The organism is Enterobacter cloacae complex sp. P6RS (assembly GCF_014982245.1).
Classification (GTDB): domain Bacteria; phylum Pseudomonadota; class Gammaproteobacteria; order Enterobacterales; family Enterobacteriaceae; genus Enterobacter; species Enterobacter bugandensis.
Map to the genome: position 1 here is coordinate 1 of NZ_JADCLB010000011.1, position 169049 is coordinate 169049.

Genomic DNA, 169049 nt, shown 5'->3' on the forward strand with positions numbered 1-169049 from the left:
CCACGAGCTTTTTCTTCTGGCGCGTTATCGATCTGGTCGAATGCACGAGCAGAACCACCGTAGGTTTTAGCCAGAACGGTAGTGATTGCAGCGGTCAGGGTAGTTTTACCATGGTCAACGTGGCCGATAGTACCAACGTTGACGTGCGGTTTTGTACGTTCAAATTTTTCTTTAGACACGGCTATATTCCTTACTATAGTGCTCTCCCCTCTGGAGAGAGCACGGGACTTAGGTTTTAATCCTGTGGATTACTTACCACGGGCTTCAATAACGGCCTGAGCAACGTTGTTAGGCGCATCATCATACTTCAGGAATTCCATGGTGTATGATGCACGACCTTTGGTCAGAGAACGCAGCTGAGTTGCATATCCGAACATTTCAGACAGCGGAACTTCAGCGTGGATCTTAACGCCAGTTACTTCGGATTCCTGACCACGCAGCATACCGCGACGACGGCTCAAGTCACCGATAACGTCACCGGTGTTCTCTTCAGGAGTTTCAACTTCAACCTTCATGATTGGCTCAAGCAGAACTGGTTTTGCTTTCTTAAAGCCTTCTTTAAAGGCAATAGACGCAGCCAGTTTAAACGCCAGTTCAGAGGAGTCAACGTCGTGGTAAGAACCGAAGTGCAGACGGATACCCATGTCAACAACCGGATAGCCAGCCAGAGGGCCCGCTTTCAGCTGTTCCTGGATGCCTTTATCAACGGCTGGGATGTATTCGCCAGGAATTACACCACCTTTGATGTCGTTGATGAACTCGTAACCTTTCGGGTTAGAGCCCGGCTCCAGTGGGTACATGTCGATCACAACGTGACCGTACTGACCGCGACCACCAGACTGCTTAGCGTGTTTACCTTCAACATCGGTAACTTTCGCGCGAATCGCTTCGCGGTAAGCAACCTGAGGTTTACCCACGTTCGCTTCAACGTTGAATTCACGCTTCATACGGTCAACGATGATGTCCAGGTGGAGTTCACCCATACCAGCGATGATGGTCTGGTTAGATTCTTCATCAGTCCATACGCGGAATGATGGGTCTTCTTTCGCCAGACGGCCCAGAGCCAGACCCATTTTTTCCTGGTCAGCTTTGGTTTTTGGTTCAACCGCGATGGAGATTACCGGCTCAGGGAATTCCATACGCTCCAGAATGATCGGGTGATCCGGGTCACACAGGGTGTCACCAGTGGTCACGTCTTTCAGACCGATAGCTGCAGCGATGTCGCCCGCACGAACTTCTTTGATCTCTTCACGTTTGTTAGCGTGCATCTGTACGATACGGCCAAAACGTTCACGCGCCGCTTTCACGGAGTTCAGGATGGTGTCACCAGAGTTAACCACACCAGAGTAAACGCGGAAGAAGGTCAGGTTACCCACGAATGGGTCGGTAGCAATTTTGAACGCCAGTGCAGAGAACGGCTCGTCATCACTTGCGTGACGCTCAGCCGGAGTATCTTTACCGTCGTCCAGGATGCCGTTGATCGCAGGAACGTCAACCGGGGATGGCAGGTAGTCAACTACCGCATCCAGCATCGCCTGAACACCTTTGTTCTTGAACGCAGAACCACAGGTTACCAGGATGATTTCGTTGTTCAGAACGCGCTGACGCAGAGCTTTTTTGATCTCTTCTTCAGACAGTTCTTCACCACCCAGGTATTTCTCCATCAGCTCTTCAGAAGCTTCAGCAGCGGATTCGATCAGGTTCTGGTGCCATTCGTCAGCCAGGTCCTGCATCTCAGCCGGGATATCTTCGTATTCGAAGGTAACGCCCTGGTCTGCATCGTTCCAGTTGATGGCTTTCATTTTCACCAGGTCGATAACGCCGGTGAAGCCTTCTTCAGCACCAATTGCCAGCTGCAGCGGAACAGGGTTCGCGCCCAGACGGGTTTTGATCTGGCCAACAACTTTCAGGAAGTTAGCACCCATACGGTCCATTTTGTTAACGAACGCGATGCGTGGAACTTTATATTTGTTCGCCTGACGCCATACGGTTTCAGACTGTGGCTGAACACCACCAACTGCGCAATAAACCATTACCGCGCCGTCAAGAACACGCATGGAACGTTCTACTTCGATGGTGAAGTCAACGTGGCCCGGGGTGTCGATGATGTTTACGCGATGCGGTTCGTACTGCTTAGCCATACCTGACCAGAATGCAGTAGTCGCTGCGGAGGTGATGGTAATACCACGCTCCTGCTCCTGTTCCATCCAGTCCATGGTGGCTGCGCCGTCATGAACTTCACCGATTTTATGGTTTACACCGGTGTAGAACAGAATACGTTCGGTAGTAGTGGTCTTACCGGCGTCGATGTGCGCACTGATACCGATGTTACGGTAGCGTGCGATGGGTGTTGTACGAGCCATTTGATTCCTCGTTTGTTTCTTTAGGCGTTCAGTTAAGTTACCCAGAGCGGGCAGCTTCTCTGAAGCGCCCGCCTGGTGACTAATACTCCGAAGGGATTACCAACGGTAGTGTGCGAACGCCTTGTTGGCTTCTGCCATACGGTGAACGTCTTCACGTTTCTTAACTGCAGTACCTTTGTTTTCTGCAGCATCAGAAAGTTCGTTCGCCAGACGCAGAGCCATGGATTTATCACCGCGTTTACGAGCAGCTTCAACGATCCAACGCATTGCCAGGGCATTACGACGAACCGGACGAACTTCAACTGGAACCTGATAAGTAGAACCACCAACGCGGCGGGACTTAACTTCTACAGTTGGGCGAACGTTGTCGAGAGCGACTTCGAAAGCTTCCAGTTCATTTTTACCAGAACGCTGAGCCAGGGTCTCCAGCGCGCTGTATACGATTGCTTCTGCAGTAGATTTTTTACCATCTACCATCAGGATATTTACAAATTTTGCCAGCAGTTCTGATCCGAACTTCGGATCTGGAAGAATTTTACGCTGACCAATGACGCGACGACGTGGCATGGGAATACTCCGTTGTTAATTCAGGATTGTCCAAAACTCTACGAGTTTAGTTTGACATTAAGATAAATCAGTTTGGCCTTACTTAACGGAGAACCATTAAGCCTTAGGACGCTTCACGCCGTACTTGGAGCGAGCCTGCTTACGGTCTTTAACACCTGAGCAGTCCAGCGCACCACGAACGGTGTGGTAACGAACACCCGGAAGGTCTTTAACACGACCGCCACGGATCAGGATCACGGAGTGCTCCTGCAGGTTGTGACCTTCACCACCGATGTAGGAAGTCACTTCGAAACCGTTAGTCAAACGCACACGGCATACTTTACGCAGTGCGGAGTTTGGTTTTTTAGGAGTGGTGGTATATACACGAGTACATACGCCACGTTTCTGCGGGCAGGCTTCCAGCGCAGGCACGTTGCTTTTTGCAACTTTGCGTGCACGTGGTTTGCGTACCAGCTGGTTAACTGTTGCCATTAAATAGCTCCTGGTTTTAGCTTTTGCTTCGTAAACACGTAATAAAACGACCTCATACAATATGAGGACGCGAAATTTTAGGGCTACGTCGAAAAGGTGTCAAGAAATATACAGCGATCTCAAATCACCAGTTCATTTGACTGGCGTGCGTCACAGTAAGATTGACGAAATCAGTATAGCCAACCACGTCAATTTTGGCTGAAATTTGACCAGAAAGACCCCGCGCATCCAGATCGTCCTTCAGCGCAGAGACCGTTATGGGGGCATTCGTGAGAATTTCAACGAAACGTCCACCTTCAAGTGCAGCGAGCACGCCATCCTGAATCAGCAGCAGATCGTCACCTTCGCGCAGCATGCTCAACAGCGTGTCGATATCACATTGCCATGGTGAATGGCTGAGAATATGGAGCATGGAAGCCTCAGAAAGTCAGAATGGTGTCGTAGTGGGAGAGTTGTTCACGCAGTGCTGCGGCAGGTAAGGTCGTCACATCCAGCACAAAAGGCGTCTTATCGCTTAAACCTCGCGCCGTTAAAGAGTCGGCACAGACATAGCAGGTTTCGATATCGTAAAGCGGCAGCACTTTGAAGGTGGCGATGTAGTCGCGCGCCAGAATGGCCTGCGGCTGTTGGCCCGCCAGAAGCTGAAGCACGCCGTCCCCCAGAAAGAAGACACCGATATCTTCTGTTAACGCCGATGTTGCAAGCAGCGCATCCAGGCCTTCGCGACCAGAGGTGCTGCCGTGCGGCGCAGAAGTAAAAACAAATGCCACACGCTTCATCAGAATTGCACCACTCTGTCGCAGGTTAACGCCGCCTGAGCCAATGCGCCCAGACCACTCAACGAAAAACCAGGCTGCAGGTTAGCGCCTGATAATCCCAGGCGCTCGGCTTCGGCTGCATCCGTCAGGCCGCGACGCAGCGCCGCCGCCACGCAGATATGCAGCTCAACGCCCTGCTTTTCATTTAACGCCTGCCAGGCGCGGACCAGATCAAACTCGTCGCTCGCCGGCGACGTAAACTGGTTCGCGTTATACACCCCTTCCCGATAGAAGAAGACGCTCGCCAGTTCGTGTCCGGCCGCCAGCAGCGCATGCGCAAACTGCAGCGCGCTGCTGGCCTGTTGAGTCCCATACGCCGGGCCAGTCACCATTAATGCAAAACGCATTACTTATCTTGCCCCACGAAATCGCCGCTTTTGAACTGACGGATGTAGAGGTAAACCGTATGCTTGGAGATGTTCAGACGATCGGCCACCTGGTTGATGGCATCTTTAATGTCGAAAATCCCTTTCTCGTAGAGATTGAGTACGATCTGGCGATTCTTGGCGTTGTTCGATACGTTGCGGTCAGCATTGACCTCTTCAATGGTGAACTCAAGCGTCTGCGTGACGAGATCTTCAACGGAGGAGGCAAAGTTAACAGAAGAGCCAACGTCTGGCGTTTCTGGCGGAATAAAGGTGCTCATGATCTGCGAGAATGGCACATCAAGGTTCATGTTGATGCACAGCAGCCCAATCACACGATGCTCGCGATTTCGAATCGCGATGGTTTCTGATTTCATCAGCACGCCGCTTTTGGCGCGGGTGAAATAACATTTTGAGACGCTGCTGTCCGCGCCGGTCATGTCATGCAACATACGCAATGCAAGGTCGGTAATTGGCGAACCAATTTTACGGCCGGTATGCTCACCATTAGCAATGCGGATGGCGGAACACTTCAGATCTTGCAGGGAGTGCAATACGATTTCGCAGTGGGAACCAATGAGCATCGCTAACCCGTCCACTACCGCTTCATAGGATTTCAGAATATCGAAGTCGGTCTGGTCAAAAGGACGTTGATCCAGCAAATCAAGTTCACTGGTTTCGTTGGTTAAAAGCGACCTGGACATGAAAAAAACACTCCTTTTCAGGAGCCTGTCGTTAGGTTTTCAGGGCAGGCTCATTATCTACACGGACAACTAAATTAATACAGCGTGCCTAACGCTTTCCAGTGTTAATTATATCTGCCCCACAATAAAAAACCGCCGCCTTAAAAGGCGGCGGTTTGCATCACATTACTTCTTAGCGTCTGTCGCAGCTTTCTGATCTGCCTGCGCTTCCGGTTTCGCATCCGCTTTCGGCGCTGGTTTGATGTCCAGCAGCTCTACGTCGAAGACCAGCGTGGAGTTAGCCGGGATACCCGGAACGCCAGTTTTGCCATAGGCCAGATCCGGTGGGATAACCAGCTTGATTTTGCCGCCTTTTTTGATGTTTTTCAGGCCTTCAGTCCAGCCTGGGATCACACCGTCCAGACGGAAAGAAAGAGGTTCACCACGGGTGTAAGAGTTATCGAACTCTTTACCGTCGATCAGCGTACCTTTGTAGTTCACCACAACGGTGTCGCTGTCTTTAGGCGCATCACCGGTACCTTCTTTCTCAACTTTGTACACCAGACCAGTAGAAGAGGTTTTCACACCCTTCTCTTTAGCAAAGGTGTCGCGGTAGGCTTTGCCTTTCGCTTCGTTGTCTTTAGCGTCCGCTTCCATCTTGGTCTGAGCGGCACCCTTCACGCGCGCTTCGAACGCCTGCAGAGTCTGTTCGATTTCCTGGTCAGACAGTTTGCTCTTATCAGCAAAAGCGTCCTGAACACCCGCGATCAGCTGGGCTTTGTCCAGTTTGATGCCCAGTTTCTCTTGTTCTTTCAGAGAGTTTTCCATGTAGCGGCCCAGAGATGCGCCCAGTGCGTAGGCGGATTTCTGGTCGTCATTTTTGAACGCCGCTTTGCTGTCTGCAGTGGCAGCAGGCTTCGCAGCAGTATCAGCAGCGAATGACAGCGGCGCGTTCAGTGCAACAGCCATCGTCGTCGCCAGCAGCGTTACTTTAAACAGTGATTTCATCCATATCTCCAGGGCCTGGGGACTCTCACCCCAGCGTTAAACGTAAATGAGTGACGTACTATAAAACGTTGCGGAAGAAATCTACAGACAGACACTTCCAATTCTCGCCACTTTTCAGACTATTTTTGTTTAAATAAGTTTCTTGCCAACGGGATAGAGACTGCACTTAAGGATAAACTCAGTTAAACTGCGCCGCCGCTGGGCCAATATGGCGTATCAGATATAAACGAGGTGAATGATGAAGGACACAATGATAGAAGCGAGAATGGCTGAGCTGGAAAGCCGCCTGGCTTTTCAGGACATCACCATCGAAGAGCTTAACCAGACCGTGACCGCGCACGAACTCGAAATGGCGAAACTGCGGGATCATATGCGCCTGCTGACGGAAAAGCTGAAGGCGACGCAGCCGTCAAATATTGCCTCTCAGTCGGAAGAGACGCCACCACCTCATTATTGAGGCGTAAAAAAAGCGGGATTATCCCGCTTTTTTATTTTCCGCATGACGGAATTAGTGGCAACCGCAGCCGCCGTTGCCGCAACCACCTTTACCGTGGCCGTGGTCATGACCATGGTCGTGGCCGTGACCACCGCAGCAGCCGTCGTGGCCGTGATCGTGATCATGGTCGTGACCATGCGCACCGTGAACGTGGCCATGGGCCAGCTCTTCTTCGGTCGCTTCACGGATCGCAACAACTTCTACGTTGAACTTCAGGTTCTGGCCAGCCAGCATGTGGTTGCCGTCAACTACAACGTGGTCGTCTTCAACTTCAGTGATTTCAACAGGAACCGGACCTTGGTCAGTTTCAGCCAGGAAGCGCATGCCAACCTGCAGCTCGTCAACGCCCATGAACACGTCTTTAGGAACGCGCTGAACCAGGTTGTCGTCATACTGACCGTAAGCGTCGTTCGCGCCTACAGCAACGTCGAATTTATCGCCAACTTCATGACCTTCCAGCGCAGTTTCCAGGCCGGAAATCAGGGAACCGTGACCATGCAGGTAGTCCAGCGGCGCACTCACCGGAGACTCATCAACCAACACACCGTCTTCTGTACGTACCTGATAGGCCAGGCTGACCACCAGGTCTTTTGCTACTTTCATGATATCTCCTGAGCGTGGGAAAATTGCTGGCGCAGATTGTAGCGGAAATCTGCACCCGTGTACCCTTAAGCTTAAAAAAACTCAGAGCATATCGCTAGTCTGGATGAAAAATGCCGATCACTTGCTCTTCTTTGCGAACGTGATCGCGTGCTTCTTTGTCGGCCTCACGCATCTGGTGACCGCACTTAACGCACTCAACTATATCAATATTATTTTCGCGCCACATGGCCAGCGTATCTTGAGCCTGGCAAGACGGGCACTTTGCACCCGCGATAAAGCGTTTACGTACAGCCATCTTTCGTTACCTTTTATTCAAATTCATCCCAGCCGTCGAGCTGGCGTCGTTCCTGCTGCATCTCTCGCTGAAAGATCTCCTCCAGCTCGCGCCGCGCTTCCCGCACGCGGGAGATCTGCGCCGTATCGCTATGTACAGGCATTAATTCGCGCAGCATGCGCATATCCAGCCGGCGGAAGTGCATCTGGGCGCGCTGCGCCTGGTGAGGATGCATCCCCAGGGAGATTAACGCCTTGCGCCCCAGTTCCAGCGCACTGGAGAACGTCTCACGGGAGAAGTGTTTCACACCTGCCTGCAACAATTCGTGAGCTTCAACACGCCCCCGGGCACGCGCCAGAATATTCAGGTGCGGGAAATGCTGCTGACATAGCTCCACCAGCTTCATCGTATCTTCCGGATCGTTGCAGGTGATGACGATAGACTCCGCGGCTTCCGCCCCGGCCGAGCGCAGAAGCTCAAGCTGAGTGGCATCGCCGTAATAGACCTTGTAGCCATATTTGCGCATCAGGTTGACCGCGCTGATATCGCGCTCCAGCACCGTAATGCGCATTTTGTTCGCCATCAACAGGCGGCCAATCACCTGCCCGAAGCGGCCGAAGCCCACGACGATCACCTGCGGCTTATCGTCTTCTACCCACGGCGCTTCATCTTCATCGTCTGCCGGATTCAGGCGGCGCGACAGGAGTTTATCCACCATCTTCATCAGCAGAGGCGTGGTCATCATCGACAGCGTTACCGTCACCAGCAGCAGCGCCATCTGGTCATCTTTAAACAGCTTCTGAGAGGAGGCGGTGGAGAACAGCACAAACGCAAACTCGCCACCCTGGCTCAACACGCTGGCAAACTGCATGCGTTCCGAACTGCGCAACCCGTAGATACGCGCCATGACGTACAGCACCAGCATTTTCACCGCCACCAGGATCGCAACACTCACCGCAACCCAGAGCAGATGGGTATAAAGCACGCCAAGATTGAGCGCCATTCCCACCGAAATAAAGAACAGGCCTAACAGCAGCCCTTTGAAGGGATCGATGGCAATTTCCAGTTCGTGCCGATATTCACTCTCCGCCAGCAGCACGCCGGCAATAAAGGTGCCCAGCGCCATCGACAGCCCCAGCGCGTCCATAAACAGCGCCGAGCCGAGCACCAGCAGCAGCGTCGCGGCGGTAAACACCTCGCGCACGCCCGAGGCGGCAATAAAGCGGAACACCGGACGTAACAGGAAACGTCCGCCAATCAGCATGCCCGCGAAGGCCAGCACCTTCATGGAAATTTTTGCCCAGTCGAAGTGATCGTCGCCCGAGCCCGCCAGCAGCGGCACCAGCGCCAGCGCCGGGATCACCGCTAAATCCTGGAACAGCAGCACCGAAAAGCCCAGCTGTCCGGCCTCATTGCGGTTCATCCCCTTGTCGCGCATCAGCTGCAGCGCCATCGCCGTCGACGACATTGCGAGACCAATCCCGCCAATTACCGCCGCCTGCCAGGAAAAGTTGGTCAGCATTAACAGGCCAGCCAGAATCGCGGCGCTAAACAGCACCTGCGCGGCGCCCACGCCAAAGATAGAGCGTCGAAGCTGCCACAGCTTCGAGGGGTTCAGTTCGAGGCCGATGATGAACATCAGGAACACCACGCCGAGCTCCGAGAAGTGAAGAATTTCATCCACGTCGCTGATGAAACCCAGTCCCCATGGGCCAATGGCGATCCCCGCGAGCAAATACCCCAGCACCGCCCCGATGCCGATACGGGCGGCAAACGGCACCGCGACGACGGCGGCAAATAAAAACAGCACCCCGGCGAGGAGTAAATTCGATCCTTCCATTAACGACCTCCTGCCGGAATCGGTGATGCCAGCCATTCGCCGTAGGCTCTGGCGTGGCTTGCGAGCGCTTTCGGGTCCTGACGCCGCGCCCAGTAAACAATAATCGGGCTCATCCAGTGCATGTGGCACATGGCCGCCGTCAGCTCGAACGGCCTCAGGATGTCGCTCATTGGATAGCGGTTCAGCCCGTCGTGACGGTAAGCGCTTTCGGGTTCACCGGTGGTGATCACACTGCGCCAGTACTTTCCCGCCAGCTGGTTGCCCCCCACCCCACTGGAGAAGCCCCGGCTCAGCACGCGGTCCAGCCACTCTTTCAGCAGCGCCGGACAGCTGTAGGTATAGAGCGGATGCTGAAATACAATCACGTCATGCTGACGCAGCAGTTCCTGCTCGTAAGGAATATCGATAAAGAAATCAGGATAGTGCGCGTAGAGATCGTGCACCGTGACGTTACTGAGCTGTGTGGCCGGCTTAAGCAGGACCCGGTTCGCCACCGAGTCCTGAGATTCCGGATGGGCATACAGCAGCAGCACTTTCGCTGTCTGAGACATCACTCCCCTCCCGGTTCTGTTTTTGTGTATTGTTGTCGTTTTGGGCTACCATGGCGGCCCGGTGGGGAAAATGGCCCACACCTTACATTATCATAATGACAAATTAACATAGTCGGAACATACGGCGCTTCTATGATTGTTTTCTCCTCGTTACAAATTCGTCGCGGCGTGCGCGTCCTGCTGGATAACGCCACAGCTACCATCAACCCGGGCCAGAAAGTGGGTCTGGTCGGCAAAAACGGCTGCGGTAAATCCACCCTGCTGGCGCTGCTGAAAAACGAGATTAGCGCGGATGGCGGTAACTTTACCTTCCCGGGGAACTGGCAGCTCGCGTGGGTAAACCAGGAGACGCCAGCCCTGAGCGAACCGGCGCTCGACTATGTTATCGACGGCGATCGCGAATACCGTAAGCTCGAAGCGGAACTCAACGCGGCCAACGAGCGCAACGACGGTCACGCCATCGCTACCGTTCACGGCAAGCTGGACGCCATCGACGCGTGGACCATTCGCTCCCGCGCCTCCAGCCTGCTGCACGGCCTGGGCTTCAGCAATGAACAGCTTGAACGCCCGGTAAGCGACTTCTCCGGCGGCTGGCGCATGCGCCTCAACCTGGCGCAGGCGCTGATCTGCCGCTCAGACCTGCTCCTGCTCGATGAACCGACCAACCACCTCGATCTCGATGCGGTTATTTGGCTCGAGAAGTGGCTCAAAAGCTATCAGGGCACTCTGATTCTCATCTCCCACGACCGCGACTTCCTCGACCCGGTGGTGGATAAAATCATTCATATCGAACAGCAAACCATGTTCGAGTACACCGGTAACTACAGCTCCTTTGAGCGCCAGCGCGCGACGCGCCTTGCCCAGCAGCAGTCGATGTATGAAAGCCAACAGCAGCGCGTGGCGCACCTGCAGAGCTTCGTGGATCGCTTCAAAGCTAAAGCGTCAAAAGCCAAGCAGGCCCAGAGCCGCATTAAAATGCTGGAACGCATGGAGATGATCGCCCCGGCACACGTGGATAACCCGTTCCACTTCAGCTTCCGCGCGCCGGAAAGCCTGCCGAACCCGCTTCTGAAGATGGAAAAGGTCAGCGCGGGTTATGGGGATCGCATCATCCTCGACTCTATCAAGCTTAACCTGGTGCCGGGTTCGCGCATTGGCCTGCTGGGGCGCAACGGCGCCGGTAAATCAACGTTAATTAAGCTGCTCGCGGGCGAGCTTAACCCAACCAGCGGTGAAATCGGCCTGGCGAAGGGCATTAAGCTTGGCTATTTCGCCCAGCATCAGCTGGAATTTTTACGCGCGGATGAATCCCCGATTCAGCATCTGGCGCGTCTTGCGCCGCAGGAAATGGAGCAGAAACTGCGCGACTACCTCGGCGGCTTCGGCTTCCAGGGCGATAAGGTGACCGAAAACACCGGGCGTTTCTCGGGCGGCGAAAAAGCCCGTCTGGTGCTGGCGCTGATTGTCTGGCAGAGACCCAACCTGCTGCTGCTCGATGAACCGACCAACCACCTGGATCTCGACATGCGTCAGGCGCTGACCGAAGCGCTGATTGAGTTCGAAGGCGCACTGGTTGTCGTGTCGCACGATCGCCACCTGATCCGCTCCACCACCGACGATCTCTACCTGGTACACGGCGGCAAAGTCGAACCGTTCGACGGCGATCTGGAAGACTACCAGCAGTGGCTGACGGACGTACAAAAGCAGGAAAACCAGCCGGAAGAGTCAGCGAAAGACAACGTCAACAGCGCACAGTCGCGTAAAGACCAGAAGCGCCGCGAAGCGGAACTGCGCACCCAGACCCAGCCGCTGCGTAAAGAGATTGCCCGTCTTGAAAAAGAGATGGAAAAGCTCAACGCCACGCTTGCCGCCGTCGAAGAGAAGCTGGGCGACAGCGACCTGTACGATCAGAGCCGTAAAGCGGAGCTAACGGATTGTCTGCAAACGCAGGCGAAAGCTAAATCCAGTCTCGAAGAGTGCGAAATGGCATGGCTGGATGCCCAGGAACAGCTGGAAGCGATGCTGCAGGCAGACTGAATTTTTACCCCGTTGTGCGAACGGAATCTATCTCTGGTTCGGAAATCCAGGCTAAACGGGGTACAATTCGGAAAGTATAGTGAATTTCTGACAAGAATCAGCATCGTCCTTATGACCCAAATCATTCCATCAGACTTCGACATTACAGCCGAAGACAGCACCGAGTTCGTGCCCATGCGCGGCGTGGCCAACTGCCATTTGCAGACCATGCTGCCGCGGCTGATCCGCCGCAAGGTCCAGTTCACTCCGCACTGGCAACGGCTCGATCTGCCGGACGGTGATTTTCTGGATCTCGCCTGGAGCGAAGCGCCGGAACAGGCTCTTCATAAGCCGCGTCTGGTGGTTTTTCACGGTTTAGAAGGCAGCCTGCACAGTCCGTATGCGCATGGGTTAATTGAGGCCGCCAAAGCGCGCGGCTGGCTCGGCGTGGTGATGCATTTTCGCGGCTGTAGCGGCGAGCCGAATCGTCAGAAACGCATTTATCACTCGGGTGAAACCGAAGATGGCACGTGGTTTCTACACTGGCTGCGGGAAAATTATGGCGCCGCGCCAACGGCCGCCGTGGGCTACTCGCTGGGCGGTAATATGCTCGCCTGTCTGCTGGCCAAAGAGGGCGACAGCGTACCGCTGAATGCAGCAGTGATTGTCTCCGCACCGTTTATGCTGGAGCAGTGCAGCTACCACATGGAAAAAGGCTTTTCTCGCGTCTATCAGCGCTATCTGCTCAACCTGCTGAAAGCCAACGCGGCGCGAAAGCTGAAGGCCTATCCGGATACCCTGCCGGTAAGCCTGCGCCAGCTGAAAAAGGTACGCTGCATCCGCGAATTCGACGATCTGATCACCGCCAAAATTCACGGCTTCGCCGATGCTATCGACTATTACCGACGGTGCAGCGCCATGCCGTTGCTCAGCAAAATCACGCAGCCGACGCTGATTATTCATGCCAAAGATGACCCGTTCATGGATCATCACTCAATTCCCGCGCAGGAATTCCTGCCTGACAACGTTCACTACCAGCTGACCGAACATGGTGGCCACGTGGGGTTCATCGGCGGCACGCTGCGCAGGCCGAAAATGTGGCTGGAAGCGCGCATTCCTGACTGGCTGACTCCTTATCTGGATGGTGCAAAATGATCATTCCCTGGCAGGATCTGGCTCCCGAAACGCTCGATAATCTGATTGAAAGCTTTGTATTACGCGAAGGCACCGATTATGGTGAACATGAGCGTTCGCTTGAGCAAAAGGTCAACGATGTAAAACGCCAGCTGAAAAGCGGCGACGTGGTGCTGGTGTGGTCAGAACTGCATGAGACGGTCAATATCATGCCCCGCAACGCGTTTCACGGCTGATCTTCCAACCTTTTCCGTCAGGGAGTTGCTATGTCTGCCAGACATCCCATTATTGCCGTTACGGGGTCGAGTGGTGCGGGAACCACCACCACCAGCCTCGCTTTTCGCAAGATTTTCGCCCAGCTGAATCTCCGTTCGGCGGAGGTCGAAGGCGACAGCTTTCACCGCTATACGCGGCCTGAGATGGACATGGCGATCCGCAAGGCACGCGATTTGGGTAAACACATCAGCTACTTTGGCCCGGAAGCCAATGATTTCGGCCTGCTGGAGCAAACCTTCCGCGAATACGGTCAGAGCGGTACCGGGCAGTCCCGTAAGTATCTGCACACCTACGACGAGGCCGTACCCTGGAATCAGGTGCCGGGCACCTTTACCCCCTGGCAACCGCTGCCGGAACCCACCGACGTGCTGTTTTATGAAGGATTGCACGGCGGCGTTGTCACACCTCAGCACGACGTGGCGCGCCATGTGGATCTGCTGGTCGGGGTGGTGCCGATCGTTAATCTGGAGTGGATCCAGAAGCTGACGCGCGACATGAGCGAGCGCGGCCATTCGCGCGAGGCGGTAATGGACTCGGTGGTGCGCTCCATGGAAGATTACATCAACTATCTCACGCCGCAGTTCTCCCGCACGCACATTAACTTCCAGCGCGTGCCGACGGTGGACACTTCCAATCCGTTCGCGGCGAAAAGCATCCCGTCGTTGGATGAGAGCTTTGTGGTGATCCACTTCCGCAATCTTGAAGGCATTGATTACCCCTGGCTGCTGGCGATGCTGCAGGGCTCGTTTATTTCCCACATGAATACGTTAGTGGTTCCCGGTGGAAAAATGGGGCTGGCAATGGAGCTGATCATGACGCCGCTGGTGGAGCGACTGATGGAAGGGAAGCAGATCGCGTGAACATGTTCCCTCTCCCCGTGGGAGAGGGTTAGGGTGAGGGCATCAACACGCACGATGCCCCAATAATTAAGCCTCGATCACTTCATACGAATGGGTGATTTTTACCGCTTTCTCCAGCATTAACGCCACAGAGCAGTATTTCTCCGCAGAGAGATCCACCGCGCGTGAAACCGCCGCGTCTTTCAGTTCTTTCCCGGTGACAACAAAGTGCAGATTAATGTGGGTGAACAGGCGTGGCGCCTCTTCGCGACGTTCTGAGGTGAGTTTAACCTCGCAATCCGTCACGTCATGACGGCCTTTTTGCAGAATCGACACCACGTCGATCGCGCTGCATCCGCCTGCCGCCATCAGCACCATTTCCATTGGGCTTGGAGCTTTATCGCCGGAGTTACCATCCATCAAAATCTGGTGTCCTGATGCGGACTCGCCCAGGAACGTTAAACCTTCAACCCACTTCACGCGCGCTTGCATATTCATTAACTCCAACGTTGCATTTTTGGTGACAGATTACGCGTGCGTTACATTTCTCGCAATGGAAGGCGACCTGCATCATGCTGAAGCGAGACACCAGGAGACACGCGGCAAAAGCTATGCTAAAACACTCAGGATGCTACAGTAATACATTGACGTTACACATGTATGCAGAGGACATCAAACTTTACTGGCTGCGAAACGTTACGACAGCCGACTTCCCAGGGTATGGGTAAGAATTCGATTGCAACCCCAGAGTCCGGATGCATCTGATGACTCTGGTGACAGCTTATAACAGAGGATAACAGCGCATGGTGCTTGGCAAACCGCAAACAGACCCGACTCTCGAATGGTTCTTGTCTCATTGCCACATTCATAAGTACCCATCGAAGAGCACGCTGATTCACCAGGGTGAAAAAGCGGAAACGTTGTATTACATCGTCAAAGGCTCGGTGGCAGTGCTGATCAAAGATGAGGAAGGCAAAGAGATGATCCTTTCCTATCTGAACCAGGGCGATTTTATCGGTGAACTGGGCCTGTTTGAAGAAGGCCAGGAACGTAGCGCCTGGGTTCGTGCAAAGACAGCATGTGAAGTGGCTGAAATTTCTTATAAGAAATTCCGTCAGCTGATTCAGGTTAACCCTGACATCCTGATGCGTCTTTCTTCCCAGATGGCGCGCCGTCTGCAGGTGACGTCAGAGAAAGTGGGTAACCTCGCCTTCCTGGACGTGACTGGCCGTATCGCGCAGACTCTGCTGAACCTGGCGAAACAGCCAGACGCGATGACCCACCCGGACGGCATGCAAATTAAAATTACCCGTCAGGAAATCGGTCAGATCGTCGGTTGCTCCCGCGAAACAGTGGGCCGTATTCTGAAAATGCTGGAAGATCAAAACCTGATCTCCGCCCACGGTAAAACCATCGTGGTTTACGGAACCCGTTAATCCTGCCTAAACGGCGTGCCATCGCAAGGTGTCACGCCGTTTTTGTCTCTATTCCCCATGTGGCGCAGGCTGATCTATCACCCGGAAGTTAACTACGCACTACGACAAACGCTGGTGCTGTGTCTTCCCGTGGCCGTGGGCCTGATCCTGGGACATCTTCAGCAGGGCCTGCTGTTTTCTCTCGTCCCCGCCTGCTGCAACATTGCCGGTCTGGACACGCCCCATAAACGCTTTTTCAAACGTCTGATAATTGGCGGCTCGCTGTTTGCTGGCTGTAGCCTCGCGGTGCAGCTTCTGCTGGCTCGCGATATTCCCCTGCCGCTGATCCTGACCGTGCTGGCGATGACCCTCGGCGTCACCGCCGAAATCAGCTCGCTCCATGCCCGTCTGCTTCCCGCGTCACTCATTGCGGCCATCTTCACCCTGAGCCTCGCCGGTAATATGCCTGTGTGGGAGCCGCTGCTGATCTACGCCCTCGGCACGCTGTGGTACGGGCTGTTTAACTGGTTCTGGTTCTGGCTGTGGCGGGAGCAGCCGCTGCGCGAATCTCTGAGCCTGCTCTACGTGCAGCTTGCGGATTACTGTGAAGCCAAATACACCCTGCTCACCCAGCATACGGATCCGGAAAAATCCTTACCGCCGTTGCTGACGCGCCAGCAAAAGGTGGTAGACCTGATAAGCCAATGCTATCAGCAGCTGCATATGCTCGCCGCCAACAAGAACCACGAATATAAACGGCTGTTGCGCACCTTTCAGGTGGGGCTGGATCTTCAGGAGCATATCTCCGTTAGCCTTCACCACCCGCAGGAGGTGCAAAAGCTGGTTGAGCGCAGCCATGCCGAAGCGGTGATCCGCTGGAACGCACAAACCGTCTCCGCGCGCCTGCGGGTGCTGGCCGATGATATTCTCTACCACCGCTACCCCACGCGCTTTAACATGGACAAACAGCTCGGCGCGCTGGAGAAAATCGCCCGTCAGCACCCGGATAACCCGGTCGGCCAGTTTGCCGCCTGGCACTTCAGCCGCATCGCCCGCGTGCTGCGCACCCAGCGCCCGCTTTATTCCCGTGACCTGATGGCGGATAAACAGAAACGTCTGCCGCTGCTGCCGGCGCTGAGAAGCTACCTGTCTCTGAAATCTTCCGCTCTGCGCAACGCTGCAAGGATTAGCGTCATGCTCAGTATCGCCAGCCTGATGGGCATGGCGCTCCACCTGCCGAAACCGTACTGGATCTTAATGACCGTGCTGTTTGTTACCCAGAACGGCTATGGCGCCACGCGGGTGCGCATTCTGCACCGGGCAGGCGGCACGATGGCGGGGCTGATTATTGCGGGCGTGACGCTGCATTTTCACGTGCCCGAGGGCTATACCCTGGCAGGGATGCTGGTGGTCACCCTGGTAAGCTATCTAATCATTCGCAAAAACTACGGCTGGGCGATGGTGGGCTTTACGGTGACGGCGGTATATACCCTGCAGCTGCTGACGCTTAACGGCGAACAGTTCATCGTTGCCCGCCTGATCGACACGCTGTTCGGCTGCCTGATCGCCTTTGGGGGCATGGTCTGGCTGTGGCCGCAGTGGCAGAGCGGGCTGCTGAGGCAGAACGCCCACGACGCGCTGGAGGCCGATCAGCAGGCCATTCGTCTGATCCTGAGCGACGATCCGCAGCCCTCCCCGCTGGCGTATCAGCGGATGAAGGTCAACCAGGCGCACAACGCTCTGTTTAACTCGCTCAACCAGGCGATGCAGGAGCCGGGCTTTAACTCACACTATCTTGCCGATATGAAGCTGTGGGTCACGCACAGCCAGTTTATCGTTGAGCACATTAACGCCATGACCACGCTGGCGCGCGAGCACACCATGCTGACGCCGGATCTGGCGCAGCGCTATTTGCAGTCGTGTGAAATTGCGTTGCAGCGGTGTCAGCAGCGTCTGGAGTATGACGCGCCGGGCGAGTCGGGGGATTCGAACATTCTGGAGGCACCGGAGACGCTGACCCACGGGCCGATGAGCACCCTGGAGCAGCATTTGCAGCGCGTGCTGGGACATCTGAACACCATGCACACCATTTCGTCGGTGGCATGGCGTCAGCGCCCGCATCACGGCATTTGGTTAACCCGGCGGTTAAAGCGAACCGAGTATTAGCCTTTTACGATCTTCTCGACCGCCGCGGCAAAGCGGGTTAACCCGTCGTCAATATCTTTCTCTTCCACCACCAGCGATGGCGCAAAGCGCATCACGTCCGGCCCGGCATTTAGCACCATGACGCCTTCATGCGCAGCAGCGTGCAGAAAATCACGCGCACGGCCTTTGTACTGCGGCTTAAGTTCCGCACCAATCAGCAGCCCCATGCCGCGGATCTCGCTGAAGACGTCGTACTTATTGTTAATCTGCTGGAGATGCTGCACAAACAGCTCGCGCTTCGCGCTAACGCCGTTCAGCACCTCAGGGGTGTTGATGATGTCGAACGCGGCACCTGCCACGGCGCTCGCCAGCGGGTTACCGCCGTAGGTCGAGCCGTGAGACCCGACGTGGAACGCAGAGGCAATCTCCTGCGTCGTCAGTACTGCACTCACCGGAAAACCGCCGCCGAGCGCTTTCGCGCTGGTCAGAATATCCGGCGTCACGCCGTAGTGCATGTAGGCAAACAGCTCTCCGGTACGCCCCATCCCGCACTGCACTTCATCAAACACCAGTAGCGCCTGATGTTCGTCGCACAGTTCGCGCAGCCCTTTCAGGAATTCCGGGGTTGCCGCGGTCACGCCGCCTTCGCCCTGAATCGGCTCCACCACCACCGCGCAGGTGTGGTCGTCCATCACCGCTTTCACCGCGTGCAGATCGTTAAACGGCACGTGGATAATGTCGGCTGGTTTCGGACCGAAGCCGTCGGAATACTTCGGCTGGCCGCCAACGGAGACGGTAAAGAAAGAGCGTCCGTGGAAGGCGTTATGGAAGGCGATGATTTTAGTTTTGTACGGGCTATGGCGCGTGGTGGCGTAGTAACGCGCCAGCTTAAAGGCGGTTTCGTTGGCTTCGGTGCCGGAGTTCATAAACAGCACGCGCTCGGCAAAGGTCGCATCAATGATCTTGCGGCCCAGGCGCAGCGCAGGTTCGTTGGTGAACACGTTGCTGGTGTGCCACAGGGTTTCGCCCTGGGTTTTCAGCGCGTCCACCAGCGCAGGATGGCAGTGGCCCAGCGCCGTGACCGCAATACCGCCCGCGAAATCCACATACTCCTTGCCCTGCTGATCCCAGACGCGGCTGCCTTTCCCCTTCACCGGGATAAACTCAGCCGGTGCATAAATCGGCAGAATCACTTCATCGAATGTCGCGCGGGTAATTGCTGGTTGTTCAGTTGCCATGTCATGCCCATCCATTTTATGTCACATTCATTGTGAAAATATAATCACAAAATATGCATAAAAACTCACAACAAGGCAACAGATATTCAGCGATTGAGGAAATTTGCCAGCAGTGCGTGCCCCTGCTCGCTGAGGATACTTTCAGGGTGGAACTGCACGCCTTCGAGATCCCACTCGTGGTGGCGAATCCCCATGATCTCCTGCGTATCGCTCCAGGCGGTCACGTCAAAGCAGTCGGGCAGCGTCGGTGGGTCAATCACCAGCGAATGGTAGCGCGTCACGGTTAGCGGGTTATTGAGCCCTGTGAATACGCCCGTGCCGGTGTGGGTGACCGGCGAGGTTTTGCCGTGCATCACTTTCGCGGCACGCACGATGGTAGCCCCAAATGCCTGGGCAATCGCCTGATGACCGAGACAGACGCCCAGGATCGGCAGCCTGCCGGCATAGTGGTGAATAACCTCCAGAGAAATGCCCGATTCCGACGGCGTACACGGCCCCGGCGAAATGACGATTTTCTGCGGAGCCAGCGTCTCAATATCAGACAGGCTGAGTTCGTCGTTGCGGCGGACAACCACCTCTGCACCCAGTTCACAAAAATACTGGTAAAGGTTCCAGGTGAAGGAATCGTAGTTATCAATCAGCAGAATCATGGCGGCTCCCGAAAAAAATGCCGCCCTATTCTACTCAGATTCCCGCGCTTCGCTCACTACTTTGGCAAAGATAGCGCTCAGCGCGGTCAAATCGCCCGTGGCACCGCTTCGGTTCGCCGCCACCCACTGCTCGGGATCAATATCCCGCCAGTCCAGCGCGTAATTCGCGTGGATGGCCAGCTGCTCAAAGAAGACGCGCTGAGCAATGCCATTACCGCGCATAAAGGGATGCAGCATATTGATTTCACAGTAGTAATGGCTCACTTTTTCAACAAACGCCGCTTTTTCAAGACCCACAAGATACTTATCACTTTCCAGCGCTGCCATCAGTTCGTTACCCATCGTCTCGATGTACTCAAAATGGCAGAAGGGAATGTCACCCTTAAAAATATCGTCGGTACGGAATTCGCCTGCCTGCTTCATCTCTCTGTGATACAGATGGCGATGAATGAGGCACAGATGCGGTAGCCCGGGCGCTGAAGGCCCAAGCTCCAGCGTCTCAATGCCGGGCTCTGAAGGACCATTACCTTTTTCAAGGAGACAACTGGCCTGAAAATTGACGTTACGCTGTTGCTCCCAGAGACGGGATTTTTGCTTATCGGTGAGTTTTTTCACTTAACGCCTCCCTGAATAGTCCGTTTGCCACAAGTATAAGCAGCAAAACGCGCTTTCGCAGGGAGGGGTCACAACACGGGCGAGGATCGCCCGTGTCAGAGAGGATTACGGCAGAACTTTTGCGGAGAGGATAACGACAGGTTTAGACGGCACATTCTGGTATGGACCGACATCGTGAGTCTGAACCTGAGAGATTTTGTCCGCCACGTCCATCCCTTTCACAATTTTACCGAAGACCGCATAGCCGAAGTCGCGCTGGCCGTGGTCGAGGAAAGCGTTATCCGCCACGTTGAGGAAGAACTGGCTGGTGGCGCTGTCTTTATCCGCCGTGCGCGCCATGGAGATGGTGCCGCGCTTGTTCAGCAGGCCGTTGTCCGCTTCGTTTTTGATGGGTGGGTTAGGCTGTTTCTGCTGCATCTGCTCGTTGAAGCCGCCGCCCTGAATCATGAAGCCAGGGATCACGCGGTGGAAGGTGGTGTTGTTATAGAAACCACTGTTCACATAGTCGAGGAAGTTTTTTACAGAAACCGGAGCTTTCTGGCTATTCAGTTCCAGCTCAATGTTCCCGGCAGAGGTGGTCAGCAGAACGTGAGGGTCCCCTTTGGCTGCCAGCGCAGCAGGGGAAACGGCAGAAAGAGCAAACACAGCTGCGACAGCCGCCAGTGTTGATTTGAGCATGAGAATTCCTTAACAAAGCGCAGTATAAAAAGCGAATGGCTTGATTCTAAAGAGCAGTATGAACCGAGACCAGCCTTTTACCTAATTTTACGAAATTGAAACAATTATTACTGCGCAAACGATTGGTTATACCGCCATTTAGTGTGACTTAGATCACACTAAAACCTGCAATGGCATATTCATTTCCCTTAAAAGATAGGAATAGATCACTTTAGCGACTAAAATCTGCCCGCTCTCAGCGCCCTTCCGGCGCTTTTCTTTTTCTGAACAGGCCAGACATGACTAACAGCAATCGCATCAAGCTCACATGGATAAGCTTCTTCTCCTACGCCCTGACCGGCGCGTTGGTGATCGTCACCGGGATGGTGATGGGAAATATCGCAGACTACTTCCAGCTGCCCGTTTCCAGCATGAGTAACACCTTCACCTTCCTCAACGCGGGGATCCTGATCTCAATCTTCCTGAATGCCTGGCTGATGGAAATCGTCCCGCTGAAAACCCAGCTGCGCTTCGGCTTCGTGCTGATGGTTGCCGCCGTGGCGGGCCTGATGTTGAGCCACAGCATCGCCCTGTTCTCCGCCGCCATGTTCGTGCTGGGCCTGGTCAGCGGGATCACGATGTCGATCGGTACGTTCCTTATTACGCACATGTATGAAGGCCGCCAGCGCGGCGCGCGCCTGCTGTTTACCGACTCCTTCTTCAGCATGGCCGGGATGATTTTCCCGATGGTCGCCGCGTATCTGCTCGCGCGCAGTATTGAATGGTACTGGGTATACGCCTGTATCGGTCTGGTCTATGTCGCGATCTTCATTCTGACCTTCGGCTGTGACTTCCCGGTGCTCGGCAAAAAAGCGCAGACCACCTCAGAGCCGGTGGCGAAAGAAAAATGGGGTATCGGCGTGCTGTTCCTCTCCATTGCCGCCCTATGCTACATCCTCGGTCAGTTGGGCTTTATCTCGTGGGTACCTGAATACGCCAAAGGTCTGGGCATGAGCCTGAACGACGCGGGCAAACTGGTGAGCGATTTCTGGATGTCTTACATGTTCGGCATGTGGGCCTTTAGCTTCATCCTGCGCTTCTTCGACCTGCAACGTATTCTGACCGTCCTGGCGGGTCTGGCGACCGTGCTGATGTATCTGTTCATCAACGGTTCCCCGGAGCATATGCCATGGTTCATCCTGACCCTGGGCTTCTTCTCCAGCGCGATTTACACCTCAATCATCACCCTGGGCTCCCTGCAGACCAAAGTGGCTTCGCCAAAACTGGTGAACTTCGTGCTGACCTGCGGCACCATCGGCACTATGCTGACCTTCGTGGTCACGGGCCCGATTGTGGCGCACAGCGGCCCGCTGGCCGCGCTGCACACCGCTAACGGTCTGTATGCCGTGGTGTTTATCATGTGTTTCATTCTGGGCTTCGTGACCCGTCACCGCCAGCACAATACGACAACGGCTACCCACTAATCGTCAAAACCCCTTTGCGTTCTGCAAAGGGGTTTTACCCTGCTTACCCGCTCTGACTGCCGATTCGTAAAAAACCCCGTCAAATTTGTGCGAAAAACAAGCAAGCACAAAAATCAAACAATATCCGTTACTTATAAAAAACCTGACAAATCATACATATACCCACTAAGGGGTAGGTGAAGGCGTATTTGATTTGCATCAATAAGTGCCCCTGCTGAATCGTTAAGGTAGGCAGTAATAGAAAAGAAATCGAGGCAAAAATGAGCAAAGTCAGACTCGCTATCATCGGTAACGGCATGGTCGGCCACCGCTTTATTGAGGATCTTCTCGATAAAGCCGATGCTGACCAGTTCGATATTACCGTGTTCTGTGAAGAACCCCGCAAGGCGTACGACCGTGTGCACTTGTCTTCCTACTTCTCTCACCATACCGCCGAAGAGCTCTCTCTGGTGCGCGAAGGTTTCTACGAGAAGCATGGCGTAAAAGTGCTGGTGGGCGAACGCGCTATCACCATCAACCGTCAGGAGAAAGTGATCCACTCCAGCGCCGGGCGTACGGTTTTTTACGATAAGCTGATCATGGCGACTGGCTCGTATCCGTGGATCCCGCCGATTAAAGGGTCGGAAACCCAGGATTGCTTCGTTTACCGTACCATTGAAGACCTCAACGCCATTGAATCCTGCGCACGTCGAAGCAAACGCGGTGCGGTTGTTGGCGGTGGCCTGCTGGGCCTGGAAGCGGCAGGCGCGCTGAAAAACCTCGGCGTTGAAACCCACGTTATCGAATTTGCCCCGATGCTGATGGCGGAACAGCTGGACCACATGGGTGGCGACCAGCTGCGTCGTAAAATCGAAAGCATGGGCGTGAAGGTTCACACCAGCAAGAACACCAAAGAGATCGTGCAGGAAGGCACAGAGGCGCGTAAAACCATGCGCTTTGCCGACGGCAGCGAGCTGGAAGTGGACTTCATCGTCTTCTCCACCGGTATTCGTCCGCGCGACAAGCTCGCCACGCAGTGCGGCCTGGCGGTAGCGCAGCGCGGCGGGATCATGATTAACGATACCTGCCAGACCTCCGATCCGGATATCTACGCCATTGGCGAGTGCGCCAGCTGGAATAACCGGGTATACGGTCTGGTGGCACCAGGATACAAAATGGCGCAGGTCGCCGTGGACCATATCCTCGGCAGCGAAAACGCCTTCACCGGCGCAGACATGAGCGCCAAGCTGAAGCTGCTGGGCGTGGACGTAGGCGGTATCGGCGATGCGCATGGCCGCACCCCGAACTCCCGCAGCTACGTCTATCTGGACGAAAGCAAAGAGGTCTACAAACGCCTTATCGTCAGCCAGGACAACAAAACCCTGCTCGGTGCGGTGCTGGTGGGCGATACCAGCGACTTCGGTAACCTGCTCCAGCTGGTGCTGAACGCGATTGAACTGCCGGAAAACCCGGACGCGCTGATCCTGCCGGCGCACGCCTCCAGCGGTAAACCATCTATCGGCGTAGATAAACTGCCGGACAGCGCGCAGATTTGCTCCTGCTTCGACGTCACCAAAGGCATGCTGATCTCCGCCATCAACAAAGGCTGCCACACCGTTGCGGCGCTGAAGGCCGAAACCAAAGCCGGTACCGGCTGCGGCGGCTGTATTCCACTGGTGACTCAGGTACTGAACGCTGAACTGGCGAAACAGGGCATCGAAGTGAACAACAACCTGTGCGAACACTTCGCTTACTCTCGCCAGGAGCTGTACCATCTGATCCGCGTGGAAGGCATCAAGTCCTTCGACGAACTGCTGGAGAAACACGGCCAGGGTTACGGATGTGAAGTGTGTAAACCGACCGTCGGCTCCCTGCTGGCGTCCTGCTGGAATGAGTACGTGCTCAAACCAGAACACACGCCGCTGCAGGACACCAACGATAACTTCCTGGCGAACATCCAGAAAGACGGTACTTACTCCGTCATTCCGCGTTCCGCCGGTGGCGAAATCACCCCGGAAGGGCTGGTCGCCGTGGGCCGTATCGCACGTGGGTTTAACCTGTACACCAAAATCACCGGTTCCCAGCGTATCGGCCTGTTTGGTGCGCAGAAAGACGATCTCCCGGAAATCTGGCGTCAGCTGATTGAGGCGGGCTTCGAAACCGGTCACGCGTATGCCAAAGCGCTGCGCATGGCGAAAACCTGCGTGGGCAGCACCTGGTGCCGCTACGGCGTGGGCGACAGCGTGGGATTCGGCGTCGAGCTGGAAAACCGCTACAAAGGCATCCGTACCCCGCACAAAATGAAGTTCGGCGTCTCCGGCTGTACCCGTGAATGTGCGGAAGCGCAGGGTAAAGACGTAGGGATCATCGCCACCGAGAAAGGCTGGAACCTGTACGTGTGCGGCAATGGCGGGATGAAACCACGCCACGCGGACCTGCTGGCGGCGGATCTCGATCGCGACACACTGATCCAGTATCTCGACCGCTTCATGATGTTCTACATTCGTACCGCCGATAAGCTGACCCGTACCGCTTCCTGGCTCGATAACCTGGAAGGCGGTATCGACTACCTGAAGTCGGTCATCATTGATGACAAGCTGGGTCTGAACGAACAGCTGGAATCCGAGATGGCTCGCCTGCGCGAGGCGGTGATCTGCGAGTGGACCGAAACCGTCAACACCCCGGCGGCGCAGACGCGCTTCAAACACTTTATCAACAGCACCCAGCGCGACCCGAACGTGCAGGTAGTGCCGGAGCGCGAACAGCATCGTCCTGCAACCCCGTATGAACGCATTCCGGTGATGCTGGTGGAGGAAAACGCATGAGCCAGTGGGTAAACATCTGCAACATTAACGACATTCTGCCATCAACCGGCGTCTGTGCTTTGCTGGGTAACGAGCAGGTAGCTATTTTCCGCCCTCGCCACGATGAACAGGTCTTTGCCATCAGCAATATCGATCCGTTCTTTGAGGCCAGCGTGCTCTCCCGCGGTCTGATTGCTGAACACCAGGGTGAGCTGTGGGTCGCCAGCCCGCTGAAAAAGCAGCGTTTCCGCTTAACCGACGGGCACTGCATGGAAGATGAAAGCTTCTCCGTGAAGCACTACGACGCCCGCGTGAAGGACGGCAAGGTGCAGCTCAAAGCGTAACCCTCCGCCTTTCCAATAGGAAAGGCTTATGACCCCTTATGGGTAACGGCAGGAAAAACCGTATGTTCTGTACGATTCCTGCTGTTATCCTGACGTCAATTCTTACCCCCTCCTTGAATGCTGTGAGGTAACGTCGTGGACCACCTGCCGATTTTCTGTCAATTACGCCATCGCGACTGCCTGCTTGTGGGCGGCGGCGATGTGGCTGAACGCAAAGCGCGCCTGTTGCTGGATGCTGGAGCCCGACTGACCGTCAATGCCCTCACCTTCGCTCCGCAGTTTGACGTCTGGGCGCAGGAAGGGATGCTCACGCTGGTGCAGGGGGAGTTTGATGAGTCCCTGCTGGATACCTGCTGGCTGACCATTGCCGCGACGGATGACGATGAAGTGAACCAGCGCGTCAGCGACGCCTGCGAAGCGCGCCGGATCTTCTGTAACGTGGTGGATGCGCCGAAAGAGGCCAGCTTTATCATGCCGTCGATTATCGACCGTTCACCGCTGATGATCGCGGTGTCTTCCGGCGGCCGCTCGCCCGTACTTGCCCGCCTGCTGCGGGAAAAACTGGAAGCTATTTTGCCGCAGCATCTCGGCCAGATAGCCCACTACGCCGGGCAGCTTCGCTCCCGCGTGAAGCAAACCTTCTCAACCGTGGGTGAGCGTCGTCGCTTCTGGGAGAAATTTTTCGTTAACGACAGGCTGGCGCAGTCGCTGGCGAATCAGGACGCGAAAGCGGTTGAAGAGACGACCGAGCAGCTGCTGAGCGAGCCACTGGATCACCGTGGTGAAGTGGTGCTGGTCGGGGCTGGTCCGGGAGATGCGGGTTTACTGACCCTGAAAGGGCTCCAGCAGATCCAGCAGGCGGATATCGTGGTGTATGACCGCCTGGTCTCCGATGACATCATGAACCTGGTGCGCCGCGACGCCGACCGCGTCTTCGTCGGTAAACGGGCAGGCTACCACTGCGTGCCGCAGGAGGAGATTAATCAGATCCTGCTGCGTGAAGCGCAAAAGGGAAAACGCGTGGTGCGCCTTAAGGGCGGCGATCCGTTTATCTTTGGTCGCGGCGGCGAGGAGCTGGAAACCCTGTGCAATGCAGGCATTCCGTTCTCCGTGGTGCCGGGCATAACGGCGGCGTCCGGCTGTTCAGCCTACTCAGGCATTCCGTTGACCCATCGCGACTACGCCCAGAGCGTGCGTCTGGTCACGGGCCACCTGAAAACCGGCAGCGAGCTGGACTGGCATAACCTGGCCGCTGAAAAGCAGACGCTGGTGTTCTACATGGGGCTGAACCAGGCCGCCACTATCCAGGCGAAACTGCTGGAGCACGGCATGGAGGCTGATATGCCCGTTGCACTGGTGGAAAACGGGACGTCAATCAAGCAGCGCGTGGTGAATGGCGCGCTGACGCAGCTCGGTGAGCTGGCGCAGCAGGTCGAAAGCCCGGCACTGATTGTGGTGGGTCGCGTGGTTGAGCTGCGCGATAAGCTGAACTGGTTCTCGAATCACTAACGCATATTCTCCCTTCCTGGAGTAGTCCTTAAGCGGACTACTCCCCTCTTACTCCTACCGATAACATACCGCCCCGAAGTGGAGCTTTTCCCTTTATTCCCTCGTATTACATCCAATTTTTAGACAAGGAATGCATATGTTCAAACTGGCAAAAGCCGCCGTTCTGGTTGGCCTGTTATCGACGCTGACCGCCTGCACCGGTCACGTTCAAAATACTAAAAATAACTGCAGCTACGATTACCTGCTGCACCCGGCGATCTCCATTTCGAAGATCATCGGCGGTTGCGGCCCGGCGGCACAGCAGTAAGCGTTTTTCAGGCGTAAAAAAAACCGGGGATTTCCCGGTTTTTTATTGAGCCCGTATTTGTCGGGTGGCGGCTTAAGGTTTCGCCACAAACCCAATCGCCTCGTACACCGCTTTCAGGGTTTCGGACGCGCGCGCGCTGGCTTTTTCCGCGCCGTCTTTCATCACCTTCTGCAGGAAAGCTTCGTCGTTACGGTAGCGGTTGTAGCGCTCCTGCAGCTCGGTCAGCATGCCGGAAACGGCCTCTGCCACTTCACCCTTCAGGTGGCCGTACATCTTGCCTTCGAAGTGTTTTTCCAGCTCGGGAATGCTCTGGCCGGTCACGCCGGAGAGAATGTCCAGCAGGTTGGAGACGCCCGCTTTGTTCTGCACGTCGTAGCGCACCACAGGCGGCTCGTCGGAGTCGGTGACCGCGCGCTTGAGCTTTTTCACCACCGATTTCGGATCTTCCAGCAGGCCGATAACGTTGTTGCGGTTATCGTCAGACTTGGACATCTTCTTGGTTGGCTCCAGCAGCGACATCACGCGCGCGCCGGATTTCGGAATAAACGGCTCTGGCACTTTGAATACGTCACCGTAAAGCGCGTTAAAGCGCTGGGCGATATCACGGCTCAGCTCCAGGTGCTGCTTCTGGTCTTCACCCACCGGCACCTGGTTGGTCTGGTACAGCAGGATGTCGGCCGCCATCAGCACCGGATAGTCGAACAGGCCAGCGTTGATGTTTTCAGAGTAGCGGGCAGACTTATCCTTGAACTGGGTCATGCGGCTCAGCTCGCCGAAATAGGTATAGCAGTTCAGCGCCCAGCCCAGCTGCGCATGCTCCGGCACGTGAGACTGAACGAAAATGGTGCTCTTTTCAGGATCGATACCGCAGGCCAGATAGAGGGCCAGGGTGTCCAGGGTGGCTTTGCGCAGCTTCTCAGGATCCTGACGCGCGGTGATAGCATGCAAATCTACGATGCAGTAAATGCAATGGTAGTCATCCTGCATGCTGACCCACTGACGCAACGCACCCATGTAGTTACCAATGGTCAATTCACCTGAAGGCTGTGCGCCACTAAAAACGATGGGCTTAGTCATTATTCAATTCCTGATGTTCACTGTGCGAAAGCCCGAGTGCGGGCAACAAATCTTTGAAGTGGTCGAACACAACATCCGGCTCACTCAGCGTAATGGCCTCACCGTAGTTGTAGCCATAGGTTAAACCGACGGAAGGACACCCCGCCGCTCGGGCAGCCAGAATATCATTACGCGAATCCCCGACAAAGAGCAGCTCCGCAGGCGTTAAGGATAATTTTCCTGCCACCAGCAACAGCGGCTCCGGATGCGGCTTTTTGTTCTGCACGTCATCCCCGCCTACAATCACGGAGAAATATTTCGCGATATCCAGCGCCTCCAGCAGCGGCGCAACAAACGGCGACGGCTTGTTGGTCACCAGCCCCAGCGGGATGCCTTTTGCGTGCAGCGCGCTCAGGGTTTCCTGGACGTCCGGGAACAGGAAGCTACCCTCCTCGACGGCCTCTTCGTAGAAGCGATCGAACAGCTTGCGCAGAATACGCAGCTGCTCATCCTGCGGGATATCGGCGTGATCGACGCTTGGTTTCCCCTGCGCGGAACGCTGCGACGCGCGTTCCTGACGAGCCCACGTCAACGCGCGCTCCATCAGGACATCGGCACCGTTGCCAATCCACGTAATCACACGATCTTCGCCCGCAACGGGCAGTTCCAGTGCATACAGCGCCCGATCGACGGCGCTCGTTAAGCCCGGCGCGCTGTCCACCAGCGTGCCGTCGAGGTCGAATGCCACACCCCGAATTGCCTGCAATTTATCCATGACTTACCTTCGCCAGCTCGCGGCGCATTTCATCAATGACTTTTTTGTAATCCGGTTGGTCGAAAATTGCCGAACCTGCAACGAACATATCCGCGCCCGCTGCCGCAATTTCGCCAATATTATTCACTTTCACACCGCCGTCCACTTCCAGACGAATATCATAGCCAGACTCGTCAATGCGACGGCGCACTTCGCGCAGCTTATCCAGCGTGTGAGGGATGAACGACTGGCCGCCAAAGCCCGGGTTGACGGACATCAGCAAAATCACGTCCAGCTTGTCCATCACGTAATCGAGATAGCTCAACGGTGTTGCCGGGTTAAACACCAGCCCCGCCTTACAGCCGTTCTCTTTGATCAGCTGCAGCGTGCGGTCAACGTGCTCGGAGGCTTCCGGATGGAAAGTGATAATGCTGGCGCCCGCTGCGGCAAAGTCAGGCACGATGCGGTCGACAGGCTTCACCATCAGGTGAACGTCGATCGGTGCGGTAATGCCGTAGTTACGCAGGGCCTTGAGCACCATCGGACCGATGGTCAGATTGGGAACGTAGTGGTTATCCATAACGTCGAAATGGACGACATCTGCGCCAGCTGCGAGAGCTTCCGCCGTGTCTTCACCCAGGCGGGCAAAATCGGCCGACAGAATTGAGGGGGCAATCAAAAACTGTTTCATCCGCATCTCCTTGAAATGTGTTTACCGGCGGGCAAAACGGCTCAGGGGCGATAAAGAGCCAGGAGTTCGTCCACCTTTTTACGTGTGCCGCCGTTGCTGCTAATGCTACGCCGCACCTTAACCTGAAAATGCTTCGCGGCTTTGTACCATTCGCGCGTATCAGGGGTATCGTGATTTGAAATTAACACCGGAATTCTTTTGCTGACCAGTTTTTCCGCCATCTCCGCCAGGCGGGCCTGTTCGGCCGGGCTGAAGCTATTGGTGTGGTAGGCGGTGAAGTTCGCCGTCGCAGACAGCGGCGCATAAGGCGGATCGCAGTAAACCACCGAGTTTACGCCTGCCAGTTCCATGCACTCTTCATAGGAGAGGCAGTGGAACTCTGCATTCTGCGCTTTCTTCGCAAAATGATATAGTTCGTCCTGCGGGAAGTACGGGCGCTTATAACGACCAAACGGCACGTTAAATTCGCCGCGCAGATTATACCGGCACAGGCCGTTGTAACCATGACGGTTGAGGTAAAGGAACAGCAGCGCGCGGCGGAACGGATCCTGGCTCTGATTAAATTCCGTGCGGAACTGATAGTAAACGTCAGGGCTGTTGTTCTCTGGCGTAAACAGCTTGCGCGCCTCTTCCACATACTCATCGGTACGCAGCTTAACGATGTTATAGAGGCTGATAAGGTCGCTGTTGATATCCGCCAGGATATAACGAGAAAAATCGGTGTTCAGGAACACCGATCCCGCACCCACGAAGGGCTCGATAAGACACTCGCCTTTTGGCAGGTGCTTTTTAATATCATCGAGCAGGGGGTATTTCCCCCCTGCCCATTTCAGAAAAGCGCGATTTTTTTTCATGCTGACTAACTGATTACACCTTCTCCGGCTGTGGAGAAAGCTCCGACAGCATCCTGCGCTTTAAACATTACTTCAGATCGGCCTGCACCTGATGAATCGGCTTCGCCCACGGGTTTTTCGCCTGAACGTCTGCTGGCAGTGTCGCCACGGCGCGCTTCGCTTCATCTTTGGAAGCATACACACCGCTCACCAGCACGTACCACGGCTGTCCGTTACGGGTTGTCTGATAAACCACGTAGTTTTTCAGATTCGATTTCTTCGCCCAGCCGTTGAGGTTGTCATAGTTAGATGAACTGCTCAACTGCAGCGTGTAGTTGCTGGACGGTGCAGATTTCAGCGAACCGACGTTGCCAGCTGTTTTACCTGCTGCAGCACTGGAAGCCGTCGCCGTTGCGGCAGGAGCAGCGGTGGCAGCAGGTGCCGTTGTGGTTGCCGTCGCTTTCGGCGCAGTCTGCGTGACTGGCGCTTTGGCCGGCTCGCTCACGGCAGCCGTTTCAGTGCGTTTCGGCTGTGCCGGTGCGGCTTTCACTTCAGGCGCTTTTACCACGGCCTGAGGCTTGGTTTCACGCTTCGGCTCAATGACCGCCTGCTTACGTTCAGGACGCGTCGCAGTTTGCGTCTGGCGCGGTTTAGTTTCCGTTGCTGCCGTCTGCGGCTGCGCGGTAGCACCGTGGATCGGCGCGACGGTTGCAGGTTCAGTTGGCAGCGTAGAGTTAACCACAACGTTATCAACCTGCTGCTGGTTTTGCGGCTGCATCAGCGCATTGTTCAGGTCTCCCTGAACTTCAACACGCTGCTGGCCTTCGGGCGTGACAGGTGCCTGGCCCTGAGCAGGCGTTGATGAAACGGGCGGCAGAGAAACATCCTGCGGCGTCGTTGTGTTGCTGGCAGTCTGCTCAGCGGAAGTGGTGCCCGGCGCTGGCTGTGCACCATTCGCCTGATCCGTCGCATCATTACCGGAGAGGTTGATGCTCTTCTCTGCGGAGGCGGTTTGTTCGGTTGAGTTGGTGGACGGTGCTTTCAGCGCGGAGCCAATGCCAACAATCAGCAGCACAAGCACCAGAACGCCAAGTCCCATCATGATGTACTGACGGGAGGCCGGTTTCTGCGCAGCGGCTTTTTTTCGTTTACGCGGGCGACGCTCTACAGGCTGTTCGTCCATTGAATCTTCTTCGGACTCATAATCCTCTTCTTCTCGCTCATCACGCGCGTTGCGGCTGCGCGAAGGGCGACGATCGTCTGCATCCAGATCAACATCGTCAAAGTTGATCTGCGGCTCGTTATCACGTTCTGAAGATTGACGAGAACGACCAGTACGACGATCGCTGGGATCGGGTTTCAGCTCGTCTTCTGGTTTGAATTCATCCATTTAACACCCCACTCAAAGGCTTATGCCTACGTCTTTGCATTTCGCCTGAAGCTAAACGACCACCGATAACAGTGGCCTGACCTTTCTAGTTGTTACGCCTGCTGGCAATCAGCAATGGCGCCAAGAACGACATCGTGCGACACTCCGCCGCGCACTTCACTCTTCCCTATTGCAAGCGGGAGTACAAGACGCATCTCACCTGCCAATACTTTTTTATCGCGCATCATGTGGGGTAAATACGCCTGCGCCGACATCTCCTGCGGCCCGGTTACCGGCAAACCTGCACGTTCAAGTAGCGCAATGATACGTGCCGTCTCTTCCGGTTTAAACTGCCCAAGACGTTCAGAGGTGCGGGCTGCCATGACCATGCCAGCCGCGACGGCTTCACCGTGCAGCCAGTTGCCGTAACCCATTTCGGCTTCAATGGCGTGGCCAAACGTATGCCCAAGATTCAGTAAAGCACGTAAGCCGGTTTCACGCTCGTCTGCCGCGACAACTTCTGCTTTCAGCTCACAACAACGACGAATGCAGTATGCCAGTTTCGCCTCATCCAGGCGCAGCAGCGCATCCATATTCTCTTCAAGCCAGTTAAAGAACTCGCCATCCAGAATAATGCCGTATTTAATCACTTCAGCCAGGCCAGAGGCCAGCTCGCGTTTCGGCAGGGTTTTCAGGCAGTCGAGATCCACCACCACCGACGCAGGCTGGTAGAACGCGCCAATCATGTTTTTGCCGAGGGGATGGTTGACTGCCGTTTTGCCACCGACAGAGGAGTCGACCTGAGACAGCAACGTGGTCGGGATTTGAATAAAACGGACGCCACGCTGATAGCTTGCGGCCGCAAAGCCGGTCAGATCGCCCACAACACCGCCGCCCAGGGCAAGCAGTGTTGTATCGCGACCGTGCGGTTTTTGCAGCAATGCGGTAAAGACGGTATCGAGTACCGTCAGGCTTTTATACTGCTCGCCATCGGGCAGAATCACATTGTCGACTTTTACGCCTGCCTGCTCAAGCAGGTGGCGCACTCGGTCGAGATAAAGCGGAGCCAGCGTCTCATTGGTGACCAGCATCGCCTGATCACCCGCTTTTAGTGGTAAAAAGGAAGCTGGGTCGTTAAACAAACCAGCCGCGATGGTGATAGGGTAACTACGTTCCCCGAGAGTAACTGTAATCCTCTCCATGACGCGACATCCACCTTTAATGCTTTTACCCGCAGGCGAGTGTATATAAAGCCAGAATCAGTTGCTTTCCAGCATATGAATAATCTGGTTTGCAACCACTTTAGCGCTCTGATCGTCAGTACGAATGGTCACATCGGCAATCTCTTCATACAGGGGATTGCGTTCGTCGGCCAACGCTTCCAGAACTTCGCGTGGTGGCGTTTCAACCTGCAGCAGCGGGCGCTTTTTATCGCGCTGCGTACGTGCCAGCTGTTTCTCAATGGTCGTCTCAAGATAGACCACTACGCCACGGGCGGAGAGACGGTTGCGGGTTTCGCGAGATTTCACAGAGCCGCCGCCTGTTGCCAGTACGATGCCCTGTTTTTCCGTGAGTTCGTTGATCACTTTTTCTTCTCGGTCACGGAAACCTTCTTCGCCTTCTACATCGAAAACCCAGCCCACATCAGCTCCGGTTCGTTTCTCAATCTCTTGATCAGAATCGTAAAATTCCATATTGAGTTGTTGAGCTAACTGACGCCCAATAGTGCTTTTGCCGGCACCCATAGGCCCAACCAGAAAGATATTGCGTTTCTCTGCCATTTTATCGGTACTACTAAGACTATTCGTTAATGGTAATCCCCGCTTCGCAGACACCCGGCGTAGCAGGACATGAACTGAAACCTCATATGCAATAGAGCGAGAGTCAGACTAAAAATTATCTCAATACTCCGGCTTGTTTGGCAACTGATTAAATCACCGCGCCGGACGCATAAGGTAATAAGACGTAAGTCCAACTCAAATCGGTACTCCTTGTATGCTAATTCATGCCCCACGTCAAACATCTGCAACAAACTGAATGCAAAATCATTGCGGGGATCGTTACCCGTTAGTGAATACCGACCAGACGTGGCGTAATAAACACCACTAACTCACGCCGCTCATTATCTTTTCCATCATGGCGAAAAAGCTGTCCCAGCCAGGGGATGCTCCCAAGCCCGGGCACGCTGTCACTGCCGGTTTTGTTCTTTTGCGAGAAAATTCCCCCCAGCGCCAGCGTTTCTCCACTTTTTACCTCCACCTGGGTTTCTATCTCCTGCTTATCGATGGCAAGCGTTTCGCCATCGGCCTGCTGCAGCACCTGTCCCGGCATGTTTTCACTGATGTGTAGCTTCAGGCGCACGCGCCCACCGGGCAATACTACCGGCGTGACCTCCATTCCGAGTACCGCCTCTTTGAACTCCACCGAGGTCGCCCCGCTTTCACCGCTTGAAACCTGATACGGGATCTCACTCCCCTGCTTAATGCTGGCCGGTTGCATGTGCGAGGCCAGCAGCCGCGGGCTGGCAATGATATCGACCTGCTGTTTTTGCTCCAGCGCAGAGAGCTCCAGATCCAGCAGCCTGCCGTTAATCCGCCCGATGTTAAACCCCACATGCGTGGTAGCACTGGCTACAGAAAGATCGCTGCCAAGCGTCGTTAGCTGTCCAACCTTGCCCGCCTCAGTGGCCTCGGCAAGATTCCACTTCACCCCCAACTCTCGCAGGCTTTTTTCATTAATGGTGACAATGTGCGCCGCCAGTTCGACCTGCTCGACGGGAATATCCATCTGAGCCGCCCACTGCTGCAGCGCCTCCAGCACCACCTGGTTATCCCTGATGAGCAGACGGTTGGTGCGTTTGTCGACAGATAAACTCCCTTTTGGGCTCAGGAGCTTTTCAGCCGCTTTTTGCAGTTCTCCGGCATCCGCATAAGAAAATGGGATGCTGTGCGAGACCAGCGGAGCATCAAGCTGTCGACGCGCTCGCTCCTGCTCTAAACGTTCCCGCTGTTCACGCTGCCAGGCCGCGGTATGGACATAATAAATACCGCCCTCCTCTCGTAAAACGAGTCCGGCGCTGGTGACTACCGTCTGTAGCGCCTGCCGCCAGGGAACGCGCGTCAGGTTAAGCGAGAGCGTGCCGCCGACATCCGGCGATACCACCAGATTACGCTTCTCCTGCGCAACCAGCGCCTGTAGCACCTGAACCACCGGCGCGTCATCCACCACCAGCGTGACCGGCTTTGGCGCGACTGCCCACAGCGGGCGGCTGAACGCCAGCAGCAACAGCACTATCCTTAACTTCATTTTTATCCTTTCCTTCTCGTTGCCACGCCCATTCTTCGGGATCGCATGAGTCACCCACATCAACAACCAGTTCCGTTTCATTGATGGCCGTTATCCGCCAGCCCGCCGGGAAACGATCGTGCTCTTTCAGACGATGCCAGCGCCGTTGCCCATCCAGCAAAATACCAACGCGCTGCTGCCCTCCCACCATCCCGCGGTAGTGCCACTGTGCCAGTTCGGCTGTGGCGCAGGGGTCGTCCGGTGGGCGAAACGGATCGCGCATGCCGGTCAACAGCAGCGCCGAGCAAACCAGCAGGTATCTCGCGCTATTTCGCATGTTCCAGCTCCAGCCTCAGGCGTAACGCCGTACTTTGTGGCGCAAGCGTGAAAGCAGCGACCCGCACATCCCGCTGCGCCAGCCGGGAAAAAAGAGGCGGGATCGCCTGCCACTCCGCCTCCAGCGCCAGTTCACCGCCGTTTTGCAACGGCTTCCAGTGAAGGAGCCTTGTACCCTCCCCCTGAAAATCGAGCGGTGAAAAGGGCTTTATCTCCAGTGCCGTCCGGGTTTGCGGGCTAAACGGCACCTGACTGGCGGTGGGCCACAGCGACGCGTTAGTCCGCGCCGCCTGGCTCAACTGCTGCCGCTGATCCGCACACTGCCTCTCAGTTGGCCGGAGCAATACACCCCATGCTGTCAGGCCCATCAGGAGAATACCCAGCCCCCCGCAGACCAGCCGACACCAGGGACGACTTTCACACCAGCGTTCTAGCAAGGTCTCCACGCGTTACCCCTCGCTTTTCAGGTGCAGAGTGAACATCCAGCGCCCCTGGCTATCCTGCCGGAGTTCCCCCTCAGAACCGGGCGTAAAGCCGTCTATGTGCTCCAGCCCATTACGCAAGGCAGAAAGTGCCTGCAGGGTAGTGGCATATCCGATCAACATCAGAGCAGGAGGCTGATAACGCAGCTCTGTCAGCCATACCTGCGCAGGCATGGCCTCAGAAAGTGACTCCAGCACCGGTTGCCATGCGCGGCGTTGCGGCGTGCCCGCAGGGTTCTGCACCTCTGCGGTGGGTCGCTGGCGAGACACAAGACCACGCTGCACGGACTGCGTACCCGCCAGTTGAGCCTGCAGCGCGCGCAGCGTTACCAGATGATTCATCCTTACGCTAAAAACGGCCATCAGCATGAGCAGCAATGCGCCGACAAATACGTCGCCCCAGAAACGCAGACATCGCGCGCGCCGCTGCTGACGCCAGGGCAGGAAGTTGGTCACGTTCATTCAGGCACCTCGCTCATGGCCAGCGCCAGCGCGACGGTATAGTCAGCCCCGCATTCGGGAAGAGGCGCATGCCAGCGCTGCAGCGTTTCCCATGGGGTTCGTTCGGCATCAAAGAGCGCGATGTCATTCTGGTTGAGGGCCAGCAGCGCCGCCAGCTCAGTGACGTTTTCTGCTTCAGTGGTATAACGACGCCCCCACTGATGGCGCATAGCCCACAGCCAGTGGTGCGCATCCCGCCAGGCGACGCACTGCGTCGGCGCTAACGCAGGCAGCAGGTTCGCCAGCGCGCTGGCATCCGGGGTGATGGTCGCCAGCCGCAAACGTAGCGTTTTCGCCAGATCAAGAAGCGTTTCAACCTCTTTGTTTTGTGCGGCAGTCACGTGAAACGTATTGCTGAAGGTGTCCTGGGTGTAGTCGAAACAGAGGGACTCTGTCGACATCTCCAGTTCGCGCGAAAGCGCCGCCCCCATCCACGAGAGCTGCTCGCTGTCGCGCAATGCAAGAGCCGGTCGGGGCAACGTTTTTTGCAGAGTCCGTGCAGCAGGAAAGGAGAGAAATACCCGGTGGTAGTGCGGGAGCGCTTTTCGCCAGTCGCGTAAGGCATCGGCCAGCGCTTCTGGCTGACAAATTTTGCCGTCACGAATGATGCCTTCGGCCAGAGAAATGGCCCACCAGTGGCGTAAGCACCAGCCGCCTCTCTCCCGGACCAGTGCCGTAATCAGCACCTTATCCTGTTGAATATGAACGCCCGTTTGCCATGTTTTGAAAGCCATGCTTCACGATCTCCTTATCGCCCGTCGCCTTGACGGCTATATCAATGAATCAGGCTTGCCTTTATACTACCGCGCGATTGTTTAGAAACTGCCCAAGTGAAACCAAATGGGAAATCTCCGGTGAAGTTCGTAAAGTATTTATTCATCCTTGCAGTCTGTTGCATTCTGCTGGGAGCAGGCTCGATTTACGGTTTGTACAAATATATTGAGCCACAGCTACCTGATGTCGCCACGCTCCGCGATGTGCGTCTCCAGATCCCAATGCAGGTCTATAGCGCCGATGGCGAGCTGATGGCGCAGTATGGCGAGAAGCGTCGTATCCCGCTGACCTTAAACCAAATTCCCCCCGTGATGGTGAAAGCTTTTATCGCCACGGAGGACAGCCGTTTCTACGAGCACCACGGTGTCGATCCGGTCGGGATTTTCCGTGCCGCAAGCATTGCGTTGTTCTCCGGTCACGCCTCCCAGGGGGCGAGCACCATTACGCAACAGCTGGCGCGTAACTTCTTCCTCAGCCCTGAAAAGACGCTGACGCGTAAGATCAAAGAGGTGTTCCTGGCGATCCGTATTGAGCAACTGCTGAACAAGGACGAGATCCTTGAGCTGTACCTCAATAAAATCTATCTGGGCTACCGTGCCTATGGCGTGGGGGCAGCCGCGCAGGTGTACTTCGGTAAGCCTGTTGAACAGCTCACCCTAAGCGAAATGGCAACCATTGCCGGTCTGCCAAAAGCGCCGTCCACGTTTAACCCGCTTTACTCGCTCGATCGCGCTACCTCACGTCGTAATGTCGTCCTGTCACGTATGCTGAGCGAAGGCTATATCAGCCAGAGCGAGTACGACCAGGCGCGTAACGACGTCATTGACGCCAATTATCACGCCCCTGAGATCGCCTTCTCTGCCCCTTATTTGACCGAAATGGTGCGCCAGGAGATGGTGAGTCGTTATGGCGACAAGGCCTATGAAGATGGCTATCGCGTGTACACCACCGTTACCCGTAAAGTGCAGCAGGCGGCTCAGGACGCGGTGCGCAATAACGTGATGGACTACGATATGCGTCACGGCTATCGCGGACCGTCGAACGTGCTCTGGAAAGTGGGCGAAAGCGCATGGGACAGCAAAAAAATCACCAGCACGCTGAAAGCGCTGCCAACCTATGGTCCGCTCCTTCCAGCCGTAGTGACGCAGGCTGATCCTCAGGAAGCCGTTGCGACGCTGGCGGACGGCACGTCCGTCTCCCTGCGCATGGACGGTATTCGCTGGGCGCGTCCATACCGTTCGGACACCCTGCAGGGGCCAACGCCGCGCAAGGTGACCGACGTGGTACAGGCCGGGCAGCAGATTTGGGTGCGCAAGTCAGGCGATGCCTGGTGGCTGGCGCAGGTACCGGATGTGAACTCGGCTCTGGTCTCCATCAACCCACAGAACGGGGCGGTAATGGCGCTGGTCGGCGGGTTCGATTTCAACCAGAGCAAATTTAACCGCGCCACGCAGGCGCTGCGTCAGGTGGGTTCCAACATCAAGCCGTTCCTCTACACGGCAGCGATGGATAAGGGACTAACGCTTGCCAGCATCCTAAACGACGTGCCGATCTCCCGCTGGGATGCCGGTGCCGGTTCCGACTGGCAGCCGAAGAACTCTCCTGCGGAGTATGCCGGTCCTATTCGTCTTCGCCAGGGTCTGGGGCAGTCGAAAAACGTGGTGATGGTGCGTGCCATGCGCGCGATGGGCGTCGACTATGCGGCAGAGTACCTGCAGCGCTTCGGCTTCCCGGCGCAGAACATCGTTCGCACCGAGTCGCTGGCGCTGGGCTCAGCCTCCTTTACGCCGCTTCAGGTCGCCCGCGGATACTCGGTGATGGCCAACGGCGGCTTCCTGGTTGACCCGTACTTCATCAGCAAAATCGAGAACGACCAGGGCGGCGTGCTGTTTGAAGCGAAGCCGAAAATTGCCTGCCCTGAATGTGATATTCCGGTCATTTACGGCAATACGCCGAAATCCGAGGTGCTCGAAAACAAGGACATGGAAGACCCTGCCGTTTCTCAGGAGCAGCCAAATATCGTCTTGCCGCAGCCGCAGCTGGAGCAGGCTAACCAGTCGCTGGTGGCGCAAACCGGCGCGCAGGAGTACGCCCCGCATGTGATCAACACGCCGCTGGCGTTCCTGATCAAGAGCGCGCTGAACACCAACATCTTCGGTGAACCCGGCTGGCAGGGTACCGGCTGGCGAGCAGGGCGCGATCTGCAGCGCCATGATATCGGCGGTAAAACCGGGACAACTAACAGCTCGAAGGATGCGTGGTTCTCCGGCTATGGGCCGGGCGTGGTGACGTCAGTCTGGATCGGTTTCGACGATCATCGCCGTGATTTAGGCCGTACCACGGCATCCGGCGCGATTAAAGATCAGATTTCCGGCTACGAAGGCGGCGCCAAAAGCGCGCAGCCGGCCTGGGATGCCTACATGAAATCCGTTCTTGAAGGCGTGCCGGAGCAGCCGCTGACGCCGCCACCGGGCGTGGTGACGGTCAATATTGACCGCAGCACCGGCCAGCTCGCTAACGGCGGTAATAGCCGTGCCGAGTATTTCATCGAAGGTACGCAGCCAACCACACAGGCGGTGCATGAGGTGGGTACAGAGATTATTGATAACGGCGAAACGCACGAGCTGTTTTAAGCATAAAAATGCCCGGTAAAAACCGGGCAAAGAATTGCAGGCAGGGTAAGGCGAAGCCGCCACCCGGCTTTTTTATGGCCTACAGCCGCCCTTGCCCCTTCAGCCACTCGCGAACCAGGAACAGCGCGCTCACGTTGCGAGCCTCGTTAAAGTCAGGGTCTTCAAGCAGATCCATCAGATGCGCCAGCGGCCAGCGAACCTGCGGCAGCGGCTCTGGTTCATCTCCCTCCAGCGATTCAGGATAGAGATCTTCAGCCACCACAATGTTCATTTTGCTGGAAAAATAGGACGGCGCCATGCTCAGCTTTTTCAGGAACGACAGTTCGTTCGCGCCAAAACCCACCTCTTCTTTCAGCTCGCGGTTTGCTGCTTCAAAGACCGTTTCACCCGGATCGATGAGCCCTTTCGAGAACCCAAGCTCGTAAGATTCCGTCCCCACGGCGTATTCGCGGATCAAAATCAGATGATCGTCGACGATAGGGACAATCATCACCGCTTCGCGCGAAGAGGGGCGCATACGCTCATAAACACGACGCACACCGTTGCTGAACTCCAGATCCACACTCTCGACGTTAAACAGGCGCGATTTGGCGACAGTTTCAACGTGCAGAATGGTGGGTTTTTGTAGTGGTTTGCTCATCTTGATGGGGTCTTAGCAGTGTGAACTGGCGTTATTGTGCGATATGCCGCACGGTTTCGGCAATGTCAATTGTTCTTTATTTACATTTATGCAACGCAGCAGGGATCAATCCTCAATTCAAAACAAATGTCAAGAGGTTGAAATGTTTCCAGGAATTTGCTGATATCGCGCCATGACAGGCTTTGCTATCATCACCGGTCACTGGGATGCGCTTTAGAATGCTCAAGTTCGACTCCATACTTGCCGATAGCCAGCCACAGACTCTCATTCAATGTAAAGGTGCTACTGACTACACCTGTAAGATAAGTAAGATGGGGAAAGCATGAGCACCATTTTGATTGTTCTCGCTGCTATGCTGGTCAGCGCATTGATTGCAGGGTGGCTGTACAGGCGACGCATACAGCGCCGTTACCGGCTGCCCTTTTTAAATGCCTTCGCGGGTGCGACAACGCGTAAACTCACGCAAGACGAGCGCGATGCAGTTGAAAACTATCTCGAAACGCTGAACCGTTCTCAGTTAACGCCTGGGCCGACGGGAGCCACGACTGCACCTGTCGCGCTTAAGCTTAACGCGCAAAGTGACACCGTGCTCTGCGTGACGCGCTCCATCACGCGCTACGGCATTACGACTGACGACCCCAACAAGTGGCGCTACTACCTGGATTCGGTTGAGGTGCATCTGCCTCCGTCCTGGGAGCAGTACATTAACGACGAAAACAGCGTTGAGCTGATTCATACCGATTCGCTGCCGCTGGTAATCTCGCTCAACGGCCATACCCTGAATGACTATCTTCACGAAGCCCCGCGCTTTGCGCTGGAACGCGCGAGTTCAACGCAGGCCTCTATTCGTGGTGAAGAGACCGAGCAGATTGAGCTGCTGAATATTCGTCAGGAGACGCATGAAGAGTATGCCCTGAGCCGTCCGGACGGTATTCGTGAAGCCATCCTGATCGTTGCCGCTTTCCTGCTCTTTTTTGTCTGCCTGCTGACGCCAGACGTCTTTGTCCCATGGCTGGCGGGTGGCGCGGTGTTGCTTCTTGCGGCCGGGCTGTGGGGGCTCTTTGCCCCGCCGGCCAAAACCTCGCTGCGGGAGATCCACTGCCTGCGCGGCACGCCAAAGCGCTGGGGCCTGTTCGGTGAGAACGATCAGGAGCATCTCAACAATATCTCACTCGGGATTATTGACCTGATCTACCCGCGCCACTGGCAACCGTGGATTGCGCAGGATTTAGGGCAGAAAACCGATATTGATATCTATCTCGACCGCCACGTTGTGCGACAGGGGCGCTTCCTGTCTCTGCATGATGAAGTGAAAAATTTCCCGCTTCAGCACTGGCTCCGCAGCACGGTCATCGCCGCCGGCGCCGGGCTGGTGTTTATCATGCTGCTGCTTTTCGTGCCGCTGGATATGCCCATCAAATTTACCCTGTCGTGGATCAAAGGCGCGCAGACCATCGAGGCGACCAGCGTCAACCAGCTCGATGAAGCGGGTGTACGGGTGGGCGATACGCTGCGCCTGAAAGGCACCGGAATGTGTAATATCCATACCCCGGGGGCGTGGAACACGCGCCAGAATTCACCGTTCACGCCGTTCGACTGTTCGCAAATTATCTGGAACGACGCCCCGCCGCTGCCGCTACCAGAATCCGAAGTGGTGAATAAAGCCACGGCGCTGACCCAGACGGTCAACCGCCAGCTGCACCCGAAACCGGACGATGATTCACGCGTCAGCCCCGCGCTGCGTTCCGCCATCCAGAAATCAGGCATGATTCTGCTGGATGATTTTGGCGACATTGTCCTGAAAACCCAGGACTTATGCTCCTCGCAGGATGAGTGCATACGCCTCAAGAACGCGCTGGTTAACCTCGGGAACAGTAAAGACTGGGACTCGCTGGTGAAACGCGCCGAGGCGGGACGACTGGATGGCGTCAACGTGCTGCTGCGTCCGGTCAGCGCGGAATCGCTTGATAACCTGGTCGCCACCTCGACATCGCCGTTTATGATGCGCGAAACCACCCGGGCGGCTCAGGCGCTCAACAGTCCGGCACCGGGCGGCTTTGTGATTGCCAGCGATGAAGGCAGCGACCTGGTCGATCAGCCTTACCCGCAGGTAGCGCTTTATGACTACCCGGCCCAGGAGCAGTGGAGCCAGTTCCAGCGTCTGGCGCAGATGCTGATGCAAACGCCGTTCAGTGCCGAAGGGATTGTCACAAGCATCTACACCGACGCCAACGGCACGCGCCATATCGGCCTGCACCGGATGCCGGACAGCGCAGGATTGTGGCGTTACATTGGCACCTCTCTGCTGATGATCGCCATGCTGATCGCCATTTTCTGGAACGGTTTTATGGCCCTGCGCCGCTACCAGCGCTCCCGCACGCGTCTGGCTGAGATCCAGCAATATTATGAGAATTGCCTCAATCCTAAGCTGATCCCCTCCTCTGAGAGCCTGATCTGATAACGTCGTTGCGCGACAAGATGTGCTACCCTGTCGCGCACGTTTCTTCTGGCTGGAGTTCCCCCCTATGCATCTTGATATCGACTGGCAGCAGGTCGACACCGTTCTGCTGGATATGGACGGCACGCTGCTCGATCTCGCCTTTGATAACTATTTCTGGCAAAAGCTGGTGCCGGAAACCTATGGTGAGCAGCAGGGTATCTCTCCGGCAGAAGCGCAGGCGTTCATTCGTTCGCAATATAGCGCGGTGCAACATACGCTAAACTGGTACTGTCTGGACTACTGGAGCGAGCGCCTCGGTTTGGATATTTGTGCCATGACCACTGCCCAGGGACCACGCGCCGTGCTGCGCGAAGATACGGTTCCCTTCCTGGACGCGCTGAAAGCAAGCGGCAAGCGCCGTATTTTGCTGACTAACGCGCATCCACATAACCTGGCCGTGAAGCTGGAGCATACGGGGCTGGCGTCGCACCTTGATTTATTACTTTCCACCCACACATTTGGTTATCCGAAAGAGGATCAGCGGTTGTGGCATGCGGTGAAGGAAGAGACCGGCCTGCAGCCGGAGCGCACGCTGTTCATTGACGACAGCGAGCCTATTCTGGATTCTGCGGCAACGTTTGGCATTCGCTACTGTCTGGGTGTCACTAATCCTGACTCTGGCCTGGCTGAAAAAAGCTATCTGCGCCATCCGGGACTGAACGACTACCGCCAGATGATCCCCTCACTGACCGTGAAGGAGACGCCATGAAAGAAAAGCCCTCAGATGGGGTAAGACTGGATAAATGGCTGTGGGCAGCCCGTTTTTATAAAACGCGCGCCCTTGCCCGTGAAATGGTTGACGGCGGTAAAGTGCATTACAACGGCCAGCGCAGCAAGCCGAGCAAGCTGGTTGAGCTGAACGCCACCTTAACGCTGCGCCAGGGCAACGACGAACGTACGGTAGTGATTAAAGCCATTACCGAACAGCGGCGGCCCGCATCGGAAGCCGTACTGCTTTACGAAGAGACGGCTGAAAGCGTTGAAAAGCGCGAGAAGACCGCGCTGGCGCGCAAAATGAATGCGCTGACCATGCCCCACCCGGACCGGCGACCGGATAAAAAAGAGCGCCGCGATCTGATGAAATTTAAACACGGTGAGAGCGAGTAACCCTCACCCGCACGAGAGATGAAAATGGCCCAACACGACCAATTACACCGCTATCTGTTTGAACAATTCGCCGTGCGCGGCGAGCTGGTCACCGTATCCGAAACCTGGAAACAGATTCTGGAAAACCACAACTACCCGCTGCCGGTGAAGACCCTGTTGGGCGAACTGCTGGTTGCCACCAGCCTGCTGACCGCAACGCTGAAGTTTGCCGGTGATATCACCGTGCAGCTGCAGGGTGACGGCCCGATGACGCTGGCGGTGATCAACGGCAATAACCAGCAGCAGATGCGCGGCGTAGCGCGCGTTCAGGGCGACGTTCCTGAAAATGCTGATCTCAAAACGCTGGTGGGCAATGGCTACCTGGTGATCACCATCTCCCCGGAGGAAGGTGAACGCTATCAGGGCGTGGTCGGTCTGGAAGGCGATACCCTGGCAGCCTGCCTGGAAGATTACTTCATGCGCTCCGAACAGCTGCCGACGCGTCTGTTCATCCGTACCGGTGAAGTGGACGGCCAGCCTGCTGCGGGCGGCATGCTGCTGCAGGTTCTGCCAGCGCAGGACGCACAGACCAATGACTTTGAGCATCTGGCGACGCTGACCGAAACCATCAAGGCGGAAGAACTGTTCAACCTGTCGGCGACCGACGTGCTGTGGCGTCTGTACCACGAAGAAGAAGTGACCGTGTACGATCCGCAGTCCGTGGAGTTTAAGTGCACCTGCTCGCGCGAGCGCTGCGCTGGCGCACTGAAAACTCTGCCGGATGAAGAGATCGACAGCATCATGGCTGAAGATGGCGAAATTGATATGCACTGTGACTACTGCGGTACGCACTACGTGTTCAATTCAATGGATATCGCTGAAATCCGCAATAACGCCTCTCCGGCGGATCCGCAGGTTCATTAATACGCTACCCCTCACCCTGCCCTTTCCCCTTTGCGGAGAGGGTTAGGGTGAGGGGCAAAAATCCCCCAAAAGCTGAATCGTTTTCCCTATGTAACTCTTACGTAATTTTCTTACATGTATGCGATTACATTCACATTCTCTCCGATAAAATCACCACCTCTTAACCTTTTCGGAACATTTTCCCCAACCAAAAAGCGATTCCTGCGATAATCCGCCTGCACTGTGACTGGAGTCGCAGCGTTTTCCGTTAGTAAGGGTTTTATCCAGATGCACAAATCTATGAGCCCCGTCGCGGTTAACATCCCCAGAAAAACCCTACAATTTCAGGCAGTACATATTGGCTAAGGAGCAGTGATATGCGTGTTACTGGTTTAACCCCGCAAGATCTCAAGGCTTATGGTATTCACGACGTCCAGGAAGTGGTCTACAACCCCGATTACGATACGCTGTATCAGGAAGAGCTCAATCCAGCACTGGAAGGATACGAGCGCGGTGTGTTGACGAACCTTGGTGCTATCGCCGTCGATACCGGTATCTTTACCGGTCGTTCGCCGAAAGATAAGTATATCGTCCGAGACGAAACTACCCGCGATACGCTGTGGTGGGCTGACAAGGGCAAAGGGAAGAACGACAACAAACCGCTCTCCCCGGAAACCTGGCAGCATCTGAAAGGGCTCGTCACCCATCAACTTTCCGGCAAGCGTCTGTTCATTGTCGACGCTTTCTGCGGCGCTAACGCCGATACCCGCCTTTCCGTGCGTTTCATTACCGAAGTGGCCTGGCAGGCGCATTTCGTTAAGAATATGTTTATTCGTCCGACCGACGAAGAGCTGCAGGACTTCACACCTGACTTCATCGTGATGAACGGTGCGAAATGCACTAACCCACAGTGGAAAGAGCAGGGTCTGAACTCCGAAAACTTCATTGCCTTCAACCTGACCGAACGTATTCAGCTGATCGGCGGTACCTGGTATGGCGGCGAAATGAAGAAAGGGATGTTCTCGGTCATGAACTACCTGCTGCCGCTGCGCGGTATTGCCTCTATGCACTGCTCGGCGAACGTCGGCGAGAAAGGCGACGTAGCGGTGTTCTTCGGTCTTTCCGGCACCGGGAAAACCACGCTCTCCACCGATCCAAAACGCCGTCTGATTGGCGATGACGAACACGGCTGGGACGATGACGGGGTGTTTAACTTCGAAGGCGGTTGCTACGCGAAGACCATTCGCCTGTCTGAAGAGGCCGAGCCGGATATCTTCCACGCGATCCGCCGCGACGCGCTGCTGGAAAACGTCACCGTACGTGCCGACGGCTCTATCGACTTCGACGATGCGTCAAAAACCGAAAACACCCGCGTCTCTTACCCGATCTACCACATCGACAACATCGTGAAGCCGGTGTCAAAAGCGGGCCATGCCACGAAGGTGATTTTCCTGACGGCGGATGCGTTCGGCGTGCTGCCACCGGTGTCTCGCCTGACCGCCAGCCAGACGCAGTACCATTTCCTCTCTGGCTTTACCGCCAAGCTGGCGGGTACCGAGCGTGGCGTCACGGAGCCAACCCCAACCTTCTCCGCCTGCTTCGGTGCGGCATTCCTGTCGCTGCACCCGACGCAATACGCTGAGGTGCTGGTGAAACGCATGCAGGCATCCGGCGCGCAGGCCTACCTGGTGAATACCGGCTGGAACGGTACCGGCAAACGTATCTCCATCAAAGATACCCGCGCCATTATCGACGCCATTCTGGATGGTTCTCTGGATAACGCCGAAACCTTCACGCTGCCGATGTTCGATCTGGCCATTCCGACGGAACTGCCGGGTGTGGACACGCGTATCCTCGACCCGCGCAATACCTACGGATCGCCGGAACAGTGGCGCGAGAAGGCGGAATCGCTGGCGAAGCTGTTTATCGAGAACTTCGAGAAGTACACCGATACCCCGGCGGGCGCTGCGCTGGTGAGCGCGGGTCCGAAGCTGTAGGTAAAAGCAAAAAGGCAACGAAAGTTGCCTTTTTTAATGTTTTCTCCCTCTCCCCGTGGGAGAGGGCCGGGGTGAGGGCATCAGACCGCACTATCCCTCTTTCACCTGCCCCCGCGTCACCGGAACCGGCAACCAGGCGCGAATGCTCAACCCGCCCCGCTCGCTGGTACCAATCTCCAGCAATCCGTTATGGTTATCCACAATACGCTGCACAATCGCCAGGCCTAAGCCCGTACCGCTGGTGCTGCGCGCGCTGTCGCCGCGCACAAATGGCTGGAACAGATGCTTACGCTGCTCGGGCTTAATGCCCGGGCCGTCGTCTTCCACCTGGAACCAGGCGCGGTTGAGTTCAGACCCGCTGCTAACCTTAATCCAGCCGTTACCGTAGCGCGCCGCGTTAACCACCATATTGGCCACCGCACGCTTAATGGAAAGCGGGTGCATACGAACCTGAATTTCACCGTCCTGAAGGTCAGTATCAATTTCACGCTCATAACCACTTTCTGCGGCCACCACTTCGCCCAGCACCGCGTTCAGATCGGCCATTTCCATCGGCATCTCCTGACCGGTGCGCAGGTAGTCGATGAACTGCTCGATGATGGCGTTACACTCTTCGATGTCCTTGTTAATAGACTCGGCGAGATAACCGTCCTCTTCACCCATCATCTCCGTCGCCAGACGAATACGCGTTAGCGGGGTGCGCAGGTCATGACTGACGCCGGCCATCAGCAGCGTACGGTCATCCGCCAGCTGCTTAACGCCTGCCGCCATATGATTGAACGCGCGCGTTACTGAACGCACTTCAGAGGCACCATATTCACGCAGTGGAGGAGGAATAATGCCTTTACCGACCTGCAGCGCCGCGTGCTCCAGGTCGACCAGCGGTCGGTTCTGGATACGGATAAACAGCCACGCGCCGCCTATCGCCAGCAGCATAATGGCAAGGGTGTAGCGGAACAGCGGCGAGAAATCGCCCTGATGGATTTCAGTCAGCGGAACGCGTACCCAGATGTTGGGTGACAGCCAGGTTTTCAGCCAGACGACGGGCGAGCTTTTGTTGACCTCAACGCGCACTTCCGTCGGGCCACCCAGCTGCTGCGCCATCTGCTGGCTGAGGAATTCATAGTGCTGCGCCCAGCGCAGGCCAGCATCTTCCGCCGCTTCATTGGAGTAAAGCGAAATGCCCAGTTCACGGTAGATTTCACGGCGAAATGCCGGGGGAACAACCAGCTGCGTGCCGTCCTCCAGCTGCAGCTTATCGGTCATCAGCATACGCACTTCGTAGGCCAGGACCTTATTAAACTGCTGGAGGCTCGGCAGAATCGCAAAGTTCAACACCACCAGGTAGGTCGTCACCAGGCTGACGAACAGCAGGGTGACGATCAGTAAGAGGGTGCGGGCAAACGAGCTTCGCGGCGAGAAGCGCATTCGCCTCATGCTTTAGAGCCGTCCGGAACGAACACGTAGCCCAGACCCCATACGGTCTGAATATAACGAGGATGCGCCGGATCTTCTTCCACCATGCGGCGCAGGCGGGAGATCTGCACGTCGATGGAGCGTTCCATTGCGGAGTATTCGCGACCGCGCGCCAGGTTCATCAGCTTGTCGCGGGAAAGCGGCTCGCGCGGATGGCTGACCAGCGCTTTCAGTACGGCAAACTCGCCGCTGGTGAGCGGCATTGGCTCATCTTCACGGAACATCTCGCGCGTGCCGAGGTTCAGCTTGAACTTGCCGAAGGCAATGACGGCTTCTTCCTGGGACGGCGCGCCCGGCAGTTCATTCGCCTGACGGCGCAGCACGGCACGAATACGCGCCAGCAGCTCGCGCGGGTTAAACGGTTTTGGAATGTAGTCGTCCGCGCCGATTTCGAGGCCCACGATACGGTCAACTTCTTCGCCCTTCGCCGTCACCATGATGATCGGCATCGGGTTGCTCTGGCTGCGCAGACGGCGGCAGATAGAAAGCCCGTCTTCACCCGGCAGCATCAGGTCGAGAACCATCAGATGGAAAGATTCGCGGGTCAGCAGACGGTCCATCTGCTCAGCGTTCGCGACGCTACGAACCTGGAAGCCCTGCTCGGTCAGATAACGCTCAAGCAGCGCGCGCAGGCGCATGTCGTCATCCACGACCAGAATTTTGTAGTTTTCTTGCATTGTGTGTACTCCCAAAGGTTCGGATAGTCTTTGTAACAGCGTATTCTAAAAAAGTGCACGTATTCGACCAGTTAATTCTGGTATAAATTCTAGTCGAAATTGTTACAAAGCATATTTAACAGCAGCTTATCTGTTCATTTCATCACATAAATCATTATTAATCCTGTCTGTTACACTGTGTGGTACGTATTGTGCGCAAAATAGAGAACCGGCAGCAAAGGCAGCACCATGAAAACGCCCCTGATCACCCGCGAAGGGTACGAAAAGCTCAAAAAAGAGATGGATTACCTGTGGCGCGAAGAGCGTCCTGAAGTAACCAAAAAGGTGACCTGGGCGGCAAGCCTGGGCGATCGCAGCGAAAATGCTGATTATCAGTACAACAAGAAGCGGCTGCGCGAAATTGACCGCCGGGTACGCTATCTGACGAAGTGTCTCGAAAATCTTAAAATTGTCGATTACTCCCCGCAGCAGGAGGGCAAAGTGTTCTTCGGCGCGTGGGTGGAGATTGAAAACGACGATGGTGACACCCTGCGTTTTCGCATCGTCGGTTACGATGAAATTTTTGGTCGTAAAGATTACATCTCCATCGACTCTCCGATGGCCCGCGCGCTGCTGAAAAAGGAAGTGGGCGATTTAGCCGTCGTGCAGACCCCAGCCGGTGAAGCCAGCTGGTACGTCAATGAGATCGTCTACGTAAAATAGTCCGAGAGCGCCCTCCCCGGCTGGCATTTTGCCGTGTCAGCCCGTATAACTATCCCCTGATTTTTGACCCACAAGATGATTAAGCCATGATGAAAGATTCGCTCTGCCGCATTATTGCGGGTGAACTTCAGGCCAGAGCCGAACAGGTAGAAGCTGCCGTTCGCCTGCTTGATGAAGGGAACACCGTGCCGTTTATTGCACGTTATCGTAAGGAAGTCACAGGCGGTCTGGATGACACGCAGCTGCGTAACCTGGAGACCCGCCTGGGCTATCTGCGCGAGCTGGAAGAACGTCGTCAGGCGATCCTCAAATCCATCGGCGAACAGGGCAAGCTGACCAGCGAGCTGGAAAGCGCCATTAACGGCACCCTGAGCAAAACCGAACTCGAAGATCTCTATCTGCCGTACAAACCGAAGCGCCGTACCCGCGGGCAGATTGCGATTGAGGCGGGCCTTGAGCCGCTGGCAGAGCTGCTGTGGAATGAGCCATCTCACGACCCGGAAACCGAAGCGGCGAAATTCGTCGACGCCGACAAAGGTATCGCTGACACCAAGGCCGCTCTGGACGGCGCGCGCTACATCCTGATGGAGCGCTTCGCGGAAGACGCCGCCCTGCTGGCCAAAGTGCGTGATTACCTGTGGAAGAACGCCCACATCGTCTCTACCGTCGTCGCGGGCAAAGAGGAAGAAGGCGCGAAGTTCCGCGACTACTTCGATCACCACGAACCGATTTCGACCACCCCGTCTCACCGCGCGCTGGCGATGTTCCGCGGCCGCAACGAAGGCGTGCTCCAGCTCTCCCTGAACGCCGACCCGCAGTTTGACGAGCCGCCGAAAGAGAGCCACTGCGAGCAGATTATCATCGACCATCTCGGCCTGCGCCTGAACAACGCCCCGGCGGACAGCTGGCGCAAAGGCGTGGTGAGCTGGACCTGGCGCATCAAGGTGCTGATGCACCTGGAAACCGAGCTGATGGGCACCGTGCGCGAGCGAGCGGAAGACGAAGCGATCAACGTCTTCGCCCGTAACCTGCATGACCTGCTGATGGCCGCTCCTGCGGGCCTGCGCGCCACCATGGGGCTCGATCCGGGCCTGCGTACCGGCGTGAAGGTGGCGGTCGTTGACGGCACCGGCAAGCTGGTCGCCACCGATACCATTTACCCGCACACCGGCCAGGCAGCGAAAGCCGCCGTCGTGGTGGCGGCGCTGTGCGAGAAGTACAACGTGGAGCTGGTTGCCATCGGTAACGGCACCGCATCACGCGAAACCGAGCGTTTCTACCTCGACGTGCAAAAGCAGTTCCCGAAAGTGACGGCACAGAAAGTGATCGTCAGCGAAGCGGGCGCATCGGTCTATTCCGCCTCTGAGCTGGCGGCGCAGGAATTCCCTGACCTGGACGTTTCCCTGCGCGGCGCGGTCTCCATCGCCCGTCGTCTGCAGGATCCGCTGGCGGAGCTGGTGAAGATCGATCCGAAATCCATCGGCGTGGGCCAGTATCAGCACGACGTGAGCCAGACGCAGCTGGCGCGCAAGCTGGACGCGGTCGTGGAAGACTGCGTAAACGCCGTCGGCGTGGACCTGAACACCGCCTCCGTTCCCCTGTTGACCCGCGTGGCGGGCTTAACCCGCATGATGGCACAGAACATCGTCGCCTGGCGCGATGAGAACGGCCAGTTCCAGAACCGTCAGCAGCTGCTGAAAGTGAGCCGCCTGGGGCCGAAAGCGTTTGAGCAGTGCGCGGGCTTCCTGCGCATCAACCACGGCGATAACCCGCTGGATGCCTCTACCGTTCACCCGGAAGCGTACCCGGTTGTTGAGCGCATCCTGGCCGCGACTCAGCAGGCGCTTAAAGACCTGATGGGCGACAGCAGCGCTCTGCGTAACCTGAAAGCCGTTGATTTCACCGACGACAAATTTGGCGTGCCAACCGTCACCGATATCATCAAAGAGCTGGAAAAACCGGGCCGCGATCCGCGTCCTGAATTCAAAACGGCGACCTTTGCTGACGGCATCGAGACCATGAACGATCTCCTGCCGGGCATGGTGCTGGAAGGCGCGGTGACCAACGTCACCAACTTCGGCGCGTTTGTGGATATCGGCGTGCACCAGGACGGTCTGGTGCATATCTCTTCCCTTGCCGACAAGTTCGTTGAAGACCCGCACACCGTGGTCAAAGCGGGCGACATCGTGAAGGTGAAAGTGCTGGAGGTGGATCTGCAGCGCAAGCGTATCGCCCTGACCATGCGTCTGGATGAGCAGCCGGGCGACACCAGCGCGCGCCGTGGCGGCAACGGCGGAGGCCGCGAGCAGCAGCGTCCGGCCACGAAAGCCACAAAACCGCGCGGGCGTGACGCGCAGCCTGCGGGCAACAGCGCGATGATGGACGCGCTGGCGGCAGCGATGGGTAAGAAACGCTAAGGTAACCCCCCCTCACCCTAACCCTCTCCCCAAAAGGGAGAGGGCCGGGATGAGGGGAATAAAATTCTCTCGAAATATATGAAACCGATTGCACACCCATATTTAAACCGCTATTTATCACTCCATTAACAAATACGCTTTTTATTCCTTCCCGGGTAATTCTGCAAATATTGAGCAAGGTCAATCAGACCGCAAATTAATACGATTAACAACATCCCGTCACATTTTTATTATTGCTGATAAAAACTATTCTCATTATCATCGCAGTGTAGATTATTTAACCTCTCGTGGAATCAGGCATTATGCAATTCACTCCAGACAGTGCATGGAAAATTACCGGTTTTACCCGCGAAATTAGCCCGGCCTATCGGCAGAAGCTGCTGTCACTTGGCATGCTGCCCGGCTCATCATTCCAGGTCGTGCGTGTGGCGCCGTTGGGCGATCCAGTTCATATCGAAACCCGGCGCGTAAATCTGGTTCTGCGCAAAAAAGACCTCGCATTAATTGAAGTTGAATCTTTATCCCGTTAACAAGCCAGCGGTTTCGGTGGGTCTAATACAATGAAAAAATTAACTATTGGCTTAATTGGCAATCCTAATTCCGGCAAGACAACCTTATTTAATCAGTTAACCGGCGCGCGCCAGCGCGTGGGAAATTGGGCAGGCGTAACGGTTGAACGTAAAGAAGGCCAGTTCGCGACAACGGACAATCAGGTCACCCTGGTTGACCTTCCCGGCACCTACTCCTTAACCACGATTTCATCCCAGACTTCCCTCGATGAGCAAATTGCCTGCCACTACATTCTTGGCGGCGACGCGGATCTGCTGATCAACGTGGTCGACGCTTCGAACCTCGAGCGAAACCTTTACCTGACGCTACAGCTGCTGGAGCTGGGGATCCCCTGCATCGTGGCGCTCAACATGCTCGACATTGCGGAAAAACAAAAGCTGCGCATCGACGTCGATGCGCTCTCCGCGCGCCTGGGCTGTCCGGTGGTTCCGCTGGTCTCGACCCGCGCTCGCGGTATCGACGCCCTGAAGCTGGCGATTGACCGCCACGCGGGAAACCGCGACGTTGAGCTGGTGCATTACGCCCAGCCGCTGCTGCGCGAAGCCGAACGGCTGGCGCAGGAGATGGACAGCAGCATGCCTGCAAAACAGCGGCTGTGGCTCGGCCTGCAGATGCTGGAAGGGGATATCTACAGCCGCGCCTATGCCGGACATGCGGCGGATAAGCTGGACGTGGCCCTCGCCCGTCTCAGCGACGAGCTGGACGATCCGGCGCTGCACATCGCCGATGCGCGTTATCAGGCCATTGCGTCAATTTGCGACGTGGTCAGCAACGCCCTTACCGCAGAGCCCAGCCGCTTCACGGCGGCGGTGGATAAGATTGTGCTCAACCGCTTCCTCGGTTTGCCCATCTTCCTGCTGGTGATGTACGTGATGTTCCTGCTCGCGATTAACATCGGTGGCGCGCTGCAGCCGATTTTTGACGCCGGTTCTGTCGCGGTCTTCGTACACGGTATTCAGTGGGTAGGTTACACCCTGCATTTCCCGGAATGGCTGACCATCTTCCTTGCCCAGGGGATTGGCGGCGGTATCAACACCGTGCTGCCGCTGGTACCGCAGATCGGCATGATGTATCTGTTCCTCTCGTTCCTCGAAGATTCCGGCTACATGGCGCGCGCCGCCTTCGTGATGGACCGCCTGATGCAGGCGCTGGGCCTGCCGGGCAAATCGTTCGTTCCGCTGATCGTCGGCTTCGGCTGTAACGTGCCGTCGGTAATGGGCGCGCGCACCCTGGATGCACCGCGTGAACGACTGATGACCATTATGATGGCGCCGTTTATGTCCTGCGGCGCGCGTCTGGCAATCTTTGCCGTCTTCGCGGCAGCCTTCTTTGGCCAGCAGGGCGCGCTGGCGGTCTTCTCGCTGTACGTGCTGGGCATCGTGATGGCGATCCTGACCGGCTTAATGCTCAAGCACACCATCATGCGCGGTGAAGCGTCACCGTTTGTAATGGAGCTTCCGGTCTATCACGTCCCGCACCTGAAAAGCCTGGCGATCCAGGCCTGGCAGCGCCTGAAAGGCTTTGTGCTGCGCGCCGGTAAGGTGATTGTTATTGTCAGTATTTTCCTGAGCGCGCTGAACAGCTTCACCCTCACCGGTCAGGCGGCAGATAACATCAACGACTCTGCCCTCGCCTCCGTCAGCCGCGTCATCACGCCGGTCTTCAAACCGATTGGCGTGCAGGAGGATAACTGGCAGGCGACCGTGGGCCTGTTCACCGGTGCGATGGCGAAAGAGGTGGTCGTCGGGACCCTGAACACGCTCTATACCGCAGAGAACATTCAGGAGCAGGAATTTAACCCGGCGGAGTTTCACCTCGGTGACGAACTGCTGGCTGCCGTAGAGGAGACCTGGCAGAGCCTGAAAGACACCTTCAGCCTGAGCGTGCTGGCTAACCCGATTGAGGCCAGCAAAGGCGACGGCGAAATGGCGACCGGTGCCATGGGCGTAATGGGCGAGAAGTTTGGCAGCGCGTCCGCAGCCTACAGCTACCTGATCTTCGTTCTGCTCTATATTCCGTGCATCTCGGTGATGGGGGCGATTGCCCGTGAGTCCAGCCGCGGCTGGATGGGCTTCTCCATTCTGTGGGGGCTGAATATCGCCTACTCGCTGGCGACGCTGTTTTACCAGACCGTTAACTTCAGCCAGCATCCGCGCTACAGCCTGGTCAGCATCCTGGCGGTCATCCTGTTTAACGTGATTGTGATTGGCCTGCTGCGCCGGGCGCGAAGCCGCGTTGATATCAACCTGCTGGCGACGCGTAAAACCCCGGCCACCTGCTGCAACAGCCCGGCTGGCGACTGTCACTAAGGGGAAAAACAGATGGCATCGTTGATTCAGGTTCGTGACTTACTGGCATTGCAGGGACGCATGGAGGCAAAACAGCTCAGCCTTAGCCTGCATACCCCGCAGCCGATGATCGATGCCATGCTGGAGCGCCTGGAAGCCATGGGTAAAGCCGTGCGGATTCAGGACGAAGCGGAGGGTTGCCTCTCCGGCAGTTGTAAAAGCTGTCCGGAAGGAAAGGCCTGTCTCAGGGAGTGGTGGGCACTGCGATAATAAAGCCGGGCATTGCTGCCCGGTTTTATCGTATTACTTATAGACATCCGCAGTAGCGCGTACGTTTTTGGTCTGTTTTTCTGCGCTGGTGACGACGAAGTATGTCCCGCCCAGCTCATCCGCTTTCTTCGACAGCTCTTTTCTTGCATCCATCGGCGCGGTGGTGTCAGACGTAGAAATCTCACCAATTTTCGTCAAATTCATCCCGGCAACTTTATCTTTTTCCAGCTCTTTTGCCGCAAAAACGCCAAATGACAGTGACCCAATAACCAGAGAAGTGACAATACCTGTAACAAGTTTCATAGCCTGACTCTCCATAGGATTGTTGTTTTGATCATCGTAGGCAGAACAACCGCAACGACATCTGGAGTATGGTTGCGGTGTGTAACTTTTTCCAGGCTGGATAGAAAATAATCAGTCTAAACGTTGACTTAACGCAACCAACGCTGAACAAAACTCCGTCGGATGAGAGATAAACGGCGCATGCGCGGCTTTTGCTATGACCTGTGATTCGCTGTCCGGCCAGAGGGAATCCAGAAGTGGGACCACTTTGCGCGGCACCAGCCCGTCGAGATAGCCATAGATGCGCAGGTGCGGCATGCTCAGCCCGGCCAGCGGCTCGCGCAGATCGGCCGTTTTCAGGATCTCAAGACCGCCGTTAAGCACCTCGACGTCCGGCATCGGCAGGGAGAGCACCACCTGCTTTAACGCTCTGGCATCCTGACGCGCGGTTTCGGTGCCCATCGTCTGCAAGGCGAGGAATCGCTCGACGGTCCGCTGGAAATCGTCGCTCAGCTGCTGCTGGAAGCCCGCCAGAACGTCAGGTTTGATGCCGGGCCACGCCTCTTGCGCGCTAAAGCATGGCGACGAGGCCACGGTGACCAGCGCCCTAACGCGCTCGGGCCAGGAGAGCGCAATCTGGCTTGCCACCAGCCCGCCCAGACTCCAGCCCAGCCAGATGGCATTTTGCGGCGCGGCGTCTACAACGTGCTGCGCCATTTCATCAAGCGACATCGCGCCAAAGCCACGGCTGCGACCATAGCCCGGCAGATCAACCAGATGTAACGTAAATTGCGAGGCAAGTTCCTCGCTTATGCAATGCCACACTTCCGCATTCAGGCCCCATCCGTGCAGCAGCACAAGATGGCAATTTCCTGTCCCTACGGTCTGCCACCACAGCGTCTTCATCAGTTACTGTTCTCTTTTTTCACATGGAGGTTGCACATGCTAACAGTGCCTGGCTTGTGCTGGCTATGCAAAATGCCGCTTGCCCTCAGCGCGTGGGGCGTCTGTTCCGTCTGCACGCGTTCGCTGGAAAGGCGTATCACAACCTGCCCGCAATGTGGTTTACCGGCGGCGAACCGCGATTTGCCCTGCGGCCGCTGCCTGAAAAAATCCCCTCCGTGGAGCGCGCTGGTGGCCGTGGATGATTATGTTCCGCCGCTGAGCGGGCTTATTCACGCCCTGAAGTTTTCCGGTCAGAGTTCGCTGGCGCAGCCCCTTGCCCGCCTGCTTTTGCTGGCCGTTTTACAGGCGCGACGAACCCGCGCTTTGCCGAAAATCGACATGGTGGTGAATGTCCCCTTATACCGACGCCGGCACTGGCGGCGCGGCTATAATCAAAGCGACCTGCTCTGCCGCCCGCTCGCCCGGTGGCTGGGTTGTTGCTACGATGCCAGCGCGCTTACCCGCGTTCATGCCACCGCCATCCAGCATCAGCTCAACGCCCGGCTTCGCAAAAGGAACCTGAAAAACGCCTTTCGCCTTGAATTGCCGGTCCACGGCCTCCATATCGCCATCGTGGATGACGTCGTCACCACAGGCAGTACCGTTGCTGAACTTTCCCGACTGCTTTTGCAAAGCGGCGCCGCGTCGGTTCAGGTATGGTGTCTGTGCCGTACCTTGTAGCCCTTCTTCAATGGGCGTATGATTATACCCAGGTAATTTAGTCAACTATTAGGCCAAAGCTATGATCCGTATTTCCGATTCTGCACAAGCGCACTTTGCCAAACTGCTGGCAAATCAGGAAGAAGGGACGCAGATCCGCGTGTTTGTGATCAATCCAGGCACTCCGAATGCAGAATGTGGTGTCTCTTATTGTCCTCCGGACGCTGTGGAAGCAACTGACACTGCCCTTAAATTTGAACAGCTCACCGCTTACGTCGATGAACTGAGCGCGCCGTATCTTGAAGATGCGGAAATCGACTTTGTCACCGACCAGCTGGGTTCTCAGCTGACCCTGAAAGCGCCAAATGCCAAAATGCGTAAAGTCTCTGACGATGCGCCGCTGATGGAGCGCGTTGAGTATCTGCTGCAGTCCCAGATCAACCCACAACTGGCCGGCCACGGCGGTCGCGTTTCCCTGATGGAAATCACGGAAGACGGCCTGGCGATCCTGCAGTTCGGCGGCGGCTGTAACGGTTGCTCCATGGTCGACGTGACCCTGAAAGAAGGGATCGAGAAGCAGCTGCTGAACGAATTCCCGGAACTGAAAGGCGTGCGCGACCTGACAGAGCACCAGCGCGGCGAGCACTCTTACTACTAATTCAGTACCCGTCTGTATTGCCCGGTGGCGCTGCGCTTACCGGGCCTGACTCCCTTGCCTTCCCCCCTCTATATGTTGACCTGCGTCTCATAATTCAAATTTTGCCTCACCGGGTGATTCTCAACCACGATATGTTACCCGTATCATTCTCGTGGGCACTCAACACCCTTATAACAGCCGACTAAACTTAACTGTTTCGCAGGCATCAGTATGAGTGCCGTTAACCACTCTGTTCCCAGTTGGGACAACCGGAATTTGTCGTTGAAACAATGACGTTACCCATAACAATTCAAAGGCCAGGTAAATCATGCCATTAGTCATCGTTGCTATCGGTGTTGTGTTATTACTGCTCTTGATGATCCGCTTCAAAATGAACGGATTTATCGCTCTGGTTCTGGTGGCACTTGCAGTCGGTCTGATGCAGGGGATGCCGCTGGTTAAAGTTATCAGCTCTATCAAAGCCGGTGTCGGCGGCACGCTCGGCAGCCTGGCGCTGATCATGGGCTTCGGCGCCATGCTCGGTAAAATGCTGGCGGACTGCGGGGGCGCGCAGCGTATTGCCACCACCCTGATTGCCAAATTCGGTAAACAGCACATCCAGTGGGCGGTGGTGTTAACCGGTTTTACCGTCGGTTTCGCGCTGTTCTATGAAGTGGGCTTCGTGCTGATGCTGCCGTTGGTGTTCACCATCGCCGCCGCGGCCAACATTCCGCTGCTGTTCGTGGGTGTGCCAATGGCTGCTGCGCTGTCCGTGACCCACGGCTTCCTGCCACCGCACCCGGGTCCAACCGCCATCGCCACCATCTTCCACGCCGATATGGGTAAAACCCTGCTGTTCGGTACGATTCTGGCGATCCCGACCGTAATTCTGGCAGGCCCGGTGTATGCCCGTTTCCTGAAAGGCATTGATAAGCCTATTCCGGAAGGTCTGTACAGCGCCAAAACCTTCACTGAAGAAGAGATGCCAGGCTTTGGCGTCAGCGTCTGGACCTCGCTGGTACCGGTGATCCTGATGGCAATGCGCGCCGTGGCGGAGATGATCCTGCCGAAAGGCCACGCTTTCCTGGCCGTTGCCGAGTTCCTCGGCGACCCGGTGATGGCAACGCTGATTGCGGTATTGATTGCGATGTTCACCTTCGGCCTGAACCGTGGCCGCTCCATGGATCAGATCAACGACACGCTGACCTCGTCCATCAAAATCATTGCCATGATGCTGCTGATTATCGGCGGTGGCGGTGCGTTCAAGCAGGTGCTGGTCGACAGCGGCGTGGACAAATACATCGCTTCCATGATGCATGAAACCAATATCTCTCCAATCCTGATGGCGTGGTCTATTGCTGCCGTGCTGCGTATCGCGCTGGGTTCTGCAACCGTTGCGGCGATTACAGCGGGCGGTATCGTTGCGCCGCTGATTGCTACCACGGGCGTCAGCCCTGAGCTGATGGTTATTGCGGTAGGCTCCGGCAGCGTGATTTTCTCTCACGTGAACGATCCGGGCTTCTGGCTGTTCAAGGAGTACTTCAACCTGACCATCGGTGAAACCATCAAGTCCTGGTCAATGCTGGAAACCATTATTTCGGTCTGCGGCCTGGTAGGGTGTCTGCTGTTGAATATGGCTCTCTGACTCTCCTGCTCGATCGGTTCCCTCTCCCCTTTGGGGAGAGGGCTAGGGTGAGGGGCAAATTACGACTTCTTACCCACCGCCCTTCTGCGCTTATCCAAATCTTTAATCAGCCTGTTCACCCCGTCATCGGCAAACATCGTCTCAAGCGTTGTGGACAGCTTGCGGCGCCAGTTCTTGTACTGATAGCTGGTGCCCGGAACGTTCACCGGCTCCGCCATATCAATCCAGTCTTCCGGCTGCAGGCCGAGCAAAGCGCTGTTGCTGTCGGCAATATAGCGTTGCAGGCCACGGTTGAGTGTTGGGGTCATTGCCATCAGCGACGCCTTATGTCCGGCACGCTTGGGCAGACAGCCATGCTTGTGCAGCGCGTCCAGCAGCCCCTGCTTCGCCAGCTCGCGGTCCTGATACAGCCCGCGCAGAACCTCTTCATCTGGATAGAGGCCCAGCGTTTTGCCGAGGGTCAGATCGCCGCTTTCCCAGTAGCCTCTGAGCGTAGGAAGATCATGCGTCGTCGCGACTGCCATTGACTGTTCAGGGTACGCTTTCGGCGCGCGGAAGGTTTTCTCATGGTCGTTTTCAAAATAGAGCACTTTGTAGGAATAAACCCCGCTGTCGCGGAGCTTGCTGACAATTTCCACCGGTACGGTACCGAGATCTTCACCGATCACCATGCACTGATGACGTTTACTCTCCAGGGCCAGGATCGACAGCAGATCGTCCACCGGATACTGCACGTACGCCCCGTGATCGGCCGTTTCACCGTACGGGATCCACCACAGGCGCAGCACGGACATCACGTGGTCAATGCGCAGCGCCCCGCAGTTCTGCATGTTCGCGCGCAGCAGGTCGATAAACGGCTCGTAGGCGCGCGCCGCCATCACGTGCGGATCCATCGGCGGCAGGCCCCAGTTCTGACCGAGCGGGCCGAGGATATCCGGCGGCGCGCCGACGGATGCTTTCAGGCAGTAAAGCTCACGGTCACACCAGGTTTCCGCGCCGCCTTCCGCCACGCCCACGGCCAGATCGCGATACAGGCCGATCGGCATTTTATAGCCCTGGCTCACCTGCCAGCAGGCGGCAAACTGGCTGTACGCCAGCCACTGCAGCCACAGGTAGAAGTCCACCTCGTCGGCATGATTTTTACAGAAGGCTTTGACTTCAGGGGTATCCACGGTCTGATACGCTTCCGGCCAGACCGGCCAGCCCCAGCGCATTTCGTCCTCTTTCACCTGATACGCGTGCAGCGCATCAAATGCCGCCTGCCAGTAGAGGCTTTCACCTTCCTGCATCACGAACTGGCGGAAGGCCGCCATCTGCTCGTCGTCGCGCTTCGCAAAGCCTTTCCACGCCAGGCGCAGAGCCGCCATTTTCAGCGCGGTCACGGAGGCATAATCTACCCAGTCCGCATCGCGGGCCTGCTTCAGCAGCTGCTGGGTGGTCTCAAGCTTCCACCACGCCTGCGCCTCTTTGCTGTTTTTGAAATCGTCTAACGCGTTAACGTCGATGTAAATCACGTTCAGCCAGCGTCGGGAAGACGGGCTGTACGGGCTCGCGCTTTCCGGGTTGGCCGGATAGAGCGCGTGGATCGGGTTGAGGCCGATAAACGCGCCGCCGCGCTCACCAACAGATGCCAGCATCTTTTTCAGATCGCCAAAATCGCCGATCCCCCAGTTGCTGTCGGAACGCAGCGTATAGAGCTGCACGCAGGCGCCCCACAGTTTTTTGCCTTCGAGCAATGCCTGCGGCTCATAGCAGCGTTTTGGCGCGACGATCACCCGGCAGTGAAAACGCTGTTCGTCCTGGGTGAGCGTCAGGCTGTGATAGCCCTCCGGCAGCTTTGCCGGAAGGTTTAACGTTTTGCCGCCGGTGGCGTGGCCTTTATGCTGATGCCCCTCTTCGGTGGTGAGCAGCCAGCTATACTCGCCGCGCCCCTCCACCGCCAGCGGCATCTTTTTGCCTGCGGTAAAGACCTTCACGTTTGGCACCGGAGCAGCCGACGCGTTCGCGTCGGTTTTGTGCATGGCATCCAGCAAACGTCTTTTGGTGTCCGCACCAATAGACTGCGGTTTGCCGTGCGCATTGATGTAACTGAGGCTAATTCCCGCCGCCTGCGCGGCACTGTCCAGACGTTTACTCTCCATCGCGCTTCCTTAGCGTTTTGCCTGCCAGATACGGGCCTGATAATCACGGATTGAGCGGTCAGAGCTGAACATGCCGCAGCGCGCGGTGTTCAGAATGCACGCCCGGGTCCACGCCTCCTGGTCGCGGTACAGCACGTCGACCTGTTTCTGCGCTTCAACGTAGGCCGTGAAGTCCGCCATCACCAGGTACGGGTCGCCGCCGTGTTTGTCCATGCTGTGCAGCATCTGGTCAAACGCGTGCTTGTCGCCATCGCTGTATTTGCCGCTTTCCAGCTCCTTCAGCACCGCATCCAGCACTTTGTCTTTTTTACGCCATTTCACCGGGTCGTAGCCTTTGGCCTTGATGGCTTTCACTTCTTCAACAGTATGGCCGAAGATAAAGATGTTCTCTTCACCGACCTTCTCGGCGATTTCGACGTTCGCACCGTCCAGCGTGCCGACGGTCAGCGCGCCGTTGAGCGCCAGCTTCATGTTGCCGGTACCGGACGCTTCTTTCCCTGCGGTCGAGATCTGCTCGGAGATATCCGCCGCCGGGATCAGCATTTCCGCCGCCGAGACGCAGTAATCCGGCAGGAACACGACCTTCAGCTTGTCGCCCACTTTCGGATCGCTGTTGATCGCCGCCGCCACTTTATTGATGGCGAGGATAATGTTTTTCGCCAGGTAGTAGCCCGGCGCCGCTTTCGCCCCGAACAGGAACACGCGCGGCACGCGGTCGGCCTGCGGGTTCTCGCGGATCTCTTTGTACAGCGCCAGAATGTGCAGCAGGTTCAGGTGCTGACGCTTGTACTCGTGCAGGCGTTTGATCTGGATATCGAAAATCGCGTTCGGGTTGATCTCAATCCCGGTACGCATTTTCACAAACTCCGCCAGGCGAACCTTGTTCTCCAGCTTGATCGCGCGGTACTGCTCGCGGAATTTCGCGTCGTCGGCGTATTTTTCCAGGTTAATCAGCTGGTCCAGATCGTTGGCCCACTCTTTCTTCAGGGTCTTATCCAGCAGGCCGGCCAGCAGCGGATTGCACTGCTTGATCCAGCGACGCGGCGTAATGCCGTTGGTCACGTTGTGGAATTTGGTCGGCCACAGCTGGTGATATTCCGGGAACAGATCTTTCACCACCAGATCGGAGTGCAGCGCCGCCACGCCGTTCACGGCAAAGCCGCTCACCACGCACATGTTCGCCATACGCACCTGTTTGTCGTGCACCACCGCCAGCTTCGCCCAGACGGCTTTGTCGCCCGGCCAGGTTTTCTCCACCAGCGTTTTGAACTGGTCGTTAATCTTGTTGATGATCTGCATGTGGCGCGGCAGCAGCGTTTTCACCAGCTTCTCATCCCAGCACTCCAGCGCTTCCGGCATCAGGGTGTGGTTGGTATAGGCGAAGGTGCGGCTGGTGATGGCCCAGGCGTCGTCCCAGCTCAGCTGATGCTCGTCAATCAGCACGCGCAGCAGTTCCGGGATGGCAATAGTCGGGTGCGTATCGTTAAGCTGAATGACTTCGAAGTCCGGCAGTTCCGCCAGCTTGCGGCCCGCCAGGTGATGGCGACGCAGAATATCCGCCACGGAGCAGGCGCACTGGAAGTACTGCTGCATCAGGCGCAGCTTTTTGCCCGCCAGATGGTTGTCGTTCGGATAGAGCACTTTCGTCAGCTTCTCGGCGTCGATCCCCTGCTGCTCAGCGCGCAGGAAATCGCCGTCGTTGAATTTGGTCAGGTTGAACGGATGCGCGTGCTTCGCCTGCCACAGACGCAGCGGCTGCGCCACGCCGTTACGGTAGCCGAGCACCGGCAGGTCCCAGGCTTCGCCGGTAATAGTGAACGCCGGTTCCCAGAGCCCCTGCTTCGTCACTTTCCCGCCGATGCCGACCTGCACGTCCAGCTGCGCGTTGTGGCGGAACCACGGGTAGGTATTGCGATGCCAGTCGTCCGGCGCTTCCATCTGGTGGCCGTCGGCAAACGACTGACGGAACAGGCCGTACTGGTAGTTCAGGCCATAGCCAATCGCCGACTGGCCGACCGTTGCCATAGAGTCAAGGAAACAGGCCGCCAGACGCCCCAGTCCGCCGTTGCCCAGCGCCGGGTCGATCTCTTCTTCCAGCAGGTCGGTCAGGTTAATGTCGTGCTCTTTCAGCACATCACCCACCTCCTGATACCAGCCGAGGTTCAGCAGGTTGTTGCCGGTCAGGCGGCCAATCAGGAACTCCATCGAGATATAGTTAACGTGACGCTGGCCTTTGACGGGCTTCGCCACGGGCTGAGCATCCAGCTGCTCTGCGAGCGCCCCGCTCACCGCCTGCCACCACTGGTGAGGCGTCATCTCGTTTGCGGCATGAAGGCCAAAACGCTGCCACTGACGCGTCAGGGCAGCCTGGAATTGAGCTTTGTTGAAGGTAGGCTGTGACATAGGGGATCGGCATCCTTTAGAAAGAAAACACAAGTTGGCGCTAGTGTGCCTGGCTCATTTCACCTCTTCCTCCTCCCGTGGGGGATTAGACAGGGAGGAGTAGCGGGGATGAGCGTAAAAGTGTGATCGAGGCCACTCTGAGAGCATAGCTGGAGTGTGCCCGGAAGATAAAAAAGTAACCGGGGAGAATGTCAAAGAAATGAAATGCGGTTTTGGATGAAATTAATCCACGCGGAAATGATTGCTTACGGAGAATAATATTTCAGCAATCGGGTTCTGCCTAAGGAGATTATTAATCTCACTCAACTTTACCCGAAGTTTATTAAATTCGACGTCATTATACCTTTCTGAAACCAGTTTCAGCCCAGCCTCGTGACATCCATACAAGCCAGCATTGACGCGGCATCAAAGCCTTTTCAAAAAAGTTCCAGTACTGGCCGGAATGTTTTGTGACAGAGTGCAAATTCAGAGCCACAAATGCCAGACATAACTTGCAATAGTTCTCTTTCTGACCGACCTTATAGCTATTAATTACGAAGCGCAAAAAAAATAAATTCTCTCGTTCCCCACAGTGAAGTGAAACCTATGTTGATTCCGTCAAAATTAAGTCGCCCGGTTCGTCTTGACCATACAGTGGTCCGCGAGCGTCTGCTGGCTAAACTTTCCGGCGCGCATAATTTCCGACTGGCGCTGGTTACGAGCCCTGCAGGTTATGGAAAAACAACGCTCATTTCACAATGGGCCGCAGGTAAGGGCGATCTTGGCTGGTACTCCCTCGACGAGGGCGATAACCAGCAAGAGCGTTTTGCCAGCTATCTGATTGCCGCTATTCAACAGGCAACCAACGGACACTGCGTCGCCAGCGAGGCAATGGTGCAAAAGCGCCAGTACGCCAGTCTGTCCTCCCTTTTCTCTCAGCTGTTTATCGAACTGGCCGAATGGCATCGCCCGCTGTACGTGGTGATTGATGACTATCATCTGATCACGAACCCGGTTATCCATGAGTCGATGCGCTTCTTCCTGCGCCACCAGCCGGAAAACCTGACCCTGGTCGTGCTGTCACGCAACCTGCCGCAGCTCGGTATTGCCAACCTGCGCGTGCGCGATCAGCTTCTGGAAGTGGGCAGCCAGCAGCTGGCCTTTACCCACCAGGAAGCGAAACAGTTCTTTGACTGCCGCCTGACCTCACCCATTGAGGCCTCCGAAAGCAGCCGCTTGTGTGATGATGTCGCAGGCTGGGCCACGGCGCTACAGCTGATTGCCCTTTCTGCCCGGCAAAACAACAGCCCGACGCACCAGTCTGCGCGCCGTCTGGCCGGCATCAACGCCAGCCATCTTTCGGATTACCTGGTGGATGAGGTGCTGAACAGCGTCGATCCCTCCACCCGCAATTTCCTGCTGAAAAGCTCCCTGCTGCGCTCCATGAACGACGCGCTGATTGTGCGCGTAACAGGCTGTGAGAACGGTCAACTGCAGCTGGAAGAGATTGAACGTCAGGGCCTGTTCCTGACGCGCATGGACGACCCCGGCGAGTGGTTCAGCTATCACCCGCTGTTTGGCAGCTTCCTGCGCCAGCGCTGCCAGTGGGAGCTGGCAACGGAATTGCCGGAAATCCACCGCGCCGCCGCCGAAAGCTGGATGGCGCAAGGCTTCCCGAGCGAGGCCATTCACCACGCGCTTGCCGCCGGTGACGCCAGCATGCTGCGCGATATCCTGCTTAACCACGCGTGGGGGCTGTTTAACCACAGCGAACTGACGCTGCTGGAAGAGTCGTTGAAAGCCCTGCCGTGGGAGAGCCTGCTGGAGAACCCGCGCCTGGTGCTGCTCCAGGCCTGGCTGATGCAGAGCCAGCACCGCTACAGCGAAGTGAATACCCTGCTGGCGCGCGCCGAGCAGGAGATGGAAAGCGAAATGGATATCACCCTGCACGGCGAATTTAACGCCCTGCGGGCGCAGGTCGCGATTAACGACGGCGATGCGGATGAAGCGGAACGGCTGGCGATGGTCGCGCTGGATGAACTGCCGCTGGCGAATTTCTACAGCCGGATTGTGGCTACCTCGGTGCACGGCGAAGTGCTGCACTGCAAGGGCGAACTGACGCGCTCCCTTTCGCTGATGCAGCAAACCGAGCAGATGGCGCGCCGCCATGATGTGTGGCACTACGCCCTGTGGAGCCTGATTCAGCAAAGCGAGATTTTATTCGCACAGGGGTTCCTGCAGGCCGCCTGGGAAAATCAGGAAAAAGCGTTCCAGCTGATTCGTGAACAGCACCTGGAACAGCTGCCGATGCACGAGTTCCTGTTGCGTATTCGCGCTCAACTGCTGTGGGCATGGTCGCGTCTGGATGAAGCAGAAAGCTGCGCCCGTCAGGGTGTGAACGTGCTCTCTGGCTTCCAGCCTCAGCAGCAATTGCAGTGTCTGGCCCTGCTGGTGCAGTGCTCGCTGGCGCGTGGCGATCTGGATAACGCCCGCAATCACCTTAACCGTCTGGAAAACCTGCTCGGCAACGGTCAGTACCACAGCGACTGGGTATCGAACGCCGACAAGGTTCGGGTGATTTACTGGCAGATGACGGGGGACAAAAAATCCGCCGCCAACTGGCTGCGCCAGACGCCTAAACCGGAATTTGCCAATAACCACTTCCTGCAAAGCCAGTGGCGCAACATCGCCCGCGTGCAGATCCTGCTGGGCGACTTTGAGCCTGCCGAAATTGTGCTGGAAGAGTTAAACGAAAACGCCCGCAGCCTGCGTCTGATGAGCGACCTGAACCGCAACCTGCTGCTGTTAAACCAACTTTACTGGCAGGCTGGGCGCAAAAACGACGCCCAGCGCGTGCTGCTGGAAGCCTTGCAGCTGGCGAACCGCACCGGGTTTATTAGCCACTTCGTGATTGAAGGTGAAGTGATGGCGCAGCAGCTGCGCCAGCTGATTCAGCTCAACACGCTGCCGGAGCTGGATCAGCATCGCGCCCAGCGCATTCTGCGCGAAATTAATCAGCATCATCGCCACAAGTTTGCGCATTTCGACGAGAACTTTGTTGAACGCCTGCTGAACCACCCGGAAGTGCCGGAGCTTATTCGCACCAGCCCGCTCACCCAGCGCGAATGGCAGGTGCTGGGGCTGATCTATTCAGGCTATAGCAACGAGCAGATTGCCGGTGAGCTGGCGGTGGCGGCAACCACCATCAAAACGCACATTCGCAATCTGTATCAGAAGCTGGGCGTGGCGCACCGTCAGGACGCGGTACAGCATGCGCAGCAGCTGTTGAAGATGATGGGGTACGGAGTTTAGTTTTGTGCGGCATGATGCCCTCACCCCGGCCCTCTCCCACAGGGAGAGGGAGAACGGCTTTTCAACACAACTCTAACTGCAAATTATTATCCTTAATCACCTGCATCACGCCCGCTGGCGGCATCACGTCGGTATAGACCGCATCCACCATGCTGATGCTGCCCATGTTCACCATCGCGTTACGGCCAAACTTCGAGTGATCCACCACCAGCATCACGTGGCGCGAGTTCTCAATAATCGCGCGCTTGGTGCGCACCTCGTGATAATCAAACTCCAGCAGCGAGCCGTCGGTGTCGATGCCGCTGATCCCCAGAATGCCGAAGTCGAGGCGGAACTGAGAGATAAAGTCGAGCGTCGCTTCGCCGATAATCCCGCCGTCGCGGCTGCGCAGTTCGCCGCCCGCGAGGATGATGCGGAAATCATCTTTCTGCATCAACGTGTTGGCGACGTTCAGGTTGTTGGTCACCACGCGCAGGTTCTCGTGATCCAGCAGCGCATGAGCGACCGCTTCCGGCGTGGTGCCGATATCAATAAACAGCGTCGCACCGTTCGGGATTTGGCTCGCCACTTTACGCGCAATGCGCTCTTTCTCTGCCGTCTGCGTGGCTTTACGGTCGTGCCAGGAGGTGTTGACCGAGCTGGACGGCATCGCCGCGCCGCCGTGGTGGCGCAAAATACGGTTCTGATCGGCCAGATCGTTCAGGTCACGACGGATGGTTTGCGGGCTGACGGCAAACTGCTCCACCAGCTCTTCGGTGCTGACGTATCCCTGTTTTTTGACCAGTTCGATAATGGCGTCATGACGTTGTGTTTGTTTCATCAATTATCCCTGAGAATTATGTTCGTTTTCGCGCATGGAGCGTGTCGGCAAGCGCCATTGCAAGACCGACGGCGAGGCCGGTGACGTGCGCACCATTGGCGATAGACATACCAAACAGATCAAACCATCCGGCAATTAGCCATATTAACGCAAAGGCTATTAATCCGCGTTGTAAATAGATGCCGCTTTCCGGGTCGCGCTCCCCGCGAAGCCAGACGTAGCCCATCAAAGCGTAGACGACACCCGACAGCCCGCCGAACCACGGGCCGCTGAATTTATGCTGTACATAGCCGCTCAACAGGGCGCTGATTACGGTGATGACAATCAGCTTGCCGCTGCCGAGCCGCTTTTCAACGATACCGCCGAGATACCACCACCACAGCAGGTTAAAGAGGATATGCATCACCGAGAAATGCATCAGCGCGTGGGTAAAGTAGCGCCAGACGTCAAAATCCAGCGACGGATCATACGGCCACGCCAGCGCGATCATCACGCTCTGGTCGCCCACCACGTTCATAATAATGAAGACGATAATGCAGGCTGCCATCAGCAGCAGCGTAAACGGGCCTGCGCGCTCGCGTATCGTGGCAAGGAAGGGAAAGCGGCTGTAATGCAGTCCGCTGCCGGTCTGCCCGGATTGCCAGCTGGCCGCCAGATAGCGCGGGTCGCCGGGGTTCTCAAGGAAACGCGCCAGCTCCTCGTTGACCCGCCCTGCCTGGCTCTCATCGGCCAGCCAGACGTCGGTCTGAGTATGTTGCTGAATGGTCAGAATAACGCCCTGCGTCGCCATATAGTCGACAAACGCCTGGGCGACGCGCGGGTTGGTAAAAGAGGTGATCATCAACATGGGCAGCGGTCGCTTATTTCCACACAAAAGGGGACAGTATAGCGGGATTAGCGCTCAAACGCGTATTCCACTTCTGCCGGGAAATGACGATGCCAGGCATCAAAGCCGCCGTCGACGCTGTATACCGCGTCATAGCCTTGCTGAATCAGATACTGCGCCGCGCCTTTGCTGCTATTGCCGTGGTAGCACATGACCATAACGGGCGTTTCGAAGTCGTTATCGCGCATAAACGCGCCCAGCGTGTCGTTGGTCAGATGAAACGCGCCCGGCGTGTGGCCCATGGCAAAACTCTGCGGGTCGCGGATGTCCACCAGCACCGCTTTTCCCTGGTGCATCTTCTGGTGGGCTTCTTCTACGTTAATACATTCAAACTGATCCATGGTGTTCTCTTTACAGTGGTCAACGACAAGATTTTACCCCGTAGTGTACGTCCTGGCGGCGGGTAAACGCCATTATGTTATCCATATCACTCTAAATTGTTTTTTTGATGTTACCAAAAGCGCGTTCCTTTGCTATTATGAGCGATATCGAACATTTTTGAGCTTTAACGAAAGTGCATGAGGGTGTTATGGAAACCAAAGATCTGATTGTGATAGGCGGTGGCATCAACGGTGCCGGTATTGCGGTTGATGCCGCAGGACGCGGTTTATCCGTGCTGATGCTGGAAGCTAACGATCTCGCCTGCGCGACGTCGTCCGCCAGCTCCAAGCTGATCCACGGTGGCCTGCGCTACCTGGAACACTACGAATTCCGCCTGGTCAGCGAAGCGCTGGCCGAACGCGAAGTGCTGCTGAAAATGGCCCCGCATCTGGCGATCCCGATGCGCTTCCGCCTGCCGCACCGCCCGCACCTGCGTCCGGCGTGGATGATCCGCATCGGCCTGTTTATGTACGATCATCTGGGCAAACGCACCAGCCTGCCGGGTTCGAACGGTTTGCGTTTTGGCTCAGAATCGGTCCTTAAGCCGGAAATCGTGCGCGGTTTCGAATATTCAGACTGCTGGGTTGACGATGCGCGTCTGGTGCTGGCGAATGCGCAGATGGTCGAGAAGAAAGGCGGCGAGGTGAAAACCCGGACCCGCGCGACCGCCGCCCGTCGTGAAAACGGCCTGTGGATTGTGGAAGCAGAAGACGTGGATACCGGCGAGAAGTTCAGCTGGAAAGCACGCGGCCTGGTGAACGCCACCGGCCCGTGGGTGAAGCAGTTCTTCGACGACGGCATGCACCTGCCTTCGCCGTACGGCATCCGCCTGATCAAAGGCAGCCACATTGTGGTGCCGCGCGTACATACCCAGAAGCAGGCCTACATTCTGCAGAACGAAGACAAACGCATCGTGTTTGTGATCCCGTGGATGGACGAATTCTCCATCATCGGCACCACCGACGTGGAGTACAAGGGCGATCCGAAGAACGTCGAGATCGACGAGAGCGAAGTGAACTACCTGTTGAAAGTGTATAACGCGCACTTCAAGAAACAGCTGTCGCGCGACGACGTGGTCTGGACCTACTCTGGCGTGCGTCCGCTGTGCGATGACGAGTCTGACTCACCGCAGGCCATCACCCGCGACTACACGCTTGATATCCACGACGTAGACGGTCAGGCACCGCTGCTGTCGGTGTTTGGCGGCAAGCTGACTACCTACCGCAAGCTGGCCGAGCACGCGCTGGAAAAACTGGCGCCGTACTACAAAGGTATTGGCCCGGCGTGGACCAAAGAGGCATTGCTGCCCGGCGGAGACATTGGCGGAAACCGCGACGATTACGCCGCGAAGCTGCGTCGTCGCTTCCCGTTCATTACCGAAGGGATGGCGCGCCACTACGCCCGCACCTACGGCAGCAATACCGAGCTGTTCCTGGGCGACGCGAAATCGCTTGCCGATCTGGGTGAACATTTCGGCCACGAGCTGTACGAGGCCGAGCTGCGCTACCTGGTTGAGCACGAGTGGGTTCGCCGCCTTGAAGATGCCATCTGGCGTCGTACCAAAGAAGGGATGTGGCTTAACGCCGAGCAGCAGTCTCGCGTGGCGCAGTGGCTGCAGCAGCATGCGGGGAAGCGTGAATTATCATTGGCGTCGTAAATGAAAAAAGCCGGGTGGCGGCTCCGCCTTACCCGGCCTACTCGAACCCGTAGGCCCGGTAAGCGCAGCGCCACCGGGCTTTGTTTTTACAACCGCACCGGATCAATATGCCAGATATTCTCGGCATACTCCTTGATGGTCCTGTCAGACGAGAAATACCCCATGTTGGCGATGTTGTGCATCGCCGCGCTGGTCCACTTCTCCTGCTGACGGTACAGTTCGTCCACTTTATCCTGGCAGTCCACGTAGCTGCGATAATCCGCCAGCACCTGATAGTGGTCGCCAAAGTTAATCAGCGAATCCACCAGATCGCGATAGCGGCCCGGCTCGTCGGGGCTGAACACACCGGTCGCAATCTGCGTCAGGACCTGACGTAGCTCTTCATCCCCTTCATAGAACTCACGCGGGGAATAGCCTTTCCTGCGCAGCGCCTCCACTTCTTCGGTGGTATTGCCGAAGATAAAGATATTCTCTTCTCCTACGTGCTCCAGCATCTCGACGTTCGCCCCGTCCAGGGTGCCGATGGTCAGCGCGCCGTTGAGGGCAAACTTCATGTTGCTGGTGCCGGACGCTTCCGTTCCCGCCGTGGAGATCTGCTCGGAGAGATCTGCCGCCGGGATGATCAGCTGCGCCAGGCTGACGCTGTAGTTCGGGATGAATACCACCTTCAGCTTGTCGCCAATCTCCGGATCCTGGTTCACCACCTTCGCCACGTCGTTGATCAGGTGAATAATGTGCTTCGCCATGTAGTAGGCGGAAGCCGCCTTACCGGCGAAGATCTTCACGCGCGGCACCCACTCTGCGGTTGGATCGGCCTTAATGCGGTTGTAGTGGGTGATCACGTGCAGCACGTTCATCAGCTGACGCTTGTACTCGTGGATGCGCTTGATCTGCACGTCAAACAGCGCTTTCGGGTTTGCGACCACGTTGAGGTGCATCGCCAGCCAGACCGCCAGACGTTTCTTGTTCAGCAGCTTGGCTTCCCGCACGGCCTTGTTCACCGTCGGGAAATCAATATGCTGCTTAAGCTCGCTCAGCTGGCTCAAATCGGTGCGCCAGGTGCGTCCGATATTCTCATCCAGCACGTCAGAGAGCGGCTGGTTGGCCAGCGCCAGCCAGCGGCGCGGCGTAACGCCGTTGGTGACGTTGCAGAAGCGCGTCGGGAAGATCTTCGCGAAGTCCGCAAACAGGGACTGCACCATCAGGTTCGAGTGCAGCTCGGACACCCCGTTGACCTTGTGGCTGATGACAACCGCCAGCCAGGCCATGCGCACGCGACGACCGTTGGATTCATCAATGATCGAGGCACGGCTCAGCAGCCCGGTATCGTTCGGGTACTGCTCCTGCAGCGTCTTGAGGAAGTAGTCGTTGATCTCGAAGATGATTTGCAGGTGGCGCGGCAGAATTTTGCCGAGCATGTCCACCGGCCAGGTCTCCAGCGCTTCGCTCATCAGGGTGTGATTGGTGTAGGAGAACACCTGGCACGTCACCTCAAACGCGTCGTCCCAGCTGAACTTGTGCTCGTCGATCAGCAGGCGCATCAGCTCGGGAATGGAGAGCACCGGATGGGTGTCGTTAAGGTGAATCGCGGTTTTCTCCGCCAGGTTGGCGTAGGTTTTGTGCAGCTGATGGTGGCGGCTGAGGATGTCCTGAATCGTCGCGGAGACGAGGAAATACTCCTGACGCAGGCGCAGCTCGCGCCCGGAGTAGGTTGAGTCATCCGGGTACAGCACGCGGGAGACGTTCTCGGAGTGGTTTTTATCTTCCACCGCCGCAAAGTAGTCGCCCTGGTTAAATTTACCGAGGTTGATTTCGCTACTCGCCTGGGCGTTCCACAGGCGCAGCGTATTGGTCGCATCGGTGTCATAGCCGGGGATGATCTGATCATAGGCCACGGCGAGGATCTCTTCGGTTTCCACCCAGCGGGACTTTTTCCCTTCCTGCTGTATGCGTCCGCCAAAGCGCACCTTGTAGCGCGTGTTGTGGCGCTTGAACTCCCACGGGTTGCCGTATTCCAGCCAGTAGTCCGGGGACTCTTTCTGGCGGCCGTCAACGATGTTCTGCTTGAACATGCCGTAGTCGTAGCGAATACCGTAGCCGCGCCCCGGCAGCGCCAGCGTTGCCAGCGAGTCTAGGAAGCAGGCGGCAAGACGCCCGAGACCGCCGTTACCCAGCCCCGGGTCGTTCTCTTCGTCAATCAGCTCTTCTAAATCCAGCCCCATCTCTTCCAGCGCGGTTTTGACGTCGTCGTAGATACCGAGCGACAGCAGCGCGTTGGAGAGGGTGCGGCCAATCAAAAATTCCATCGACAGGTAGTAAACCTGCCGCGTCTCCTGCGAAAGCTGGGCGCGGTTAGAGCGCAGCCAGCGTTCGACCATGCGGTCACGCACCGCAAACAGGGTGGCGTTAAGCCACTCGTGCTTGTTGGCGATGACCGGATCTTTCCCGATGGTAAACATCAGCTTGTAGGCGATGGAGTGCTTTAACGCCTCAACGCTGAGCGTGGGGGAAGAGTAGCTAAATGGAGCGTTCATATCAGTAACTTCGCCTCGTTACATCAAGCGTTGATAAAGGTCGCGGTACGACTGCGCCGCAACGTGCCAGCTAAAGTCCATGGACATCGCCTGACGCTGAACGTAACGCCACAGGGATGGACGGGACCACAAGACGAACGCACGCCGAATCGCCCGAAGCAGCGACCAGGCATTACTGTCTTCAAAGACAAACCCGCTGGCGATACCGTCCGCCAGGTTTTCCAGAGAACTATCCGACACCGTATCCGCCAGCCCGCCCGTGCGGCGCACCAGCGGCAGCGTGCCGTATTTCAGACCGTAGAGCTGCGTCAGGCCGCAGGGTTCGAAACGGCTCGGCACCAGAATCACGTCCGCGCCGCCCATAATGCGGTGCGAGAATGCTTCGTGATAGCCAATCTGCACGCCCACCTGCCCCGGATGTTCCGCGGCGGCGGCGAGGAAACCTTCCTGCAGCACCGGGTCGCCCGCGCCGAGCAGCGCCAGCTGTCCGCCCTGCTCCAGTAAACCGGGCAGCGCCTCCAGCACCAGATCCAGCCCTTTCTGGCTGGTCAGGCGGCTGACCACCGCAAACAGCGGCACCTTGTCGTTGACCTTCAGCCCCATCGCAATTTGCAGCTGGCGTTTGTTTTCAGCTTTATCTTCCACCGAGTCGCGGCCATAGCGCGCGGCAAGCAGGAGATCGGTTTCAGGGCTCCAGATCTGCTCATCCACGCCGTTCAGAATGCCCGACAGGCGGCCTTCACGATGGCGCTGCTGCAGCAGCCCTTCCAGACCGTAGCCAAACTCCGGCTGGGTAATTTCACGCGCGTAGGTGGGGCTCACCGCCGTGATGTGGTCGGCGTAGTACAGCCCGGCCTTCAGGAACGAAATTTGCCCGTTGAACTCCAGCCCGTGCATGTTATAGAACGACCATGGCAGATCGATGTCATTCATATGATGCGCATAGTACATGCCCTGATACGCCAGGTTGTGCACCGTAAACACCGATTTTGCCGGATGCCCTTTTGCCGCCAGATACGCTGGCGTCAGCCCGGCGTGCCAGTCGTGCGCGTGGACCACATCCGGACGCCAGAACGGATCCAGCCCGACGGCCATCTCCGCCCCCACCCAGCCGAGCAGTGCAAAGCGCAGCACGTTATCGGTATAGGCGAACAGGTTGGTATCGTGATACGGGCTGCCCGGACGGTCGTACAGATGCGGCGCGTCGATCAGGTAGATCCCTACGCCGTTGTAATGCCCAAACAGCAGGGTGATGCGTCCGGCAAACGTTTCACGGCGGGTCACGACCTTTGCATCAGGTATGCCGCGCCGGATATCCGGGAAGGCGGGCAGCAGGACGCGGGTATCGACTCCACCGGCGATTTGCGCCGCCGGTAATGCACCAAGAACATCCGCCAGGCCGCCCGTTTTTAACAACGGGAACATCTCAGAACATACGTGTAAAACCTGCATCATCGCTCCTGTTTGATCTGCAGCTTCCGCAACATTTCCCGTGTGACTAACACGATCCCCTCTTCAGAACGGTAGAAGCGACGCGCATCTTCTTCCGCGTTTTCACCAATCACCATTCCCTCTGGAATGACGCAGGCGCGGTCTATCACGCAGCGACGCAGACGACACGAACGCCCTACCCAGACATCCGGCAGCAGAACCGCCGAATCGATATTACAGAATGAGTTTATACGCACGCGCGGGAACAGCACGGACTGCACCACCACCGAACCGGAGATGATGCACCCGCCGGAGACCAGCGAGTTCAGGGTCATGCCGTGGCTGCCGGATCGGTCCTGCACGAACTTCGCCGGCGGCAGGGATTCCATGTGGGTACGAATCGGCCAGTTCTGGTCGTACATATCCAGCTCAGGCGTCACGGACGCCAGATCGAGGTTGGCTTTCCAGTACGCTTCCAGGGTTCCCACATCACGCCAGTAAGGCTCCGCATTCGGGTCGGACTGCACGCAGGACAATGGGAAGGGATGTGCATAGGCCATGCCAGCTTTGGTAATTTTCGGGATGATGTCTTTACCGAAGTCGTGGCTGGAGCTTTCGTCTTTGTCGTCTTCTTCGAGCAGCTCATAAAGATAATCTGCATCAAAGACATAGATCCCCATGCTGGCGAGCGATTTGGTGTCATCGCCCGGCATGGTTGGCGGGTTCGCCGGTTTTTCAACGAAGTCGATAATCTTGTCGTCCGCATCCACGTGCATCACGCCAAACGCCGTCGCCTCGGCAACGGGCACCGGCAGACACGCCACGGTGCAGCGCGCCCCTTTTTCGACGTGGTCGATCAGCATGTGCGAGTAATCCTGCTTGTAGATGTGGTCACCCGCGAGGATCACGATGTATTCCGCGCTGTAGCGGCGAATAATGTCGAGGTTTTGGGTCACCGCATCCGCCGTGCCGCGGTACCAGTTTTCCCCGTGTACGCGCTGCTGCGCTGGGAGCAGATCGACAAACTCGTTCATCTCTTCGCTGAAGAATGACCAGCCGCGCTGAATGTGCTGCACCAGGGTGTGCGACTGATACTGCGTAATGACGCCAATGCGGCGAATGCCCGAGTTCAGGCAGTTTGAGAGCGCAAAGTCGATAATGCGGAACTTACCACCAAAGTGAACGGCCGGCTTGGCGCGCTTGATGGTCAAATCTTTCAGACGGGTACCACGCCCGCCCGCAAGTATCAGGGCAACGGTTTTTAATGGTAGCTGGCGCGCCAACATTAACGGATCGTTCTTCTCTAATCTAACCATGACTAACTCCTTTTTTATCATCTTTGGAATACGCACACTCCGTGCGCAGGCCCGTGCCAGACAGCCATTACTACCGGATTATCCGCTCCGGCAAAGGGGGGAACAGCTCGCCACTCCCCGTCAGGTAAAACAATCTCTGCGACGTCGTCCGTCGCGTTCAGCGTCACCAGCCACTTATCCGAAAGCAGGATTTGCAGGCAGGTGATGCCGTGTTGCCACTCTTGCGCGCTCAACGGCTGCGCGTCTTTATTCAGCCAGCTAACGTTGCCGTCGCCCTCTTCCCACCAGCTGTCGGCAGTAAGGGCGGGGATCTGCTGGCGAAGGTGGATCAGCGCCGCGGTGAAATGGGTCAACCCGCTGTTCGCCTCCCCCCAGTCGAGCCAGGTTAAGGTATTGTCCTGGCAATAGGCGTTGTTATTGCCGTGCTGGCTGTGGCCGTGCTCGTCGCCCGCCAGCAGCATCGGCGTGCCCTGAGACAGCAAAAGCGTCGTCAGCAGCGCATGAACGCTGGCGCGTCGCCGCTCGATCACATCCAGACTTCCGCCTAACCCTTCTATACCATGATTGAAGCTATGGTTATTGTTAGTGCCATCGCGATTCTCTTCGCCGTTGGCCTCATTGTGTTTCTGATTGAAACAAACGCAGTCGCGCAGCGTAAAACCGTCATGCGCCGTCACCAGGTTGATGGTGGCCGACGGACGTTTTCCGTCGCGCTTAAAGAGATCGCTGGAGCCGGCAAAGCGTCCGGCGAACTCGCCCAGCGACAAATCGCGCGCCAGCCAGAAGCGGCGGATGGCATCGCGGTAGTGGTCGTTCCACTCGGCAAACAGCGGCGGGAAGTTCCCCACCTGATAACCGCCTTCACCAATGTCCCAGGGTTCCGCAATCAGCTTCACCGTTGAGAGCACCGGGCAGTTTTTTATCGCCTCAAACAGCGGCGCCTGCTGGCTAAATGCTGGAGTGCGCCCCATCACCGGCGCCAGGTCGAAACGAAAACCGTCCACGTGGAACGTTTCAACCCAGTATTTCAGGCATTCGTACGCGTAATGCGTAACGGCCGGATGGCTGAGGTTGAGGGTGTTACCGCACCCGGTCCAGTTCTCGTAATCGCCATCTTCCCTGATCCAATAATAGCTACGGTTATCGATTCCGCGCTGTGAGAGCGTCGGGCCGTCAAGATCGCTTTCCGCACTGTGGTTCAGCACCACGTCCAGGATGACCTCAATGCCCGCGGCGTGGAGTGCCTTCACCGCGTCGCGAAACTCGTCCCGCGCTTTCTCCGGATGCACCGCGTAGCGCGGGTCGAGAGCGAACATCGCCAGCGGGTTGTAGCCCCAGTAGTTGCTTAACCCAAGACGCTGAAGACGCGGCTCGCTGGCGAAATGCGCCACCGGAAGCAGCTCCAGCGCGGTGATGCCCAAATGCTTCAGGTAAGCGACCATTGTCGGATGCCCCAGCGCTTTGTAGGTGCCGCGCATCTCTTTGGGGATCGACGGATGCAGGTAGGTCAGCCCTTTGACGTGCGCTTCATAGATGACGGTGCTACCCCACGGCGTGCGCGGCGGGGCATCGTCTTCCCAGTCGTAGAGATCGTGCACCACCGCGCTTTTCGGCGCGACGGGCGCGCTGTCGCGGTGGTCCGGTTCGCCGTAGCCGACGTGGAACAGCGGGTCGTCTTTAAACTCGCCGTCCACGCGGCGCGCGCACGGGTCAATCAGCAGCTTCGCCGGGTTAAACCAGTGCCCCTGAGAAGGCTCCCACGGGCCGTGTACGCGAAAACCGTAGTGCATTCCCGGACGCCCGCCGGACAGGTAACCGTGCCAGATGTCTCCCGTGCGGGACGGTAAATCGTAACGGTGCTCGTTACCCTCCCCGTCAAACACGCAGAGCTCCACCCGCTCCGCGTGAGCAGAAAAGAGCGTGAAGTTCACCCCCTTTCCATCAAAACTCGCGCCGAGCGGTTCGGGTTTACCTGCCGTAAGCTGCGTCATTCTCCCTCCCGCATCAGCCAGATGGTGCCAAGCGGCGGCAGCGTCAGGCTCAGGGAGTTTGGACGCCCGTGGCTTTCAATCGCATCGCTCTGCACCAGCCCGCCATTACCGGCGTTACTGCCGTGGTAATGCATGGAATCGGTATTCAGGATCTCGCGCCATTTGCCCGGCTGGTTAATGCCGAAGCGGTAGTGTTCGCGCGGCACCGGCGTGAAGTTGCTGGCGACGATAATCTCGTTGCCCGCTTTATCGCGACGCACAAAAACAAACACCGAGCGCTCGTGGTCGTCCACCACCAGCCACTCAAAGCCGTACGGATCAAAGTCCAGCTCGTGTAGCGCTTTGTGGTGGCGGTAGGTCAGGTTCAGGTCGCGCACCAGACGCTGTACGCCGTGGTGCCAGTTGTCGCCGCCCTCCAGCAGATGCCAGTCGAGGCTGGTGTCGTGGTTCCACTCGCGACCCTGGGCGAACTCATTGCCCATAAACAGCAGCTTTTTGCCCGGGAAGGCAAACATCCAGCCGTAGTAGGCGCGCAAGTTGGCAAACTTCTGCCACGCGTCGCCCGGCATGCGGTCGAGAATGGATTTTTTGCCGTGCACCACTTCATCGTGCGACAGCGGCAGCATGAAGTTTTCGGTGTAGTTGTAGAGCAGCCCGAAGGTGAGCTTATCGTGGTGATACTGACGATAAACCGGGTCGAGCTTCATGTAATCGAGCGTGTCGTGCATCCAGCCCAGGTTCCACTTGTACCAGAACCCCAGGCCGCCTGATGACGGAGGGCGGGAGACGCCCGCAAAGTCCGTCGACTCTTCCGCCATGGTCACGGCGCCTTCCACCTGCTCGCCGATGATGCGGTTGGTGTTGCGCAGAAATTCAATCGCTTCGAGGTTTTCACGGCCGCCATACTCGTTCGGGATCCACTCCCCCTCTTTGCGGCTGTAGTCGCGGTAGATCATCGAGGCCACCGCATCCACGCGCAGGGCATCAATGCCGAAGCGTTCGATCCAGTACAGCGCATTCCCCACCAGGTAATTCGACACTTCACGGCGACCGTAGTTGTAGATCAGCGTGTTCCAGTCCTGGTGATAGCCTTCGCGCGGGTCGCTGTGCTCGTACAGCTTCGTGCCGTCGAACTCTGCCAGCGCAAAATCGTCCGACGGGAAATGGCCCGGCACCCAGTCGAGGATCACGTTCAGCCCGGCGGCGTGCGCAGCATCAATGAAATAGCGGAAATCATCGCGCGTGCCGAAGCGCCGCGTGGGCGCATACAGCCCGGTGGGCTGATAGCCCCAGCTGCCGTCGAATGGGTGCTCGTTAACCGGCAGCAGTTCGAGGTGGGTAAAGCCCATCCATTTGGCGTACGGCACCAGCTGGTCGGCGAGCTCCCGGTAGCTGAGCCAGAAGTTGTTGTCCGTGTGGCGGCGCCAGGAGCCGAGATGCACTTCGTAAACGGAGATCGGCGCATCAAAGCGGTTGGCCTGCTTGCGCTCCTCGGTCTGGACGACCTTCTCCGGCAGGCCGCAGATCAGCGATGCGGTATCCGGGCGCATCTGCGCCTCAAAGGCGTACGGGTCGGCTTTAATGCGCAGCTTGCCGTGCGCGTCGATCATCTCAAATTTGTAGAGCTGGCCGTTATGCGCCCCGGGGATAAACAGCTCCCAGATGCCCGTCTCACGGCGCAGGCGCATCGGGTGGCGGCGACCGTCCCAGTAGTTGAACTGCCCGACAACGGAGACGCGCTGGGCGTTTGGCGCCCATACGGCAAAGCGCGTGCCGGTGATACCGTCCATGGTATCCGCATGGGCACCCAGCGTTTCGTAGGGGCGTAAATGGGTCCCTTCGGACAGCAGCCAGGCATCCATCTCTTTTAAGAGCGGCCCAAAGCTGTAGGGATCGTCAATCAGGTTTTGCTGGCCGTGCCAGATAACGGCGAGCTGATAGCGAAAGGGGTTTTTACGGCGGGGCATGACGCCCGAGAAGACGCCGCGCGAGTCGAGGCATTCCAGATTACCCACCTTGCGGCCGGTTTTGGGTTCGATAACCCACACTTCTGTCGCATCCGGCAACAGCGCCCGAACTTCCAGTCCGGCCTCTGTACGGTGCATCCCTAGCACAGAAAAGGGGTCAGCAAAATGACCCGCAATAAGCGCATTAATCACGTCTCTCGAAATACGATCGGACATGGTATTCATCCTGTTTTTTTATGTCGCCCTTTTTACGCGCTCCGGGACGACTTTTAATGTGACCTAAACGGTGCAGTTGATCCTCTCTGCTCCGCCCTACCCTCAGGTGAGAAATAAATCTTCCTTAAAGCATAGCCAACGTCGTGGTTCCTCCTGATAAAAAATAAGACATCTGCGTTTTACTCCCTGTAGTACGCAAAAAAAGGGGGTGACAATCACCCCCCGTGTTTAACAAATTATTACGCCAGCTGGCGCAGCATGCGGCGCAGCGGCTCGGCGGCCCCCCACAGGAGCTGGTCGCCGACGGTGAACGCGGAGAGATACTCAGGCCCCATGTTCAGCTTGCGCAGGCGGCCAACCGGCGTGGTCAGCGTGCCGGTAACGGCAGCCGGGGTCAGTTCACGCATGGTGATATCGCGATCGTTTGGTACCACTTTCGCCCACGGGTTGTGCGCGGCCAGCAGCTCTTCCACGGTCGGAATAGACACATCTTTTTTCAGTTTAATGGTGAAGGCCTGGCTGTGGCAGCGCAGCGCGCCGATACGCACGCACAGACCGTCAACCGGAATGGTATTCGCGGTGGCGAGAATTTTGTTGGTCTCCGCCTGGCCCTTCCACTCTTCGCGGGTCTGACCGTTATCCAGCTGTTTGTCGATCCACGGGATCAGACCGCCGGCCAGCGGTACGCCGAAGTTATCCACCGGCAGCTCGCCGCTGCGGGTCAGCTGAGTGACTTTGCGCTCGATGTCGAGGATGGCGGACGCCGGGTTTGCCAGCTCGGTCGCGACGCTTTGGTGCAGCTGGCCCATCTGGGTCAGCAGCTCGCGCATGTGGCGCGCGCCGCCGCCGGACGCGGCCTGGTAGGTCGCCACGGAGACCCACTCCACCAGATCCTGCGCGAACAGGCCACCGAGTGACATCAGCATCAGGCTGACGGTGCAGTTGCCGCCAACAAAGGTTTTCACGCCGTTGTTCAGGCCGTCGGTGATGACGTCCTGGTTAACCGGGTCGAGAATAATGATGGCATCGTCTTTCATGCGCAGTGAAGAGGCCGCGTCAATCCAGTAGCCCTGCCAGCCGCTTTCACGCAGCTTTGGATAGATTTCGTTGGTATAATCGCCGCCCTGGCAGGTCACAATAATGTCGAGTGCCTTCAGCGCTTCCAGATCGTAAGCGTCCTGCAACGTGCCTGTGGTACCACCAAAGGACGGAGCAGCCTGACCGAGCTGGGAAGTGGAGAAGAAGACCGGGCGGATAGCGTCGAAATCGCGCTCTTCAACCATGCGTTGCATGAGTACAGAGCCGACCATACCGCGCCAGCCGATGAAACCAACGTTTTTCATAGCATTTTTTTCCTGCTGAGGGTGTGTGCTGATTGTGCAAGCCAGTATTGAACTGGGATATGCTTCACATTACAAAATGCTGCCAAAGTCGCAAGCGAAATTAATCGATGATTGCCCGGCAATCAGAAATACAGCTAATTATCATAATAACCATAGAGAGTTTCAGGGATAATTTACATGAGTGAAATCATTTCAGCAGCGGTTTTATTGATCCTGATAATGGATCCACTGGGCAACCTGCCCATCTTCATGTCGGTGCTGAAGCACACCGAGCCGAAGCGCCGCCGGGCGATCATGATCCGCGAGCTGCTTATTGCCCTGCTGGTGATGTTTATCTTCCTGTTTGCCGGTGAAAAAATCCTTGCGTTCCTGAACCTGCGCGCCGAAACGGTCTCTATTTCCGGCGGGATTATTCTCTTCCTGATTGCCATTAAGATGATCTTCCCGAGCGCCGAAGGCAGCAGCAGCGGCCTGCCCGCGGGCGAAGAGCCGTTTATCGTGCCGCTGGCGATTCCCCTCGTCGCGGGGCCAACCATTCTGGCGACGCTGATGCTGCTGTCGCATCAGTATCCGAATCAGATGAGCCATCTGGTCATTGCCCTGCTGATTGCCTGGGGCGGAACATTTATTATTCTGCTGCAGTCGTCGCTGTTCCTGCGCCTGCTGGGTGAGAAAGGGGTAAACGCGCTGGAGCGTCTGATGGGGCTGATTCTGGTAATGATGGCGACGCAGATGTTCCTGGACGGCATCCGGGCGTGGATGAAAGGATGACTTTCTCCCTCTCCCCGTGGGAGAGGGCCGGGGTGAGGGCATCAGGCCGCAGAGGCCGACCACCTACCCCTTACGAATCAAATACCGGTACGGCAGCGTTTCCGTCTGCTGCGCCACCAGCTCATGCTCCATAAAGGTACAAAAACCGGGAATATCGCGCGTGGTGGCCGGATCGTCGGCAATAATCAGCAGCGTTTCACCGGTCTGCATGTTACGCACGGTCTTACGTACCATCATTACCGGCTCCGGGCAGCGAAGGCCCTGGGCATCAAGGGTGTGGTCTGGGCTGGAAAACAGGTCGGTCATGATCTTCTCGGTCAGATAAAAACGGCTGTAGTTTACGCCCCGGCGCGGGCAATGCAAACCAGGTTAACGATTGCGCAAAAACTAACCATTGCAATGTCCAGCCAAAGCAGTATCATGCTGCGGTTTTTATTGGGTTCCCTCACCCCAACGTATAAAAAGGTCACAATATGACGCAGTTCTCTGAATCACAGCGCGTAAAAGCGTTGTTCTGGCTTTCGCTTTTCCATTTGCTGGTGATCACCTCCAGCAACTACCTGGTGCAGCTCCCGATCTCCATTTTTGGTTTTCATACCACCTGGGGCGCGTTCAGCTTTCCGTTTATTTTCCTCGCCACCGATCTGACCGTGCGTATCTTCGGCGCACCGCTGGCACGCCGCATTATCTTTGCGGTCATGCTTCCGGCGCTGTTCATCTCGTACGTGATCTCCTCCCTGTTTTACATGGGAAGCTGGCAGGGCTTTGAGGCGCTGACACACTTCAACCTGTTTGTCGCCCGTATCGCCGCGGCAAGCTTTATGGCCTACGCGCTGGGGCAGATCCTCGACGTGCACGTGTTTAACCGCCTGCGTCAGAATCACCGCTGGTGGATGGCGCCGACCGCGTCCACGCTGTTCGGCAACGTGAGCGATACGCTGGCCTTCTTCTTCATCGCCTTCTGGCGCAGCCCGGATGCCTTTATGGCCGAGCACTGGATGGAGATCGCGCTGGTGGACTACTGCTTCAAGGTGCTCATCAGCATTGTTTTCTTCCTGCCGATGTACGGCGTGCTGCTGAATATGCTGCTGAAAAGGCTGGCAGATAAATCTGAAATCACGGCATTGCAGGCTGGTTAAGGGTTCGCTTTATCAGTTGTGATAAGATGGGTGAATGAGCCGCTATGGCCGTTTATCGAAAGGAAGAAGTCAATGCGCAATCTGGTTAAATATGTCGGGATTGGCCTGCTGGTTGTGGGTCTTGCAGCCTGTGATAACAGCGACACGAAAACGCCTGCTCAGGGCGCATCCGCAGAAAGCAACGCGACCGGTCAGCCGGTGAATCTGATGGATGGCAAACTCAGTTTCTCTCTGCCAGCCGATATGACTGACCAGAGCGGCAAGCTGGGCACCCAGGCGAATAACATGCACGTTTACTCCGACGCAACCGGCCAGAAAGCGGTCATTGTGATTGTGGGCGACGACACCAGCGAAGACCTGGCCGTCCTGTCCAAACGTCTGGAAGATCAGCAGCGCGGCCGCGATCCGCAGCTGCAGGTGGTAACCAATAAATCCATCGAGCTGAAAGGCCATAAGCTGCAGCAGCTGGACAGCATCATCTCCGCGAAAGGCCAGACCGCCTGGTCTTCTGTGGTGCTGGGCAAGGTTGATAACAAACTGCTGACCCTGCAGATCACCCTGCCAGCGGAAGATCAGCAGAAAGCGCAGACGGCTGCTGAAAACATCATTAACACCATCGTGATCCAGTAACCCTTCACGACGATGACGTGGCCTCCGGTGCCGGCACCGGGGGCCATTTTTTTAGCCGCCACGTCAGCAGCAGGGCAATTATCACCAGACCCGCCGCGGCAAGATAGATCACCGGTACCCCCGCCCAGGCCATCACCAGCCCCGCCAGCGGCCCGGTTATGCCTAAAGACATATCCATAAATACCGTATAGGTCGCCAGCGCCGCCCCCTGGTTCTGCTGCGGCACCGCTTTAACCGCCACCACGCCCAGTGCCGGGAAGACCAGCGAGAAACCGGCTCCCGCCAGGAAGACGCCAATTTTCGCCATCCAGGGCGCGCTGGCGATGCCGGTTAACAGCAGCCCGACAATCTCTACCGTAAAGCAAATCATCGCCACGTTCAGCCCGCCCAGACGGTTGATACCGTTCGGGAAAAGCAGGCGTGCGCCAACAAACGCACCGCTGAAGAGGGTTAACGCAAAGGCCGCGCCCTCCCAGCCTTTGGCGTCATAAAACAGGGTAATGAAGGTCGCAATGACGCCGAAGCCGGTGGTCGCCAGGGCCAGCGCCATGCCGTACGGCCAGACGCGCCCCAGCACGGCCCGAAACGGCAGCGGCTTGCCCTTGCTGGCCTTCACCTTCGGGCGCGGCAGCGCAAACAGTATCGCCACAAGCGCGACCGCTATAATGGTCAGCGACAGTCCATACAGACCGCCAAAGGCGTAACAGGCCACGCCAAGCGGCGCGCCGAGCGCCATCGCCCCGTAGGTGACGATCCCGTTCCACGAGATAACCCGGCCAATGTGTGGTGCACCGACAACCCCCACACCCCATAGCGTCGAGCCGGTTCCTGCCAGGCTTTGCCCAATCCCGAGAATGACGCGGCCCAGGCAAAGCAGCGCCAGGCTGACCAGCGGCCAGTGGCTGGTAGCGGCAGCCAGCAGGTAGCTCAGACCACTGAGGAAACAGCCGCACAATCCCACTACCACAATGCTTTTGGGACCGAACAGGTCGGCGTAGCGCCCGGCGTGCGGGCGGCTAAGGAGCGTGGCGAAATACTGCAGGCTGATGACCAGCCCCGCCCAGAACGCGCTAAAACCCATCACGTCATGGACGTAGCCCGGCAGAACCGCCAGCGGCAGGCCGATCGTTAAATAGCTGGCAAAGTTGAAGATAACGACGGAAACAATGCGCAGATTGAGGCGCAATCCGCTCAGCGCCGGTTCGGCGGCAGGTTCTGGCATGGGGTTCTACCTGAATTTTTTGCAACAGTGTTTCACTATTACCACGGAGCAATAAGAAAATCAGCCCCGACTTTCAGATTATCGGTGCCAGACGAAGCGGCCCTAAGGCACTACACTTATCGGGTCATCTTATTAAGGAACGCGCATGTTAGCTCCCCAGCCTGATAAAGCAGGACTCCATATCTTATTAAAACTCGCCTGTCTGGTGGTTATCCTTGCGGGTATACATGCTGCCGCTGACATTATCGTCCAGCTCCTGCTGGCGCTCTTTTTTGCCATTGTCCTCAATCCGCTGGTGACCTGGTTTTTACGCCGGGGCGTGAGCCGCCCGGTGGCCATCACCATCGTGGTTATCGTGATGCTGATTGGCCTGACGGCGCTCTTCGGCGTACTGGCGGCATCGCTGAGCGAATTCTCCACCATGTTGCCGCAGTACAATAAAGAGCTGACGCGTAAAATCGTCGCGCTGCAGGAGATGATGCCCTTTCTTAACCTGCATATTTCGCCAGAACGGATGCTGCGCAGGATGGATTCCGAGAAGGTCATGACCTACGCCACCACGCTGATGACCGGCCTTTCCGGCGCGATGGCCAGCATACTGCTGCTGGTCATGACGGTAGTGTTTATGCTGTTCGAAGTGCGCCATGTTCCGTATAAGCTGCGCTTTGCTTTAAATAACCCGCAAATACACATTGCCGGCCTACACCGCGCCTTAAAGGGCGTCTCCAAATATCTGGCGCTGAAAACGCTGCTAAGCGTCTGGACCGGGATTATTGTCTGGCTGGGGCTGATGCTGATGGATGTTCAGTTCGCGCTGATGTGGGGGGTGCTGGCGTTTCTGCTGAACTACGTGCCGAATATTGGCGCAGTGCTTTCTGCCGTGCCGCCGATGATTCAGGCGTTTCTGTTTAACGGTTTCTACGAATGTATGCTGGTCGGTGCGCTGTTCCTCGTCGTGCATATGGTGCTGGGCAACATTCTTGAACCGCGCATGATGGGGCACCGGCTGGGCATGTCGACGCTGGTCGTCTTTTTATCCTTACTCGTGTGGGGATGGCTGCTGGGCCCTGTCGGCATGCTGCTGTCGGTCCCGCTGACCAGCGTATGTAAAATCTGGATGGAAACCACCAAAGGGGGCAGCAAGCTGGCGATCCTGCTTGGGCCGGGGCGGCCGAAGAGCCGGTTGCCGGGGTAACGTATCTGTCTGTGTAAACGTGTTTATACCGTCAAATACCGCGACGCTCACCGTCGCGGTATTTTTATTTGCGTTAAGGCTTATTCCTTCCATTTTTTATCAACTCACCCAGATTTCGCTTAAATGCAACACCCCCCTTAAAGCAAATTAAAAAAAACGGAATGATTAATTATTTTGCGTGATATTATACCCCGCCTTAGCGACGACGTAATGTAAACATTAATATTGATTAAAAACACACCTGACTTAATCCCTAAGCCTGGTGATGCTTATTTGTAAAAAACACTACCTTTAATTGTTATTATTGATATGGAGTTGTTGATGAAAAAGCTCGTTAAATGGTGCGCTGCCGCCGTATTCGTTGGCGCACTGGCTGGCTGTGCGCGTACCGCCCCTATTGCTCAGGTTCACTCTGTCGTGAGCGCGGGTCATACTGCCGATCAGGTGAAAACAGCCATTTTGAAAGCAGGCCAGAAGCGTGACTGGATCATGACGGAAGCGGGCCCGGGCGTGATTAAGGGCCGTCTGCAGGCACGCGATCACTCGGTCCAGGTGCGTATTCCCTACTCTGCGACAAGTTATTCAATTAATTACGAAAGCAGCCTGAACCTGAAAGCGGCAGACGGTAAAATTCACAAAAATTATAACCGCTGGGTGAACAACCTCGACCATGATATTCAGCTGAACCTTTCTGCGGGTGCCGCGCTGTAATATTTTTCTAAAGTCGGGCCGGACATGGCCCGATAACCTCATTTCTTACCCTGAAAGGTTACGCAACAATGTACGAAAAGGACACGCTCAGCGCGCTGGATGCCATTACCGAAGCGCAACGCATCGCTTTTGCGCCGATGTTATTTCAGACCGCGCTTTGTCTGCGTAACTCGGGCGTTCTCGCCTGGCTCGATAAACAGGGTAATAAGGGGGCGAGCCTCGACGAAATAACCGAAAACAGTACCCTGAGCAGTTATGCCGTCAGCGTATTGTTAGACATGGGATTAAGCGGGCGGATAATTACTTATAAAGAATGTCGTTATTTCCTGGCGAAAGTGGGCCATTTCTTACTCCACGATCCCATGACCCGCGTTAATATGGATTTCACGCAGGACGTCTGTTACCAGGGGTTATTTCATCTGGCCGATGCCCTGCAGAAAGAAAAACCGGCTGGATTATCCGTGTTTGGCGACTGGCCAACCATCTATCCGGCTTTATCCCAGCTTCCTGCCCCGGCAAAAGAGAGCTGGTTTGCCTTCGATCATTACTATTCCGACGCCGCTTTTGACGCTGCGTTGCCATATATATTCGCAAGCTCGCCGACAAAATTGTACGATGTGGGCGGAAATACAGGTAAATGGTCGTTACGCTGCTGCAGCTATGACGACAATGTTGCCGTGACGATCCTCGATCTCCCGCAGCAGATAGCGCTGGCGCAGGAAAACATCGAAAAAGCAGGTTTTTCTCATCGTATTGGATTCCATGCTGTCGATATGCTTAGTCCGTCGGCATTGCCGGGAGATGCCGACGTCTGGTGGATGAGCCAGTTCCTCGACTGTTTCTCTCCGGATCAGATTGTCGCCATGCTGACGCGCGTCGCAGAGGTCATGAAGCCTGGCGCACGGTTGTGCATCATGGAGCTTTTCTGGGATGCCCAGAAATATGAAGCGGCGGCTTTCAGCCTGAATGCCACCTCGCTCTATTTCACCTGTATGGCGAATGGCAATAGCCGGTTTTACAGCGTAGAGAAGTTTTATCACTACCTGGAAAGGGCGGGCTTCAGCATAGCACAGCGGCTGGATAACCTTGGGGTAGGTCATACCCTGTTAATTTGCACCAAACGTGAACAATAGCGCAGCCTGCCTGCCCTTTGAATACGGTATTCCGCGGACGCGCGTAGATGAAATTTTCACTGAACATTATTGACTGGCAGGCAAGAGCGCCAGGACTAAGCGATGCCGCAGAGTGGCAGGCGTGGTCGCGCCTGCAGTCGACCATCGACCCGACGGCTCCTCTACCCCGCCTGACCGCGTTACCCATGATGACCGCGCGCCGCCTTAACTCAGGCAGTAAGCTGGCGGTGGATATTGGTCTTGCCATGCTGCAAAGCCACGCCATAGACGCCGTCGTCTATTCCAGCCGCCACGGCGAGCTGGAGCGCAATTACCGTATTCTGCATACGCTGGCGACCGGGCAGGCCGTCTCGCCTACCGACTTCGCCATGTCCGTGCACAATTCCGCGGTGGGCAATCTCACGATCGCCGCTCGCCAGCCTGTTGTCTCGTCATCCATTTCCGCCGGGCTGGACACCTTCCAGCAGGCCCTGTGTGAAGTGCTGAGCCTGCTGCATGCGGGCTACTCCCGCGTCCTGCTGGTGGATTTTGACGGCGCGCTGCCGGGATTTTACCATCCGGCGTTACCGCCGCAGATGCCTACCTGGCCGTACGCGGTGGCGCTGGTGATTGAAGCCGGCAGCGAATGGCAGTGCGAAACCCGCAGCGGCAGCACGGGCGAGGAAGCCGCCCTGCCGCAAAGCCTGATGTTCCTGCAACGCTATCTCCGTGAGGAACAACAGTTTGTGGTGCCCGGCGAACGTTTGCTGTGGCAGTGGGCGCGCCAATGAACCGCCTGACCGCCCGGATCAACTGGCTATGGCGTCTGGTCATGACCGGATTCTGCTTCGTGCTGTTTGGCGCGGGCGGGCTGCTGTTGTCGCTGGTCTGGTTCAACCTGCTGCTGATTGCCCAGCGCGATCGCGCCAAACGCCGTCGCCTGGCGCGCCGCAGCATCGCGGCCAGCTTCCGCTTCTTCTTAACCGTTGCCCGCGGCACCGGGGTGCTGGACTATCGCATCCACAATCTTGATGCCCTGCGCGGCGATCGGGGCTGCCTGGTGGTGGCTAACCACCCTACGTTAATTGACTACGTGATTCTGGCGTCGGTAATGCCCGAAACCGACTGTCTGGTGAAAAGCGCGCTGCTGCGCAATCCGTTTGTCAGCGGCGTTATCCGCGCGGCGGATTATCTGATTAACAGCGAAGCCGAGCCCCTGCTCGCCGCCAGCCAGCAGCGTCTGGCCCAGGGCGACACGCTGTTAATCTTCCCGGAAGGGACGCGTACCCGCCCAGGTGAGGCGATGTCCCTCCAGCGCGGCGCGGCAAATATCGCCGTGCGCTGCCGCAGCGATCTGCGGATCGTACTCATCCACTGCAGCGAGCACCTGCTGGATAAAAAAAGCCGCTGGTATGATGTACCGCCCGCAAAACCTGTCTTTACCGTCGATGTGCGCGATCGCGTGAACATCGACGAATTTTACGATGCAAGGCAACAAGAACCGGCACTGGCGGCAAGGCAGTTAAACCGGCACCTGCAGCATCGATTAACATCAGGCCTTCAATCTTTGTCAGGAATTAATGATGCAAGCGCTTTATCTTGAAATTAAGAATCTCATTATCACCACGCTGAATCTGGACGAGCTTACCGCAGAGGATATTGATACCGATGCCGCGCTGTTTGGCGACGGGCTGGGTCTCGACTCTATCGACGCGCTGGAGCTGGGTCTGGCGGTGAAAAACCAGTATGGCGTGGTGCTTTCTGCCGAAAGCGAAGAGATGCGCCAGCACTTCTTTTCCGTCGCCACCCTGGCGTCCTTTATCCACGCCCAACGCGCCTGAGATGTGAACTATGACCGAACAAGAAACCATTTATCAGGAAGTCTGCGGCCTTCTGACCAAACTCTTTGAAATCGACCCGCAGGACATTACGCCCGAAGCCCGTCTTTACGAAGACCTGGAGCTGGACAGCATTGACGCGGTGGACATGATTGTCCATCTCCAGAAGAAAACCGGTAAGAAAATCAAGCCGGAAACCTTCAAATCGGTTCGTACCGTTCAGGATGTGGTAGACGCCGTCGAACAGCTGCTGCGCGAAGAGTAAGACACCGTGCGTGGTGGACGGACGTTCCCGGTCATCCCACTCCTGACGGGGCTGATGCTGCTGTCGTGGCCTTTCCTGATTGGATTTGGGCTGACGCATAACAGCCTGCCGTGGCTGCTGCCGGTGATGGCGCTGCTGTTGCTGCTGCGGCTGCGCCAGGCGCGGCATAACACCGGCCCGATGCGGTATGTGGTGCAGTGCGTGGCGCTGGCGGGGATCGCGCTCTGCGCGGCAAGCTACCTGCTGAAAACCCACCAGTGGCTGCTGTTTTACCCTGTGGTCGTTAATCTTGTGATGCTCGCCGTCTTCGGCGGTTCGCTCTGGACAGCGATGCCGCTGGTCGAACGCCTGGCGCGCCTGCGAGAGCCAAATTTGCCGCCGGAGGGCGTGCGCTATACCCGCAGGGTGACCCTCGTCTGGTGCGGATTTTTCATCGGCAACGGGGCGATGGCGCTGTATACCGTCCTGCACGGCGACATGCATCTGTGGACGCTGTGGAACGGTATGGTGGCTTACATCCTGATGGGAACGCTGATGGCGGCAGAGTGGCTGGTGCGCCAGCGGGTGATAAAAAAAGAGATGCAGAATGACTAACCCCCTTCCGCTGGGCCAGTGGTTAAACGCGCCCCGCCCTGACGACACGCCCGTCGCCTGGCTCGACGATCGTACCTGGACGCTGGGCCAGCTGCGCCACGACGTGACGTTACTGGTCGACACCCTGCGTCAGCAGGAAGGCGAGCGCTGGGCGCTGTGCTTTGAAAACAGCTACCTGTTTATCGTTGCGCTGCTGGCCTCGCTGCATGCCGGTAAAACGCCGGTCATTCCCGGCCATAGCCGCGTTTCGCTGCTTGAGGAGCAGCAGCCGCTGTTTAGTGGCGTCCTGAGCGATCGGTCCCTCGATATTGACGGGCAGCTGATTGTGGTAGCCTCCCGCCACCAGACGATCGCCCGCTGGGTACCCCTGCCGGAGATTAACGAAAACCGCTTCGTCGAGCTGTTCACCTCCGGCTCCACGGGAATGCCGCGCCGGGTGGTTAAGCACATCGTCAGCCTGGATCGCGAAGCCCGCCTGCTGGCTGACCGCTTCGGCGAACGCCTGGCTGGCTGTAGCGTTGTGGCCTCCGTCGTCCCGCAACATCTCTATGGCCTGACATTTCGCATCGTACTGCCGATGGCGATGGGCCTGCCGCTGCATGCCGCGATGCTCTACTACGCAGAGCAGCTGGCCGCCCTTCCTCATGACCGGCATTACCTGTTCATCAGCAGCCCTGCGTTCCTGAAGCGCCTGGATACCGAACTGGCCGTGCCGCCCGTCAGGATGCTGATTTCCGCGGGCGGAATGCTGCCCTGGCGTGACGTCTCCACCACGGTTGGCTGGCTTAACATCTGGCCGGACGAAATTTATGGCAGCACCGAAACCGGGATCCTCGCCTGGCGCCATCGCGTGGAAGATAACCTGCCGTGGCGACCCTTCCCCGGCGTAAACTTCCATCAGGAAGATGACGCCTGCCGCGTCACTTCGCTGCTTATCCATGAGGCTGAAGGACTCCAGCTGGACGATATCCTCCACTTCGACAGTGCGGGGCTGTTTAGCATCGCCGGTCGTCGCGGGCGGGTGGTCAAAATTGAAGAAAAGCGCATCTCGCTTAACGAGATTGAGCGTCGCCTGCTGGAGCTCGACGGCGTTTGCGAGGCGGCTGCGCTGCCGGTTACGCGCGGGGGCCGTCAGGGGATTGGCGTCCTGCTGGTGCTGGATGAGGCGGTTCGTCAGCGCTGGCATCTGCAGGATAAAAAAGCGCAGGAGTTCGCCTGGCGACGCGCCCTGCTGCCGTGGCTTGAGCCGGTCGCAGTTCCACGCTACTGGCGCATTGTCGATGAGATGCCGGTAAACAGTATGAACAAGCGTGTCTATGCGCAGTTAGAGGAGTTATTTCATGAAAATTCATGAAATCGAGCGCCATCAGGCACAGCCGGAGAAGCTGGAGATCGTGTTGCATCTCGACGCCTCTCTGTTCTGGTTTCAGGGCCATTTTGCCGTACAGCCGCTGCTGCCCGGCGTTGCGCAGCTTGACTGGGTGATGCACTACGCAACGACCTTACTGGCACCGGGCTACCGCTTTCACAGCATTCAAAACGTGAAGTTCCAGGCGCCTCTGCTGCCGGAAACCACGGTGACGCTGGTGCTTGAGTGGCATGCCGGGCGCAAACTGCTGACCTTCAGCTACCTGCGTCATGACGGGGCTGAACGCCATACCGCCAGCAGCGGGAAAATTCGTCTATGTCAGTAACCTTCCGCCCCTGCGTGCTGATCCCGTGCTACAACCACGGCGCCACGATGGCCAGCGTACTGTCGCGCCTCTCGCCGTTTGGCCTGCCGTGCCTGGTAGTGGATGACGGCAGCGAAGCCGCCACCCGCCAGGAGCTTGAGCGGCTGGCGGCGGAGCAGCCGCAGATGACGCTGGTCCGTCTGGCGCAAAACGCCGGTAAAGGTGCCGCGGTCATCAGGGGGCTGGAGGAGTGCGCGCGTGCGGGCTATACCCACGCCCTGCAGGTGGACGCGGACGGCCAGCACGCCATCGAAGATATTCCCAAAATGCTGGCGCTGGCGGAGCGCCACCCGGACGCGCTGATTTCCGGCCAGCCCGTTTACGATGATTCCATCCCGCGCTCGCGGCTCTACGGGCGCTGGGTCACCCACGTCTGGGTATGGATTGAGACCTTATCCCTGCAGCTTAAAGACAGCATGTGCGGCTTTCGGGTCTACCCGGTCTCGCCCACGCTGCGGCTCGCCGCGCGTGAAACGCTCGGTAAACGGATGGACTTTGACACCGAAGTGATGGTCCGTCTCTACTGGCAGGGCAACACCAGCGTCTTTCTGCCCACCCGCGTGACCTATCCGCAGGACGGGTTGTCCCACTTCGACGCGTTGAAAGATAACGTGCGGATCTCCCTGATGCATACCCGGCTGTTCTTCGGCATGCTGCCCCGCATTCCCGGCCTGCTCTTCCGTCGACGCGGCCAGCACTGGGCGCAGCAGGACGAGGTTAAAGGCCTGTGGGGCATGCGCCTGATGCTGCGCGTCTGGCAGCTGCTGGGGCGGCGGGCGTTTACCGTGCTGCTGTGGCCGGTTATCGGCGTCTACTGGCTGATCGCGCGTCCGGCGCGGCAGGCTTCGCGGCAGTGGATTGCACGCGTGAAGCAGGTGCTGATGCAGCGGAACATGCCTGTTCCAGAACAGCTCAACAGCTTTTTCCATTTCATGCGCTTCGGCAACGCGATGCTGGACAAAGTCGCCAGCTGGCGCGGCGAGCTGAAGTTTAAGCGCGACGTGGTCTTTGCTCCCGGCGCGAGCGAAACGCTTAATATCGCGGCGCCGCAGGGCAAGCTGCTGCTGGCCTCGCATCTTGGCGACGTAGAAGCCTGCCGGGCGCTGGCCCAGCTGGACGGCAGCAAAACCATCAACGCCCTGGTCTTCAGCGAGAACGCCCGGCGTTTTAAGCAAATTATGAGCGAAATGGCGCCCCAGGCCGGCGTGAATTTGATGTCGGTCACCGACATCGGCCCGGACACCGCCATTGCCATCAAAGAGAAGCTTGAGCGCGGAGAATGGGTCGCGATCGTGGGCGACCGCATCGCCGTCAACCCGCAGCGTGGCGGCGAGTGGCGGGTGATCTGGAGCCCGTTCATGGGCCAGCCCGCACCGTTCCCTCAGGGGCCGTTTATCCTGGCCTCCATCCTGCGCTGTCCGGTGGTGTTGATTTTCGCCCTGCGCCAGCAGGGGAAGCTCGTCCTGCACAGCGAGCCGTTTGCCGACCCGCTGATCCTGCCGCGCGGGGAACGCCAGCAGGCGCTGCAGGCTACCGTCGATCGCTACGCGCAGCGGCTGGAGCATTACGCCCTGATGTCGCCGCTCGACTGGTTTAATTTTTTCGATTTCTGGCATCTGCCAGAGTCCAGAGAGAAGGAGTAAAGGGTGCTGACCGATCCCCGCTTTACGACTGAAGTTGAGATCACCGTTCCGTTCCACGACGTCGATATGATGGGCGTGGTCTGGCACGGCAACTATTTCCGCTACTTTGAGATCGCCCGCGAGGCGCTGCTCAATCAGTTTGACTATGGCTATCGCCAGATGAAAGCCTCCGGCTACGTCTGGCCCGTTGTCGACACGCGGGTGAAATACCGCGATGCGGTGACCTTTGAGCAGCGCATTCGCGTTCGCGCGCAGATTGAAGAGTATGAAAACCGCCTGCGCATTGCCTATCAAATTTTCGATGCGCAAACCGGCAAACGCACCACCACCGGCTACACCATCCAGGTAGCGGTAGAAGAAGCCACCCGCGAAATGTGCTTTGTCAGTCCGGCAGTACTGTTTGAACGTATGGGAGTCACGCCATGAAATGGTTGCCTTTGCTGACGCTGCTCGTCAGCCCGCTGGTCAGCGCCGTGACGCTGGATGAACTGCAGCAGCGTTTCACCGAGCAGCCCGTGGTGCGCGCGCACTTCGAACAGGTCCGCACGATAAAAGATATGCCGCAGCCGCTGCGCTCGCAGGGCGAGATGCTGATCGCCCGCGACAGCGGCCTGTTGTGGGATCAAAAAGCGCCGTTTCCGATGACGCTGCTGCTGGACGACAAGCGGATGGTACAGGCGATCAACGGCCAGCCGCCGCAGACCATCACCGCCGACAATAATCCGCAGATGTTCCAGTTCAACCACCTGCTGCGGGCCCTGTTCCAGGCCGACCGCAAGGTGCTGGAAGAGAACTTCCGCATCGATTTTAAAGACCTGGGCGCGGGCCGCTGGTCGCTGGTGCTTACCCCAAAAACGACGCCGCTGGACAAGATTTTCGCCACCCTCGATCTGGGCGGCGCGACCTATCTTGAGACGATCCGCCTGAACGACAGGCAGGGCGACCGTACCGATATCGCCCTTTCAAACCACCAATTGACGCCCGCCAGCCTGACCGATGACGAACGCCAACGCTTTGCCGCACCGTAAATCCCTGCGCCCGGCGCTGCTGTGGGCCACGGTATGTCTGGTTATGCTGGGCGTGCTGCTGTCGCTGCTGCCCGGCGCGCGGCTGAACAGCAGCGTGCTGGCCATGCTGCCGAAGCAGACGCTGGGGGCGATCCCTCCGGCGCTCAACGACGGGTTTATGCAGCGTCTCGACCGCCAGCTGGTCTGGCTGGTCAGCCCCGGCAAAGAACCCGATCCGCGCGTGGCGCAGCAGTGGCTTGAACTGCTGCACGGCAGCGACGCGCTCCGCGAGGTCAAAGGCCCGATGGACGCCGCCGGGCAAAAGGCCTGGGGAGAATTCTTCTGGCAGCACCGCAACGGGCTGATTGATCCGGCCACCCGCGCCCGCCTGCAAAACGGCGGAGAAGCGCAGGCGCAGTGGATTTTATCCCAGCTCTACTCCGCCTTCTCCGGCGTCAGCGGTAAAGAGCTGCAAAACGATCCGCTGATGCTGATGCGCGGCTCGCAGCTCGCCCTGGCGCAAAACGGCCAGAAGCTGCGGCTGATGGACGGCTGGCTGGTCACGCAAGATGAAGCGGGAAACTACTGGTATCTGCTGCACGGCGAACTGGCGGGTTCGTCATTTGATATGCAGCAGACCCACCGGCTCGTGACGACGCTTAACGCGCTGCAACAGACGCTGAAAGCGCGTTACCCGCAGGCGCAGCTGCTTTCGCGCGGGACGGTGTTCTACAGCGATTATGCCAGCCAGCAGGCTAAACGCGACGTCTCAACGCTGGGCATCGCCACCCTGCTTGGGGTGTTCCTGCTGATCGTGGCGGTGTTCCGCTCTCTGCGCCCGCTGCTGCTGAGCGTGCTCTCCATTGCCATCGGCGCGCTGGCGGGCACGGTGGTGACGCTGCTGCTCTTTGGCGAACTGCACCTGATGACGCTGGTGATGAGCATGAGCATCATCGGTATTTCGGCAGACTATACGCTTTACTACCTGACCGAACGGATGGTGCACGGCGCGGAGCTCTCTCCCTGGCAAAGCCTGGCCAAAGTGCGCAATGCGCTGCTGCTGGCGCTGCTGACGACCGTCGCCGCCTACCTGATTATGATGCTGGCCCCCTTCCCCGGGATCCGCCAGATGGCGGTATTTGCCGCGACGGGGCTGAGCGCCTCCTGCCTGACGGTGATTTTCTGGCATCCGTGGCTGTGCCGGGGTTTGCCGGTGCGCCCGGTTCCCTTTATGGTCCTGATGTTGCGCTGGCTGGCCGCCTGGCGACGCAGTAAAAAACTGTCCGTTGGTCTGCCCGTCGCGCTGGCGCTGCTCTCCGCCGTGGGAATGAGCACCCTGAAGGTGGACGACGACATCGCCCAGCTGCAGGCGCTGCCGAAAGATATTCTGGCGCAGGAGAAAACCATTACCGCCCTGACCGGCCAAAGCGTCGATCAGAAATGGTTTGTGGTGCATGGCGCTTCGCCCCAGCAAACGCTGGAGCGGCTGGAAGCCTTTACTCCCGCGCTGGCCGAGGCGCAAAAGGCGGGGGATCTCACCCGCTGGCGCACCCTGCCGCTGAACTCGCAGGCCCGCCAGAAAAGCGACCTTGCGCTGCTGCGGAACGCCGCGCCTGCGGTGACGAACGTGCTGAAAAGCGCAGGGCTTAACGCCGTTTCCCCCAATCTGGACGCCATGCCGGTCAGCGTGGACGCGTGGCTTGAAAGTCCGGCCAGCGAGGGCTGGCGTCTGCTCTGGCTGACCCTGCCGGGCGGGGAAAGCGGCGTGCTCGTGCCGGTGGACGGCGCAAAAAACAGCGCGGCGCTCGGTGAGCTGGCCGCGCGCCATGACGGCGTCGTCTGGGTGGACCGCAAGGCCAGCTTTGACAGCCTGTTTGCCCTCTACCGCACGCTGCTGACGGGGCTACTGTTTGCGGCGCTGGCGGTGATAGCCTGCGGGGCGATGCTGCGCCTCGGCTGGCGCAAAGGGTTGATAAGCCTGGTGCCGTCCGTGCTGTCGCTGAGCTGCGGGCTGGCGGTCCTGGCCGCAACGGGCCACCCGGTAAATCTGTTTTCACTGCTGGCGCTGGTACTGGTGCTCGGCATTGGCATTAACTACACGCTGTTCTTCAGCAACCCGCGCGGTACGCCGCTGACTTCGATGCTGGCGATTACCCTGGCCATGATGACCACCCTGCTGACGCTGGGCATGCTCGTCTTCAGCGCCACCCAGGCTATCAGCAGCTTTGGTATTGTGCTGGTGAGCGGTATTTTCACCGCCTTCCTGCTGGCACCGCTGGCGATGCCGGATAAGAAAGAGAGAAAACGTAAATGAACGCTGTTTATCGCGCCGTCGCGCTGGCCGCGGTGTTGCTGCTGGCAGGCTGCAGCCATTCGACCGATACCAAAGAGACGCGGCCTCAGGCCTGGCTTCAGCCTGGCACCAAAGTCACTCTGCCGCCGCCCGGCATCAGCCCGGCGGTAAGCTCCCAGCAGCTGCTGACCGGCAGCTTTAACGGGCAAACGCAGTCCCTGCTGGTGATGCTCAACGCGGATGCGCATAAGGTCACGCTGGCCGGCCTCTCTTCCGTGGGCATTCGCCTGTTCCTGGCAACGTACGACGAGAGCGGTATTCATACCGAGCAGTCGATCGTCGTGCCGCAGCTGCCGCCCGCCAGCCAGGTGCTGGCCGACGTGATGCTCAGCCACTGGCCGATTAGCGCCTGGCAGCCGCAGTTGCCGAAGGGCTGGACGTTAACGGACAATGGCGATCGGCGCGAGCTGCGCAACGCCAGCGGCAAGCTGGTGACGGAGATTGTCTATCTCCAGCGCAAAGGCAAGCGCGAGCCGATCAGCATCGAGCAACACGTATTCAAATACCACATCACCATTCAATATCTGGGTGACTGAGATGATTTATATATCCGCTGTTGGCATGGTCAACGCGCTGGGCAACTCGCCTGATGAAATTGCCGCCAACCTGGCTGCGGGCGTGGCGCCGGGCATGCACGCCCGGACCGGCTGGCTGCAGGGAATGCCCGAAGCGGTACTGGGCGGGGTGGAAGGCGAACTGCCGCTCATCCCGGACACCTTCTCTGCACACCGCACCCGCAACAACCAGCTGCTGCTGGCCGCGCTGGCGCAGATTCAGCCCGCCGTCGACGAGGCCATCGCCCGCGTTGGTCGCGACCGCGTGGCCGTGGTGCTGGGAACCAGCACCTCCGGGCTGGATGAAGGCGATGAGCACGTGCGTCTCATTACCGACGGCGAGACCAGCACGCGCTGGCAGTATCCGCAGCAGGAGCTGGGCGATCCGTCCCGCTTTCTCGCCAACTGGCTGCAGCTTGAAGGCCCGGCCTATACGATCTCCACCGCCTGCTCCTCCAGCGCGCGGGCGATGATCGGCGGCAAACGCCTGATCGAAGCCGGGCTGGTGGATATCGCCATTGTCGGCGGAGCAGACACCCTGAGCCGGATGCCCGTGAACGGCTTTAACAGTCTTGAATCCTTCTCCCCCACGCTCTGCGAGCCGTTTGGCCGGGACCGCCGGGGGATCACCATCGGTGAAGCGGCGGCGCTGATGGTATTAAGCCGGGAACCCGCGGACGTGGCGCTGCTCGGCACGGGCGAATCCAGCGATGCGTACCATATTTCCGCCCCGCATCCGCAGGGCGACGGGGCGATAAGGGCTATCACTCAGGCGCTCAGCGAAGCGGGCATGCAGCCGGACGACATCGGCTACATCAACCTGCACGGCACGGCCACGCCGCTCAACGATCAGATTGAATCACAGGTGGTTCACGATCTCTTCGGAGAAAGCGTGCCGTGCAGTTCAACCAAACACCTTACCGGCCACACGCTGGGCGCTGCCGGAATTACCGAAGCGGCTTTGAGCTGGCTTATCCTGACGCGCGATCTGCCCTTGCCGCCGCAGGATTTTTCCCGCTACGCTCCGGACGAGACGCTGGCGCCGTGCGGCCTGCTGCACCAGAGCACCGCCCTGAAAAAGCCGGTGATTTTGTCTAACTCGTTCGCGTTTGGCGGCAATAACGCCAGCATTCTGCTGGGGAGAACGTCATGAGCTATCTATCACCCGAAACCTATTTGCCGCACGATGCGCCCATGATGCTGCTGGGGTCCGTTGAAAATGTGACGGATGACATGGCGGTCTGCCGCGTGGCGGTTGACAGGCAAAGCGTGCTGGCGCCGTTTCTCAATGCCGATGGCGACTTGCCGGGCTGGTACGCGCTCGAGCTAATGGCGCAGACCGTTGGCGTCTGGTCGGGCTGGCATCGTCAGCAGCAGGGGCAGGAACATATCGCGCTGGGCATGGTGCTCGGCGCGCGCGAGCTGGTCTGCGCCAGCGGGCGTTTCGCCAAAGGCTTAACGCTGGACATTACCGTTAAGCTGCTGATGCAGGACGAACGCTTCGGCAGTTTTGAATGCACGATTTGCGCAGGTGAAGAGACGCTGGCCACGGGCCGGGTCAATACCTTCCAGCCGAGTGCAGAAGAATTAACATCGCTTTTTAATCAGGGATCCCACGCATGAGTCGTTCCGTACTGGTCACAGGGGCCAGCAAAGGCATTGGTCGCGCCATCGCCCGCCAGCTTGCCGCTGACGGGTTCACCGTCGGCGTGCATTACCATCGTGATGCCGCAGGCGCGCAGGAGACGCTGGACGCCATCACGCAGGCGGGCGGCAGCGGCCGTTTACTCTCGTTTGACGTAGGCAACCGCGAGCAGTGCCGTGAAGTGCTTGAACAGGAAATTGATGCCCATGGCGCATGGTATGGCGTGGTCAGCAACGCCGGAATTACCCGCGATGGCGCTTTTCCGGCACTGAGTGAAGACGACTGGGACAGCGTGATCCACACCAATCTCGACAGTTTTTATAACGTCATACACCCCTGCATTATGCCCATGATCGGCACCCGTCAAGGCGGGCGCATTATTACCTTATCCTCCGTCTCCGGCGTGATGGGCAACCGCGGCCAGGTGAACTACAGCGCGGCCAAAGCGGGCATTATCGGTGCCACCAAAGCGCTGGCGATCGAACTGGCAAAACGCAAAATCACCGTGAACTGCATTGCGCCAGGGCTGATTGATACCGGCATGATTGAGATGGAGGAGGCCGCGCTGAAGGAAGCGATGTCCATCATCCCAATGAAACGTATGGGCCAGGCTGAGGAGGTCGCCGGGCTGGCAAGCTATCTGATGTCGGATATCGCGGGCTACGTCACCCGCCAGGTCATTTCGATTAACGGAGGAATGCTATGACGCGTCGCGTGGTGATTACGGGCATGGGCGGCGTCACCGCCTTTGGCGAGAACTGGCAGTCCGTTTCCAGCCGGCTGCTGGCGTATGAAAACGCCGTGCGTAAAATGCCGGAATGGCAGGTTTATGATGGCCTGCACACCCTGCTGGGCGCGCCGATCGACGATTTCGCGCTGCCGGAACACTATACCCGCAAACGTATTCGCGCCATGGGCCGCGTGTCGCTGATGTCTACCCGCGCCACAGAGCTGGCGCTGGAGCAGGCGGGGCTGATTGGCGAAGCGGTGCTTACCAACGGGCAAACCGGCATCGCCTACGGTTCTTCGACAGGCAGCACCGGCCCGGTCAGCGAATTCGCGACCATGCTTACCGAAAAGCACACCAATAACATCACCGGGACAACCTACGTCCAGATGATGCCGCACACCACCGCGGTGAATACCGGCCTGTTCTTTGGACTACGTGGCCGCGTGATCCCAACGTCGAGCGCCTGTACCTCCGGCAGCCAGGCGATTGGCTACGCCTGGGAGGCAATTCGCCACGGGTATCAGACCGTGATGGTCGCGGGGGGCGCGGAAGAGCTTTGTCCGTCTGAAGCGGCGGTGTTTGACACGCTGTTTGCCACCAGCCAGCGCAACGACGAACCCAAAACCACCCCCTCGCCGTTCGATACGCAGCGCGATGGTCTGGTGATTGGGGAAGGCGCAGGCACCCTGATTCTGGAGGAGCTGGAGCACGCCAGAGCGCGCGGGGCCACCATCTACGGTGAGATCGTGGGCTTTGCCACCAACTGTGACGCGGCCCATATCACCCAGCCGCAGCGTGACACCATGCAGATTTGCATGGAGCAGTCGCTGGCGATGGCGGGGTTAAGCGCCCGGGATGTGGGGTATATCTCCGCGCACGGTACCGCCACCGACCGCGGCGATATCGCCGAAAGCCAGGCCACGGCCGCCATCTACGGTGACAGCGTGCCGGTTTCCTCGCTGAAGAGCTATTTTGGCCACACGCTGGGGGCCTGCGGCGCGCTGGAAGCGTGGATGAGCCTGCAGATGATGCGCGAAGGCTGGTTTGCCCCGACGCTCAATTTAACGCAGCCGGATGAGCAATGCGGGGCTTTAGATTATATTATGGGAGAAGCCCGTCAGATTGACTGCGAGTATCTGCAGAGCAATAACTTCGCGTTTGGCGGCATCAATACCTCGATTATCATTAAACGCTGGGCGTAACTATGTACCGGTTTGTACTGGGAAAAATTTCCACCCTTTGCGCGGACCCGCTGGCGTCAACGCTTGCAGATAAGGCACCTCAGGGTGCACGACAGGCCTCCTGGCTGGCTGGCCGGACGCTGCTCGCCAGAACATTATCCCCTCACCCGCTCCCCGACATAATTTACGGCGAGCAGGGGAAGCCGGCATTTGCGATGGGGGATCCGCTGTGGTTCAACCTGAGCCATAGCGGTGATGATATCGCCCTGCTGATGAGCGATGAAGGCGAAGTGGGCTGCGATATCGAAGTGATTCGCCCCCGCAAGAACTGGCAGGCGCTGGCCAACGCCGTTTTCAGCCTGACAGAGCATGACGAGCTGGAGCGTGAAGCGCCCGAGGAACAGCTTTCTGCCTTCTGGCGTATCTGGACGCGCAAAGAAGCGATTGTGAAACAGCGCGGCGGCAGCGCCTGGCAGATTGTCAGCATCGACAGCACGGCGCAGTCGCACTCGGTCAGCCAGCTGCAGCTCGGTTCTCTGAGCCTTGCCGTCTGTACCTCGACCCCTTACACCCTGACCGCCGAGTCGATTATTCACGTCGGGGCAGGAAAATCACCAGTACACCCAGCATAATCAACGCGACGCCCAGCAGCCCATGCCAGGAGAAGTGCTCCCCCCAGCCGGGCAGCAGGATTGCCGTGCCCCACACCAGGATATAGCTGAGGCTCAGCAAGGCATACGCTTTGCTGAGCGCCATGCGATGCAGCGCCAGATACCAGCAGCCCATGGAGGCAACGTATCCCGTTAACCCCAGCAGCAGCGCGCCCGTGCCGGACGAAACGTGCCACAGCGAGGAGATAAACGTCAGAAAATCGCTGACCGGCGGCAGAGCCTGCATGGCATCGCGCAGCAACAGCTGTGCGGCGCTGACTAACAGCACGCTGCATAACGCCCAGAACGCGCCTTTCACAGGCTTCCTCCCAGCACGATAATCCCCATGATAATGAACCCGACCCCCAGCCAGTGGTGCACAGCAACGTGCTCGCGCCAGAAGACCTTCGCCGCCAGCGTCACCCAGACAAAATTGAGGCTCAGCATAGGGTAAGCTACGCCGACTGGCAGGCGCTGCAGCACCACCAGCCAGACCAGCATTCCGCAGCCCAGCGCCAGCATCGCCAGGCCAAGCCACCGCATGATGTGCGCGCCACGCCGTCCGCCTTTCGCCGGACGGGTAGCCTGTTTCTGGCACAGCTGTCCCGCGCAGCTCAGCAGGCTTGCCAGTATGAGCCAGGTCCAGGTCATCACTTCGGCAGATACTCCAGCAGGGCCAGACGCCCCTGGATATAGAGATTGTCCGGCTGCGGTAAATTCGCCTCTGCAATATCGTCACGTTTAGACAGCAGCATCACCAGCGACACGCCTCCCTGCTTACGATGCGTTGCCAGCCACTGCGCGAAGTCGTCTTCACTGACAAAGCGATCTTTCGCATCGGGATAATCCAGCCCGTAGCGCAGCTCGCCGCTCTGAGCAAACAGCGTGATGTCACTGCGCTTCAGCTCCCACGCCAGGCCCGCGGCCACGCCAACGTTATTGGTCAGCACAAAGCGGCTGCCCTGAAGCGGCTCGCGCACGGTATCAACCAGCGACTGCGGCTGCTTGGAATCCACCACCAGGTTCGGAATGGCAAAACCAATCAGCAGCGCCAGACCCGCAGGACACAGCGCCGCCAGCCACCAGCGCCGCTGGCTCTGCCGCAGCGTAAACCAGCCTACCGCGCCCCAGATAAGGAACGCCACCACCGCGCAGAAGACTTTATACAGTTCGACCGACGTCCAGACCGGATGCTTAGCCAGCCCCCACGGCGAGACCACCAGCGCCGCCACCACGCCGATAGCGCCAAACGCCAGGTTAATGCCGCCGTTAATGCGTAACGCTCTGGCCCCTTTTTCCGCCGCGAGGCAGGCATAGCGCGCCATCAGGATAGCCAGCGGGGCAAAACAGGGCAGGATATAGGTCGGCAGCTTGCCTTTAGCGATGCTGAAAAACAGCAGCGGCATCACCACCCAACCCAGCAGGTAGAACCCTCCGCCCGCGTTTTGTCTGTCATTCCAGCCAAGACGCAGCGCGCCTGGCAGCAGCGCCAGCCACGGCAGGCTGCCCGCGAGCAGGAACGGCAGGTAATACCAGAACGGAGCTTTATGCTGCGCGTCGCTCTGGGCAAAACGCTGAATATGCTCAACCCAGAAGAAGTAGCGCCAGAAATCAGGCTCGCGGTGCGCAATGGCCAGCCCCCACGGCAGAACAATCAGCACGCAGCTCAGGACCGCGAGCCAGCCAAAAATCAGCACCTCTTTCCAGCGCTTTTGGGCAATCACCCACGGCAGCACGCCGATCACCGGTACCGCCAGCGCCAGGAAGCCTTTGGTCATCACCCCCATGCCGCAGGCCAGCCCAAGCAGCACATAGCCGCCCGCTTTTCCGGCCACGGTGCGCGCCTGTGAGGCGAGCCAGAAGCAGCACATCGCCGCCACCAGCCACAGGGTGACGATGGGGTCCAGCACCGCATAGGTGCCGATGCCATACACCAGGAACAGAGTCAGGAAGATCAGGCCGGAGAAAATGGCCGTACGCTTATCCCGCCAGAGTCGCCAGGCCATCCAGATGACCAGCAGCGCCGCTAAACCGGTAGAGAAGATGGACCCGGCGCGCACGGCGAGGTTCGTGTGCCCGAACAGCATCTGCCCGATGCTGTTGATCCAGTAGCCGGCAATCGGCTTTTCAAAGTAGCGCAGCCCGAGGAAATGCGGGACAACCCAGTCACCCGATGCCAGCATCTCGCGGCTGATTTCCGCATAGCGCGTTTCATCAGGCTGCCAAAGCAGGCGGATATCGACCGGAATGAGGTAGTAAACGATAAACAGTGCGAAAAGCGCTACGCCATAACGGGCTGTTTTCATGGGACCGGACTCACGGTTTGTTGATAGCCAAGCCAGCCTTCCCGGCCAGCCAGTTCATTACGGACGACTTTACCCACGGGCAGGCTGCTGAGGTCGTCCGGCAGCAGCTCGCTCATCGGACAGAACGCAATGCCTTCCCGGGCGGCCATGGTCAGCAGTTCGTCGAAATCATGCTGATACGCAATCCCTTCCACTTCGGCATGGATGGTATAGACCGGCGTTCCGGCGTCACGATGGATGCGGTCCAGAATGTAGCGATTAAATGCTTCCGCCTTCACCTCGCGCCCCACCACTTCATCCCACGTAGGAAGCGTGACCGGAATTTGCACCGTACCGTAGCGATTTTCGCCCAACAGCGGCAAAAACGGCCCGGTTCCACGACAGTCGCTATTGTAGCGAAACGCGAAATGCTCTTTGGCTTTGACCACCCGCTGGTCGGCACGCCATCCCGCCACGGCGGAACAGCGCACGGGCTGACCGATGATGGCCTCAAGCTCCAGCATTCCACGCTCGACCTCACGGGACAGGCGCGGGATATCCCAGACGCCCGCCCACGCCTGCCAGGCGTGATGATCCCAGGCATGCAGGCCGACCTCGTGTTGCTGCGCCGCCGCGCGGATAACCGCTTCATTACCCGCGCCGATGCGTCTGCCGGGCCAGGCGGTGCCGGCCAGCAAAATATCCCAGCCGTAGAGGGATGCCGCGCGCGAGCGCAGCATTTTGAACAGAAATGCCGGTTTAACCAGACGCCATAAATGGCGTCCCATGTTGTCAGGCCCCACGCTGAAGAAAATGCTGGCACGCACGCCGTGCCTGCTCAGCAGTTCCAGCAGTCTGGGCACGCCGTCACGCGTTCCCCTGAAGGTGTCGACATCAATGCGTAAACCGACTTTTTTCATGAGGCCTGTTCCGACAGCTCCACGGTGCGCAGGAAGAAGTCGAGCGTTTCATCAATGGTCTGCTCCATCTTCACCGTCGGCGTCCAGTTCAGGCAGCGCTTCGCGTTGCGGATGCTTGGCTTACGGTGCTCGACGTCCTGGTAGCCCTTTCCGTAGTAGCTGCTGCTTTCCACTTCGCGGAAACCGGCAAACGGTGGGAAGCGATCGCGCAGCGGGTGGCGCTCAAAGCTGGCCAGCAGCATCTCGGCCAGCTCGCGAATGCTCGCTTCGTTGTCCGGGTTACCGATGTTGATGATCTCACCGTTGCAGCGGTTATCTTTGTTCTCAATGATGCGGAACAGGGCTTCGATACCGTCGCTGATGTCCGTAAAGCAGCGTTTCTGACTTCCACCTTCAATCAGCTTGATAGGCGAGCCTTCGACCAGGTTCAGGATCAGTTGGGTGATCGCACGGGAGCTGCCGATTCGCGCCGCGTTCAGGTTATCCAGACGCGGGCCCATCCAGTTAAACGGACGGAACAGGGTAAAGCGCAGACCCTCTTTCTCGCCGTAGGCCCAAATCACGCGGTCCAGCAGCTGCTTGGAGACAGAGTAGATCCAGCGCTGCTTGTTGATTGGCCCGACCACCAGGCTGGAGGCATCCTCATCGAAGTTTTTGTCGGTACACATGCCGTACACTTCAGAGGTGGACGGGAAGATGATGCGCTTGTCGTATTTCACGCAGTCGCGGATGATCTTCAGGTTCTCTTCGAAATCCAGCTCGAACACGCGCAGCGGGTTACGGGTGTACTCGATTGGCGTGGCGATGGCGACCAGCGGCAGCACCACGTCGCATTTTTTAATGTGATATTCGATCCACTCGGAGTGAATGCTGATATCCCCTTCCACAAAGTGGAAGCGCGGGTTGTTGAGGAAACGGCTGATGGCGTCAGAGCCGATATCCAGACCGTAAATCTCGTAGTTATCGTCTTTGAGCAGACGTTCGGTCAGGTGGTTCCCGATAAAGCCGTTCACGCCGAGGATCAGCACGCGCGTGCGGCGCTTGATGGCAACCACCGGCGCGCTGGTGATCAGCGCCCCAGCCACCAGCCCCAGAGACTGCGCCAGCTGCGTGCCCTGAACGTACAGGCCGTTGTCGGTCTGCCCGGTGACGATCTCCAGCGCCTGCTCGCCGCAGCTCACAATCAGCGGAGAGACGGAGACGACGGTGCCCGGCTTAGCGGCCGGGATATCGTCACGCACGCGGGATTTCCAGACGATAAATTTGCTTACGCCCGCAAAGCTGTATGCGCCCGGCCACGGGTCGGTCACGGCGCGCACCAGGTTGTGCAGCTGGCGGGCGGGTTTATTCCAGTCCAGGCGACCATCTTCCGGCGCGCGGCGGCCAAAGCAGCTGGCCTTGCTTTCGTCCTGCTCGGTCTCCCTGAAGGTGCCGTTGAGGATGGCTGGCAGCGCGTCACGCAGCAGACTTTGCGCCGCGGTGCAGAGTTTATGATGCAGCTCAAGCGCGGTTTCATCCGCGTCGATTGCCACGCGCTGCTGGGCGACGATGGCCCCGGCATCTGCGCGGCGCACCATGCGGTGCAGCGTCACGCCCGTTTCCGTTTCGCCGTTGACCAGCACCCAGTTCAGCGGCGCGCGGCCACGGTAGGCGGGCAGCAGAGAGCCGTGAAGGTTAAACGCCCCTTTTGCGGCCAGGCCTAAGATCTCGTCGCAGATCAGGTTGCGATAGTAGAACGAGAAGATGACATCAGGTGCGAGCGCGCGGATGCGATCCACCCACAGCGGGTGGTTGACGTCGTCCGGAGCATACACCGGAATACCGCGCTCGGCGGCGATACGCGCCACGGAGCCGAAGAAGTGATTCTCCCCCGCCGCGTCCGGATGGGTAAAGATTGCAGCAATGTCATAGCCCGCTTCCAGCAGGGCCAGCGTGCCCGCGCACCCCATATCGTGATAGGCAAATACAACGGCTTTCATGGGTGGTTTTCCTCTTGAGATGCTTTGTGTTCCTGACGGACAACACGTTGAATAAAGTAGCGCGGACGTGCGCGAACATCGTTATAGATACGGCCTATGTATTCACCGAGCAGGCCCATTCCGACGAACTGGGCGCCGATGAACATAAACAGCACGGCAAAAAGCATGAAGACCCCTTCCGCCGCCCACTGCGGGCCAAAGACCAGCCTCAGCACCACCAGCAGGACGGACAGCGTAAAGCCGGCCAGGGCGATGATGCTGCCGAACACGCTCAGCAGGCGCAGCGGCGTGGTGGTCAGGCAGGTGACGAGGTCGTACATCAGATTGATGAGACGCATAAAGCTGTACTTCGATTCCCCGTGCTCGCGCTCGGCGTGCAGGACCGGAATTTCCGTTGCCTTGCGGGCAAAGGTGTTGGCGAGGATCGGAATAAAGGTGCTGCGCTCATGGCAGTGCAGCATGGCGTCGACTATATGGCGGCGGTAGGCGCGCAGCATGCAGCCGTAATCGCCCATTGCTTTACCGGTGGTGCGCTGAATAAGGCGGTTTATGGTGCGCGAGGCCAGCTTGCGGAACAGGCTGTCCTGACGGTTCTGACGTACTGTGCCGACCACGTCATAGCCTTCATCGGCTTTCGCCACCAGGCGCGGGATCTCCTCCGGCGGGTTTTGCAGATCCGCGTCCAGGGTGATAATCAGATCGCCCGTAACGTGGCTGAACCCGGCCATAATGGCGGAGTGCTGGCCATAGTTACGGTTGAGCAGCACGGCGACAATATGGCTGCCTTCGGCCTGGGCGGCTTCGGTCAGCATCAGCGCGGAATCATCACTGCTGCCGTCGTCCACCAGCAGAATTTCATAGGCTTTGCCCAGCGTATCGCAGGCTGCCGTGGTGCGGCGGATCAGCTCGGGCAGGCTCTCCTGCTCGTTATAAACCGGGATAACCACGGAAACTTTTTGTACAGGCGGTGCACTGAACATATCAATGTCCTGCAAGCTGATGGAGTGCGGTAATGACGCGGGTTGTGTCGTCATGAGTCATGTCCGGGAAAAGAGGGAGAGAACAAATACGCGCGCTGTTCCATTCCGAATTCGGAAGCGATACATCAGGAAAACGCTCGCGGTAGTATTTTTGAGTGTGTGCCGCGCGGAAATGAAGGCCGGTGCCGATGCCTTGCTCCTTCAGCGCCGCCATCAGGTTGTCGCGTGAGATCCCGCAGCGCGCTTCATCAACGCGAATAATAAACAGGTGCCAGGCGTGAACGTGTGGCCATGACGGAATGCTCAGCGGCTGGAACGGCGTATCGGCAAGCTCGCGCAGGTAGCGTTGCGCGATTGCCTCGCGGCGTAGGTTGGCCTCTTTCAGCTTACCCAGCTGTACCAGCGCCAGCGCGGCGTTGATATCTGCGAGGTTGTACTTAAAGCCCGGGGAGATCACTTCGGCCTGCGGCGCGCGGCCGTGCGTCTGGCGGTCATAGGCATCCACGCCCAGGCCGTGGAATTTCAGGCTGCGGATCCGCGCGGCAAGCCGGGCGTTATCCGTGACGACTAAACCACCTTCCGCGCAGGTCATGTTTTTGATGGCGTGGAAGGAAAAAATCGCCGTGCCTTTCCAGCCCACGTGACGGTTCTTATAGTACGTTCCGGCGGCATGGGCCGCGTCTTCAATCACCGGAATACCGTGACGCTCACCGACGGCATGAATGGCGTCGATATCACACGGCGCGCCGGCGTAATGCACGGGAATAATCGCTTTGGTACGCGGGGTAATGGCGGCTTCAACCGCTTCCGGCGTCACCATCAATGTCTCGTTGTCCACATCGATCATGACCGGCGTGGCGCCCAGCAGCACGATCATATTCAGCGTGGAGACCCAGGTTTGGGAGGGGGTAATGACCTCATCGCCCGGACCAATATCCAGCGCCATCAGCGTGACGTGCATGCCCGCCGTCGCCGAGCAGACGGCAATCGCGTGCTGGTTCCCCGTCAGCTGACAAAATGCCGCTTCAAGTTCCTGATTTTTAGGCCCTGTGGTGATCCAGCCGGAGGTTAAAACCTCCTGCAACGCCGCTAATTCCTCACTACCCATCGACGGGCGGGAAAAAGGCAAAAAATCACTCATCATTAATTTCCTTGCAATAAGAATGGCACGCGCTTGATATTAACCAATTACTTTTTCGTTTATTTCAACGAACCATAAACTCATATCAAGGTATCGTTCATTTCTTAGGGAAAAATTAAGATGCGTAATTTAGTTGTAACTAAATCAATATTAATTCATTTGTAAACAATAGCTTATGTAATTATGAATTATTTATTTCGTGATCAGACTCAATTTTTACAAAATGTTATTTTAAACCGAACATCAACAAACAAAAAAAACCCGGTTATTTCTGTAAAAGCAGAAATAACCGGGAACTTTTCTTTTTAGTTAATTGTCGCGCTTATTTTAAGTTATCGGGAAAGTTTTTCGGTAACTCGCTGGCTGCACAGGCAATCACGCTTTCGTTGTTCGCACCGCAGTCGCGTACAAAGGTGATGGTGGCAAATTCGTCAATCACTTCTGTTGGATATGCCGGCCCCGCATCGCGATAGCTGTTCATCAGCGGAATATGGTCGTTCTGGAAGCAGACGGTTTTTTCCGGGTTGTTCATGACCCAACGCGGGAAGAAGATGGTGCCGTGGAACAGTTTGTCGCCCAGGTTCACAATCAGGCTAACGTCTGTACCGGTTGGCTCGGTCCAGGAGATTTTATAGATGCTCTCCCCTACCCGCACGATGTAAGCCTGCTGATCTTTAACCCAACGGTTCGCCACCAGACCGCTGTGAATACGGTAGTCGAGAGTAGTCTCGTTTTTGACGTAAATTTCGTAATTCCAGCCGTTGTCATAGGTATAAACCAGATGTTTGCCAACGAAGCCGCTTAAGTCGTGTTTGTCGAATGTGTTCATAAGATGTCTCCTTCGTTTTGATGAGACGATCTTAAGCCTTCAAAAAATGAATGAATAACGCTATGTTTTAATCAAATTCATCCAAATTTTAGATAAATCATGCACAAGACGACGCTGGAACAGTGGGCCTTACTGGAAAAAGTGGTGGATGCGGGCAGCTTTGCCAAAGCTGCGGAAGAAACCCACCGCAGTCAGTCCTCGGTGAGCTATAACCTGTCGCTGCTGCAGGAGCGGCTGGGCGTGGCGTTGCTGGCGCCGGAGGGGCGCAGGGCGGTGTTGACCCCGGCCGGTGAACTGCTTCTCGGCCAGGTGAAACCGCTGCTGAAAGCGTTTTCGTATGTCGAGACGCGCGCGGCGACCCTTCGTAACGGGATGCGCACGCGGCTGGACCTGGTGGTGGACTCGATTTTCCCACGCCGCCGCCTGTTCGCCATTCTGCGTCAGTTCCAGCAGCAGTATCCGCAAACTCAGGTCCGCCTCACGGAGGTGCTGGAAAATACCCGCGCCGATGCCATGAACAACGAGGCCGATTTGATGGTTTTAAGCCGCCGCCAGGACATTACCGGGCTCGGCGAATGGCTGATGAACATTGACTTTGTCGCCGTGGCGCATCACCGGCATCCCCTCTTTAGCCTCGACGCGCCGCTGAATGATGAGATGCTACGCCCGTGGCCGCTAATCCAGATTGCGGACAGCCAGAACGCCGCGCGGGCTGCCGGCGAGTCGTGGACGTTCTCGACCATCGACGCTGCCATAGAGGCGGTCGTCTCGCAGGTCGGCTACGGCTGGCTGCCAGAGGAACGTATTCAGCCCCAGCTGGAGCAAGGCGTACTGAAACTCCTCCCGCTGAGCCACGGCGTTCGTCGGGCCACACCGCTGCATCTGATCGTGAAGCGCACCCTCGCCCCGCTGGATGAGCAGGTTGAAACCCTGCTGCGCCTTTTTAGCCAGGAGCCGTCATCATCACCTGCTACGCTTTAAGGTCCGAACGTTAAAACGATAAGGAGCTGATGATGAAAATCGACTTTGCGGGGAAAGTGGCCCTGGTCACCGCCTCAACCGGCGGGATCGGGTTTGCCATTGCCAGAGGCCTGGCAGAAAGCGGCGCGGAAGTGATCGTTAATGGCCGCAGCACCGACTCGGTGAACAAAGGTATTCAGCAGCTGCAGCAGGTTGTGCCTGGCGTGCAGGTGCGTGCAGCCATTGCCGATCTCAGCACCGCGGAAGGGGTTGAATCGCTGCTGAAGGTCGCGAGCGACGTCGATATTCTGGTGAACAACGCCGGGATTTACGGCCCGCAGGATTTCTATGGCACCGACGATGAAACCTGGGAGCGCTACTGGCAGACCAACGTGATGTCCGGCGTGCGCCTCTCCCGCGCCCTGCTGCCGGGCATGGTGAAAAAAGGCTGGGGCCGCGTGGTGTTTATCTCCTCCGAGTCAGCCTGCAATATCCCGGCAGACATGATCCACTACGGGGTGACCAAAACGGCACAGCTTTCGCTGGCGCGCGGGCTGGCGAAGTTCGTGGCGGGAAGCGGCGTGACGGTGAACAGCGTGCTGCCGGGCCCGACGATGTCGGACGGTTTCGCTGAAATGATGAAAGATCAGATCGAGAAAACCGGTAAATCGCTGGAGCAGCTGGCGAAAGAATTTGTCATGACCAACCGCCCCAGCTCGGTTATCCAGCGCGCCGCCACCGTTGAAGAGGTGGCTAATATGGTGATTTATGTCTGTTCGACGCAGGCCTCCGCCACCTCGGGCGCGGCATTGCGCGTCGATGGTGGCGTGGTGGATGACATTATTTAATGTCGTCAGGCAGCGCTGCCCGCGACACGACGGGCGGTAATGTAACGATCCTGCCAGTAGTCATCAGTCAGGGTTGATACCGTTACGCCCTGGCTGCCGGAGGCATGAATAAACTGGCTGTTACCGATATACACGCCAACGTGCCTGCGGTTCGGGCCCGTCTGGAAGAAGACCAAATCTCCCGCCTTCAGACGGTATTGCGCTACCTGTACACCGCGATGGATCTGCTCGCTCGTCGTGCGCGGCAGATAAAGATGCGCCGCATCGCTGAACAGATGCTGCATAAGCGCGGAGCAATCCACTCCGCGGTGCGTGGTGCCGCCCCACTGATAGTGAGTCCCTTTCCATTTCTGGTATTGATCCAGTATCCGGGAGCGGAGTGGGCCTGTCTCCTGGTGAAGCAGGGCCGACTTTACCGGCGATTCCGCAAATGTGCTATCGGCGGAGATCATCGATGCGGGCAACTGAAAACTCAGTGCGGAAAACGAAGCAAAACTTAACGTGAGGATTGAAATAAGCGATCTGAATGTCATATCTAAACAGGAGCTAAGAGTTAATTTATCCTTACCTGTGGGGGCCAACGTTCCCCCGAAATATCTTTCGATGTGGCGATAATATAGACTGCTCACTTTTTCACCAATCATTATTGAGGCCAAAATTGGACTCACTTTCAGATCGCAAGATTGAGAAAAAAAAGGGTGTGATGTAAGGACTGTTCAGATAAAGCAGGTAAACTGATCGACAGAATGTGTAATCCAGCTAAGACGTATTTATGACCAATATGATTGCCGACGAGACGGTGGCGAAATCCAGCGTGCTCTCTGTCTTTGACTTTGACGGGACGCTCACGCACCACGACAGCTTTATCCCTTTCCTGCGTTTTGCCTTTGGGAAACGCTACTTTGCGGGTCGTCTGGTGCGCATGGCGCTGCCCACGCTCCACTGCGTGCGCCGCAAGCTGACGCGTGATGAGCTGAAGGAAGTGCTGATTAAAACGTTCCTGACGGGCGTGGACGAACACTGGCTACGCCAGCAGGCGGAAGCCTTTTGCGAAAAATACTGGAACAAGCTGATGCGCCCCGAAGGGGTTCTGGCGGTGGCGGCTGAGGTAAATTCCGGCGCGGAAGTGACGATCTGCTCTGCGTCGCCGGCGCTGGTGCTCCAGCCGTGGGCGGACAGGCTCGGCATTAAGCTGATTGGCACGCAGCTGGAAGTGAAGGACGGCAAGCTGACGGGACGCATTACGGGCAATAACTGCCGCTGCGCCCAGAAAGTGGCGAGGCTGGAGAAGGTGTATGGCGATCTGAACGACTATCATCTGCGAGCCTGGGGCGACACCCGCGGCGACCACGAACTGCTGGCCGCGGCGCAGGATCCACACTGGCGGCACTTCCATCACCCACGCAAGCGCCGGAATTCACCGATTAAGGGTTAGGTGCGGTCTGTTGCCCTCACCCCAGCCCTCTCCCACAGGGAGAGGGCGAAAAGCGGTGCATCAGGCCTCACGTTTCCCCGGGAACATCACGCTCGCAATAATCCCCAGCGCCAGCACACCTAACACCACAAACAGGCTGGCCGTCGCGCCAATGCTGTAACCGTGGTGCCAGAAGTGATCGGTCGCATTCAGACCCAGCTTGAACGCCACGAAGAACAGCAGCAGCACCACCGCTTTCTCCAGGTGCACCAGATACTGCTTAAGCGCTTCCAGCACAAAGTAGAGGGTACGCAGGCCGAGAATGGCGAACATCATGGCGCTGTAGATAATCAGCGGCTCGCGGCTTACCGCAATAATCGCCGGTACGGAGTCAAAAGCGAACATCACGTCAGAGAGTTCCACCACCGCCACGCAGAGCAGCAGCGGCGTTGCGTAGCGCTTCGCCTTCTTCACGCGGCCAACCGTTACGTCCTGGTTTTCCGGCTTTTCAAGCTCCGCATCCACCTCTTTCTGCGTCAGGATAAACGCGTTGCTGCTGATTTTGGGCCAGACGGGATAGAAGCGTTTCACCAGGCGATAGGCAAGGTGACCCGAGTAATCTTCCACTTCGTCACTCTCTTCATTGCGCTTGAGCATCATCACCGCCGTCCAGCCGACGACCAGCGCAAAAATAACCTCCACGTACGGCCCCAGGCTCAGCAGGCTGGTGCCGATCGCCACGAAAATACCGCGGAAGACAATCGCCCCCAGCACGCCCCAGTAGAGCACACGGTGACGGTACTTATCCGGCACGCCGAACCAGGCAAAGATCGCCATCATCACGAACAGGTTATCGATGGAGAGTACCTCTTCCAGCGCGTAACCGGTGAGGAACAGGCTCGCCATCTCGGCGCCGTGGTGGATGTACAGAAAACCGGCGAAGGCCATCGCCATCGAGAACCAGAAAACGGACCACATGGCCGCACTTTTCAGCGAAACAGGTTTATCGTGACGGTGCATGAAGAGGTCGATAAACATCGCCCCAACGGCCATCACCACAAAGACAACAACGGTTTCAGTCGGGAAACCGAGATGAGCAGAAGCCATGAATCTATCCTTAACCTTCATCTGCGCGCTGGCAGAGGCAACGTTTGCAACAAAAAAAAGAAAACGCCCGTATCACCGGGCAAGAGAATAATAATAACACTTCTTGACGCCAGCCCGGCAATGTAAATGTGATGTTAAAAGCGTCAGGATTCCCCTTACGTCTTCCGGGAAGGCAACGTGTTCTTCCGGAGATTATTCTTTCATTATTATGAAAGTTTTATTATCTGAGCTGAACCTGACATACGGCAAGTAGTAAATAAGCCGTAAAATCCTCACACTGAATTGCTGATAAAACCCTGATAAAAACCACTTAACTCGTTGATTTTAAAGCCACCAAAGACAAATCATGACGTTCTCACTTTATTTTTTTTAAACGCTTGTTAACCTGACCCAGAAAAATATTCAGACTTCTTGTGATGGAAGTTTTTCACATGGACTGGTAAGCGATGATGAATATCCACCTTAATGTTTCATATTAGCGGAATATCCACATCCCGTGACCACAACAACGCTTTCGAGTGACTAACCCGAAATAATACTGTTCTACCTTTTACACACTGAGGAATATTTTAAAAAATGAATAAATCCGTTATTACCATGGGATTTTTATTGGCTGCAATTGCCAGTCCTTCCAGCCATGCAGCGCCAGGTAAAGGCGCAGGGACCATTGAATTCACGGGTATGATTACCGCGAGCACCTGTGATGTCGATATTAACGGTCAGGGGGGGAACCCAACGATCGATATGGGTACCATCTCGTCTTCAGCATTTAAAGAAAAAGGTGACGTTGCGGGTATTCACCGTATCCAGATAGAACTGTCTAACTGCGATACCGCCGTCCTTAAATCAGCCGGAGCACGATTTGGCGGTGCCTATGATGCTAATGATAATAATCTGCTCGCGCTTAAAACCGGTGGCGACGCCGCAACGGGTTTGGGTATTGAATTCCTGAATGAAGATGGAACATCGTTAAAACTGGGCGACAACCCGAATAAATTTGTTCCTATTACCGGTGATGGCACCACGGGGGCAGCCACCCTGCTGTATTCAGCCCGTTATAAATCATCCCTGGATGCTGTGACCGCCGGTAAGGCAGATGCGGTTGCGGATTACACCATTATCTATAAATAAATCATTCAACTCAGTTCCGGGCAATGAATAACAGCCCGGAACGCAAGGACGTTTTATGTTAAGGAAACGCTATCTGACGCTGCTGGCTCTGCTCTTTGGCTCTTGTATGTCACACGCCAGTGTGACCTTATCCAATACGCGGGTGGTATATCATGCGGACAAGAAAGAGAGCAATATTACAGTCAGAAATAATACTGCCAGCCCGTTCCTGGTACAGAGCTGGGTACAGGGCAAAGATTCACAGGGCACCAAAGCCCCGTTTATTGTGACGCCACCGCTTTTTCGCATGGATGCAGGTAAGTCCAACGCGCTACGTATTATCTATAACGGCGCGCCTTTACCGCAGGATCGCGAGTCGCTTTTCTGGATCAACGTAAAATCGATCCCCTCCTCTTCCAGAGAGGATATTAATAAACTGCAGATAGCGGTAAATACCCGGATCAAATTATTTTATCGTCCGTCAAATTTAATGGATGAACCCACGGATATTAGTAAGAATGTGCAATGGTCTGTTAAAAATAACGAACTCATTGTACGCAACAACTCGTCTTATTACATTTCCTTTGCGGAGGTGAAGATCAATAACAAAGCATGGTCAGAGATTGACATGCTCGCGCCTAAAAGCAGCACAACATTCACGCTCAGGAACACGCTTTTGAAAAACAATGCCACCGTGCAATGGAAATATATCAATGATTATGGCGGCAACAGCCAGTTAATCACACAAAAAATAGAATAACGATTTTAAAACAATAACCTCACAGGGGTATTTTTTCATGACTATATTTTGGGGCATTCGTCCAGCGCTTTGCTTTGCCTGGATATTACCCAGCGCATTATACGCCAGTGATTACTTCGACCCGGCCTTTCTGGAAACGGGTGGCGCGCCGCGTACCGCCGTCGATCTTTCTCTCTTTGAGAACAAAGAGAGCCAGACACCCGGCGTTTATCGTGTTGACCTGTTTCTTAACAATAAAATGTTCGACACGCGCGATATCACGTTTCGACTCGAAGAGAACGCGCAGCATAAAAATATCCTCGCACCGTGCCTCAGCGAGGAGACGCTCCAGTCGTTTGGTGTTAAAACGGCGGCATTCCCGTTGCTCCGGGACGATACCCAGGGCTGCGCGAATCTGTCGGCGATCCCTCTCGCAAGCAGCGAATTTGACTTCAGCGAGCAGGCGTTAAGGCTCAGCATTCCCCAGGCGGCCCTGGACAGCCACGCTCACGGCTACATCGATCCTGCGCGTCGGGAACAGGGTATTCCGGGCCTGATGCTCAGCTACAACTACAGCGGCGCCACGTGGACCTCGCACAACGGGACGGGAACCGATAGCCAGTACCTCAGCCTGCGTCCGGGACTGAACGTTGGACCCTGGCGTTTACGCAATTTCTCGACCTGGAGTAACAGCCAGGGGCAAGCTGGGCGCTGGGAATCGGTTTATACCTATCTGCAGCGTGATATCAGCGCCCTGAATAGCCAGCTGATTGTCGGGGATAACAGTTCTACCGCAGAAGTCTTTGATAGCACCCCGTTTCGCGGCGTTCAGCTTTACTCGGATGAACAGATGCTTCCGGGCAGCCTGCGAGGCTATGCGCCGGTGATCCGCGGTATTGCTCGTACTAATGCCCAGATCACTATTTTTCAGAACGGCTACAGCATTTATCAAAGCTATGTCCCGCCCGGTGAATTTGTCATCAACGATCTTTACCTCGGCAGCAGCGGCGAGCTGAAAGTTGTGGTGAAAGAGGCGGATGGCAGCGAACAAGTCTCTTTAGTGCCTTACGCGTCGTTAGCGGTTATGCAGCGGGAAGGGCAATACAAATATGAAGTCATTAGCGGCAGCTATCGTTCCAGCAGCAGCGATGCTGAGAATGCCCTGTTTTCACAAGGGAGCCTGATTTACGGTCTGCCGTGGGAAACCTCGATATACGGAGGCATGCAGGCCGCCAGTCAATATCAGTCCCTGCTTTTTGGCATGGGTAAAAACATGGGCGATTTTGGCGCACTGTCATTTGATATTACCCAGGCCTGGGCCACCACTAAACAGGCAGAGAAAAACCGGGGACAGTCGCTACGCCTGCGCTATAACAAAAATTTGCTGTCTACCGGCACTAACGTTGCGATTGCGGGCTATCGCTACTCGACGTCCGATTTCTACACGCTCGGTGAAACCCTGAGCAGCTATCACTCGCAACCCTCGCGCCTGGATCGACGCCGTAGCCGTACAGAACTGACGCTAAACCAAAACCTGGGAGAAAACCTCGGCTATCTCTCCGCCATGCTGGTCAGCGAGGACTACCACACGAGCCAAAAACGCACGACCTCCGCCACGCTGGGCTATGGCAACAGCTGGAACGGGATCAGCTATAGCCTGAATTACAACCACTATCTGAACGTGACAAAAGAGGATAACCAGCGTCTCTATAACCAGGACAATCTGTTCAGCCTGAGCGTGAGCGTCCCTCTGGACAAATGGCTCCGCTCCACACGTGCCGGTTACACCTTCTCTGCGGCGGAAAAACGCTCGCCAGGCCACAGTGTTTCCCTGAGCGGCAGCGCCCTTGAGGACAATAACCTGAACTGGAGCGTACAGCAGAATATCAACCCAGGGAGCCAGGCAAACAGCAGCGATGCCTCGCTTAGCTATAACGGACGCTATGCGCAGGTTGGCGCCGGGTATGGCTATAGCCGGGACGCGCAGCGGCTGAATTACAGCCTGCGCGGGGGCGCGCTGGTTCATCCTCATGGCGTCACGCTGGCGCAGTCGCTGGGTGAAACGGTCGCTCTGGTTGAAGCGCCGGATGCCGCAGGTGTCAGCGTCCGTAACCACACTGGCGTGCGCACCGACCCCTGGGGCTATGCGGTGGTGCCTTACCTGACACCTTATCAGGAGAGCAATATCCAGCTGCGTCCCGATACATTACCTGACGATGTCGAGCTGGAAAGTAACAGCCATAAAGTCGTTCCCACCCGGGGGGCTATCGTTCGGGCACGTTTCACCACGGCGGTGGGTAAACGCCTGATGATGACGCTGAAAGATGCGCAGGGCAAACCCGTTCCGTTCGGTGCCATTGTTTCTCAGAATACCACCAGCAGCATTGTGGGTGATGAAGGCAGCGTATTCCTCACCGGGATGGCAGAAAAAGGGACGTTAGACGTGAGCTGGGGTAAGAAACCCGATCAGCGTTGCCAGGTTCACTATCAGCTTTCTGGCCAGGAACCCACGATTAGCGGAATTGTGCAGTTAACGCAGACCTGCAAATCATCCGTTAATAAATAAAGGAATAAAAAATGAAAAAATTAACGTTACTCGCGTGCCTGGCAGTAGGGGGATTGATGGGCGCGCCAGCTTATGCTGATGTTGTAGGAAGCTGCTGGCCGACATCAACCGTATCTGGCCAGGCGCACAAGTTTGATATTATCGAAAACCTTACTGCCGACGACGTACCCGGCACAACCCAATCCACATGGAATAATAAAGGTAATTTTAATGGTATCTGCCTCTGTCAGGACTCCAGCGTGCCAGAAAGTATCTTATTTCGATTTACCAGTACGAAACTGGGCACAGGAGGCGGCAAACGTAACGCAGACTTTATCTATTATCCTCTGGATGCGGAAAAGGGTATTAATATCGGTATAAATGTCGTTCTTGGTGGCGAGGATGAATTGCGGTATATCCCGGTTGATTTGAGTAATACCGCCGGTGTTGATAATGGACGTCCTGCGACAAATAACTGTGATGATAAAAACGACCATACTCTGTTCGCAACCGGCTCCAGCGGGACTGTCTCTCTGGAATTAACTAAACCGCTTCCTTCAGGCCGCATTGATATTCCTATGCAGGAATTAGTGACCATTTTTGCCAAAAAACAGACGGGGAGTTATGACACCTCCAGACCTTTTGTCACACTTAATTTCCAACTGTCAATTGATATTCCACCACAATGCATGATTAATGACGGGCAAACCATCAAGGTCCCGTTTGGCAGTATTACCGCGAATGAATTTAAGCCCGAGGCCACCGGTAAGCAAAAAAGCGTGGATATTCGTGTGACTTGCAAAAATCCTGAAGATGAAAGCAAGGTGAGTATTAAGTTCCGCGCGTCCGATTTTAATGGCTCTGGTTTTATCAAGACCCATAATGATGAAGGTGAGCTCAATGATTTAGGGATAAAACTTGAACACAACGGGAATAAAATTGATGGCAACAGTTCGGCCGTACCAACGCAGGAGGGGAATGTCACTATTATAGCAACACCTGTCCAACAAGGAGAAAAGTCTCCACAACCGGGAAAATTTGAAGCCACATCCACGCTGGATTTCGAGTTTAAATAAAGAAAAAACTTAATACAGCGTAGAAACCTCTTATTTCCCGGCAACACATAGCGCTATACAAATGAGTTGCCGGGTATGAAAAATGGATTTGTATAAGGATATATACTATGAAACTCAAAACGAAAACGCGTGTAGCGCTTTGCGTTGCAGCTTTATCAGGTACTGGCATCACGGCATCACAGGTTATCGCCAGCGATATCGAGCCTTATTCTGTCCCTGTATCTATTAAGGGTGAAAAACAAAAAGACTATTTCGGTATGACGATGACCACGATCGGTAAGTTTTCCGATAAGGACAATGGTTCGCATATCGCGGGTGAAGATATTGTCATTACTGCCCCCTGGGGGGATGGCGCAAAAGGGATCGCGTACGTCATTTTCGGGACTTCCGGTGGGAAACCCATGCAGCAAGTCAATAACGTAGGTGAATTCGATCCGCAAAACGCGCTTAAAATTATCCACAGCAATAAAGCGAATAAGCCTGGCTCAGTGACGACAAAATGGATGGGCGTCGCGGTACGTAAAATAGGTGATATTAACGGCGATGGATATGATGATTTAGTCATCGCCTCCCACTGGCATGATCAGGTCTATATTATCTGGGGCGGACCGCATCACCGTACCGGCGCGCGTCTTTCTAATCAGATTGACCTCAATGATATCGACAACGGCGACGCTCGCCTGGGTATTCGCATCCGTACGGTGAATTCTTCAGGCAATGCGAATACCGGCGGCTGGTTTGGCGCCGCGGTAGGCCCAATTAAATATAAAAATTCTGCCGTGGCTAACAAGATGGTCGATCTTGCTATCGGCGATATCGAAGGCACGGGCGGACGCGGCGGCGCCATCATTATCTACGGCGCTCAAAAGCCAGGCGATCAGTGGCAGAACATTGATATTAAGCGCAACAACCTGGGCGACTGGGAGATCCCTGCCGCGACCGGTGCCTATATTCGTCCGCAGATGACCGCCACCAACGGCCCGGATAAACCCCTTAACTACAACCTTGGGCAGCAGATCAGCGATGTCGGGGATATTAACGGCGACGGCTTCAGTGATTACCTGATCGTCGACCCGGAATCGGTCAATGAAGGCCGTAAATCAGAGAACAGCGGCACTGATGGACGCGGCACGGCCTATCTCGTCTACGGCAGCAGCTTCAATCAGGGGAATCTCGACATCGCCTCGCTAAACGCGACACAGGCAACCCGCATTCACGGTATGGGGGCGGCTTTCCTGGGTGGTCAGTCCGGCGGAGGTGAAGGAAGTAACGATCATAGCGCGTATACGCAGGATAAGCCCAATAACGGCACCATTACGCCATTAGGTAACTTCCTGAATGCTCACGCTAACGCTTTTGCGATTAGCGCCCCTGCCGACATGGGTATTGATAAAAAACGTTCCGGGCTGGTCTGGATTATTAAAGGTAAGGCCGACGGCAGTAAGCTACCATCGTCTCTGTTCCTCGATGCGGCGCACACCCGGCTGAACTACAACAAAACATTTAGCGTACACGATGGCTATGCTATTTACGCCGATAGGCCTGGCAGCAAGCTGGCAGGGTTCGGGAACAGCATTCTCGGTAATGTGGACTTGAACGGCGACGGTAAAAAAGACCTGGTGATCGGCGATCCGAATGCGGTGAACGGCAGCGGCACGCAGGTGGGCGCCGTGTACGTCATCAACGGCGGTAAAAGCCTGGATGACTACGCTGACGATGAAGAAGGCATGATCAATATTAATACGCTGGTGAGAGAAGGCGTTGCGAAAGTCTACTGGGGTAAAAATCAGTATGAAAAATTCGGCGCGTCCATTGCGGCCGGGAGCTTCAATGGCTTCACTCAGGACAGTCTCGCCATTGGTTCTTACCGTGATAACACCTGGACAGGTAAGGTCACCTTCCGCATTGCGGATTACGCTATACCGGATTAATGCTTACATTATCTGAATGGGCAACACCGCCGGGGAGGAGACTCCCCGGCAATTTATTGCGCATTTTGCAGCGCCTGCGCGCACGCCCAAGCGCTCGACCACGCCCACTGGAAATTATATCCGCCGAGCCAGCCGGTCACGTCCATTACCTCGCCAATAAAGTAGAGCCCCGGTACGTTACGCGCTTCCATCGTGCGTGAAGAAAGCTCATTCGTATCAACGCCGCCCAGCGTCACTTCCGCCGTGCGATACCCCTCGGTACCGTTTGGCTGAACGCGCCAGTTCGTCAGCGTATCCACCAGCGTATCCTGCTCGCGGCTGTTAAGCTGCTTGAGCGACACGTCGGGGATCTGCCCCAGCCCCTGCAAACACTCCACCAGACGCTTCGGCAGCTGCATCGCCAGGGTATTTTTCAGGCTCTGATTCGGGTGCGCGGCGCGCTGTTCGTTGAGGAACGCGTCCAGATCGCTGTCCGGCACCAGATTCACCGAGACAAATTCCCCCGGCTGCCAGTAGCTGGAGATTTGCAGGACCGCCGGGCCGGAGAGACCACGGTGGGTAAAGAGCAGGTTTTCGCGGAACACCGTCCCGTCTTCGGCGGTAATGACGGAGGGAACAGAGACGCCGGACAGCGTCTGTAGCTGCTCCAGCAGCGGCTTATGCAGCGTGAACGGCACCAGCCCGGCGCGGGTTGGCAGCACCTTCAGGCCAAACTGCTCGGCAATCTTGTAGCCGAACGGTGACGCGCCCAGCCCCGGCATCGACAGACCGCCGCTGGCGATCACCAGGTTATCGGCGCTGACGGTGTCACCGTTCAGCTGCAGCGTGTACCCCTGCTCGTCGCGGCCCACCTCCAGCACTTCAGTGCGCAGGCGCATGACCACGCCGCCCTTCTCGCACTCGGCCACCAGCATATCGACAATTTGCTGCGCGGAGTCGTCGCAGAAGAGTTGCCCGAGCGTCTTTTCATGCCACGCGATGCCATGCTTACCCACCAGGTCGATAAAGTCCCACTGGGTGTAACGCGCCAGCGCTGATTTGCAAAAATGGCGGTTCTGGCTCAAATAGGCCGCGGGTTCGACATAAAGATTGGTGAAGTTGCAGCGCCCGCCGCCCGACATCAGGATCTTGCGGCCTGGCTTTTTTCCGTTGTCCAGCAACAGCACGCGACGACCCGCCTGTCCGGCCATCGCCGCACAAAACATACCCGCCGCACCGGCGCCAATAACCACGGCATCAAACCTTTCCACGTCAAAACCCTCTTCGTTAACTGCCGCGGATTGTAAAGTTTCCTCTGTGGTCACACCAGCCTAAAAAGATATTACAAAGCCATTCCATTGAAATTTAACGATTATCCTTTCAGGCACTTTTCCCAAATCAGGTGGTATGTCAAAAAAAGTCTATATTTCACTTTGCCCGTTGCGCATTTGTCCTGGATAATGCGCCGCGTTCATGTCCTCAAAATGGCGTAACGTCCTATGCTACATTTGTTTGCCGGCCTGGATTTACATACCGGGCTTTTACTATTGCTTGCTCTGGTTTTTGTACTGTTTTACGAAGCGATCAACGGCTTCCACGACACTGCAAACGCAGTAGCAACGGTTATCTACACTCGCGCAATGCGATCGCAGCTTGCGGTTGTTATGGCGGCGGTATTTAACTTTTTTGGTGTCCTCCTGGGCGGACTGAGCGTTGCGTATGCGATCGTGCATATGCTGCCAACGGATCTGCTGCTTAACGTGAGTTCCGGTCATGGCCTCGCCATGGTGTTCTCAATGCTGCTTGCTGCCATTATCTGGAACCTCGGTACCTGGTATTTTGGCCTGCCTGCATCCAGCTCTCACACCCTCATCGGCGCGATTATCGGTATCGGGTTAACCAACGCCCTGATGACCGGGACATCGGTTGTTGATGCGCTGAATCTGCCTAAAGTACTGGGCATTTTCGCTTCTCTCATCGTCTCCCCTATCGTGGGTCTGGTGGTTGCGGGTGGATTGATTTTCATCCTGCGTCGCTACTGGAGCAACACGAAGAAACGTGCGCGTATCCACCTGACGCCAGCAGAGCGTGAGAAGAAAGACGGCAAGAAAAAGCCGCCATTCTGGACGCGTATCGCCCTGATCATTTCCGCTATCGGCGTGGCCTTCTCTCATGGCGCGAACGACGGGCAGAAAGGCATTGGTCTGGTGATGCTGGTTCTGATCGGTGTCGCACCGGCGGGCTTCGTGGTGAATATGAACGCCTCGGGTTACGAAATCACCCGTACCCGTGATGCGGTCAACAACGTTGAAACCTATTTCCAGCAGCACCCTGAGCTGCTGAAAAAAGCGACCGGCGTTGACCAGCTGATCCCTTCTCCGGAAGCCGGTGCCACCACCGCGCCTGGCGAATTCCACTGCCATCCGGCTAACGCGATTAACGCGCTGGAACGTGCCAAAGGTATGCTGGGCAACATCGAAAGCTACGATAAACTGGCCGTTGAACAGCGTGGTCAGCTGCGTCGTATCATGCTCTGTATCTCCGACGTGACCGATAAAGTCGCGAAGCTGCCAGAGGTGAATGGTGACGACAAGCGTCTGCTGAAGAAACTGAAAAGCGATATGCTCAATACCATTGAGTACGCGCCAATCTGGATCATCATGGCCGTCGCGCTGGCGCTGGGTATCGGTACGATGATTGGCTGGCGTCGTGTGGCGACCACCATCGGCGAGAAGATCGGTAAGAAAGGCATGACCTATGCGCAGGGTATGTCCGCGCAGATGACGGCGGCAGTGTCTATCGGTCTGGCGAGCTACACCGGTATGCCGGTATCCACCACCCACGTACTCTCCTCGTCCGTGGCAGGTACCATGATTGTTGACGGCGGCGGTCTGCAGCGCAAAACCGTGACCAACATTCTGATGGCCTGGGTGTTTACGCTTCCGGCTTCTATCCTGCTGTCAGGCGGGTTGTACTGGATTTCGCTGAAGCTGATTTAATTGGCTGAAGGCGACAAAAAGCGGGTCAGGAAACTGACCCGCTTTTTTATGGCTGTTATTTGCAATCCAACAGTTTATAACATTAGGATTTTCTGAACATTTTTTGCTCAAAAGAGTTGCGAAAATAACACTATGATGACGGCCAGAAGAAAAACCAGACAAAGGAGAATGTATGGCTTCTGTCCCAATTTCAGGACCTGGCTCAATAGTTATAGCAAATAATATGCGTGAAGCACGTCTCCATGGCATGTCGCGTAACATGGCCACTCCCTCAACGTATTACTGGTTCTACCAAAAAGTCCGAAATGGTGGTCCCTGGGATTACAAAAAATTCGACCCTTATTTTGCTGCATTTGGTAATTTCAACTTCGGAGCCGCCGGAACTGCAGCAGGCATACCTGCAAACATCCTTCTTATGGGCGCTGGTTGGGCTCAAGGCCGTGCTGGCACGTCAAAACCTGAATGGGGAAAATGGCACGAAAAGCCGCCTTACGGGGACGATCCAACGGACCAACGCAATATCAGAGAAGGAATAGCGTATGCCATTCAAAACGGCTACTAAATGGATTCATCGCCTTGTTACTGTTTCGCTTCTGGCTCTGGTCATTGGATTTGTGTGGCTCAACCACCAGCCCAACCAGCAAGAGGGCGATAAACTTCAACGCGTTTATAAATTATCTGACAGCGTCTGGCTCTATATGACCGTGAACAATCAGGGTGGCGCCACCGTACCCACAATCTACCGTTACTATCTCTCGGAAAAGATAACAGGGAAAGACACCGACATTATCCATCAGTTGGCAATGAAGCATCCTGTCATTGAAGGTACGGGTACAATCACTGCGGCCAGCATTGATACAAACGGACACGTTAATATCGCCTATAGCGGGAAGGTTATTTCGATTGAGACCAATATCTCCAATCTGCGGTTCTCAGTGAAGCCCTGAACCAGAGGAAAGCAGGCGGGGTTATCCCCGCCTGCTGTGGTACTCAGTGCCAAATCATCAACGCAATCATACTGACCACGACCAGCCCACACAGGGCGCTGGTTAAAATGAACTGACGACGCAGACGCTCGCAGCGACGGATAAACTCTTCATCGTGATGATCGCGGTAGCGCTGGTAGTAGATATACCCCACCAGACGCATCTGCTTGCTGGGCTGTCCATGCGAGGTGAAGAACCCTCCACCGTCCACATACTGATACAGCAACGGATCGCAACCACGAAGTACCACTAACAGCGCACGTAACGATGAGAAGTAGCGCGCCATATTCACTATGCAAACTACGCATAACGCCCAAAACAATGCGACGGTGCTAATCATACATCCTCCCCGGCGTCCGCCCACGAAGCAAGGCTCCTGAGCTACCGCACCCCAATGCCCTGACAGACAGTTCAGTGAAAGAATGACTAAAAGTCGATCCGGTTCGCGTTTTAATATCCGAACGGCTCATTAAATAGTGTAGGAGATCCGTTAATTTTTTTGCCACAAGGTTAATCGTTATCAACACCAAAGCTTGAAAAATATGTTTAACTGGGCCGTAATGAAAGCATCAGACGACGGCTTTCCCATTTAGTCATCGATAACTTAAGGAAGGAGTAACACTATGGCTTACAAACACATTCTTATCGCGGTAGATCTCTCCCCGGAGAGCAAAGTGCTGGTTGATAAAGCGGTATCTATGGCACGTCCCTACAACGCGAAAGTCTCCCTGATTCACGTTGATGTGAATTACTCCGACCTCTACACCGGTCTGATCGACGTCAATCTGGGCGATATGCAGAAACGCATCTCTGAAGAAACGCATCACGCGCTGAGCGAGCTCTCCACCAACGCGGGTTATCCGATCACCGAAACCCTGAGCGGCAGCGGCGACCTGGGTCAGGTGCTGGTTGATGCGATTAAGAAATACGATATGGATCTGGTGGTATGCGGTCACCATCAGGACTTCTGGAGCAAGCTGATGTCTTCAGCACGCCAGCTGATTAACACCGTTCACGTGGACATGCTGATTGTTCCGCTGCGCGACGAAGAAGACGAGTAAGTGCAAAAAAAGCGGCACTGAAAGTAGGCCGGGTAAGGCGAAGCCGCCACCCGGCTTTTTTTATTCCGGCGTACCCGAATAAATATCAAACCGATGCCCTTTCGTGGTCACCGCGTTGGTCGTAGCAACGTCCGCCAGCGGCGGCGCGTAATCCGGACGCTTCACCACCACCCGCTTCGTCGCGAGCTGACGAGCCGGCTCCAGCAGGCCATCTGCGTCTAAATCCGGCCCCACCAGCGACTGAAATACCCGCATCTCTTTCTTCACCAGCGCGCTTTTCTGCTTATGCGGGAACATCGGGTCGAGGTAGACCACCTGCGGACGCGGGGTGATGTCCGTCAGCGCCGTCAGGCTTGACGCGTGGATAAGCTGCAAACGCTCCTGCAGCCACGGGCCGATTTCCGGGTCCGCATAGCCTCGCGTCAGCCCGTCGTCGAGCAGCGCTGCGACAACCGGATTACGCTCCAGCATCCGCACATGACAGCCCACCGACGCCAGCACAAACGCATCGCGTCCCAGCCCCGCCGTGGCGTCCACCACGTCCGGGAGATAGCTCCCCTTAATGCCGACCGCTTTGGCCACCGCTTCGCCGCGACCGCCGCCGAACTTACGCCGGTGCGCCATCGCGCCGCCAACGAAGTCGACAAAAATCCCGCCGAGCTTCGGTTCATCGCGCTTGCGTAATTCGAGATGTGCTGACGTCATTACCAGCGCCATCAGGTTCTCTTCATCGTGCTCCAGCCCCCAGCGGGCCGCCAGAACAGATAAGGCGCCGTCTCCGGCGCCCGTTTCATCCACTAAGCAGATCTTCACGTAACAATCAGCCTTTGATCCCGTAATGCTCAAGCATCGCATCCAGCTGCGGCTCGCGGCCACGGAAGCGTTTGAATAGCACCATTGGCTCTTCAGAACCGCCGCGGGTCAGGATGTTGTCAAGGAACGACTGGCCGGTTTCGCGGTTGAAGATCCCCTCTTCCTCGAAGCGAGAGAAGGCATCCGCCGCCAGCACGTCGGCCCACAGGTAGCTGTAATAGCCCGCCGCGTAGCCGCCCGCAAAAATGTGGCTGAACGCGTGCGGGAATCGGCCCCAGGTTGGCCCTGGAATAACGGCAACCTGCTTTTTAATCTCGGCCAGCGTTTCGAGGATTTTCGCCCCCTGCTCCGGGCTGAACTCGGCGTGCAGACGGAAATCGAACAGGCCGAACTCCAGCTGACGCAGAATGAACATCGCCGCCTGGTAGTTTTTCGCCGCCAGCATTTTATCCAGCAGCTCTTTGGGCAGCGGTTCGCCGGTCTCATAGTGGCCGGAGATAAACGCCAGCGCGTCCGGCTCCCAGCACCAGTTTTCCATAAACTGGCTTGGCAGCTCGACCGCATCCCATGGCACCCCGCTGATACCGGCGACGCCGGCGGTTTCGATGCGGGTCAGCATGTGGTGCAGGCCGTGACCGAACTCGTGGAACAGGGTGATCACTTCGTCGTGGGTGAACAGAGCAGGCTTGCCGCTCACCGGACGGTTGAAGTTACAGGTCAGATAGGCGACCGGTTTTTGCAGGGAACCGTCTGCTTTACGCATCTGGCCCACGCAGTCGTCCATCCACGCCCCGCCGCGCTTGTTCTCACGCGCGTAGAGATCGAGGTAGAAGCTGCCGCGCAGTTCGTTTTTCTCGTCATACAGTTCGAAGAAGCGTACGTCCGGATGCCAGACGTCAATATCAGTACGCTCTTTAGCGGTAATGCCGTAAATGCGTTTCACCACTTCAAACAGGCCGTTGACGGCTTTGTTTTCCGGGAAGTACGGGCGCAGCTGCTCGTCGCTGATGCTGTAGAGGTGCTGCTTCTGTTTTTCGCTGTAGTACGCGATATCCCACGGCTGCAGCTCGTCCACGCCAAACTCCGCTTTCGCGAAGGCGCGCAGCTGGGCCAGCTCTTTCTCACCCTGAGGACGAGCACGTTTGGCCAGATCGGTCAGGAAGTCGAGCACCTGCTGCGGGTTTTCGGCCATTTTGGTGGCGAGGGATTTATCCGCGTAGCTGTCGAAGCCCAGCAGCTGAGCCAGCTCGTGACGCAGGGCGAGGATTTCCGCCATGACCGGGCTGTTGTCCCACTTACCGGCATTCGGCCCCTGATCGGAGGCGCGGGTGCTGTAGGCGCGGTACATCTCTTCGCGAAGCGCCTGGTTGTCGCAGTAGGTCATCACCGGCAGATAGCTCGGGATATCCAGCGTTAACAGGAAGCCTTCCTGCTCTTTCGCTTCGGCCTGGGCTTTCGCCGCCGCCAGTGCGCTTTCCGGCATACCCGCCAGCTCCGCTTCGTCGGTAATCAGCTTCGTCCAGCCCATGGTGGCGTCAAGGACGTTGTTGCTGTACTGGTTACCCAGTTCGGACAGGCGCGCAGCGATTTCACCGTAGCGAACCTGCTTCTCTTTTGGCAGACCGATACCGGACAGTTCGAAATCACGCAGGGCGTTATCAACCGATTTTTTCTGCGCCGTGTTCAGTGCGGCATAATGGTCGCCGTCGCGCAGGTCGCGGTAGGCTTTGTACAGCCCTTCGTGCTGGCCGACCCAGGTGCTGTACTCAGAGAGCAGCGGCAGGGTTTGTTCGTAGGCTTCACGCAGTTCCGGGCTGTTTTTCACCGAGTTCAGGTGGCTCACCGGGGAGAAGATACGCCCCAGCACGTCGTCCACTTCGGCCAGCGGCTGACACAGATTCTCCCAGGTGTACGGCGCGCCCTGCGCAACCACGCTTTCTACCGCCGCGCGGCAGCTGTCCAGCGACTGGGTAACGGCTGGAACCACATGCTCAGGGAGGATTTTAGAAAACGGTGGCAACGAAAAAGGCGTCAGTAATGGATTGGTCATAAACGCTGTCCTGTTGAAATAGGTGAATGAAGCGCGCATCCGGCGCTGTGCATATTGTTTTCAGTAATGGGGTTAAGTGTAGAGGATTTCAATAGCTGCGCTTACCGGGCCTGCGGGTAATCTGTGCCGTTCTGCTGTAAACTGTGGCAAATCGTCAATTCAGCGGAATACCATTACCCATGCTCAGTTATCGCCACAGCTTCCACGCTGGCAACCATGCCGACGTCCTCAAACACACCGTTCAGAGCCTGATCATTGAATCGCTTAAAGAGAAAGAGAAGCCGTTTCTCTATCTGGACACCCATGCGGGCGCGGGCCGTTATCAGCTGAGCGGCGAGCATGCCGAGCGTACCGGCGAATATCTTGAGGGCATCGCCCGCATCTGGCAGCAGGACGACCTGCCCGCCGAGCTGGAGCCTTACATTGGCGTGGTGAATCACTTCAACCGCAACGGCCAGCTGCGCTACTACCCTGGCTCACCGCTGATTGCCCGCCAGCTGCTGCGCGAGCAGGACAGCCTCCAGCTGACCGAACTGCACCCGAGCGACTTCCCGCTGCTGCGTTCGGAATTCCAGAAAGACAGCCGCGCCCGCGTCGACAAAGCCGACGGCTACCAGCAGCTGAAAGCCAAGCTGCCGCCGGTTTCCCGTCGCGGCCTGGTGCTGATCGACCCACCGTACGAAATCAAAACCGACTATCAGGCGGTGGTGACCGGCATCAACGAAGGCTACAAACGTTTTGCGACCGGAACCTATGCCCTATGGTACCCGGTGGTGCTGCGCGCGCAGATCAAGCGCATGATCAAAGACCTTGAGGCGACCGGCATTCGTAAAATCCTGCAGATTGAGCTGGCGGTACGCCCGGACAGCGACCAGCGCGGCATGACCGCTTCCGGCATGATCGTCATTAACCCGCCGTGGAAGCTCGAAGCGCAGATGAACAACGTGCTGCCGTGGCTGCACAAAACGCTGGTGCCAGCCGGAACGGGCCACGCCACCGTCAGCTGGATCGTGCCGGAGTAATTGCAGCCATCGGTGGAAACTATTGATTTCAGGTATACAATCGCGGCAATTCACGATTAAGGACAAAAGCTATGACTAAGCATTATGACTACATCGCAATCGGCGGCGGCAGCGGCGGCATCGCCTCCATCAACCGCGCGGCCATGTACGGCCAGAAATGTGCGCTGATTGAAGCCAAAGCGCTGGGCGGCACCTGCGTGAACGTGGGTTGTGTACCGAAAAAGGTGATGTGGCACGCGGCGCAAATCCGTGAAGCGATCCATATGTACGGTCCGGACTACGGCTTTGACACCACCATCAACAATTTCGACTGGGACAAGCTGATCGCCAGCCGTACCGCCTACATCGACCGCATTCACACCTCGTACGACAACGTGCTGGGCAAAAATAACGTCGACGTGATTCACGGCTTCGCCCGCTTTGTGGACGCGAAAACGATCGAAGTGAACGGCGAGACGATCACCGCCGATCATATCCTGATCGCCACCGGCGGCCATCCGAGCCACCCGAATATTCCGGGCGCGGAATACGGCATCGACTCTGACGGCTTCTTCGAGCTGCCTGCCCTGCCAAAACGCGTTGCCATTGTGGGCGCGGGTTACATCGCGGTTGAGCTGGCTGGCGTGATTAACGGCCTGGGTGCAGAAGCGCACCTGTTCGTGCGTAAACACGCACCGCTGCGCAGCTTTGACCCGCTGATCGTCGATACGCTGGTTGAAGTGATGAACGCCGAAGGCCCGACCCTGCACACCAACGCCGTGCCAAAAGCGGTAGTGAAAAATGCGGACGGTAGCCTGACGCTTGAACTGGAAGATGGCCGCAGCCAGACCGTCGACTGCCTGATCTGGGCGATTGGCCGTGAACCGGCGAACGATAACTTCAACCTGGGCGTGACCGGCGTGAAAACCGACGAAAAAGGCTATATCGTCGTCGATAAGTTCCAGAACACCAGCGTACCGGGCATTTACGCCGTCGGTGATAACACCGGTGCGGTTGAACTGACGCCGGTGGCCGTTGCGGCGGGCCGTCGTCTCTCCGAGCGCCTGTTCAATAACAAGCCGGACGAGCATCTGGACTACAGCAACATCCCGACCGTGGTATTTAGCCACCCGCCAATCGGCACCGTCGGCTTAACCGAGCCGCAGGCGCGCGAGCAGTACGGCGACGACCAGGTGAAAGTGTATAAATCCGCGTTCACCGCGATGTATACCGCCGTCACCTCTCACCGTCAGCCGTGCCGCATGAAGCTGGTCTGCGTGGGCCCGGAAGAGAAGATTGTCGGTATCCACGGCATCGGCTTCGGCATGGATGAGATCCTGCAGGGCTTTGCGGTGGCGCTGAAGATGGGTGCGACCAAGAAAGACTTCGACAACACCGTGGCGATCCACCCGACGGCGGCGGAAGAGTTTGTCACCATGCGATAATGCAGAAGCCCCTCTCCGGAGGGGCTTTTTTTATTCACATACATAAATCGTTGCAAAACGAATGCTCCGAAAAGAGTGATCTACCGCACATATCCCTCCACATCTACCGAAGCGAATGTCTACGCTTATAGGACGCCCGGAGAAACCTGTCTTCAGAACACACAACCGGAGGTCCCTATCACCATGTTCAACCAGAAACTACAGGCTACCGAGAACATCGAATTCGAGATTGCAGAAGAGCTGCGCTACGAGACCGATCCCTGCGAGTTAAAACTGGATGAGATGATTGAGGCGGAGCCGGAACCCGAAATGATCGAGGGGCTACCCGCCTCCGATGCCCTGACGCCCGCCGATCGCTACCTTGAACTGTTCGAGCACGTCCAGTCGACGCGGCTGTTTGCGGACAGCAAAACCTTCCCCGACTGCGCGCCGAAGATGGATCCGCTGGATATTCTGATCCGCTACCGTAAGGTCAGACGGCACCGGGATTTCGACCTGCGCCAGTTCGTGGAGAACCACTTCTGGCTGCCTGAAACCTACAGCACGGAATATGTCTCCGACCCCGGACTGTCGCTGAAAGAGCACATTGATAGCCTGTGGCCCGTCCTGACGCGCGAACCGCAGGACCATATTCCCTGGTCGTCCCTGCTGGCGCTGCCGCAGGCCTATATCGTGCCCGGCGGGCGATTCAGCGAGACCTACTACTGGGATTCGTACTTCTCCATGCTGGGGCTGGCGGAAAGTGGCCGTAACGATCTGCTGAAGTGCATGGCGGATAACTTTGCGTGGCTGATCGAACGCTACGGTCATATCCCTAACGGCAACCGCACCTATTATCTCAGCCGCTCGCAGCCGCCGGTCTTTGCCCTGATGGTGGAGCTGTTTGAAGAGGACGGCGTGCGCGGCGCGAAGCGTTACCTCGACCATCTCAAAATGGAGCATGCCTTCTGGATGGACGGCGCGGAGTCGCTCCTGCTTAATCAGGCCTACCGCAGCGCGGTGCGCATGCCGGACGGTTCATTGCTGAACCGCTACTGGGACGACCGTGACACCCCGCGCGACGAATCGTGGATTGAGGACGTGGAAACCGCCCGCCACTCGGGCCGTCCGCCGAATGAGGTCTATCGCGATCTGCGTGCGGGTGCAGCGTCTGGCTGGGATTACTCCTCCCGCTGGCTTCGCGATCCGGCACGGCTCGCCAGCATTCGCACGACGCAGTTTATCCCCATCGATTTGAACGCCTTCCTGTTTAAGCTGGAGAGCGCGATTGCCAATATCTCGGCGTCAAAAGGGGATAAAGAGACGGCCGAGCTGTTCCGCCAGAAGGCCACCGATCGCCGCGCGGCGGTGAACCGCTATCTGTGGGACGAGGAGAGTGGCTGTTACCGCGATTACGACTGGCGACGCGAGCAGATGGCGCTGTTTTCTGCCGCCAGCATTGTGCCGCTGTATGTTGGAATGGCGACGCACGAGCAGGCAGAACGTTTATCTGACGCGGTTAAAGCGCGTCTGCTGACGCCGGGTGGGATTCTGGCAACCGAGTACGAAACCGGCGAGCAGTGGGATAAACCCAACGGCTGGGCGCCGCTGCAGTGGATGGCGATTCAGGGGTTCAAGCAGTACGGCAACGACTCGCTGGGGGATGAAATCGCCTGGAGCTGGCTGCATACGGTGAACCACTTCTACAAGACGCACCACAAGCTGATTGAGAAGTACCACATCGCCAGCAGTACGCCGCGCGAAGGGGGCGGCGGGGAGTATCCGCTACAGGATGGCTTCGGCTGGACGAACGGCGTGGTGCGACGGTTGATTGGGTTGTATGGGGAGCCTTGAGAAGGGTGCGATCTGGCCCCTCTCCCCTCTGGGGAGAGGGTGAAAACTTTAACGAATCACCTCATAAATGGCGGTCTGAATAGACTGCCATTTTTTCGTGGTGGCATCCGGCTGTGACTGCGCGCGTCGCGTTGCCATCTCAAGATCGTGCTTCTGGCGCTTCACCACGGCCGGCACGGTACAGAAGGCTTTCAGATACTCTTTACGTATTGACGTCAGGGACTCGCCGTTTGACATGGCGTGGCTGAGCGTATTGATGAAACGACGACACGGCTTCTCTTCTGCCATGTTCTGCCGATAGCGCAGCATAAGCTCCAGAACGTCGTCATAGCCTGCCGACATCGCCTCTTCGGTCCATGACAGCTTCCAGTCCATCCCACCCTGCAAAAAGAGTAGCGCCACGCGGGTATCGTTGCGGTTAATCGCCGAACGGAAATTACTCTCGTCCCAGGTCACTCCCATGCGCGTCAGCGTCTCGCGCGAAGAAGGGGTTTCGCGCATCTCCTGCGGCGGAGCCACCGCTTGCGCCGTATTTTCGGCCGCAGGCTGCGGTTTGCTGCTGGTCACCAGCCAGAAGCCGCCTACCACGATGGCAATCACCATCACGCCGACCGCTCCCCATAGCGCACCGGAGATAAGCTGCTCACGCTGTTCGGGCGTGCGCGGGGCGCGCTGGGTCGGCTTTTCAATCGTGTCGCGGACTTCAAACAGATCCCCACCAGTAACCCGATCCATTTTTTGCGCCTTTTCCCAGAACGCGTTCAGCTCGCTGGCATCCACCGCCATGAATCCGGCCGGGTTGACGCGCGTTCTCCCCTCCTCAAACGCGCGTTGAACCGGACGGGAGATCTGCATGTAGTAGTTATCCAGCAACTGAATTTGCGCCGAACTTAACGTTTTCTGCACCGTAATGCTGTTGCGGATTTGCCGGATGTCGTCGAGGAAGGTTTGCAACGTTTTGCGTGGCTCCACCAGGAGCGTCAGCATGGACGGGTCGTTAAACAGCGAGGCGTAATAGCGGCTGAACTCTTTTTTATCCACCAGCATTTGCGCCAGTTCACTGTACATCATGCCGCTCAGGACATCGTTGATTTCGCCATGCTTCAGCCAGCGCCGTACGCGGTCAGCGTTAAATAAGGTTTTAAGATGATTATTGAGCCGCACCTGATCGGGCCAGGCCTGCTGAATGAGGCCTTTAATCATTAACTCAATTGCGCGTACCTGCTTGTGCGCCTGCTGTTGCTGGAGTTCACTTCCCGGGGCCAGCTCGGTGCTGTAGGTCAGAAGCGGCTGCTGCAGACGAAGATGTTCCAGCGTAGTCACAAACCGCATCGCCGCAATAAGCTGGTTTTCACTGACATCCTGCCCGCTCTCGTACTGCGGGACGCGCTGCTGCAGCAGGCGCAGCTGCAGCGTAAATTCCGACATCTCGGCATCATTCAGGTTAAGCTTCTTCGCAACCGTAGCCCATCCCCCGAGCCCTAAACGCGCGCTGTCCAGCTGTTCCAGAAACCAGCGTGGATCTTTCCCCTCAGAAACATGTACATTCAGAAGAAGCAAGATTTCCACCGACGCCTGGCGAATGACCGCCAGACAGTGTTCAAACTGTTCGCGGATATGATGTGATGTGCTGAGAGTCATTGTTTTCCTTAAGCGACAGCGAAGACATCCGGAATGGGCACTAACGGCCGTTTTTCTTTTTATTTATACGCGCTTAACCATACCTGACTTTCTGTTGAAATAAAGTGACAACCCTAAAATCATTTAAAATGCTTCAGGAGAATCTTAATGCCAGTTTTAATGACCTCACGCCTGAACTGCTCGCCCCTGCAGGAACAAGATTGGCCCTTTTTTCTGGCGTTGCAGCAACACCCCGAAGTCATGCGCTTTGTGGCGGAGAACCGCCCCGTCGCAGCGATCCGGGAGGCGTTTGATTCGCGCCTGACGCCCTGGATGCCAGGCAGCGCGCACTGGCTGTGCCTCGTCGTACGTGATGCCCTCTCACAGGCCCCGCTGGGCGTTACCGGGTATATTCATCGGGAAGCAGATTGCGCCGAAGTGGGCTTTCTTTTTGCCCCCGAGGCGCAGGGCAAAGGTTACGGCTTCGAATCCCTGCAGGCGCTTTGCGATTACGCCTTTCATCAGGGCGGTATTCGTCGGCTCACCGCCACCGTCACCGCGGGAAACGTCGCCTCCAGGCGCCTGCTGGAAAAAGCCCGCTTCCAGCTGGAAGGCGAGCTACGTGAAAGCTATTACCTTTCCGGTCGCTGGCAAAATGACTGGTTATTTGGGTTATTACGGCAGGAATACCTGAACAATAATTCCTGAACAACAGCCATTTGGCGGATATTGCTCGTACCGCGATTCCTCTACAGTATCGCCATTAAGAGGAAACGAATATGAACGGTCATGCGCTAAATATATCTTCTGCCGCCATAGAATTAATAAAGAAACATCAAGGGCTTTCACTGGAGAAATATCGTGATGAAAAGGGTGTATGGGTTATCGGCTATGGGCATGTGATCCGCGAACGGGAAAATTTTCACGGCCTTATCACGCCTCTTCAGGCGGAATATTTACTCCATGAAGATATTCAGCTGTGTGAAACGCTGCTGCGGGAAAAGTGTATACATCCATTAACCCAGCAGCAGCATGACGCGCTGGTACTGATGATACTGAGTTTCGGCGTGACGTCTTCACTCCCGAAAGCGCTGCTTCAGGCCGTCGCCCGGGTGTAGTACATGGCTGCCTGGGTTCGGTTTTTTACCTCCAGCCGGCGAAAAAGCGCTTCCAGATGCGCTTTTACCGTGGCCGCACTGATGTTGAGATTGCGACCAATTTCTTTGTTTGATTCGCCCGCCGCCAGCAGCTTCAGCACCTCACGCTGACGCTCGCTTAAGGAAAGTAACGCCTGCGCTGACGATTGCTGGCTGACCCACTCAGCGGGAAAGCAGACCATCCCTCTGGACACGGAATCCAGCACGGCGGCAAACCGCTCAGGGTTAGCGTTACGGGGGATAATAGCCATCACGTTTCGCTGCATGAGTTGTTCAACCCATCGGGTCTCTTTTTTTGCCAGAACCATCATCACCCGTACCGACGGGAAGCGATGCATGATTTCATCCAGGAAAGAACTCCCCTCATCCTGAATTAAATTGCCGTCAATCATGACGATAGCAGACGGTGACGCGGATATTTGCGTCCATAAATCGTCTGCCTGACAAGCCCCCGTTATATTTATTTCAGGAATTAATTTCTGCAAACCGTGTATCGCTCCATGAATAAATATCGACTGCCTGTCAAACATGATTACTCGCATCGTATTTCTCCCTCTGAGAATAGCGAAGGGGGATTCTACATAGGCGCTATTTAAGAAAAAACTCAATGAATGGAGAGGTTACAAATCCGCCAGTGGTTTTTATATTTACCCGCATTTTGACACATCCATATTAAGGATTTCCTTAAGGGGATCCCTCCCCTTAACATCAGACATCACAGGAACATACCGCCGGACACTTCAATACGTTGCGCGTTCATCCAGCCAAGCTTATCGCTAAGCAGCGCCGCTATGGCATCCCCGATATCGTCCGGCAAACCTACCCGCCCCAGCGCCGTCTGCGACGCCAGCATCTGGTTAAGCTGCGCGTTGTCGCGCACGCGCCCACCGCCAAAGTCGGTTTCGATCGCGCCTGGTGCGATAATATTGACGGAGATACCGCGCGCTCCAAGCTCCTTCGCCTGATAGCGGGTGAGCACTTCCATCGCCCCTTTCATGGCCGCGTAGGTTCCTGAGCCTGGCTGGGTGAAGCGGGCCAGTCCGCTGGAGACATTGAGGATCCGCCCCCCGTCGTTAAGCAGAGGCAGCAGGCGCTGTGTCAGGAAGAAAGGCCCTTTGAAGTGAATGTTCAGCGCCTCATCAAACTGGGCTTCCGTCGTTTCGGTATAGGGTGCGTATAAACCCGTTCCGGCATTGTTCAATAAATAATCAAATGTTTCGCGCTGCCAGACGCTCTTCAGGATCTCCTGAAGCTGTTGAGCAAAATTTTCGAAACCGGCGATATCCCCGACATTGAGCTTTAATGCCGCCGCCTTGACGCCTTTTTCCTGAATTTCGCGCACAACTTCCAGCGCTTCCTGCTGGCTACGATTGTAGGTCAGGATAATTCCCGTGCCGTCTGCAGCCAGCTTTAACGCAGCGTTTTTACCTAAGCCGCGGCTACCACCCGTCACTAATGCGATACGTTCAGTCATCATAAACCTCGTTTTGGCTGTTATGGAGATTGAGAAAGAGCTTATTAGGTGATAGAAGATCAATAAAGATGGGTAATAACGCTTCACTGTTTCAGTGCAAACAACAATGAGCTTCATCTATGGATAAAATTCACGCAATGCAGCTGTTTGTTCGCGTCGCGGAACTGGAGAGTTTTTCCCGCGCGGCAGAGACATTAACGCTGCCGAAAGGCAGCGTTTCCCGACAAATTCAGGCACTGGAAAACCGGCTTGGCACCCAGCTACTGCACCGTACCACGCGCCGCGTCAGCCTGACGCAGGACGGCATGGTCTATTACGAACGGGCAAAAGATCTGCTGGCGAACCTGGATGAGCTGGACGGTATGTTTCAGCACGATCCCTCCAGCATCAGCGGAAGGCTGCGCGTGGATATGCCCGTTGGCGTTGCTCGAAATGTCGTCATCCCCAAACTGCCTGCGTTTTTACAGCAGTATCCGGGTATCGAACTGGAGCTCAGCAGCAGCGATCGTCTGGTGGATGTGGTCCGGGAAGGGTTTGATTGCGTCGTCCGCGTGGGTTCCCTGAAGGACTCTGGGCTGATAGCCCGTCCGCTGGGCAAGCTGTCGGTGATCAACTGCGCCAGCCCGGATTATCTGGCGCGTTTTGGCTACCCTGACACGCTGGACGATTTAGGCTCGCACGCCGTGATTCATTATGCCGCGATGCTGGGAAGCCGCCCTCAGGGCTTTGAATTTTATAACGGTAGCACGACGCAGTGGATAAAAACGGGCGGGGTGCTAACCGTCAACAGCACGGAAACTTACCAGGCCGCCTGCCTTGCCGGGCTGGGGATCATTCAGGCCCCGCGCGTTGGGGTGCGCGACCTGCTGCGCGCAAAGAAACTGATTGAGATCCTCCCGCAGTATCGTGCGGAACCGATGCCTGTCTCCCTGATTTACCCCCACCGGCGCAACCTCTCTCGCCGGGTTCACCTGTTTATGGAGTGGCTAACCGAACTCACAAAAGCTTACGTGGACTAGTCGCAAGCTATAATTCAGTAACATCCAGCCAAACGAAAAAGGAAAAGACGCGTGACGCCGGAAAATAACCCGCAACGACCCACCCAACAATTAGATTATGAACCCATCAAGAAGATGGAAACCGAGCCGGAAGAGGCTAAAGCCCCTGGTACCGCCAGCAAGGCGCTGGGCACCGTCACCAGCCTGGCGGAGAGAATTCAGCAGTTTCCCATGGTTGCGCATCTAATACGTGCGACCGAGCGCTTTAATGACCGCATGGGGAACCAGTTCGGTGCCGCGATCACCTATTTTTCGTTCCTGTCGATGATCCCCATCCTGATGGTGTCGTTTGCTGCGGCCGGTTTTGTACTCGCGTCGCATCCAACGCTGCTGCAGGATATTTTCAATAAGATCCTGAATAACGTCAGTGACCCCACCCTCGCCACCACGCTGAAAAGCACGATTAACACCGCCGTTCAGCAGCGCACCACCGTCGGGATCGTCGGTTTGCTCATCGCCCTTTACTCCGGCGTTAACTGGATGGGCAACCTCCGCGAAGCTATTCGCGCCCAGTCGCGCGAGGTGTGGGAGCGTAAACCGCAGGATCAGGAGAAAATTTGGGTTAAATATTTCCGCGACTTTATTTCGCTGATTGGCCTGCTTATCGCGCTCGTCGTCACGCTCTCCATTACCTCCGTGGCGGGCTCCGCGCAGCAGATGATTATTTCTGCGCTCTATCTTAATTACATCGAATGGCTGAAGCCCGCCTGGCGCGGCATCGGACTGGCGATTTCCATCTTCGCCAACTACCTGCTGTTCTTCTGGATTTTCTGGCGCTTGCCTCGGCATCGTCCGCGTAAGAAGGCGCTGCTCCGCGGCACATTGATTGCGGCGATCGGCTTTGAAGTGATTAAGATCGTGATGACCTACACCCTGCCGTCGCTGGTGAAATCCCCGTCCGGCGCGGCATTTGGCTCGGTGTTGGGGCTGATGGCGTTCTTCTACTTCTTCGCGCGTTTAACCCTGTTCTGCGCGGCGTGGATTGCCACCGCCGAGTACAAAGGCGACACGCGAATGCCCGGAAAAACACATCGTTAATTCCGCTCTCGGGCTGATATTTCAGCCCGACTCATCATTTCAGCATATAAATCCAGTCCGTAACTTTTATTTAACCGAAAACCAGTTTTATCCACCAATATTTAAAAAACGTGAAGCATTTCATGGAAGCATTTTGGCTGGCCTGAACATTATCCGCTTTTTGTTGATTTTATAATCAGTAAGCGACTTTGTTACAGATTGAAATGTCGCTTTTGCTGTGCGTAATATGGCCTTTCGTTCGACAAAAAATAAGAAAATATTATGCAATCAACAGCCACAACACTCGACTCTGGTGCGGAAAACGTCCCGGTAAACTCGCGCAATAAAGTTGTCGTCGCATCGCTGATTGGCACCGCCATTGAGTTCTTCGACTTTTACATTTACGCCACCGCAGCGGTCATCGTTTTCCCGCATATTTTCTTCCCGCAGGGAGACCCGACGGCGGCGACGCTACAGTCTCTGGCGACCTTTGCTATTGCGTTTGTGGCGCGTCCGATTGGCTCCGCGCTGTTTGGACACTTCGGCGATCGTATTGGGCGCAAGGTCACCCTGGTGGCCTCGCTGCTGACGATGGGCATCTCCACCGTGGCGATCGGCCTGCTGCCGACCTACGAAACCATCGGCATTCTGGCGCCGGTCCTGCTGGCGCTGGCGCGTTTTGGTCAGGGTCTGGGGCTGGGCGGTGAATGGGGTGGCGCGGCGCTGCTGGCGACCGAGAACGCCCCGCCGCGTAAACGCGCGCTGTACGGTTCATTCCCGCAGCTTGGCGCGCCGATTGGCTTCTTCTTTGCCAACGGGACCTTCCTGCTGCTCTCCTGGCTGCTGACGGATGAACAGTTCATGAGCTGGGGCTGGCGTATCCCGTTTGTCTTCTCGGCCGTGCTGGTGCTGATTGGCCTGTATGTGCGTGTTTCCCTGCATGAGACGCCGGTGTTCGCAAAAGTAGCCGCGGCGAAAAAACAGGTAAAAGTGCCGCTGGGCACCCTGCTGACCAAACACGTGCGCGTGACCGTGCTGGGCACGTTTATCATGCTGGCGACCTACACGCTGTTCTACATCATGACGGTGTACTCCATGACCTACAGTACCGCCGCCGCGCCGGTTGGGCTGGGCCTGCCGCGTAACGAAGTGCTGTGGATGCTGATGATGGCGGTGATTGGGTTTGGCGTGATGGTACCGATTGCCGGCCTGCTGGCGGATAAGTTTGGTCGTCGTGCGAGCATGATTACGATCACCACGCTGATCATTCTGTTTGCTCTGTTCGTCTTCCCGCCGCTGCTGAGTTCAGGTAGCCCGGCGCTGGTGATGGCGTACCTGCTGATTGGCCTGAGCCTGATGGGGCTGACCTTCGGCCCGATGGGCGCGCTGCTGCCGGAGCTGTTCCCGACGGAAGTGCGTTATACCGGCGCGTCGTTCTCCTATAACGTCTCGTCTATTCTGGGCGCGTCCGTGGCACCGTATATCGCCACCTGGCTGCAGGCAAATTATGGTCTGTTCTACGTGGGCGTTTATCTGGCGGCCATGGCGGCGCTGACGTTGATTGCGCTGCTGCTGACGCATGAGACTAAGCATCAGGCGCTGTAATTCATTGCGGCTTGATGCCCTCACCCCGGCCCTCTCCCACAGGGAGAGGGAGAAAGGCGTTACTTCTTCATCTGCGACAAAATCGTCCGGCATTGATTCGCCTCGCCTTCTGACGGCGAAATCAACGCCAGCAGCGCGGCGGCCGGGGTGACCAACGTCGCGAGGGCTGCGGCCACCGCGCCACGCGCAATCAGCGGCCCGGGCTTGACGCCCGCCTGCGGATTTTTGAAGGTCCCACGCACGTAAAGCGGCGAGCGCAGGGTAATAATACGAATCCCCTTACTTTCCGGATCGATGGTCAAATCCAGCTGCTCGGAGGCCATGCTGGCGGTACCGGTCACGTTAATCACCGCGTTTTCCGTGTCGAAGGCAAAAATCTGCGGACGCGCCACCCCGTTAACCAGATCCACATTCGCCGCCGCGCAGTTCACCCGCACCTCGTCATCGCCAAAGATTTGCCCGATGATAAAGTTACCGACGTTCAGCCCCAGGATCTCCATCAGGTTGCGGCTGACCAGACCGTCGTTCATTAGCAGTTTCAGGTTACCGTTGCCGCTGCCCAGCAGTGCCGCCACGGAATTCCCCACCCCGCGAATGTCCGCATCGCCGTTCATTTCACCGAGGGTTTTCTGCATCAGCTCCACGTTCGGCATCAGCTCTTTCAGCTTCAATCGACGCGCCTGGATCTCCGCCCGCCCCTGCATCGGCTTTTTATCGCCTTCCAGGTGAATGTTAGAGGAAATCGTCCCGCCCGCCATGCCAAACTTCAGCGGCTGCAGGCGCAGGTCGGCATTTTTCAGGATGATATGCGTCGAGAGATCGCTCAGCGGCAGCGTGCTGCCATGCTCAATCTTGCGTCCTTTGAAGCGCACATCTGCATCCATCACGTCCCACTTATCGGTTTCAAAGCGATCGTAAGGCAGCACTTTTCCCGCAGGCTGAACGTCCTTTTTGACCTCTTTTGACTTTGTCCCTTTACCCGAATCCACGCCTATCAGCGGGCCAAGATCGGCCAGACGCAGCTGGCGGGATTCGACATCCCCTTCCAGTTTTGGCCGTGGTTTTCCGGTGGTGTAGGTCAGCGTGCCGTGAATATCGCTGTCGCCGATGCGGCCGTTGAAATCCCGGTAGTCAAAAACGGACGATTTTTCGGTATCAATTTTGGCAACCAAATGCCCGTCCGTTTCGAACGGCGGGGTATCCGGCAGCAGTACGCCGGTCAGTTCATACAGTTCGCCAAGCGAGTCACCGGCGAACTTGAGCTGCAGGTCGACGCCCCCCATATTCATCGGGTCGTTGACCGTCCCCACAAACGCCACGCGCGTATTCCCCGAGCGGAAATCCGCCTGCACCGGGAATGGCGTGCCTTCGCTCCGGAGCGCCAGCATGCCGCCGATTTTCCCTTTCCCGTTAAGCGGCTGACCGTTGTAGCGCCCTTTTGCCGTCAGGCCGAAGACATAATCACCCGCTTTGGCGCTATCGCCTTTCGCTTTATTGCCCGTGACTTCGCTAAACGGCAGCGGTTTACCCAGCGGATCGACCAGGATCTCCACGTCTGCCTTGCTGACCTTATCGTCGATGGCGATCCGCCCGCGATCGAAAAGAATATTGTCCAGACGGAATGACCACGAAGAAGGCTGGGCATTCGGATCTTTTTCGCCGTCGCTGGCAAGGTTAAACGTCCAGTTATTGTTTTTTTCAGAGAGGCGGATCAGGCGCGCATCGGGCTGCTGGAGCTTGATCCACGGCAGATAGACGGTTTTGGTCAGGAGCGCTAGCGGCGCCAGCGTGGCTTCCACGCGCGGCAGATGCACCATAGTCACTTCGGGGATATCCGGAGGGTTGCCAAGAATAATGTCGTCGGCGTGGACGTGCGGCCAGGGGATCCAGCTTCGCCAGCCGGTCTCCTCTTTCTGACGTTCCCATACCACACCCAGATCGCCACGAATGGCGAAGGGGCGGTTCAGCTCAGTTGAGACTTTCTGGTTGATGGTCGGCTTAAGGCGGTTCCAGTCAAACGTCGCGATAATGATGACGACGATCGCGATCAACAACAAGAAAATCCCTGTAATCCAGGAAATGACCCTGGTTGTTTTTGTCATTGTTATCCCCTTTCCTGATGACCTGTCCTGTAAAACTATAGTCCAGACAAAGGGAAACGGGGCTATCAGAGGGTCGTTCTGGCGCTTTCGAGGAGATCCATCGGCACGGGGCGAGAGAGGAAATAGCCTTGCGCCGCCGCTGCGGGAGAGTTTTGCACATCACGCCACTCTTCCAGCGTTTCCACGCCTTCAACGATCACCCCCTGGCAATAGCGATTCATCAACTGCAATAACAGCGTAAACAGATTCCGCCCTTCCGGAGTCTGGCGTAGCATGATGAACAGATCGCGCGCCACCTTGATGTAGTCATAGCGCACTTCGCTGAGGGCCGAGAAGTTCGCCATACCGGTGCCAAAGTCATCCAGCCACAGCGGGCCAAATTCACACATTGACGCAAACGAGGAATCCTGCGGCAGGCGCACGTGCTCCACCAGCTCAAAGCGCAGCCACGGCAGGGTGGCGATCAGCTCCTGCAGCTTCGCGTTCTGACGCAGCGCCAGCAGAGTTGGGCCATCCACGTTCACCGAGGCGAGGATCGTATGCTGCTCGAAAAAGGCCTGTTTCGTCGCCAGCATACGGAGCTGCTCTTCCAGCACGTCCAGACGCTGGCGAACGGCAACTTCGGCAAAATAGCGATCCGGCGCGATGCGCTGAGTAGGGTTTGAGGGATGCGTAACGACGGTCAAAATCTCAATTGCCATCAGCCGACCGTCCGTTCGATAGATCGGCTGCCAGGTGTACGCGCGCTCACATTGCAGCCAGTAGCGATGCTCCTGCAAGTTCTCAATACTTGCCTCAGGCGTAGTGCTCAGCCGCTGGATAACCTGCTCTGACTTCATTTCAGATGTCCTGTTGTTGGGATAGCCTTTCTGGACTCGTCACAGGATTATCGGCGCGATAATTGAGAACTTTATGTTCAATTCACCGTGGAAATGAAATTAAGATGACAGAAATTTGCCGGAACACGCGCTGGCTCAAATAAAATAATGGAACACCGTTTTAATATAGTTGACCATCTAATTCACTCGGCGCACACTGCTGAAAATTCTTCTGTTCAGGTTCACGACTATGTCCAAAAAAATTGCCGTGATTGGCGAATGCATGATTGAGCTGTCACAAAAAGGCGCGGAAGTCAGCCGCGGATTTGGTGGCGATACGTTAAACACCTCGGTTTACATTGCCCGTCAGGTTGCGCCTGAGGCACTCACCGTGAACTACGTCACCGCCCTTGGTACGGACAGCTTCAGCCAGCAGATGCTGGAAGCCTGGCAGAGTGAACATGTTGACACCTCGCTTATACAGCGTATGGAAAACCGTTTGCCTGGACTGTACTACATCGAAACCGACAGCACCGGCGAACGCACGTTTTATTACTGGCGTAACGAAGCCGCGGCCAAATTCTGGCTGGAGAGCGACGCTGCTGCGGCCATCTGCGAAGAGCTGGCGACGTTTGACTATCTCTATCTGAGCGGCATTAGCCTGGCGATTTTAAGCCCGACCAGCCGCGAAAAGCTGCTCTCGCTGCTGCGCGAATGCCGCGCCAACGGCGGGAAGGTGATTTTTGATAACAACTACCGCCCGCGCCTGTGGGCCAGCCGCGAAGAGACGCAGCAGGTTTATCAGCAGATGCTGCAGTGCACGGACATCGCCTTCCTGACGCTCGACGATGAAGACGCCCTGTGGGGTGAAAAGCCGGTAGAGGACGTGATTGCCCGCACGCAGGCGGCAGGCGTGAGCGAAGTGGTGATTAAGCGCGGCGCGGAGTCGTGCCTGGTAGCGATTGCGGGTGAAGCGGTGGTTGAGGTCCCTGCGGTGAAGCTGGCCAAAGAGAAAGTGATTGATACCACTGCGGCGGGGGATTCCTTCAGCGCGGGCTACCTGGCGGTACGCCTGACGGGGGGAACGCCGGAAGCGGCGGCACAGCGTGGGCACCTGACGGCCAGCACCGTGATTCAGTATCGCGGGGCGATTATTCCGCGCGAGGCGATGCCTGTTTAGTTTCCCCTAACCCTCTCCCCAAACGGGAGAGGGTCAGCGTGAGGGGGTTACTGCCCCTGCGGAATATCCGTCGCGTCCTGGTGTAGATCATCAGCCGTTGCAGCCTGCGCCGGCTGCGACGCGGTGGCCATAATGGAATCCCAGGTCTTCTGAAGCTCCTTCATGTCATATTCCGGCTCGCCTTTCGGCTGCAGAAGGATCAACGCCATATCCTGCGACAGCTGCTGACGTAAATCCTGATTCAGCATATTCACAGTCAGACCGTTCAGGAAGTCCTGACGCAGCTTCTGGTACTGCTCAGGCGCAATGTCGACAACCTGATTCTGCAGGGAGCGAATCCGCTGGCTGATCAGAATGTCGGTATCGGCGCGAGCGTAGGTGGCAAACAGTTTCTGCAGCTCCAGTTTTTTCTGGGCCAGCAGCGCGTTGAACTCCTCTTCAGAGAGCCCCTCTTTACGTACTTTTTCCAGCTCTTTCGCCACCACACCCAGGTTTGCATTCAGTTTATCGCCCGGTGATTCAACGTTAATGGCACATTGCGCACGCTGGAACAGCACGCGGCAGTCAAAGCCAAGGCCAATGTTCTTCACGTTGTTTTTGCTGAGCGTCTGCTGAACGTGCCAGAACAACGCTTCACGCGCCAGATCGGCACGCCAGTAGCGCAGCAGCGCCGCAGACTCGCGAATAGGCTGCCAGGCGTTATCCCACATCACGGAGAGCCTGTCCTGGCGCACAGTGTCCGTCATAATGCTGACAGGCTCGGCGCGCAGCGGAGAGAGCGTCGGGACAGGGGCTGGCGTTTCACGTTTGCCCTTCAGATCGCCAAACGCTTTGTTGATCTGCTCAACCACCGCGCGGCTATCCACATTGCCGACGACGATCAGCGTCATCGCGTCCGGGGTGTACCATTTCTGGTAGAACGATTTTACCTGTTCGACGTCCACCGGCTGCTTCAGCGGCTCTGCCGGATCGTGCCCCAGCAACGTTGAGCCTTTCAGACGGTAGCGCCACCAGCCCTCTTTGGTATCCGCAGGCCAGGTCGCCACCATGTCGCCGTTGCTCAACGCATAGTTCACGGTGTCCGGCGTAATCGCCAGGTTGCCAGAGGCATCGGAGAGATAGGTAAGGGCTTCTTTAAGCAGGTCGTTACGGTTATTAGGCAGGCTCAGGTTAAACATGGTGTAGTCATAGGAGACCACAGCCGGAGGAAGGGGGCGTTTCGGATCGATGGCCTGTTGCCACAGCGAACGCACCTGTACTGCCTGCAAGCTGCCGCTCTGCGTGAGCGCCAGACGGGGAATAAAATGGCTAAAACCGGTTTGCTGAGTGCTTTCCGTAAGGGAGCCGGTATTTACGGACAGACGGATTTCAATACGATCGCTGGGACGCTGTGGAGTAGATAACACCTGCCACTGAAAACCGTTCGCTAGCGTGCCTTGTTGCCAGGCCGGGTCTGGCTGGAGCGCATCTGCCTGCACATAACTGGCTGCTGCCATCATCAGCAAACCGCCGGTTAAGAGTCGAATTTTTGTGCCCTGCATGTGAACCCCTGATCAACATTCCTGGTTAAAAAAGAGTGTCTCGCGACGCGCTGCACTCTAAAAGATGACGATGAAAACACGTCGATTAGACCGCGCGTTCGGCAAAACGTCACGGTCCGAAGTGAAATATACCCAAAAAAAATCTTGTCGAATTATGACAGGTATGAACAGTTATTATGCGCAGGAGCCCGCATCCCGACAAGGGAATGCGGGCAATTGTGACAAGATTAGGAGGTTAAACCAGGATTTTTGCTATCAGACGCGCGATTATTCAGCGTATCGTTGAGCTTCTTGTGATCCAGCTCTTTCACCCATTTCGCGACCACCACCGTGGCCACGCCGTTACCCACCAGGTTGGTAAGGGCACGCGCCTCAGACATAAAGCGGTCAATACCAAGAATCAGTGCCAGACCCGCCACCGGCAGATGCCCCACCGCAGAAATGGTGGCCGCCAGCACGATAAAGCCGCTGCCCGTCACGCCCGCAGCCCCTTTAGACGACAGCAAGAGCACCACCAGCAGGGTGATTTGATGGAAAATATCCATATGGCTGTTGGTCGCCTGGGCGATAAACACGGCCGCCATCGTCAGGTATATCGAGGTACCGTCAAGGTTGAAGGAGTACCCCGTCGGGATCACCAGGCCGACCACCGATTTACGGCACCCCAGCTTTTCCATCTTGTCGAGCATACGCGGCAGCGCCGATTCTGAAGAGGAGGTCCCCAGAACAATCAGCAGCTCTTCACGGATGTAGCGGATGAATTTGAAAATGCTGAAGCCTGTCGCACGGGCGATGGAGCCCAGCACCACCACCACGAAAAGAATACAGGTGATGTAGAAGCAGATGATCAGCTGACCCAGTTGCACCAGCGTGCCAACGCCATACTTGCCGATGGTGAAGGCCATCGCACCGAAGGCACCGATCGGCGCCAGGCGCATGATCATATTGATGATGCCAAAGATGACCTGCGAGAAGCTTTCAATCACGTTGAAGATAAGCTGGCCCTTGCTGCCCAGACGGTGCAGGGCGAAGCCAAACATCACGGCAAACAGCAGCACCTGCAGAATGTTTCCGCTGGCGAAGGCGCCGATGACGCTGCCAGGGATGACGTCCAGCAGGAAGGCGACCACGCCCTGATCCTTCGCCTGTTCGGCATAGACCGCAACCGCTTTGGCATCCAGCGTAGAGGGATCAACGTTCATACCCGCGCCAGGCTGTACCACGTTGACGATGACCAGACCAATAATCAGCGCAAGGGTACTGACCACTTCAAAGTAGAGAAGCGCCACTGCACCGGTACGGCCCACCGCCTTCATGCTTTCCATGCCAGCGATGCCCGTTACCACCGTACAGAAGATCACCGGGGCGATGACCATTTTAATGAGCTTAACGAACGCGTCGCCAAGCGGTTTCATTTGCGCGCCCAGCTCCGGGTAATAGTGACCCAGCAGAATACCGATGGCGATGGCTGTCAGGACCTGGAAATAAAGACTTTTGAAGAGTGAGGTTTTCATAGGGTGTCCTTGGGAAGAAAAACCACAGGCTTTGTAAGGTTATGGTTAACCTGCGGCTCTAAAATAACACCCGTATAACAGGACAGAAATAAACCCGGTTCAAATTTGAAACACAAATGTTAAGAACTTTGAACTGGCTCGCACAAGCCAGCAACAAAATTACACTTTTGCGTTATGGTCAGCGCCAGAAAGGTATCGCTGCTCGAAGACATCCGGCGGCACCGCGGGGGCAAAAAGGTAGCCCTGGCCGCTCTCGACGCCCGCCTCTGCCAGCCAGACGCGTTGCGCTTCGGTTTCAATCCCCTCGGCAATAAGGTGCACCTTGAGGCTGCGCGCCATCTGGACGATGGCCTGCACCATGCTGCTGTCCTCCGGCAGACCGTCGACAAACGATTTATCGATCTTGAGCACGTCCACCGGCAGGGCTTTCATGTGCTGAAGCTGGCGCAGCCCGGCGTAGCCCATACCAAAATCGTCCAGCGCGATGCGAATGCCGGCATTGCGCAGCGGCTTCAGGATGGCCACCGCGTCGTTAGGATCGTCAATGCGCCGGCTCTCCGTCACTTCCAGCGTCAGCGTATCAGGCTTGATCCGGTAGCGGTGGATCAGCTCCAGCATCTCGGAGACCATCGTCGGATGCATAAGCTGCAGGGCAGACAAGTTGACCGACAGCGGCAGCGTTACGCCGCGCTCCTGCCAGGCGGCAAGCTGGCGGCAGGACTCCTCCAGTACCCAATAGCCAACGGTGACCATCAGGCCGCAGGATTCGATGCGCTCAATCAGCCCCTCCGGCAGCTCCCAGGAGCCATCCGGCTGCTGCAGGCGGAGCAGCGCCTCGGCGCTTTTCACTTCCCCCGTCTGTAAATTCACCTGCGGCTGTAGCCAGAGGGCGAACTGACGGTTATCCAGCGCGGTCAGGATATCGCTCTCTTCCGTCAGGCGCTGCTGCGCCTTTTCCATCTGCTCCGGGTCGAAGAACTGGATCTGATTTTTCCCTTTGCGCCGGGCGGTAAACGCCGCCGAGAACGCGCGGCGGTACAGCTGCTCCGCCGTTAAATCACCGTAGTACATGGCGATACCGATACTGGCGCTCGGACGAAGCTGGATGCCCTGCACGGGCAGCCGCTCATTTATGACAGTGAGTACTTGCTGACCTAATGTGATGGCGTGCCACGGCTCTTTCACGCCGTTGGCAATCACCACCAGGTCGTAACCGCTGACCTGGGTCAGCACCATGCGCGGGGCAAGGACAGACTTCACCTTTTCCACCAGCGTCAGCAGCAGCATTTCACGCTGGCTCTCCTTGAGCACGCCCGCCGTGTCCTGCAGGGTTTCACAGGCAATCACCATCAGCGCCGTGGTTTGCTGCCGCGCAACGGTCTGCTCCAGCATTGCCATCAGAAACGCTTTATTAGGTAGCTCCGACACCGGGAAGCGCGTGGCGCTGTTGTTTAGCTCATCCTGATGACGCTGGATGCGCTGCTGGTTGAGGTTGTAGCTGCGCACCAGCATACCGATCTCATCGTCCTGGTGCAGACGCGGCAGCTCAAGCTGGTGCCCCAGTTGATCCTGCGGCGAAAGCCCATTCAGCTCGCGGGCGATACGGCGCAGCGGGTGAACAATGAGGCGGTTTATACACCACGTCAGCGCTACGCTGATGATCAGGGTCATAAGTAAGCAAGTGGTCACTAACGTAACCACCCAACTCATGACGAATTTATACATCCGGTACGAGTCCGCCTGCAGAACCAGGTAGGCCAGTGGCTGTGGATTGGCAGGACGTTCCAGCGAATAGAGAGGCAGAGAAATTTGCACCGGCAGCTCAAACAGGCGCATCACCATCATCGGGACGGGACGCTCCGGGATAAAACTCATCCGCAACGCCTGGAACTGGTTGGGTAAGACGACATCGGCGCGGCTAACGACGCCGGCAGGCTGAATGCGCTTTAAGATGGTTTCCGCTTCGGGAATGTCCCCTTTCAGGATCGAGGCGGAGAGCGGGCCGCGCACCGAGCGGGCGATACTTTCTAACTGCGAAGCCGTGTTATAGCGATTCTGCTGTACGGAATGAAACAGCAAAATTACGCAGAAGAGCAGTACAAACAGCATAGTGACGGCAGAGACCATCGCCATTTGTTTGATCGTTAAGGAACGGCTGACACGCAAAATGACTCTCCACAAAACTCGAAGCGCAGGGCGCGCCAGGGTGTAAACCTGGCGCGCCTGAGTATACCCGATTGCCGCGCTATTAAGAGAGACTTACAAATGGATTAAGGAAAATCCGATTACCAGTCCGCGTAAGGAATAAGCGGCTGCGGCGGTAAGTCCATATCGCCCTGCCAGCCTGCAGCAGAGTAGCGCACATAAATTAGCGCATGGCTTGGGGTGTAATCTTTCGCTTCCTGAATATCCACGCCCATGCCCACAAACCAGTTGGAGGTGACCCGGCGTTCGATAATTGCCCGCGCGGTATAACCCGTCCCGGAGGAGGAGCTGCCGGTTTCCATCGCGCCACGGTCGGTATAGCGGCCTGGCTCATCAGTCGGGATCAGGCTCTGGATCGGGTAACGTAGCTCGTCTTTGGTTTTGGAGTGGGACCAGGACACCGAGCCACCCAGCTCCCAGGACCAGTTTTCCGTACGCTTACGCCAGGTCACCGGCAGCGCGAAGGAGACATACTCCTGCGGGCTGTAGTAGCCGCCCTGACCGAGGGAATAGCCGCTCAGATCCTTATCGTAGTGCCAGAGCATATTGGAGACGCCGACCGTCAGGCGCTCGTTGTTTTTATTAATGAGCTTGTAGTAATAACCCGTCATCCAGCGGACGCGCCAGTTATCTTCCACATTTTTACCGGTCAGCGTTTCCGCGTTCAGGCTTGACCAGACGCCGTTCGCCTCGCCTTTGTCATAGCTGATGCTTACCCCGCCGCCCGTCGCGCGCACGCCGCCCCAGGTGGTGCCGGTATTGGTATCTTTTTGCCCGGCGAACGCCAGCAGAGAGCTGGAGATAGGCCGACGATGGGCGTTGACGGTGTAGCCGATGGGGCCTAAATCGCTGCTGTAGCTGATACCCCCCACCACGTCGACGACGTCAAAGCCCATTGGCGTGGTACCAATATCCATCGCCCAGGTTTTATTCTGCCAGCCAACGGCGACGCTGGCGCCGCTGTCGCTCTGGCTGGTGTTGCCGCTACACGGCGTGTCGTAGCAGGTCCCCCATTTAGGGTCGTAAGTTCCGTTATTGTTATCAAAGGTGCCGGCGTCCATGTTGACCAGATCGCTTCTGAAGAACATGCGCCCGTCAGAGAGCGGGGCGTCCACCTGGAGCATGGTGGTATGCGCTTTCAGGTCGGAATAGCCGCCCGTGCCGCTGGAGCCCCAGTAGTCGTGCTGCAGCGTGACGTTAACATCCTGCTGACGGTACAAATCACCGGCGTCACTGCGCACGCCGCGCTTCAGCCAGTCATCTTTTTCATCGTTGCGCGTCAGACGGGTGAAACTGTCATTGTCCACCGGACGCGTCGTGGTGATGCCGGACGACACCATCGCATCTTTATACGTCTCCAGCGCCTGCTGCGGCTGGCCGTTTTGCGTCTGGAAGCGAGCAGCATCACGCAGCACCAGCGCGCTTTCCATGGAGGCGGGCTGCGATTTGGCCTGCGGAATGATTTTGCTGAAGGTCTGTTCTGCGGCAGCAGAATCGCCCAGACCTGCCTGCGCCATCGCGATCCGGCGCTGCATATTGAGCGACAGCGGCTGGCCGTTTTGCGCGGCAGGCAGTTTCGCGAGCTCCGCACGGGCGGCATCTTTGTTACCTTCCGCGCTGTAAATTTCGGTCAGACCGAGGATCGCGTCTTCGTTCTGCGGCTCACGCTGCAGGACGGCGCTGTACGTCGTTTTCGCCGCGTTCAGATCGCCACGCTGCTGCGCCCAGTCCGCCAGCGTCAGGTCGATGCGGGTGGAGGCAGGCTGCTGACGCAGAAGATTTTCCGCCTCCTGCTCTTTGCCGCTGTCGCGCAGGCGGTTGGCGGTTTCCAGCACCTGATTGCTTTGCAGACGGTCGGCAAGTTCCTGAATGTTGCCGTTCCACTGGCTGCGCGGCAGGGTATTCAGATGCGCCAGCGCGGCCCGGTCCTGATCGTTTCCGGACAGGTAGAGCCCGTTGGCATACACCTGCTCCGGGTCAGACGGTTTCTGGCTGGCAAGCTGGCGCATCAGGGTATCCGCCTGGCTGCGCTGGCCCGCGCTGTAGAGATCGCGCGAGAGACGATACGTTATCCAGACGTCACCGGGCGAGAGTGCCAGACGGCGACGCTGAATTTCTGCCGCCTGAGCGTATTTCCCCTGACTCTCCAGCTGTTCTGCCTGGGCGGAAAGCTGCTCGTTAGTCAGGCTACGCTCAATATCATCAATACTCCGGCGCTGGCTGGCGGAGAGAGACTGAATAAACTGCGAGGCTTTCTCCGGGGACTGCGCGCGGTAAACATTGGCAAGGCCGCGAACCGCATTGCTGTTGCTGCTGTCCATACGTAACGCCTGGCGGTAATAACGCTCCGCCGCGTCGTTATCTTTACGCGCGGCGGCAGCATCTCCCAGCCCCAGCACCGCATAGCTGTCGGTATTGTCGACGTTGCGCGCCTGCTGATAGTAACGCTCCGCCTGCGCCGGGTTATTCGCCTTCAGCGCCGCATCCCCCTGCTGGATCAGCAGCCAGTAGCGGTTAACCTTCAGCAAGCTGTCCCATTTCCCGCGGTTATCGCTCTGCGGATCGAGGGCAATCGCTTTTTCAAACTGTGCCACCGCGCGGGCGCGGTCGCCTTTCTGGGAATAGGCCTGCCCAAGGGCACCCACCGCTTCACTGTCGGCATGGTTGGCGCTGACGGCTTTTTGCAGCTCCGCCACCGCCTTACTCCCCTGCCCGGCATCCACCGCCGCCAGCCCTTCCGCTTTCGCGCGGAACGCCGGGTCAGCGAGCTGCTTTTGCTGCGCCTCAAGCTGGGCGCGCGCCGCCGCGACGCTATCGCCGTCGCTGAAAACGGTCAGGTATTTTTGCAGCGCGGTGACGCTGGCGCTGCTGGCTGGCTGGTCTTTGATCTGCTCATACCACATGTCAGAGGCCTGGCTGCGGCCGCCGGTGGATTTAGCCATCTCCTGCAGCACCGCAAAGCCTTCATCACGGCGTCCACTCTGGAACAGAAGCTGGGCCAGCGTCGTCTGGAGCTGGGTATTCCCGGGGCTGCTGCTGTTTATTTTTTTCAGTTGGTTGATGGCCGAAGCGCGACGGGCAGGATCTTTCGCCACCACATTCCAGTATTCCGTCGCCACGTCGCCGCCCGGCGGGTTGCCGTCAAAGAGCTTGTCATAGGCGGCAATCGCCTCCTGCGTGTGCCCTGTCGTAGCGAGTAAGCGCGCTTGCTGAAGCTGCTGGCGGCCATCCGGGGTGGAAAGCAGCATGGTATTGCGTGAGGACTGGTACGCGCCGGAGTCAGGGGCGATCCCCTTCAGGCGGTCCAGCTCTTTTTGCGCTCCGGCGTTATCGCCCTGGCGCAGCAGGTAGCGAAAGCGGGCGGCAATGACGTCAGGGTTGTTCGGATCGATCAGCTCAAGACGGTAGAGCGACTGACGAACCAAATCCTCGCGATGGGTCGATTCGCCCAGCCGAACCTGCTCCAGCAGCTGTTTCTGCTGCGGAGAGTTAACGGCCTGCGCCAGCGGCATCAGTGCCAGCCCAAGCGATAGAGTGAGTAGATTTACTGTGAACTTGCGCATTCCTGGCCCCAATCCGGTATTAATTCACCCTTAGCGGTGAAGCGAAAACGATGCTGATCCCATCCCTGACCAAAAAGAGTTAATACATAGCTGTAGTAGGCATTGTTATCGGGAAAATGATCTGCCACGCGCTGGCGCTGAACCGCCTGGGCATCGCGCTGCTGTAAAAACGGCAGCATCGCGGCAGAGAACCCGACCGGGCCATTGCCGGTGTGTTTACCCGTCGCCACATCCACTTTCTCCGGCGGCACGCCCTGTTTGATTGTCTTTGCCGCCATCGGCTGGAAGCGCGTCAGCAGCCGGGCTTTTTGAGGATCTTTATCGCTCATCATGCCCACCCAAAGATAGACACGGATGGCGTCATAGCCCCCTTCCAGCGTTTTATCCTGCTGTAGCTGCCAGCCTTTGTTTTTCTGATACTGCACCCAGTTCGGCGAGAATCCCTTCGGCGCGCTTTCCAGCAGCAGCCGCAGATTGGTTTCACGCAGCGTGGTCCACGGGGCACCGTAGCGGGTGAAATAGCTCGCTAACTGTGGAGGAAGGTAGCTGGGGTTAAAGCGCCAGGCGTTTTCTTCCGCAAAACCGACTTTACCGGGAAGCAGCATTGAGCCGAGCCCCGGCACTTTCACCACTTCCTCGCTGGCAATGCGTTTTAGCAGTGCCTTGCCCGTTTGGGTATAGTCCGGGTCTTTCCATAACCGGCCCGCTTCGAGCAGCGACCAGGCAATCCAGACATCGGCATCTGAGGCGGAGTTGGTATCAATCACCCCCCAGTTTTCTTTGTCTTTCTGTCCCCAGAGCCAGGCGGGCAGACGATCGTTGAGATTGCCGCTGGCGAGGTTATCGCGCGTCCACGTCAGCAGCTGGTCAAACGCCTTGCGATCGTTAGCGGCCAGGGCAAAGAACAACGCATAGCTTTGCCCTTCCGACGTTGTAATTTTGCGCGTGTCGCTCGGATCGATGACGCGCCCGCCCTCGCTGATGTAATCCTTTTTAAACTGTTCCCAGGCAGGCCAGGTACAGGCGGCGCGAAGAGGGATCGCCGCCAGCATTAACGCTGCGACTACACACCAGCGAAAGGCTTTCATCACGTCTTACTCATCCGGGTTAAGGCGACGACGGCTGATGATGCGCAGCAGACGCCACAGCACCCATGCCAGCAAGACCACGCTGACCGCAGCCAGGATGGCGAGCAGAACCGGATGGTTCGACAGCGCATACCACAGGCGCTCGAACCACGGCAGATGGCCGACGTAATACACATCACCCACGCGCAGGCTGTTGACGCCGGACTCGCGGATCACCGACACAGAACCAAACATCGCGGCACGTTTGCCGCTGTCGTTCATCGCGGTATTCAGCAGCTCATAGCCACGCGGGCTGTCCGCCAGCAGGGCTATCACGCTACGCTGATCGTTGTAAGGAGACTTGAAGCCCACCACCGCAGCCATCGCCCCCAGAGAGGTTACGGCCGTCTGCGCGCTGGCCTTACGGTCGTTCACGTCCGGCATAATGCTTGGGAACTCGGTCTGGCGAAGCGGCGTGTTAACCCACGACTCGGTGGCTTTCACCAGCAGGTCGATACGTTTTTCATCCTTCAGCTTGTCCGGGATGGTGCCGATCACCATGATATCCGCATCTTTGTTCTGGATCTGACTGCCATCGTCCGTCAACGTGACGTTAACTGCCGGTAATCCGGTTTGCGCGCCTACGGTTGCCATGGTGTCGAGCAGGGTCGTCACCTGACCTTCGTTTGGCGCTTTTGGCATCACCACAATGGATTCAGAGAGATCGGCCATGCGGCTGAACGGGAAGCCCGCGTTAGCAAAGGCACGCAGATCCGGCATCGCCAGGAAATGGTAGTACTTCGAGAAGTCGATGGTCGACTCATCGCCGATCACAACGTGGTTTTGTACCGGCTGGAAGGTGATGCAGTTATCCACCGAACCGCCAGGCATCGGGTTCATGTACTGGAAATCAAAACGCAGCTGGTTGATCGCGCCAAGCTTCAGCGCCGGAATAGAGACGTCCGTTTTTCCGTCCAGCAGCCCCTGCAGCACCGGCAGGCGGAGCATCAGACGGTTGGTGTCCTGGGTACTTTGCAGGCTGAACGATTGCAGGAACTGGTTGTTCAGGCTGATATCCATGCGCGAGCTGTCTTTCGTCGCCGGCGCGGTATAGCGGTAGTTGAGATTGATATCAATGCCGTTGGTGCGCAGCAAGTACAGATCCGGCGGCAGGTTCAGCGACAGGCTAATCGGCGATGGCTCAAGGCCGGAGGCCTGCAGCTGCTCTTCATAGGTTTTCAGTTCACCAAACGTCACGGCGCGGTCGGTACGCACCCAGTTTGGCGCGTCATAAGGTTTACGCGCCAGCAGCGGCTTAACTTCGTCCACCACCACGCTGTTGCCGCGGAAAAGGACGTTGCCCTGAGCAATCGCCTTCGCGGCCTGGACCAGATCTTTATCATCACGACCAAAGACCACCAGCAGCTTCACGTACGGGTTATCCGGGTGGCTTACCATCTCAATGGTTGGCGCTTTGACTTCCGGGTGGTCGCGCAGGAAGCCCGGACGCTTCGCGTTGGTTGCAAAGACAATCGCGTTCCTGTCCGGCATTTTGTCATACATCACCGGGAAGTTCTGACCGCGCCAGCCGGAGCGGGAGCCAAACCAGGAGGCCACAATGGTCGCCGCCAGCTGCTCGGTCACGTCAGGGGACGATGCAAACACCATCGGCAGCGTGAGCGGACGGTTATCACGCGGGTCGAAGAACGGAACCGGGAACGCCGACAGATCGTTTTTCAGCGCCAGCGGCTGGTAGGTCATCTGCAGCGAGGAGTTACGCCCGACGTCCAGCCACAGCGTGTTGCTGGCGGGGTTTTCGCAGACATCGCGGTAGTGACCAACAAACTCCAGACGGATACGGTTAAAGTCGGTGATGAAGAGCGGGTTAATCGGCACCTGCGCCTGTGTTTTCTTACCCAGCTGCTCTTTGGTCACCGGCAGAACGTCCATCAGTTCATCGTTCAGGTAGACCTTCAGCTGAGACTGCGTCGGCAGCAGGGATGGCGACGGGGTGTATTCAAGGTTCAGTACCGCATTTGAAACAACCTCATCGCTGCGCATACCAAATTCAATGCTGCCGTTAGGGTTGACGCCGCGCAGCACCATGCTACCCGGCGGCGGCGCAATTTGCGCGAAGGTCAGCTTCACGTCCCGCGACGGCACATTATCTGCGACAACGGGCGCGTTAGCCCCCCGCACGCCCGGCATCACCTGCCCGATGACCGGATTCACGGCCGGCAGGGTGTTCCCCTCCGTTGGCTGGTTCGGAATGATGTTTTCTGTTTGACCGGGTGCCGCCGTAACAACCGGATCGGTTGCCTGCGCGACGACAGGTACCGTCGGCGCAGGCGTCGCCGCTGCGTTACCGGGTGCTGCGTTAGCCATTGTTGCGGGAAGTGCACTCACTCCCATTGCCACTGCACATAACCAGGAAAGTTTTGTTTTCATCGCGTTATCATCATTGTTGAGCCATAACCGGGTCCGCCTGCTTCGTCTCATCCCGCTCGGGACGACGAGGAATGAACGACACGACCCAGGAAACCAGCGAAGTAAGTGACCGGAAAATTAATTTCACCGACGACGGGGCAAATTCTGCAAGGTGACGATAGCCACGGAACCCCAGCTTCAGAATATCCAGCAGGCTTTCCAGTGGTTTATCTTCCGGGAAGCTGTCCTGCCAGAGAGCCCATGTATCCGCACGGGCAAACGTACACTGCACAAAATCAATGTGTTGCTTTTTGGTCAACGGCATCAGCTGCAGACCCACTTCACTGCCTGCCACACGCACAACCTGCGTCGGGAAGACATACTCCTGCTGACCGCGCTTAAGCAGCAGGTTAACCTTCTGCCCTTCCAGCACTTTCGCCTGGCCGTTGATTTTGATCCCCAGGCCACCGTCAGAGAAGTCGTGCACCGTACAGGAGAAGAGGTGACCATCTTCACGGGCGATTGCCGCAGGCATGCAGATTTCAACGCGATGCGCGCGACGAACCTGTTTACTCTCTACCGATACCGCCACCGCGCCGCCGAGGATAATCAGGTTGTAGAACACCCAGGCCATACTGACGAAGACGGTCAGGATTTCGTTTTCCGGGCCGTAGAAGTAGCGCCAGATACCGGCGATCACGCCGACAATATTCAGCAGCACGAGGAAGATATACGGGCGGGAGATCACCCAGTCGACGTACTCTTCTTCCACCAGACCGCCCTTCGCGGTGACGTTGAATTTCCCTTTGTGCGGGTTAATCAGCGCGACCATCGTCGGCGGCGCGATGTACCACGCCAGCACCGTTTCGTAGATTTCACTCCAGAAGGAGTGCCGGTATTTGCCCTGAATCTTCGAGTTCGTCAGGCTCGCGTGGATCATGTGCGGCAGAACGAACAGCGCAATCATCAGCGCGGGGGCGTAAATGATATAGGCGTGAAGGAGCAGGAACGCCAGCGGCGCGGTCAGGAAGATCAGCCGCGGGATGCCGGACAAGAAGTGGAACATGGCGTTGACGTAGCAGAGACGTTGAGCCAGCTTGAGCCCTTTGCCTATCAGCGGGTTATCGAGGCGGAAAATCTGCACCATGCCGCGCGCCCAGCGAATACGCTGACCAATGTGCGCCGAGAGAGATTCCGTCGCCAGACCGGCGGCCTGAGGGATACGCATATAGGCAGAGGTATAGCCGCGGCGGTGCAGGCGCAGCGAGGTATGCGCATCTTCCGTTACCGTTTCAACAGCAATTCCGCCAATTTCATCCAGCGGCTTACGGCGGATAACCGCGCAGGAGCCGCAGAAGAAGGTGGCATCCCACATGTCGTTCCCGTCCTGCACCAGCCCATAGAACAGCGTGCCTTCGTTCGGGGTTTTGCGGAAGCGGCCAAGGTTACGTTCAAACGGGTCCGGCGAGAAGAAGTGGTGCGGCGTCTGCATCATCGCCAGCTCTTTCTCTTTCAGGAACCAGCCCATGGTCATCTGCAGGAACGAGCGCGTCGGCACGTGGTCACAGTCAAAAATCGAGACGAACTCCCCGGAGGCATACTTCAGGGCGTTGTTGATGTTCCCCGCCTTAGCGTGCTCGTGAGTCGGGCGGGCGATGTACTCAACGCCGACCTCTTCCGCAAACTGGCGAAACGCCGGACGGTTGCCGTCATCCAGGATCCAGACTTTGAGCTTATCTTTCGGCCAGTCGATGCCCAGCGCGGCATAGATGGTGTTTTTCACCACGCTCAGGTCTTCGTTGTAGGTCGGGACGAAGAGATCGACGGTCGGCCACTGCGTGGTGTCTTTAGGCAGCGGAACCGGCTGGCGGTTGAGCGGCCAGATCACCTGGAAATAGCCTAGCACCAGCACAATCCACGCGTAGGTCTCAGCAAACAGCAGCACCAGACCGCACACCAGGCTGACCGGGTCGTCCCAGTTCAGCGTTGAGGTGTAACGCCACCAGATGTAGCGGCAGGAAACCGTCAGCGACAGCACAATCAGCATCAGCGCCGAGAAACGGCCCGGAATACGACGAACCAGCAACGCCACGCCCCACAGCAGGATCAGGAAGATGAACTGCGCCAGCGGGTTGAAAGGTTGCGTAATACAGACCAGCGCCAGAATGAGCGAGAACACGACAATCACGCCGAGAATAAAACGCCGCAAGCCTGGGTGGAGATGCCCAAGCTCTTTATGGTTATCCAGATGGCTGGTCTTATCGCTGACGCTAGCGGGCAGTTTATCCAGCCACTGGTGGTAGCGTTCACGTAACTGCTGTACGCGGGAATAGCTGCGCCAGTGCGGCGTTATTTTCTCCGTTCGGGATGACGATATTGCCAGCCAGACGGCCTGAATAAGATAGCGCGCCGGGTCCAAAGGCCGTGGTCGGTCGGGGTTAATGTGTGGGTATAATTCGCCGTGACGCGCACGGATGCGCTGCCAGCGCGGGTGCTCGAGTGGAATGAACGTCCAGGCCAGAATCAGCCAGAAACAGCCGAGCGCGGCGCTGAATGCCGAAGCACCATGCCGGCGAAAGTGCCGGTAATGGTCGCTCAAACGCGAACTGACCGGCGGGATGAGAAGCCAGCTGGCGAGTCGACTCATACCGAACTCCCAGCAGGCTCCGCCTTGCTGGCGAAGTTCAGCAGACACCAGTTCGCCAGCGTCAGGATCTCTTCTGCTGCCAGCGAGTCGCTGCGGTATTCGCCCAGCGGCTGCTTGGAGGCGAGGCATTCCGCCATCCCCTCATCCCGATGAATCACAATGGGAAGCAGGCGGCGCTGGCTTTGCAGCCACACCTGATAGAGGTCGTCCTGGATTTGGCTACCGATACGTAAATCGTTAATCAGGAGATGTGCGTTCTGAGGCAGCCCCTGCTGATGCAGGCGAATATGGCAGTTCGCATCGACGTTCACCACGGAAAGTACATGATCGCACTGGGCGATGAGCTGCCGGGTCAGCGTCCCGGCGCCGTGCGGCAGATCCAGCAGGATCCACTGGTAGTGCCCCTTTTCTTTCAGGCTCTGCAGCGCAAGCGTGAACTGCGAAAACAGACGCTGATAGGCGGCTTCATTCTCGCGTTCTGTGGTGGTCAGTTGGCCAAAAGGCAATAAATCCAGCTGGGAGGTATAGCGTAGCCCCGCATCCCGCCAGTCTTTGTCATCAAGCAGCGCGCGGGCCCAGCCCTCTTCGCGAGTGAAATCGACGTTGAACGACATACGCAGCAAATTATCGGCGCAGGCGTCAATCACCAGCACCGATTCACCTAAAAGCTGTAATGACCACGCCAGCGCCGCGGTAACAGATGTGGTACCCACACCGCCACGGACGCCCTGTAATCCGAGTATGGCCATCAATGGCTCCCTTAATGTTGATGGGCGAATTCAGCTAATAACGGCCAGCGTTTAATAGCAGCAGCCAACTGTTCCCGCTGGGAAATATCGGTGTAATCTATTTCAGGTAGAGAAAAGGCCTGCGCCAGCGCCAGAAAATCGTTTTGGAATGTGTAACCCAGAGTCGAGTCGACTGGGGTTGCAGGTTCGTTATTATCCATTCTTATTCCATCCCTTTGAGGAAAATCGCACGCTCGGAAGTTGCGGGGCATCCTGCCCTGACAAATTTCATTTACATGCTAAATCTGATGTTCTTTAATTTCAATGTTAGGTTTATTTCTACGCTTTCGCTAGTAAACTGAGATACAGGCAAATTAGACGAAAAGAGGGACATCGTGGACTCCATATTTTCTATTGGCATCCAGTCATTATGGGACGAATTGAGCCACATGCCAGTCGGTGGAGTCTGGTGGATTAATACGGATCGTAATGAAGACGCTATCAGCCTGGTAAACCAGACAATTGCCGCTCAGGATAAGGATTCCCGCGTGGCCGTCATTAGCATGGGCGAAGAGCCGAAGAAAATAATTACGCTGGAAAGCGACAGCGGCCCCCAGAAAGTACGTTTGTTTTCTATGTCAGCGGAAGCGGATAGTCTATACTTTTTGTCCCGCGACGTTCAGTGCTCTATAGATCCGGATCACTATTTAGTGATTCTTAAATGTGCAAATAACATACTGCAAAATATCCCTGCGGAAAAACTGCTGTCGTGGCTGGAAAAAATCAATAAATGGGCAAAGTTTCAAAATTGCACGCTATTGGTCGTCAACCCCGGCAGTAATAATGACAAGCTGTTCTCACTTTTGATGGGCGAATATCGCTCCCTGTTCGGACTGGCAAGTCTTCGTGACCAGGCAGGCAGCTATCTCTACGATATCGCCTTCTGGTGCAATGAAAAGGGCGTGAGCGCCAGGCAACAGCTGACTCTTAAACATATTGAGGGGAAATGGCACCTGGCACAGCAGGAAGAAACCGTGGTGCAGCCGCGCAGCGATGAAAAGCGCATCCTGAGCCATATCGCGGTTTTAGAGGGCGCGCCCGCGCTTTCGGAAAACTGGTCACTGTTTGAGTCTAACGAAGCGCTTTTTCATGAAGCCCGCACCACCCAGGCAGCCACCCTCGTTTTCTCGTTGATGCAGAATAATCAGATTGAAACGCTGGCGAGACAAATTCACACCCTGCGCCGCCAGCGCGGCAGCGCGTTAAAAATTGTGGTGCGCGAAAATAATACCAGCCTGCGCGCTACCGATGAGCGTCTGCTTCTGGGCTGCGGGGCAAATATGGTGATCCCCTGGAATGCGCCACTGTCACGCTGCCTGACGCTTATTGAAAGCGTTCAGGGTCAGCAGTTCAGCCGCCATGTCCCGGAAGATATCTCCACGCTGCTCTCCATGACCCAGCCGATGAAGCTGCGTGGCTACCAGAAATGGGATACGTTCTGCGATGCCGTCGGCAACATGATGAGCAACACGTTACTTCCGGCGGACGGGAAAGGGGTTATGGTTGCTCTGCGGCCGGTCCCGGGCATTCGCGTTGAGCAGGCGCTCACCCTGTGTCGCCCGAACCGTACAGGGGACATCATGACCATTGGCGACAATCGCCTGGTGCTGTTTTTGTCGTTTTGCCGGGTCAACGATCTTGATACCGCGCTTAACCACATCTTCCCCCTGCCTACCGGGGATATTTTCTCGAACCGTATGATTTGGTTCGAAGATAATGCTATCAGCGCAGAGCTGGTGCAAATGCGCGCTCTCCAGCCTGAACAATGGGTTAAACCGCTCGCAATCACGAGCGATGTTAAACCGCTCCTCAATGCCAGACATGACGGACATGTCTGGCGTCGGGTTCCGGAACCCCTTCGCTTATTAACTGAGAACGGGGAGAACGCACCATCATGAATATCAGCGATATCATCCAACTGGTCGTATTCTGCGCGCTGATCTTTTTCCCGCTTGGCTACTATGCACGCCATTCCATACGCCGTATCCGTGATACGGCCAGAGTGATGTTTGTAAAACCTCGCTATGTAAAACCAGCCGGAACACTGACACGGGCATCACACGTCAAGGCAGACCGTAAACATGACTAATTCTTCCTATACCGCTTCGTCACCCTCGCCGCTCTGGCAATACTGGCGCGGCCTTTCCGGCTGGAACTTCTACTTTCTGGTGAAGTTTGGCCTGCTTTGGGCAGGTTATCTGAATTTCCATCCCCTGCTTAACCTGGTGTTTATGGCCTTCCTGCTGATGCCTCTGCCGAACATCAGGCTGCATCGTTTACGCCATTGGGTGGCCATCCCCATCGGCTTTGCGCTGTTCTGGCACGATACCTGGCTGCCTGGTCCGGAAAGCATAATGAGCCAGGGATCGCAGGTCGCGGGCTTCAGCGCAGACTATATGCTTGACCTGGCTGAGCGTTTCATTAACTGGCAGATGATTGGCGCCGTCTTTGTCCTGCTGGTTGCCTGGCTGTTCCTGTCTCAGTGGATCCGCGTCACGGTGTTTGTCGTCGCCATTATGATCTGGCTTAACGTGCTGACGCTGGCGGGGCCAAGCTTTTCGCTGTGGCCTGCCGGCCAGCCGACGACAACGGTGACCACGACGGGAGGAAGCGCAGCGGCTACCGTTACAACGGCAGGCGATACGCCGGTGGTGGGCGATATTCCAACGCAGACTGCACCGCCGACCTCCACCAATCTTAATGCCTGGCTCTCCAGCTTCTATACCGCTGAAGATAAGCGACAGACGAAATTCCCGGATGCGCTGCCAGCCGATGCGCAGCCGTTTGAGCTGCTGGTGATTAACATCTGTTCCCTCTCCTGGGCCGACGTGGATGCCGCCGGTTTGATGTCTCACCCGCTGTGGTCCCATTTCGACATCCAGTTTAAAGATTTTAACTCTGCCACCTCATACAGCGGCCCGGCGGCAATCCGCCTGCTGCGAGCAAGCTGCGGTCAGGCATCGCATAAAAACCTGTATCAACCCGCTGGCAACCAGTGTTATTTGTTCGATAATCTCGCGAAGCTGGGCTTTACGCAGCACCTGATGCTGGGGCATAACGGTCAGTTCGGTAACTTCCTGAAAGAGGTACGTGAACAGGGTGGCATGCAGGCGCCACTGATGGATCAAACCGGTCTTCCCGTTACGCTGCTGGGCTTCGATGGCTCGCCGGTTTATGACGATACCGCCGTGCTGCAGCGCTGGCTGCAGACCATCGAAAAAGACAGTAATCCGCGCAGTGCAACGTTCTATAACACCCTGCCGCTTCACGACGGTAACCACTTCCCGGGGGTGAGTAAAACGGCGGATTACAAAGTGCGGGCGCAGAAATTCTTCGACGAGCTGGACGCGTTCTTCACGGAGCTGGAAAAATCTGGCCGTAAAGTGATGGTGGTCGTGGTACCTGAGCACGGTGGCGCGCTGAAAGGCGACAGAATGCAGGTATCCGGTCTGCGCGATATCCCAAGCCCGTCCATTACCAACGTGCCTGCAGGCATTAAATTCTTTGGTATGAAGGCACCGCACCAGGGCGCACCAATTGAGATTACCCAGCCAAGCAGCTATCTGGCGATTTCAGAACTGGTTGCCCGCGCCGTTGACGGGAAGCTGTTTGTGGAAGATAGCGTTAACTGGGATCAGCTCACCAGCAACCTGCCGCAAACGGCTGAAGTCTCCGAGAACGCCAACGCGGTAGTGATTCAGTATCAGAACAAACCGTACGTTCGCCTGAACGGCGGGGACTGGGTACCGTATCCGCAGTAACTGATTTCCCCCTCTTCCCACAGGGGAGAGGGGGTAGTCAGTGCGTCATTATTGCGCTGAAATCCACATCCGCATTTTCAGACTTGCCGAATAGTCGTCGTCTTTAGAGGTGATTTCGGGCTCTCCGGAAGGCTGCCCCATCGTTAAATGCCAGGGTAGCGCAGACGGATTTTCGCATCGTTTACTCCATCCGGTTATTCGGCGCTTCGCAGGGAAATCTCACCGCCCACCCAGGGCTTGATCGCGCCATCCTGCTCCAGAAGCAGCGCGCCCTGTGCGTCAATACCGCGGGAAATGCCGTAAATCTCTTTATCACCAATCAGCAGCTTCACCGGACGGTTGATGAAGTTATCCAGCTTTTCCCAACGAGACAGGAACGGTGCCAGGCCTTCCTGTTCAAAAAGCGTGAGTGAACTGCGCAGCTCTTTAATCATGCGCACGGCAAGGGTGTTACGATCGATGACGATCCCCGCCTCCTGGAGATTGGTCCAGGCCTGATTCACCACATCATCCTGGACAGTACGCATCACCATATTGAGGCCCGCGCCAATAACAATTTGCGCCGCATCACCGGTTTTACCCGTCAGTTCGACCAGAATACCGGCAAGTTTACGATCGTTAAGGTACAGATCGTTTGGCCACTTAACGCGGACCCGATCGGCACCCAGATCGTGCAGCACTTCCGCCATGACGATACCAATGACCAGACTCAGGCCAATGGCTGCGGCAGGCCCCTGCTCCAGACGCCAGTACATGGACAGATAGAGATTGGCGCCAAATGGCGAGAACCATTTGCGACCGCGACGGCCACGACCGGCCTGCTGGTATTCAGCAACACAGGCATCGCCGGACGAGAGTTCGCTCAACCGATCCATAAGGTACTGGTTCGTCGAATCAATCACCGGCAGCACCGCAACATTGCCGTGTCCAAGCTGGCTGCGGATGACGTCTTCATTCAGCAATTGAATTGGCTCCGGCAGGCTGTAGCCTTTTCCCGGCACCGTGAACACATCGACGCCCCAGTCGCGAAGCGTCTGGATATGCTTGTTAATGCCGGCACGGCTCATGCCCAGCTGCTCGCCCAGCTGTTCACCAGAGTGAAACTCCCCGTCAGCAAGGATGCTAATCAGGGTTAACGGAATGGTATTGTCCTTCACGCAATGGTCTCCACGGCATTCACTTCACCTGTGCGGCCAATGAAGCGGACTTCTGGCTCCAGCCAGACGTTAAACTTTTCGCCCACACGTTGACGAACATAATGCGCCAGCTGTACAACATCATCGCTGGTCGCATCGCATTGATTAATCAGTACCAGAGCCTGCTGCTGGTGAACGGCAGCGCCACCTACGGACGTGCCTTTTAACTGGCATTGATCGATCAGCCAGCCAGCGGCCAGCTTCACGCTGCCATCTGCCTGAGGATAATGTGGCGCAGTGGGCCATCCTTCAAGAAAGGCTTTTGCATTTTCGCTGCTAATAACCGGATTTTTGAAGAAGCTTCCTGCATTTCCGTTTACTTTCGGATCGGGAAGTTTGGTCATTCGCATATGGCAAACTGAGTCAAATACGTCGCGGGGAGTGACGGTTGCCGGATCGAGACGCGTTAAATCGCCATAGGTCAGCACCGGCTGCCAGTTCTTTGGCAGACGCAGACCCACGGCGACAATCACGTAGCGATCCTGATATTCATGCTTGAAGATACTGTCACGATAGCCAAACCGACACTGTTCTGCCGTTAAGCGCTTAGCCGTTCCGGTCGCCAGTTCGATGCAGTCGACATATTCACAGACATGTTTCAGTTCGATGCCGTAGGCACCGATGTTTTGGATGGGTGACGATCCGGCGCAGCCTGGTATAAGCGCCAGGTTTTCCAGACCCGGCATCCCTTTTTCGAGGGTAAATTGCACTAGCTGATGCCAGTTTTCTCCGGCCCCCACGTGCAGATGCCAGCTATCGGCATGCTCTTCCACACCAATGCCCATGATGCGGTTAACGATCACCGTTCCCGCGAAATCGTCGAGAAACAGGACATTGCTTCCTTCGCCCAGAATCAGTACGGGTTCGTTATTTTCTGTTGCGCTTTGCCATGCATCCAGCAGCTGCTGTGCAGTATCGGCACGTACAATATGATTAGCATTACGTTGAATGCCAAAGGTATTCCAGGGCTTAAGGGAGTGGTTCATAGACGCTATCCTGATGCAAAAACGCAGGTAGTTTACCGTATAAGCAGGGTGTTGGGGGATCTGTTTGTGCAGCGCAGAAACG

At 56.9% G+C, this 169049-nt stretch carries 153 protein-coding genes; 75 read left to right on the top strand and 78 right to left on the bottom strand.

The genetic code is table 11. The features are described from left to right. From INF73_RS06185 to fkpA, 9 genes are all read right to left on the bottom strand, one after another. The coding region (locus tag INF73_RS06185; RefSeq protein ID WP_010287081.1) for a GTP-binding protein at nucleotides 1-179 on the bottom strand (179 nt) is incomplete at its 3' end. A 69-nt stretch (nucleotides 180-248) separates the two neighbouring features. Next, nucleotides 249-2363: an elongation factor G gene (gene fusA / locus INF73_RS06190; RefSeq protein WP_028014637.1), complete on the bottom strand. Its 2115-nt coding sequence runs from the start codon at nucleotides 2361-2363 to the stop codon at nucleotides 249-251. A 96-nt stretch (nucleotides 2364-2459) separates the two neighbouring features. Beyond that, entirely contained in the window at nucleotides 2460-2930 is a 471-nt protein-coding gene (gene rpsG, locus INF73_RS06195; RefSeq protein WP_003861706.1) for a 30S ribosomal protein S7, read from the bottom strand. 96 nt (nucleotides 2931-3026) lie between these two features. Continuing rightward, nucleotides 3027-3401: a 30S ribosomal protein S12 gene (rpsL, locus tag INF73_RS06200; RefSeq protein ID WP_000246815.1), complete on the bottom strand. Its 375-nt coding sequence runs from the start codon at nucleotides 3399-3401 to the stop codon at nucleotides 3027-3029. 124 nt (nucleotides 3402-3525) lie between these two features. Then, nucleotides 3526-3813: a sulfurtransferase complex subunit TusB gene (tusB, locus tag INF73_RS06205; protein ID WP_041911943.1), complete on the bottom strand. Its 288-nt coding sequence runs from the start codon at nucleotides 3811-3813 to the stop codon at nucleotides 3526-3528. 7 nt (nucleotides 3814-3820) lie between these two features. Continuing rightward, nucleotides 3821-4180: a sulfurtransferase complex subunit TusC gene (gene tusC, locus INF73_RS06210; RefSeq protein ID WP_028014639.1), complete on the bottom strand. Its 360-nt coding sequence runs from the start codon at nucleotides 4178-4180 to the stop codon at nucleotides 3821-3823. Continuing rightward, complete coding sequence (tusD, locus tag INF73_RS06215) at nucleotides 4180-4566, bottom strand: sulfurtransferase complex subunit TusD (protein WP_193540291.1); 387 nt, start codon at nucleotides 4564-4566, stop codon at nucleotides 4180-4182. The genes tusC and tusD overlap by 1 nt, the downstream gene beginning before the upstream one ends. After that, on the bottom strand, nucleotides 4566-5288 hold the full coding sequence (locus tag INF73_RS06220; protein WP_014885489.1) for a transcriptional regulator: 723 nt from the start codon (nucleotides 5286-5288) through the stop codon (nucleotides 4566-4568). Before INF73_RS06220 ends, tusD begins: the two co-directional genes overlap by 1 nt. Before the next feature lie 165 nt (nucleotides 5289-5453). Continuing rightward, entirely contained in the window at nucleotides 5454-6275 is an 822-nt protein-coding gene (fkpA, locus tag INF73_RS06225) for an FKBP-type peptidyl-prolyl cis-trans isomerase (RefSeq protein WP_023331457.1), read from the bottom strand. 238 nt (nucleotides 6276-6513) lie between these two features. On the opposite strand from fkpA, the gene INF73_RS06230 reads away from it, so the two are divergent. Next, a complete protein-coding gene (locus tag INF73_RS06230) occupies nucleotides 6514-6732 on the top strand; it encodes a protein SlyX (protein WP_028014642.1) in 219 nt (72 codons plus the stop codon). A 51-nt stretch (nucleotides 6733-6783) separates the two neighbouring features. On the opposite strand, the gene slyD is transcribed toward INF73_RS06230, so the two are convergent. The 4 genes from slyD to kefG form a co-directional block, all read right to left on the bottom strand. Continuing rightward, nucleotides 6784-7374, bottom strand: a complete 591-nt coding sequence (slyD, locus tag INF73_RS06235) for a peptidylprolyl isomerase (protein WP_003861691.1) — start codon at nucleotides 7372-7374, stop codon at nucleotides 6784-6786. Nucleotides 7375-7468: 94 nt separating this feature from the next. Further along, the gene (locus tag INF73_RS06240) at nucleotides 7469-7669 is read right to left on the bottom strand and encodes a YheV family putative zinc ribbon protein (protein ID WP_003861689.1); all 201 of its coding nucleotides are present in this window, start codon (nucleotides 7667-7669) and stop codon (nucleotides 7469-7471) included. A gap of 13 nt (nucleotides 7670-7682) precedes the next feature. Next, nucleotides 7683-9488, bottom strand: coding sequence for a glutathione-regulated potassium-efflux system protein KefB (kefB, locus tag INF73_RS06245; RefSeq protein WP_193540289.1), 1806 nt, complete (start codon nucleotides 9486-9488; stop codon nucleotides 7683-7685). Next, on the bottom strand, nucleotides 9488-10039 hold the full coding sequence (gene kefG, locus INF73_RS06250; protein ID WP_193540287.1) for a glutathione-regulated potassium-efflux system ancillary protein KefG: 552 nt from the start codon (nucleotides 10037-10039) through the stop codon (nucleotides 9488-9490). Before kefG ends, kefB begins: the two co-directional genes overlap by 1 nt. 132 nt (nucleotides 10040-10171) lie before the next feature. Between kefG and INF73_RS06255 the strand changes: the two genes are divergently transcribed. The 4 genes from INF73_RS06255 to INF73_RS06270 all read left to right on the top strand — a co-directional run bounded on the left by INF73_RS06255 (nucleotide 10172) and on the right by INF73_RS06270 (nucleotide 14325). Continuing rightward, the gene (locus tag INF73_RS06255; protein WP_126300763.1) at nucleotides 10172-12076 is read left to right on the top strand and encodes an ABC transporter ATP-binding protein; all 1905 of its coding nucleotides are present in this window, start codon (nucleotides 10172-10174) and stop codon (nucleotides 12074-12076) included. A 111-nt stretch (nucleotides 12077-12187) separates the two neighbouring features. After that, on the top strand, nucleotides 12188-13210 hold the full coding sequence (locus tag INF73_RS06260; RefSeq protein ID WP_126300764.1) for a hydrolase: 1023 nt from the start codon (nucleotides 12188-12190) through the stop codon (nucleotides 13208-13210). After that, entirely contained in the window at nucleotides 13207-13425 is a 219-nt protein-coding gene (locus tag INF73_RS06265) for a YheU family protein (RefSeq protein ID WP_013099053.1), read from the top strand. The genes INF73_RS06260 and INF73_RS06265 overlap by 4 nt, the downstream gene beginning before the upstream one ends. A gap of 30 nt (nucleotides 13426-13455) precedes the next feature. Continuing rightward, the gene (locus INF73_RS06270; RefSeq protein WP_028014646.1) at nucleotides 13456-14325 is read left to right on the top strand and encodes a phosphoribulokinase; all 870 of its coding nucleotides are present in this window, start codon (nucleotides 13456-13458) and stop codon (nucleotides 14323-14325) included. A gap of 66 nt (nucleotides 14326-14391) precedes the next feature. Here the strand turns inward: INF73_RS06270 and INF73_RS06275 are convergent, their stop codons facing one another. Then, the gene (locus tag INF73_RS06275) at nucleotides 14392-14796 is read right to left on the bottom strand and encodes an OsmC family protein (protein ID WP_008503018.1); all 405 of its coding nucleotides are present in this window, start codon (nucleotides 14794-14796) and stop codon (nucleotides 14392-14394) included. Nucleotides 14797-15107: 311 nt separating this feature from the next. On the opposite strand from INF73_RS06275, the gene crp reads away from it, so the two are divergent. Both crp and INF73_RS06285 read left to right on the top strand, forming a co-directional pair. Continuing rightward, nucleotides 15108-15740 (top strand): cAMP-activated global transcriptional regulator CRP, encoded by a 633-nt coding sequence (gene crp, locus INF73_RS06280; RefSeq protein ID WP_000242758.1) that lies wholly within the window; start codon nucleotides 15108-15110, stop codon nucleotides 15738-15740. A gap of 57 nt (nucleotides 15741-15797) precedes the next feature. Beyond that, nucleotides 15798-17885: a YccS/YhfK family putative transporter gene (locus INF73_RS06285; protein WP_193540295.1), complete on the top strand. Its 2088-nt coding sequence runs from the start codon at nucleotides 15798-15800 to the stop codon at nucleotides 17883-17885. Here the strand turns inward: INF73_RS06285 and INF73_RS06290 are convergent. The 4 genes from INF73_RS06290 to ppiA form a co-directional block, all read right to left on the bottom strand. Continuing rightward, entirely contained in the window at nucleotides 17882-19102 is a 1221-nt protein-coding gene (locus INF73_RS06290) for an aspartate aminotransferase family protein (RefSeq protein ID WP_172976467.1), read from the bottom strand. The two genes, INF73_RS06285 and INF73_RS06290, sit on opposite strands and share 4 nt — an antisense overlap. An 86-nt stretch (nucleotides 19103-19188) precedes the next feature. Next, nucleotides 19189-19752, bottom strand: coding sequence for an aminodeoxychorismate synthase component 2 (gene pabA, locus INF73_RS06295; RefSeq protein ID WP_193540284.1), 564 nt, complete (start codon nucleotides 19750-19752; stop codon nucleotides 19189-19191). A gap of 30 nt (nucleotides 19753-19782) precedes the next feature. Beyond that, a complete protein-coding gene (locus tag INF73_RS06300) occupies nucleotides 19783-20367 on the bottom strand; it encodes a putative adenosine monophosphate-protein transferase Fic (protein ID WP_028014650.1) in 585 nt (194 codons plus the stop codon). Between the two features lie 105 nt (nucleotides 20368-20472). Then, a complete protein-coding gene (ppiA, locus tag INF73_RS06305; protein WP_032644556.1) occupies nucleotides 20473-21045 on the bottom strand; it encodes a peptidylprolyl isomerase A in 573 nt (190 codons plus the stop codon). A gap of 278 nt (nucleotides 21046-21323) precedes the next feature. On the opposite strand from ppiA, the gene tsgA reads away from it, so the two are divergent. From tsgA to INF73_RS06330, 5 genes are all read left to right on the top strand, one after another. Continuing rightward, nucleotides 21324-22508, top strand: coding sequence for an MFS transporter TsgA (gene tsgA / locus INF73_RS06310; RefSeq protein ID WP_193540282.1), 1185 nt, complete (start codon nucleotides 21324-21326; stop codon nucleotides 22506-22508). Nucleotides 22509-22768: 260 nt separating this feature from the next. Continuing rightward, nucleotides 22769-25312: a nitrite reductase large subunit NirB gene (gene nirB / locus INF73_RS06315; protein WP_193540280.1), complete on the top strand. Its 2544-nt coding sequence runs from the start codon at nucleotides 22769-22771 to the stop codon at nucleotides 25310-25312. Continuing rightward, entirely contained in the window at nucleotides 25309-25635 is a 327-nt protein-coding gene (nirD, locus tag INF73_RS06320; RefSeq protein WP_028014654.1) for a nitrite reductase small subunit NirD, read from the top strand. Before nirB ends, nirD begins: the two co-directional genes overlap by 4 nt. A 135-nt stretch (nucleotides 25636-25770) precedes the next feature. Beyond that, nucleotides 25771-27144, top strand: a complete 1374-nt coding sequence (gene cysG / locus INF73_RS06325; protein WP_028014655.1) for a siroheme synthase CysG — start codon at nucleotides 25771-25773, stop codon at nucleotides 27142-27144. Between the two features lie 136 nt (nucleotides 27145-27280). Beyond that, nucleotides 27281-27451, top strand: a complete 171-nt coding sequence (locus INF73_RS06330; RefSeq protein ID WP_008503029.1) for a YhfL family protein — start codon at nucleotides 27281-27283, stop codon at nucleotides 27449-27451. Between the two features lie 72 nt (nucleotides 27452-27523). On the opposite strand, the gene trpS is transcribed toward INF73_RS06330, so the two are convergent. The 12 genes from trpS to INF73_RS06390 all read right to left on the bottom strand — a co-directional run bounded on the left by trpS (nucleotide 27524) and on the right by INF73_RS06390 (nucleotide 37492). After that, nucleotides 27524-28528 carry a tryptophan--tRNA ligase gene (gene trpS, locus INF73_RS06335; protein ID WP_028014657.1) on the bottom strand — a complete coding sequence of 335 codons (1005 nt, stop codon included), beginning with the start codon at nucleotides 28526-28528 and terminating at the stop codon, nucleotides 27524-27526. Next, a complete protein-coding gene (gene gph / locus INF73_RS06340; protein WP_048998970.1) occupies nucleotides 28521-29282 on the bottom strand; it encodes a phosphoglycolate phosphatase in 762 nt (253 codons plus the stop codon). The genes trpS and gph overlap by 8 nt, the downstream gene beginning before the upstream one ends. After that, a complete protein-coding gene (gene rpe / locus INF73_RS06345; protein ID WP_023333698.1) occupies nucleotides 29275-29952 on the bottom strand; it encodes a ribulose-phosphate 3-epimerase in 678 nt (225 codons plus the stop codon). The genes gph and rpe overlap by 8 nt, the downstream gene beginning before the upstream one ends. A 41-nt stretch (nucleotides 29953-29993) precedes the next feature. Next, the gene (gene dam, locus INF73_RS06350; protein ID WP_028014659.1) at nucleotides 29994-30806 is read right to left on the bottom strand and encodes an adenine-specific DNA-methyltransferase; all 813 of its coding nucleotides are present in this window, start codon (nucleotides 30804-30806) and stop codon (nucleotides 29994-29996) included. 67 nt (nucleotides 30807-30873) lie between these two features. Next, nucleotides 30874-32175, bottom strand: coding sequence for a cell division protein DamX (damX, locus tag INF73_RS06355; RefSeq protein ID WP_041911922.1), 1302 nt, complete (start codon nucleotides 32173-32175; stop codon nucleotides 30874-30876). Nucleotides 32176-32267: 92 nt separating this feature from the next. Next, entirely contained in the window at nucleotides 32268-33356 is a 1089-nt protein-coding gene (gene aroB / locus INF73_RS06360; RefSeq protein WP_048998971.1) for a 3-dehydroquinate synthase, read from the bottom strand. Nucleotides 33357-33413: 57 nt separating this feature from the next. Then, entirely contained in the window at nucleotides 33414-33935 is a 522-nt protein-coding gene (gene aroK / locus INF73_RS06365; RefSeq protein ID WP_003861630.1) for a shikimate kinase AroK, read from the bottom strand. Between the two features lie 286 nt (nucleotides 33936-34221). Further along, on the bottom strand, nucleotides 34222-35460 hold the full coding sequence (hofQ, locus tag INF73_RS06370) for a DNA uptake porin HofQ (RefSeq protein ID WP_193540278.1): 1239 nt from the start codon (nucleotides 35458-35460) through the stop codon (nucleotides 34222-34224). Beyond that, nucleotides 35372-35776: a HofP DNA utilization family protein gene (locus tag INF73_RS06375; protein WP_048959291.1), complete on the bottom strand. Its 405-nt coding sequence runs from the start codon at nucleotides 35774-35776 to the stop codon at nucleotides 35372-35374. Before INF73_RS06375 ends, hofQ begins: the two co-directional genes overlap by 89 nt. Beyond that, entirely contained in the window at nucleotides 35766-36221 is a 456-nt protein-coding gene (locus INF73_RS06380) for a HofO (RefSeq protein ID WP_193540276.1), read from the bottom strand. The genes INF73_RS06375 and INF73_RS06380 overlap by 11 nt, the downstream gene beginning before the upstream one ends. 3 nt (nucleotides 36222-36224) lie before the next feature. Then, nucleotides 36225-36719: a PilN domain-containing protein gene (locus INF73_RS06385; RefSeq protein WP_193540274.1), complete on the bottom strand. Its 495-nt coding sequence runs from the start codon at nucleotides 36717-36719 to the stop codon at nucleotides 36225-36227. Continuing rightward, on the bottom strand, nucleotides 36716-37492 hold the full coding sequence (locus tag INF73_RS06390; RefSeq protein ID WP_193540272.1) for a DNA utilization protein HofM: 777 nt from the start codon (nucleotides 37490-37492) through the stop codon (nucleotides 36716-36718). Before INF73_RS06390 ends, INF73_RS06385 begins: the two co-directional genes overlap by 4 nt. 120 nt (nucleotides 37493-37612) lie before the next feature. On the opposite strand from INF73_RS06390, the gene mrcA reads away from it, so the two are divergent. After that, the gene (gene mrcA, locus INF73_RS06395) at nucleotides 37613-40165 is read left to right on the top strand and encodes a peptidoglycan glycosyltransferase/peptidoglycan DD-transpeptidase MrcA (RefSeq protein ID WP_028014665.1); all 2553 of its coding nucleotides are present in this window, start codon (nucleotides 37613-37615) and stop codon (nucleotides 40163-40165) included. A gap of 79 nt (nucleotides 40166-40244) precedes the next feature. Here mrcA and nudE read toward each other — a convergent pair whose 3' ends face one another. Beyond that, nucleotides 40245-40805 (bottom strand): ADP compounds hydrolase NudE, encoded by a 561-nt coding sequence (gene nudE / locus INF73_RS06400; RefSeq protein WP_028014666.1) that lies wholly within the window; start codon nucleotides 40803-40805, stop codon nucleotides 40245-40247. A 322-nt stretch (nucleotides 40806-41127) separates the two neighbouring features. Between nudE and INF73_RS06405 the strand changes: the two genes are divergently transcribed. The 5 genes from INF73_RS06405 to pckA all read left to right on the top strand — a co-directional run bounded on the left by INF73_RS06405 (nucleotide 41128) and on the right by pckA (nucleotide 47291). Beyond that, nucleotides 41128-43263, top strand: coding sequence for an intracellular growth attenuator family protein (locus tag INF73_RS06405; RefSeq protein ID WP_028014667.1), 2136 nt, complete (start codon nucleotides 41128-41130; stop codon nucleotides 43261-43263). 67 nt (nucleotides 43264-43330) lie between these two features. Then, nucleotides 43331-44014, top strand: coding sequence for a GMP/IMP nucleotidase (gene yrfG, locus INF73_RS06410; protein WP_028014668.1), 684 nt, complete (start codon nucleotides 43331-43333; stop codon nucleotides 44012-44014). Next, a complete protein-coding gene (gene hslR, locus INF73_RS06415; RefSeq protein WP_028014669.1) occupies nucleotides 44011-44412 on the top strand; it encodes a ribosome-associated heat shock protein Hsp15 in 402 nt (133 codons plus the stop codon). The genes yrfG and hslR overlap by 4 nt, the downstream gene beginning before the upstream one ends. 18 nt (nucleotides 44413-44430) lie before the next feature. Beyond that, complete coding sequence (gene hslO / locus INF73_RS06420) at nucleotides 44431-45315, top strand: Hsp33 family molecular chaperone HslO (protein WP_161495995.1); 885 nt, start codon at nucleotides 44431-44433, stop codon at nucleotides 45313-45315. 356 nt (nucleotides 45316-45671) lie between these two features. Continuing rightward, the gene (gene pckA, locus INF73_RS06425; protein ID WP_028014671.1) at nucleotides 45672-47291 is read left to right on the top strand and encodes a phosphoenolpyruvate carboxykinase (ATP); all 1620 of its coding nucleotides are present in this window, start codon (nucleotides 45672-45674) and stop codon (nucleotides 47289-47291) included. A gap of 90 nt (nucleotides 47292-47381) precedes the next feature. Here pckA and envZ read toward each other — a convergent pair whose 3' ends face one another. Together envZ and ompR are read right to left on the bottom strand one after the other, a co-directional pair. Continuing rightward, nucleotides 47382-48728, bottom strand: coding sequence for a two-component system sensor histidine kinase EnvZ (gene envZ / locus INF73_RS06430; protein ID WP_028014672.1), 1347 nt, complete (start codon nucleotides 48726-48728; stop codon nucleotides 47382-47384). Then, nucleotides 48725-49444: a two-component system response regulator OmpR gene (ompR, locus tag INF73_RS06435; protein ID WP_001157751.1), complete on the bottom strand. Its 720-nt coding sequence runs from the start codon at nucleotides 49442-49444 to the stop codon at nucleotides 48725-48727. The genes envZ and ompR overlap by 4 nt, the downstream gene beginning before the upstream one ends. 228 nt (nucleotides 49445-49672) lie before the next feature. Between ompR and greB the strand changes: the two genes are divergently transcribed. From greB to feoC, 5 genes are all read left to right on the top strand, one after another. Continuing rightward, entirely contained in the window at nucleotides 49673-50146 is a 474-nt protein-coding gene (gene greB, locus INF73_RS06440; RefSeq protein WP_014885539.1) for a transcription elongation factor GreB, read from the top strand. 86 nt (nucleotides 50147-50232) lie between these two features. Beyond that, nucleotides 50233-52563 (top strand): Tex family protein, encoded by a 2331-nt coding sequence (locus INF73_RS06445; RefSeq protein ID WP_193540270.1) that lies wholly within the window; start codon nucleotides 50233-50235, stop codon nucleotides 52561-52563. A 302-nt stretch (nucleotides 52564-52865) separates the two neighbouring features. Then, nucleotides 52866-53093, top strand: coding sequence for a ferrous iron transporter A (gene feoA, locus INF73_RS06450; RefSeq protein WP_006177893.1), 228 nt, complete (start codon nucleotides 52866-52868; stop codon nucleotides 53091-53093). A gap of 30 nt (nucleotides 53094-53123) precedes the next feature. Beyond that, a complete protein-coding gene (feoB, locus tag INF73_RS06455; protein ID WP_193540268.1) occupies nucleotides 53124-55442 on the top strand; it encodes a Fe(2+) transporter permease subunit FeoB in 2319 nt (772 codons plus the stop codon). A gap of 12 nt (nucleotides 55443-55454) precedes the next feature. Next, complete coding sequence (gene feoC, locus INF73_RS06460) at nucleotides 55455-55691, top strand: [Fe-S]-dependent transcriptional repressor FeoC (RefSeq protein WP_048960506.1); 237 nt, start codon at nucleotides 55455-55457, stop codon at nucleotides 55689-55691. 33 nt (nucleotides 55692-55724) lie between these two features. On the opposite strand, the gene INF73_RS06465 is transcribed toward feoC, so the two are convergent. Then, entirely contained in the window at nucleotides 55725-55994 is a 270-nt protein-coding gene (locus INF73_RS06465) for a YdgH/BhsA/McbA-like domain containing protein (RefSeq protein WP_028014676.1), read from the bottom strand. A 111-nt stretch (nucleotides 55995-56105) separates the two neighbouring features. Beyond that, complete coding sequence (gene bioH, locus INF73_RS06470; RefSeq protein ID WP_028014677.1) at nucleotides 56106-56879, bottom strand: pimeloyl-ACP methyl ester esterase BioH; 774 nt, start codon at nucleotides 56877-56879, stop codon at nucleotides 56106-56108. Nucleotides 56880-56915: 36 nt separating this feature from the next. Between bioH and gntX the strand changes: the two genes are divergently transcribed. The 3 genes from gntX (at nucleotide 56916) to gntT (ending at nucleotide 59860) form a co-directional block, all read left to right on the top strand. After that, nucleotides 56916-57599, top strand: a complete 684-nt coding sequence (gntX, locus tag INF73_RS06475; protein ID WP_126327246.1) for a DNA utilization protein GntX — start codon at nucleotides 56916-56918, stop codon at nucleotides 57597-57599. Between the two features lie 61 nt (nucleotides 57600-57660). Continuing rightward, nucleotides 57661-58236 carry a Fe-S biogenesis protein NfuA gene (nfuA, locus tag INF73_RS06480; protein WP_003861601.1) on the top strand — a complete coding sequence of 192 codons (576 nt, stop codon included), beginning with the start codon at nucleotides 57661-57663 and terminating at the stop codon, nucleotides 58234-58236. Between the two features lie 307 nt (nucleotides 58237-58543). Then, nucleotides 58544-59860 carry a gluconate transporter gene (gene gntT, locus INF73_RS06485; protein WP_048960500.1) on the top strand — a complete coding sequence of 439 codons (1317 nt, stop codon included), beginning with the start codon at nucleotides 58544-58546 and terminating at the stop codon, nucleotides 59858-59860. Between the two features lie 59 nt (nucleotides 59861-59919). Here gntT and malQ read toward each other — a convergent pair whose 3' ends face one another. Beyond that, nucleotides 59920-62001, bottom strand: coding sequence for a 4-alpha-glucanotransferase (malQ, locus tag INF73_RS06490; protein ID WP_069733638.1), 2082 nt, complete (start codon nucleotides 61999-62001; stop codon nucleotides 59920-59922). A gap of 9 nt (nucleotides 62002-62010) precedes the next feature. Beyond that, on the bottom strand, nucleotides 62011-64404 hold the full coding sequence (gene malP, locus INF73_RS06495) for a maltodextrin phosphorylase (RefSeq protein ID WP_192979062.1): 2394 nt from the start codon (nucleotides 64402-64404) through the stop codon (nucleotides 62011-62013). Between the two features lie 585 nt (nucleotides 64405-64989). On the opposite strand from malP, the gene malT reads away from it, so the two are divergent. Continuing rightward, nucleotides 64990-67695, top strand: coding sequence for an HTH-type transcriptional regulator MalT (malT, locus tag INF73_RS06500; protein WP_193540265.1), 2706 nt, complete (start codon nucleotides 64990-64992; stop codon nucleotides 67693-67695). 61 nt (nucleotides 67696-67756) lie between these two features. Here malT and INF73_RS06505 read toward each other — a convergent pair whose 3' ends face one another. Genes INF73_RS06505 through glpE form a run of 3 tightly spaced genes read right to left on the bottom strand, consistent with a single transcriptional unit; the run spans nucleotide 67757 to nucleotide 69742 of the window. Next, entirely contained in the window at nucleotides 67757-68515 is a 759-nt protein-coding gene (locus INF73_RS06505; RefSeq protein WP_193540263.1) for a DeoR/GlpR family transcriptional regulator, read from the bottom strand. A 16-nt stretch (nucleotides 68516-68531) separates the two neighbouring features. Next, on the bottom strand, nucleotides 68532-69362 hold the full coding sequence (gene glpG, locus INF73_RS06510) for a rhomboid family intramembrane serine protease GlpG (protein WP_045259371.1): 831 nt from the start codon (nucleotides 69360-69362) through the stop codon (nucleotides 68532-68534). Between the two features lie 47 nt (nucleotides 69363-69409). Next, nucleotides 69410-69742: a thiosulfate sulfurtransferase GlpE gene (gene glpE, locus INF73_RS06515; RefSeq protein WP_028014686.1), complete on the bottom strand. Its 333-nt coding sequence runs from the start codon at nucleotides 69740-69742 to the stop codon at nucleotides 69410-69412. 188 nt (nucleotides 69743-69930) lie between these two features. Here glpE and glpD point away from each other — a divergent pair, with 188 nt between their 5' ends. After that, complete coding sequence (glpD, locus tag INF73_RS06520) at nucleotides 69931-71439, top strand: glycerol-3-phosphate dehydrogenase (protein ID WP_028014687.1); 1509 nt, start codon at nucleotides 69931-69933, stop codon at nucleotides 71437-71439. Nucleotides 71440-71525: 86 nt separating this feature from the next. Here the strand turns inward: glpD and glgP are convergent, their stop codons facing one another. From glgP to asd, 6 genes are all read right to left on the bottom strand, one after another. After that, entirely contained in the window at nucleotides 71526-73973 is a 2448-nt protein-coding gene (gene glgP / locus INF73_RS06525; RefSeq protein ID WP_041911899.1) for a glycogen phosphorylase, read from the bottom strand. A gap of 18 nt (nucleotides 73974-73991) precedes the next feature. Then, complete coding sequence (gene glgA / locus INF73_RS06530) at nucleotides 73992-75425, bottom strand: glycogen synthase GlgA (RefSeq protein ID WP_041911898.1); 1434 nt, start codon at nucleotides 75423-75425, stop codon at nucleotides 73992-73994. Further along, nucleotides 75425-76720, bottom strand: a complete 1296-nt coding sequence (gene glgC, locus INF73_RS06535; RefSeq protein WP_028014690.1) for a glucose-1-phosphate adenylyltransferase — start codon at nucleotides 76718-76720, stop codon at nucleotides 75425-75427. The genes glgA and glgC overlap by 1 nt, the downstream gene beginning before the upstream one ends. A 17-nt stretch (nucleotides 76721-76737) precedes the next feature. Next, nucleotides 76738-78711 (bottom strand): glycogen debranching protein GlgX, encoded by a 1974-nt coding sequence (glgX, locus tag INF73_RS06540; RefSeq protein ID WP_069733643.1) that lies wholly within the window; start codon nucleotides 78709-78711, stop codon nucleotides 76738-76740. Beyond that, nucleotides 78708-80894: a 1,4-alpha-glucan branching enzyme gene (gene glgB / locus INF73_RS06545; protein ID WP_193540261.1), complete on the bottom strand. Its 2187-nt coding sequence runs from the start codon at nucleotides 80892-80894 to the stop codon at nucleotides 78708-78710. The genes glgX and glgB overlap by 4 nt, the downstream gene beginning before the upstream one ends. A gap of 239 nt (nucleotides 80895-81133) precedes the next feature. Beyond that, nucleotides 81134-82237 (bottom strand): aspartate-semialdehyde dehydrogenase, encoded by a 1104-nt coding sequence (gene asd / locus INF73_RS06550; protein ID WP_022649649.1) that lies wholly within the window; start codon nucleotides 82235-82237, stop codon nucleotides 81134-81136. 177 nt (nucleotides 82238-82414) lie between these two features. Here asd and yhgN point away from each other — a divergent pair, with 177 nt between their 5' ends. After that, complete coding sequence (gene yhgN, locus INF73_RS06555; RefSeq protein ID WP_003861574.1) at nucleotides 82415-83008, top strand: NAAT family transporter YhgN; 594 nt, start codon at nucleotides 82415-82417, stop codon at nucleotides 83006-83008. Between the two features lie 63 nt (nucleotides 83009-83071). Here yhgN and tusA read toward each other — a convergent pair whose 3' ends face one another. Further along, complete coding sequence (tusA, locus tag INF73_RS06560) at nucleotides 83072-83314, bottom strand: sulfurtransferase TusA (protein ID WP_032653764.1); 243 nt, start codon at nucleotides 83312-83314, stop codon at nucleotides 83072-83074. A gap of 167 nt (nucleotides 83315-83481) precedes the next feature. On the opposite strand from tusA, the gene INF73_RS06565 reads away from it, so the two are divergent. Both INF73_RS06565 and INF73_RS06570 read left to right on the top strand, forming a co-directional pair. Beyond that, nucleotides 83482-84147, top strand: a complete 666-nt coding sequence (locus INF73_RS06565; RefSeq protein ID WP_028014693.1) for a 7-cyano-7-deazaguanine/7-aminomethyl-7-deazaguanine transporter — start codon at nucleotides 83482-83484, stop codon at nucleotides 84145-84147. Between the two features lie 72 nt (nucleotides 84148-84219). Further along, nucleotides 84220-84777, top strand: coding sequence for a DcrB family lipoprotein (locus INF73_RS06570; protein ID WP_028014694.1), 558 nt, complete (start codon nucleotides 84220-84222; stop codon nucleotides 84775-84777). A gap of 4 nt (nucleotides 84778-84781) precedes the next feature. On the opposite strand, the gene INF73_RS06575 is transcribed toward INF73_RS06570, so the two are convergent. Beyond that, nucleotides 84782-85999, bottom strand: coding sequence for an MFS transporter (locus tag INF73_RS06575; protein WP_192979066.1), 1218 nt, complete (start codon nucleotides 85997-85999; stop codon nucleotides 84782-84784). Nucleotides 86000-86144: 145 nt separating this feature from the next. On the opposite strand from INF73_RS06575, the gene INF73_RS06580 reads away from it, so the two are divergent. From INF73_RS06580 to acpT, 20 genes are all read left to right on the top strand, one after another. After that, nucleotides 86145-87194 carry an AI-2E family transporter gene (locus INF73_RS06580; protein WP_028014696.1) on the top strand — a complete coding sequence of 350 codons (1050 nt, stop codon included), beginning with the start codon at nucleotides 86145-86147 and terminating at the stop codon, nucleotides 87192-87194. A 321-nt stretch (nucleotides 87195-87515) separates the two neighbouring features. Continuing rightward, nucleotides 87516-87905 (top strand): hypothetical protein, encoded by a 390-nt coding sequence (locus INF73_RS06585; RefSeq protein WP_048957384.1) that lies wholly within the window; start codon nucleotides 87516-87518, stop codon nucleotides 87903-87905. Nucleotides 87906-87973: 68 nt separating this feature from the next. Further along, the gene (locus INF73_RS06590; RefSeq protein WP_193540259.1) at nucleotides 87974-89038 is read left to right on the top strand and encodes a class I SAM-dependent methyltransferase; all 1065 of its coding nucleotides are present in this window, start codon (nucleotides 87974-87976) and stop codon (nucleotides 89036-89038) included. 47 nt (nucleotides 89039-89085) lie between these two features. Beyond that, nucleotides 89086-89808: a beta-ketoacyl synthase chain length factor gene (locus INF73_RS06595; RefSeq protein ID WP_047367209.1), complete on the top strand. Its 723-nt coding sequence runs from the start codon at nucleotides 89086-89088 to the stop codon at nucleotides 89806-89808. After that, nucleotides 89805-90620, top strand: coding sequence for a 1-acyl-sn-glycerol-3-phosphate acyltransferase (locus INF73_RS06600; RefSeq protein ID WP_047367235.1), 816 nt, complete (start codon nucleotides 89805-89807; stop codon nucleotides 90618-90620). Before INF73_RS06595 ends, INF73_RS06600 begins: the two co-directional genes overlap by 4 nt. Further along, nucleotides 90601-90858, top strand: coding sequence for a phosphopantetheine-binding protein (locus INF73_RS06605; protein WP_028014701.1), 258 nt, complete (start codon nucleotides 90601-90603; stop codon nucleotides 90856-90858). Before INF73_RS06600 ends, INF73_RS06605 begins: the two co-directional genes overlap by 20 nt. 10 nt (nucleotides 90859-90868) lie before the next feature. After that, nucleotides 90869-91120: an acyl carrier protein gene (locus tag INF73_RS06610; RefSeq protein ID WP_024908875.1), complete on the top strand. Its 252-nt coding sequence runs from the start codon at nucleotides 90869-90871 to the stop codon at nucleotides 91118-91120. Nucleotides 91121-91126: 6 nt separating this feature from the next. Then, nucleotides 91127-91714 carry a hypothetical protein gene (locus tag INF73_RS06615; protein ID WP_047367210.1) on the top strand — a complete coding sequence of 196 codons (588 nt, stop codon included), beginning with the start codon at nucleotides 91127-91129 and terminating at the stop codon, nucleotides 91712-91714. Next, nucleotides 91707-93068: an acyl-CoA synthetase gene (locus INF73_RS06620; protein WP_193540257.1), complete on the top strand. Its 1362-nt coding sequence runs from the start codon at nucleotides 91707-91709 to the stop codon at nucleotides 93066-93068. Before INF73_RS06615 ends, INF73_RS06620 begins: the two co-directional genes overlap by 8 nt. Then, the gene (locus INF73_RS06625) at nucleotides 93055-93408 is read left to right on the top strand and encodes a hydroxymyristoyl-ACP dehydratase (RefSeq protein WP_028014704.1); all 354 of its coding nucleotides are present in this window, start codon (nucleotides 93055-93057) and stop codon (nucleotides 93406-93408) included. Before INF73_RS06620 ends, INF73_RS06625 begins: the two co-directional genes overlap by 14 nt. Then, nucleotides 93399-95090 carry a glycosyltransferase gene (locus INF73_RS06630; RefSeq protein WP_048960815.1) on the top strand — a complete coding sequence of 564 codons (1692 nt, stop codon included), beginning with the start codon at nucleotides 93399-93401 and terminating at the stop codon, nucleotides 95088-95090. Before INF73_RS06625 ends, INF73_RS06630 begins: the two co-directional genes overlap by 10 nt. A gap of 3 nt (nucleotides 95091-95093) precedes the next feature. After that, a complete protein-coding gene (locus INF73_RS06635) occupies nucleotides 95094-95516 on the top strand; it encodes a thioesterase family protein (protein WP_028014706.1) in 423 nt (140 codons plus the stop codon). Continuing rightward, nucleotides 95513-96118, top strand: a complete 606-nt coding sequence (locus tag INF73_RS06640) for an outer membrane lipoprotein carrier protein LolA (protein WP_028014707.1) — start codon at nucleotides 95513-95515, stop codon at nucleotides 96116-96118. Before INF73_RS06635 ends, INF73_RS06640 begins: the two co-directional genes overlap by 4 nt. Continuing rightward, a complete protein-coding gene (locus INF73_RS06645) occupies nucleotides 96087-98411 on the top strand; it encodes an MMPL family transporter (RefSeq protein WP_193540255.1) in 2325 nt (774 codons plus the stop codon). The genes INF73_RS06640 and INF73_RS06645 overlap by 32 nt, the downstream gene beginning before the upstream one ends. After that, nucleotides 98408-98986: a DUF3261 domain-containing protein gene (locus INF73_RS06650; RefSeq protein ID WP_049138150.1), complete on the top strand. Its 579-nt coding sequence runs from the start codon at nucleotides 98408-98410 to the stop codon at nucleotides 98984-98986. The genes INF73_RS06645 and INF73_RS06650 overlap by 4 nt, the downstream gene beginning before the upstream one ends. Before the next feature lies 1 nt (nucleotide 98987). Next, nucleotides 98988-100157, top strand: a complete 1170-nt coding sequence (locus INF73_RS06655) for a beta-ketoacyl-[acyl-carrier-protein] synthase family protein (RefSeq protein WP_193540253.1) — start codon at nucleotides 98988-98990, stop codon at nucleotides 100155-100157. Continuing rightward, complete coding sequence (locus INF73_RS06660) at nucleotides 100154-100627, top strand: 3-hydroxy-fatty acyl-ACP dehydratase (RefSeq protein WP_150145220.1); 474 nt, start codon at nucleotides 100154-100156, stop codon at nucleotides 100625-100627. The genes INF73_RS06655 and INF73_RS06660 overlap by 4 nt, the downstream gene beginning before the upstream one ends. After that, a complete protein-coding gene (locus tag INF73_RS06665; RefSeq protein ID WP_028014712.1) occupies nucleotides 100624-101355 on the top strand; it encodes a 3-ketoacyl-ACP reductase FabG2 in 732 nt (243 codons plus the stop codon). The genes INF73_RS06660 and INF73_RS06665 overlap by 4 nt, the downstream gene beginning before the upstream one ends. Then, nucleotides 101352-102581: a beta-ketoacyl-ACP synthase gene (locus INF73_RS06670; protein WP_193540251.1), complete on the top strand. Its 1230-nt coding sequence runs from the start codon at nucleotides 101352-101354 to the stop codon at nucleotides 102579-102581. Before INF73_RS06665 ends, INF73_RS06670 begins: the two co-directional genes overlap by 4 nt. A gap of 2 nt (nucleotides 102582-102583) precedes the next feature. Next, nucleotides 102584-103192 carry a 4'-phosphopantetheinyl transferase AcpT gene (acpT, locus tag INF73_RS06675; protein ID WP_193540248.1) on the top strand — a complete coding sequence of 203 codons (609 nt, stop codon included), beginning with the start codon at nucleotides 102584-102586 and terminating at the stop codon, nucleotides 103190-103192. On the opposite strand, the gene arnF is transcribed toward acpT, so the two are convergent. The 8 genes from arnF to INF73_RS06715 form a co-directional block, all read right to left on the bottom strand. Next, nucleotides 103149-103529: a 4-amino-4-deoxy-L-arabinose-phosphoundecaprenol flippase subunit ArnF gene (gene arnF, locus INF73_RS06680; protein WP_193540246.1), complete on the bottom strand. Its 381-nt coding sequence runs from the start codon at nucleotides 103527-103529 to the stop codon at nucleotides 103149-103151. The two genes, acpT and arnF, sit on opposite strands and share 44 nt — an antisense overlap. After that, nucleotides 103526-103861 (bottom strand): 4-amino-4-deoxy-L-arabinose-phosphoundecaprenol flippase subunit ArnE, encoded by a 336-nt coding sequence (gene arnE / locus INF73_RS06685; RefSeq protein WP_041911880.1) that lies wholly within the window; start codon nucleotides 103859-103861, stop codon nucleotides 103526-103528. Before arnE ends, arnF begins: the two co-directional genes overlap by 4 nt. Next, nucleotides 103861-105516 carry a lipid IV(A) 4-amino-4-deoxy-L-arabinosyltransferase gene (gene arnT / locus INF73_RS06690; protein ID WP_193540244.1) on the bottom strand — a complete coding sequence of 552 codons (1656 nt, stop codon included), beginning with the start codon at nucleotides 105514-105516 and terminating at the stop codon, nucleotides 103861-103863. Before arnT ends, arnE begins: the two co-directional genes overlap by 1 nt. Further along, nucleotides 105513-106415, bottom strand: coding sequence for a 4-deoxy-4-formamido-L-arabinose-phosphoundecaprenol deformylase (arnD, locus tag INF73_RS06695; RefSeq protein ID WP_193540242.1), 903 nt, complete (start codon nucleotides 106413-106415; stop codon nucleotides 105513-105515). Before arnD ends, arnT begins: the two co-directional genes overlap by 4 nt. Further along, complete coding sequence (gene arnA, locus INF73_RS06700) at nucleotides 106412-108394, bottom strand: bifunctional UDP-4-amino-4-deoxy-L-arabinose formyltransferase/UDP-glucuronic acid oxidase ArnA (protein WP_193540240.1); 1983 nt, start codon at nucleotides 108392-108394, stop codon at nucleotides 106412-106414. Before arnA ends, arnD begins: the two co-directional genes overlap by 4 nt. Continuing rightward, on the bottom strand, nucleotides 108391-109374 hold the full coding sequence (gene arnC / locus INF73_RS06705) for an undecaprenyl-phosphate 4-deoxy-4-formamido-L-arabinose transferase (protein WP_041911876.1): 984 nt from the start codon (nucleotides 109372-109374) through the stop codon (nucleotides 108391-108393). The genes arnA and arnC overlap by 4 nt, the downstream gene beginning before the upstream one ends. A 1-nt stretch (nucleotide 109375) precedes the next feature. Continuing rightward, nucleotides 109376-110515 (bottom strand): UDP-4-amino-4-deoxy-L-arabinose aminotransferase, encoded by a 1140-nt coding sequence (gene arnB / locus INF73_RS06710; protein ID WP_059355356.1) that lies wholly within the window; start codon nucleotides 110513-110515, stop codon nucleotides 109376-109378. Nucleotides 110516-110837: 322 nt separating this feature from the next. Then, on the bottom strand, nucleotides 110838-111344 hold the full coding sequence (locus INF73_RS06715) for a phenolic acid decarboxylase (RefSeq protein ID WP_028014722.1): 507 nt from the start codon (nucleotides 111342-111344) through the stop codon (nucleotides 110838-110840). A gap of 99 nt (nucleotides 111345-111443) precedes the next feature. Here INF73_RS06715 and INF73_RS06720 point away from each other — a divergent pair, with 99 nt between their 5' ends. Together INF73_RS06720 and INF73_RS06725 are read left to right on the top strand one after the other, a co-directional pair. After that, nucleotides 111444-112325, top strand: coding sequence for a LysR family transcriptional regulator (locus tag INF73_RS06720; protein ID WP_193540238.1), 882 nt, complete (start codon nucleotides 111444-111446; stop codon nucleotides 112323-112325). A gap of 32 nt (nucleotides 112326-112357) precedes the next feature. After that, entirely contained in the window at nucleotides 112358-113152 is a 795-nt protein-coding gene (locus INF73_RS06725; RefSeq protein ID WP_193540293.1) for an SDR family NAD(P)-dependent oxidoreductase, read from the top strand. Between the two features lie 5 nt (nucleotides 113153-113157). Here INF73_RS06725 and INF73_RS06730 read toward each other — a convergent pair whose 3' ends face one another. Then, nucleotides 113158-113685 (bottom strand): NlpC/P60 family protein, encoded by a 528-nt coding sequence (locus INF73_RS06730; protein WP_045259395.1) that lies wholly within the window; start codon nucleotides 113683-113685, stop codon nucleotides 113158-113160. Nucleotides 113686-113924: 239 nt separating this feature from the next. Here INF73_RS06730 and INF73_RS06735 point away from each other — a divergent pair, with 239 nt between their 5' ends. Next, a complete protein-coding gene (locus tag INF73_RS06735; protein ID WP_028014726.1) occupies nucleotides 113925-114587 on the top strand; it encodes an HAD family hydrolase in 663 nt (220 codons plus the stop codon). A 60-nt stretch (nucleotides 114588-114647) separates the two neighbouring features. On the opposite strand, the gene INF73_RS06740 is transcribed toward INF73_RS06735, so the two are convergent. Next, nucleotides 114648-115673: a TerC/Alx family metal homeostasis membrane protein gene (locus INF73_RS06740; protein ID WP_028014727.1), complete on the bottom strand. Its 1026-nt coding sequence runs from the start codon at nucleotides 115671-115673 to the stop codon at nucleotides 114648-114650. A 576-nt stretch (nucleotides 115674-116249) separates the two neighbouring features. Here INF73_RS06740 and INF73_RS06745 point away from each other — a divergent pair. The 5 genes from INF73_RS06745 (at nucleotide 116250) to INF73_RS06765 (ending at nucleotide 123074) form a co-directional block, all read left to right on the top strand. Beyond that, a complete protein-coding gene (locus INF73_RS06745; protein ID WP_028014728.1) occupies nucleotides 116250-116804 on the top strand; it encodes a fimbrial protein in 555 nt (184 codons plus the stop codon). Between the two features lie 55 nt (nucleotides 116805-116859). After that, the gene (locus INF73_RS06750) at nucleotides 116860-117543 is read left to right on the top strand and encodes a molecular chaperone (protein ID WP_041911869.1); all 684 of its coding nucleotides are present in this window, start codon (nucleotides 116860-116862) and stop codon (nucleotides 117541-117543) included. 37 nt (nucleotides 117544-117580) lie between these two features. Beyond that, nucleotides 117581-120088, top strand: a complete 2508-nt coding sequence (locus INF73_RS06755; protein WP_193540236.1) for a fimbria/pilus outer membrane usher protein — start codon at nucleotides 117581-117583, stop codon at nucleotides 120086-120088. An 11-nt stretch (nucleotides 120089-120099) separates the two neighbouring features. Beyond that, the gene (locus INF73_RS06760; RefSeq protein WP_193540235.1) at nucleotides 120100-121143 is read left to right on the top strand and encodes a fimbrial protein; all 1044 of its coding nucleotides are present in this window, start codon (nucleotides 120100-120102) and stop codon (nucleotides 121141-121143) included. A 107-nt stretch (nucleotides 121144-121250) separates the two neighbouring features. Then, nucleotides 121251-123074, top strand: coding sequence for an integrin alpha (locus INF73_RS06765; protein WP_048957398.1), 1824 nt, complete (start codon nucleotides 121251-121253; stop codon nucleotides 123072-123074). Nucleotides 123075-123127: 53 nt separating this feature from the next. On the opposite strand, the gene INF73_RS06770 is transcribed toward INF73_RS06765, so the two are convergent. Beyond that, complete coding sequence (locus tag INF73_RS06770; RefSeq protein WP_193540234.1) at nucleotides 123128-124324, bottom strand: NAD(P)/FAD-dependent oxidoreductase; 1197 nt, start codon at nucleotides 124322-124324, stop codon at nucleotides 123128-123130. A 228-nt stretch (nucleotides 124325-124552) separates the two neighbouring features. Here INF73_RS06770 and pitA point away from each other — a divergent pair, with 228 nt between their 5' ends. The 3 genes from pitA to INF73_RS06785 all read left to right on the top strand — a co-directional run bounded on the left by pitA (nucleotide 124553) and on the right by INF73_RS06785 (nucleotide 126999). After that, entirely contained in the window at nucleotides 124553-126052 is a 1500-nt protein-coding gene (pitA, locus tag INF73_RS06775; protein ID WP_028014734.1) for an inorganic phosphate transporter PitA, read from the top strand. Nucleotides 126053-126224: 172 nt separating this feature from the next. After that, nucleotides 126225-126614: a polymorphic toxin type 44 domain-containing protein gene (locus INF73_RS06780; RefSeq protein WP_028014735.1), complete on the top strand. Its 390-nt coding sequence runs from the start codon at nucleotides 126225-126227 to the stop codon at nucleotides 126612-126614. Beyond that, a complete protein-coding gene (locus INF73_RS06785) occupies nucleotides 126592-126999 on the top strand; it encodes a hypothetical protein (protein ID WP_028014736.1) in 408 nt (135 codons plus the stop codon). The genes INF73_RS06780 and INF73_RS06785 overlap by 23 nt, the downstream gene beginning before the upstream one ends. A gap of 43 nt (nucleotides 127000-127042) precedes the next feature. Here INF73_RS06785 and uspB read toward each other — a convergent pair whose 3' ends face one another. Next, nucleotides 127043-127378 carry a universal stress protein UspB gene (uspB, locus tag INF73_RS06790; protein ID WP_003861224.1) on the bottom strand — a complete coding sequence of 112 codons (336 nt, stop codon included), beginning with the start codon at nucleotides 127376-127378 and terminating at the stop codon, nucleotides 127043-127045. Nucleotides 127379-127661: 283 nt separating this feature from the next. Between uspB and uspA the strand changes: the two genes are divergently transcribed. Further along, nucleotides 127662-128099, top strand: coding sequence for a universal stress protein UspA (uspA, locus tag INF73_RS06795; RefSeq protein WP_003861223.1), 438 nt, complete (start codon nucleotides 127662-127664; stop codon nucleotides 128097-128099). A 60-nt stretch (nucleotides 128100-128159) separates the two neighbouring features. On the opposite strand, the gene rsmJ is transcribed toward uspA, so the two are convergent. Both rsmJ and prlC read right to left on the bottom strand, forming a co-directional pair. Beyond that, entirely contained in the window at nucleotides 128160-128912 is a 753-nt protein-coding gene (gene rsmJ, locus INF73_RS06800; protein ID WP_045259400.1) for a 16S rRNA (guanine(1516)-N(2))-methyltransferase RsmJ, read from the bottom strand. Nucleotides 128913-128919: 7 nt separating this feature from the next. Further along, entirely contained in the window at nucleotides 128920-130962 is a 2043-nt protein-coding gene (gene prlC / locus INF73_RS06805; protein WP_193540233.1) for an oligopeptidase A, read from the bottom strand. 179 nt (nucleotides 130963-131141) lie between these two features. Between prlC and INF73_RS06810 the strand changes: the two genes are divergently transcribed. From INF73_RS06810 to INF73_RS06820, 3 genes are all read left to right on the top strand, one after another. Then, the gene (locus INF73_RS06810) at nucleotides 131142-131984 is read left to right on the top strand and encodes a 23S rRNA (adenine(2030)-N(6))-methyltransferase RlmJ (RefSeq protein WP_046889498.1); all 843 of its coding nucleotides are present in this window, start codon (nucleotides 131142-131144) and stop codon (nucleotides 131982-131984) included. 71 nt (nucleotides 131985-132055) lie between these two features. Next, complete coding sequence (gorA, locus tag INF73_RS06815) at nucleotides 132056-133408, top strand: glutathione-disulfide reductase (protein ID WP_193540232.1); 1353 nt, start codon at nucleotides 132056-132058, stop codon at nucleotides 133406-133408. 183 nt (nucleotides 133409-133591) lie between these two features. Further along, nucleotides 133592-135241, top strand: a complete 1650-nt coding sequence (locus INF73_RS06820; RefSeq protein WP_028014741.1) for an alpha,alpha-trehalase — start codon at nucleotides 133592-133594, stop codon at nucleotides 135239-135241. A 48-nt stretch (nucleotides 135242-135289) separates the two neighbouring features. On the opposite strand, the gene INF73_RS06825 is transcribed toward INF73_RS06820, so the two are convergent. Then, complete coding sequence (locus INF73_RS06825) at nucleotides 135290-136882, bottom strand: STY4199 family HEPN domain-containing protein (protein WP_193540231.1); 1593 nt, start codon at nucleotides 136880-136882, stop codon at nucleotides 135290-135292. Between the two features lie 147 nt (nucleotides 136883-137029). Between INF73_RS06825 and INF73_RS06830 the strand changes: the two genes are divergently transcribed. Together INF73_RS06830 and INF73_RS06835 are read left to right on the top strand one after the other, a co-directional pair. Next, complete coding sequence (locus INF73_RS06830) at nucleotides 137030-137569, top strand: GNAT family N-acetyltransferase (protein WP_193540230.1); 540 nt, start codon at nucleotides 137030-137032, stop codon at nucleotides 137567-137569. 71 nt (nucleotides 137570-137640) lie between these two features. Further along, nucleotides 137641-137979, top strand: coding sequence for a lysozyme (locus INF73_RS06835; protein ID WP_028014744.1), 339 nt, complete (start codon nucleotides 137641-137643; stop codon nucleotides 137977-137979). On the opposite strand, the gene INF73_RS06840 is transcribed toward INF73_RS06835, so the two are convergent. Next, nucleotides 137958-138560, bottom strand: a complete 603-nt coding sequence (locus INF73_RS06840; RefSeq protein WP_045259401.1) for a response regulator transcription factor — start codon at nucleotides 138558-138560, stop codon at nucleotides 137958-137960. The genes INF73_RS06835 and INF73_RS06840 overlap by 22 nt on opposite strands. Before the next feature lie 173 nt (nucleotides 138561-138733). Beyond that, on the bottom strand, nucleotides 138734-139492 hold the full coding sequence (locus INF73_RS06845) for an SDR family NAD(P)-dependent oxidoreductase (protein ID WP_088205124.1): 759 nt from the start codon (nucleotides 139490-139492) through the stop codon (nucleotides 138734-138736). A 119-nt stretch (nucleotides 139493-139611) separates the two neighbouring features. Here INF73_RS06845 and INF73_RS06850 point away from each other — a divergent pair, with 119 nt between their 5' ends. From INF73_RS06850 to INF73_RS06860, 3 genes are all read left to right on the top strand, one after another. After that, nucleotides 139612-140511, top strand: coding sequence for a LysR family transcriptional regulator (locus tag INF73_RS06850; RefSeq protein ID WP_028014747.1), 900 nt, complete (start codon nucleotides 139612-139614; stop codon nucleotides 140509-140511). A gap of 51 nt (nucleotides 140512-140562) precedes the next feature. Then, nucleotides 140563-141588 carry an inner membrane protein YhjD gene (gene yhjD, locus INF73_RS06855; RefSeq protein ID WP_045259403.1) on the top strand — a complete coding sequence of 342 codons (1026 nt, stop codon included), beginning with the start codon at nucleotides 140563-140565 and terminating at the stop codon, nucleotides 141586-141588. Nucleotides 141589-141849: 261 nt separating this feature from the next. After that, nucleotides 141850-143172, top strand: a complete 1323-nt coding sequence (locus INF73_RS06860; RefSeq protein ID WP_028014749.1) for an MFS transporter — start codon at nucleotides 141850-141852, stop codon at nucleotides 143170-143172. Between the two features lie 59 nt (nucleotides 143173-143231). On the opposite strand, the gene INF73_RS06865 is transcribed toward INF73_RS06860, so the two are convergent. Then, nucleotides 143232-145274 carry an AsmA family protein gene (locus INF73_RS06865; protein WP_047367228.1) on the bottom strand — a complete coding sequence of 681 codons (2043 nt, stop codon included), beginning with the start codon at nucleotides 145272-145274 and terminating at the stop codon, nucleotides 143232-143234. A 65-nt stretch (nucleotides 145275-145339) separates the two neighbouring features. Continuing rightward, nucleotides 145340-146113 carry a cyclic-guanylate-specific phosphodiesterase gene (gene pdeH / locus INF73_RS06870; RefSeq protein ID WP_041911854.1) on the bottom strand — a complete coding sequence of 258 codons (774 nt, stop codon included), beginning with the start codon at nucleotides 146111-146113 and terminating at the stop codon, nucleotides 145340-145342. Nucleotides 146114-146342: 229 nt separating this feature from the next. Between pdeH and INF73_RS06875 the strand changes: the two genes are divergently transcribed. Next, a complete protein-coding gene (locus INF73_RS06875) occupies nucleotides 146343-147272 on the top strand; it encodes a sugar kinase (RefSeq protein ID WP_193050688.1) in 930 nt (309 codons plus the stop codon). 47 nt (nucleotides 147273-147319) lie between these two features. Here the strand turns inward: INF73_RS06875 and INF73_RS06880 are convergent, their stop codons facing one another. From INF73_RS06880 to bcsR, 9 genes are all read right to left on the bottom strand, one after another. Next, a complete protein-coding gene (locus INF73_RS06880) occupies nucleotides 147320-148813 on the bottom strand; it encodes a pitrilysin family protein (RefSeq protein WP_045259406.1) in 1494 nt (497 codons plus the stop codon). Nucleotides 148814-149040: 227 nt separating this feature from the next. Further along, nucleotides 149041-150327, bottom strand: a complete 1287-nt coding sequence (locus INF73_RS06885) for a dicarboxylate/amino acid:cation symporter (protein ID WP_028014754.1) — start codon at nucleotides 150325-150327, stop codon at nucleotides 149041-149043. A gap of 159 nt (nucleotides 150328-150486) precedes the next feature. Next, the gene (gene hmsP, locus INF73_RS06890; protein WP_028014755.1) at nucleotides 150487-152493 is read right to left on the bottom strand and encodes a biofilm formation regulator HmsP; all 2007 of its coding nucleotides are present in this window, start codon (nucleotides 152491-152493) and stop codon (nucleotides 150487-150489) included. 119 nt (nucleotides 152494-152612) lie between these two features. Beyond that, nucleotides 152613-156095 carry a cellulose synthase complex outer membrane protein BcsC gene (gene bcsC / locus INF73_RS06895; protein WP_193540229.1) on the bottom strand — a complete coding sequence of 1161 codons (3483 nt, stop codon included), beginning with the start codon at nucleotides 156093-156095 and terminating at the stop codon, nucleotides 152613-152615. Beyond that, complete coding sequence (bcsZ, locus tag INF73_RS06900; RefSeq protein ID WP_047363559.1) at nucleotides 156077-157183, bottom strand: cellulose synthase complex periplasmic endoglucanase BcsZ; 1107 nt, start codon at nucleotides 157181-157183, stop codon at nucleotides 156077-156079. The genes bcsC and bcsZ overlap by 19 nt, the downstream gene beginning before the upstream one ends. A gap of 6 nt (nucleotides 157184-157189) precedes the next feature. Then, on the bottom strand, nucleotides 157190-159610 hold the full coding sequence (gene bcsB, locus INF73_RS06905) for a cellulose biosynthesis cyclic di-GMP-binding regulatory protein BcsB (RefSeq protein WP_193540228.1): 2421 nt from the start codon (nucleotides 159608-159610) through the stop codon (nucleotides 157190-157192). 10 nt (nucleotides 159611-159620) lie between these two features. Then, a complete protein-coding gene (gene bcsA, locus INF73_RS06910) occupies nucleotides 159621-162236 on the bottom strand; it encodes a UDP-forming cellulose synthase catalytic subunit (protein WP_059357277.1) in 2616 nt (871 codons plus the stop codon). Further along, nucleotides 162233-162985 carry a cellulose biosynthesis protein BcsQ gene (gene bcsQ / locus INF73_RS06915; RefSeq protein WP_028014760.1) on the bottom strand — a complete coding sequence of 251 codons (753 nt, stop codon included), beginning with the start codon at nucleotides 162983-162985 and terminating at the stop codon, nucleotides 162233-162235. Before bcsQ ends, bcsA begins: the two co-directional genes overlap by 4 nt. A gap of 11 nt (nucleotides 162986-162996) precedes the next feature. Further along, nucleotides 162997-163185, bottom strand: a complete 189-nt coding sequence (bcsR, locus tag INF73_RS06920; protein WP_028014761.1) for a cellulose biosynthesis protein BcsR — start codon at nucleotides 163183-163185, stop codon at nucleotides 162997-162999. Between the two features lie 174 nt (nucleotides 163186-163359). Between bcsR and bcsE the strand changes: the two genes are divergently transcribed. The 3 genes from bcsE to bcsG are packed head-to-tail and all read left to right on the top strand — an operon-like array spanning nucleotide 163360 to nucleotide 166785. After that, entirely contained in the window at nucleotides 163360-164922 is a 1563-nt protein-coding gene (gene bcsE / locus INF73_RS06925) for a cellulose biosynthesis c-di-GMP-binding protein BcsE (RefSeq protein ID WP_048960024.1), read from the top strand. Next, nucleotides 164919-165113 carry a cellulose biosynthesis protein BcsF gene (bcsF, locus tag INF73_RS06930; protein ID WP_072201618.1) on the top strand — a complete coding sequence of 65 codons (195 nt, stop codon included), beginning with the start codon at nucleotides 164919-164921 and terminating at the stop codon, nucleotides 165111-165113. The genes bcsE and bcsF overlap by 4 nt, the downstream gene beginning before the upstream one ends. After that, a complete protein-coding gene (gene bcsG, locus INF73_RS06935; RefSeq protein WP_153657380.1) occupies nucleotides 165106-166785 on the top strand; it encodes a cellulose biosynthesis protein BcsG in 1680 nt (559 codons plus the stop codon). Before bcsF ends, bcsG begins: the two co-directional genes overlap by 8 nt. A gap of 194 nt (nucleotides 166786-166979) precedes the next feature. On the opposite strand, the gene birA is transcribed toward bcsG, so the two are convergent. Both birA and murB read right to left on the bottom strand, forming a co-directional pair. Then, on the bottom strand, nucleotides 166980-167942 hold the full coding sequence (gene birA / locus INF73_RS06940; protein WP_047363553.1) for a bifunctional biotin--[acetyl-CoA-carboxylase] ligase/biotin operon repressor BirA: 963 nt from the start codon (nucleotides 167940-167942) through the stop codon (nucleotides 166980-166982). After that, nucleotides 167939-168967 (bottom strand): UDP-N-acetylmuramate dehydrogenase, encoded by a 1029-nt coding sequence (murB, locus tag INF73_RS06945; protein WP_193052489.1) that lies wholly within the window; start codon nucleotides 168965-168967, stop codon nucleotides 167939-167941. Before murB ends, birA begins: the two co-directional genes overlap by 4 nt. Nucleotides 168968-169049: the final 82 nt, after the last annotated feature.

What these genes read in the sequence shown, in the direction of transcription:
- fusA (WP_028014637.1), bottom strand. Translation starts at nt 2,363, where the DNA reads ATGGCTCGTACAACACCCATCGCACGCTACCGTAACATCGGTATCAGT.
- rpsG (WP_003861706.1), bottom strand. Translation starts at nt 2,930, where the DNA reads ATGCCACGTCGTCGCGTCATTGGTCAGCGTAAAATTCTTCCAGATCCG.
- rpsL (WP_000246815.1), bottom strand. Translation starts at nt 3,401, where the DNA reads ATGGCAACAGTTAACCAGCTGGTACGCAAACCACGTGCACGCAAAGTT.
- tusB (WP_041911943.1), bottom strand. Translation starts at nt 3,813, where the DNA reads ATGCTCCATATTCTCAGCCATTCACCATGGCAATGTGATATCGACACG.
- tusC (WP_028014639.1), bottom strand. Translation starts at nt 4,180, where the DNA reads ATGAAGCGTGTGGCATTTGTTTTTACTTCTGCGCCGCACGGCAGCACC.
- tusD (WP_193540291.1), bottom strand. Translation starts at nt 4,566, where the DNA reads ATGCGTTTTGCATTAATGGTGACTGGCCCGGCGTATGGGACTCAACAG.
- INF73_RS06220 (WP_014885489.1), bottom strand. Translation starts at nt 5,288, where the DNA reads ATGTCCAGGTCGCTTTTAACCAACGAAACCAGTGAACTTGATTTGCTG.
- fkpA (WP_023331457.1), bottom strand. Translation starts at nt 6,275, where the DNA reads ATGAAATCACTGTTTAAAGTAACGCTGCTGGCGACGACGATGGCTGTT.
- INF73_RS06230 (WP_028014642.1), top strand. Translation starts at nt 6,514, where the DNA reads ATGAAGGACACAATGATAGAAGCGAGAATGGCTGAGCTGGAAAGCCGC.
- slyD (WP_003861691.1), bottom strand. Translation starts at nt 7,374, where the DNA reads ATGAAAGTAGCAAAAGACCTGGTGGTCAGCCTGGCCTATCAGGTACGT.
- INF73_RS06240 (WP_003861689.1), bottom strand. Translation starts at nt 7,669, where the DNA reads ATGGCTGTACGTAAACGCTTTATCGCGGGTGCAAAGTGCCCGTCTTGC.
- kefB (WP_193540289.1), bottom strand. Translation starts at nt 9,488, where the DNA reads ATGGAAGGATCGAATTTACTCCTCGCCGGGGTGCTGTTTTTATTTGCC.
- kefG (WP_193540287.1), bottom strand. Translation starts at nt 10,039, where the DNA reads ATGTCTCAGACAGCGAAAGTGCTGCTGCTGTATGCCCATCCGGAATCT.
- INF73_RS06255 (WP_126300763.1), top strand. Translation starts at nt 10,172, where the DNA reads ATGATTGTTTTCTCCTCGTTACAAATTCGTCGCGGCGTGCGCGTCCTG.
- INF73_RS06260 (WP_126300764.1), top strand. Translation starts at nt 12,188, where the DNA reads ATGACCCAAATCATTCCATCAGACTTCGACATTACAGCCGAAGACAGC.
- INF73_RS06265 (WP_013099053.1), top strand. Translation starts at nt 13,207, where the DNA reads ATGATCATTCCCTGGCAGGATCTGGCTCCCGAAACGCTCGATAATCTG.
- INF73_RS06270 (WP_028014646.1), top strand. Translation starts at nt 13,456, where the DNA reads ATGTCTGCCAGACATCCCATTATTGCCGTTACGGGGTCGAGTGGTGCG.
- INF73_RS06275 (WP_008503018.1), bottom strand. Translation starts at nt 14,796, where the DNA reads ATGCAAGCGCGCGTGAAGTGGGTTGAAGGTTTAACGTTCCTGGGCGAG.
- crp (WP_000242758.1), top strand. Translation starts at nt 15,108, where the DNA reads ATGGTGCTTGGCAAACCGCAAACAGACCCGACTCTCGAATGGTTCTTG.
- INF73_RS06285 (WP_193540295.1), top strand. Translation starts at nt 15,798, where the DNA reads ATGTGGCGCAGGCTGATCTATCACCCGGAAGTTAACTACGCACTACGA.
- INF73_RS06290 (WP_172976467.1), bottom strand. Translation starts at nt 19,102, where the DNA reads ATGGCAACTGAACAACCAGCAATTACCCGCGCGACATTCGATGAAGTG.
- pabA (WP_193540284.1), bottom strand. Translation starts at nt 19,752, where the DNA reads ATGATTCTGCTGATTGATAACTACGATTCCTTCACCTGGAACCTTTAC.
- ppiA (WP_032644556.1), bottom strand. Translation starts at nt 21,045, where the DNA reads ATGCTCAAATCAACACTGGCGGCTGTCGCAGCTGTGTTTGCTCTTTCT.
- tsgA (WP_193540282.1), top strand. Translation starts at nt 21,324, where the DNA reads ATGACTAACAGCAATCGCATCAAGCTCACATGGATAAGCTTCTTCTCC.
- nirB (WP_193540280.1), top strand. Translation starts at nt 22,769, where the DNA reads ATGAGCAAAGTCAGACTCGCTATCATCGGTAACGGCATGGTCGGCCAC.
- nirD (WP_028014654.1), top strand. Translation starts at nt 25,309, where the DNA reads ATGAGCCAGTGGGTAAACATCTGCAACATTAACGACATTCTGCCATCA.
- INF73_RS06330 (WP_008503029.1), top strand. Translation starts at nt 27,281, where the DNA reads ATGTTCAAACTGGCAAAAGCCGCCGTTCTGGTTGGCCTGTTATCGACG.
- trpS (WP_028014657.1), bottom strand. Translation starts at nt 28,528, where the DNA reads ATGACTAAGCCCATCGTTTTTAGTGGCGCACAGCCTTCAGGTGAATTG.
- gph (WP_048998970.1), bottom strand. Translation starts at nt 29,282, where the DNA reads ATGGATAAATTGCAGGCAATTCGGGGTGTGGCATTCGACCTCGACGGC.
- rpe (WP_023333698.1), bottom strand. Translation starts at nt 29,952, where the DNA reads ATGAAACAGTTTTTGATTGCCCCCTCAATTCTGTCGGCCGATTTTGCC.
- dam (WP_028014659.1), bottom strand. Translation starts at nt 30,806, where the DNA reads ATGAAAAAAAATCGCGCTTTTCTGAAATGGGCAGGGGGGAAATACCCC.
- damX (WP_041911922.1), bottom strand. Translation starts at nt 32,175, where the DNA reads ATGGATGAATTCAAACCAGAAGACGAGCTGAAACCCGATCCCAGCGAT.
- aroB (WP_048998971.1), bottom strand. Translation starts at nt 33,356, where the DNA reads ATGGAGAGGATTACAGTTACTCTCGGGGAACGTAGTTACCCTATCACC.
- aroK (WP_003861630.1), bottom strand. Translation starts at nt 33,935, where the DNA reads ATGGCAGAGAAACGCAATATCTTTCTGGTTGGGCCTATGGGTGCCGGC.
- hofQ (WP_193540278.1), bottom strand. Translation starts at nt 35,460, where the DNA reads ATGAAGTTAAGGATAGTGCTGTTGCTGCTGGCGTTCAGCCGCCCGCTG.
- INF73_RS06375 (WP_048959291.1), bottom strand. Translation starts at nt 35,776, where the DNA reads ATGCGAAATAGCGCGAGATACCTGCTGGTTTGCTCGGCGCTGCTGTTG.
- INF73_RS06385 (WP_193540274.1), bottom strand. Translation starts at nt 36,719, where the DNA reads ATGAACGTGACCAACTTCCTGCCCTGGCGTCAGCAGCGGCGCGCGCGA.
- INF73_RS06390 (WP_193540272.1), bottom strand. Translation starts at nt 37,492, where the DNA reads ATGGCTTTCAAAACATGGCAAACGGGCGTTCATATTCAACAGGATAAG.
- nudE (WP_028014666.1), bottom strand. Translation starts at nt 40,805, where the DNA reads ATGAGCAAACCACTACAAAAACCCACCATTCTGCACGTTGAAACTGTC.
- INF73_RS06405 (WP_028014667.1), top strand. Translation starts at nt 41,128, where the DNA reads ATGAGCACCATTTTGATTGTTCTCGCTGCTATGCTGGTCAGCGCATTG.
- yrfG (WP_028014668.1), top strand. Translation starts at nt 43,331, where the DNA reads ATGCATCTTGATATCGACTGGCAGCAGGTCGACACCGTTCTGCTGGAT.
- hslR (WP_028014669.1), top strand. Translation starts at nt 44,011, where the DNA reads ATGAAAGAAAAGCCCTCAGATGGGGTAAGACTGGATAAATGGCTGTGG.
- hslO (WP_161495995.1), top strand. Translation starts at nt 44,431, where the DNA reads ATGAAAATGGCCCAACACGACCAATTACACCGCTATCTGTTTGAACAA.
- pckA (WP_028014671.1), top strand. Translation starts at nt 45,672, where the DNA reads ATGCGTGTTACTGGTTTAACCCCGCAAGATCTCAAGGCTTATGGTATT.
- envZ (WP_028014672.1), bottom strand. Translation starts at nt 48,728, where the DNA reads ATGAGGCGAATGCGCTTCTCGCCGCGAAGCTCGTTTGCCCGCACCCTC.
- ompR (WP_001157751.1), bottom strand. Translation starts at nt 49,444, where the DNA reads ATGCAAGAAAACTACAAAATTCTGGTCGTGGATGACGACATGCGCCTG.
- greB (WP_014885539.1), top strand. Translation starts at nt 49,673, where the DNA reads ATGAAAACGCCCCTGATCACCCGCGAAGGGTACGAAAAGCTCAAAAAA.
- INF73_RS06445 (WP_193540270.1), top strand. Translation starts at nt 50,233, where the DNA reads ATGATGAAAGATTCGCTCTGCCGCATTATTGCGGGTGAACTTCAGGCC.
- feoA (WP_006177893.1), top strand. Translation starts at nt 52,866, where the DNA reads ATGCAATTCACTCCAGACAGTGCATGGAAAATTACCGGTTTTACCCGC.
- feoB (WP_193540268.1), top strand. Translation starts at nt 53,124, where the DNA reads ATGAAAAAATTAACTATTGGCTTAATTGGCAATCCTAATTCCGGCAAG.
- feoC (WP_048960506.1), top strand. Translation starts at nt 55,455, where the DNA reads ATGGCATCGTTGATTCAGGTTCGTGACTTACTGGCATTGCAGGGACGC.
- INF73_RS06465 (WP_028014676.1), bottom strand. Translation starts at nt 55,994, where the DNA reads ATGAAACTTGTTACAGGTATTGTCACTTCTCTGGTTATTGGGTCACTG.
- bioH (WP_028014677.1), bottom strand. Translation starts at nt 56,879, where the DNA reads ATGAAGACGCTGTGGTGGCAGACCGTAGGGACAGGAAATTGCCATCTT.
- gntX (WP_126327246.1), top strand. Translation starts at nt 56,916, where the DNA reads ATGCTAACAGTGCCTGGCTTGTGCTGGCTATGCAAAATGCCGCTTGCC.
- nfuA (WP_003861601.1), top strand. Translation starts at nt 57,661, where the DNA reads ATGATCCGTATTTCCGATTCTGCACAAGCGCACTTTGCCAAACTGCTG.
- gntT (WP_048960500.1), top strand. Translation starts at nt 58,544, where the DNA reads ATGCCATTAGTCATCGTTGCTATCGGTGTTGTGTTATTACTGCTCTTG.
- malQ (WP_069733638.1), bottom strand. Translation starts at nt 62,001, where the DNA reads ATGGAGAGTAAACGTCTGGACAGTGCCGCGCAGGCGGCGGGAATTAGC.
- malP (WP_192979062.1), bottom strand. Translation starts at nt 64,404, where the DNA reads ATGTCACAGCCTACCTTCAACAAAGCTCAATTCCAGGCTGCCCTGACG.
- malT (WP_193540265.1), top strand. Translation starts at nt 64,990, where the DNA reads ATGTTGATTCCGTCAAAATTAAGTCGCCCGGTTCGTCTTGACCATACA.
- INF73_RS06505 (WP_193540263.1), bottom strand. Translation starts at nt 68,515, where the DNA reads ATGAAACAAACACAACGTCATGACGCCATTATCGAACTGGTCAAAAAA.
- glpG (WP_045259371.1), bottom strand. Translation starts at nt 69,362, where the DNA reads ATGTTGATGATCACCTCTTTTACCAACCCGCGCGTCGCCCAGGCGTTT.
- glpE (WP_028014686.1), bottom strand. Translation starts at nt 69,742, where the DNA reads ATGGATCAGTTTGAATGTATTAACGTAGAAGAAGCCCACCAGAAGATG.
- glpD (WP_028014687.1), top strand. Translation starts at nt 69,931, where the DNA reads ATGGAAACCAAAGATCTGATTGTGATAGGCGGTGGCATCAACGGTGCC.
- glgP (WP_041911899.1), bottom strand. Translation starts at nt 73,973, where the DNA reads ATGAACGCTCCATTTAGCTACTCTTCCCCCACGCTCAGCGTTGAGGCG.
- glgA (WP_041911898.1), bottom strand. Translation starts at nt 75,425, where the DNA reads ATGCAGGTTTTACACGTATGTTCTGAGATGTTCCCGTTGTTAAAAACG.
- glgC (WP_028014690.1), bottom strand. Translation starts at nt 76,720, where the DNA reads ATGGTTAGATTAGAGAAGAACGATCCGTTAATGTTGGCGCGCCAGCTA.
- glgX (WP_069733643.1), bottom strand. Translation starts at nt 78,711, where the DNA reads ATGACGCAGCTTACGGCAGGTAAACCCGAACCGCTCGGCGCGAGTTTT.
- glgB (WP_193540261.1), bottom strand. Translation starts at nt 80,894, where the DNA reads ATGTCCGATCGTATTTCGAGAGACGTGATTAATGCGCTTATTGCGGGT.
- asd (WP_022649649.1), bottom strand. Translation starts at nt 82,237, where the DNA reads ATGAAAAACGTTGGTTTCATCGGCTGGCGCGGTATGGTCGGCTCTGTA.
- yhgN (WP_003861574.1), top strand. Translation starts at nt 82,415, where the DNA reads ATGAGTGAAATCATTTCAGCAGCGGTTTTATTGATCCTGATAATGGAT.
- tusA (WP_032653764.1), bottom strand. Translation starts at nt 83,314, where the DNA reads ATGACCGACCTGTTTTCCAGCCCAGACCACACCCTTGATGCCCAGGGC.
- INF73_RS06565 (WP_028014693.1), top strand. Translation starts at nt 83,482, where the DNA reads ATGACGCAGTTCTCTGAATCACAGCGCGTAAAAGCGTTGTTCTGGCTT.
- INF73_RS06570 (WP_028014694.1), top strand. Translation starts at nt 84,220, where the DNA reads ATGCGCAATCTGGTTAAATATGTCGGGATTGGCCTGCTGGTTGTGGGT.
- INF73_RS06575 (WP_192979066.1), bottom strand. Translation starts at nt 85,999, where the DNA reads ATGCCAGAACCTGCCGCCGAACCGGCGCTGAGCGGATTGCGCCTCAAT.
- INF73_RS06580 (WP_028014696.1), top strand. Translation starts at nt 86,145, where the DNA reads ATGTTAGCTCCCCAGCCTGATAAAGCAGGACTCCATATCTTATTAAAA.
- INF73_RS06585 (WP_048957384.1), top strand. Translation starts at nt 87,516, where the DNA reads ATGAAAAAGCTCGTTAAATGGTGCGCTGCCGCCGTATTCGTTGGCGCA.
- INF73_RS06590 (WP_193540259.1), top strand. Translation starts at nt 87,974, where the DNA reads ATGTACGAAAAGGACACGCTCAGCGCGCTGGATGCCATTACCGAAGCG.
- INF73_RS06595 (WP_047367209.1), top strand. Translation starts at nt 89,086, where the DNA reads ATGAAATTTTCACTGAACATTATTGACTGGCAGGCAAGAGCGCCAGGA.
- INF73_RS06600 (WP_047367235.1), top strand. Translation starts at nt 89,805, where the DNA reads ATGAACCGCCTGACCGCCCGGATCAACTGGCTATGGCGTCTGGTCATG.
- INF73_RS06605 (WP_028014701.1), top strand. Translation starts at nt 90,601, where the DNA reads ATGCAAGCGCTTTATCTTGAAATTAAGAATCTCATTATCACCACGCTG.
- INF73_RS06610 (WP_024908875.1), top strand. Translation starts at nt 90,869, where the DNA reads ATGACCGAACAAGAAACCATTTATCAGGAAGTCTGCGGCCTTCTGACC.
- INF73_RS06620 (WP_193540257.1), top strand. Translation starts at nt 91,707, where the DNA reads ATGACTAACCCCCTTCCGCTGGGCCAGTGGTTAAACGCGCCCCGCCCT.
- INF73_RS06625 (WP_028014704.1), top strand. Translation starts at nt 93,055, where the DNA reads ATGAAAATTCATGAAATCGAGCGCCATCAGGCACAGCCGGAGAAGCTG.
- INF73_RS06630 (WP_048960815.1), top strand. Translation starts at nt 93,399, where the DNA reads ATGTCAGTAACCTTCCGCCCCTGCGTGCTGATCCCGTGCTACAACCAC.
- INF73_RS06640 (WP_028014707.1), top strand. Translation starts at nt 95,513, where the DNA reads ATGAAATGGTTGCCTTTGCTGACGCTGCTCGTCAGCCCGCTGGTCAGC.
- INF73_RS06645 (WP_193540255.1), top strand. Translation starts at nt 96,087, where the DNA reads ATGACGAACGCCAACGCTTTGCCGCACCGTAAATCCCTGCGCCCGGCG.
- INF73_RS06650 (WP_049138150.1), top strand. Translation starts at nt 98,408, where the DNA reads ATGAACGCTGTTTATCGCGCCGTCGCGCTGGCCGCGGTGTTGCTGCTG.
- INF73_RS06655 (WP_193540253.1), top strand. Translation starts at nt 98,988, where the DNA reads ATGATTTATATATCCGCTGTTGGCATGGTCAACGCGCTGGGCAACTCG.
- INF73_RS06660 (WP_150145220.1), top strand. Translation starts at nt 100,154, where the DNA reads ATGAGCTATCTATCACCCGAAACCTATTTGCCGCACGATGCGCCCATG.
- INF73_RS06665 (WP_028014712.1), top strand. Translation starts at nt 100,624, where the DNA reads ATGAGTCGTTCCGTACTGGTCACAGGGGCCAGCAAAGGCATTGGTCGC.
- INF73_RS06670 (WP_193540251.1), top strand. Translation starts at nt 101,352, where the DNA reads ATGACGCGTCGCGTGGTGATTACGGGCATGGGCGGCGTCACCGCCTTT.
- acpT (WP_193540248.1), top strand. Translation starts at nt 102,584, where the DNA reads ATGTACCGGTTTGTACTGGGAAAAATTTCCACCCTTTGCGCGGACCCG.
- arnE (WP_041911880.1), bottom strand. Translation starts at nt 103,861, where the DNA reads ATGACCTGGACCTGGCTCATACTGGCAAGCCTGCTGAGCTGCGCGGGA.
- arnT (WP_193540244.1), bottom strand. Translation starts at nt 105,516, where the DNA reads ATGAAAACAGCCCGTTATGGCGTAGCGCTTTTCGCACTGTTTATCGTT.
- arnD (WP_193540242.1), bottom strand. Translation starts at nt 106,415, where the DNA reads ATGAAAAAAGTCGGTTTACGCATTGATGTCGACACCTTCAGGGGAACG.
- arnA (WP_193540240.1), bottom strand. Translation starts at nt 108,394, where the DNA reads ATGAAAGCCGTTGTATTTGCCTATCACGATATGGGGTGCGCGGGCACG.
- arnC (WP_041911876.1), bottom strand. Translation starts at nt 109,374, where the DNA reads ATGTTCAGTGCACCGCCTGTACAAAAAGTTTCCGTGGTTATCCCGGTT.
- arnB (WP_059355356.1), bottom strand. Translation starts at nt 110,515, where the DNA reads ATGAGTGATTTTTTGCCTTTTTCCCGCCCGTCGATGGGTAGTGAGGAA.
- INF73_RS06715 (WP_028014722.1), bottom strand. Translation starts at nt 111,344, where the DNA reads ATGAACACATTCGACAAACACGACTTAAGCGGCTTCGTTGGCAAACAT.
- INF73_RS06720 (WP_193540238.1), top strand. Translation starts at nt 111,444, where the DNA reads ATGCACAAGACGACGCTGGAACAGTGGGCCTTACTGGAAAAAGTGGTG.
- INF73_RS06725 (WP_193540293.1), top strand. Translation starts at nt 112,358, where the DNA reads ATGAAAATCGACTTTGCGGGGAAAGTGGCCCTGGTCACCGCCTCAACC.
- INF73_RS06730 (WP_045259395.1), bottom strand. Translation starts at nt 113,685, where the DNA reads ATGACATTCAGATCGCTTATTTCAATCCTCACGTTAAGTTTTGCTTCG.
- INF73_RS06735 (WP_028014726.1), top strand. Translation starts at nt 113,925, where the DNA reads ATGACCAATATGATTGCCGACGAGACGGTGGCGAAATCCAGCGTGCTC.
- INF73_RS06740 (WP_028014727.1), bottom strand. Translation starts at nt 115,673, where the DNA reads ATGGCTTCTGCTCATCTCGGTTTCCCGACTGAAACCGTTGTTGTCTTT.
- INF73_RS06745 (WP_028014728.1), top strand. Translation starts at nt 116,250, where the DNA reads ATGAATAAATCCGTTATTACCATGGGATTTTTATTGGCTGCAATTGCC.
- INF73_RS06750 (WP_041911869.1), top strand. Translation starts at nt 116,860, where the DNA reads ATGTTAAGGAAACGCTATCTGACGCTGCTGGCTCTGCTCTTTGGCTCT.
- INF73_RS06755 (WP_193540236.1), top strand. Translation starts at nt 117,581, where the DNA reads ATGACTATATTTTGGGGCATTCGTCCAGCGCTTTGCTTTGCCTGGATA.
- INF73_RS06760 (WP_193540235.1), top strand. Translation starts at nt 120,100, where the DNA reads ATGAAAAAATTAACGTTACTCGCGTGCCTGGCAGTAGGGGGATTGATG.
- INF73_RS06765 (WP_048957398.1), top strand. Translation starts at nt 121,251, where the DNA reads ATGAAACTCAAAACGAAAACGCGTGTAGCGCTTTGCGTTGCAGCTTTA.
- pitA (WP_028014734.1), top strand. Translation starts at nt 124,553, where the DNA reads ATGCTACATTTGTTTGCCGGCCTGGATTTACATACCGGGCTTTTACTA.
- INF73_RS06780 (WP_028014735.1), top strand. Translation starts at nt 126,225, where the DNA reads ATGGCTTCTGTCCCAATTTCAGGACCTGGCTCAATAGTTATAGCAAAT.
- INF73_RS06785 (WP_028014736.1), top strand. Translation starts at nt 126,592, where the DNA reads ATGCCATTCAAAACGGCTACTAAATGGATTCATCGCCTTGTTACTGTT.
- uspB (WP_003861224.1), bottom strand. Translation starts at nt 127,378, where the DNA reads ATGATTAGCACCGTCGCATTGTTTTGGGCGTTATGCGTAGTTTGCATA.
- uspA (WP_003861223.1), top strand. Translation starts at nt 127,662, where the DNA reads ATGGCTTACAAACACATTCTTATCGCGGTAGATCTCTCCCCGGAGAGC.
- prlC (WP_193540233.1), bottom strand. Translation starts at nt 130,962, where the DNA reads ATGACCAATCCATTACTGACGCCTTTTTCGTTGCCACCGTTTTCTAAA.
- INF73_RS06810 (WP_046889498.1), top strand. Translation starts at nt 131,142, where the DNA reads ATGCTCAGTTATCGCCACAGCTTCCACGCTGGCAACCATGCCGACGTC.
- gorA (WP_193540232.1), top strand. Translation starts at nt 132,056, where the DNA reads ATGACTAAGCATTATGACTACATCGCAATCGGCGGCGGCAGCGGCGGC.
- INF73_RS06820 (WP_028014741.1), top strand. Translation starts at nt 133,592, where the DNA reads ATGTTCAACCAGAAACTACAGGCTACCGAGAACATCGAATTCGAGATT.
- INF73_RS06825 (WP_193540231.1), bottom strand. Translation starts at nt 136,882, where the DNA reads ATGACTCTCAGCACATCACATCATATCCGCGAACAGTTTGAACACTGT.
- INF73_RS06830 (WP_193540230.1), top strand. Translation starts at nt 137,030, where the DNA reads ATGCCAGTTTTAATGACCTCACGCCTGAACTGCTCGCCCCTGCAGGAA.
- INF73_RS06835 (WP_028014744.1), top strand. Translation starts at nt 137,641, where the DNA reads ATGAACGGTCATGCGCTAAATATATCTTCTGCCGCCATAGAATTAATA.
- INF73_RS06840 (WP_045259401.1), bottom strand. Translation starts at nt 138,560, where the DNA reads ATGCGAGTAATCATGTTTGACAGGCAGTCGATATTTATTCATGGAGCG.
- INF73_RS06845 (WP_088205124.1), bottom strand. Translation starts at nt 139,492, where the DNA reads ATGACTGAACGTATCGCATTAGTGACGGGTGGTAGCCGCGGCTTAGGT.
- INF73_RS06850 (WP_028014747.1), top strand. Translation starts at nt 139,612, where the DNA reads ATGGATAAAATTCACGCAATGCAGCTGTTTGTTCGCGTCGCGGAACTG.
- INF73_RS06860 (WP_028014749.1), top strand. Translation starts at nt 141,850, where the DNA reads ATGCAATCAACAGCCACAACACTCGACTCTGGTGCGGAAAACGTCCCG.
- INF73_RS06865 (WP_047367228.1), bottom strand. Translation starts at nt 145,274, where the DNA reads ATGACAAAAACAACCAGGGTCATTTCCTGGATTACAGGGATTTTCTTG.
- pdeH (WP_041911854.1), bottom strand. Translation starts at nt 146,113, where the DNA reads ATGAAGTCAGAGCAGGTTATCCAGCGGCTGAGCACTACGCCTGAGGCA.
- INF73_RS06875 (WP_193050688.1), top strand. Translation starts at nt 146,343, where the DNA reads ATGTCCAAAAAAATTGCCGTGATTGGCGAATGCATGATTGAGCTGTCA.
- INF73_RS06880 (WP_045259406.1), bottom strand. Translation starts at nt 148,813, where the DNA reads ATGCAGGGCACAAAAATTCGACTCTTAACCGGCGGTTTGCTGATGATG.
- INF73_RS06885 (WP_028014754.1), bottom strand. Translation starts at nt 150,327, where the DNA reads ATGAAAACCTCACTCTTCAAAAGTCTTTATTTCCAGGTCCTGACAGCC.
- bcsC (WP_193540229.1), bottom strand. Translation starts at nt 156,095, where the DNA reads ATGCGCAAGTTCACAGTAAATCTACTCACTCTATCGCTTGGGCTGGCA.
- bcsZ (WP_047363559.1), bottom strand. Translation starts at nt 157,183, where the DNA reads ATGAAAGCCTTTCGCTGGTGTGTAGTCGCAGCGTTAATGCTGGCGGCG.
- bcsB (WP_193540228.1), bottom strand. Translation starts at nt 159,610, where the DNA reads ATGAAAACAAAACTTTCCTGGTTATGTGCAGTGGCAATGGGAGTGAGT.
- bcsA (WP_059357277.1), bottom strand. Translation starts at nt 162,236, where the DNA reads ATGAGTCGACTCGCCAGCTGGCTTCTCATCCCGCCGGTCAGTTCGCGT.
- bcsQ (WP_028014760.1), bottom strand. Translation starts at nt 162,985, where the DNA reads ATGGCCATACTCGGATTACAGGGCGTCCGTGGCGGTGTGGGTACCACA.
- bcsR (WP_028014761.1), bottom strand. Translation starts at nt 163,185, where the DNA reads ATGGATAATAACGAACCTGCAACCCCAGTCGACTCGACTCTGGGTTAC.
- bcsF (WP_072201618.1), top strand. Translation starts at nt 164,919, where the DNA reads ATGAATATCAGCGATATCATCCAACTGGTCGTATTCTGCGCGCTGATC.
- bcsG (WP_153657380.1), top strand. Translation starts at nt 165,106, where the DNA reads ATGACTAATTCTTCCTATACCGCTTCGTCACCCTCGCCGCTCTGGCAA.
- murB (WP_193052489.1), bottom strand. Translation starts at nt 168,967, where the DNA reads ATGAACCACTCCCTTAAGCCCTGGAATACCTTTGGCATTCAACGTAAT.